Here is a 227357-nt window from a genome sequence, read left to right as displayed (position 1 = left end):
CAAATTTGAAAAGTGGTATCCGAAATAATGTGCTTGTTTACAACAGTACAAAAGAGGGGAAACGTCTCGTCAAACTGTTTCGTCAGGAAATTTTTGAAGAAGTATCAAAAAGTGATTTATATGGCATGATTTTCACCTATGTCTGGATGTTCAATCTAGAATCCGATTGGGAATATGTAAAGGGACTTTCCGAGCTTTTTGAATCAAGAGGAGCCACTGTATATTATGTGGAACTTGAAGCTGACTTAGAAGAAAGACTAGAAAGAAATAAAACGCCAAATCGATTGGAACACAAGCCGAAAAAACGTGATATTGCATGGTCGGAAAATGATATTAAAGAAACGATGGAGAAGCATCGCCTTAATTCATATGATGGTGAAATTACGTTTGAAAACTATCTTAAAATTGATAATACAAACTTGAGCGCTGAAGAAGTAGCCGAAATGATAAAGGAAAAGTTTCAATTATAAAAACGCTTGGAAAACCTCTTCCAAGCGTTTGCTTACCTTATTTTATCTCGTCACGAAGCAACCCTAGTTTTTTCTCTAATTCGTGCGTGAAATGATCGCGTGCCTGTTTTGCATCCATGTCTGGTGATGCAATGAAAATGGGGTCACCGAAAATAAGCTTTGCCTTTTTAAACTTTAATAATTCTTTCACTGTGTTTGGTCCAATATACACAGCGGGAACAACAGGAACCTTGCTTCGTTGCGCAATCGTAATGGCTCCTTGCTTGAGTGCTGTTTGCTCATTCGTGCGCGTTCCACTTGGGAAAATTCCAACAATCTCACCCTTTGAAAGTAATCTAGATGGGATTTTTAACACACTTGGCCCTGGGTTATTACGATCAACCGGGAATGCATTTAGCTTTGTTAAAAAGCCTCCAATTAGCTTGTTCGTGAACAATTCCTTTTTAGCCATATAATGAATGTGCCGTGGCAGCAATGAAACACCAAGCCACAAAATATCGATATACCCTGTATGTGTACATGCAACAACATAGGCGCCATCCTTTGGCAGCTTCTCTTTGTTATAAACCTTAATCCCACCTGTTGCTGTAAGTATTCCTTTTAGAATGGATGCAATGAAATGATACACGTTGACTTACCCCTTTTTTAAACTGTTAACCTAGTAAAATTATAGCATGAAATAGTAGGTCAAAAATACCACTAAAGCGAGGGAACGCATGAAAAAAATCATGGTTATCGGAATTTCAGCAGGTGTTGGAAAATCAACATTTGCCCAAAAATTAGGTAACAAGACTGGAATTGACGTGCACCATTTGGACAGTTATTTTTGGAAACCAGGTTGGGTCGAAGCGCCGCATGAGGAATTTAAAGCAGCCCAAGAGGAAATCCTCACAAATGACAGCTGGATTATCGACGGAAATTATAGTAAAACCTTCGAACTTCGAGCGGAGCAGGCTGATACCATCATCTATCTCGAACTTCCTCGATATCAGTGCCTGTACCAAGTATTGAAACGCTACGTTACGCACATTGGTAAAAAGCGTCCAGATCTCGGCTGTACAGAAAAAATAGATTGGGAATTTATCAAATTCATCTGGACGACCTACAAGCCAAGAATACATAAAATGCAAGAAAGATTAGACCGTTTATCCCAAGACAAAACAGTGATTGTACTAAGAGGGAAAAAAGAAATAAATGACTTTATAAATAAAAAACACCCTTAAGTTGGGTGCCTTTATCTTAGAGTATTTTTGATTCATCCTTTGGAGCTTCAAGCTTCATAAGTTCAAGCTCCGCGCGCATTTTCTCTGTTTCCAGCAAGTAATTATTATGCTTTAGCTTCTCTAACTCTAACTCGTCTTGGATCATTTTATGTTTATATTTAGATTGTGTTTGAAAGTGGCTCGTAATAATCGCAACAAGTGGAATTGAAAATACCATCACAACCGCAACAATACCTGTCATCATATGACCTCCTTACAAAAATGAAAACCGTTTCTTTATATATCTTTCATTATATCAAATATACGGAAAAATAAGCGGTTTGGTTTCAAAATCTGTAACCTTTTTTTGAAAGTTTCGTCAGTTTAGTAAAAGTGCACAATTGGAGGACGCATAATGAAAAAATGGATGCTTGTACTTTTAATTGGAATATTGTTTGCGCTTGCGGGTTGTAGAGATAATCAGTCAAGCAATCTAACTGGCGGTGAACCACCTGCAACGATGGTGAAAATTGGGGATGAAACATATCCAACGAAACTCGGCACCTATTGCTGGAGCGCGAAGAACGAAAGTGTATGTGTGGATACGGCAGGACCAGAAGCACTTTTAGAAGGAAAAGATCCGATTGTCGTGCAGCCTGGTGAAGAAATTACATTTGTGATGGATTATGAACCAATGCCAAATGAAGTGCATGTCGCATATTACGCTGGTGACAAGGAAACCGAAGTCGAAGTAGAAAATCATCGTTTTACCGCGCCCGAGGAAAAAGGGGTGTACTACTATTCTTACGGCGTTTGGTGGATGGATGAAAATGAAGAAAATGTATCAAATGGAGATGCATTTTATGCCTTTGCACTAGAAGTGAAATAGGAGGACATTATGAAAATAAGAAAAGCGATTTTATCCGATGCAAAAGGTATCGCCAAAGTACATGTCGATAGCTGGAGAACAACTTACAAAGGGATTATTCCTGATGAATTTCTTCAGCGCTTGTCCTATGAATCTAGGGAAAAGATGTGGGAAAGAGGAATCCCAAACGGACATATTCTTGTTGCGGAAAATAACAGTGGAGAAATCGCAGGATTTGCTTGCGGTGGAAAAGAGCGCAGTGGGAGTTATGAAAACTACCAAGGTGAGCTCTACGCCATTTATATTTTACAAGAATATCAAGGGCAAGGCTTGGGTAAAAAGTTAGTAATCCCAGTTGTAAAGCAACTTTTGGACAAGGATTTCAACACAATGCTAGTATTAGTATTGGAAGAAAACAAGTCCTGTTTATTTTACGAAGCACTTGGAGCTCGCAAACTCAATACCTTTGAAGTTGAAATCGGCGGGAAGAATTTAAAAGAAGCGGTATACGGATGGGACAATCTGAAAGCAAACTTTAACACGACATTCTAAAACTAGGAGGTACACCATGCTCGCAACTCTTACAAAAAATGAACCAAACTACATAGCAACATTCGAACGCCATTACCCCCACTCAATTGATGAGGTTTGGGCAATGCTAACGGATAACGATAAGCTGCCAACTTGGTTTGCAGAATTAAAAGTCGATGAACTTCGAAACGGTGGCCGATACCTTTTTGATATGGGAAACGGAAACTTCGAGGAAATGACCATCACCGACTTTAGTGATCGCTCTGTGTTGGAGTTCACCTGGGCAGACGACAGTGTCCGCTTTGAGCTTACTCCTGAGCAGGAAGGTTGTAAGCTACTTTTAATCGAAACAATCACAAAGCTTACCGACCATACGCCAAGAGACTTAGCAGGATGGCATGTATGCCTTGATGTCATTGGCATGTTGCTCGATGGCAAACAGGTGGAAAACCGCAAGCTAATGTGGGAGCCATTGTACGAACAATATGTTCAAGTCATTAAGAAAATTACTACCTGAAGCCTGTCCTAATGGATATGGCTTCTTTTTATTTGCAAAAAATAAAGGAAAACCAATACATAACTAGAAATACAATACATAATGAATTCCATGTGAAATGGAGAGAATGCCCATGATCTATATTTTTCTGGCTATCATTGTTGGAGCCGTAAGTTTGTCTATTTTTAAAATTATTCGAAAGAAAAAACTGCCCAGTAATGAATTCACGCCATTTGATGACATAACGATGGGGAGAACGGAAGAAAAGGAATAGAAATAGCAGGAGATTTCATTCTCCTGCTTTAAAATGTTTATTCAAAAAAGTTTTTCTAAATTGACTTTGAAACTTGGCAAGACTGCAGACTGAATTGTACCACTTTGTTTTGCAATATCCATTTGTCGGTACTGACCGTCATTCTCCAGTGTGTAAACCTGCACAGTATTGAGTAAAGGATTCACAATCCAGTATTCTTTCACACCGTATTGCATGTAGAGATTCAATTTAAATACTAGATCATGTGATTGGTTAGATGGGCTAATGATTTCAATAATTAATGTAGGCACGCCAACATAATTATCCTCATTTAATCCAGTTTTATCACAGATAACTGATAAATCAGGAATGATAACTTTGGTCCCATCCATTTTTTCCGAAGTTAATTCAACATCAAATGGAGCATGGAAAACTTCACAATCCCCGCCATCTAATAGGGTGAATAATTGAGCATGCAACCTTCCTGAGATTCGTTGATGCTTCGTAGAGGGGGAGGGTGACATATACACAACTCCATCAACATATTCCAAAAGGTTTTTAGTTTGGTCTCTTAGTTTGTAGAATTCATCAAGTGATATATAGCTTTCTTTAGGTATATTCATCGAACGAACCCCCTTGTGGATTAAACCTAATCTTGTTTTAATTATAATACAAAATAAAGCTGAATTACCAATATTGAGGGATTTTTTAAAAAAAGAGGAATGCATTCACATTTATAGAAAATATGAAAGGAGGGCGCTAAAATGTCACAAACACTCCTACGTGTTGGAACAACCTATCTACCAGTTACGAATGTCCAGCGTTCGGCGACCTGGTACACCGAAAACCTTGGGGCAATGTTGAACTATATGGATGAGGATAAAGCAATTCTTGATTTGGCGGATCAAAGTTTTTTCCTTGTTGCTGCATCAGAAGGACAAACGTCAAATTTCATTGATGAAAAAGGAGATGAACGTTTTTCACTTACCTTTGAGGTTGATGGAGTACAAGCACTAGAGAAATTACATCAAGAATTCAAAGAGCGTCATATATTAGTCGGTGAGATTGAAGATCGTGGCCATGCTGGGAAAAACTTTGTATTTAGCGATCCGGATGGCAACCAATTTGACGTCTGGAGCGAGCTAAGTCCAAAGTTTAAAAAGAGGGGGAGCGAGAATGCAAGCATTACTAGTGATTGATGTACAAAACGGGATTGTGAATTTTAAAGACTTTACGGAGGAACTTACTAAAATTCAACAAATCATTCAGGATTTCAAAGCAAAAAAGCTGCCGGTTATCATGGTTCGTCATTTCGACGAGGTGGAGGAAAGTCCGCTATATCGGGGATCTGAAGGTTCCGAACTCCATGAATCAGTCAGGGATTTAAGCGATTATGTAGTTGAAAAAACAACCCCAAGTTCATTTTTCAATACAAAACTTTCGTCCCTTTTAGAGGAATTAGGTGTAAAACAGGTGTTTATCACAGGCTTTAATACGGAATTTTGCTGTATGTTTACCGCTATTTCTGCTTTCGACCGCGGATATGATGTTACCTTTATTGAGGATGCGACCGGTACGACTAACGACGGTGAGACATATGAAATGGCCGACCTTGATATTAATGACTTTGTTGGAACGGTTCTGCAATGGTCAGATGTGATTGAGGTGCTAGATTTTGATGAATACCAGGAGACTTATCAAAAATGAAGACCGCTTTACAGCTTAGAAAAGAGGGCAGGCTCAAAGAATCGAATGAACGGCTGTTGAGATTACTAAAGGAGTCCCCTGAGGACCCGCAGATACACTATCAAGTTGCATGGAGTTTTGATGTACTGGGATTAGAGGGAGAAGCTGTTCCATTTTATAAAAAGGCAATTGAACTTGGTTTACAAGATGAAGATTTAGAAGGGGCATTACTTGGATTAGGTAGTACTTATCGGACGCTCGGAGAATATGAAAAATCCGAGGCGACTCTGTTAAAAGGGACTGAGCTTTTTCCTGAAAATCATGCAATGAAATCTTTTTACGCAATGACTCTTTATAATCTGGAGAGACATCAGAAGGCGATGGAGCTTCTATTAAAAAGTTTAGCTGAGACGGCGCGTGAGACGTCGATTCAGAAGTATAAACGAGCCATCGAGTTCTACGCCGATAAGCTAGATGAAACTTGGAAATGAAAGAACCCTCCTGCTCAGGAGGGTTACACTTCGATTATAAACGGGAGAATCATCGGTTTGCGTTTAGTTTGTGCGAATAAATATTGACCAACTGACTTTTTAATTTCCTTTTTCATTGCGTTCCACTGGTATTTGTTTTCACTTTGAAGGTCAAGAATTGCTTTTTTCACAAGCCGGTTTGTGTCACGTAAAAGTTTTTCAGAATCCCTGTTAAACACAAACCCGCGCGTAATCGTATCTGGACCTGATAGGATTTTCTGATCTCTCTTACTCATCGTGACAATAATGACGACCATGCCGTCCTCAGATAGCTGCTTACGGTCCCGTAAAATAATATCCCCAACATCCCCAACACCAACACCATCCACATATATATCACCAGAAGGAATTTTCCGAGTTTGTCGTGCCTCCGAATGTTGGACGTCGACTACGTCACCATTCTGGATGATAAAAACATTTTCCGGCTCTACCCCAATGGAAACAGCAAGTGACTTATGCTGATGAAGCATCCGATATTCCCCATGAATCGGGATAAAGTAAGTGGGTTTCATTAACGTCAACATCAATTTAAGATCCTCTTGGAAGCCATGACCGGAAACATGCATCCCAGTTGCGCTTCCTCCATAAAGCACAACAGCCCCAAGCTGAAACAAATTATCAATGATGCGTGATACATTTTTTTCATTGCCAGGAATCGGACCCGCCGCTAATATCACTGTATCTTCTGGGAGGATTTGCACATCGCGGTAGCTCGAATTTGAAAGACGCGCTAACGCAGCCATTGGTTCCCCTTGGCTACCAGTACATAGAATACAAACTTTCTCAGGTGCAAGACTTTCCACCTCTTTGGCATCAATCAGCATGCCATCGGGAATATGGAGATAGCCGCGCTCTACCGCAACATCCACGACATTCACCATACTTCTCCCAAGCAGGGCGAGCTTTCGATTTGTCTTCATTGCTGCTTCCACAACTTGCTTAACCCGGCTGATATTCGAAGCAAACGTCGAAACAAAGACTTTTCTCCTGGCTTTCATAAAAGCTTCCTCAATCATATGTCCAACTTTTAATTCGGTTGGAGTCGAACCTGGGCGCTCCGCATTCGTGCTTTCCGATAATAGGACAAGTACACCCTCACGACCGATTTCAGCCATCCGATGAATGTCAGAATGCTGATCATTCACCGGTGTCAAATCAAACTTGAAATCACCAGTATGAACAACCTTACCTTCCGGCGTATCAAACACGATGCCAAGGCAATCCGGAATGCTATGATTGACTTTAAAAAAGGAAACCATCAGTTTTCCGAAGTCGAGCTTAGATTCAGCGTCAATCGGAAACAGCTCGGTATCCGCAAGAAGACGATGCTCGGTCAGCTTCAACTCAATTAATCCCAGCGTAAACCGTGTTGCATAAATCGGCACATTAAGCTTTTTTAGAAAATAAGGAATCCCGCCAATATGATCCTCATGCCCATGCGTAATTAGCAACCCGCGAATTTTTTCCTGATTTTCCTCTAAGTAAGTGAGATCCGGTATGATCAGATCAATCCCAAGCAAGCTCTCATCCGGAAACTTTCCCCCACAATCAATGACAAGAATATCATCCTCATATTGCAACACATACATATTTTTTCCAATCTCATTAATCCCGCCCAGTGCAAAAATCGACAATCCATTCTCCACTATACACGCCTCCTACCGTTTACATCGTGTCCTTAGTTTAAGCAGAGGTGTTAAGATTTAACCTTTGTTTTTTGCTAAAAACCATAGACTTGGAATAAAAACCATAGAATTAAAATAAAGACCACAGATTTGAAATAAAAACCATAGAATCAAAATAAAAACCATAAGAAAGAAACCTTTAAAAAAAAATTTGAATTATTGCAGGAATTTCGCTTAATTTGTAGAAAATTGATGTATTAAATATCAAAGGAGCAAACTAAATGAACAAAAAAGAACTAAAAATTCCACGTAGGGTAAGGAAATTAAAAGCTTTAATTAAAAGATTGGTAGAAACCTATCCAAGATACCAAGAAATTAGCGATGAGTATGGTAGAAGAATGGCAGGATACCGTGGAGAACAATCTTTACAGTACTACTTAACCTTTTTAATAGAAAAAAACTACTTAATCTTCCACAATCTTCGTCTACCCGATATCTCCGGCAAGCACTACTTTGAAATAGACATACTTTTAATTAGTCCCACATTCATTTTAATTATCGACGCAAAACATTATCGAGGAGAATTATATTTTGACGGAAAGTTTGATCAACTAATCCAAACATACAAAGATACAAGAAAATCGTACCAATGTCCTGTTGCCCAAATCACCAGACATCAGCAGCAGCTTAACAGGATTCTAAAAACCTTCAAAATTCCCACCATTCCAATTGAAACTTTAGTTATCTTCACAAACCCAAACACGATAATTGATGCTAGCACAAATTTTAAGCATTACCAAAAAGTAATCAAAAGCCCGAGTTTTATCCAAAAGATTGAGTTGTATGAGAAAAGGAACAATCAAGATGTTTTTGATAAAAAGCAAATTCAAAAACTATCAAAGTTACTATTAAAGCATCATACACCTCATGACGAAGATATTCTGAAACATTTTGGGATTACTCCAGCCTCACTAATAAAAGGAGTGTTTTGTCCGAAATGTGGAAGGCTTCCGATGGTACGTTCGGAGAGATTATGGCATTGCCCAGCATGCAAGCTTTCCTCGAATTCAGCTTATCATGATGCAATTGAAGACTATGCACTCTTGATTGGTAACACAATTACAAACCAACAATTACGGGAATTTCTTAATCTGAAGTCAAGAACTGCCGCGAAAAACATCCTAAAATCATTAAACCTCAAATATGATGGCGACCAAAGGCACCGAGTTTACCACTTGCCACCCAATGAATAGAAAATCCTCAACTTTCCCTAATCTACAAGTATACTAAAAATAGAAAAATTACTTTATTATGGAACTTTTTCTAATGCTTCTTACTCTAATTGTAAAGAGGCAGCCTGGGAAGGAGAAAAAACATTGTGGCCACGATGATTACGGATGCAATTATACTAAGGAAAATCAAAAAGCAGGATATGAATGCTGTTATAGATTGGTTTGATTCTAGAAGAGGAAAGTTTTATAAAATTGGCTGGGCATATTTAAAAAACCATCACGATGTGGAGGATGTCTTTCATAATACCATCCTAAAGGTTCACGATAAGATTTCACAGTTAAAAGAGGATAAATATTTCGATACGTGGGTTACTACGATTTTTATTAATGAATGCAGGGATCTATATCGAAAAAATAAACGAAAGGCCGCGGAACAGATAGGAGTTTTAGAAGATATGAGTGAGTTTGAAACCAAAATTCAAGTGTTCGATGGCTTAGAAAAATTAGATGAAAAGTACAAAGAAGTTATTATTCTGAAATACGTTAGGGGTTATTCCCAGGATGAAATTGCAGAAATATTAATGGTCCCTATCGGAACGGTGAAATCCCGAATATATCGGGGATTGTTACTACTCCGTAATGCAATCGAAGGTGGTGAAGGACATGAAATGTAATGATGTTCAAGATTTTATCGTTGGCTACATCGAGGGTATTCTTGATGAAGAAGATACAGTAAAGGTCAATTCCCATTTGCAAACATGTGAAACATGTCAACAAGAGGCAAAAGAAATAGAACAAATGATAGCATTGATAGATGATAAAACAGAATCTATTAAGCCACCAGATCATTTTATGAAAAATGTTCGAACGAAGGTAGAAATCACTGAAAATAATAGACGTAAGAAAATGAAACGTACGACTATCGGAGGTCTGGTTGCTGCTCTATTTTTAACCTTATTTGTAGGAACAGCGGTTGCCACTGAGGGATTTGCAACATTCATTGATTGGTATAAGGATTTAAGTAATAAGGAAACAAGGCAAGTCGAACAGCTCATTGAACAAGGACTCGGTGAACAACTGAACCTAATTGCAGAAAGTAATGGAATCAAAGTCACCATAAAAAGTGTTGTGGCTGATGACATTCAAACTCTTATCTATTATGAAGTTGAGGATTTATCCAAAAAACAAAAATTTATGATCAATTATAGTCAAGGGATCAGGATAAATAATCAACAACAGTTTTGGAAGAATCAATATCTAACAGTGTCTGATACACCCTTTAACAGTTCGTTTCACATGTACTCCAACCAGAACCATGTCTTTGCAGGTAGATTAGGTGCCATGCCGATGAGTGAGGAGGAAGGGGTTATTAAATTCCAGCTCAATAAGGTTGAAAAAGTAGTCGATGATCCATCGAATCCAGGCACATTAGGGAATGATGAAAGAGGAGAATTTGTACACGGTGATTGGTATTTTGAAATACCTATAAAAAAACATAAGGCAATCGTTCACGAACTTAATATCGAGACCGAGGTAGATGGCAATCCTGTTTTCTTAGATGAATTAACAATTGCCCCAACAACAACGATTTTATCGTATCGTTATAGGGATGGTCATGATGATAAAAAAATCCGGAACATTCAAATCAAAGAGATTGAAAGTGGAACGAAATCAATATACTTAGATCCCCTTAGTGGTGTAAGTGGTTCCAGTGAGGAAACTGGTGGCATGCAGAGGGTAAATGAAACATTTAATTCAATCTATTTCGATCAGCCAAAGGAACTGGAAATTCATTTTGGGGCAGTTTCATACTTTAAGGAAAAACCTCAAAGTTTCACGATTGATATAACGAAGAGTATGCCACAAACCTTTGAATACTTGAATAATAAAATCTCGATTGAAGAAGTTGAATTTGGAGAAACGACAAAAATTCATATGACGGAAGAACTTTCAAAGAATCGGCAGTATGAAATCTTCAATTATGAAATTCTTAACGAAAATGAAGAATGTTGTACCGGATCCACGATTGATGTAGATGGATATATTGTTGATAAAGATGGTGAAAAATACGATGCTAAAGAATTCTATCGCATGTCAGAATTAGAACAGCCACGTATTTTTACAACAAGTCATCAAATTGAACTATTTAGTAATAAGGTAGAAAATTTGATGTTGAAAATTGATGGTTACACTACTACAACTTTTATCGATGAGACCATTAATGTTACATTAGATTGAATATAGACAGACGGGAAAGCCAAGCTTCCCGTCAATTTTTATTTTAAGCAGGAATCCCCCCACAATGTCTTGAATTACTTAATCATGTCAATCCTACTACCACCAAGGAGGCCAAAAATATGTACGAATTAAAAACAAAAGAAAACGACGCAAGTGTCATTGAATTCATCGAAAAAGTCGACAATTTAAAAAAGAGGGAAGATGCCTATAAGCTGTTAGATCTTTTTACAGAAACGTCGGGGTATCCAGCAAAAATGTGGGGGCCAAGTATTATTGGGTTTGGATCCTACCATTACAAATATGCGACCGGCCATGAGGGGGATGCGCCCCTTGTTGGTTTTTCACCGCGCAAGGCAAAAATTAGTTTGTATTTTGCAACTGGGGATACGAAACGTGAGGGGCTACTCGAAAAGTTTGGTAAACATACATCAGGAAAGTCCTGTGTCTATATCAACAAAATGGCGGATATTGATGTAAATGTGCTGAAGGAGCTAATTACTCAATCCATAAAATTTTTAAAAGAGACATATCCGGACAAATAACGAAAACTTATACAAATACATAAAATTAATCAAATTTAGTTATCCCCCGAAATAGAGTACGATGAAAGTAACAAACCAACTAGGGGGATTAAAATGACTTTTACAATAAGAGCAATCGACCATATCCAACTTGCGGCACCAAAAGGGAGCGAAGATCAAGCGCGCGACTTTTATGCAACGATTTTAGGCTTCCAAGAAGTCGAAAAGCCGGAGACACTTCGAAAAAATGGCGGAGTTTGGTTTACCTACGGCTTCGTGCAAATTCACATCGGCATCGAGGTACCATTTGTACCTGCGAAAAAGGCACATCCAGCTTTTGAAATACAGAATCTTACATCTTTGAAACGGCATCTTCAAAACAACAACGTGAGCACAATCGGAGACAACAATCTTCCAGGTGCCAATCGCTTTTATGCATATGACCCGTTTGGAAACCGCTTGGAATTTTTAGAATGGAAGAATGAATGAACATCAGGCTGATTGCCAACAATATGGCTAATGTTGAAAATTTCCATCGTTGGAGGTGGTCAGTTTGCCGAAGGATACAAAGGAAGAAAGCATTGAAATCTTTTCAAATCATGCACTTCGAGGAAAACCCTATCTTGATACCGATCGTGTCATTACTGAAGGAGTATCAGCATTTGCTGAAAAAGAAACGAAGACAAAGGAAGTGTAGAGGCTTAAGGCCTCTTTTTCTTTGCATAAAAAATAGCCCATCACAACAAAAGTGAGGGCTATCATGTAGCGTCCCAGATTGGAATCGAACCAACGACCTACAGCTTAGGAGGCTGTCGCTCTATCCTACTGAGCTACTGGGACATGATCAAATTTTACAATACTACAGAAATTAATTATAAAAGGAATTCACGACAAAGGTCAAGACATATAACAAACAAATAAAAAATCCACTCCCCATACGGAAAATGGATTGGTCGGTAATTAGGAAAAGCCACAATTGCCGTAATACCCTAAGAAAGTTTAAAACCACCACTCCTCAAAGTGGGTGTTTGCAGAAACGTTTCTGTATGTCCTTCAAGTCGCCATGGACGAAGGCCTGCCATTCCAGCTTCAATGTTAAACTCCCTATTTCAGTTCAAAGGTTAAACTTTATTATGATTACGTACAATGTAGCTTGTATTTGTATAGTACATCATTGAATTCATGAATGCAAATGTAAAAAAAAACCAGAATGTTGAACTTTGTCACAGAATGTATTGGAACAAATAGAGTGGCGTCTCAAACCTTGATGAAACAACCGCAAAATAAAAAATTATCCTATATTTTTTGTCGAAAAATATTTCAGGAATCTACATTTTTGAATACTACCGCTTATCTTGCAAGATACTAGATAAAAAAGCGAAGGGGAGTTTGGATATGAAATCCAGCGATGAACAACTTACTTCAGCTGAGATGGGTAAGCTGTGGGCGGTGTATATGGGAAATACAATGGCCATTTGCGTGTTAACTTATTATCAAAAACATTGTCAGGATTCTGACATAATGGAAATCCTAAAAAAAGCCAAAAACCTCAGTGAAAAAATAATAATGGAGATTACAAGGATCTTTAATAAAGATAATTTTCCAATACCAATTGGATTTGATGTGAAGAAGGATGTTAACCTCGATGCCCCTAGGTTGTTTGCAGATGAATTTTACCTTCATTATTTAAAGTATACTGCAAAAGCAGGGCTTAGCCTTTATTCTACTGCGATTCCTATGATGATGCGTCAAGACGTTAGAGAACTGATACTTAACATAGATAAGAATACAATAGAGTTTTTAGTAACTCTAAATGAAACGATGGAGGAAAAAGGTTTTTTAACAAAACCACCAGTCATTCCAATTCCGAAAGAAGTAAGTTTTGTGGAAAAACAAAGCTATTTAGCTGGTTTTCTTGGAGACGTAAGACCCCTTCATGCTTTAGAAATTGCTCACCTACAGGATAACCTTGAAAACAATGTCGCGAGTAAAGGACTCTTGATGGGGTTTAGCCAGGTAGCGGACCGAAAAAAGGTGAAGGAATTCATGCTCCGCGGAAAAGAAATTACGATGGACCATATTAAAGATTGTTTGGCAAAACTTCACGAAGAGAATCTGCCTGGTCATCCATTACTGGATGATTTAGTAGGGGTATCGACAATTCCGCCATTCTCAGATAAATTAATGACCTTCCATAAAATTGATATGTTTTCGATGAAGATTCGGTCATATGCGAATGCAATGTCGCTTAACGGTAGACGGGACCTTGGATTGTTGTTTAGTAAATTCATCCTAGATATTGGAAGATATGTTGAAGATGGTACCAATCTTATGATTGATGAAGGATGGTTTGAGAAGCCACCACATGCCGTTGACAGAAATTCACTTGCTGATAATGAATAATGAAAAGTCAGGCTGAATTGGCCTGACTTCTTTTTACGGTAATGTAATTTCAAAAGGCTGAAACATTATTGGGTTCGGAATTTCATAAGCCTTAAATTTAACGTTTGTATTTTTCGCAGCTTTAAATTCCTGCCTAAATAAGTGTCCTTCGATTCGTTTGGCTAAAGGATTCTCCGGGAAGGATAGATCCTTGCCATCCTCCGATTCTAACCATGTTCGATTCCTGGTCAAGTTATCATCATAAGGAAATTCACTTTCTACCGTAAAATAAACGACTGTTTTTTGGTCAAGGAATTCAACATCTGTGACCGTAATTTTTCCTGCCTCACCTTGATTTATTTCAACTGGAAGTGTTTTGTTTAATGGAACAGAAAGCTCTTCAAAAGTACCCTTTTCAATTGAAATTTTATAAGGAACGATCTTCAGGCTTTTCACTCCATCTTTAATTGGCGTATAAAGATAATCTAGATTTGCAACCTCAACTCCGTCGATAGTCTCACCATGCCCACTGCCATTTAGGCTTCTTAGAACTCTACCCTGATCATCGATTATCACGAAATTTAAATCCATATAAGGATCCAGTTTTGTATTGGAAGGTTCTACTTTTACTTGAACAGCTAAATCTGTTCCAGCTGGCCCGATCTTCACAGACTCTACTTTCACTTCTGAATCATTAATCATGTTTGTTAAGTCCGGTCGAATAACTGTTACTTCATTTGATTGCTTCACCGGAAATTCAAATTCCCAATTACCAGGCATTAGCCCGACAGCATCAATGATGACCTTCATATCAAATTCTACCGGTAGTTCTTCTGTCGGGTTAATATCCATCACTATTTCATGTTTAGATGGAGTGATAAATGTGCCTGTACTACCTGAACTAAAATTTATCTCTTTCCCGTTCACTAAAATAGTAGGTCGTTCAATATCGCCAATTGCGATGAGTGACTCGTGTGTAATGCCAAATGTTAACCGCGTGCCATCATAGAAAATCTCATTCATTGTCAGTGTCACGCCATTGTCTTTCGCTGTCTGATTAACTACTTGAGTAAGCCCACTTCTTCCGGCAATCTGTAGCCCTTCATCACCAGTTTCATTGAAGAAGGTTCCGACTAAAGGAATTTCAGAAGCAACTTTGGCTAAAGTCGGTGATAATGTGGCTGATGCTAAAAACAGAATAAATGCTGCTGCAACTGAACCGATTGTAGTAAGTACGATCTTTTTACGTCTGGGTTTCTGTCTTCGATGCTCATGAATGGTTTGTTGAATAATGTCATCAAGCTTCTCAACGGGAACTGGAATGCTTTCCAGCTCTTTATTAAATTCAGGGAATTGTTTATTCATTCACAATGACCTCCTTTAATTGATCACGTAATAGAGCAATGCCACGATGTATATTTGTTTTTACAGTTCCTTCTGGACAATCAAGGAATTCGGCGATTTGTTTAATGGTATAGTCCTTGTAAAACCGTAAAACTAAAACAGTTTTATATTTTTCATCTAATCCTTTAATTGCGTTCAATAAGTCGGAATCAACCTGCTTATCTGTGTATGAAGGAGCTTTGTTCTCAAGGAAATCCCGTTCCATTGGAATCACTCTTTTTTTTCTGAGAAGTTGGTCAATCGCAGTATTAATCAAAATCCGAGTTATCCAAGTTGAAAAATATGTATCATTTTTTAGATCTTTAATCGAGGTGAGGGCTTTATAAACGGTTTCTTGAAACACCTCAAGTGCATCGTCCTCATTCTTCATATACAAATAGGCCATTTTATAAAGCTTTGTTTTTTCGGTATCAATCAATTCTTGAAAAGCACGGTTATTTCCCTTTTTCGCCTTTGCGACCAGTTTACTTATAGTCAAAACTCTTCCTCCTTTCTTCTAATAGTTAGAGAAACCAGACATGCAAAACGTTTCAAATTTATTAAAGGATTTTGACCATTATTATCGAAATACATATAAATCTTATCATTTTCGAAAAAGGACTGAAGATAAAATGTCAGGTACACATTTATTTGTGTTTGGGGGAGAGCCAAATTATAAAACTGTACAACTGGTTGGAAATGAAGGAAGCGAGCCTCATTTTTCATGATTAGACAAGCGGTTGGGGCAATCATCTTCAAGGATGATCAATTTTTGGTCGTACATAAAATAAAAATCGGATCTGAAAAAATACCTGGTGAGTGGGATTTCATCAAAGGCGGAATGGAAGACATTGATGAATCACCTCGACATGCGTTGCTTCGCGAACTTAAATAGGAAACGGGCTCGACTGATTTTTTCATGATTAAGGAGTTCGAAGAGAGAATTTGCTTTGACTTTCCCGAAAAAATTCAAAGAAAAATCGGATTTAAGAGACAAGAGACAACGATGTTTTTAGTTGAATTTATAGGCGATGTTGAAAAATTGTCGCCTATTGATGAAGAAATCGCGGACGTACAATTTTTGGAAAAACATAAAGTTGCGAACAAACTCACTCATAATGACACCCGTAGCTTTTTTATTAAAAATCTGTCCTAACTAAGCACAAAATGACAGGATAGAAGAATGTGTCACATTTAGAATAGAGGTAAGGAGTGAGGGAGAATGAGTTGGCTAGAATCATTACAAAGCGCCATTGATTTTATGGAGGACCACCTGCTTGAGGATGTCTCAATCGAAGAGATAGCCAGTCATGCAAATGCGTCACCGTTTCATTTTCAACGCACATTTTCGATTTTAACAGACATCACAGTGGGGGATTACCTGCGTCGGCGCCGGTTATCACTTGCAGCAGAAGAATTAACGAAAACAGAAACGAAGATTATTGATCTAGCCTACAAATATGGCTACGACACTCCCGAGGCTTTTACAAAGGCTTTTCGGAAACAGCATGGAGTTTCCCCAAGCGATGTCCGAAAGGGGATTGGAAAGCTGCAATCATATAGCCGCCTGGTCATCCAGGTGAGTTTGAAAGGAGCAGATCCAGTGAAATATCGAATTGTTGAGAAGGAAGGATTTAAAGCAGGAGGAGTAAAGCGCAATTTTTCATGCGTGAATGATGAGCATCTACGCAGAATTCCGAAGTTATGGGACGAAGTGAATTCCGATGGTACATGTGATTCATTAATTCCACTGAATAACGGCGAAATTAATGGGATTTTAGGAGTTTGTGTAAGTGGGCAAAACGCCAGAGAAATCGATTATTGGGTGGCAGTGGAAAACGTAGATGGGCAATCAGGAAAGTTTGATACGCTAGATATTCCTGCGTCAAAATGGGCTGTATTCGAAGTGCATGGTGCGATGCCACATGCGATGCAGGATGCGTGGAAAAAAATCTACTCGGAGTGGTTTCCGTCAAGTGGATATGAATTTGCAGGTACAGCAGAATTTGAATTGTACCCAGCTGGAAACGCATATGAACCTAATTATTACTCAGAAATTTGGATACCAGTGAAATAAAGTGTGAGCCCCAAGGAAATTCCTTGGGGCTTTGAGGTTAGTGACAGTATTCCTGAATTAGTGACACTAAATTGAAGTTAGTGACAGTAAATTTTAAATAGTGACAGTAACTTAAACAAATGAGGGAGATCTTTACGGAATCTTTGCTGAAAATTTAGCCTAGTAATCAATTTATAGCTGATAATTAAAATATACGGCTGATAAAAAAATTTTATAGCCAATAAAAAAGATTTTCGGCCATTAAATTAAATTTATGGCCATTAAACAAAATACAATAATTAGACGGAAACTTCAGATAAACATATAATGGAAATAACAAACAAATTAAGTGAGGTAACTACGAATGAATCTTCACTATCAAGAATACGGTGATACGAGTGCGCCTCTGATGGTTTTCTTGCATGGCGGCGGTGTAAGTGGCTGGATGTGGGACAAGCAGGTTCACTATTTCTCTCATTTCCATTGCCTCGTTCCAGACCTGCCTGGTCATGGAAAAAGCATCGCAATTCCATTTTCAATCGAAAACAGTGCAGAAAGAGTCGTAAACTTAATCGAAGAAAAATCAAACGGGAAAAAAGTAATCCTGATTGGCTTTTCCTTAGGTGCTCAAATTATTGTGCAGCTCCTAAGCATGAAACCCAATTTAATCGATTGTGCAATCATTAATAGCGCTCTTGTTCGACCGATGACTTATGCAATGAAATGGATTCAACCGACTATTAAACTATCAGCTCCACTCATTAAAAAAAGATGGTTTTCCAAACTTCAAGCAAAAACGTTATATGTTAGTGACAATGATTTCGAAAAATATTATGAAGAAAGCAGTCAAATCACAGCCGATGCCCTTACCCGTGTATTAGAAGAAAATATGTCATTTACCATCCCGGCAAATTTTAAAGAGGTTACCACAAACATATTGGTGACTGTGGGTGAAAAAGAAAAGTCGATTATGAAACAATCAGCCAAAGATCTCGTAAAAGCAAACCAACATGCTAAAGGTGTCCTCATTCCAAACATGGGACACGGGCTTTCCATGGCAAGGCCAAATTTTTTTAATCACATGGTCGAAACGTGGATCAATGAAGGGGCAATACCTGAAGAATCTAAAAAATATATGGAGGAATAAAATGAACCTAACACATATCCGTCTATTGGTAGATAACTATAAGGAATGCTTCCTGTTTTACCGGGACGTACTAGGCTTTGAGGTATCGTGGGGAGATGAACACTCTCGATATGCTGATTTCACTGGTATCGGTGGGGTGAAGCTTGGACTTTTTGAAAGACAACAAATGATGGCGGCGATTGGGGCAGAATACACACATTTAGCACGGAATCAGGACAAAACCACTTTGATTTTTAAAGTAGAAAGTGTAGAGGATACATATGAAAAAATGAAAGATAAACTTGAATTCATCACAAAACCGCATGAGCAGGCGGACTGGATGCTGAAGGTTGCGCATTTCCGAGATCCGGCTGGCAATCTGATTGAAATCTACGAAAATCTTTACTAACTCTTGTAAGACCATCACTCAGTACTTGTTATTTATCTTTTAAAGGGTGGAGAAAAAAAGGTGCCAATCTTCAGGTAAATAGTAATACAAACCCGCGTTGACTTTATGGTCAGCGCTTTTTGTATGTACCAAGTACTAAAGGGGAAAATATCTACAACTTAACATCAAGGGGTGTAGGACTTTCTATGAATTTAAAGACAATATTTTTAGTTTTAATGATCGGCTTATTGACTAATAATGCTGTTGTTGGTGCGAAAGTAAAACCACTCAACGTAGGGGATGATGTGGTATCTATGAAAGTAAAAAATCCACAAGGTTTTCGTGAATTTTCAATTAATGATGGATACCAAGAAAAAGTAATGAGGAAAGTCGTAGAATGGATTAATTCCGCAAAAAAAGTGGAAGTAGCATCTAACAAGATGAATTTAGTAAAAAATCCAATCTCTTTAACATTGAAAATGAGAAATGGTGACATTGCAACTATCGAACCTGTTTTCAATTGTACTCTTCAGGGAGATTCAAAGTACTGTGTACCGACAAGTGGTGAGGTTATAATTTCACAAAATAAAGAAAAAATTCTTTTTAAGGCACCCGAGCTTCAAGATTGGCTTGTAGTAGGTTGGAAATACGAGGTTGAAGGACCTCGTCATGACGTTTTACTGGAGGAAACCTTGTATGCCAGATATTATACTTACCTTGATAAAGCATACTCCGATTTTATTTCGTGCCCAAGAATCGATAATATCGAGAGGATTGAGGGTGATACGAGAAGACATATTGTTTACGCGAGTGCATTAAATTATTCAGGGCATCATAATGGACATTTTGATAGAATCATCATCAAATTAACAGACACTCCAGAACATGACGTTCAAATTAACAAAGTAAAAATACATAAAAGTATTTCGGAAAAAGAAAGCCTCAAACAATGTAGGTAAACAAAAATAATAGAAGCTATCAGTAACAGGTTTATTTATGGGGTGCAAAACAATTAAAATCACAAAAAGTCTAATAGTAAAAATCACATGTGAAAAGAGTTTGTATCCCAAGTTCTTTTTCATTTGAAAACATCTAATTAATAGCTGCTTAAGGAATATGAAAGGCGAAATGTTTTCAGAATTTAATTATATTATTTGAAAAATGAAACTCTTTAATATTATTATTCGTAAATAATAATATTAAACAATTTACATAGGGAAGGAGAAAAAATGCTACAAAACATTAATAAGGCATATTGGGTAGTTCTCTTGATCATCAGCACAATCGTGGGTGTAATATCTGGATTTATAGGACCTAATCTTGTGCAGCAGGTTCTCTTCAAACATAGCGGGACCTTTTTAGTATTGACGCCTTTTATTTCGAACATCTTTACATTTATAGCTTTTGGTTTTTTTATTTTATTTTGCATTGGTATGATAGTTGAAAATAAAATATGGAATTATATAGGGATCTTATTTTTGGTAGCTTCGATTGGGACAGGTTATTACGCCAGTGTCGCCAACTATACACTTATCTCAAATAACGATATTACTTTTAAGAAGCAGATGTCCGAAGATGTTTATAAATGGGACGAAATTACCGAAGTTGCTTATCTTCACGAATCCCAAGACCCTATTTATAAAATTCAATTGATTTTTGAAAATGGGAAAGAAGAGTTATTGGAAATAAACAGACAACATATTCAAGAATTCTATCGAATACAACAGAAATTTATTTAGAATGATATTAATTACTATTAGTGGTGAGAATAAAAAAACACATTAGAATTCCTGTACGAATTGTAATGTGTTTCTCTTGTTATTTACTTGCTTGCACATCTGAAGGAAACTCGTTTAAACTTTAACCCCGCTGTTTTTCATTCTCCACAATCGATTGTTTAATCAACGCCTTGCAGCACATCGCAATCCCAGCCAGAAATGCCGTAATGGTGTAGCCGAAGGGCAGGTAAAAAAAGCAAAACAGGGTTGAGGCAAATAGCCAAAATAACCAAAAGAGTAACTCTTTACTCATGAGACGAGTTCACCTTCTCGGCATCGATAATATGCTCACTAATCACCTTTGCAAGTGCCTCAACTGTATTTTTTAATTCCTTCATATCATTGTCGACTCCACCAACCTCGATGAGTATAGAGTTTTCCGCTAAATCCTGATTATAGACGCCATTCCCTTGATCTAGTCCTTTTGCAATCACACCCCTGCTGATTCCTGGAAACTGTGATTTTATTGCCGTGTCTAAGGATTCGGCTAATGCATAGCTTTTTTCAAAATTACGACTTGCTTTTCCTACGACGAAGAAAACCCTAGCATATGGCTTATTGTTGATGGAAACAGTCGTCAAATCTTTTCGAACACCATCACGGTGGATATCGATTAAGAAGTCAATCTCGGAGTCACTTGCCATTGCAGATTGGACGATCCCGCGTGAAACGGCATAAGCCTTTGGCGTTCCCCACCCTTTTTTCTTCAATTCTTGCCCAATATTCGTTGTGTCTACTACTGCACCAACCCCGTGCTTTTTAAGTTCACTCCCTAAAAGTTCACCGACAAGCGTAATATTCGTTTTCGAATCAGCCGATTTATCCATATCGGGATCACCAGTAAGCCCTAGAAGCGGCAAGTAGGATTCATAACTATGAGTGTGATAAATTAACACCTTTTTATCAGTTACCAGATTCACAGGCGGTGTTTTCGAATCATCCTTATTTAGTTCCTCCAATTCCTGTTGAGCCATTTCCCTCTCTTGAAGCAGAACATCCAAAGGCGGGGCTGATTCGTACGGAAGATTGGTGAAATCTGTACCTTCACCAGGAATCAGAATTTCAGTGTGGTACATCGATAAACCAGGTAGTTCATTACCGAAAAAGCTTCGCAAATCCCCATAATTAAATTGAAGAGTTGATTCTACAACCATTTTCGTGAAAGATTCTAGTTCCCCGTTTAAAGATTGTCCGAAATAGCCATTCTCAAATTCAAGCAATTGAACAAAAACTTCGTTAGGCAGACTTCGAATATTAATATCGAATTGCCGAAAATGGATCGAATCTTTTTTAATAGAGGATATGCTTGAAGCGACTGCGAAACAGATGATTACCATAAAGAAAAACATAAAGGCAATTCTTGAAATAAAAGGTGGCTCATATCCAGAACTTTTCATGATATCCGTCCTTCATGGCTTTTGGACAAATATATGAAACACACAGATAAATTAGAAGCTGATTCAAATAAAAAAAGCATGGCGTAACCATGCTTCCTCTTTAATGTCCTTCCCCATTTCCAAAATTACTGCCTGTCACGTCTGCCATATTTTCGATTGCGATTAAAGCACTTGGATCAATTTCATGTGCAATTTCCCTAAGGGTGGAAAGTTCAATCCGGCTAACAATGGTATAAATAATTTTTTTAGGTTCATTTGTATAGGCTCCTTCACCATGAAGAAAGGTGACGCCACGACCCATCACTTTATTCAATTCATTCGCTAGCTCATCAGGCGAATCTGAAATAATCGTCACTGATTTTAATTCTTCAATACCTTCCACTACAATATCAATCATTTTAAAGGCGATATAATAGGTAATAATTGAGTACATCGCTGTTTCCCAGCTGAATACGAGTAATGCAGCAAGGATAAAAATAAACACGTTCATGACCATAACAGTTTGTCCAACAGACACTGGTCGTTTCTTGCTTACAATGATCGCAAGAATTTCAGTACCGTCCAATGCACCACCAGTCCGGATAACCAAACCGACACCTGTTCCTAATATAACCGCACCAATCACGGTAGCTAAAAATAAATCATCTGTGACTGGTTCAAAATGATGCAAATAAGCAGTAAATGCCGATAAGACTAAAACACCAAACAATGTATGTAATGTAAACTTTATTCCCATTTTTCGGTATCCGAGAAGCAAAAACGGGATATTTAAAACAATAAGAAAGATACTCATTGGGACACCAAATATCTTCGATGCAATGATGGAAAGACCAATAACCCCTCCATCCAAAATATCATTTGGCACTAAAAATAATTCTAACCCAAAGCCGGCGATAAGTGCCCCAATGGTAATCATAATAAGTTGTTTAATTTCTGTTAGTACTCGTTTTTTCTTTGTTTTTACCATAAAAACCAAGCCTTTCAATTTCAAGATAACATTTCCTTTTTAATATTACCATAAATCAAGGGTTTGCTTACAGAAATAGAAGGAAATTAATACCTTAATGTGGAAAATAGGAATATAACCAATTAATAAAGGAGAACAGAATGAACCAATTAGATAATTTTGAGGAATACGAGAATCCGATTCTTTACGATCAAGAAAACGACCCTTTCCAAGATGACGTGAAACTACTACAAAAATGGGCGTTAAAAGTGAACGGCCCGATCATTGATCTAGCGTGCGGAACAGGACGAGCAACCATTCCCCTCGCGGAAGCGGGACATACCCTGATTGGGGTAGACATTCATAAAGGTATGCTGACCCAGGCAAAAAGGAAAACAGAACAAACAAATCTAAACATCGAATGGATGGAACAAGACTGTACAAATCTTCAATTAGGAGTAAAGAGTCCGCTCATATATATTGTGGGAAATTCATTTCAGCATTTCCTTACCAACGAGGAACAGGATCAACTGCTAGGTTCTGTCCATAATCACCTTGAACAAGAGGGGATCTTCATCTTCGGCACAAGATTTCCAAGTCCGGATGAATTGCTTCAACCGGCTACCGAGGAATATTGGCGAAGCTACAAGGATGAAACGGGAAAAATGGTAGATGTATACACAATTAGTAACTATGACACAATCCAGCAGGTTCAACATTACATGACCATTAGAAGACAAAAAGATGAAAATGGAAAAATGATAGATGAAAAGAAAACTAATATCAAATTGCGATATGTATACCCTCAAGAAATGGATCGGCTTCTAAAAGGAAACGGATTTGAGATTTTAGCCGTTTACAAGGATTGGCATGAAACACCGCTGACTGAAGACAGCCATCAAATGATCTATGTATGCAGAAAGGTTGAGGCATAGTGGTCGTAACGAAAAAATTAGCCCGAACTTTGGAGACATCTGAAATCGAGGTGTTGAAATCAAGGCTGAAGGCGATACAGGCAATCGAAGGAAATCCAATGGACGTTGAAATTGTACAGTTTGGAAATGCAACAGCCTTTTCAGTAAAAAACATTCCGGGACCCTCGTTCAATACAGTAAAGGGTTTATCGGATGGAGATGAAGACTATGTTGAACAAATCATCCGATTTTACAAACAAAAGGACATTCCAGTTCGATTTGAATTAACACCTGGGCATGTTTCTTCGGAATTACTTACATATTTGAGCAACAAGGGTTTTTACCAGCATGATTTTCATACAACCCTGTATTCAGATTCACTATCCCAAACCAGCAATCATTCAAAAATTTTGATCCGTGAGTTACATAAAGATGAGTTTGATTTATTCGCTGAAATCTATACAAAAGGCTTTGGGATGCCAGCATTTTTAAGAGAAGGAGTTGCCCAAAATAATCAAGTACTTTACGGCACTGATTGGACATTCTATCTTGCAAGTATAGATAATACACCTGCAGGAATTGGAGTTTTATTCACCAAAAACGGCGTCGGAACCCTAGCTGCTGCCACGACATTACCGGATTTTCGTAATCACGGTATTCAAACCGCATTAATTGATCAGCGAATGCAAAAAGCGCTGGAAAAAGATTGCAGGCTGATTGTAGGTCAGGCAAGATTTGGTTCTGTTAGCCAAAATAACATGGAACGAGCAGGTATGAGAATAGGGTATACTAAGGCAATTTGGATCATGAAATAAGGGAGCGATGAAAATGGCAAGAGTCGTAGGTTTTGAAATGAGTAGCCAAGACCCTGAGAAGGCAGTTCAATTCTATTCAACCGTTTTTGGGTGGGAAACCGGAGATCCGAATTGGGGATTTTGGCCTATTAAAAGCGCTGGTCTAGTAGAACTTCAAGGTGGAATAAGCAAAGGTCCACATGATTATCCCCATGGTACCAGAATTCAGATTGAGGTTGATTCGATTGATGATACGATCACCAGGGCAGTCGATAACGGAGCGATGATTGTCCGTGAAAAAATGGAATTTGATGAGTTTTATTTGGCTTATTTAGTGGATCCAACTGGAGTGGGTTTTGGTCTAGTTGAGAGAAAATAATATCTGTACTTAGGTCGTTAATCCAGCTGAATTAACGACCATTTTTTTATTTATCTTTCCTACTAAAATATGGACCACACCAACCTGTTTCGTGCGTAATTACAAAAGTCCACCTAAAATCTTTATCCACAACATAAATATCGGTTTCGTCACCCAGGTCACTTGCGCATAACCTTGAGGCATTTTCAACAAGGAGCGCATAGTCCCAATGCTGGTAAAAGATATAGCATTTATTTTTTTGCTCAAGATTAAAAGCTTCCTCAGCATCATCTCCGTCAAAGCACTTCTTTTTTTCGTAACTAAACAGATGCCACAAATACCCGTTGCTCGAGTTTAAATGGATGATTCTTTTTTCCGCATCGTTGAGGTGAGCGGCAAAATGGGATTCCCACTCACCCCTTAGGTAAGCACCCCATTTTGGAAGTTCCAATACCCTCATTTTTTTCTTTTTTAATCTATTAAAAAAGTCCATTCAAATACTCCTTATTCTTGGTCTGAATAAAAATCGTTAGGAAAATAATTGGCGTTATTGTTGTATAGGGGAGGAAAGCCACCAGATCCCTTATATTTGTCCAATTTCCATACTAGTACTAAAAACATAATCTCCATGATAAACCCTAAAGGGATTGTAAGGAATAGGTATCCTACTATAATGTTGTTTGAAAGGTTCATCGCAAATGTATGTGTAAATGTGATGATCAGCATTACCGTCATGTAAACTTTAAATATTCGCGAGCTTCTGCTTGCTATAAATTTATCCTCGATTGTAGTAACAAACTCCATGATTAAGCGAAAAACAAAATATACAAGAACTAATCTTAACCATTCAAAGAGGAATGAATAATGATCCCAAAGTGAAATTCCAGCGGATGAACCTAAATCATTTTGTTGTATAAACAAGGTCGGAATACTAATAATCATGAGTACAATCAAAAGTTTTTTTAGCTTGTTGCCAATTCGATTTTCTGGCGAAACTGCACTAATTCCTGAGTAGATAAAATAATATCCAATTGGATCAGGCAAAAGATCGATGACAAACAAATGGATTTCGATAAGAATAAAAATATAACCCCAGAATATACGCTTAAAATTCATTTGCTATCACGCTCCTTACCCTTAATGATTCGATTAATTGCCTTCTGGTCTAAATAAGGATGATTCATTATCGGAAGCTCACTGACAAATTTTTCTCCCGATTCCGTTTGTCCAATCAGTTTTATACTAAACTGGAAATAGCTGTCCCGTTCAGGATTAAACTGCATGAAGAAACGGATATATTCATTTTGCTCTAGGTTAAAAGGTAATAAGTCATCGCGTAGTAAAACACCAGGCAAGTCACTCCATTCCTTATCGCGTTCATGATTAAACCACTCAGGATAATCAGAAACCTCCATAGGATTTTCAAGTTTTCGTAAATTTTTCTGTTCACGATCAACCTTTAGTAGAACGTTATCCGGAATATTCTCAGTAAATGGAATCTCAATTTTTTCAATGGTGACTGGCTGCTTTGATACCAGCAAGGTTTCGGAAGTGTGCTGGTTGCTGCTTGAACCCATTCGGAAGTCAAACACTTCAGGATTTTCGCCCCTTTTATGAAGGATAACTCCTCCAATATCCGCTTGAACGGTTTTTCCATCTGAAAAATGGACCTCCATTTCCGAAAAAGAAAGAGGTTCATTACCTTCATACTCGGTTGGGAACGACACAGAAACTGCTTTTAAATAATGATGAGTAAATTCCTGAACATACTGAGGAGCTTGCGAATCCCACATAAAAAAGTCATGATTTGAAACGGGAACAGTCTCAATGCCATTAATCATTACAAAGTTTGCTGTCGACGTATCCGACTTGTTTGTTAAGTAATAGAAAGTGAGCGTCGTTTCATCTTCTTCATTTAAGGTGAGCTCATAAAAATGCTCCAAAAAAACTGGGGAATCCAATTGTTTCGATTGGAAATAAAAATAATTTCCAAAATAGCTAAGGATGATGATCGAAATACTCGCCCAGAATATTTTCTGCTTCAAATAAAACCCCCCCAATTCTAAAAATCTCTAATCCTATTTTACCATCATTGTTGGAATATTTTTTATTAATTACAAGTTTTTAGAAAATATGTGATAATGGAGGGAAATAAACATTTGATTGAAAATTCTGTGTAAAAGGGGGTTTTCCTTTAATGATTTACGATAGCATAAGTGACGCCTTTTATGTGTTATTGTGTTGGTGGGCGGTGTTTCTATTTTTTCAACGAATTAATAACCGTTATCCAAAAAGCAATCCGTGGAAGAAGGATATCATCCTAACGTTCATACAATCATTAGTAGTCACGCTCTTGTTTCCATTTATCATGATACTTATAAAATACATAAAAGGATGGGAATAGTGGTCATTTTCTAAGGAAAGTGGCTTTTTTTTGCTTAGCTTAAAATTCTTTTCGAAAAAGTGCGATATCTGTGAAGGGATATCGTCTAATAGTATAAAAGGAAAAATAAATTGGGGAGAAAATTTGGATATGGGAGATAAAGAGATCATTTCAGATTGGTTCCATCAATATAGTGATGACATTTACAATTTCCTGTTGTATCGATTGGGAAAAGCAGATGTTGAGGATTTAGTCCAAGAGGTGTTTATTCGTGCAATGAAGGGGCTTCATACCTTTAAAGGGAACTCTAATCCAAGAACTTGGCTCTACAGTATTGCCAGAAACATCGCGATTGATGAAACCAGGAGAAGAAATCGAAATAAATGGAGAACAATGTTGTCACTTGATTCCAGTCATGAGCCTAGGACGGATCGAACACCAGAGCAACTACTTCACTTATCGGAAGAAAACAGGGCGCTATATAAAGCGATTCAATCCTTAAAATCTAGCTATCGTGACGTGATCGTTTTAAGAGGAATAAAGGGCTTGTCAGTTCAGGAAACGGCAGAAATTCTGCAATGGAGCGAAAACAAAACGAGGTCAACCTATCATCGAGCCAAAATTGCCCTTCAGCAGCGGGTAGGAGGTGCTACATATGAATAAACATTTGGAAAATCAACTGCGATCAATGCCAACAGCCAAACTGGGTTTTGAAGATAAAAATAGGATACACGACGCATTGATGAATTTCGAGGAACATCCTGTGCAAAAGACGTTGAAAAATATAAAGTGGCCCCTTCATACAATTGGAAGTCTAGTAGCAGTTGCGCTTTTAGTCTTTTTCATTTGGACATTGCCACAAAATCCAATTTCAAACCAGGCATTTTTGGGTGAAGAACAGATTATGCAAATAAAGGAACTTCAAATGATTGAGAGAAAGATTAAACTTCCTACGTATGCACCTTTTGTAGTACATGAGGTTGAATTTATGGAACAATACTTAGGACCTCAATCTTTAGAGGATGGTGAACTCAAACAATTAGAGCCAGATAATCCGAAGTTTCATGTTCAAAATATTAGCTACCTATCTTTTGAAGAACCTTTTAAAAGCATTCATCTCATTCTTGCAGATAGTACGGTAGAAAGTGTTGATACGAAGGATTATGAAAACGTTCAATTAAGCAATGGCAGTACTGCCTATTATATGTTTAACGGAAATGCTCAAATGCTCTTTTGGATTGAGGAAGGCATAAACTATCACCTCAATGTATTCGTTAAAAACAAAGATAATACCAGCTTCCGAGAAGAACCAATCCCAAGAGAAGAAATTATCAAAATCGCGGAGTCCTTTAGAGTTTACAAGAAATAAATTTTGAAAAAGGGGGATGATTGTTTGTATTTGCTATTAATGGCCTTGTATGCAATTGGTATTGGTGCGCTAGGTTGTGCAGTCCTTATGTTCATGGTACAGAAGGAAAAGAAGAAAGCATTAGTCATTGGTATCGTTGGACTTGTGATCATTATAGGAGCAATGGTATCTAATAAGCTGCGACCTTCCTATGAAAAAGAAAGTTCCATTTTGGTTGAGGAAACAGCCGTTACAAACGAAAAAAATAGTGATGGTTATTACGAATGTAAAGTCAATGACCCTTATACAATGTTTCAGTATTTTGACGAGAGCAAAGGGAAGGCAGAAGACTTTTGTTCTCAGTTTAATACTGGTGAAAGGTATGATATAAAATACCGTTTTAAATCAGGGATATATACAATTTTAGAGGTTAAATAAGATAATTGTCTAACTACCAAGGATAAATTAAGTTTTTAATGTAAATACCTCATTTATACTAGGGAGCTAAAGGCATTTGGAATATCCCTAAATGCCTTTAAAGCTTCACAACTCCCACGTAAACCAGCTTCCATGTCCTTCGGTTTCACCCACAACATTTTTATATTCTTTCCCATCCAGATAATAATCCAGATGTAGGTTTCGATCGAGAATATTGTTATATAGATGAAATATCTCGCGCACGGCTCCAATACGCTGAACCTGCTCTAGCAAACTAGTCCTCACATTAGACGGCATTTGGTTAGCGACATGAGTGTGAAATACACAAACTGCGTACTCCTTTGGAATTTCACTTGACAGGTCCCGAATCAATTCAACCCCGTTCCCCTTAATCAACCGTAATTCATTTGCCTTCACATATTCCGCTGCTTTTTCAAACAAAGCACGTCTTTCATGGTGTTCTGGCCAAATGAGGGCTTTAAGCCAAAGGGCATTTTCATTATCTCTTAAATCAATAGGATGAAGATCGATGCCGATACGAGCAGCAACTGGTGGAATGAAGTCCTGCAGATTAGGAGTCTTGTCTCCCCTAACCTCTGCGGTAATATGTAATGCAGAATCCTTATTGCCGTATACCTTATCCGTCCCATAGGAATAGCTGTACTGATCCCATAACAGCTGCAACCCAGCGCTGGTCCCGATTTCAATTAACGCCAATGGCTTCTTGGCAATATCATAAATTGATTGAAAGGCTGGGAAGAGATAGGAACACCGTCTAACCTCATTTGTCTGAACTAATTTTTCCTTCAAAAGCTGGACGATCTCTTCAGAAAATGTAAGACAAAAATTTTTAAAAGGTAAAAAGGATTCCTCCACTTTTCGAGGATTCTTGACTAAACTTGGATAAAACTCTCGAAGGGGATGGTCCATTCCTTGTAATAAAAGATAATGTACAGCACCAAATATGAGGTTGGACGAAGGCTGGCCTTCACGTGCATGTGAAGCTAACTCCAGAAGGTCGTCGTCCTCGGCAATTTTTAAGGACAAGAATTCATATAATCTACTTGAGCCTTTACATTCGGTAATGGCGAAGTTTCGAAATTTATTAGACTGAGTGATTTTCATATTTTCCTCCAACATTTTTTTGAACTTGACCCTCAAACCTAGATAAGCCCATCCGAATCATATAGTGAAAGGTTTGGTGGGCTACATGAACGAACATGCTATTAAGTTTAGTTATGATGAAATCGACCTACTTATTGAAGCTATGGATAAGGAAGTATGGAAAGATATAAAATGGAAATTCGTTTCTGACGAAGAAATGGACTCTTTATTAAGTACCCCCTAAGGCGAAGCCATAGGGGCTTATTTTATGTTTTCATTCATCCTGTACCCACTCTAGCTCTTTGTTTACGATCATCTTGTAAAGTCTATTTTCACCACTTATCTCATAATGCTCTCCATTTATCTCAATATAATCTTCGTTTAAAAAGATCATGGAAGATTTGTTATCATGGAAAAATGTTATTTTCATCTCGTGCAAATTAAAATTCGTATAATCCGACTTTATAAGGTCCATATCTGAAGGTTCAGTTATCAATGTATTTATGATCGCTTTATCATCTATTGTGGTTCTTAAGTATATGTCTGTGTTGTTCTCCGTTTCTTTCGGCCAAAGAATGGTTATCTTATTCGTTTCTTCCCCTTCTAATAACTCATTTATTTCCTCACCAAAAGTGGTATGCGTGATAATGTCATTTACATAAAAAATAGCAAAGACAGAAATCGCGCTTACTGCCATTAGTAAAAGGGATAACTTAAACTTTTTCCCCTCTACATATTTCCATTCCATGAAGGACTGAAATCCCCAAAATGAAATAAGAAAAAAGATAAGTAGCCATTTCGCATGGTTCAAATTTTCCAAATCAAACATTGTATATGCGATCCCAAAATACAAGATAATGATCAGGATGCCCCCTACACGGAATTTTACCTTACCATCCGATTCTGCCACATTATATCCTGGTTCCAACCGCTTACCTATGAAACTATCTATTCCATTAAGGATTAAGAATAATAATAAAAGGATGAGTACCATCGAAAACCTCCTAAAAGGGAGTAAGTATTTTATGGGAACTGTCAGAATTGTTTACACCCTTTTAATTATATTTTAATACGGAAAAATATACCAGGCAGTTTATGAGTGAAACAAATTTTTTGTACAAATCCCCCTAACATGGCAAAATGAAATGGAAATAGGATAGACTGTGAAGAAAACGAAAAAGGAGTGGACGAAATTGAGTTCCCTTTTTAAAAGAGATATAAAAGATCATTGGTATGTAAAATACAACAATAATGGCAATCCGCATGTACAACAAGGTTTTGTGCTGCCGCCGAATCGGTTTGAGGAATTTGATCCTTTTTTAATTATGGCGGAAGATTGGTACAAGCATGGAGCATTTCCAGACCACCCGCACCGTGGATTTCAAACAATTACGTATGTCATTGATGGACGATTAGAACACATTGATAACCATGGCGGCAATTCAATCTTAGAAGCTGGGGACGTCCAGTACATGAATGCCGGAAGTGGTGCCAGACACGCAGAAGAACCAGTTGACGACGATATCGCCCATACACTCCAGCTTTGGTTGAACCTGCCAAGTTCATTAAAAAATACGAAAACAACCTACCAAAATGTTTACGTAGAGGATGCGCCAGTTGTCCAAGTCGAAGGTGGAAAAGTAAAGGTATATTCTGGAGAAGTTGCAGGTGTTAAAGGACCAATGAATAGCCTGGTACCAATTACGATGGCTGAGATTTCGTTAGAAAAAGGAGCAACCTGCGATCACATTTTACCCGAAAATCAAAATGCATTCGTTTACGTACTTTCAGGTGAGCTTGAACTTGGTGAAAGTAAAACAACGTTGAAAAAAACCGGGGCAGCAACTCTCACATTTAATGAAAACGGTGCAAACGATAGCGAGTTTAAAATCCAAGCAAATAGTCGTTCGAAAATCCTTGTCTTATCAGGAGTTCCGCTAAGGGAAGAGATTGTTGCATATGGCCCATTTGTCATGAACTCAATGGAGGAAGTCCAACAAGCATATCGCGATTTCCATTCAGGGAAATTTGGCCCGCCGGCAGAAAAGGAGAATTTAAGTAATGGCGAATGATGTAATTGTCTATACGACAAATGATTGTGTTGAATGTACGTTTGTAAAAAAAGTCCTCACTGAAAATGGGATCCCATTTGACGTTCGAAATATTGCGGAAAGCGAAGTCTTCCAAAAAGAAGTGGAACAATTCGGATTCTTAGGTGTACCTGTAACAGTTGTGGGAGATCGCGCTGTTAAAGGTTTTACCCCTGAACTAATTAAACTATTGGATCAATTGAAAAAGAATTAATATGGTAACAATTGGGAAGCCTATTTAAGAATTCACACCTTATTAAAGAAGGAATAAAATATGGAATCAAAATAAATAGGTGACTTATGGAGAAAATCAAAAACTGGGCAAAAAACTTAAAAAAACAAATCTACATTTTATTCTTTGCATACAAGGATGAACGTGTACCTTGGTATGCGAAGCTTTTTACAGCGGGAGTGGTTGCTTATACTTTCAGTCCCATCGACCTTATTCCTGATTTCATTCCAGTCCTTGGATACTTGGATGAGGTCATTCTTGTCCCCATTGGAATTATGTTCGCAATGAAAATGATCCCAAAGGCTGTTATAACGGACTGTGAAGTAAAAGCAGAAGAATTAATGAAAAACGGCAAACCTAAGAATTGGGTTGCAGGATCGCTTATTATTCTGCTCTGGACGCTCCTGTTCATCTGGATTGCTATAAAAGCATATCAATATTTTCTATAAACCTGCATTTTAATCTGAAAATGCGGGTTTATTGCGACAAAAAAGAATTTTAGCTGACAGAACAAAAAATAAAGATGATAAAACAGAAATGTCGACAATAGTATTCGCATGATTAACTAAAAAAGCGCTCCCACTTATCAAATAATTATGATTAATTTTTAATCCAATCTGATGTTTATACTGTTTTTTAGTGGTATAATGATTAAAGAAAAATGAAGAGTGAGTGTTTAGTAGACAAGGCAAAACTGGTTTAACATTTTCTCAAAGCCAAACTGGGCCATTGGAGCCCCTTGGAACCAGTGGATGAACTTCTCACTTTTAACCGGCTTTTAACTAGCCTATAATTATCTTATATTATTGAATTATAAGTCTTTAAAAACTGCCATCCTGATATGGCATTGATTGCGACGAAAAAGAGGTTATCCGACAATGATGAGCTCGATTTTGTGACCGCCTTCATCTTTTTTGTCTAAATTTACAAAGAAAAGGTTGATAAAAATGAGCAACATAGAAACTAAAACAGATGTCATTTTAATCGGCGCTGGTATCATGAGTGCGACATTAGGAACACTCTTAAAGGAATTGGTGCCTGAATGGAACATTACCGTTTTTGAAAAGCTCGACAAGCCAGGAGAGGAAAGCTCTCAAGAATTGAATAACGCCGGTACAGGGCATGCAGCACTGTGCGAGCTTAACTACACCGTTGAAAAACCAGACGGAACAATAGATATTACAAAAGCAATTAATGTAAATGAACAATTTCAAGTTTCCAAGCAATTTTGGGCATATCTTGTGAAGAATAATCTTATTCGTAACCCACAGGATTTTATCATGCCGCTGCCACATATAAGTATGGTGCAAGGTGAAAAAGACGTTGATTTTTTAAAGAAACGTTTTGAAGCGTTATCAAATAATCCATTATTTACAGGAATGGAATATTCGGATGAACCCGAAAAATTAATGGAATGGATACCGCTTATTGTGAAGGAGCGCACATCAAAAGAGCCAATTGCAGCTACAAAAGCAGACTCTGGCACGGATGTTAACTTCGGAAATTTAACACGCATGTTGTTTGACCACTTAAGAAATAAAAATGTCAAAATTAATTACAACCATAGCGTCAAAGATGTAAAACGTTCAAATGACGGTTTATGGGATTTAAAGGTGAAAAATGAAACTAGCGGTTCAGTTGAACACCACAAGGCAAAGTTTGTCTTCATCGGCGGCGGTGGAGGAAGTCTTCATTTACTCCAAAAATCCGGTATCCCTGAAGGAAGGCATATTGGTGGATTCCCGGTAAGCGGAATTTTCATGGTATGTAAAAATCCTGAAGTCATTAATCAGCATCACGCGAAGGTGTACGGAAAAGCAAAGGTCGGTGCGCCGCCAATGTCTGTTCCGCATCTTGACACAAGATACATCAACAATCAAAAATCATTATTATTTGGACCATTTGCGGGCTTCTCGCCAAAATTTCTAAAAACCGGTTCAAACCTAGATTTAATCACGTCTGTAAAACATGATAACTTGTTAACGATGTTAGCTGCTGGTGTAAAAGAAATGTCTTTAACAAAATACTTGATTCAGCAGGTTTTATTAACAAAGGAACAGCGTATGGAAGAATTGCGTGAATTCATCCCAAATGCTAAGAGTGAGGATTGGGATTTAGTTGTGGCTGGTCAGCGTGTTCAGGTCATTAAAGACACCGAAGCTGGCGGCAAAGGAACACTCCAATTCGGAACAGAAGTGATAACCGCAGCTGACGGCTCTATTGCAGCCTTATTAGGTGCATCACCAGGTGCTTCCACAGCTGTTCATGTTATGCTAGAAGTGATCAAGAAGTGTTTCCCGGAGCATATGTTAGAATGGGAACCAAAAATCAAAGACATGATTCCTTCATTTGGAATATCTCTTATGGAGCACCCAGACCTCCTTGCTAAAATTAATGCTTCAGCCGGAGAAGCTCTAGGACTGGTCGAAAAAAAAGAAAAGGAACTTGTCCTAAATTAGTCCATTAAGATTAAGAGAAAAATAGATAAATAGAACCTTCAATCTCGATTGGGATTGGAGGTTTTTTGTGGGGAATCAATCTAACAATTCTTTTTTATATTCTTTAGTTTCAAATGTGGTGAAATATAGGCTTTGAATATTGTTAAATTCCTCTAAAGCCTGATTGGTCCATATTATCTCCATTAAAGTTCACCTTCATTGCCGTCTAGGATGTCTTTCTTTGCTTGCAATAACTTTTGCTTTAGCACTGGGTCATTTTCTACATCCTCAGCTACAGTTGTCTTTTGCTCCCCAATTAAAGAAAAAATATTTTTTTCCATCAATTTCAAAAATGGACTCACCCTCACGTATCATTTCTTTAAGTACTTTTGCTGCATATCCTTCTAATTTCTTCATTTACATACCTCCCGACCAATGATATTTCTTTTATTATAATTCATTGGAATGGGGGAAAACAGGGGCGAGGGAATAAAAAAACTTACCAGTTTGAGCGTTTTTATGAAGGATGAGCCCTTTTTTTGTTGAATTAATTAGGGTGGTAAATCATTTTTAATTAAAAAGGGGAACTTCAATGAAGATTACGCTAGCCGATGTAACAGAGGAAAATTTTTTTGATGTCATCAAGTTAAAGTCTGATGAAAACCAAGAAAAATATTTTCAAATTTATGAAAGATGGGTGGGGTCAAATGCCTATTTTCTAGCAGTATGCCAAACATTTGGTTTCACACCAAAAGCAATTTATGATGGGGAAACGTTAATTGGGTTTACTTCACACGGGTATCAAAAAGAAACAGACCGATATGAGTTAATTAGTATGATGTTAGGACATCAGTTTCAAGGGAAGGGCTATGGAACACCTGTGTTGAAGGCAATTATTGAGGATATGGTAAGTACATATCAATGCACTGAAATCTATTTATCTGTCATTTATAACAATGAGCGTGCAATACGAACCTATGAAAAAGCGGGTTTTAAACCGACTGGTGAGGTAGAAGAGGGGCACCATCCGGAGCCAATATATTGTTTGAAATTATAATTGAAAAATAGTAGAAACCTTATGTGTTTCCAACTAGAACTACCTTCCTTCAAAAGATTTCTCGTTTTTTTAAAAAGAAAATTCATCATTACTCTTGGAATATTAGGTAAAATAATACTACATAGATGAAAATGTAAAATATTTTAAGGGGGGTGTTGTAATGGAATTTTGGCAAAAGGTTTTATATCGCATAAGTGATCAAATTTCCAAACCAAGTTTTGAGACTTGGCTAGCGAACACAGTCGCGGAATGTAAAGAAGATGTTGTTTTTGTAAAAGCGCAAAATGATTTTCAAGCTGATTGGCTCGATTCACGTTATAAGTCGCTGATTTCTAAAACAGTAGAAGAAGTAACGGGGAAAAGCTTGGAAATTGTAATTGTTGGAGAACGATTATCATTTGAACGGAACGAGGTAAAAAAAAGCACAGGAAGCAACGAATACGAAGAATTATTGAAATTAATAAGAGCACAACAACAAAGGATTAATGAGTTAGAAGAAAGAATCACACGATTAGAAAAAACAGAGGTTTAACATCTTCGGCAACATTATTGTATTGGAGTTCAATAACGATAAGGCGGTGATCTATGGAAGGATCAGCGCCTTCTTTCTTTTAGTATCCTTTTGTGGCTTAGTTTTTTTAGAGAGAGTTCGAATGAAAAATACTCCTGCGACTAGAGCTAGTAAATTTAACGAATCACCAAAATTAATCGTAAACTGAAAATTATTATTAACACGTATATAGTTTCTGTTATCCGATTTCGCATGTGCTACTTTTTCATTGGTATCCAACATGATCCCCTCCAATTTTAAGAATGGTTGTCCTACTTCCAATATATGAATAACTAAATCTCCATATGCATCTTACGGGATTATTTGTCCCAGATGAAAATGGAAAAAGAATCTTATCCTGGCAGGATGATGGGCTGCATTATGAGATCGTCTACTACCCTAAAATAACGCCAAAAGAAGTTAGTAAAAAACAGTTAATTAGAATGGCAGAATCCTTTGAATAAATATTCTCAAAAAAACAAGAACATGGGATATGTTCTTGTTTTTTGTGTGGTGTTAAAGGTTAACGATAGAAGCAAGCTCCTACAATGATTAATAAGATAAACAGCACAACAATTAATACGAAGGAATCGTTGTTACAAGGTTCTGGACAACCATATCCATAACCATAACTTGGAGCAGCTAATTCATAGCTAGGGGCCATATGAGTTGGTTGTGGCGCTACATATGGGCTCTGGAAAGATGCCGCATTAACGTTATTAAGATTTAGTTCCATGTTCATTCTCCTTTTCTTTATCGTGAAGATTCCCTACAGTATACTCACCTAGTAATAAATTGCCACGTTCTGCCGTGAAAATGGGTAATTGCCCCACGTACTTTTGGGCACTTACTGAATCATGGATTTTTTAACAATAAAAATACTAGTTTGGTAAGATGTTTATAACATTCAATAGGTATTAAATAATATACGGAATAATCTGAAACCAAATGATGGGTTTTATCGTATATATTAGAAAGGGTTATTCCATTCCAAGGGGGGACTGCTTTGGCAGATGTCATTCTCTTTTTTATATTGATGATTCCATTATATGCAGTGCTGATTTGGACCTATTTTTATCCCGAGGAAAGCATGCTATTCGGACAAAGATGGATGTACAAAGAAGATCCGGAGTTTTCAGATGATGCGATTCGTTATACGAAGTTTGGGGCGATTGTAGGTATTTCCCTGATAACCATGGTGTTTGCACTTTCTATCATTGATCATTTCGTGATTCGACTTTTGATCATTTTAGGATTTGTTTCCTTTGTCATAATCGGTGGATATAGAGTGTTAAAAAAATATTTGGAATCTTAGAAATTTCAATTGGAAATAAACGAAAAAAAGATCATTTTTTGTAAAAGATTTTTGTATAATGGATTTATGCACACAGGGAATCTGGGGTGCTTCCTTTTTTAGCTGAAAAATGGAGGGGACATTTAATGGAGAATGAGGTTTTTGTGGATAAAGAAAAACAGGAAAAGCCAAAGGTGAAGCTGGAACGGAAAGAAGGGGAACCGACCGCAGCTTTTAAAGGGGCCTCGTGGGGAGCGTTGTTGGTAGGTGTTTCCGCGTATCTCATTGGTTTATTTAACGCAGCAATGGAACTGAATGAAAAAGGGTATTATTTTGCTATTTTGATATTCGGTCTTTACGCATCGGTTTCGTTACAAAAAGCAGTCAGGGATAAAGAAGAGGGAATTCCAGTGACAAGTATTTACTATGGGATTAGCTGGGTTGCCTTGATTGTGTCCATTTCATTGATGGCCATTGGATTATACAATGCAGGAAGTATCGTATTAAGTGAAAAAGGATTTTATGGAATGGCATTTGTTCTGAGTATCTTTGCAGCCATTACCGTTCAAAAAAACATCCGTGATACACAAAAAGCAAGAGAAAGAGATTAAGAGTAAAAAAGGGCCATCCAGGTCTAAAATGGATGGTCCTTTTGTGATTTGTGACTTTTCCGTTTCCATAATAGAAATGGAATCCAACTCAACAAAAAGATTAAAATGACAGAAATACAGGTAATGAAAACGGTGTCCGTCATTAGGACACTCGTATAATCGCTTAAATCCATGTCTCTGGCAAAGACCTGATATGGGTTATCGATATTATAAATAATTGGTATCTCATTCGTATATTTGTTATAACTATGCCATGTCACACCTTTTACGAGAAAAATTGGATCATGGTCTTTGGGTTGATACATCAAGCTGATGTAGTATTCACTACTGTCGTACTTTGACGTTCTTCTATCAAACCCATGTTCTGTTATAAGAGCAGTTGTTTCAGCATGATTTTTTCCAAAGTATTTTTCATATCCATTTTCAAATGCTGATTTTGTTTCAGTTGAAAGAAAAAGGAGGAGTGCTGCGATCAAGCCGCCAAATACAAGAAAGGGAATAACAAAACCCGCGATTCTATCTAGGTATAAACGCCTTGAAATGGTACTGAACAATTCCCATATAACTTTAACCTTGAAGAGCCAATACAAAATATAGCCGATTGGATACAGACTAAAACCGGTTAATAAGATATAAAACCAGCGAACTTCCTCTTTTAGCAGTGCATCTGTGTGGAACTTTCCTTCTACGTCGTAGCCTGGTATGGTATCTCCAACGTTCACCTGCTCGAATAAATCCCGACTTATCGTAACCATCGAATCATTATGTTTAGTGGGGATACTACTTTCAGGTAAAGCACCTATTTGGACGGAATAGATTGGACCTTCCAATAGCCGGTTCACCACATACTTACGCCAAACCCTTTCTTCGACCTGATTTTGCTCGGCTTCTTCTAGGAACGCCTTATGTTCCTGAAGGTTATCGTAAATTGTAAAACAAATAAAAATAAAGGCAGCAAATGCAAGCAGCTTTGGCCAACTTAGATTTCTCATATTAAACATCCTTAACTTTCATTATCCTTTTAGTATATGAAACTATTTAATTGAATAAAACAGGACGAAAGTATCATGGTTCTTTTTAACTCTATTGCGACTGATTAAATTATATAATAGAAAATGGCAGTGTTGTGTTAAAATTGGATCAAAATGGAATGTACATATGAGGTGTGTTATGAAGAAAATTCTAATTTTATTCTTAGTGATAGGAATTCTAATAACATTTTTTGGTTTCCTGCCTTTTGTTTTTGAATATCCGTTTAGTAAAGACGCTAATTCTGGTCCGAGGAATTATTGGGAACTAATCTTAATGATCTCCTATGAGGGGAAGGGAAAATATTTAGTTGTTGGGGTTTTGTTACTCGTATTAACGATTCCTGCAATTGTTAAACAGAAACAAAAGGAGAGGTTCTCTTGAGATGTGGTGCTAAATGCTTTGTTGTCGAAATAGAGGTAGACGGTAAATCACAGGTAGAGACAGTCAACGCAAGAACACCTGCTGAAGCCCGAAAAAACATTCGAAAAAAATGCGGGGTAGAAACTCATATTCTAGCAGTTAAGCAAATTAAAGGAGGTCAATGATGAAGAGTGAATTAATTCGAGATCTATACCCTCTTAAAGGTAGAAGAGTACTAATTACTGGAGTTAGCCGTCGACAAGGGATTGGTTATGCGACCGCAAGTCAAGTGGCAGCATGGGGAGCATCTGTGATTATTCATCATTTCCAGCCTCACGATAACGAACAATCCTGGGGCTCCGATGATTTGAATGAAGTAGTAAAAGGCATAAAAGCTGAGCTAATTGACGATGCGTTTCTGTATGACCTAAGCGGGGATTTTTATGACCCTGAGGAACCAAAAAGGGTGATGGATGAAATCAATAATCATAGTGGTCATATAGATGCCCTTGTTTGTAATCATGCGATGAGTGGCAGTGATGGTCCAATTGGGGAGTTAACAGTTGAAATGCTTGATAAACACTGGGCCGTTAATGCACGTTCATCTATTTTACTGGCACAATATTTCGCGAAACAGCATGATTCTAAATTAGGCAGAGGCAGAATCATTTTCATGAGTTCGGGTCAAAGAATAGGGCCAATGCTGGGGGAAATCGCATATGTCGCATCAAAGGGTGCACTTGCAGACCTTACGTTAACCATATCCGACCAACTAGCTGATCAAAATATAACTGTCAATACAGTGAACCCAGGACCTGTTGACACTGGGTATATGACAAAGGAACTGTGGGAAAATCTGAAACCCATGTTTCCATTTGGAAGAATGGGTCAGCCAGAAGACCCCGCAAGACTAATTGCATGGTTATTAACAGATGAAGCTTCATGGATAACTGGGCAAATTATAAATACTGAGGGTGGATTTGGACGTTGGCGTCCTCATTCTTAATTATGGAGGAAGCTACATGTTTTTAGAAGCAGAAGTGTATCCAATGCTTTATTGGGGATTTTGGAGTGTAATGGCAACCCAATTCATATTTTTGCTTGGTGTCTGGATTAGCAAAAGATTTGATTTCCGTTCTTTTACTTATCTCCTTATTTATATAGTATTATTTGGCCTTGCGGGAGAAAATCTTCTCACGTCAATAAACACTTATGGTCATGAAACCAGTATGGCCTCAGAAGAAGCGTCATTCCATATGGGAGTTGCAGGTGTCACTTGGGCAGTAAGTGTTCTATTTTTATTATTAGGTATCTATCGGCTTACTAAAAAGTAGGACATTGGAAATCAGAAAACCAACTTAAATCTATTAGGAATAATGTCATTACCTAAAGAATAAACGTTATACTACAAGCCTTCCTAATTTGCTTTACTAAGGTGCTGATTTTTTGAAAAGAAATAAAAATATTCATGCAGCAATCCTATTGCTGATTTTGATACTTATTGTCCTGATTGTCCATGTGATTCTTCATGTGAATGTGTATGTTGTATACAGCGCAAGTCTAGGTACCATTTTTATGATCGGACTTATTATATTCCTCGTTATATTGCTCATTTTAAAAACATAAATGGACTAAAGAAGTGTTATCCAAGCAGGAGTAACACTTCTTTTTGTTGAATAAAAGATTCGAGGGGGGATTATCTTGCATAAAAAGAAATACTTCATACTTTTGTTACCAACACTAATTGTTGGGCTCATTTTGTTATATATACTTCCATCAAGCCAACGGCATAATGTACTCCTCGTCCCGGTCGTTTTTTGGATTATTTATTATAGTTGGGTGTACATCGAAAAAAGACAGAGAGAAAAAAATTTATAAGAAAGCAGGAGGCTTCTATGGCACTACTATTTTGGCCGTTTATGATTGCTTCACTTATTCTATCAATAATAGCAGTACGTAAAACAAAGCCAATATTACTTGTCGTTTCTTCGGTTTTACTAATACCCCTTTCACTATATCTGGCAGCTACACCACGGTTTGAAGTCTGGGGGCTCATCTTTCCGCTTTTTTATGTGGGAGCTGCAGTATCTCTTGCCAAAAGAAAGACCTGGTTATCCATCTTACTGATTGCACCAAACTTTATATTAATTGGTTGGATAGGATATTCTGTAATGAATCAATAGATTGTCCTATTGAAATACTCACAACTAGGGAAGAATTAAGGTCAATCTCGATTATAAAAATGAATTTAGTAATAGGATATTAAAGTGGAATGGAGGATAGCCATGATTTATGTTGCTCTTCTACGAGGGATAAATGTTGGTGGAAAAAATAAAATTGATATGAAGTTGCTTAAACAAACATTTGAACAAACCGGGATGAATGATGTGGTTACATACATCAATACAGGTAATATTATTTTTTCATATAAAGGTAAATCAAAAACGGATCTTGCATATATTTTGGAAGAGGCCATACATAAGGATTTCGGATTACAAATTAAAGTAGTAGTTCGCAACCTCGATGATGTTAGAGAAATCATTAACGAAATACCTGACTCATGGAAAAATGATAAGGATATGAAAAGTGATGTCATGTTTTTATGGGATGAAATTGATGATGAATCTGTACTAAAGAATTTAGACATTAAACCAAATATTGACAAGGTGAAATATGTTCCGGGTGCGATTCTATGGTCCGTTGAGAAGAAAAATGTGACCAAAAGTGGAATGTCAAAGATCATTGGAACTAAGGTATACAAACAAATTACGGTAAGAAATGTCAATACTGCTCGTAAAATATATGAACTCATGCAAGCTCAAAATAGTTAGTTTCTTAAATTATAAAGGCACTATACTCATTCAGTTTCAAGCTAAACCTGACCTTATTTGGTTGTAAAGTTTCGAAGAAAAGTTATAAGCCTAATTTCTTGCTTGCAGCACATAGAAATTAGGCTTTGATTATTTTAGAAAAGCAACTTAGTCTTGGAATAAAGTAATCCATCCTTTTTACTTTACTCTACAATGAGTTTTTTTAGCCCTCTAATGGTTCCTACATGCATTCCTTCATGATAAATCGTGAAAAGTAGTAACTCTCCAATAGTTGATAATGATTTAAAAGGTTTTACAGCCTTATCCTGCAACTGTCCTATTAAAGCTTCCTTCATCTTAGCTGGCTGTTCAACTAGAAGTTGTTTCAACTCATCGAGTGTCGGTACTTCACCTTCCCAATCGACCGGCCTTGTCCCTGGGGCGAATAGTTCAAGATAGCGATGAGGAGTTTCTATTTTCTTCCCGCCATATTTTGAAAGAAACATATTTTGAACCGTGTAGATGTGACCAAGATTCCAACGGATTGTATTGCTGAATCCTTTTGGCATTTGGTCTGCCTGTTCTTCCGATAAATTTACCATTTCATATAGTGTGATTTGCCTGATGAAGTCAAGTTGCTGTATAACCATGTCTTCGTTTATCAATATAATGCACCTTCCCTCTTTCTTTACTTATACCCAAATTGAATTAAGATATTTTACTAGTATCTATATATTATTTCACTTTGAAGTATTCGTAAAATTGTAATTTCCGAAGTTCTCCTGCATTATCAAGTTTTATAGAAATATCTTTGAAAATAGAAAAAAACTGGTATCGATGTTGTTAATAAGGTTGTAAAGACGGAAATGTCATCAAGAGGTTTTGGATAGAATTATGGCTTGATTTACCCTGACAGCCTTGCTACCATATTCATGGACGCAGTCCAAAGCTGAAACAAGGAGTCATTTTCATGATTAGTGAACCTCTCCAACTAAATCATAGATTTTGATGGAGCACCCCTTATCTTAAATACAGTACATACCAAGCAATTAAGCCACCTTCGGTGTCTCTAGTGCCTGGATAAGACTAATTAATGAAGACAAGGTTTGAAATGTTCTTTTTGCCAATACAGGAACTTTTGCCTGCAAGGACAACCACGACTTTTCAGACATGGATTTTTGGTAAGCTCGAATAAAATAACGAGCTGAAATGTTATAGCTGGCCGACAGGTCAGCATGATATACCTTTCCCGTTGTAAATGCGGCAAGGTCTTTTTTATAGTTGCGTTCTACTGCTCCAGAACCATCATATGCTAACGCACTTGTGTTTCTAGCGTTTACTCTCGATATCCGCATTCCAACATAGTGAGCCATTTCTGTTACTTTATTTTGAATCGCAGATTTTCGCCAGTACCTCAGTTATTTTGATCGGAAATTTCATGTTTGCATCCGTAATATCAGCATCAACTCCTGGTTGGCAAATAATAGTGGCATTTATAATTTTCTTTCTTGGGTTATCAATGGTCATGATGCCATCACAAGCAAACGCACTAAACCAGTTGCCACGTGAATTATATGCTGATGGTTCGGCTGCTATGAACACCTTGAATCAAGTAGCTGGGGCGGCAGGGACAGCCATCGCGATTACGCTATTTACGGCTGGCCAAGGTAGTCATGTGGTCGCGGTTCCTGCTGCATCAGAGCCGGAAATCAAGCCGCAGGTATAAAATATGCATTCTATTTTGTTACTGGAATTTCAGTTATTACGTTCATTTTAGCTTTATTTGTAAGACAGGCTTCCAATATAAAGGAAAAATCCGCCTCAACAGTAAAAGCAACCGAACCTGTACAATACTAGTTAATATCGAGGATCCATTCGTAAAGGGTTATCTTTGCGAATGGATTCTTTTTATAGCATTAGAATTTTATCTGTTATATTCTGAATAATATCCCCTCGGCTAAGAACACCTATAACGCGGCTAGCGCCGTTAACTACCGGCAGTTTTTTGAAGTGATGTTTGGACAATAAACGCATTGCACTTTCGAAATCATCATCGGGGGAGACGAAGAGGATATTTCTCTTGGTCATGATTTCCTTTACAGGTGTATCTAACTTTTCCTGCACAACATCTTTTAATTCCCCATACTCACTTAAATAAACAACCCCAGCAATCCCAGCAATCCCCATGTGCTTTGGAATCAGGTAGCGTAAGACATCCCCATCTGAGACCATTCCGACTATATTCCCTTTATCATCAACTACCGGCATACCGCCAATTCGATTTGTTTTAAGGACAAGTAATAATTCTTTAACAGTATTCGAAGGTTTTACAGTAAAAACATTAGTAATCATGAAGTCTCTAACCTTCATAATAATCTCTCCCTTTCCTTTTAATTTACAAAATCCTATCTATATTATTCCATTAATGATTGGAAATGAATTTCAGTTGACCAAATAAAATGTGGTTGTTATGATTTAATTATCGTTTAGTAAACTTTGTTTCGTATTAGAAAACTTTTTTGCATCCTACGATTACTATAGAAGGTGAAAATATGAATCTACAGACAGATGTTTGCATAGTAGGCGGAGGTCCGGCAGGTGCTTTACTTGGCTACTTATTGGCTAAGAAAGGAATATCTACCATTGTTGTTGAGCGCACTTCAGGGGATAATCGTGAATTTAGAGGAGAGCACATCAACGCAGAAACTGAAGCCATTTTAAAAGAACATAATCTTTTCGATAAAATAGAAGCACTTGGATTATTAAAAATGAAAAAAGTTGAATATTATTATGGAAGAAATATTGTAAAATCAATCACTCCAACACGAGAGGATCATGTTGGAATCCATATCCCGCAGCCACATATCTTGTCCGCTGTTTCAAACGAAGCTGCGCAGTTTCCAAATTATAAGCTGCTATTAAATACGAGTGTAACTGGGCTAGTTCAGGACGAAAATGGAAACTACACAGGTGTAACAGCAAAACAAAATGGAAAAGAAATTAATATCTCAAGCCGGGTCGTTGTAGGTACGGACGGTCGTTATTCGACCGTAAGGAGACTTGCTGACATTACTGCCTCGGAGGAAACACATGGGTATGATGTACTTTGGGCTAAGATTCCAGCACCAGTAGGGTGGGCACCTTCAACTAAAATGGTCTTTGTCAATGGTCATCAACTTGCCTTATTCACACAAACAGGTGGAATGATTCAAATCGGCTGGAACATTGAAGAAGGCACAATTGCCTCTTTACGGAAACAACCGCTGGAACCATTTTTGGAACCACTTTTAACAAGTTTTCCAGAGTTAGAACCAATCGTTCATGACCATATCCAGTCTTGGAAAAACTTTGTTTGCTTAAAAGTGTTCAGCTCAAATGCAGAAACGTGGGTTAAGGATGGTCTAGTCATTATAGGCGATGCCGCTCATACCATGACTCCAACAGCTGCGATTGGAATCAACTGTGCAATAAAGGATGCTTATGTGTTAGCACCGATCCTCGAACAAGCCTTAATTGATGGTGATTTTAGCGAAACAAAATTAAAAGAATTCGAGATCGAAAGACGGGCTGAAATTGAACAACAACAAAAAATGCAATTTGAAAAAGAAGAATCATTTAAAGACCACTTTTTAGAAGTAGTCGGAATATAAAAGTATGCAGATTAACGCTGCATGCTTTTTTTTCGTATTGAAGGTACATAAAAGAAAGGATTTTCTCTATTCATATCGAATAAAAAATATATGAATAGGTAAAATGTTGGAAATATACATTTAACGAAAACAGGGGGAGCAGAATGAATCTGGTCAAAATTAAAGGGGAAAAAGTAACATTACGCCAAATTGAAAGTGAAGATCTGCCGAGTCTTTGGGAGTTTCGCTATGCTGATCCAAATCCGGAATGGAAAAAATGGGATGCACCTTATTTCAGCCATAAGTATATTGATAAAGAAACGTATTTAAAAAAGGCAGAGCATCAGCTCACAATGCAACACTATCCATTAGATCAAATGATTATTGAAGCAGATGGTCAAATCATTGGTATTGTTACTTTTTACTGGGAAAGTGAAGCAACAAGATGGCTTGAGATGGGGATAGTCATCTATCTACCTGAATATTGGGGTGATGGCTGCGGAACGGAAACAATTAAGCTTTGGATTGACTATTTGTTTGAAACAATCCCGTACATCGAAAGAGTCGGGTACACCACTTGGTCAGGAAATCACCGCATGATCAAGGTTGGCCAAAAGCTTGGCATGACACTCGAAGCGCGTATGAGAAAATGCCGTTATTATAATGGCTTCTACTATGATTCAATTCGCATGGGACTTTTGAGGGAAGAATGGGAACAAGGCAAATAGTATGTTGCACCTGCATTTCAAGACGGAATGCAGGTTTTTTAATACTTTTTCTAAAATGAATTAATTTCCAATTCCTATTGACACATTTTATCTCGCATCTTAATATTATGTATGAGCATATGTTCATATAGTTACCATTCCAAAATTGCAGAAAACCCTATCTGATTATGTTTTCTGAATTCATTCATTACCATACGGATGTAAAGAACAATAAGAAAGAAGGTAAAAAATGGAACAAAAGGAACATTCATTTTTATCAGAAATGACTATTGACGAAGCGTCACGGATATTTAAGGCACTTGCCGATCCAACGCGGATAAAAATCCTCTTTTTATTATCTCAAGAGGAATGCTCGGTCACTCATATTGCAGAGGTCCTCGAAATGTCACAGTCGGCGGTATCCCATCAACTTAGCCTTCTAAGAAATCTGCGCTTAGTGACATACAGACGCGAAGGAAACTCATTCCTTTATACATATGATGATGAACATGTCATTACCTTGCTGCACCAAGTCATTCATCATATCGAACACGAATAGGAGGGGAAACGATGGGACATCACCATCATCATGGACACGACCATCATGGTCACCATCATCACCATCATTTCGATGAAGTGAGGGAAGGAAACAAAAAAGGTTTACTCATTGCTCTCATTATTACCACCGGAATTATGCTGCTTGAATTTTTCGGGGGACTTTTTACAAATAGCTTAGCCTTACTATCAGACTCAGGTCATATGCTGAGTGATGCAAGCTCTCTATTATTAAGCTTGGTTGCGTTTTGGTTTGCGACAAGGCCTGCATCACCGAAGAAAACCTACGGATTTTACCGGTTTGAAATTTTGGCTGCTCTATTTAATGCGGTTACACTGTTCATCATCGCGGGCTTTATCGTGTATGAGGCAGTTCAACGCTTTTTTGAACCGCCCACAGTGGCAAGCGGGACTATGATGATCATTGCTGGAATTGGGCTTTTGGCGAATTTGCTTAGTGCCTGGTCATTGATCAGCAAAGGCGATGTGAAAAATAACGTCAACCTTCGCAGTGCATATTTGCATGTCCTAGGAGATGCTCTAGGGTCGGTTGGGGCGATAGTAGCTGGTCTATTGATGTTGCTCTTTGAATGGTATATTGCGGATCCGATTATTTCAGTTGTGGTTGCGATTCTCATTTTAAAAAGTGCTTGGGGTGTATTAACGCATTCGATTCATATTTTAATGGAAGGTACACCAATCACAATTAATCAAAAAGAGGTAAAGGCGACACTTGAAGAAATTGACGGGGTTCTGGATGTTCATGACCTCCACATTTGGACGATTACATCTGGCATGGATTCACTTACCTGTCATATTTTAATCAAGGATGACCACGATAGTCAGGAAATTTTACAGCAAGCGATTGATAAAATTCGCGATAAATTTAAAATAGAACACACCACCATACAAATTGAAAAGTCAGCGATCGAACATGGGGAAATGAAGGTGTAACACTTTGGGGCTAAGCTCACTAGCCCTTCCATACATAGGAGGAATTTATGAGTCAAAAACTGCAAAGTTATATGAAATCACTAGCTGATCAAGGTTATTTTAATGGGGCTGTACTTGTGGCGGAAAAAGACGAAATCCTGCTTTCAGAGGGCTATGGATATGCAAGCTTCCAATATGAGGTGCAGGCGACTTCAAGAACGAAATTCAGAATCGGTTCCTTGTCTAAGGCATTTACGGCAGCAGCTATTTTGAAGCTTGTTGATGAAGGCAAGCTTGCATTAACGGATACAGTTGATCTGTTGTTACCGAACTTTACGTATGGCAATCAAATCACGATTCATCACTTGTTATCCCATACATCAGGAATCGCTGATTTCACTTCATCACCGGACTATTGGGCGAAATCGATGCGGCTGCCCTCCACACTTGATCAAATCATAGACTCTCTTAAAATAGCACCACTTGAGTTTGAGCCGGGGGAGAGGATGGAATATTGTAATGCTGGTTATCTAGTATTAACGGCAGTAATTGAAAAAATTACAGGGAAATCCTATTCAGATTTTTTAAAGGAAACAATATTCCATCCCCTCGGAATGATGGATACAGGTGTCGATGATGGAAGAACCATTGTTCCACATTTGGCAACGGGCCACACATTACATAAAACGATCATTTATACAGAATTTATAGACATGTCATTTCCTCTTGGTGCATACGGTTTATACTCGACTGTTGAGGATCTATTCAAGTGGGGACAAGCTATACGTAAGGGCAACATTTTAAGCAAAGAGCTCGTCAGCCAAATGTTTACTGCTAACCTCGATGGATATGGGTATGGTTGGTTTTTACTAAATAACCCTGAAAAAGCAGCCTGTCATTCTGGTGATATCAACGGCTTTGTCAGTGATTTTTATTTATATCTAGATAAGGATGTAACGGTCATTGTATTATCAAATCTAAATCTTACACCTGTTGAAAAACTGAGTGATAATCTTTCGAAAATTGTATTTGGCATTGATATAAAGCCTATTGCAGGCAGGGAAAAAATAGAAAATGATATTGATTTCACGCCATTAGTAGGCAAGTATGAAACTGAAAGTATGATGCTTACCGTTCACCAAAATAACGGCAGCTCCCTATTTTTAACAGCACCTAAAAAGTATGGTGTTCCCTATACGTATCCTATTAATCTTGTAAAAGTAATAAACAATCAATTCAGTTACCAAGCTGTATATCTGTATGAAACCTTGATATTTGAAATAAGTGATAATCAAATAAAACTGCATTACACTGATAGTTACGGACGTGAATATCAGTTTATAAAAAAATAAGCACTCCTTTTATAAATAAGAATTTGTATAGTAAAATAGAAGTATGAATGGTTCGATATAGGAGTTGTAAACATGAAAGTTCTTGTTATAGAAGATAATGAAAGTGTTTGTTCGATGATTGAAATGTTTTTTTCTAAGGAAGGCATCGATGGGGAATTTGTCCATGATGGTCTAAAAGGCTATAACCGTTTTAAAGAGGAAAATTGGGATTTACTCATTGTGGACTGGATGCTGCCTGGGATGGATGGAGTAAGCATTTGCCGAAAAATTCGCGAGGAGAAAAGCACTGTTCCAATAATCATGCTGACAGCGAAGGATAGTGAATCTGATCAGGTATTGGGACTTGAGATGGGAGCGGATGACTATGTCACAAAGCCATTTAGTCCACTGGCCTTAATGGCACGGATCAAAGCAGTCACTCGCCGCTATAATAATCGGAATGTAGATGATGCAGAAGCCGACACTCTTCAAACCGGATATTTTAAAATTAATAAGAATACAAGAGAGGTCCGCCTAAATGGGACAGCTATTACCAATTTAACACCTAAGGAATTTGATTTATTATATTATTTTGCGCAACATCCGAAGCAGGTGTTTACAAGGGAACAGTTATTGGATCGTGTGTGGGGCTACCAGTTTTATGGGGATGAGCGCACAGTTGATGTCCATATTAAGCGGCTTCGAAAAAAACTGGGTACAGCAAACCAGCCCTTTTTTCATACAGTATGGGGTGTTGGCTACAAATTCGATGAGTCTGTCGAGGAAGAAAAATGAAATTTCGGTACATGTTTCAGCAGCTTTTTAGCCACATAAGTGTGATTGTAGTTGCATTTATTATTTTAAGTATTGTGTTCGCGCATTATGTTGGGAATCTCGTCTTTGAAGAAAAGGTCGATGAATTGACCACATATGGAGAGAATATCATTGCAGATCTTAATCGCACCTCAAATGTTGATTCACTAATTCGGCAATACTCAAACATGCTGGGTGAGCGGAATATTTATTTTACAGTATTTGACGAAAATGGAGTCAGTTTAAGTGTCGGTGGTGGATTTGTACCGCAAGTAAAGCTGAAAAAGCAAGAATGGGACAAGGTTAGAAGCGGACATATCGTGTCCGTGAAACAGGATTATAAGCGTTTTGAGCAGGAAGTGACATTTATCGTTATGCCTTATATGCTTGGTCAAACCTTTGTCGGTGGGGTCCTGCTTGCATCACCGATCAGTGGAACACAGGAAATGATACATGATATCAACCGATATTTATTTTATACGATGTTTTTGGCATTGGCAGTGGCACTTTTAATGAGCTGGATCTTGTCTACGATTCATGTAAAGCGGATTAAGCGTCTAAGGAAAGCAACTTCAATGATTTCTGCAGGGGATTTTTCCGTAAAATTGCCCTCATCCGATTTTGATGAAATTGGTGAGCTGTCACAGGATTTTAACGAAATGGCACAACGTTTGCAGAAATCGATGCAGGAAATCGAAAGCCTTGAGAGCCGAAGACGTAAATTCATGGCTGATGTTTCTCACGAAATGCGGACTCCACTTACAACGATTAGTGGTGTGATTGAAGGATTAAAAAATGATCTGATTCCTGATGAAGAAAAGGAAAAGGGTGTTCAATTAGTAAGCCAGGAAACAAAGCGCCTAATACGCCTTGTGAATGAAAACTTGGACTATGAAAAAATTCGCTCCAATCAAGTGACCCTCCAAAAGGAAACAATCGAATTAATTGATGTATTTGAGGTTGTAAAAGATACACTTGAGCCACAGGCGGATGAAAAAAATAATCAATTAATCGTTGAGGTTCCTGAAGCTTTAACAATAACAGCTGACTATGATCGTTTGATACAAATTTTAATTAATATTATCAAGAACAGCATCCAATTCACCGAGAACGGTACAATTTTGATTCGTGGAAAAGCAAGCGAGCACGAAACGATCATCGAAATTGAAGACACTGGGATGGGAATTGACCGAGAGGAAATCGAAAATATCTGGCATCGTTTTTACAAAGCTGATGTCTCAAGAACTGGAACGCCATTTGGTCAATTCGGTCTGGGACTTTCAATTGTTAAACAGCTTGTCCAGCTACATAACGGAAAAATTAAAGTGACTAGTGAAAAAGGAAAAGGAACTAAGTTCGAAATTCGAATTCCATTTGAGTAAATCCATCAATTTTTTGATGGATTTTTCCATGTCTTTTCAAGGTTTGTTAATATTTTGTTCATAATTTTTGGCTATTATAGATACAAGGAGTTAATCAAGGAGGAATTCAAAATGGAAAATGATAAACGTTTTGATGAATTTAATCATACAGAAGATCAATCTACCAACCCAGAAAATAGAGAAAATCAACCTGAAGAAATTCAGTACGAACAACAAGAGATGAAATTAGAATCAGATGCAGAGAAAGTTCCATCTAAACCATTTGAAGCAGAAACAATTCAGCAATCAGCAGTTACCGAAGAAACGACACTTCGCTCATCGAAGCCTAAACAGAAATCAAATGGTAAAATGAAAAGTTTTTTGTCAATGGTATCCGCAGGCATTCTGGGCTCTGCATTAACACTTGGAGTCGCACCACATATTGATGGATTACAAGGTTATTTCAATTCAGATGCACCAGCAACTGAGAAGAACACAGAGGTAATTGAAGCTTCTGGACCGGTGAAAATTCAACCAACTGCAGTTAATGACTCAACTTCTTCAGTTGCGGATATGGTTGAAGATGCATCAAAAGGAATTGTTGGAATTACAAGCATGCAGGCTCAACAAAATCCGTTTAATAGAAGTAACTCACAAAGTGTGCCTAGCGGAACAGGTTCTGGAGTTATTTTCCAAAAGGAAGGCGATAAAGCGTACATTGTAACAAATAACCACGTAATTGAAAATGCGAATGAAGTGGAAATTTCCCTTTATAATGGTGAAAAGACAATGGCTAAATTAATTGGAACAGATCCGTTAACTGATTTAGCTGTTTTAGAAATAGATTCTAAAAATGTAGAGGCGGTTCTGCAATTTGGTGACTCCGAATCACTGCGCCCTGGTGATCAGGTGTATGCCATTGGAAATCCACTTGGACTTGATTTATCAAGAACAGTGACATCAGGAATTGTAAGTGCAAAGGATCGCAGTATTTCTGTTGATACCTCGGCAGGCAGCTGGGAGCTAAACGTTATTCAGACAGATGCTGCGATAAACCCCGGTAACAGTGGTGGTGCCCTTTTAAATACACAAGGACAAATCATTGGTATTAACAGCTTAAAGATTGCAAACAGTGGGGTTGAAGGATTAGGCTTTGCGATCCCTAGTAATGATGTTGTGCCGATTATAAACAGCTTAATTGAAAGCGGGAAAATTGAACGTCCATTTATCGGCATAGGTTTAGCAGACCTTGCTGAAATTCCAAGAATGTATTATGCCGACCTTCCTGAGAATATCAAGGAAGGAGTTATCGTAACAAGTGTTGCACAGAACTCTGCAGCTGAAAAAGCAGGCTTAAAAATGACCGATGTCATCGTGAAAATCAATGATACAGAAATTAAAAGCTCAATGGAGCTTCGCCAATATTTATATTCAAAAGTGAAAATAGGCGACGAAATTGAGTTAAGCTTTTACCGCAGTGGCAAACTCGAAACAGCAAAGCTAACTTTAACAAGCAATAATACAGGACTTGAATAACGCTAATTAAGAAGATAGCAAAGACACAATTTACGAAACCTTGTTTGATCAAAAAATCTCAGAAGAATATACAGCATGGCTTACTGAAAAAACAGGGGAATAAAGATAGAGAGAAATTTATCTTAAATTATAGGAAGGTCCCAACCTGAAATATGGTTCGGACCTTTTCGTATTTTTCTTTTTGAATACATCCGACAAATTTCTCATTACCGACAACATTTCCCGGGAAACGACAGCATGTTTTTGATAATGACAATAATTAAATGTGATGGCGTTAATACTGCATCATGTTAAATAATATGAAAATTCGAATTTTATTTTATACCTAAATATGTTATTATTTCTACAACTAAATCATTTTCCAATAAAAGGAGAATTCGCATGGGTTATATTGAAGATTTAAGAGAAGTTATCGGTAATCGACCGCTTAATTTAGTTGGTACTGCTGTGGGTGTTATTAATGAAAATGGTGAAATCTTACTTCACCGACGTTTGAATGGTGATTGGGGTGTTCCTGGAGGGTTTTTAGAATTAGGAGAATCTGCTGAAGAAGCAGGTAGGAGAGAAGTACTAGAAGAAACAGGGCTGCGAATCGGAAAATTAGATCTTGTCGGTGTGTTTTCTGGTAAAGAACACCATGTGAAACTGCCAAATGGAGATGAATTTTATCCAATTACGATTGCTTATGTTACAAGGGAGATTGTTGGCGGACATCTTGAAGTAAATCGTAGCGAAGGATTGGATGCCCAGTTCTTTGGTCTCTATACTCTTCCGGAAAACATAAATCCACTTATACCGAATTTACTACATACGTACCTGCAATCTAGAAAAGTATAAAAAGCACTTGACAATCATAGAAAAAATAAAATAACCCATGTTTTTTTAGTTCGATAGTATGATATGATAGTGGTATGTCATCAAAAGGCCTTTCATTCTTAGTGCTATTAAGAATGAAAAGGGGATTTTTGATTTGAAAAAAAGAACATGGACATATGAGGAAATAGAGTTTTTAAAAGACAATGTAGGTCGTATGAAGATCTCAACGATTGCTAATCACCTTCATAGAACGGAAACGGCGGTTGAGTTAAAGATTAAGAGACTTGGGCTATCGAATACGAAATCCTTCACCGGCCAGTTAACGATGCATGAATTGGCAACTCTATTAAAAATTGATCCAAAGTCTGTAAAGCTATGGATTGATAACCATGGACTAAAGTACACAAAAAAGGCAACACGAAATACACGCAAGTTTTACTTTATTAAACCTGAAGATTTTTGGGATTGGGCTAAGAACAATAAAGACCGAATTGACTTCTCTAAAATAGAAAAAAATGCGATTGTTCCTGAACCTTGCTGGGTTGAAGGGGAGCGTTCAAAGCAAAAGAGGGTCAATTACAGAGCATGGACAACCGTTGAAATACATTCCATGATTGAGCTTGTAGCAACGGGAACACCATTTTCAGACATTGGAAAAAGACTTAACCGTAGCCCAATCAGTATTCAGCGTAAATATCAGCGAATGAGTCAAGCCATTAGATAGACAACAAAGATAGACGACCAAACTATACAAAAGGCAAAATTGTTGAAAGGCAATGACGCAAAGCCACGGGCCTAAGGAAGAATCTCTACGGCGGCCGGGTTGCTATAGAATGGAAGGGTACCTTTATTTGATGACGAAAAAACGGGAGAGTCTAGTTGAAAAACTAGACTCTCCCGTTTTCATTTTTTAAATTATTGATCTAGTGATTTTCTATCTATTTCTTTAATACCGTTCATAATTTGTACCGTAAAACCCACGCAAATAAGAATAACACTTATAAGTATAAAATAAGCTGCAAACATTAACACTCACCTCATAATTGTTTTTCTGTTTCTACCTTTAGTATAGTGGGAACCTGTATAGTAGACTGTGATTTGTATCACAGATTGGCCACCTTTTTTTACTTTTCTTCGGGTAAAATTGGAATCAATTCTCGTTGTAGTTCTTATTTAATTGTGATATATTTTTTTAGATACAATTCGTGATAACGGAAGGGAAATTTGCATGAGTTATATAGATGAAGTTCAAAAAAGAAGAACCTTTGCCATCATCTCACACCCGGACGCAGGGAAAACGACGATGACAGAAAAACTATTGTTTTTTGGAAATGTCATTCGAGAAACGGGTACGGTAAAAGGAAAAAAATCAGGAAAATTCGCTGCATCGGACTGGATGGAAATCGAAAAGCAACGTGGAATCTCAGTAACATCAAGTGTTATGAGTTTTCCGTATGGTAACTTCTATGTCAATATTTTGGATACACCGGGACACGAGGATTTCAGTGAGGACACCTATCGTACGTTAACCGCTGTGGACAGTGTTGTGATGATCATCGACTCTACAAAAGGGGTTGAGCCACAAACCATTAAGCTATTCAAAGTTTGTCGCATGAGAGGAATTCCAATTTTTACATTCATTAATAAGCTTGACCGTGAAGGTAAGGATCCACTTGATCTGTTAGCGGAGATTGAAGAGGTTCTGGGAATTGAATCATTTCCAATGAACTGGCCAGTCGGTATGGGAAAACGATTTTTGGGAATTGTCGATCGTTATAACAATCGTTTTGTTCATTTTACTGGGAATGAAGATGAAAAAATCATTTCATTACAGGACCTAGAAGAAGGCAAGTATCCAGCGATTACAGATAGCCCTGTTTATGAAAGTACACAAGATGAGCTGCTTTTATTAAATGAAGCAGGTAACGATTTTGATGTCGAGCGTGTTGCAGGCGGTGAGCTAACACCTGTTTTCTTTGGTAGTGCGCTTGCAAACTTTGGTGTGGAAACATTCTTTAATACATTTTTGCAATTTGCCTCAGCACCAAAACCACGCAAAACGAATCTTGGACTTGTTCCGCCAGAGGACGAAACATTCTCGGGGTATATTTTTAAAATCCAAGCAAATATGAATACGAAGCATCGTGACCGGATTGCGTTCCTGCGTGTCTGTTCCGGAAAGTTTGAGCGCGGAATGAGTGTTAACATCACCCGTACCGGTAAATCAATCAAACTGAATCAGACTCAGCAATTCATGGCAGCAAGCCGTGAAACAGTTGATGAAGCATTTCCGGGTGATATCATTGGAATATATGATCCAAACGTGTACCAAATCGGTGATACATTAATTGCTGGTAAAGAAGATATGCACTATCAGGAACTTCCAGTGTTCCCGCCTGAAATGTATCGTAAGGTTCGAGTAAAGAATGTTATGAAGGCAAAGCAATTTAGAAAAGGAATTGAGCAGCTTGTTCAAGAGGGTGCGATTCAATTATTCAGACAAGAATCAAATGATGAGTTCATTCTTGGTGCGGTTGGCCAGCTTCAATATGATGTGTTTGAATATCGATTAGAGGCCGAGTACAATGTATCCGTTGAATTTACTACACTTGGAACTCGAATTCCAAGATGGATTGCAAATAAAAATGTGGATACTCGTTTATTTGATTCAAGAAGCTTACTTGTTCGCGACCGTAATGAGCGTTACGTTGTATTATTTGAAAATGACTTTACGTATCGCTATTTCCGGGACAAAAACAAGGATATTGAGCTCGTTGATTTATACGAAAGCAACGACTATAAAGGTGTATAAAAATACGACGTGTAAACGCTCAGAATCTTCTCTGGGCGTTTATTTTTTATATAGAAAGCGAAAAAGTTTCAATCAGGATGGACCGAATCTGAAGGTTATTACAATTCTGTTGCTTGTTATAAGCATCGTTTCCATCCTCTTGGCGATTGGATTCTGGCCTGTTTCTGTTAATTCGTTTACGGTGTTAAATAGGGTGGCTTTATTACGTGTTTTACTTTAATAGTTTTGTTATAGTAAACCTATGAAATAATTGAAAGGATACAAATTTAATGCTATTGAAACTATTGCTGGCGCTCATCCTTCCGGGTGTACTCGTCGTTTTCTTCACAAGGGTGACCTATAATCATTATGTGGGAGTATTCCTAGCGGTTGCGCTGATTGCTGCGTCTATTTATAAAGGGTACGCAGAATCCATTTTTATCATTATTATAGATATCATCTCACTTGGAGTAGGTTTCCTGTATGCAAGAAATATGGGGAAAAAAGATAGAAGATAAAAACCTGTAGCTTTCGAGTTACAGGTTTTAACTTTATTCATGAAAAGTCCCCAACTTTGAAAAATGTGGGGAGAATGAAAATTGTAAAAAAAGTCGAATATCAGTTCGTATTTTTGTTTGTTTTATGTCAGTTTGTGGTACAATGTTTTTATCGAGAAATAGTCAGTGAAAAATTACATAAACACTTCAGATATACGTTAGAAAATGGATGGGAGGAAAGTAAATGAAAGATCAATTTGAATTAGTTTCGAAGTATTCCCCACAGGGTGACCAACCGAATGCAATTAAAGAACTTATTGCTGGTATCAAAGCGGGAAAAAAATATCAGACCCTGCTTGGTGCAACTGGAACAGGGAAAACATTTACGATCTCAAATGTGATTAAAGAACTTAATCGGCCAACCTTGATTATTGCGCATAACAAAACTTTGGCAGGACAGCTTTACAGTGAGTTTAAAGAATTTTTTCCGAATAACGCTGTTGAGTATTTTGTCAGCTATTATGATTACTTCCAGCCAGAGGCATATGTTCCATCTTCTGATACATATATCGAAAAAGATTCAAGTGTGAATGATGAAATTGATAAATTGCGCCATTCTGCAACATCATCGCTATTTGAACGTCGCGATGTCATCATCATTGCAAGTGTGTCATGTATCTATGGCTTGGGTTCTCCAGAGGAATATCGGGAACTCGTTGTTTCCCTCCGTACTGGAATGGAAATTGAGCGTAATGAACTGTTACATAAATTAGTGGATGTTCAATATGAGCGAAATGACATAGACTTCCGTCGCGGAACCTTCCGTGTAAGAGGGGACGTTGTTGAAATATTCCCGGCCTCACGTGATGAACACTGTATTCGCGTTGAGTTTTTTGGAGATGAAATTGATCGGATTCGTGAAGTCGATGCTTTAACGGGTGAAATTCTAGGTGAACGGGAACATGTCGCCATTTTTCCGGCATCCCACTTCGTAACCCGTGATGAAAAAATGCAAATTGCCATTAAAAATATTGAGGCGGAGCTTGAAGAACGGTTAGCAAAATTCCGTGAGGATGGTCAGCTGCTTCAGGCACAACGACTTGAGCAACGAACAAATTATGACCTTGAAATGATGCGGGAAATGGGCTTTTGTTCGGGAATCGAAAACTATTCACGTCATCTGACCTTACGACCACCGGGTTCGACACCCTATACATTACTGGATTATTTTCCTGAGGATTTATTAATTGTTGTAGATGAGTCACATGTAACATTGCCGCAAATTAGAGGGATGTTTAATGGTGACCAAGCAAGGAAACAAGTATTGGTCGATCACGGTTTCCGTCTTCCTTCCGCATTGGATAATCGTCCATTACGTTTTGAAGAATTCGAAAAACATATTAATCAAATTATTAATGTTTCAGCAACCCCTGGACCATTTGAAATTGAACACACGGATGAAATGGTAGAACAGATCATTCGGCCAACAGGACTGCTTGATCCAATTATTGATGTTCGGCCAATCCAAGGTCAAATAGATGATTTATTAGGAGAAATTCAAGACCGTGTGAACAAAAATGAACGCGTTCTAGTGACAACATTAACGAAAAAAATGTCTGAAGATTTAACGGATTATCTGAAGGATATAGGGATTAAGGTAAATTATTTACACTCTGATATTAAAACCCTCGAACGGATTGAAATCATTCGCGATCTTCGAATGGGTAAATATGATGTCCTTGTTGGAATTAATTTACTCCGTGAAGGATTGGATATCCCAGAGGTTTCACTTGTTGCGATTCTTGATGCCGATAAGGAAGGGTTCCTCCGCTCGGAGCGATCACTTATCCAGACGGCGGGTCGGGCAGCAAGAAATGCAAACGGGAGAGTTATCATGTATGCCGATAAGATTACGAATTCAATGGAAGTCGCGATTAATGAAACAAAGCGGCGCCGTGAGATTCAAGAGGCATATAACAAAAAGCATGGTATAACACCTCAAACAATTCAAAAAGAAATTCGTGATGTCATTCGAGCTACGGTTGCAGCTGAGGAAACGGAAAACTATGAAGCAGCACCTAAGTTAACTGGATTAACGAAGAAAGAACGCGATAAAGTAATTGCAGACATGGAAAAAGAAATGAAGGAAGCAGCAAAGGCACTTAATTTCGAACGGGCAGCTGAATTACGTGATTTAGTATTGGAGTTAAAAGCGGAAGGATGACAGTAATATGGTATTAGATAAAATCATTGTGAAGGGCGCACGGGCGAATAATTTAAAAAATATAGATATTACGATTCCAAGAGATAAATTGGTTGTAGTTACAGGCCTTTCTGGATCGGGAAAATCTTCCCTTGCGTTTGACACTATTTATGCCGAGGGACAAAGACGCTATGTTGAGTCCCTCTCAGCATACGCACGTCAATTTTTAGGACAAATGGATAAACCGGACGTCGATTCTATCGAAGGACTTTCACCTGCGATTTCAATTGACCAAAAAACAACTAGCCGTAACCCGAGATCAACCGTAGGAACAGTTACGGAGATTTATGATTATTTGCGTTTATTATATGCGCGCGTCGGGAAACCGATTTGTCCAAATCATGGCATCGAAATTACTTCGCAAACCATTGAGCAAATGGTTGACCGAATATTAGAATATCCAGAACGCACGAAGCTCCAAGTACTCGCCCCTGTTGTATCTGGTCGCAAAGGGGCTCATGTCAAGGTTTTAGAGGATATTAAAAAACAGGGATACGTAAGGATTCGCGTAGATGGAGAAATGCTGGAGATTTCTGATGATATTGAGCTTGAAAAAAATAAAAAGCATTCAATTGAGGTAGTTGTTGACCGTATTGTCATAAAAGAGGGAGTGGCTTCAAGACTTGCTGATTCACTTGAAGCAGCACTTCGTCTTGGAGAAGGAAGGGTCATTATTGATGTAATGGGAGAAGAGGAGCTCTTATTTAGTGAACTCCATTCCTGTCCAATTTGTGGCTTTTCAATAGGTGAACTTGAGCCAAGAATGTTCTCCTTCAACAGTCCGTTCGGCGCTTGTCCTGAATGTGATGGTTTAGGAAATAAGCTTGAGGTCGATCCTGATCTCGTGATTCCAAACTGGGATTTATCCCTTCGAAAGCATGCGATTGCTCCGTGGGAGCCGACAAGTTCCCAATACTATCCGCAATTGCTTGAAGCAATTTGCAGCCATTACGGTATCGATATGGATATCCCAGTAAAGGACATACCCAAGCCTTTAATGGATAAGGTTTTATATGGAAGTGATGGAGAAGAAATCTTTTTCCATTATGAAAATGATTGGGGTCAGGTTCGCGAAAATTATATTCAGTTTGAAGGCGTTATTCGAAATGTAGAACGACGATACAAAGAAACAAGCTCTGACTATATTCGGGAGCAAATGGAAAAATACATGGGTGAAAAGCCTTGCCCTTCCTGTAAAGGTTATCGTTTGAAAAGGGAGAGCCTTGCCGTTCTTATATCTGGAAAACATATTTCGCATATTACTGACTTTTCAATTAATGAGTCTTTAGAGTTTTTCTCAAACATTGAGCTTTCAGAAAAAGATATGCAGATTGCAAACCTGATTTTTAGAGAAATTAAAGAACGACTTGGGTTCTTAGACAATGTGGGACTTGATTATTTGACACTAAGTCGTGCGGCAGGGACCTTATCTGGCGGTGAGGCACAGCGGATTCGTCTTGCAACCCAAATAGGTTCACGGTTAACCGGAGTTCTTTATATTTTAGATGAGCCATCGATTGGTCTGCACCAACGGGACAATGACCGACTCATTGATACATTAAAAACTATGAGGGATATTGGAAACACATTAATTGTGGTGGAGCATGATGAGGATACAATGCTTGCAGCAGATTATTTAATCGACATCGGCCCAGGTGCCGGTACTCATGGAGGAGAAATTATTTCAGCAGGAACTCCAAAAGAAGTGATGAACGATCCAAGTTCCTTAACTGGTCAATATCTTGCAGGTAAAAAATTCATTCCGCTTCCGGTCGAAAGAAGAAAACCAGATGGCCGTTATATTGAGGTTGTTGGAGCGAAGGAGAACAACTTAAAGAATGTAACAGTGAAGTTTCCTCTTGGTATGTTCGTTGCGGTAACTGGGGTATCAGGTTCAGGTAAAAGTACATTAGTGAACGAGATTCTTCATAAATCTCTTGCCCAAAAGCTAAACCGTGCAAAAAGCAAGCCAGGTGAACACAAAACAATTAAAGGACTTGAGCACTTAGAAAAGGTTATCGATATCGATCAGTCCCCGATTGGACGTACACCACGCTCGAATCCTGCTACATACACAGGGGTGTTTGACGATATTCGTGACCTGTTTGCAAATACAAATGAAGCAAAGGTAAGAGGCTACAAAAAAGGGCGCTTTAGTTTCAATGTAAAAGGTGGACGCTGCGAAGCTTGTCGTGGAGACGGAATTATTAAAATAGAAATGCACTTCCTGCCTGATGTCTATGTTCCGTGTGAGGTTTGCCATGGAAAACGCTATAACCGTGAAACTTTGGAAGTCAAATATAAAGATAAAAACATCTCAGATATATTGGATATGACGGTTGAAGAGGCGGTTTCCTATTTCGAAAACATCCCGCGTATCAAGCGTAAGATTGAAACACTTAATGATGTGGGACTAGGTTATATCAAATTAGGTCAACCAGCTACAACCTTATCGGGAGGGGAAGCCCAGCGTGTGAAGCTTGCTTCCGAATTACATCGACGATCCACTGGAAAGACATTCTATATTTTAGATGAGCCCACGACTGGACTACATGTGGATGACATTTCAAGACTTCTAAAGGTATTGCAGCGACTAGTGGAAAATGGCGATACAGTCCTTGTTATCGAGCATAATATCGATGTGATTAAAACAGCAGACTATATCGTTGACCTTGGACCAGAAGGTGGAGACAAAGGTGGAGCGATCATAGGGACAGGCACACCAGAAGAAATCGCAAAAATCAAAGCCTCTCACACCGGACACTACCTAAAACCAATCCTTGAACGCGACAGCCAAAGGATGAAGGAGTTAATTAAAGAAAAAGAAGCAGTTACAAAATAAACTCTAAATCCCGATTTGCAATTAATCAGATCGGGATTTATTTGCTTCCTCTATTATGTAAATCATGTCTATTAATAATTGAAATAATAGGTTAGAAATAAACGTAAAGTGAATGGGATGCTCTTTTTGAAATGAGTATCTATGGAAGATATAATTATAAGAGGTATTAACAAATTAGCCGTTTATTAAATCGTTAATTTTAAAGCGAATATCATTCATAATTTCGGGTCTCACCTTGTTTATGAATTGTTCCAAACTTCATCATCTATATCATTTTCCCAAAAATCTAGACTGCTTTCACTTGCTCTTGTTAAATCCTCGACTAAGCAATTTTCCTTTTTGGCTTTCAATAATTCTGCGTAATCTAATATTTTCACTACTTCATTATCTGGAATTTCGTCAATGATTTTCAGTAGACGATCCTTAGCTGTATTCAAATTCTTTCACCCCTTTATAAAGTTAAAATAATTATATCACCTTCATCTTTGGAAACAAATGTGCTCTTTGATAAATTTATAGCACATTTTTTTAGTAGAAAAGAGAAAATTGCCATAGACAAAATTTAAAAAGATATTAAGAAGTTATTATTATTTATGGAAAATGTGTTCTTTTTTACCACCGGAATATTCCTCTGGTTCCATAGCTATCTAAGTCTCGAGGCGTATTTTTATAAAATGTTGAAACCATTATTGTTGAAGTTTCGTATATAGAGGTGTAAAGGGGAGATGTAGAGTGAATACAGATAAATTAATTGCAGCGTTGTGTTACTTCAGTATTTTCTTTGCAGGGTTTATTTTACCAATCGTTGTTTATATTCTTGTAGAAAATCCAGCAGTTAAAAAGCATGCCCTCCATGCGTTGATTTCACATATTATTCCAGTAGCAACCATTGTTTTTATCGTTATTCCGTTTTTCTTTATGTGGTCAGTGGAGGTATTTGCAGCACTCATAATACTGGTTTTCATACTGTTAGCCATCATTAACATCGGAATCGTAATTTGGAACATTGTAAAAGGAATTCAAGTCTTAGCCCATGATCAATTTTAAAGGAGGAATTTACTCATGAAAGAGGAACAAAAACGTATTTTAAAGTTAGTTGAAGAAGGAAAACTGACAGCAGAGGAAGCGATCATTCTGATTGAAAAGCTTCATTCTGGAGAAGAGTCAGGGGACCCGGCACAAGAAATCAAGACAGAGCTTTCAACTCAGGTCCATTATGAACAATCCCAACAACAGCACAAGAGCTCGTATGATAATAAAGGCTCTGCGAAGCACAAGTTTATGGATTTTATTGATACAGCAGTTAAAAAAATTAAGGACCTTGATCTCGACTTTAATTTTGGAAATGCAGTTGAAGTGAAACATATCTTTCAACACAAGGACGTATATATTACCAAGCTTGACCTTGACGTTTCCAACGGAAGTATCACGATTATACCTTGGGAAGAGCGGGATGTTCGCGTGGAATGTGAAGCAAAAGTGTACAATATTGAGAACCAGGAACGAGCGCGAAAAGCATTTTTGGAGGATGTTCTTTTCTCAATTGAAAACGGAGCACTGCGTCTATCGATTCAGAAAAAGCAAATGAAGGTACATGCGAAAATCTACGTTCCGCAAGAAAACTATGAGAGCATTAGAACTCGTATGTTTAACGGACCCATATCTGGGGAAAATTTACGTGTAAAGGAATTCCGTGCAAAGACAGCAAATGGCGCCATTACTCTTTCAAACTTTGAGACCGATTCGGTTGAAGTTGAAACAGCAAATGGTCACATTAAAGCGAATCAAATCACAAGCAGGGATTTTGAAGCTGAAACAATTAATGGCACTGTGACAGCCAGGGGTCAATTTGAAAAGGTAGATCTCCAAAGCTTTAACGGGAATATCACATGTGACCTGCACGGAGATGTCTGTCATACCGCTTTTGTAAAAACGACAACAGGCGCCATTGATATGTTTGTTGCAAACGACTACCAGGTGGATGGGGAATTAAAATCAAATCTAGGTAGCTTCAAGTCAGAACTTCCAATGATGTCGATCATTGAGGAGAAAAACGAGGTTGTACAAAAATCACTTCGCTTTAAGGCAAATGAAGAAAAAGTCCAGAAGCTTCATCTGTTTGCGGAGACAAAAACAGGTTCAATTACGATAAAACCACTTTGAGGTGTTGTTTATGAAAAAGAAATTATACCGCTCTACCCGAAATAGAATGCTAGGAGGCGTCCTTGGGGGCCTTGCCGATTACACTGGAATTGACGCTTCACTTTTGCGTATTCTTACGGTGGTTGGGTTTATAGTGGGAGTGGGTTCTCTAGGCCTCATCTATCTCATTGGTTATTTATTGTTCCGAATGAAGGAGATGTCTATAAATAATGAGGTGGCTTGCCAGCATAATTGTAAATAGCATCGTACTCATGGTTGTTGCAGGCTATGTTGACACTTTCCATCTAGAAGGAGTTAGCGCAGCAATCATAGCAAGCGTCATTCTATCGATTTTAAATGTGATTGTTAAACCCATTCTCATCCTCTTAACCTTGCCTGTAACGGTTCTATCATTAGGTTTATTTTTATTCGTCATCAATGCCATTACTTTAATGCTAACACAATCTTTAATGGGCGATTCCTTCATTATTGAAGGCTTCGGCACGGCATTATTGGCAGCAGTCATAATATCGATTCTAAACCTTCTGATTCAAAAAGTAATCGTCGAACCACTTCAGGAGAAAAAGAAAAAATAAATTCTTAACAGTGTTGTCCAAGGGGATAACGCTGTTTTTTTTGTAAGAGAGTCAGAAAAGTTTTGGGGTTACACAGAAAAATGCTAAAATAGGAGAATGAGTTTGAATTATCATTGTCAACGAATCACAAGCCCATATAAGCAACAGTTTTTTAGGGCTTTTCATACATAAATCTACATGAATCACATTCAAGGAGGAACAGCTGTGCCAAAAGTTAGCACAAAGGATTTAATTGAAAAATTTAAATTAGAGTTGGTTAGTGGGGAAGAGGGAATCAATCGTCCCATCACCACAAGTGATATATCAAGACCAGGTATCGAGCTTGCTGGATTTTTTGATTATTATCCAGCAGAGCGGATTCAGCTTTTAGGAAAAACAGAGCTGACCTTTTTTGAAAAATTGTCACATGATGAAAAAATGTACCGAATGGAGAAGCTCTGTACCGATATTACGCCTGTTATCATTATTTCACGTGATATGGAAGTCCCGCCAGAGTTAATTGAGGCTTCTGAGCGCGAATCCGTTCCGGTTATCAAGTCGTCCATGAAGACGACCAGACTCTCGAGTCGGATTACGAATTTCTTAGAAAGCAAGCTTGCTCCAACAACTGCAGTTCATGGTGTTCTCGTGGATATTTACGGTGTCGGGGTTCTAATTATCGGTAAAAGTGGTGTTGGTAAAAGTGAAACCGCGCTTGAGCTTGTAAAACGCGGTCACCGTCTTGTTGCAGATGACTGTGTGGAAATCCGCCAAGAGGATGATGACACACTTATTGGAAGTGCTCCGGAATTGATCGAGCATCTTCTTGAAATCCGCGGTCTAGGAATCATTAATGTAATGACCTTATTTGGTGCAGGAGCAATTCGTAACTTTAAACGCATTACTTTGGTTATCAACCTTGAGCTTTGGGATCAGACAAAACAATATGATCGACTTGGGCTTGATGAAGAAAAAATGAAAATCATTGATACAGATTTAACGAAATATACGATTCCTGTTCGACCAGGACGAAACTTAGCTGTAATCATTGAGGTGGCAGCGATGAATTACCGTCTAAAACGGATGGGTCTAAACGCAGCACAGGATTTTACAAACCGTCTATCTAGTGCAATTGAATATGGCGAACATGACGACATATAAAGAAAATTGAGACAAAGGGAGTTGAGAAAGTGGATCGAACTATACAACCATTAGACCCAACATTTTTAGAACTTGGTGCATTACGGATTCAATGGTATGGACTAATAATCGGGCTAGGAACCATGCTTGCTCTTTATCTTGCCATCAAGGAATCAGAACGCAGAGGCTTGCATAAGGATACATTTATGGACCTTATGTTGTTCGCAGTACCGATTGCCATTATCTGCGCAAGAATTTATTACGTTATTTTTAAATGGGATTATTACTCACAAAACCCTTCCAAAATCATTGCGATATGGGAAGGCGGTATAGCCATTCATGGTGCCCTAATCGGTTCGGTTGTAACGGCAATCGTTTTTGCGAGGGCAAAAGGGATATCATTCTGGAAAATTGCCGACATTGCAGCACCAAGTATTATTTTGGGTCAGGCAATTGGCCGTTGGGGAAATTTTATGAACCAGGAAGCACATGGTGGTCCAATTGCTGAAGGAAGCATCCAAACCTTCTATAATGTGCTGCCAGACTTTATTATGGATCAAATGTACATAAAAGGTGTGTACTATCATCCAACTTTTTTATATGAATCCATTTGGAGTTTAGTTGGTTTTGTATTATTGCTCATGCTTCGAAAAGCCAATTTAAGACGCGGAGAAATGTTCCTCACTTATATCATTTGGTATTCAATTGGCCGCTTCTTCATCGAAGGCTTGCGTACCGACAGCTTAATGCTTGGAGATATACGGGTAGCTCAGTTAATTTCAGTTGTATCCATCATAGGAGCATTAATTGTACTGGTTTATCGTAGAAAAAAAGGATATTCACAAGAACGTTATTTAGAATAGCATTATTCAATAGGGTTCAAGCCCCTACTGAATAATGTTAAAGCCTCCGGCGGATGCCACAGATTTTCAATGGAAATTTTTCGAGCATGCTCGAAAAAATCTGGGCGCAAATACAAAAAGGGAGAGGGGAAACTTGCTAGATATGGTCAAGAGAGGCTTCACCGTTGGATTAAAGACAACTTGGACACTGGGGAAAGTAATTTTTCCTGTTACCCTTCTTGTTACATTGCTTCAACATACACCGGTGCTAGATTGGGTGATTCAGTGGATTGCACCAATTATGGGCTGGTTTGGTCTATCAGGTGATGCGGCAATTCCGCTTGTATTAGGAAATTTCTTGAATCTCTATGCGGGAATTGGAGCGATTTTGACACTGGATTTAACTGTAAAAGAAGTGTTTATTTTAGCGGTTATGCTATCATTCTCACATAATATGATAATCGAGTCTACCGTGGCAGCAAAGGTAGGAATGAAGATTTGGATCATTGTATTAGTAAGACTTGGACTTGCGTTTATGTCCGCCTTTGTTATTAATTTAGTTTGGAATGGCGGGAGCGAACTAGCAAAATATGGATTTGTATCAGGATCAGAGGAACAAATTTCAGGCTGGGGCAGTATCCTGTTAAAGGGTATTGAAAAAGCATCATTTGGGATTCTGCAATTAGCTCTCATTGTTATTCCGCTTATGGTAGTGATTCAAATCTTAAAAGAATTAAAATGGTTGGATGTGTTTTCAAAATGGATGACACCCATCACAAAAGCACTTGGTATGAAGGAAAATACATCAACAACCCTAGCATCAGGTATTTTGTTCGGCTTAGCTTTTGGAGCAGGTGTAATGATTCAGGCGGTAAAAGAGGATAATGTAAGTAAGAAGGATTTGACATTGGCGTTTATTTTTCTTGTATCCTGCCACGCAGTCGTTGAGGATACACTTATCTTTGTCCCACTAGGAATTCCAGTTTTACCGTTATTGTTAATTCGCCTCATCACAGCAACGATTTTAACAATGGTCGTCGCTTTCATCTGGAAGCGTGTCGAGCAAAATAATAGAAAGGAACCTATTTATGGCAATTAATACACTTTTATTCGATTTAGATGGAACGTTAATTGATACGAACGAACTGATTTTGCAATCTTTTTTACACACATTTGAAACATATTTCCCAGAACGCAGCTTTACTCGCGAGGAGATTCTGCCGTTCAATGGTCCAACCTTACATGAATCCTTTTCTTCTGTGGACCCGGACCGCGCTGAAGAAATGATTGCAGAATATCGCAAATTTAACCATGACAAGCATGATGAACTTGTAACAGAGTTTCCGGGTGTGTTTGACACCATTAAAACACTTAAGGAAAAAGGCTACAAAATTGGAATCGTCACAACAAAAATCAGAAACACAGTAAATATGGGATTGAAACTAACAAAGCTTGATCAATTCTTTGATGTCGTGGTGACTTTGGATGAGGTTAAAAAGCCGAAACCAGATGCCGAACCAGTGCTATTAGCACTAAAGTTATTGGGTTCAACTCCTGAAGAAGCCATCATGGTTGGTGACAACTATCAGGACATCGTGGCTGGGCAGAATGCAGGTACGAAAACAGCAGGAGTCGCCTGGTCACATAAAGGAAAAGATTTCTTATTGGAATACAAACCTGATTTTATGCTCGAGAATATGAGTGATTTGTTGAACATAGTTTCAGTTAAAGGATGAAAAAAACAGTGAAACGACGAACCACACGTTATTATGTTTCCGGTCCAAATTCGCTTTGGCAAATTTATAAAACCGTTTCGTTTTGGAAGGTTGTAAAAAACTTTATCATCATTCAATTGGCGCGCTATACGCCGTTTTTAGGAATGAAAAATTGGCTATACCGGACCTTTTTAAAAATGAAGGTCGGGGAGAAAACAGCCTTTGCCCTCATGGTCGTGCCAGACATCATGTTCCCGGAAAAAATCAGTGTCGGGAGCAACACTGTCATTGGCTTTAATACAACAATCTTAGCGCATGAATACTTAATTAAAGAATATCGGCTGGGTGAGGTTAAAATTGGCAGCGAGGTTATGATTGGCGCCAATTCTACAATCTTACCAGGCGTAGAAATCGGGGACGGGGCAATTGTGTCAGCCGGTACATTGGTCCACAGGGATGTCCCAGCCGGCAGCTTTGTCGGTGGAAATCCGATGCAAGTGATTTATACAAAAGAGAAACGGGAACTGCGTGAGAAACAAGAAGAGATACTTGGCCATTAGAACTGTGGCCAAGTGTCTCTTTTTTTTGACTTGGTTTATGGGTAAAATCAATTCTATGGACGATATTTTCATGCTATGGTCGTTAGCTGTTCTTCAATGGCCATTATTTTTATTTTATGGTCATTATTTCATTTCTATGGTCGATAGCTCGATCCACCACTTTGCATCCCTTTTTCTTTCATCTTTTTTACGTCATTCCCAAAATCTGTCTCCTTTCTTCCTCTCTTGCTTACAAATTTCCAACCCGTTTATCAACATTATCCACAATATCCACAAAACGATACTTAGTTGCACACAAAATTCACATAAAACCTATCCAACCAAATTAACTTAATTCTGACTTTTTCATTGACGGATGAAAGGGATAGGTGTAACATATACTTTATCTCGGTAGTATATTAACGAACTAAAGTAAAATGAAATTTTGGGAAAAGTATGAGAAAATAGATAAAGACAAACTTTGGTGGTGACGAAAATCGTGTTTATGTTTGAAAAACCGTTAGGGATGAGAGATACATTACCGGCCTTATATGAAGCAAAAAAGAAAATTCGCGATGCAATGTCTTCTCAAATTGAAAGCTGGGGTTATCAATTTATTGAAACACCAACACTTGAATATTATGAAACAATTGGTGAAGCATCGGCGATCCTTGACCGTCAATTATTTAAATTATTGGATTCACAGGGACATACACTCGTCCTTCGACCTGATATGACAGCTCCAATTGCTAGAGTGGCAGCGTCCCGTTTATATAAAGGGGAATACCCACTGCGCATTGCGTACTCAGCCAATGTATTCCGTGCCCAACAGCATGAGGGCGGCAGACCAGCAGAATTCGAGCAGATCGGGATTGAGTTTATTGGCGATTCAACGACCAGTGCAGATGCAGAGGTTATATCCCTTATGATTGCAGCACTTAAACAAGCGGGACTTACCAATTTTACTGTACCGATCGGCCATATTGGCTATGTAAGGGCATTGTTTAAGGAGATTGTCGGAAATGAAGCAAGAGCCGATGCTCTGCAACGCTATTTATATGAAAAAAATTACGTTGGTTACAGAGAGCATGTGAAAAAATTACCGCTCTCTTCTATTGATAAACAGCGTCTGATGTCCCTATTACAATTAAGAGGAAATGAAACGAAAATAGAGAAAGCAAAAGAATTAGTCGAATGTGAAGATGGAAAAAAAGCAGCTGAAGAACTTGAAATGCTGTGGAAAAAATTAGAGGCATTCGGTGTAACAGAACATATTAAAATAGATTTTAATCTTGTCAGCCATATGAGCTATTACACAGGAATACTTTTCGAAATATATGCGAAGAATGTTGGCTTTATAGTTGGAAATGGCGGACGCTATGATCATTTATTTGAAAAATTTGATCGTTCTGCACCAGCAACAGGTTTTGGCATTCGGATTGACCGACTACTGGAGGCACTTGATCTGCCACAGGAAGAGCCCGAAATTCATTGTGTGATATTTAGTGCAGAACAACGTGAAGAAGCAATCCGTTTTGCCATGAGTAAACGAGAACAAGGTGAGCGGGTCATCCTTCAGGATATCGCCGGCATCAAGGACGTGGATTCATGCACGAGCGCATTTGCAAAAAACACATTTTTCTTAGGAACAGCAAGAAAGGGGGAGGATTAAATGACCGACAAATTAACCATTGCGATGCCTAAGGGCCGTATATTTGAAGAAGCGGTACAGCTTTTAAAAAATGCAGGCTATAATCTTCCTCCTGAATTCGAGGATTCCAGAAAGTTAATTATCGACGTTCCTGATGAGCCATTTCGATTCATGCTTGCAAAGCCAATGGACGTGACCACTTATGTAGAGCATGGCGTGGCGGACCTCGGAATTGCGGGGAAGGACGTTATGCTTGAGGAAGAGCGCGATGTATATGAAGTGCTTGATTTGCAAATTAGCAAATGCTATCTAGCGGTTGCGGGTCTTCCGGATGTGAAGGTAAAAGGAGCGGTGACAAAAATCGCTACGAAATATCCTACCATTGCATCGAGCTATTATCGCGAAAATGGAGAACAGGTAGAAATCATCAAATTAAACGGTTCGATTGAGCTTGCCCCATTAATCGGATTAGCGGACCGAATTGTGGATATCGTATCTACCGGACGAACCTTAAAGGAAAACGGACTAGTCGAGCTTGAACATATTGCCGACATCACATCCCGTCTTATCGTGAACCCAGTGAGCTATCGCTTAAAGGATCAGCAAATCGACGATATCGTAGAAAGACTTTCAAAAGTCGTATCCCAATAGAAAGGACCGAGCTTAGTATGCGAATTGAACGTGTAACCAATACTGTTTCGCTCAAGCGGACAATTGATAGCGGGACTGAGGAACAGAGAAAAGCAGTCTTAGAAATACTTTCTGAAGTACAAAAGGAAGGCGATAACGCTCTTCGTTACTATACCGAAAAATTTGATAATGTTTTACTCGAAAATATTAAAGTTACTGAATCAGAGATAAAAGATGCCTATCAAAAATTGGACGAGAATCTTGTACCAATCATTAAAGAAGCAGCTGAGAATATCCAAGACTACCATAGCCGTCAGGTTAAGCAATCATGGATGACAATGAAGGAAAATGGCACGATACTTGGCCAAAAAATCACCCCACTAGATGCGGTTGGTGTTTATGTACCAGGTGGAAAAGCCGCTTATCCATCATCTGTACTCATGAATGTGATTCCGGCACAGGTAGCAGGTGTTGAGCGAATTGTAATGGTCTCCCCTCCTGGTAAGGATGGTACGATTCCAGCAGGTGTATTGGTGGCAGCCGATATCCTAGGTGTTAAAGAAATCTATAAGGTTGGCGGTGCCCAAGCCGTTGGCGCATTGGCATTTGGGACGAAGACAATCAATCCTGTTGATAAAATTGTCGGACCTGGCAATATTTTTGTGGCCCTTGCAAAGCGTGAAGTCTATGGAAACGTGGATATCGACATGATTGCAGGACCTAGTGAAATCGTTGTGTTAGCAGATGAAACAGCTCTTCCAAATGAAGTTGCTGCTGATTTACTATCCCAGGCTGAGCACGATGAACGGGCATCAAGTATTCTCGTTACACCTTCCATGGAGCTTGCCGAAGCAGTTTGCATTGAGGTTAAAAGACAATTAGCGCTTCTTCCTCGTGAGGCAATTGCTAGGGCTTCGATCAATGATTTTGGTGCAATATACGTCACAAGCGACTTAGATGAAGCAATAAAGGTTGTAAACGAGTTAGCTCCTGAACATCTTGAGATTGTGACGCAGGAACCAATGGAACAGGTGGGGAAAATCAGACATGCCGGTGCGATTTTTGTCGGCCGTTATAGCTCTGAGCCTGTTGGAGACTACTTTGCTGGTCCAAACCATGTCCTTCCAACAAACGGAACAGCTCGTTTTTCAAGTCCACTAAGCGTGGATGATTTTACAAAAAAATCAAGCATCATCTCATATAGTAAACATGCGATCGAAGACAATGGACCCAAAATTGCTGCCTTTGCAAGATTAGAAGGGTTAGAAGCACACGCAAGAGCAGTTGAGGAACGATTAAAATAGGAAATTCAAAAAGTCCGGTGAAAATGACACATGAATAGAGGAACTTCGACTATATGCCGACACGTCCTGTGTCGAACGTCGAAGTCACCACATCCTATGGAAGCGCGTTGGCTTGCTTCTCCGTTCCTCACGTATTAATTGCATACGTTCCGGTACTCAAAGCTGCGCCGCCTTGAACTTCTTGGTCCTTTTCATCCTCCTTTTGAACATTTATTAAAATAATTCACAAAATTCCACTAACGATTGTGGATAATGTGGATATTGTGGAAAATAATCCACAACCCTATATAGGTTAAGGAAATATTTGCCTTTTAGGTTGTGGATAAGAATACTTATGGCAGGTGTAATCATGACTAGACAAGCAAAAGTTGAACGTAAAACAAATGAAACAGATATAAAACTAGATTTTACAGTAGATGGAGAAGGTATCTCAAACCTGGATACAGGTGTACCTTTCATGTCTCACATGCTCGATCTTTTTACAAAGCACGGACAATTTAACCTTACAGTTAATGCTAAAGGCGATACAGAAATTGATGATCACCACACAACTGAGGACATTGGAATTTGTTTAGGACAAGCATTACGCGAAGCACTTGGCGATAAAAAAGGAATAAAGCGCTATGGAAATGCCTTTGTTCCAATGGATGAAGCACTTGCACAGGTTGTCATTGATCTTGGAAATCGACCACATTTTGAGTTGAAAGCAGATTTCCCAAGCTCCCGAGTTGGGACATTTGATACAGAGCTTGTACACGAATTTTTATGGAAGCTTGCATTAGAGGCAAGGATTAATCTCCATGTCATTGTTCATTACGGTCACAATACACATCACATGATCGAGGCGATTTTTAAAGCATTAGGTCGTGCATTAGATGAAGCAACTTTGGTTGACCCGCGAGTTAAGGGGGTCCCATCAACGAAAGGGATGTTGTAGATGATCGGCATAATCGATTATGGCATGGGGAATTTATATAGCGTTTCTAAGGCGCTAGAGCGGATGAGCTATGACTATTTTATTTCAAGTTCACCAGACGAACTCGGAAAAGCAGATGGCCTGATTTTACCAGGTGTTGGCTCCTTCAAGGATGCGATGGAGATTTTACATGAAACAGGGTTGGTTCTTTTTATAAAAGAATCTGTTGCAAAAGGGACGCCACTCCTGGGAATTTGTCTTGGTATGCAGCTTTTGTTTGAAGAAAGCGAAGAAAATGGACAAACAAAAGGCCTTGGTTTTTTAAAAGGAAGAATCACGAAAATTCCTGGTGTAACAGCAAGTGGCGATTCCTACAAGGTGCCACATATGGGATGGAATGACCTGGAGCTAAAAAATCCATCCCCACTCCTGCAAGGCATTGCAGGTGGTCATGTCTATTTCGTTCACTCCTATTATGCGACCACTGACAATAAGAATGTGATCGCAAGCAGTACCTATGATGTTGAGGTTCCGGCGGTTGTCGGAAAAGAAAATGTGTTTGGAACCCAGTTTCATCCGGAAAAAAGCAGTGACCTTGGTTTGAAAATTCTCCAAAACTACGCTGCAATCGTGGAAAAGAAGGTGACAAGATGAGTACTTTTACAATTTACCCAGCAATCGATATGCGTGGCGGCAAATGCGTTCGTTTGCTTCAAGGGGATTATAATAAGGAAACAGTATATGGTGATTCTCCATTTGATATGGCAAAAGCGTTCGCAGATGCGGGCGCAGAATGGATCCATATGGTGGATTTAGACGGGGCAAAGGCAGGCAAACGAGTAAATGATCAATATGTGCTTGATGTTGCTAGAAAACTAGACGCGAAAGTTCAAATTGGCGGCGGTATCCGTACTGAAGAGGATGTTGCCTACTATATAGAAAATGGCGTTGATCGTGTGATTTTAGGAAGTGCTGGGATCTCTAATCCGGAATTCGTAAAAGACATGCTGAAGAAATACAAAGAAAAAATTGCAATTGGAATTGATGCGAAAAATGGATATGTGGCAACAGAAGGTTGGTTAAACACTTCTTCCGTAAAAGCAACTGACCTGGGTGTAGAACTTGCAAATGCGGGTGCGCAAACGTTTATTTTTACAGATATCGCAACAGATGGTATGCTAAGCGGCCCAAATATTGACGCGGTTGCTACACTTGCTGTTGCAACGGGCAAAAGAGTGATTGCTTCCGGTGGAGTAAGCTCAATTGAGGATTTAAAAGCACTTAGTAAGCTGGTGGATCAAGGTGTTTCAGGTGCAATTGTCGGTAAAGCGATTTATACCAATCAATTTACCGTCCAAGAAGCGCTGGAAGAGGTGAAGGGCTGATGATTACAAAACGAATCATTCCATGTTTGGACGTAAAGGACGGCCGTGTTGTAAAAGGAATTCAATTTGTGGGGCTTCGTGATGCAGGTGACCCTGTTGAACTAGCTAAATTTTATGATTCAGAAGGGGCTGATGAGCTCGTTTTTCTTGATATTTCTGCTTCCCATGAAGGTCGTAAAACGATGGTTGAGGTTGTCGAAAAAGTCGCAGCCGAGCTTGCGATACCTTTTACAGTAGGGGGAGGAATTAATTCCTTAGAGGATATGAAAAAAATCCTTCGTGCTGGTGCGGACAAGGTATCACTAAATACAGCGGCAGTCACAAATCCTGATTTAATTAAAGAAGGTGCAGACTTCTTTGGGTCTCAATGTATCGTCGTTGCAATCGATGCGAAATTTGATGAGGAGCTTGGCAGCTGGCGAGTATTTACACATGGAGGACGCAAAGCAACTGATTGGGAGGTTGTTGCTTGGGCACAGGAAGTGGTCAAACTTGGGGCTGGCGAAATATTGTTAACGAGCATGGACGACGACGGCAGCAAGGTTGGCTTCAATCTGGAATTAACGAGACGAGTAAGTGAAGCTGTTTCCGTACCTGTCATTGCTTCAGGTGGTGCCGGAAATGCCGAGCATTTTGTGGAAGCATTCACTGAAGGTAAAGCAGACGCAGCACTTGCTGCAAGTATTTTTCACTACAAAGAAACATCAGTTAAAGAGGTAAAAAACGTTTTAAAAGAGAAAGGGGTCAATGTCCGATGAACATACCAGACATCAAATTCGACGAAAAGGGACTTGCTCCAGCAATTGTTCAGGATGCCGTAAGCAAAGAGGTTTTAACGCTTGCTTATATGAATGAAGAATCTTTACGAAAATCTATTGAAACACGTGAAACCTGGTTTTATAGCCGTTCTCGACAGGAGCTTTGGCATAAAGGCGAAACCTCCGGAAATACCCAAAAGATTGTCGATATGAAATATGATTGTGACAAGGATGCGATACTGGTTTTGGTTGAGCCAGCAGGACCTGCATGCCACACTGGGAGCTATTCATGCTTTAATGAATCTCTGCTTGGTGATGCAAAAGAGGTTACTTCTGATCGCTTTGCCATCCTTAATGAACTTGAAAAAGTGATCGCAGAGCGTGAAGCAGAGATGCCTGAGGGAGCATATACGACATACCTATTTGACAAAGGGGTAGACAAGATCCTCAAAAAAGTCGGTGAAGAGGCATCTGAAGTCATCATTGCAGCTAAGAACCGGGATCACGAAGAGTTAAAATGGGAAGCAGCTGATCTTATTTATCACTTGCTCGTCCTACTTCGTGAACAAAAGCTACCACTTGATGACGTATTGTCAGTCTTACACAAAAGAAGATAGATATTCGAAGGGGATACTTATCCACAGATGAGTCCCCTTTTTCAATGCCTGATTTTACTGGAATGTGAATTATTTATCCACGATATCCACATTATCCACAAACGGATCTGTAAATTTGTGCATATGTCCCCTCAATTCAGTAACAACAAGAGATGATTCACATAAAAAGATAAAGTTGTCCACATTAGTAACATTACCCACAAATTACCATGAATATTATCTAGAAATGTTTCAGTTTTAACCAAGCACCCCTATGTTCCATCCGCTTTTATATGTTATACTACGTTGGGAAATATTTTATTTAGCAGGGATTAAACCCCTGCATCGCATTTAAAAATGGAGGACCCCGATGGAAAAACAAAACGTAAATAAAAGACAGCATGGTTCAAAGGTAATTCCGTTTATCCAGACGGGAGAATATTATTTTAAAAAAGGATTAAAGGCATATCGCCAGCATGATATATATAAATCGATAAAGCATTTTAAACGTGCAATTGAGCTTGAGCCGAAAGAGCCGATGTTCTTGTGTCAACTATCTGTTGCCTTGACAGAAGTCGGTGACTACGTTCTATCAAATCAATATCTTAAAAAAATAGTTGATGAGCCTAATTTTGATATGCCAGAGTGCTTTTATTTTATGGCTAATAATTATGCACATCTAGGGTTGTTCCAAGAGGCAGGAAAACATGCAGAATGGTATTTAGACCGTGAACCTGATGGTGATTTTGCTGAGGATGCGGAGGATTTACTCGACTTGTTAGCTTTCGAAGAAATCGACTTCGAAGATTCAGTAAACCAACAGGATGAGCTTATTGTGAAGCAGGAACAAGCTCGTGATTACCTTGAAACAGGAAAATTGGATGAAGCGGTGAGCCTTTTAAAAGAAATTATTCGCGAGTACCCTGAATTTTGGTCTGCTTATAATAATTTGGCGCTAGCCTATTTTTATTCAGGAGATGTGGAAAATGCATCTGAAATCCTAGATGAGGTTTTGAGCAAAAACCCTGGGAATCTGCATGCACTCTGCAATTCTCTTGTCTTTTTATATTACCAACGAAAAAATCAGCAGGTAAAAGAGCTGACGAAACGTTTATCGCTCATTCATCCGATTTTGTTTGAGCACCGCTATAAGCTAGGTGCAACATTCGGGTTAGTGGGACGACACGATCTTGCTTATAAATGGCTTCGCAATTTACACCGCAGCGGGTTTGAAGGGGATGAAACCTTCTATTACTGGCTTTCCTATTCTGCCTATTTTACAGAGCATCATGATGTTGCACAAAATGCGTGGAAGCGAGTGCTGGAAGAAAATCCAAATAAGAAGGGTTCAGCTCCTTGGGAATCTGACCGCACAAAACCAATTAGCGATGTGCTCGATCGTTGGTTAACTGGCGATTTTATTGAAGAACGCCTATATGGATTATTTTTAGCGAGTAAAACGAATTCTTCCTTAGCTCGGAAAGATTTAAAGCATATACAATTTCATGCAACACTTGAACAGGAATTTGCAAACTACGTATTAGCTAAAAAGAAAAAAAACGAGAAAATCCCGTCTTACATCATTGATGGTTATAATATTGCTGACACGTTATTTACAAAAAATAAACATGATGACTCTGCAAATGAAGAGCTCTATTTAACATGGTTAATGATATACGACGAAGCGGTTAAGCGGCAGTTCAATGTTTCAAACTGGCAGGCGTGGGCGGCTGCAACAGAATACATTTGGCGAAATCACGCGTCACGGACGATTACGCAAAAACAGGTAGCAGAAAAATATAAAATTTCGAAGGCGACCGTTATGAAATATGTGAAATTTGTTAAAGAACTCCTAAACTGAGCATATTTATAGCGGATTTTGTCAGGATTTTATAGGATAGGGGTAGGAAATACTAAGCGATATAACAAAAAATTCTACTCATGGAAGTAAGGAGAGACGAAAAAATGACGGAAGAAAAAATTTATGATGTCATTATTATCGGTGCTGGACCAGCAGGTATGACTGCAGCGGTCTATACTTCTCGTGCAAACCTATCTACATTAATGCTAGAGCGCGGGATCCCCGGGGGTCAAATGGCCAACACAGAGGAAGTGGAAAACTATCCAGGCTTTGACCATATTTTAGGTCCTGAGTTATCCACAAAAATGTTTGAACACGCGAAAAAATTCGGTGCAGAATATGCATATGGTGATATAAAAGAAGTAATCGATGGTGAAGAATATAAAACAATTGTGGCAGGCAGCAAAGAATATAAAGCTCGTGCGGTAATCATCTCAACTGGTGCTGAATATAAGAAAATTGGGGTACCAGGTGAAAAAGAACTTGGTGGCCGTGGGGTTTCTTATTGTGCTGTATGTGATGGCGCGTTCTTTAAAAATAGAGAGCTCGTTGTAATAGGTGGCGGAGACTCAGCGGTTGAGGAAGGCGTCTACTTAACTCGTTTTGCTTCTAAGGTAACAATTATTCACCGTCGTGACGAGCTACGTGCGCAAAAGATCCTGCAACAACGTGCATTTGATAACCCTAAGGTGGACTTCATCTGGAATCACACAGTGAAGGAAATCCATGAAAAAGATGGTAAGGTAGGTAGCCTAACTCTTGTGAATACACAAACTGGTGAGGAAACAGAGTTTGGCGCTGATGGTGTATTCGTATACGTTGGAATGCTCCCACTTTCAAAACCATTTGAAAGCCTGGGCATCACAAACGAGAACGGTTATATCGAAACAAATGAACAAATGGAAACGAAAGTACCTGGCATTTTTGCAGCAGGTGATATCCGTGAAAAAACACTACGTCAAATCGTTACAGCTACTGGCGACGGAAGCATCGCTGCCCAGGCAGCTCAAAGCTATATCGAAGAATTGATGGAAAAAATAAAAGCATAAATACGAAAACACCTCCATGGCGGAGGTGTTTTTTTGCTAATTAGCTACACTAGCCTTAACCTTATTCACTGTTTTTGCTTGCTGCTTCCAAAATAAAGTTAAAACAATCCCCAGAGCAAGGATAACTGTTGCAAAATAGTAGGGATAATTAAGGTCTATATCGAATAACATTCCACCAAGAATGGGTCCACTCACATTTGCCAAACTTGTAAACATAGAGTTCATTCCACCGGCCCAGCCCTGTTCATTTCCAGCAATATTTGAAAGATAAGAAGTAACCGCCGGTCGGAATAAATCAAACCCCACAAATAGAATAAAGGTAACGAGTAATATCGAAAAATACGAATGGACAACGGTCATTAGAAAGACAAGTAATGCGGATAAAAGTAAGCTGTAACGAATCAGTTTTATTTCACCCCAAATTCGGGTTAGCCGATCAAACAGCAGCACCTGAGATACGGCACCGAAAATGGCGCCACCGGTAATCACAATGGCTATATCGGATGGTGTAAATTGAAATTTGTGATCCACAAATAAACTAAAGAACGATTCAAACGCAGCCAAACCAAACGAGGCAATAAAAATTAATATAAACGCAATGAAATATTTTGGAGCAAAAATACGCTTGGCTCCAATTTGATCTTCTGAAGGTTGTTCATTATTTTCAGTTGCACGCTCAGGTTCAGAAATCAAAATAATGGTTAGAATGGCAGCTATTGTTCCAAGTGCACCAGCAAAGAAGAATGGTGTACGGGTTCCAAATTCCGCCAGAAATCCACCGATACCTGGACCAATAATAAATCCTGTACTAATTGCAGCTGACATATAACCGAGCGCTTTCGGGCGAGTTTCCAAAGTTGTAATATCAGCAATATAAGCAGTAACACCCGGCATAATGAATGCAGCACTTACCCCACCTAATAGGCGTGAAATAAATAATATTTCGATATGCTTGCCAAGCCCAAATAATAACTCTGAAAAACCGAAAATAAATAAACCAAGTACAATCATAATTTTTCTTCCGTATTTATCTACAGCTTTTCCTGCAATTGGTGAAACAAGTAATTGGGAGATTGCAAAAGCGGCAGTTAGATAACCAACCGTAGTACCACTTATATTTAATTCATCCATCAGCGTTGGAAAGACCGGAATGACAAGACCAATTCCCAAAAAGGCAATGAATAAATTCATTAATAATAACCCTAATGTCAATTTATAAGACTTCATTTTATATTCTCCTTATCAAAACTTTACTGTTATTATCCTAGTGTATATAGTAACTATATAGTCAAGGATGGTGATGTAAAAAATGAATGAAAAAAATGTAAAGTTTTTAACGACAGGTGAATTTGCAAAGCTATGTAAAGTGAACAAACAGACACTCATTTATTACGATCAAATTGGTCTGCTGTCTCCGATATTTAAAAATGAAAAAGGGTACCGTTATTATTCAATCAATCAAATTGAGCTTTTCTATGTGATTGATTTATTGAAAGATCTAGATATGTCGCTGCACGATATTCAGCAATACACGCAAAATAAATCTCCCGAAAGCTTCTTGACTTTGATGTATCTGAAAAAAGAAGAGATCGTGAAAAAACGCCAGGAAATTGAAATGAAGGAAAAACTGATTGAAACTAAAATAGCCTTAATGGAGGAGGCCTCACAACTGGACTTTTCCAAAATCACACTCGAGCACTTACCAGAAGCAGCCCTCTATTTAAGCAGAAACATTGAAGACATTACCGATGAAGAATTTATAGAGGTGATTACAGAATTTATTGGGGAATTGAATGAGTCACAGCTTGATACAGGATATCCGATAGGTGGAATAATAAAACGGGAACAAGTCTTAAAAGGAGAATTCTCCAGATATAGTTATTTATATATAGAACAACCGCATCTAAAGGAAGGATATCCATATTTTCAAGCTGTAAAGGGTGATTTTCTGATTGGATATCATATTGGAGAAGATAAAACAATCCATCATACATACAAGAAACTTCTTTCAGAGATGGAACGCTTAGGTTTAGCTTTAGGGGATTATGTTTTTGAAGAATATGTTTATGATACAGTTGTAAAGAATCAAAAGGAACAGTATATTACTAAAATTATGATGCAGGTAGAAAGAAATACACTCTAGTAAATGCAATAAACCTATCCACATGTGAATAACTTGAATGAAAAAACCGCCTATCTGAAAAGGCGGTTTTTGACTTTACTTACACACTCCGTTCAACCCTAAAAATCGCGTGATGAAGCATTTCAATCAGTAGCTCGACTTCTTCTTTTTTGATACAAAGTGGAGGTGCAAAGACAAGGGTGTCCATTCCGTCAAATACGACCGAACGACAGATTAGCCCAATTTTTGCAGCCTCATTCACGATTCTTGGGGCAAGAGGTCCTTTTACATGCTGTGGGGTATTGATTTCAACAGCGCCCATGAGCCCCAATGCACGAACATGACTGACGAGACTTGATTCACCCTGAATCCAAGAAAAGCCAGCGAGCATTTTCGCCCCCATTTTCGCTGAATTTTCTATTAATCCTTCATTTTCAACAATCTCAATATTTTTCAACGCAACCGCACATGCCATCGGATGACCACTATACGTATATCCGTGTAAAAGTGTACCGGAAGAAAGCTCTTTTAAACTTTCAAAAATAGCTTCAGATAGGACAACTCCGCCTAGCTGGGCATATCCGCTTGTTACCCCTTTAGCAAAACACATCATGTCAGGCACTACACCGTAATGATCAACTCCGAAGTATTTCCCTGTCCGTCCAAATCCGGTGATCACTTCATCGGTTATCCATAAAATATTGTATTCATCGCATATCTCCCGAACTTCTTGAAAATAGCCATCTGGTGCGATATGAACACCGCCTGCCCCTTGAACCGGCTCTGCAATAAATGCAGCAATTGTTTCCGGTCCCTCATCCTCAATCGTTCTTCGTAAGTCCTCTGCTGACAAATTATCGGTATGATAAAAGTCAGGTGCTAATGAGTTTGTAAAATCCCGGAATGGCTTCAACCCTGTTGCGCTCGTTGACCCCATTGCCACCCCATGATAGGATTTTTTTCGAGAGATGATTTTCTTTTTCTCAGGGCTTCCCCGTAAAATCCAGTAATGCCGCGCTAACTTATAGGCCGTATCATTTGCTTCTGAACCACCGGAGGTAAAGAAGGTGGTTGATAAGGTGCCTGGTGAAATTTCCGCAATCTTTGCTGCCAGCCGAATTGCAGGTTCATTGCTAAACGTTGCAAAGCATGAGCTAAATGCGAGCTTGTTCATTTGCTCCATCGCCGCTTGTCCCAATTCACTCCGCCCGTGTCCAATATTGACATTCCATAATGAGGACATGCCGTCAAGCACCCGTTTCCCATTTACATCCTCAAGAAAGACACCTTCTCCTTTTGTAAAAATAAATGCAGGACCAAGATCCTGCTGTTGCCCGATCGGTGAGGTCGGATGTAAAAAATGTTTCTGGTCAAGCTCAATCAATTCCTGGCGCACCATCAATTTTTCGTTCATTTCCATTCCTCCTACGTTCATTTGGCTGTAACTAAAATATATGCAAAAAGTTCAAGCTTCTGAACAAAGAAAAAGTAAACAAACTAGTCCCATCAGTATTTATTTCTTCAAAGTAAATTTAAAACAAAAAACGTAATTTTGTTTTAACCCTCCTGTAACACGAGTGAAATATATTTTGAGTATGATAATAGTAGTAATTGACCCCCTTTTTATAAATAGATTTATTTTGGGCACAGGGTATATCCACTGTGCCCCCTTTTTTTGCCCATTTTTAGATTAATGGTATCGTTGTCCAGCTCCAGGCACCATCGGCTCGAGGTCATAAGCCAATCGCTTCGGAAGGTAAAGTGCACCTTCTGTCAGCGCTCGTCTTATGCTTGTCGCCGATAGGCGGGTGCCTTGCGCATTTCTTTTAAACAACATGAAAATCTTGTTCGTTGTGAGTACCTGTTAGAAATAGTATAATAATAACAATAAGATTGCTTACAACGGTCTACCTATATAAAGACCGACTTGGGGTGAAAAGAAAGTGCAAAGAGTAACAAATTGCGTAGTACGCAAAGATAATAAAGTATTGCTTTTACAAAAGCCACGCCGCGGGTGGTGGGTTGCACCCGGAGGGAAAATGGAACCGGGTGAATCTATTCGTGACTCCTGTATCCGTGAATACCGCGAGGAAACAGGATTGTATCTTAAAAATCCTGACATTAAAGGTATTTTTACATTTATTATTAAAGAAGGCGATAAGGTAACCTCTGAGTGGATGATGTTTTCTTTTTTAGCAAATGACTTCGAAGGAGAAAATGTCGACGAATCTGAAGAGGGAATCCTGAAATGGCAGGATATAAAAGAGATCCCGAATTTGCCAATGGCCCCTGGTGATTATCATATTTTGGATTACGTACTTAAAGGTTCCGGGGTCATTTATGGAACATTTACATATACACCAGATTTTCAATTACTTTCATACCGATTAGATCCTAGTTAGAAAGGGAGGCAGGCAAAACGATGAGTGTTGGATCAACAAATGAAATACAATTAGTGATAATAACGGGAATGTCAGGCGCTGGAAAAACGGTTGCCATTCAAAGCTTTGAGGATTTAGGGTATTTTTGCGTAGATAATCTACCCCCAACCTTACTTCCCAAGTTTCTGGAGTTGATGAAGGAATCTGGCGGAAAAATGAATAAGGTTGCACTCGTGATGGACCTGCGGGGCCGTGAATTTTTTGATAGCTTATTCTCGTCTCTCGATGAGCTTTCAGAAGTTTCGTGGATTGCGCCGCAAATCTTATTTCTTGATGCAAAGGATACAACCCTTGTTACACGATATAAGGAAACAAGACGTTCGCATCCGCTTGCTCCAACTGGTTCGCCACTTGAAGGCATCCAGGCAGAACGGGAAATCCTTGAAGAGATGAAAGGGAGAGCCCAGTATATTTATGATACCTCTGGTTTGAAGCCAAGAGAATTACGCGAGAAAATATTAAAGCAATTCGCATCCCAATCACGGCCCACTTTTACAGTCAACGTGATGTCGTTTGGATTTAAATATGGTATCCCGATTGATGCTGACCTTGTGTTTGATGTGCGCTTTCTGCCAAATCCACATTACATCGAGGCGATGCGACCGAAGACAGGACTTGATGAGGATGTTTCAAGCTATGTATTAAAATGGACCGAAACTCATAAGTTTATTGAGAAGGTAACCGACTTACTTGCATTTATGCTTCCACAATACAAGCGTGAAGGAAAGAGTCAGCTTGTCATTGCAATTGGTTGTACAGGCGGACAGCACCGATCTGTTACACTTGCTGAATATATCGCAAAATATTTCAAGGATGATTATCAAACCCATGTTTCTCACCGCGATATTGAGAGGAGAAAGGAAAGAAAGTAATGACCAATCCAAAACAGCCTAAGATTGTCATCATTGGTGGAGGAACTGGCCTTTCCGTACTTTTACGAGGGTTAAAATATCAGCCCGTTGATATTACAGCAATTGTAACGGTTGCGGACGATGGAGGATCTTCCGGCCGTCTTCGTAATGAGATGGATATACCGCCACCTGGTGATATCCGAAATGTATTAGCTGCCTTATCAGATGTGGAGCCATTAATTGAGGATTTGTTCCAGCATCGGTTTGCAGGTGGAAATGGCTTATCCGGTCATTCTCTTGGGAACCTGATTCTTGCGGCAATGACAACGATAACTGGTGACTTTGTTCACGCAGTTGGTGAAATGAGTAAAGTCCTAAAAGTTAGAGGGAAAGTTCTCCCTGCGGCTAACAAAAGCGTAGTTTTAAATGCTGAAATGGAGGACGGCACAGTAGTTACAGGTGAGTCCAAAATTCCATACTCCGGTAAGAAAATAAAACGTGTTTTTTTAACACCGGATGATGTAGAGCCATTGAACGAATCAATTGAAAAAATACAACAAGCAGATATGATTGTCATTGGACCCGGCAGCCTATACACTAGTATTTTGCCAAATTTACTTGTACCACAAATTGGCGAAGCGGTTATCAAGGCAAATGCGAAAAAAGTATATATTTGTAACGTGATGACCCAGGCAGGGGAAACCCTCAACTTTACCGCTAGTGACCATGTGCAGGCCTTATATGATCATATGGACTTAAAGTTTATAGATACAATACTGGTCAATGATGGTGATATTCCGGAGCATATCAAGGAAAAATATGCAAAAGAGCTGGCAAAGCCAGTTGTCTACGATTTAGAAAGACTATCTACTTTAGGTTTATCGATCATTAATGATAAAATTATTTCATACGACGACAACGTAATCAGGCACGACACAACAAAAGTGGCAAATCTATTATATGATATGCTTTTAAAAGATAAAAAAGGGTGATTGAAATAATCACCTCTATGATATTAAAAAAGGAGGGTGGAACCTGTGTCATTTGCATCAGAGACGAAAAAAGAACTGACAAACCTAGACATCAAAGATTGCTGCGCAAAAGCCGAGCTTTCCGCTTTGATCCGAATGAATGGCGCACTTTCCTTCTCCAACCAAAAAGTAGTGGTCGACATCCAAACGGAAAATGCCGCTATCGCGAGAAGAATTTATACATTGCTGAAAAAATGCTATAATGTAGGGGTTGAGCTCCTCGTTCGAAAAAAAATGAGACTTAAGAAAAACAATGTGTATCTTGTTCGACTGATTGAGGATGCAAAGGATATATTAGAAGATTTAAAGATTTTTGATGGATTCTCATTAAGACAAGAGATTTCCTCCGAATTAGTTGCCAAGAAATGCTGCAAACGCTCCTATTTACGCGGGGCTTTTTTAGCAGGAGGCTCAGTAAACAACCCTGAAACATCCTCGTACCATCTTGAGGTTTTTTCATTATATAAAGAACATAACGATTCACTTTGTGAATTAATGAACGTTTTTGATCTCAACGCAAAAACATTGGAACGCAAAAAAGGCTTTATAACCTACCTAAAAGAAGCGGAAAAAATTACGGAATTCCTAAACGTGATCGGTGCCCATCAGGCATTACTTCGGTTTGAGGACGTCCGTATTGTTCGTGATATGCGAAATTCTGTAAATCGCTTGGTAAACTGTGAAACGGCAAACTTAAATAAAACGATTGGTGCATCCATTCGTCAGGTTGAAAATATCCGATATATAGATGAAACAGTCGGTCTGGGCATTCTGCCTGATAAGTTAAGAGAAATTGCCGAGCTTCGGGTTGCCTACCAGGATGTCACTTTAAAAGAATTAGGTGAAATGGTCACATCCGGACAAATCAGTAAATCCGGGATTAACCATCGCCTTCGAAAAATTGATGAAATTGCCGACAAGCTTCGAGCAGGGCAATCCATTAAGTGAGCGAACTGCTCACTAGGTCAAAAATAAAGCGCTGTCATTTTGAAACCTTTTGGGTTCCATAAACGTAAGAATAGGAAATTACTTTTAAAAAAACAGACACAACTTAAGAATTACACACAAATTTGAGGAGGAAGAAAAATGGTTGAAAGACATGTTGAGGTAGTATTAAGAACGGGATTGCAAGCACGTCCAGCAGCGATGTTCGTACAAGAAGCAAATAAATTTTCTGCGGACATCTTCTTACAAAAGGATGGAAAAAAGGTAAACGCAAAAAGCATTATGGGCTTAATGAGCTTAGCGGTTGGCACTGGCACAACAGTTACCTTAATTGCAGAAGGACATGATGAAGAAGCTGCAGTTGAAGCATTAGCTGAATTTGTACAAAAAGAAGCATAATAAAATCCTCTCACGACAAAAGTGAGAGGATTTTTTGTAGTCTTATTTAGCGTTGTCTTGTGGATACATGACTTTGTCGATTAATCCGTATTCCATTGCTCTTTCAGCTGTCATAAAGTTATCGCGGTCTGTATCTCTTTGAAGAACTTCCAAAGGTTGGCCAGTTCGCTCTGATAAAATTTGGTTTAGCTTTTCACGTAGGAAAAGAATACGTTTAGCTGCGATTTCAATTTCAGTTGCTTGCCCTTGTGCACCACCAAGTGGTTGGTGAATCATTACTTCACTGTTTGGAAGCGCAAAACGCTTGCCTTTTTCACCAGCAGCAAGTAAGAAAGCACCCATTGATGCAGCCATGCCGATACAAATAGTAGAAACTTTTGGCTTGATGAATTGCATAGTATCATAGATCGCCATACCAGCTGTAATGGAACCACCTGGGCTGTTGATGTATAAAGATATATCTTTCTCAGGATCCTCAGCTGCTAAAAACAATAACTGAGATACGATTGAGTTTGCAACATTATCGTCAATCGCACTTCCAAGCATGATAATACGGTCTTTTAATAAACGTGAGTAGATGTCATAGGCGCGCTCTCCACGGTTTGTTTGCTCAATAACTGTAGGGATTAAATTCATTTAACTTCCTCCTTCAATCAAAATAAAAACTTGATATGTATTTACATCATACAATTAAGGTCAGTAAAGGTCAAACATTTCGCTTTACTAACTTATACTATTCTACAAACGTTTATCCCATACCTTTTTAGGAACGGAAAAAAACAAAATTTCATACGTAATCCATCTTACCCGATTTGGGGAGATTTAAACATATATCTTTTGAGCAGGAAGAAACAGGGGCACGGTTCTAGTGTTTTCGATATAGAAAAAACCCGTTTCTATTTTGGTAGAAACGGGTTTCCATGTAGCGCCCTCGGCAGGATTCGAACCCACGATAAGAGAACCGGAATCTCTTGTGCTATCCACTACACTACGAGGGCATGTTTATATGTAAACTGCACTCATCATTATAGGATACAACCTATATGAATGCAAGAATTTAATTTTAGGTTAGCGCTAAAGTTTTATGATTGATGCCCAAAGTTATGTGGAAATTGTAAACTTATATTCTGTGAACCATGACGATAAATTTGTTCATGTTTTAGGAAAAAAGCGGAAAAGGCCATTGCATAAACCTTGGATATGAAAGCACTACTGGATAAATCTTGAAAAAGCCATGGCATATACCACGTATATGATTACACTATTGGATGGAAAAGGAAAAACCTATATAATAAGCCCATTATATGAAAGCACTATTGGATAAATCTTGAAAAAGCCATGGCATATACCACGTATATGATTACACTATTGGATGGAAAAGGAAAAACCTATATAATAAGCCCATTATATGAAAGCACTATTGGATAAATCTTGAAAAAGCCATGGCAAATACCACGTATATGATTACACAATTGGATGGAAATGGAAAAACCTATATCATAAGCCTATTATATAAAAAGACTATTGGATAAATCTTGAAAAAGCCATGGCAAATACCACGTATATGATTACACAATTGGATGGAAATGGAAAAACCTATATCATAAGCCTATTATATAAAAAGACTATTGGATAAATCTTGAAAAAGCCATGGCTATACCGCATATATGATTACACTATTGGATAGAAATGGAAAAACTGATATCATAATCCCATTATATGAAAGGACTATTGGATAAATCTTGAAAAAGCCATGGCATATACCACGTATATGATTACACTATTGGATGGAAAAGGAAAAACCTATATCATAAGCCTATTATATAAAAAGACTATTGGATAAATCTTGAAAAAGCCATGGCATATACCGCATATATGATTACACTATTGGATGGAAAAGGAAAAACCTATATCATAAGCTCATTATATAAAAAGACTATTGGAAAAACCTTCAAATAGCCATAAGATACCCCCATTTAGCGCCCATTCTATTCCAATCAAACAAAAAGTGGTATACCGCAGCCCTGCCGATATACCACTTCTGCCTTTAGTTATCCTTATACCCCAATGTTCCATCATACACATCTTCGTCAACCGGATTCACAGCCCACATCGTTTGGATGGGATCAAACTCCGATGCAAACTCTTCGTTATTTTTACTCTTTTTTGCTTCGTCCAATGTTCCAGTAATAGGACCGGTGTACATGATTTCATTCTTTTTCAACAATAATCACCTCTTTAAGGTAGATTCTTTCAAAAAATGTATAAAAATGCGTGCTAAAATTTAACTTTTTCGATACGATAGAAGTAAGATAAAATAAAACATATAACTTCTGCCGAACAAGGTTTTCAAAATGATGAACAAAAAGTAACCGCTTCCATTTTCAGGTGAACAATTTAATGGAAAGGGGGAACCCTTGGGTGAATATGCAAACGGGACTTTTCCAACAGCAATCTTTAAAGCTGGTCATGACAAAGGAATTAACGCAGGCTATCACACTTTTACAATACTCCACTTTGGATTTGACTAAATTTCTAGAAGAGCAAACATTAGAAAATCCCCTAATTGAAGTTAAATCAGCAGATTTTGAACGACCTAAAAAAACGAAGGTGACAAAAGATACGTATACCAACCCAATTGATTATATTGGCCAAAAAGAAACAACCTTATATGAGCATTTGCTAACTCAGCTTTCTTATACAAAAATGTGCAAAACGAGAAAACGGACGATTGAGTACATTATCCAGCTGCTTGATACGAATGGCTACTTGTATTTTCCGGAAGAAGAAATTGCAAAGGATCTGAATGTCGATATAGAAACCGTTGAGAATGCGATTTACTTTATTCAAGGTTTAGATCCGATTGGGGTAGGTGCAAGGTCTTTACAGGAATGTTTGTGCCTGCAATTGAAGGCACTCCCGAACCGAAATGGATTAGCTGAAATCATCGTGCAGGACCATTTTGAACGATTTGCTGAGAAGTCCTGGAAGGAAATCGCGAAAGAACTAAATGTAAAGCTTTTTGATATTCAACAAGTATTTGACTATATCCAAACGCTTCAACCAAGACCAGGTGCTGTCTTTCAAGGCGGGGAATCACAGTACATTGTTCCTGACTTCGATATTCAGGTTGAAGACGGAGCAGTCACAATGAGCATGCAAGACTCATACCTTCCGAAGGTTTCGTTGAACATCCAATATTACCAGCATTTTTTAGAGGAGAAGGATTCCCAAACAAAGTCTTATCTTCAGGAAAAAGTGGACCAATGCCAATGGATTATGAGAAGCCTGGAACAACGAAAATTGACATTAAAAAATGTGATGAATGAAATTATTAACCGGCAACTGGATTTTTTTATAAAGGGACCGGCTCATTTAAAACCGCTGATTATGAGTGAGGTTGCGGATGTTCTTGAAATTCATGAATCAACCGTTAGCCGAGCAGTTAAGGATAAATTTGTGCAAACGCCATTTGGGATTTTTGAAATGAAATATTTTTTCAGCCGAAATATCCAAACAACAGGGGAAGTCGACACATCCTCAACACAAGTAAGAAATATAATGAAACAGATGATTGATGTGGAAAATAAACAAAAGCCTTTGTCAGACCAGGAAATTGTCAGTATACTTGAAGAGGAACATGGTATTCTTGTATCGAGACGAACAATCGCAAAATACCGTGACCAATTAAACATACCGTCCTCAACAAAACGAAAACGGTATAACAAGTAGAATGGAAGTGCGACAAGTTGAATCGTATCCAAGTAACCATGTATTCAAAGGAAAATTGCTCTCTTTGTATAAAAGCGAAAAAAATGATAGAAGAACTAAGCGAGGATTACCCTTTAGATCTTCACGAAGTAGATATTTACAAGGATGATGAACTTCTCGAAAAATATCAAATCATGATTCCGGTTATCGAAATTGATGGAAACGAAGTGGAGTACGGGATTATCCATAAAGAGACGATCCAAGAGTACTTGAGGAATATAGAAAAATGATAGCGTTTTACCTAAACTGCCTAAAAAAATAGGCAGTTTATTTATTGATTTATTATAAAAGTATTGTTACTATTATAAATGTAGCTGGCGATATTATATTTTTATGAGTTGTTTTTTTTTACTGTAAGCGGGACATAATATGTCACACCGGGACAAAAGCAGTCCCTTATGGTAAAAAGGGGAAATGAAAAAAATGAGTTCAATCATTGAGGTACAACAGAAATTATTGCCTGATTTGCTCGAGGTTATGCAAAAACGCCATGAGATCCTCAAATACATACGACTAATGCAGCCGATAGGAAGAAGGAATCTTTCAACGAGCCTTGGTCATAGTGAGCGTGTCCTCCGCGGAGAGGTTGAGTTTTTAAAGAAACAAAACCTTGTGGACTTTAGCATTGCTGGCATGAGCTTGACGAAAGAGGGCGCAGAGCTTTTAAAAGACCTCGAGGATGTCATGAAGGAAGTTTTAGGTTTAAAGGTTTTAGAATCGAAACTTAAGGAGAAGTTAAAAATAAAAGAAGTGATTGTCGTTTCAGGCGACAGTGACACTACTCCTTGGGTGAAAAAAGAAATGGGAAGAGCTTGCGTTTCAAGAATAAAGCAAAGGCTTTTCGGAGAAAATATCGTCGCAGTTACTGGTGGTACAACCCTTGTTGAGGTGGCAGAAATGATGACCCCGGATTCAAAAGGGCGGAGCATTTTATTCGTTCCTGCAAGAGGCGGGTTAGGAGAACGAGTGGAAAATCAAGCAAATACAATTTGCGCCAAGATGGCTGAAAAAGCCTCAGGGGATTACCGACTTCTACATGTACCAGATGTTGTAAGCAATGAAGCGTACCACTCATTTATAGCGGAACCATCGATACGAGATGTCCTGAATTTGATAAAGTCATCAAGTATGGTTGTTCACGGAATAGGGGACGCTATTACAATGGCAAAGCGTCGTAAAACAGATGGAAATGATATGAATAAAATCATTGAATCTCGTGCAGTCGCAGAAGCCTTTGGGTATTATTTTGACGAAGATGGGAAAGTCGTCCATCGGGTTCAAACAATTGGCATCCAGCTTAGTGATCTTCCCGCAATCCATGATGTGATTGCAGTGGCTGGCGGAGCTTCGAAGGCAATTGCCATCAAAGCATACTTAAAGCAAGCACCAGAAACTCTATTAATTACAGATGAAGGTGCAGCAAAAGAGTTAATAAAGGGGTAAACACTACTCCCTTTCTATATTGTTTCACATACAAAAGGAGGAAATCAAAATGGCAGTAAAAGTTGGTATTAATGGTTTTGGACGTATTGGTCGTAACGTATTACGTGCGGCACTAAACAATCCAAATGTTGAAGTAGTGGCAGTAAATGATTTAACAGATGCAAACATGTTAGCACATCTATTAAAGTATGACACTGTTCACGGTGTTCTTAATGAAGAAGTATCTGTTAATGGAAATAATATCGTTGTTGATGGAAAAGAAATCATCGTTAAAGCTGAACGTGACCCAGCTCAACTTGCTTGGGGAGACCTAGGTGTTGAAGTTGTAATTGAATCAACTGGTCGTTTCACAAAGCGTGCTGACGCTGCGAAACACTTAGAAGCTGGTGCGAAGAAAGTAATCATTTCTGCTCCTGCAACTGATGAGGACATCACAATCGTTATGGGTGTTAACCATGACAAATATGATGCAGCAAGCCACAACGTAATTTCAAATGCTTCTTGTACTACTAACTGCTTAGCACCATATGCAAAAGTTTTAAATGAAAACTTTGGAATTAAGCGTGGTATGATGACAACTATTCATTCATACACAAATGACCAACAAATTCTTGATTTACCACATAAAGACTACCGTCGTGCTCGTGCGGCAGCAGAGAACATCATTCCAACTACTACTGGTGCAGCAAAGGCTGTTTCTCTAGTATTACCTGAACTTAAAGGTAAATTAAATGGTGGAGCTATGCGTGTTCCAACTCCAAACGTGTCACTTGTTGACTTAGTAGCTGAATTAGAAAAAGACGTAACTGTTGAAGAAATCAACGCAGCACTACGTAAAGCTTCTGAAAATGAATTAAAAGGTATCATGGGTTACAGCGAAGAACCACTTGTATCTTCTGACTACAATGGTAATGCTAATTCTTCAACTATCGATGCACTTTCTACAATGGTTATGGAAGGCAACATGGTTAAAGTTATCTCTTGGTATGACAACGAAAGCGGATATTCTCACCGTGTAGTTGACCTTGTAGATTACATCGCATCAAAAGGTTTATAATTTTACAATTTTGATTAGTGTAACACATTGGTCAAACAGTAAAACACGGTGTTCTTGGAAACCTAAGTAACATTCACTATAATAGAACTTGCGAAGGGGAGGGATTGTTCCCTTCCCTTTTTGATGTTTACCACCGTCCTAAAGTGGTCGGTAAGCTTGAACTAATTACATAGAACGGAGGCCTTCCCAATGAATAAGAAATCAGTAAGAGATATTGATGTGAAAGGCAAGCGAGTTTTCTGTCGCGTCGATTTTAATGTTCCGATGCAGGATGGTCAGGTTACTGACGAAACTCGTATTCGTGCAGCCTTACCAACAATCGAGTACCTTCGTAATGAAGGGGCAAAGGTCATTTTAGCGAGCCACCTTGGTCGTCCAAAAGGTAAAGCCGTAGATGAGCTTCGCTTAGATCCAGTTGCCAAACGACTAGGCGAGCACTTAGGAATCGAAGTTCGCAAAACAAATGAAGCTTACGGTCCAGAGGTTGAACAAGCTATTTCAGAAATGAACGAAGGCGATGTTCTTTTAATAGAAAACGTTCGTTTCTACCCAGGTGAAGAGAAAAATGATCCAGAGCTTGCAAAACAATTTGCTGCACTAGCTGATGTTTATGTAAATGATGCTTTTGGAGCTGCGCACCGTGCACATGCTTCAACAGCTGGTATCGCTGAACACTTGCCAGCAGTTGCAGGATTCTTAATGGAAAAAGAAATCGAAGTATTAGGCAAAGCACTTTCAAATCCAGAACGTCCTTTCACAGCGATTATCGGTGGAGCAAAGGTTAAGGATAAAATCGGTGTCATCGAAAACCTATTAGATAAGGTAGATAACTTGATCATTGGTGGAGGTCTTGCTTATACATTCGTAAAAGCACAAGGTCATGAAATTGGTAAATCTCTACTAGAGGCCGACAAAATTGACTTAGCTAGCGAATTCATGAACAAAGCAAAAGAAAAAGGTGTTAACTTCTATATGCCTGTTGATGTAAGAGTAGCAGACGACTTCTCAAATGATGCTAACATTAAAATCGTTCCGATCAATGAAATTCCAAGTGATTGGGAAGCGCTTGATATCGGACCAAAGACAGCTGAGATTTATAGTGATGTAATTTCGAAGTCTAAGCTCGTCATTTGGAACGGACCTATGGGTGTGTTTGAATTAGATGCTTTTGCAAATGGAACTAAAGCCGTTGCACAAGCTCTAGCTGATTCACCTGACACATACTCAATCATCGGTGGCGGTGACTCTGCTGCTGCAGTTGAAAAATTCGGTCTTGCTGATAAAATGAGCCATATCTCAACTGGTGGCGGAGCATCTTTAGAATTCATGGAAGGTAAAGAGCTTCCAGGAGTCGAATTACTTAACGATAAATAAAATTTTGGTGCTAACTTGCACCAATGTCTAGTTCCAGGCGCCATCGGCTCGAGGTCATAAGCCAATCGCTTCGGAAGGTAAAATGCACCTTCTCCCAGCGCTCGTCTTATGCTTGTCGCCGATAGGCAGGCGCCTTGCACTTTTCTATTCGAAAGGGATGGTGAAACATGAGAAAGCCAATTATTGCAGGAAACTGGAAAATGAATAAGGTTCTTTCTGAATCCGTTCAATTTGTAGAAGAAATCAATGGTCTAATTCCATCACCAGATAAGGTTGATTCCGTCGTTTGTGCGCCAGCACTTTTCTTAGAGCGTCTTGTAGCAAACGTAAAAGAAGGAAACAAGACCCTCAAAATTGGTGCTCAAAACATGCACTTTGAAGAGAGCGGAGCATTTACTGGTGAAATCAGTCCGGTAGCATTAAGAGACTTAGGTGTTGACTATGTCATTCTTGGTCACTCTGAGCGCCGTGAAATGTTCGCTGAAACAGATGAAACAGTTAATCAAAAAACACTAGCTGCATTTGCTCATGGACTAATTCCAATCGTCTGCTGTGGTGAAACATTAGAACAGCGTGAGGCAGGTCAAACGAATGACCTAGTAGGAACGCAAATCGAAAAAGCATTAGCAGGTCTTACAGCTGAACAAGCGAAGGAAGTTGTTATTGCTTACGAACCAATCTGGGCAATCGGAACAGGTAAATCTTCTTCCGCACAAGATGCCAACGAGACTTGTGCACACATCCGTAAAGTGGTTGCAGAACAATTCTCACAAGATGTGGCAGATGCTGTTCGCATCCAGTACGGTGGCAGTGTAAAACCAGAAAACATTAAGGAATACATGGCACAGTCAGATATCGATGGTGCATTAGTTGGTGGAGCAAGTCTTGATGCTTCCTCTTTCGTTAAGCTTTTGGAGGCAGGTAGCAATGAGTAAGTCACCAGTTGCACTTATCATCTTAGATGGATTCGCCTTTCGTGATGAAGTGAAGGGGAATGCAGTCGCACAAGCAAACAAACCAAACTTTGATCGCTATTGGAACAAATACCCGCATGCAACATTACAAGCTAGTGGTGAGGCAGTTGGTTTACCTGAAGGTCAAATGGGGAATTCAGAGGTAGGACATTTAAATATCGGCGCAGGCCGTATTGTCTACCAAAGCTTAACCCGTGTGAATGTTGCAATCCGCGATCACGAATTTGAAAAAAATGAAACCTTCCTTGCTGCAATGAAGCATGTGAAGGAACAAGGTACAGCTTTACATCTATTTGGTTTACTATCTGATGGGGGTGTACACAGTCACATTGACCACCTTTTTGCATTATTAAAGCTTGCTGCTTCAGAAGGTATTAAAAAAGTGTATATCCACGGATTCTTAGATGGAAGAGACGTTGGTCCACAAACCGCGAAAATCTATCTGGAACAGCTTGATGATAAAATCAAGGAATATGGTGTTGGTGAAATTGCAACCTTGTCTGGCCGTTATTATTCAATGGATCGCGACAAGCGTTGGGAGCGCGTTGAAAAATCATATCGTTCAATGGTTTACGGGGAAGGTCCTACATATAAAAATGGATTTGAACTTGTTGATGACTCCTATGCAAACGGGATCTATGATGAATTCGTATTACCTTCAGTTATGGTAAAAGAAGACGGTTCACCGGTTGCAACCATTCAAGACAATGATGCTGTGATTTTTTATAATTTCAGACCGGACCGTGCCATCCAAATTTCGAACACATTCACAAATGACGATTTCCGTTCATTTGACCGTGGACCTAAGCATCCGAAAGACTTATTCTTTGTATGTTTAACTCACTTTAGTGAAAGTGTTGATGGATATGTGGCATTCAAGCCAACAAATCTAGATAACACATTAGGAGAAGTCCTTTCACAAAATGGATTAAAACAGCTTCGCATTGCCGAAACTGAAAAATATCCTCATGTTACCTTCTTTATGAGTGGTGGCCGTGAACAGGAATTCCCTGGTGAAACACGAATCTTAATCAATTCACCAAAGGTTGCAACCTACGATCTTAAGCCGGAAATGAGCGCTTATGAGGTAAAGGATGCACTTCTAAAAGAAATTGCAGAAGATAAGCAAGATGCAATTATCTTAAACTTTGCAAATCCAGATATGGTCGGTCACTCAGGAATGCTTGAGCCAACGATCAAAGCAATTGAAACGGTTGATGAGTGCTTAGGGGAAATCGTCGATGCCATCCTAGCAAAAGGTGGCGCAGCGATTATTACAGCTGACCATGGTAACTCTGATGAGGTTGTGACCCTTGAAGGACAGCCAATGACCGCACATACGACAAACCCTGTACCAGTGATCGTTACCAAAGACGGATTAGCTTTAAGGGAAGACGGAAAATTAGGAGACCTAGCACCAACTATGCTTGATCTTTTAAATGTCAAAAAATCCGCTGAAATGACCGGAATTAGCTTAATAAAGTGAAACTTCATTCAGTGGGGCCCCGCTGAATGTTAGTTGAGGCCCATACGATGTGGGTCACAAAGACGATGCCATAGGACATGGCGTTCTTAGTCTTTATTCATTAAATCGGGCTTTTACTGGCAGTTGATCCCCATGAAATGCGGTCTTAATGCCAGTTAATGCGGGATAAAATAATTTAAATTGAAAAAGGAGAGATTTTTAATGTCAATTATCGTAGATGTATACGCTCGTGAAGTATTAGATTCTCGTGGAAATCCTACAGTTGAGGTTGAAGTTTACACTGAGTCAGGTGCATTTGGCCGCGCATTAGTACCAAGTGGTGCTTCAACTGGTGAATATGAAGCAGTTGAGCTTCGTGATGGCGACAAGAGCCGTTACCTTGGAAAAGGTGTTCAAACAGCAGTAAACAACGTAAATGAAATCATTGCTGGTGAAATCATCGGTTTCGATGTAACTGAACAAGTCCTAATCGACAAAGCGTTAATCGAGCTTGATGGTACTGAAAACAAAGGTAAATTAGGTGCTAACGCAATCCTTGGTGTATCTATGGCAGTTGCTCGTGCAGCAGCTGACTTCTTAGAAGTTCCTTTATACCAATACCTTGGTGGTTTCAACTCAAAAACTCTACCAGTTCCAATGATGAACATCATCAATGGTGGAGAGCATGCTGACAACAACGTGGACATCCAGGAATTCATGGTTATGCCTGTTGGTGCAGAAAACTTTAAAGAAGCATTACGCATGGGTGCTGAAATTTTCCACAACCTAAAAGCAGTTTTACATGCTAAAGGTTTAAATACAGCTGTTGGTGACGAAGGCGGATTTGCTCCAAACCTTGGCTCAAACGAAGAAGCTCTACAAACAATCGTAGAAGCAATCGAAAAAGCAGGCTACAAGCCAGGAGAACAAGTTCGTCTAGCAATGGATGCTGCATCTTCTGAGTTCTATAACAAAGAAGACGGTAAATACCATCTTAAAGGAGAAGGCAAAGTTCTTACTTCTGAAGAAATGGTTGCATTCTACGAAGACCTTGTTTCAAAATACCCAATCATCTCAATTGAAGATGGTTTAGACGAAAACGACTGGGAAGGCCACAAACTTCTAACTGAACGTCTTGGTAAAAAAGTTCAATTAGTTGGGGACGACCTATTCGTAACAAATACAAAGAAACTTGCTGAAGGTATTGAAAGAGGCATTGCGAACTCAATCCTTATCAAAGTGAACCAAATCGGTACACTAACTGAAACTTTCGATGCAATCGAAATGGCAAAACGCGCAGGCTACACTGCAGTTATCTCTCACCGTTCTGGTGAAACAGAAGACAGCACAATTGCTGACATCGCAGTTGCAACAAACGCTGGCCAAATCAAAACTGGTGCTCCATCACGTACTGACCGTGTTGCGAAATACAACCAATTACTACGTATTGAAGACAACCTTGGTGAAACAGCTCAATACAACGGCTTAAACTCATTTTATAACCTAAGAGGTTAATTAGATAAAAGGAAAACGACAAGCGCTGGCGCTTGTCGTTTTTTCGTATAATGCAAATTTTTATTATCGTACGCAAAAAACTTAGTGTAGACGCAAATCTGCATGCGAAGATGCAAATCCGCGTGTGAAGGTGCAAATCCCGTGGCGAAGATGCAAATCCCTGTGGCGAAGATGCAAATCGGCGAACGAAGATGCAAATCCCGTGGCGAAGATGCAAATCCTGTGGTGAAGATGCAAATCCCGTGGCGAAGATGCAAATCCCGTGGCGAAGATGCAAATCCGCGTGTGAAGATGCAAATCCCGTGGCGAAGATGCAAATCCCGTGGCGAAGGTGCAAATCCCGTGGCGAAGTTGCAAATCCGTGTGCGAAGATGCAAATCCCGTGACGAAGATGCAAATCCCGTGGCGAAGGTGCAAATCCCGTGGCGAAGATGCAAATCAGCGAACGAAGGTGCAAATCCCGTGGCGAAGATGCAAATCAGCGAACGAAGATGCAAATCCCGTGGCGAAGATGCAAATCCCGTGGCGAAGATGCAAATCCGCGTGTGAAGATGCAAATCCCGTGGCGAAGATGCAAATCCCGTGGCGAAGGTGCAAATCCCGTGGCGAAGGTGCAAATCCGTGTGCGAAGATGCAAATCCCGTGGCGAAGATGCAAATCCACGCATGAAAACGCAAAACCTACTTCCCTTTCTTCGTCTGCTGCTTCTTTTGCTTATCCTGCTGTGTATTTTCGCCTAAATAAATCGGTTTGTGCTTTTTCTGCTCTTTTACAAACGCATCAAAATCCAAATTGACCATTAATCATCATTCCTTTCAGGGTAGTCACCCTTTAATATGGACCTTTCAAAGGCAAATCATAAAGTGAATCAATGGAAAAAGTTCAGGTATCCAATGCGTTTTTAGGATATCGGACAAATATTTGATTATATCGGACATTGTTTGCTAGATATCGGACATAGATCGAAATTTATCGGACCAAAATCTTAATATATCGGACAAACCCATATTCGCGCTTTATTAAAAGTCTTCCGGTTCATCCCAGTCAAGTGCTCAAAACCAATTATTACTTCTCAATTGAACAAAATATCTAAAGTCAGAAAATGCAGTATTGTCCACATGGTATTTTTATGGTACATTTAACTTACCGTCATATGCGTTCTTGTTCAGGAGGTGTCGTTTTATATGTTGCATGGAGTTCTTGTTACATTATTAGTTATCGTATGTATTGGCTTAATTGTAGTTGTTTTATTACAATCTGGTAAAAGCGCAGGTTTATCTGGGGCTATCTCTGGTGGTGCCGAGCAATTATTCGGAAAACAAAAAGCTCGTGGCCTTGACGCAGTTTTACATCGTGTCACAGTGGTCCTAGCGGTATTATTCTTTGTTCTTACAGTTGCTGTATCGTATTTTGAATTATAAAATCTATTTAAAAGGTGGGTTAGACAGGTTGATGTCTAGCCTTTTTTATTGCACCCAAAACGGTATTTCCGGTACGATAGTAGAATAGCGAAAAAACGTGCAAAGTAAACATAAGACATCATAAAGGAGTTATACATAATGAAGATCAAATTACCTCAGCCTTTCTTTTTTGAAGGAGGAGAAAAAGCAGTATTATTACTGCATGGTTTCACCGGAAATTCAGCGGACGTACGAATGTTAGGTAGATTCCTTGAGAAAAATGGCTATACTTGTCATGCACCGATCTACAAAGGCCACGGTGTTCCACCGGAAGAATTAGTCCATACGGGCCCTGAAGATTGGTGGGAGGACGTGATGAACGCCTATCAATTTTTAAAAAATAAAGGTTACGATAAAATCGCAGTGGCAGGATTGTCTCTTGGTGGGGTATTTTCCCTAAAATTGGGTTACACTGTACCTATAAATGGGATTGTGACCATGTGCGCGCCAATGCATCTTAAAAGTGAAGAGGTTATGTATGAGGGCGTTGTTGAATATGCACGCGAATACAAGCGCTTCGAAGGGAAATCGCCTGAACAAATTGAACAGGAAATCGAAGAATTCAAGAAAACCCCGATGAATACGTTAAAAGCACTTCAGAACTTAATCGCGGAGGTACGTGACAATGTCGATATGATTTATTCCCCGACTTTTGTTGCACAGGCTCGTCATGACCAAATGATAAATCCTGAAAGTGCGAATATTATATATGAAGCCGTTGAAAATGATTTTAAAAAGATCAAATGGTATGAGGAATCAGGACATGTCATCACCCTAGATAAAGAACGTGACCAGCTGCATGAAGATGTGTTTTTATTTTTAGAGCAGTTAGATTGGTAACGGGAGGAAAAATTATGGAACAAGAAATCCAAGATCATATTAATAAATTATTAGACTTTATGAAGGAAGAAGCTTACAAGCCCCTTACTGTTCAGGAACTTGAGGAAGCCTTTGGCATCTCAGGCTCAGAGGATTTTAAGGATTTTGTCAAAGCCCTTGTGGTAATGGAAGAACAGGGGTTGGTCGTCCGAACTCGCAGCAATCGATACGGCCTTCCGGAAAAAATGAACCTAGTCCGCGGGACCGTTACTGGGCATGCAAAGGGCTTTGCATTTGTCGTCCCTGAAGATAAAACAATGGATGATGTGTTTATTCCGCCGACAGAATTGAAAAATGCGATGCATGGGGACACAGTCCTTGTTCGGATTAGCTCAGAATCTGCTGGTCAACGTAAGGAAGGTACAGTCGTCCGGATTATTGAACATGGCATAAAAACAATTGTAGGTACCTATACCGAAAGCAAAAGCTTTGGATTTGTCATTCCAGATGATAAAAAGATTGCTAATGACATCTTTATTCCGAAACAGGCGTCAAATGGTGCGATTGAAGGACATAAGGTTGTCGTAAAGCTTGTTACATATCCAGAAGGGCGGATGAGTGCAGAAGGAGAAGTTGTCGAGATTTTAGGTCATAAAAATGACCCTGGAATCGATATTCTTTCTGTTATTCATAAACACGGGCTTCCACAGGAATTTCCAAGAGACGTATTAGATCAGGCAAATAAAACTCCTGATTCAATTGATCCAAAAGATCTTGAAAATCGCCGTGATCTTCGCAATGAAGTCATCGTAACGATTGATGGAGCCGACGCAAAGGATTTAGATGACGCTGTAACGGTTACGAAGCTTGAAAATGGGAACTACAAGCTTGGCGTACATATTGCAGACGTAACTCACTATGTAACAGAAGGATCACCTATTGATAAGGAAGCAAGTGACCGCGGCACGAGTATTTATCTTGTTGACCGCGTGATTCCGATGATTCCGCATCGCTTATCGAATGGAATTTGTTCCTTGAATCCAAAGGTAGACCGATTAACCTTATCTTGCGAGATGGAAGTAGACGGGAACGGTGCCGTTGTTAAGCATGACATTTTTCAAAGTGTGATCAAAACAACAGAACGAATGACCTATGCAGATGTGAACAGCATTCTTGTTGAGAAAGACGAGGAACTGCGTACACGCTATGAACCACTTGTTCCGATGTTTGAAGATATGGAAATACTTGCTGCAATTCTTCGAGAAAAACGAATGAAGCGCGGTGCGATTGATTTTGATTTTAAAGAGGCAAAGGTTCTTGTTGATGATGAAGGTGCACCTTATGATGTCGTCTTACGTGAGCGATCTGTTGGTGAGCGGTTAATCGAAGAATTTATGCTGCTTGCAAACGAAACGGTTGCAGAGCATTTTCACTGGATGAACGTTCCGTTTATTTACCGGATTCATGAGGACCCGAATGAAGAAAAGCTTAGACGTTTCTTAGAGTTCATTACGAACTTTGGCTATCTTGTAAGAGGAGCTGGAAATTCAATTCACCCTCGAGCGTTGCAGGAAGTTATTGAAGCTGTACAAGGAAAACCAGAGGAAATGGTTGTTTCCACCGTTATGTTGCGCTCAATGAAACAGGCAAAGTATGATCCTGAAAGTGTCGGGCACTTCGGTTTATCAACTGATTTCTATACACATTTCACATCACCAATTAGACGTTATCCAGACTTAATCGTCCATCGATTAATTCGTACCTATTTAATCTTAGGTAAGCTTGATAATACAACCCAGGATAAATGGAAGGAAATGCTCCCTGAAATTGCAGAGCATTCCTCAAACATGGAACGTCGTGCAGTTGAAGCTGAACGTGAAACAGACAGCATGAAAAAAGCAGAGTACATGATGGATAAAATCGGCGAAGAATACGATGGCATCATTAGCTCTGTGACAAATTTCGGGATGTTTGTTGAGCTGCCAAACACAATTGAAGGACTTGTTCACGTAAGCTATCTCACAGATGATTACTACCGCTATGATGAAAGAAGCTATGCGATGATTGGTGAACGGACGGGTAATATCTTCCGTATTGGAGATGAAATTACGGTTCGTGTTATCAATGTTAATAAAGACGAACGCTCCGTTGACTTTGAAGTAGTTGGTATGAAAGGCAGCCGCCGCAAGCTTTCGAAGGAACAGCCAAAAATCATTAGGTCTGAAAAAAGAAGCAGCCGTCGCAAGCCAGATGATGATAAAAAGAAACAAGACAATAAAAACGATGGTGAATGGTCTACACGCAAACCGCGTAAGAAAAAGAAGAAGTTTGATAACGTACCACCGCAGAAAAGTAAGAAACGTAAGAAGAGAAAATAATTGAAGGTGCTCCACTTATGTGGGGTGCTTTTTTTCTAGAATAGTCTATGAAAAGGAACAAATACTAAAAGCTGTTATGGAGGATGATAGAGATGAGTATGAACATAGGGGATCGTGTAAGTCGTGTCGCTTTGATAGGGACAGGATTTGTTGGTTCTAGTTACGCTTTTGCCTTAATGAATCAGGGGATTGTTAATGAATTAATCATGATTGATGTAAATGAGGAGAAGGCAAGAGGAGATGTGCTTGATCTTAATCACGGTAAGGCTTTTACAGGAAACCCTACCCTTATTAAATCCGGAAATTACAAGGATTGTAAGAATGTTGATTTAGTTGTCATTTGTGCAGGAGCCAATCAAAAACCAGGTGAAACTCGATTAGACTTGGTAGAAAAAAATCTAAAAATATTTAAAGAAATCGTGGAAAACGTAATGGAAAGCGGATTTGATGGAATTTTTCTAGTCGCCACGAATCCGGTTGATATTTTAACCTATGCAACTTGGAAATATAGTGGGCTACCAAAAGAACGTGTTATCGGTTCTGGTACAATTTTAGACACTGCAAGGTTCCGATATTTATTAGGTGATTATTTTAATATTGCTCCAAAAAATATTCATGCCTATATTATTGGAGAGCACGGTGATAGTGAATTACCAGTGTATAGCTCAGCATACATCGGTACACTGCCGATACGGAAAGTGATCGAGCGAAATGAAATGTATAAAAAAGAAGACTTAGATGATATTTTTATACGAGTACGTGATGCTGCATACGAAATTATTAAAAGTAAAGGGGCAACCTATTACGGAATTGCGATGGGATTGGCGAGAATCACCAAAGCTATCTTCTTAAATGAAAATGCGGTGCTAACCGTTTCTGCTCATGTAGATGGACATTATGGGCAAGAAAATGTATATATTGGTGTGCCCTGTGTGATTAATCGAAATGGTATTCGCGAAATCATGGAATTGGAATTAAACGAAGAGGAGCAACAAAAATTTGAAAATAGCGCAAATGTGTTGAAAACGATTCTTGCACCCCATTTTGATGAGGTGAACCCGAAAAGCTAAGGCATGAGCAAGGTGGAATCTATGGAAGTAAACCTATTATCAAGTATTGAAAAACTAGCACTTTCTCGTCGTGACACATTTATAAAAAGCAGGTTCATCTATTTTTTGCGGGCTGTGTTAGCCAGTATGTTTATTGGATTTGGTGTAATCGTGGCCTTTCGAACTGGTAATTTCTTTTTTGAATTACAATCACCAGTTGCAATTCCCATTGCTGCCATTACATTCGGTGCGGCAATTGTCCTTATTGCATATGGTGGAGGAGACTTATTTACAGGAGACACCTTTTATTATACATATGCTGCACTGATCAAAAAAATGAAGTGGAACGTAGTTGGCCAAATGTGGCTTTATAGTTATGTTGGTAATATAATTGGTGCCATCTTCTTTGCGTTTTTAATTTTCATGACTGGTTTGTTCGAAGGTGAGGCTATTAATGAATTTTTATTAACGGTAGCTAAAAATAAAACACAACTGCCCATTTCACAATTGTTTTTTAGGGGGCTCCTTTGTAATTGGCTCGTGTGTCTCGCCTTTTTCCTGCCGATGGGGATGAGTGGGGATGGACCAAAAATCTTTATTATGATGTTACTAGTATTTTGCTTTTTTATCTCCGGATATGAACACAGCATAGCGAATATGTGTACATTCGCACTATCATTTGTAATGAATCACCCTGATTCTGTCACAATAAACGGAGTCATCTACAATTTAATCCCAGTCACCATAGGAAACTTAATTGGTGGTGGCGGATTCATGGCATGGATGTATTTCTATGCTAATAAAGCGAATATTTAGTGAAGCCGAGGATTCAGCAGTTGTGCTGGATCTTTTTTTGTACATGAAAATTATTCCAATTATGGACATGATGTTATATACTTGTGTGAAATTACGAGGGGGGAAATGAGATGGAAGATTGCTTTATTTGTAAAAAACAAAACGGATTGATTCAAACAGCAGGAGAGACAATTTATGAAGATGCGTACGTCTATGTTGGGCACATTGACCATAATGGTGAAGATAGTTACCTAGGTCATATTATGATTGATTTAAAAAGACATGCACCAGGTCTTGCTGATATGACAATGGAGGAAGCAAAGGCATTCGGCATGATTATGGCAAGAGTGAGTAAAGCCTTAAAGGATTCGGAAAAAGCAGAACATATTTATTCACTCGTTTCAGGAAATGCAGTTAACCATCTTCACATGCATATTGTCCCACGTTATCCAAACACACCAAAGGAGTTTTGGGGACCCGGTGCTTTGTATGATTGGCCAGAAGCCCCAATGGGAAACAATGAACAGATTGTTAAGGTTAGTAGAAGACTGAAAGAAGCCTTGGAGAAAACCAGCCATGAATGATTTCAATTGGGTAGGCTCACAGAATCATTTTATTGATACATTATCTGTTGAAAAACGAGGAAACATAATCATAGGAAGGTTAGGTGGAAACTCAGCAGCGGGTCAAACGAAAAATGAGGATGGTTGTCTAATTTGGCAAAATGAACAAGAGGATTGGGAGTTCGTGATTCTCCTTGATGCACATCAAACATCTGAGAGTGCAGAATTGATTATACAGGAATTCACAAACAGAAAAAGTTCAATAAAAATCTTGTTATCAGATTCAATCGAAGAAACCTTTAAGCATATTGACGAAACAATCCTACAAATTTTTCAGAACCATGAATTTCTAACTTCGTGCCAGAAAGTAAACGGATCCACCTCTTGCCTCATTGTTCTTAGAAAAGATAAATTTATTTGGTGGTTTTCGGTAGGTGATTGTTCCTTTTACTTATTCCATCCAGAGTTAGCGAAACTCGGACAATATCAAGTCAATCAACGCCATTTTTTTGAATGGATTGGTGAAGTGAATACCTTTGATTTGCCTGTCCCTTGTTTTACTACTGGACGGAAGGAACAACGGAAAGGGTTGAACCATTTATTTTTAACGACAGACGGTTTACTTGAGTGTCCAGGTTTACCTTATGATCACCCGGAAAAAATACAAAAAGAATTCCAAGATGGATCAAATGAGTGTGCGGTTGAATCATTGTTAGGGAAAATACAAACGTTAAACGTAAGAGATAGCACGACCATCATTTCTTGGTTTGTAAAGAGTAATCAAGAAGCAAGTTTACCTTGTAATCAATAAGCCTTCACCTTGTGATGTTGTCCAATATTTGCTAAAATATAAGGTACCGTCTTAAGGGGGAAATCATATGCCAAAAGGTATAGGCAAGGTAATTGCACAAAACAAGAAAGCAAATCATGATTATTTTATCGAAGAAACCTATGAAACAGGGATCGTGCTTCAAGGGACTGAAATCAAATCCCTTCGCAATGGCCGTGCGAACCTGAAGGATTCCTATGCACGTGTTCATAACGGTGAAATGTTTCTCTATAACCTGCATATTAGCCCTTATGAGCAAGGTAACCGATATAATCATGATCCACTTCGAACACGTAAGCTGCTTCTTCATAAAAAAGAAATCAACAAGCTAATTGGTTTAACAAAAGAAGAAGGCTATGCACTTGTTCCAATTAAGATTTATTTGAAAAATGGCTATGCTAAGCTTTTATTAGGTCTCGGTAAAGGGAAGAAAAAGTATGACAAACGTGAAGATCTCAAGAAAAAAGAAGCAAAACGTGATATCGAACGCGCATTCCGTGAACGCCAAAAAATGTAGTCTTACAATAATTTACAATTGAAATTGTAAATGCATGTGCTATAATAAGACATGTAGTTGACAATTGAATAGTCAACAAGAGCTAAACACTTCATCCGAAACACCCAGATAACTGGTGATTAAGTTCATCATTATCATTTTAAAATGGGGACGCTACGGATTCGACAGGGGTAGTTTGAGCTTAAGTTGCGAGTCGAGGGGATCGGCCTCGTTAAAACGTCAACGCCTATAACTGGCAAAGAAAACAACAACTTCGCTTTAGCTGCTTAATAACAGTCTATAGCGGTTCCTCCCTCCATCGCCCATGTGGTAGGATCAGGGACTCACTTTAAGTGGGCTACGCCGGAGTTCGCCGTCTGAGGACAAAGGAAGAGAACAACCAGACTAGCTGCTTGGAAGCCTGTCGATAGGCTGAAAAGTTAGCGAATCGCTAATATATCGACTACACTCGTAGAAGCTTAAGTGCCAATATCTTTGGACGTGGGTTCGATTAGTAATTAGTCGCCTTATGTGGTAACACATAAGTGATAATCCGGCTTTATCGGTGAAACCTAAGTCGCACTTAATTGGCGATAAGGCAATGCCGAGCGGTATGTAGAGCAATCTAACAGCCGTGTATCGACTTATAGGCTGCCATCATGATGGTAGTACTAGGATGCGAAATCCTACCTGACCAGGTACAAATTATATTTCGCATAATACGCCGGGGGACCTGATAATTACAGGTTCAAGATATAGTCAGTGCCATGACGAAAGCATGGAAGAGCACGTCCCACCGTCTCCACCAAATACATATACTTGGTGGTTAAATACGAAATAAACACGGACTCACCGAATATGGTGGGTCCGTTTTACATTTCAAAAAAGTAATCTTCGAATGTCATTTTCTTCTGTAATAATTCCGGACTATATTTTCCATTTCGAGGAGTAACCTTATCATAGTTTTCAAGAATCCAAATACTACGGTTTCTTTTTCTATCTACTCTTAAAAAGGGTGTAATCTTACCTAAGGTATAGAAAACATCATCCTTTTTCTTTATTGTAAGGGTATAGGAATCTTTGTGCCTGTCTGGCTTGTAATTCCTTTTATTATTTATAACCCCTCCAGTTAGTTTTTGAATGTAAATCAGGAGTTCTATGTCGGTTGATGCAATAGAGATACAAGGTCTTCGGTGTTCCTTCTCATGCATTCTCGTTAATGAAATACTTCCTTCTCCATCAATAATTCCCGCAACATAAGATGCTTCCCACTTTTTCAATTATCAGCCCCACCTCTCAATTCGCAGAACAAACATTCCTATATTTATTATATTATATTCTTTTAAATAAGTATAAATATATATGAAAACGCTTTACAAATGTATTGACAGCTTAGTAGGAGTAGGCTTATATTCAGGTAAAGTATTCTATATTTTTAGAATATTAACTATTTCTAGACTGTGTAAAAAAACTAGACGTGAAAGGACTGAGATTAATATGAGAATAAACACCATAGCTGAGGCTGTCCGTCGTACGGCCGCACGGGTCCCACATCATACTGCCGTTGTGTTTAACGATAGGGAGTGGAGCTATCGTGAACTTGACATGGCGGTAACAAGTATTGCGCGTAAACTGCGTGAGCAGGGAGTGAAGCAGGGAGAAAGAGTTGCAGCCTACGGTAAAAACTCCGATCTGTACATCTTGCTATTTCTAGCCACAACACGCATAGGTGCCATCCATGTTCCAGTGAACTTCCAGCTTAGAGCCGGGGAGCTCGACTACATTCTCGGAGATTCCGATCCTACATTTGTAATTGCGGACCGAGACCTTGCCAATGCAATCTCTCAGACTAAGTCGAATAGCCATCGGCAGGTACTAAGATTTGAGGACGAAATCCTCGAGTGGGCTGTCAGCAGCGACAGCCGTCCCTTGGAAGATGATGAGTTTGATGTGGAGGACGATGATGTCGCTCAGTTACTTTACACTTCGGGCACTACTTCAGATCCAAAGGGGGCAATTATGACGCACCGTGCTCTAATGCACCATTACATGAGTTGTATCCATGATCTGGACATTAAGGAGTCAGATCGTGCACTTCACTGTCTGCCCCTCTACCACTCTGCGCAGATGCATGTGTTCATGCTGCCGGCACTGTTGGTGGGAGGCTGGAACAAGGTACTTCCTGCTCCTGAGGCAGGTGCTGTGCTTGAAACTATAGAAAAGGACACAATCACGTCGTTCTTTGCTGCTCCCACTGTTTGGGTTTCAATCGCGAATCACTCTGACCTGACATCCCGGGATCTCGGGAATCTTCGGAAGGCCTACTATGGAGCTTCAATCATGCCTGGGCCAATCCTCGAACGACTGCAGAAGTGTCTGCCAAAGCTCGGTTTCTACAATGTGTTCGGGCAGTCCGAGATGGGACCAGCCTGTACGGTCCTGCGTCCTGAGGAGCATGCGGACCATCCTGGTTCCGCAGGAAGACCCATGCTTTTCGTCGAGGCGCGCGTCGTGGATGATGAAGGTAATTGTGTGCCCGCAGGGGAACTCGGTGAAATTGTGTACCGTTCTCCACAGCTATGTCTAGGCTACTGGAACAAAAGTGAAGCCACAGCTAAGGCGTTCGCTGATGGCTGGTTCCACTCTGGAGATCTCGTGAGACAGGATGAGAATGGATACATCGAAGTAATCGATCGGGTAAAAGATGTCATCAACACTGGCGGTGTGCTGGTGGCTTCCCGCCAGATAGAGGACTGTATCTATGAATTGCCCCAAGTCTCTGAAGTTGCTGTTGTCGGCATTCCAGATGAAAAGTGGATCGAGGCTGTCACTGCCTACGTTGTCATCAAAGCCCCAGTGTCAGAAGAGGAGATCCTTCAGCATGTCCGGAATAATTTAGCCAACTACAAGGTACCAAAAAGGGTAGAGTTCGTGGACGAATTGCCCCGAAACGCCAGCGGTAAAATCCTTAAACGTCAACTTCGGCATGTCGGAGGTTCAAAAAGCGCTACGTGAGTCTGTTTGATGCAATAAATTACCTCCATTACTTCTTTTCACTAAGCTATAATTAAGTAAAAAGGGGGAATTTGATGGAAGAGACCGTTTTACAAGCAATTCAAGATGAATATCCAGATGATTTTGCGTGGTGCTATGGCTGTGGCAGGTTAAATGAGGATGGCCATCATTTTCGAACTGGCTGGCAGGGCGATGATACAGTAACCATTTACAAGCCTAAACCAGAACATATTGCCATTCCAGGCTTTGTTTATGGGGGATTAATCGCATCGTTAATTGATTGTCATGGAACAGGTTCTGCTTCATTGGCCCTGCACCGTAAAAATGGACATAAGGTTGGGGATGGTTCGGAGCCACCTAGGTTTGTAACGGCATCGTTATCGGTAGATTTTATCAAACCTACACCACAAAATGTACCATTAAAAGCAATTGGTAAAGTTACAGAAATCCATCCGAAGAAATGGAAAGTGGAAACAGAGGTATTTGCTGGGGATACACTTTGCGCACGCGGGGAGGTAGTTGCAGTCGTGATGCCATCTACATTTGCTAAATAAGATTGTCTATATATGAAATGAAGCTGCTATAAAAAGAAGCGATTCCAATGGGAGTATACCTATTTGGAATCGTTTTTTCTATTTTCCTGATTGTATTTTCAATATCTTGGTTTAGAAGGGGCAGTACTTATCGGTTGGACGATAAGGTAAAGTACCCGAGTTGATAAATAGAGGGAAAAATTTCGCTTAAATAGTAACGATCATGAAAAAAGGCTTAAATAGATGGAGGAATTCCGTCTACTATCTGAAAAATTTCCCAAATGGGGGATTTTTAAATGCATAACCGGAAAACCTTCCTTTATATGCTCTCAATCTTGTTCTATTCTAAATATAACCGGAAAATCTTCGCTTATTTTTATTTGATTAAATGGATGGTTTAAAAGTTGGAAAAGTGGATGGCGATTTGAATGGATCCTAGCTTTATAATTAATTTATTTGGGAATATTTTTTAAAAAAGGCTCCCAAATTGCAAGGATATAATGTACTAGGCAAACAAAACTACTGTGAGGTGTACAATGAAAATATTAATGATTTTAATTGTTATCATTGGAATTATTTCGCTAATTGGGACGCTTCTAATAGCTGGAAAAGGTGATTCGAACTATAGTAGCGCGACTAAAAAGAACACCACTAATTTAACTCTAATCTATGTTGTCATTATTCTTTTATCTGTTATTGCGCTAGCTATATACATCATAAGATGGTAATTGGAATGTCTGATCTTGTAATTGTGTATCTTAAATATATAAACTTTAAGGAATGTTAAGATATGGACTGGAGACCTGATAGGCAAGCAAAAAAAGCAATCTATAAACAACTTGCGGAATATATTGAAAATGGGATAGCAGATGGTACTTTTCCTCCGGATAAACCTTTGCCATCCGAAAGATATTTAGCAAAAGAATTAAATATCAATAGAAGTACCGTTGTAGCTGCATATGATGAGTTAGAATCGAATGGGCTTATTGAGAGAAACCGTGGAAGCGGTACGAAGATAAGTCGAGATATATGGGGAATTACCAAAAAAAGAGTCCCTAGTTGGAATCGATATATAGAAGCAGGCACTTTTTTACCAAACTTGCCCGTTATGCAAAAAATTCGTAAAGAAACAGAAGAACATAATCTGATTAATTTGGCGAGCGGAGAATTGTCAGAAGATCTTTTTCCGATGGAAGCCTTACGGAATATTACATCTACAAGATCTTATATTGGGAGTATTGGGTACGACCACCCCCAAGGGAATAAAATATTAAGAGAAACAATCTCAAAACATGTTAGGGATTCCAGAAGAATAGAGAGTAGCCCGGGCTCCATACTTATCACATCTGGTGCCCAACAGGCTTTACATTTAATTGTACAATGCTTACTAAAGCCAGGTGATGCAATTGCGATAGAAGAGCCATCTTATCATTACAGTCTTCCTATCTTTAAATCAGCGGGTCTTAGAACATATTTACTACCAATAGACAAGGATGGTATAGACCCAGAGAATCTCGTTTCTTTATACAAAAAGCATCGGATAAAAATGATATTTCTCAATCCAATCTTTCAAAATCCGACAGGACAATTATTAAATGAACATAGAAGAAAGAGGATCCTGGAGATTTCATCTGAATATGGAATACCGGTTGTCGAAGATGATCCTTACAGCTTAACATCTTTTACAGGCGAACAAATCTCTTCCTTAAAATCTATGGATGTCCACGGTAATGTCCTATATATTAGTTCATTGTCCAAGATTGTTGCTTCGGGTTTACGAATTGGCTGGATTATCGGCCCAACACCTGTTATTGAAAGATTATCAGATGCTAAGCAACAAATTGATTTTGGACATGCTAGTTTCACCCAATGGATTGCTAATGATTTTCTAGAATCAGACGAATTTGACTCACATATAAAAAACTTGGTTGGACAATTAAAAAGTCGAAGAGATCAAATTGTTGCCAGTCTATCAGAGTATTTTGGAGACCAAGCTGATTTCCATTTCCCTGAAGGCGGCATTCATATCTGGTGTAAAATTAAGAAGGATTTTAATGAAATACAACTTTTGGAAGAATCAATAAAGCGGGGCGTTATTTATGTTCCTGGTTCCACCATGGGTTCAAAAAAGAATTTTGTGAGATTTACATTTGCAAGGGAAAATGAGAAAAACATTCATGAAGGGATCAGAAGATTTGCAAGTGCACTGAACAATGTTTAGAAAGAATGAGCATAAAAAGCTGACTCCCGAGGTGAGTCAGCTTTTTAATGTTTGGAAAGGAAGTAAAATCCTCACACAAAAATGTTCATTTCAACGGCAACCTATTACTATTTATTATACCCACCACATGTTTGAAACTGGCTGTTCAATTAATACTGATTTTAGATTGGTGACGGCGCGGCTAAATCCTTCGTCGATAGACATAATTGGGTCTTCGTGTTCAATACTGATCACGTAGTCATAACCATAGGTGCGGAGTGCACTCATCATATCAGACCATTCCTGTAGACTGTGTCCGCATCCAACTGAGCGGAACGTCCAAGCACGTGTGCGCACCTCGCCATATGGCTGCATGTCGGTTAGCCCATACATATTGACATTATCTTGGTCGATATAAGTGTCTTTGGCGTGGAAATGATGAATCGCATTTTCTTTTGCAAGAATTTTAATCGCTGCGACTGGATCAATTCCTTGCCACCATAAGTGACTTGGGTCTAGATTGGCACCGATAGCATCGCACGTTTCCTCGCGAAGTTTAAGTAAGGTATATGGTGTATGTACCAAAAAGCCACCGTGAAGTTCTAAGCCGATTTTTACGTTATGGTCTTTCGCGTATTCTCCAACTTCCTTCCAATACGGAATGAGTTTTTCCTCCCATTGCCACTTTAATACGTCGCTGTATTCATTCGGCCATGCCGTAACTGGCCAGTTCGGATATTTGGCCCCCTCATGGTCCCCAGCCGTTCCAGAAAAGCAGTTGACCACTGGCACATTCATTAGGGAGGCTAGTTTAATTGTTTTTAAAAGTGTCTCTTGAGATTCTTTGGCAAAGTTCCCGTCAGGTGAAATAGGATTACCGTGGCAGCTAAAGGCACTGATCATCAAGTCACGTTCCTGTACTTTGTTCAAGTATTCGTTTCGTGCATCTTCATTTTCTAGTAACCCATCTAAATCACAGTGCTTGTTGCCTGGATAGCCACCAGTTCCAATTTCTACTGCATGAAGGCCAGCTGCCTTTACTGTATCAAGCATTTCTTCAAACGATTTTTCAGCAAATAAAACCGTGAATACTCCTAATTTCATGATAAAGTTCCTCCAGTTTCATAGATTTGATCAATGATTCTTGACACCTGAAGCGCTTCTTCTGGCTTTACAACCAATTCGGCTTGGCCTAAGCATGCTTCAATGAAATTTCGAGCTTGTGGGAGGTCAGGCTTCTCCTCACCAGGTAGCCATGGAGTGGTACTGTTTAAGAGCATTCCGTTCTGTGTTGTATACAATTCAAACGGAAACACACTCAAGCCACCATCGACTCCAGAAATACTGATATGTTCATCGTCTTTTTTGATATTAGCAGCCCATGAGGTTTCAAAAAGCATGGATGTTCCATTCTCAAACTTGATGTAGGCTGATACATGATCATCGACCTCAAATGTATTATGGTCAAATATTCCCCATTCATTGACCTGGTTCGGCTTTTTACTTAGGTGGTTATAGACGGAGCCAGATACTTCTGTTTCCGTTGGGTTTCCAATCAGCCAAAGAGCCAAATCAAGGAAATGACATCCCCAGTCAATCAGACTGCCGCCACCTTGGAGCTCCTTATTTGTAAAAACACCCCAGCTTGGTATTTTACGTTGACGGAGTGCCCTAACCCGAACGACTATTGGAACTCCTACTTCACCCATAACCTTTTTGGCTGCCTGAGCCTCTCTAGTGAAACGGTAATGATACGCAACGGAGAGGACTTTGCCTGCTTTATTACTTGCAGAAATCATTGCCTCACATTCCTCGGCAGTAAGTGCCATTGGCTTTTCACAAAAAACATGTAATCCAGCTTCAGATGCTGCAATGGCAATTTCAGCATGAAACTTATTTGGTGTGCAAATGCAAACAGCATCGACTTCAGAAAAAATGTCCTGGTACTCTTTATGAACAATAGGGATGTTATACGTATCTGCAACTTCTTGCGCACGCTTCATATTCACATCACAGATTGCTTGTATTTCACAAAGGTCACTTAATTTTTGAAAAGCGGGAAGATGTCGATGCTGTGCAATGCCACCCGCGCCAATGATTCCGATGCGAAGTTTTTCCATTAACTTTCACCTCTTATAGTTCACTGATTTTAACGATCTGCTTGGTTTCACTTGATGCAAGTGCCGCCAAAATTACTTGTAACGACTTCATTCCTTCTTCACCTGGCACAGGAGGCACTTGGTCGTGTAGGATGGAATTAATAAAATGGTCAATAACACGAGAGGTATTTTGTCCGCCATCTTCGTTAGATTGAATCTTTCCAAGTTCGTACTTGGCAACCTCACCTGTAGCATACTGAACAACCATTGAGTAGGTTGGGTCATCCTCTAAACGCATAACAGCTTTCTCACCATATATAATCGTTGAGTTATCCTCTTTTCTGTATCCCCAGCTTGCAGCTAATGTCCCCACAATGCCATTTTCTGTTTTTAAAATACAAACTGCATTGTCATCTACATTTGAGAAGTCCTTTGCATTGCTTTCCACAAAAGCAGCAACCTCAATGAATTCTTCTCCTAATATATATCGAAGTAAATCTGTTTTATGAACACCAAGGTCACCCATTGCACCTACAAATGCTTTCTCCTTTTCGAAAAACCAACTATCTTTTCCGTCAATACTCCAACCCTCAGGGCCACCATGACCAAATGCTGTACGGAAGCTAAATATTTTCCCGAGCTCACCATTTTCAATGAACTGACGTGCTTTTTGATGAGAAGGAACAAAACGTTGATTATGAGCAATCATCAGTTTTTTTCCGGTAATAGTAGCTGTTTCAATCATGGCTTTTGCTTCTTCGCTAGAGGTGGCCATTGGTTTTTCACAGAGAACGTGTGCCCCTGCATTTAATGCCGCAATGGTGACGGGAGCATGAAGATAGTTCGGAGTGCAAACGCTTACGATATCAACCTTAGCATCCTTAACTAATTCTTCATAGCTTGTATACGGTTTTGCTCCATATTTTTCTGCCATTTCCTTTGCACGTTCTTCATTAATATCACAAACAGCAACGATTTCTACATGCTGATTTGCTTTGTATTCTGGTAAATGGCGATGCTGAGCAATACTACCACAACCTATAACTGCAACTTTGAGTTTTTTCATAAAAATCACTCCTAAGACCATTATCTATTTGATTACATCATACCGTATCTACTATTTAAGCAACATAGATGATATGATAAAAATATATACTATTTTGCTATTTTGTAAGAATAGGAGAACGCCGCTGTGGAAACAAACATTTTCTTTTGTGGGTATTCGTATCATATGAATGGCTATCATTCTGTACATAAAGAAGGGTTTCCCGCTTATCTTTTTCGGCTGCAAACAGAAGGAAGCTGCGTAGTCGTCGTAAAAGGTCAAAGAATGGAACAAATAAAAGGGAATCTCTTACTTTTAAAACCAGGGGATTATTACGAAATTTTTGTGCAGGAGGGAAAAAAAAGCGGAGATTATCACATCGCTTGTCAGGGAGACTGGGTTGACGAGTGGTGGTGCCGTACACCCAAACAAAACATGTACCAAATCGATCTTGATGGAAAACTCCTTTCATTATGGAATCAAATGATTGTGGCGAAACGAAGGCCGCAATCAAGCCAAAATGATGAACTAATTGATTATTTGTTAAGGGCACTCTGCCTCACGATGGAACAAACGATGAACGAAACAGTACCAAGTCATCCTTATCCATATAAGGTAACGAGGATGATGCGTTACATCGAAGAACATGCGACAACAGCCATTAAGGTAGAAGAAGTTGCTGAACATGTTCGACTTAGTGTTTCTAGGTCTGTTCATCTTTTTAAAGAAAGTGTTGGAAAAACGATGATTGAATATGCGCAGGAAGTTCGCTTGAATTCAGCGATAGAGCGCATGAAGTACACCACCATAAAACTCGAACAAATAGCCGAGGAATGCGGATTTGGAAGCTATCCATATTTTCACAAAGTATTTAAAAAGAAATACGGGGTTTCACCTGGGGTATATCGGCGGTTGGAAGGATGAAATAGCAAAACCCAAGAAATGGTATAACAAATTCATTCTTGGGTTTGTATGTATGATTAGGAATTCATCTTTTTCAAATAGTCAATGCTTATTTTAATACTTTCAAATGGATCTTGTAGGCATACATCTTGTTCAACAATCCACCACTGTACATTGTTTTCCTCACCTAGATTTAAAACCCCTTCAAGATTTACGCCACCCGTTCCAAGCTCAGCAAAGAACTTTTCATCATCCAATGTCATGTCCTTTAGGTGAACAAGCGGTGTGCGGTGCTTATATCGTTTCAACCACTCGACTGGATCCTTAGATGCTTTGGTTAACCAATACACATCAAACTCGGCCTTCACATACTCAGGGTTTGTTTCCATAAAAATGGTGTCAAGTGCCGTTCTTCCGTCAGATAATAATTCTAACTCGAAGTCATGATTGTGGTAGCAAAGTGTAATACCTTCGCGATTGCAGACTTCACCAGCCTTGTTTAGTAAAGAAACCAGTTCCTTATAATCTTCCTCTCCTCGTTGATGTGGAAAGAGAAACGGACAAACGATATATTGATTTTCTAGTATTTTTTGGTCTTTAATAACCCTAATTAAATGATGTTGTAAATCTTCTAATGGAACATGATTGCCAGCTGCCTTAAGGCCTAGCTTACTTAGCATTTCCTTAACTTCTAATACTGAATTACCACCATACCCCGCAAGTTCTACACCATCAAATCCTAATTCTGCTACCTTTTTTAATGTTTCAAAAAAATTCTTCTGACTCTCCTCACGCAATGTATACATTTGTACTGCTACTGGAATCTTTCCCATACTGCTCCCTCCTTTCCAAATCATTTCTCATTTGATTACATTGTATGATGTATGATTAAAAATAAAAATAAAGGATTTAATTAAAAGGTATACTATTTTGCTATTTTTGTATGTTTGAAAATCTGACATTAAGGAAAATGATAAGAGCTATTTAGTAAAATGAAACGGTTAAAGTGGTTTTCATATTTCAAAAATAAGGATATGATGATTTAGGGCTGACTAATAGTTAAGAAACGATCCTTCTTCTAGCGTCCACATCTGTTTAACAGAAATATATATAGAAATGGAGAGGTGTGTTATGGATTCTAATAAAATGAAGAACACCTCTAATGTGTTCCTTATTATCGGGATTATTTTCGTAGCTTTTAATTTGCGCCCAGCCATCACATCAGTTGGGCCAATTATCGATTTAATTCGTACTGATTTAGGCATTTCGAATGGGATAGCGGGTTTTATCACAACACTTCCCTTAATCTCCTTTGCAATCCTTTCCATACTTGCACCTAAAATCGGACAAAGTATAGGAAATGAGCTTACTATTTTTCTAGGATTAATGGTCTTGTGTATAGGCATTATTACAAGGTCAGTAGGATATACATCGACGCTCTTTTTAGGTACTTTACTTATAGGAGTTGGCGTCGCCATTGGGAACGTTCTCATCCCAAGTATTGTAAAGCTTCATTTCCCACTAAAAGTTGGAATCATCACAAGTATTTATACAACAGCCATGAATACCTTCGCTGCAATCGGATCAGGAGTTAGTATCCCATTAGTTAAAGGTCAATCCTTTGGCTGGAGATGGGCATTGGCTTTTTGGGTAGTACTTTCGGTTGTCGCTATGATTATGTGGTTACCTCAATTACGAAATAACTTTAAACCATCAGCCTCATCTAGTGCTCAATCCTCAAACAGAGCCATGTGGAGGTCATCAATTGCCTGGCAAGTAACTTTATTTATGGGATTACAATCCTTTTTATTCTATTGTACAGTAGCGTGGTTGCCGGAAATCTTAGAAAGTCATGGAATGCAGTTATCGATGGCGGGCTGGATGGTTTCGTTAATGCAATTAGTTGGGCTACCTACAACATTTATAGCACCTGTTATTGCCAACCGTTTAAAAAACCAAAAGTTGATGGTATGTATAATTGGACTTGTATACTTTGCTGGGGTAATGGGGCTTATATTTGTGCAAACAAACGGACTTCTTATCTTATCCATTATCTGTATTGGAGCAGCTCAAGGTGCTAGTATTAGCTTGGCACTTACCATGATTGGATTACGAACAAAAGACTCAAGACAAGCCGCAAATTTATCAGGAATGGCACAGTCCATCGGATATTTATTAGCTGCCATAGGTCCAACTTTAGTTGGCTTTTTATTCGATTTTACACTTTCATGGTTAACGCCATTAATCATATTTAGTGTGGTTACAATATTGATGACAATAGCAGGTGTTGGTGCTGGACGTAATCGGTATGTGACAGGAGCACTTACACAAAAGTAAAACCTCAAAAAAACCCGGAAAAAATAAAGGTATTTGCCGATAATTGTCTAATTACTAGATAATTATAACTACTTTGTGGGGGATACGATGAAGCAACAAATTGAATGTATCGGCAAGCAGATAAAAGAGTTAAGTGGGGTTAGTTACCAAAAGATAATGGCACAAACTGAAAGTGAAAACATTCAGTTTAACGAGTTAATATTTCGCAAGGCTACAGATGACAATTTATTCAACCATATTGGAGAATATGTAATTAACCAACGGGAAGAAAGTGAAAAGAACTTAATCGCCTATGTGGAGGTCTTTGGTTTTACGCTAATTAACTCTCAAGCTTCCTTGGAACAATCTATTGAATTCGTTTACCTGACTCGAAGTTCAATTATGGATATTCTTGAACATGAATTATTGCACCAGAGAATTTCCAACCAGTGCTTTTTTGAAGTGATGAAACGGATTGAGAAATCGTACCAGCATATCATTCAAACGTTATGTAGGATATACAGTGAAGAATGGTCATTTACGAAGACGGCATTAGATGAGTCAAAAGAGGATTTGAAAATGACCTTAAGAGAGCTTGCAGATTTGCAAAGGGTCTTAAATGAAGCAACTATTTTTGCAGTGACCAATCATGAAGATCGAATATTATATGCAAATGATCATTTTTGTCATTTATATCAGTATACAAGAGAAGAATTAGTAGGGAAAAAGCATGAAATTTATTCTTCTCACTTTCATCCGCACAGCTTTTTCGGTGAAATATGGGAGACCATCCAAGCTGGAGAGGTTTGGAAAGGGGACATTCTTAATCAAGCAAAGGATGGAACTAAATATTGGTTAGATACTATTATTATACCGTTTGTTGATGCAAATGGAGAACGGTATAAGCATATATCCATTCAATATGATATTACGGAAAAGAGGAATACAGAAGAGGTTTTACGCAAAACTGAGAAGCTTGCGATGGTTGGTGAATTGGCAGCTGGCATCGCTCATGAGATTCGAAATCCCCTGACTACTATCCGAGGATTTGTCCAGCTATTGAATGAAAGAGGCGTGGAAGCACAGTATATCCATACCATACTTGATGAAATAGATCGCATTAACTTCATTGTGAGTGAATTTATGGTTTTTGCTAGGCCACATCAGATTTACTTTAGCAATTGCAATCTAACTAGCATGTTAAGAGATGTCATTAAGTTTCTTGAACCCGAAGCCATTTTAAAGAATATTCATTTTGACTATCATTCTCCGGCGGGAGAAATTGTGATTTCTGGTGAAAAAAATCAATTAAAACAGGTATTTTTAAATTTAATGAAAAATTCTATTGAGGCTATGCCATACGGAGGTAAAATAGATATTTTGATTGAAATGACACCACAAACGATATTAATCTCAATAAAGGATGATGGTGTAGGAATGGACGCAGACCAGGTGAAAAAACTAGGAGAGCCGTTTTTTACAACGAAGCAGGATGGGAATGGTTTAGGGCTGATGGTGAGCTACAAGATCATTCAAAACCATAAGGGTACAATTACGGTTAACAGTCAGTTAAATCAAGGGACTACCTTTTTGATTACATTTAGAAATCCTGCAAGTGATATGTTCAGAGCTGCTCAACAAGTAGAACCGACACCTTTATCTAAACAGATTAAGTGCACTGAAAAATGAATACCCCTTGTATACGGTAAAGGTCCCCTTTCTATATAAAAAGGGGACCTTTAAAATTAAGATTCCTCTGTTGATTGTGTTTGAAGTGTAGATTGGGCCTGGCTTAAAATTGTTTGAACTTGAGCGATCTCCTGTGAAGCTGATTTTAAAGCTTCTTTCGCTAAAATTTGGTTTGCTGCTGACTGTTCGATTGCGGATGTAATCATATCTTTTGCAATTGATGCTTGAGCTTCTGCCTGTTTTAATTTATTTGTATCAATTTGGCTTGCCATAATACCGCCTCCTGCATTTTCGTGTTGTAATGACAACGATATATATTTTGCCTGATTCCTCTTTTAATATAATTGTATTTATTGCTAATATAAATTAATTAAGAGTGGGTATAATGAGTACTTGTAAAATTCCACGTGCAAAGGCTAGTTGTGATTCCACCTGCTAAAATGGTTATTGCCGAAAGAAAGAAGGTTTCACTAGAAACAAATAATCCCCCAAGACAAATGACAAAAACATCGATGATAAGAATGATGATCCCCACATTCAGTTTAATAATTTCCGAAAGGAACTGCGCCAATAAATCCGTCCCACCTGTGCTTGTTTCAAAGCGAAGCATAAACCCAATACCAAAACCAATCAAGGTCCCACCAACATACGAGCTTAGAATGGGGGAAAGATGGAAATGAACTTGGCTTAAGTTGTGAAAAAGATCAATAAAAAACGAAGATAGAAGCATACCGTGCAAGCTGTTAAAAAAGTAGGAACGATATTTAAACCAAGAAATAGTAAAGATAGGAATACTCAATACCATGATCGTGAACCCTGCATTTGTATGAAATAGATAGCTAATAATTAAACCTAACCCTATTATCCCGCCATCTAAAACTTTATTTGGTATTAAAAATAGATTGATCCCCATTGCGATTGCTATACTACCTACAAGGATTGCGACTGCTTTCATAAAAAATGGCATAAAATAAGGACTCTCCCGTTTGATTGGACATGTCTTATATATATGCAATTCATTTAACATTATGGACAATTTTTAATACCACTTCATCTGCGAATAGGTATTTTTTTCCTCAAATGATACAGAATAATAAAGAATGATAATTTTGTAAGGGAGAGGATTTCTAATGAAAAAAATCATTACCTTTATAGCCATATTAAGTATCGCCAGTGTCCTAGCCTCATGTAACTCAAACGATGAATCCAATCAGCCTAAACAGAATGAGCCAGCTGAGGATCATGTCGAAAATAATCAAGATAATACTGCTCAGGAGGAAGAAAATAAAGAAGTCGATGAAACTGAGCAAAATACGGATGATGAAGTAACGCCAACAAATGAAGAAAAGGTATATCAAAATAAAATTTTTAAAGATGTAAAAATATCTGAATCGGATAACCAAATCGTAATTACTGGTAAAGCACAGGTTTTCGAAGGTGTTTTTGACTATGCTGTTTATGATGGTGATGAGAAACTTCTTGAAGACAACTATCAAACCGTGGGTGCACCTTCTTGGGGAGACTTTGAAATCCTGATTGATAAAACATTAATCGCACAACCTAAAAATGAAATTCGAGTTGAACTATTCGTTTATTCCGCAAAAGATGGCTCAAAAGAAGATGTTTTAACAATTCCTCTTGCAAATAAATAGAAAAATATCTGATCCAAGTCTTATAAATGACTTGGATCTTTTTATTTGTAAAAAAATGGTTTAATATAATCTGTCCCTTTTACTAATTCTATAAATGCTTAGGAAAAATTAAAAAAGGTGAGGGATTTTTATGACGGTAAAGAGTCAGGTCAAACAAACAATTTCGGGATTGAAAAGCGCTCAAGCTAGCCTTGAACAATTTTCACTTCAAACACAAAATCAACAAGCGAAACAACTTTATCAAAATGCTGCACAACAAACTCAAACAATCGTAGACAGTCTCAACCCGCGTTTGCAGGAGTTAGATGCGGAAGAACCACAATATCAACAAGAATAATTCAAAGTATAAGGTTGGTTAATCATACCAACCTTTTCTCCAATTGGAACGTTATAGGGATGGGATTGATTGATATGAGGAAGTATTTATTTCGATGTGGTGTTTTTATATTTATAGTTTGCGGATTATTAACAGGCTGCAAGGAGAAAATGGATTCTGTTCAAAATCAAAGCACCTCAATAACCAAAATAAGTGCGAAAAAAACAACGAGTCAATCCATTGCGAATCAGGCTAAGGAGCTCATTATCAAAAGAGATGATGTTTCCGGAGTTCGAGGAGTGAATACGGATCAAGAACTCCTTGTTGCCATAATGGTGCCACAAATCGATAGATTGCAACTGAAGACCATAGAAAAGAATGTGAAAAAGGCATTGAAAAAGGAATTTCCTGAATACAAGATCCAAGTTTCAACCGATCAAAAGATTTTTCTTGAATTGGATATATTGGAGAAAAATCTTGAGAATGGGAAGACTGGGGAAAAAGGACTTAAGAAAGAAATAGGGAATATCAAAAGTCTAATGAAAGAGGAAGCATAAGTTAGTGAGGGCAGGCATATGGCAGATAAAAAAAAGAAAAAGTTAACCCCAGTTCAACAAGAATATCAAGAATTTCAAAATCAACGAGAGACAAAACGACCCTTATTTAAAAATTGTATCAAAGCATTTCTTACGGGTGGATTGATATGCCTAATCGGACAGGCGATACAGACTTTTTACATATATTTTTTCGATTTTACGGATCAAACAGCGGGAAATCCGACGGTTGCAACCTTAATTTTCATTTCCATGTTATTAACAGGATTTGGTGTTTACGATCGGATTGCTCAATTTGCAGGTGCGGGTTCTGCCGTTCCAGTGACAGGGTTTGGAAATGCTGTAATCTCCGCAGCAATCGAACATCGTACAGAGGGTTTTGTACTGGGAGTCGGTGGAAATATGTTTAAATTGGCAGGCTCCGTTATTCTTTTTGGGGTGTTTTCGGCCTTTGTAATCGCCATTATTAAGACCATTTTTATCACATGGGGGGGACTGTAATGCTGACTGGTCATCGAACATGGATATTCGATCAAAAGCCTGTCATTATTTCAACTGGAACCGTTGTTGGACCATTTGAAGCAAAGGGAAATATTCCTCAGGACTTTGACTTAATTCATGGTGAAATCTGGCTTAATCAAGATTCGTTTGAAAAAGCCCATCAAGTCATGTTAGAGGAAGCTTGTCAAAAGGCGATCGAAAAAGCCAATCTGCAAAAGGATCAGATTCAGTTTTTCCTTGGTGGCGATCTTATTAATCAGATCACCCCTACAAGCTTTGCGACTAGAACACTGGGCAGCCCATACCTTGGCTTATTCGGGGCTTGTTCAACCTCAATGGAAGGACTGGCGCTATCAGCCTTTTTGGTGAATTATAACGGTGGAAAATATATTTTAACAGGGGCATCTAGTCATAATGCAGCTGTTGAAAAGCAATTTCGCTATCCAACTGAATATGGGGGTCAAAAACCGCCGACCGCACAATGGACGGTCACAGGTGCGGGTGTAGCCTTACTCAGTCCGACAGGCACAGGCCCGCGAGTGACATCAGCAACCATTGGGAAAATTGTAGATATGGGGTTGACCGACCCATTTAATATGGGGGGAGCAATGGCCCCTGCTGCTGTGGATACAATCGAAGCCCATTTAAAGGAACGAAACGTCGATCCCTCCTATTATGATCTCATTGTAACTGGGGATCTCGGCCATATCGGTCGAGAGGTATCTCTCGATTTATTTAAAAAGCATGGTACCCCGATTAAGGAAGAAAACTTTCAGGATTGCGGACTACTCATTTATCGAGAAGGGCAGCCAGTTCTTTCGGGTGCAAGTGGTGCAGGTTGTTCGGCAACAGTTGTTTATGGACATATCTTAAATCGCATGAAAAAAGGGGAATTAAATCGGGTCTTAGTCGTTGCGACGGGTGCCTTACTTTCTCCGCTTACGTTTCAGCAAAATGAATCAATTCCCTGTATTGCACATGCGGTATCAATTGAAAATGAAAGTGGGGAGCAGTCATGATATTCTTTTGGGCTTTTGTCATAGGTGGACTCATATGTGTGATTGGTCAAATCATGTTCGATGTATTTAAGCTCACTCCCGCACATACATTAAGTACATTTGTCGTACTTGGAGCACTTTTGGATGCGTTTGGTTTATACGAACCGTTCATTGATTTTGCGGGTGCCGGGGCAACAGTTCCGATTACTAGTTTTGGCAATTCCCTGTTTCATGGAGCAATGGCTGAAGCGGAAAAGCATGGCCTCGTTGGGGTGGTAACTGGAATGTTTGAAGTGACAAGTGCTGGTATATCGGCCGCTATTATTTTTGGGATGATTGGAGCTTTAATTTTTAAACCGAAAGGATAAAGGAGAATGTAAGATGACAGTCGGTTCTCAGGTGAAACAATGTCTTTCAAGTATAAAAAGTATTGAAGCCAGTTTATCAAGCCTAGCATTACGAACGCAAGACACAAAGGCAAAACAAACTTTTCATGAAACGATGCTGGTTATGGATGAAATCTTGAATGATCTGAAAATTCGTGTAGGCGAAATTGAGCGGGAGGAATATCAATATAAAGGTTTTTAAATTTTTTGCAAGGAGCTATTAACATGCCAGATTGGTTAAGTATTGCCGTACGGTCACTCGTGTTACTTATCGTATTGTTTTTATTAACGAAATGGTTAGGAAAAAAGCAAATATCTCAACTTTCCTTTTTCGAATATATTAATGGAATCACAATCGGGAGTATTGCCGCGGAGGTTGCTACCGGTTTGGATAAAAGTATCGCCCATGGATTAATAGGAATGGGCATCTGGTTTGCTGTTCCATTTATCGCAGGTTTGGTTTCCCTAAAAAGTAAAACGATAAGGGATTTTGCGGAAGGAAAAGGAACGGTCTTCATTCAGGATGGAAAGATCATGGAGGATAACTTAAAGAAAGAAAAATATACAATTGATGAATTATTAGCCAAACTGCGGGATAAGAATGTCTTTCAGGTAGCAGATGTTGAGTTCGCCGTATTGGAGACAACCGGAACCTTAAGTGTATTATTAAAAAAAGAAAATCAACCAATCACCGCGAAAGTCCTAAATCTTGCGGTAGCCCCCATAAAAGAATCGCAAACGGTTATTATGGACGGAGAAATCATGCATGAACCATTGTCTTCATCTGGAAACAGTCAGCAGTGGCTTGAAACGGAACTTGATAAAATTGGTGTCAGCATTGAAAATGTGTTCTTAGGGCAAGTAGATACATATGGACAACTGACGGTCGATCTATATGATGACAAAATCAAAGTTCCATCGCCACAGGAAAAACCATTACTTCTTGCCACAATCAAAAAATGTCAGGCGGATTTAGAATTATTTGCCTTGCAAACAAATAACGAGTCCGCAAAAGAAATGTATCAGAAAAACAGTGTGAAGCTTCAAGAAGCACTAAATAAAGTGACACCGTTTTTACAGAACTAATGAACCGAGTCCTAAACAAAAGGATTTGGTTTTTTTCTTTACCATCATAAATTTATAGTTGATTGAAGACTCTAAAAACGTCTATATCCTAATTTTAACAATTAGTAATTGAACTTTGGGGGTTACTTAAAATGGATAAGTACTTATGGCCAGTCGTTGTTGGGATCTTGTTAGGCTTTGTCGCCCGGTTTATCTTAATGCGTACCGATTTTAGACAATACCCAACCTACCCAACAGGGAGAATCATACATCTTTCATTTGGATTTATTGCGGCATTTATTGGCGCCGTGGCCGTTCCTTCCGTACTGGAATCGGATTGGGCGGCAGTTACATTCTTGAGCCTAGCAGCCACACAGTTTCGGGAAGTACGAAAGATGGAAAGAGAAACACTTGAAAAAAATGATTTTAAAGAGTTAGTGAAAAGGGGGGAAGTTTTCATAGAAGGGATGGCGCAAGCATTTGAGGGACGCAATTACATCGTCATGTTCGCAGCCCTTATCTCCACATTAGTTGCAGTCTATAAGATTTGGTTAGGAATTATTGTTGGTATCGTCCTCGTTTTTCTTGTTCGAACAAGAATTAAAGGAAAGATGCTGACAGAGATGGCTGATATTTCAGAAGGGGAGATCCGTTTTGAAGGGCCAAACCTTTATGTAGGAGATATACATATTAAGAACGTTGGATTGCAGGAAAGCAGAAAAGTCATTCAGGAAAAGGCGGTTGGAGCCATCATTACTCCGAAAAATTAAAATAGTATTGTAACCCTTTCACATCTGGGACAAAGTCAGGCAATGCTCCACCATATTGCCAATGTACTAGGTTCCTATCTGGATTCCGGAGAGCCAGACTTCATACCACTTTCAAAACGCGATATGGAAGATGGGGGAATCGCGTTATTTTTTTTACCAAGGGAAAAGGAATTTACTCAAATAAAAGAAGTGCTTAAGCATGTACCAGTTCTGGATAGTGCAATTCGTCTTCCACGTCAATCGGATAAAGGAAAACAATAATTGAGGAGATATAAGAATGGAACAACCAACAAAAATTATCGCCATTATTACGACAAAACTTGAAAATGTCCTAGCTGGTGGTGCCCCTGTATTTTTAGCAAAAGATGCAGAAGCTCTCCAAAAAACAAGTTCTACATTGGAAAAAACATTGGATGCTTCAGCCCATGAGGTTGACCAGGACACAATGATTATTGTGGCACACTAAAAATTAATGGAGGTGCAACCATGGAAAAAAACGTTCGGCACTCGATTGGAAAACCTATACAACGAATTGATACGGTGGAAAAAGCAGCTGGTACGGTACGATATCTTGGGGATTTTGCAGCACCAGGAATGTTACATGCAAAATTAGTCAAAAGTGAGTATGCACATGCCAACATAAAATCCATTGATACAGCCGAAGCGTGGAAGGTGACTGGGGTACGTGCGATTATTACAGGAGAAATGTTTCCCTATCATATTGGTCCAATATTAGCGGACAGACCGCCTCTGGCATTTGAAAAGGTGAGATATTATGGTGAACCAATTGCGATTATTGTGGCCGACCATGAACATCAGGCGAAGAAGGCTACTACATTAGTTAAGGTTGAATATGAACCATTACCGGTGGTCAATTCTGTTAGGGAAGCCTTCCAAAATCAAAATACTCTCGTTCATGAACATGCAGGGCAATATAAAAAGTTAATCAGTAATGTGTATCCAGTCTCAGGCACGAATATAGGAAGCCATATTAAAATCCGTAAAGGAGACTTTATATCTACATGGTAGCAATGTGCGGAAACGATTAAGGCTACCTATTCATTTAACCTATCTGACCATGCTGCATTAGAAACTCGTTGTGCAAGAGTGGAAATCAATCCTGTTGGAAAAGTTATTGTTCATTCAACAACTCAATCCCCCTATACAATAAAAAAAGTGTTGAACCAATTTTTTAATGTTGAGGTTGAAAATGTAATTGTGCATACCCCGATGGTAGGTGGTGCGTTCGGTGGCAAGGGGACAGTCCAGTTGGAGCCACTCGCTTATTTAGCCTCCAAAGCCGTTGGAGGTAAAATGTGAATTTGGATTTTGAACGGGAAGAGGATTTAATAACAGCCCCTTGTCATATTGGGATAGAAGCAACGGTCGCTCTTGGAGTAGATAAACAAGGAAAACTCATCGCAGGCCAATATACCTATTTGATAGATTCCGGTGCTTATTCCGATCAAGCTGCTAGAGTAACGAGAGCGGCGGCGCTTGATTGCACTGGGCCATACCATGTCCCAAATGTTTGGTGTGATTCATATTGTATGTATACAAATCATCCATTTGCTACATCATTCCGTGGTTATGGGCATCCAGAACTGACTTTTGCAGTGGAACGGACAATGGATCAACTAGCGAAAAAATTAAACATGGAACCAACTGAATTACGAATGATCAATGCGATAAAACCAGGTGACACCTCACCAACTCAGGCAGTGGTTACAGCCAATAATATTGGAGATTCACAAAAATGTTTGGATCGTGCGAAGGAATTGATCCAATGGAATAAAGGACAAATAGTCGAAAGTGGAAAAAATAAAGTAGTTACGAAGTGAATTAGTTTGTTTTGGAAAACAACAACCACCGCGACTAATGCACAATCTGGTGCCATCATTACATTTGAACCAGATGGAAGTGTGAACTTGAATTGTGCTGCAATTGAATTGGGGCAGGGTACAAAAACAACATTAGCTCAAATTTTAGCAGAGAAGTTAAAAATGGATATAAATAAAATTCATGTGACAATGGAGGTAAACACTCAATACGACCCACACCAATGGAGGACAGTAGCCAGCAGTACAACATTCTTAGCCGGTCGTGCTGTCATTTCAGCTGCTGATGATGTCATTGCCCAATTAAAAACAACTGCATCAATCGCCATGCAATGTACAGTTGAAGATTTAGAGGTGGGGGGTGGTCGCGTTTACTTAAAGCCAAATCCGGAATACGGAGTTAAAATTGAGGATTTAGCAATAGGCTATAAATTCCCAAATGGACATACTGTTGAAGGTCAAATAGTTGGTCATGGAAGGTATGTCCAAAGACACTTAACCCCGATCGATAAAGAAACCGGCTTTGGAAAACCGGGTCCTTGGTGGTCAATTGGGGCTCAGGCAGTTGAAGTTGAGTGGGATACAAGGGATTACTCATATAAAATAATAAAAGCTGTTACCGTACTTGATGGCGGAACCATCATTAATCCAGCCATGGCAACCCAGCAAATGAGAAGTGGCATGTATCTAGGATTAAGCTTCGCTAGCAGTGAAAGCTTTATTTTTAATGACCAAGGCATTGTCCAGAATCCGCAGCTTCGAACGTATAAAATGCTGCGGTTTGGTGAGCAACCTGTTGAATATTTAGTCGATTTTATCGAGTCTCCTGCAGCCGATGGACCTTATGGTGCACGTGGGATCGGTGAATATGGTGTAATCTCTGTTCCAGCCGCACTTGCAAATGCTTTGTCGAATGCGGCAAAGGTCGAGTTAAACCAATTGCCCCTCACACCAGAATTCATTTGGCAGACAAAAAGGGAGGGCTTGAAATGATCCCATTTGACTTTGAATATTATAAACCATCATCAATTACTGACGCATTAAAGGTATACCAAGATGTAACTGAGCGTGGACAAAAAGCCATGTTTATTAGCGGTGGTACGGAATTTATTACATTTGCCCGAATCAACGCACTCCAGAAAGATGCCATTATTGATATTAAAAGCATACCAGAATGTGGAGTTCTTGAAATGCAAGGCGATGAACTAGTCATAGGTGCAGCAGTTAGCTTAAACAAAATTACGGTGTCTAGTTTTTTTCCGTTATTAGGCGAAACAGTGAAACATGTTGCAGACCATACATCAAGAAATAAAATTACAATTGGAGGCAATCTCTTCAGTCAACTCAAATATCGGGAAGGCATATTACCTCTTTTATTATCAGATTCAAAGGTGAAGCTCGCAGGAGTTGAAGGTGAAGAAATTAGGTTCATTGTTGAACTTGCGAAAAAGAATATTGTATAAACCGAAGGAACACCTTTATATATTTGGTGCAGGTCCTGATGTCGAACCAGTTGTGGAACTAGCAGCAAAGCTAGATTTTTCAATTATCCTAATCGATCCAAGAACCCAAAGATGCAATCCTGAAAAATTCCCCACTGCTGACCAATATATTCATGAACATCCCCATGTTTACATTTAACAACATGAGATACCTCCATCAAGTTTTATTTTAATCATGACACATAATTTTCAGTGGGACCAAGCAATATTGAAGCATCTTGTTACAAAATCAATTCATTATCTCGGTATCCTCGTTCCAAGAAGAAGAACAAAGCGGTTGCTGTATCCGGAAGAAGTCCCCGATTGGATTCATTCCCCGGTTGGCGTAGATATCTTTGCGGATGGGGCTGAGGAAATTGCGGTAAGTATTTGTGCGGAGTTGGTGAAGGGGAGGAATGCGAAACAGGTGGAGGAAAGTCAAAAGAATTTCTGGCTTCTTATTTTGAAAAAGGTAAATAAGAATTTTATTGCTGAAGCGAGAGAAGTCCCAAGTGAATAATCTACACTTGGACGTGAGTTAGTCGATATAGCGATTTGCTCGTGCCAATATCTTTCTAAAAGCGTGTCATCTTACACCTAAAATGCATAGTTTCCAAATCCATTTTATTTTGAGTAATAAAGATCTTAGGTTAGGCAATATTTCGAAGAAAAAAGGACTTAGATCCTAAAGGAATAAGTCCATTAGTTACATTTTATATTTATTAATTTTCTTTAGTAGAGGAGACAAAAAAGACATCGATATCCACTTTCCCAAGTTTTCGAATTAGTTCATCATTCGCTATATAATCCGTGATAATCAAATCAATTTGATCTGTTGAAGCAAAGGAGGCAATGGATTGTTTGTGTATTTTTGTATGATCCAATAAGGCAACCACTTTGTTTGAGGAATGTACCATTGCTTTTTTTAATTCTACCTCATATACGCTAAAGTCAGTAAGTCCTGTTTCAAAAGAAAAGCCATTTGCAGAGGTAAACATTATATCAATATGAATTTGTTTAAGTATATTAATTCCTAGACTACCTTCTAAGGAATAAGAACCTCTTTTTACAATACCACCTAGTAAAATAACAGTAATATCAGGGTGATCATTTAGTTCCAGAGCTGTGTTGATACCGCTGGTGACTACAGTAATCCTTAAACTGGTGTCCCTTAGAATTCGAGCAAGTTCAAGTGCAGTGGAACTTGCATCAAGCATAATACATTGGCCATTGCTAATATGTTTAGAGGCCTCTATGGCAATAGCAAGTTTTTCATCTTTATTTCTTTTTTCCCGACTGGAAAAGCTTGTTTCGATTTCTAATGGATTGATTAAAACAGCTCCTCCATGTGTTCGTTGGAGGAGACCATCTTCTTCCATTTTACTTAAATCAGTTCGTAAAGTAGCTTCTGATACTTGAATTTCCTCAGATAATTCTTTTATAGTTACCCGATTTTGTATCTTAAGTTTTTCTAAAATAGCTTGACGCCTTTCAAGGGCAAACATCTTTTTCATAATTATCACCTAAACTTAATAATTTGACTGACTTATATAAACCTGTATTCAAAAAGTCAATTTTACGATTAATCCAGTTAATTATATAACAATATTTTAAAAACATAAAGCAAAATAAAAATAAATAAAAAAAAATGAAAATATATTCAATTTAAATAAAAAAGGAAACAACATTCTTGGAAATTTGAAATGTTATTATGCAATATCAGATGATAATTAGATTAAATGGTGGTTGAGGAGACACCATTGTTATTTTATAAAAAAAAGGAGAAGACCTGGCAAGTGCTAGGTCTTAAAGAAGGTGCATCATTGCGTTTAGTTGATGCCATTGTATTTCATCCTTTTTATTCCACTCTAATATAGAGATCCCAGTATTGCTTTGAATAAATTTGCGGTATTGGTTAAATGGAATTCCAAGTGTGCCAGTAATAAAGAATCGATTGAATGTATTATGGGCAACCACTAAAATTGTTGAGTTTGGTTGCTTTAAGCTTAAATCCTGATAAAAAGATATTGCGCGATCGTAAACACTGCTCGCTGTCTCGCCAATCTCTCCGGCATTTACAAGCGTAGGGTCTTTAAGCCACTGTGTCCAACTTTCTGCATATTGATTTTCAATCTTTTGCTTAGTAAGGCCTTCCCATTTTCCAAAGTCAATTTCCACAAGCCGCTTATCAGTTGTTATCTCATTTTTGAATGAAAGCTCGTTTTTGATTATGGAAGCTGTATCTTTAGCCCGTTTTAACGGGGATGTAATTATGCAGTCAAACAAAACTCCATTTAGGCTTTTAGCAGCTGCTTGAGCTTGTTTGACCCCAATATCGGACAAAGAGATATCCGTTCTTCCACAATAACGGTTATTGTTGTGGTTCCATTCTGTTTCACCGTGACGGAGAATAAAAAACTTTGTCATTTTTGCTCCTTTCTTTATGTGAGATATCCTCTTGTTTTTAACATCTCAACAAAGTTGTGATAGTTTTCTTCGTATTCTGTCTTAAACCGGCCCGGTTCAACTGTTTTTTCTAGCTGGAGCATTTGTTTGCCGGCCTGCTCAATGTCCTCGTAATAAGTTTCAGAAGCAGCAATAATCGCAGAGCCAACCGCCCCCTCCATATGCTTCATTTTGTAAATAGGTTTTTGCATAACATTGGCACGGATTGTTAACCAAACATCACTTTTGCTGGCGCCACCTGCTGTAAAAATAGATTTAATTTCTGTTCCAAACCTTTCAATCATTTCATAAGAGAGTCGTTCAATATAGGAAACACCTTCCATTCGAGCAGCAAATAACTCAGCTCTTCCTCCATTCCTTGAATCGAACCCAACTGCTTGTTTTGCGATAAATGGAAAACGTTCTCCTTTTTGCTGCAATGGGTAAGATTGGATTGATGTAGGGATTAGTCCCTCTGCCTGTTTTGTTAGTTCACCAAGCTCCTTTGATTCGTAATTTCTTGATACCCAATCTGCACCTGTATTACTTGCACCGCCAGGCATCCAAAAGCCTTTAGGATGTTTATGGTTATAAATTCTTCCAAGAGGGTCATTTATCTTTTTTATGGTAACCCCTTTAATCACCAAAGTAGTTCCAATAGTTGTATTCCAATCACCGGGACTTAGCGCCCCGGATGCAATTTGTGAAGCACACCCATCTGTGATCCCAGCAGTAACTTTAACCTTAGCGGAAAAACCTATAAGTTCTGCGACTTCATCGGAAATATATCCGACGATTTTCCCTGAATGGACAACTTCCGGAAACCAAGAATGGGGTAGCATCAGTGTATTGAAGAGATAGGATGGCCATTTTTCCTTCTCTAAATGATAGCCTGTTTTTAGTGCATTTGTGTAGTCGGTTATGCCCCAATTATTTGTAAGTTTCCCAATAATATAGTCTGTTGGATGGCACCAAAGGTTAATCTCACCTACCTTTTCAGGAAACTTCTTTATAAACCAAAGTATTTTTGGTAAGCCATATGAGGTATTAAACGGTGTATAATCCTCAAGACTTAACGAACGAGATGCTTCTTTGCAGTGCTCAGCTTCATGATAGGAACGTTTATCACTATACATAAGTGCAGGGCCAATCGGTTCATAGTTTTTGTTAACCGGGATTACTGTTCCCGAGGTAGAGGTAACCGATATGGCAATTACTTGTTTCATCGTAATCACTTTCCTTAATTTGTTTGCAACTTTTTGTAAGGAAGAGATTGTACAAGACCACCAATGCGATGGTGATTGTTCTTGCTGCAAATCCTGATGAAGAAATGAAAACTGGTGTTGGTCACTGGCTAGTAGTTCTCCATGTTCATTTATGGCTAAAACACGGACTCCTTGTGTTCCAATATCTATTCCAATAAAAATGACATCTTTTTGCTTCAAGGGGATCAGCTCCGATCCAATAGCTTTTGTCGGTATTGTTCAGCTTCTAAGTTTAAGATTTTATTCTGTTCTTGTTTAGATAGAATTTGTGGTACTCCAACAGTTTTACTTACCCAAAATACCCTTGCCGCATCTTCAATAATCTCGGTACGGTAATATGCCTGTTTAATATTTGTTCCAACAGTGATTAGTCCGTGGTTTTTCAAATAGAGTGCATTGTAGGTTGGATCCTTCAAGACCTCAATGACTGCTTCAGCTAATTCATCAGAACATGGAACTACGTAATCAATAAATGGAACATCGCCAACAAGTGCAACAAAATCCGGAAACATCGGTGGAATTATATTGTGTTCTGTACTTATTATTCCAATCGTAATCGGCGGGTGGGTGTGGACAATCGAAAGAACATCTTGACGTTGTCTGTATATTTCTAAGTGCATTGAAAGTTCTGAAGAAGGCTTCAATGAACTTAATATTTCACCACTTGTAATATTGACAGGAACCCATTGCTCATTTGAGATATCATCTAGTGCGAACCCGCTTGGTGAAATCCACATGATTTCATCATCTCTTACACTATTGTTTCCCCCGGGACCAACCACTAAATTATTTCTAACTACTTTTTTACTATAATATTGTAAGTCTCTTGCTAATCTACTATCGAGCACATACTTCATCTTCATCCTCCTAAAATGTTAGACTTTAACGACTTCTATTCCTAACTCTTGTAAACTGCGATCATAATGTTCTGGAATATTGACGTCGGTAATTAGTACATCAACTCTTTGTAATGGTGCAAGATTGGTAAAGAAATATTTCCCAATTTTGGAAGAATCGAGAAGTAAAATGACTTGTTCGGAAGAATCAATCATTGCTTTCTTTACTTCTGCCGAGAAAATATGATTTTCTGTAACCCCCCGATCTAGGTCAAGTCCACTAGCACATAAAAACAATTTTTGTGCCCTTATTTCCTTTATAGATTGGATACATTTAGGACCTACTAGTTCATGTAGAGTTGGGCGCAACAAACCACCCGTAACATGAACAGATATATTACTATTTTTGCTTGACATAGTTGCAATATTTAATGCTGACGTAACGACATTAAACTCGAAATCAGATGGAAGACTTTTTGCTAGCTCCATAATTGTCGTTCCCGCGTCGAGATAAACGGTCTCAAAAGGAATAATTCTTTTCGCTGCTTCTCTTCCGATTCTCTCTTTCTCTTGATGGTTGGATAGCGAACGCTGAGAGTAAGGAACTTCTATATCTTTTACAATTTTTAGAGCACCTCCATGGGAGCGGTGTAATTTATTCAATTCTTCTAAAGTTCTTAAATCGTTTCTTAAGGTTGACTCAGATACTGAAAAGATTTTTTTAAATTCATCGAGCGTAACTGCATTCTTTTCTTCTAAAACCTCAAGAATTTTCGCATGTCTTTCGGCAACAAGCATATTTTTATCCTCCTCTCCAACAAAAGTAAGAATCTTTTTACTATTAATGAATTTTACCGTTTGTTAACGTTTATTGTCAATATTATTCCAAAAACAATTATTTTATTAATAAAAAGTAATAAAACTATTGATAAAATGTTAAAAGTAAGTTATTATTTTGTAAAAGTTGGAAGATTCCCAATGTTTTAGACAATTAAAAGGTAGGGATGAAAGTGGTAAATCTAGCATTTGATTTAGGTGCCAGCAGTGGAAGGGCAATTGTCGGTGAACTAAAGAACGATAAACTCGAAATCTTTGAAATTCATCGTTTTCCCAATGATCCGGTTAAACTTGGTGATCACTTTTATTGGGATATTTTAAGGTTGTTTTATGAAATTAAAGAAGGCTTGCTGCAATCCAAGAAGAAAGGTTATGAGATACATACCTTAGGGATTGATACGTGGGGACTGGACTTCGGTCTGATAGATGAAAATGGTGAATTAATTGGTAACCCTTACCACTATCGGGACAAACAATCGGTTGGGATGGTGGAAAAGGTATGTGAGATTATTCCTAAGTCGGAGATTTACGGACAGACAGGCATACAATTTATGAATGTTAACAGCTTATACCACCTATATGCAATGAAATGTTCAAACAGCACCGCACTAAAGAGAGCGTTAACATTTCTACCAATCGCAGATATTCTTCGCTATTTTTTAACGGGAAAGAAAACAGCAGAAGTGACGATTACATCAACTACGCAATTATATAACAGCGTTGAAAATCGGTGGGTGACATCAATCGTAGAACGATTAGGGTTACCTACTGATATCTTTCCAAAGGTGATAGAATCAGGAACAATTGCTGGAACGCTTACCCCTGCTATTTGTAGTGAACTTCAGCTTCAACCGGTACAGGTGATTGCTGTAGGGGAACACGATACAGCATCAGCTGTTGCCGCTATCCCAATAATGGAAAAGGACTTTGCCTACTTAAGTTGTGGAACATGGTCTTTGTTAGGGACTGAGCTTGAGGAGCCTATAATAAATGAGCAAGCCCTGAAAATGAATTTTACGAATGAAAAAGGAGTTTATAATAGTTACCGTCTTTTGAAAAACATCATGGGACTTTGGTTGATTCAGGAATGTAAACAATCTTGGGAAAAGGAAGGAATTAACTTAACTTATAATGGAATGACCAAATTAGCCCTTGAAGCGGAGCCTTTCTATGCCTTTGTTGACCCAGACGATGAGGTATTTTTAAATCCGAATAATATGCCAATGCAAATTCAACAGTTTTGTCAAGAAACTAATCAGCCTGTACCTAAAACTAAGGGACAAATTATACGATGCATTATCGAAAGCTTAGCGCTTAAGTATCGCTTCGTTCTAAATGATATTGAGGTATTGACAGGAAGAAGATATCAAGGACTGCATATCGTTGGTGGCGGTGTGAAAAATGAACTGTTATGCCAGTTTACAGCAAATGCCATAGCACGGCCCGTATGGGCCGGCCCAGAAGAGGCAACTGCTATCGGGAATATTCTTGTTCAAATGATTGCAACAGGAAAAATAAAAGATTTACAAGCCGGTAGAGATCTTGTGAAAAAGTCATTTTATGTAAAAACGTTTGAACCGCTTAAAACAGAGAAATGGGAAGAAGCTTTTAAAACCTTTATAAAATTGTTAGAAAAGAGCAAAAACTGCAAGGTAAATAAGTAGTGATTTCACTTATAAATAAAAATAAATAAAAATATATGAAAACTATTGACAAAATTCACAAAAGAATTAAAAATAAGAGAAACGGGAGATCATATTCTTTCGGGTCAGCTAGAAAATGCAAAAACTAATAACAAAGGGGGATTAAAATGGTAAAAAAGTTTTGGATTTCTATTGTTGCAATAATGCTACTCTTTGTAACAGCCTGTTCAGGGGGAGGAGGAGATCGTTCTTCTGCTCGTGAAAGTGCCGAACCTGAAAAAACCGAATTAGAAGAACTGGATGGCTTTGATTGGAAACGCTTTAGTGGGGAAGAATTGAACGTTATGTTAAACCAACACCCGTATGCAGAAGCAATTGTGGAAAGGCTTCCACAATTCGAAGAGTTAACTGGGCTTAAAGTAAACTACTCAATTACACCGGAAGAAAGCTATTTTGATAAGCTAACTACTGCATTGAACGCCGAAAATGGAAATCCAGATGTATTTATGACAGGTTCATATCAATTATGGGAATATGCTCCCGCCGGATATATTCAGGAGTTGGATTCCTTTATTGAAGATGAAAACCGTACTAACCCAGATTATGATGTGAACGACTTTTTTGAAGGTGTTTTAAATGCGGATCGTTGGGATTTAGTACCAGGACATGAGGTTGGAACAGGAAACCTTTGGGCCGTTCCACTAGCATTTGAACTTAACCTCTTACATTATAATAAACGCGCATTTGAAGAAAATGGAATTGAAGCTCCTCCAAAGACATTGGATGAACTAATTGAAGTTGCTGAAAAACTTGAAGGTTGGAATGGTGAAGGTTCTTACGGAGTTGGTGTTCGTGGAACACGTTCATGGGCAACAATTCATCCCGGATACATGACATCTTTCTCTAACCACGGAGCAAAAGACTTTGTCATTGAAGATGGAAAACTAGTTTCTAAGCTTAATAGCTCAGAATCTGTTGAAATAACAGAAAAATTTGTGGAATTGATTAAAAAGGGTGGTCCAAAAGACTGGTCCAACTATACTTGGTATCAAGTATCCACAGATCTAGCTGCCGGTAAATCAGCAATGGCTTATGATGCAAGTAACTGGTCACTTTTCTACAATGTAGAAGGTTCCTCTGAAGAAGCAGGTAACCTTGCGGTAACACTCCCACCAACTACAGTAGAAGGGGGCGAACCAGGGGCAAATATGTGGGTATGGTCAATTTCAATGAACAGTAGTTCTAAGAAGAAAGATGCTGCATGGCTATTTATGCAATATTTTACTGGAAAAGAGCATATGACTTGGGGAGCAATTGAAGCTAATGTGGTTGACCCGGTTCGTCAATCTGTTTGGGATAATGAAGACTTTAAGAAACGCATTAGCTTAGCGGATGGATATGAAGAGACATTTAACCAAATTATTGAAAATTCAACCATTAAATTTACTCCACAGCCAGAATTCTTTAATGTAACAACTGAATGGGCAGCTGCACTTCAAGATATTGTTAACGGTGCAGATGCACAGGAAAGATTGGATACGTTGGTAGATGATATCAATAAGCGTGTAGAGAGATTAAGAGTTGAATAAGTAAAAGATTTGATAATACAACGGAGAGGATCTCTCCGTTGTATTTAAAAAGGAGGAATCAAATTGCAGCCTGAAGCGAAAGCGAAAAACCAGTCGTTGTCATCATCATCCTCTCTTCCCGAACAAGAGATTATTAGCAGAGGGAAAAAAGTCCCTTTTATGAGAAAAGCAAGACCTTATATTATTTTAAGTCCGGCTTTCTTATTAACTATCGGTATTTTAATCCCATTTGGGATGGCAATTTATTATTCTTTTACAAACTATTCCTTTAAGTATTCTGGATATGATTTTGTTGGGTTTGAAAATTATATTTATATGTTCAAAGATTCAGGTTTTTGGCATAGTGTAGGAGTCACGCTAGCATACGCAGGCTTGGCGACCATAACTCAGACTATAATGGGTGTGGGTATTGCACTGTTACTAAATAGAAATAATCAATTATCAAGAGCATTAAGAATTGTACTGATTTTCCCGCTAGTTATCGCACCAGTTATTGCAACTTTGGTTTGGCAGTTAATGACTAATAATTCCGTTGGTATTTTAAGTAAATGGCTGCGCGCCATTGGGATCAACGATTTTACTTGGGGAGCTGATCCGAGCACCGCATTATTTACCGTTCTTGTCATTGATGCCTGGGTTTATACTCCGTTTGTTATTCTACTTGTGTTAGCAGGTTTAGGTTCATTGCCAAAGGCACCGTTCGAATCAGCGATGATTGATGGGGGCTCAGCATGGTTTACGTTTAAAAATCTTACATTACCAATGATAATGCCAATGCTTCTTATTGCTGTATTATTCCGTTTGATGTTGTCACTCCAAATGTTTGATATTATCTTCGCCCTTACAAGAGGCGGCCCTGGCGATACATTAATGACTTTACCGTTAACCGCTTATACGGAAGCATTTACTTATAAAGAATTAGGATTCTCTCTTCCTTATATGTTAATTCTTTATGTATTTGTTTATATTATGAGTCATTATATGGTGAAATATTGGACTCATACACAGAAGCGGGCATCTGGAAAATAAAAGGAGGAACAGACGGTGAAGACGAATAAACTAGTAGAACTATTACGCAATCTGTGCTTGATTCTATATGCCATCTTTGCACTATTTCCGCTCATTTGGCTTGTGATTATTTCTTTCAAGCATGACCGTGAAATGTTTAGTACAACATTTATTTTTAGTCCAACATTGGAAAATTACCGTGTTATCTTTTCTAACGGAGAGTTTGCCGGTTATTTTCTAAATAATTTAATTGTAAGTGTGGGTGCCATCATTCTTTCCATTATTGTTGGGGTGCCAGCTGCCTATGCGCTTGCCAGATTTGATTTTAAGGGTAGAGATTCTCTAGCGTTTACTTTCCTTTCTTTCCGTTTTGCACCAGAAATTTTAGTAGTGCTACCTATTTTTCTTATCTATCAGGAAATTGGTTTGTATGATACTCACTTCGGGTTGATCTGGATCTTCCAGTTGATTTCCTTGCCATTAATGATCTGGATTTTACGAGGTTATTTTGAGGATATCTCTGTTGAAATGGAGCACGCCGCAAGATTGGATGGATATTCATGGTGGCAAGTATTCATGAAAATGATTATTCCTCTAATCCGCCCAGGCCTAGTGGCTGCATCTCTGCTTTCTTTTATCTTTGTCTGGAATAATTTCACATTCTCTCTTCTTTTAGCAGGCCAAGAAGTGACAACAACAACTGTTGCGATGCTAAAGTATGTGTCATCTGATACAGTTCATTACGGACAGATGGCAGGCGCGGTTATTATTTCATCATTACCAATCATAATTCTAGCTCTATCCATACAAAAGCACCTTGTTCGTGGTTTAAGTATGGGAGCTGTGAAAGGTTAAAGTAAAGGGGGATAAAGATGGCAGATATTAAAGTAACAAATATATCTAAACACTTTAAAAATGAGATAGCTATAAAAAATATAAATTTCGAAGTAAAAGATAAAGAGTTTTTTATCCTATTCGGACCAGCTGGAGCTGGAAAAACTACATTACTCAATATAATTGCCGGCATCCATATTCCAGATACAGGAAATGTGTATATGAATGGAAAGTGTATCGACCCGGTGGAACCAGAGGATCGTAACGTGGCTATGGTGTTTGAGGACTACGCCCTTTATCCGCATTTATCAGTATATGAAAACATCGCATCGCCATTAAGAAGCCCGAGATACAGGCAGCCTAAAGAAGTCCTTGACAGAGAGGTAAAGAGAGTGGCGAAAACCTTAAGAATCGACTGGCTTCTTGAACGGAATCCGGCAGAACTGTCCAATGGTCAGCGTCAACGTGTTGGATTAGGGAGGGCACTGGTGCGAAGTCCGGAAGTGTTTCTCATGGATGAACCAATTACTCACTTGGATGCGAAGTTAAGGCATCAGATGCGTGCTGAATTAAAAGATATGCAGAAAAACCTTGATACGACAACCATTTACGTTACTCACGACTATTTAGAAGCACTAAGTCTCGGTGATCGTATTGCTGTCATCAATAAAGGGGAAATAGAACAAATTGGGACACCTGAAGAGATTTTTTATAAGCCTGCAAATGAATTTGTAGCCAGTGCATTTGGTGAACCAGAAATTAATATGTTTCATGCACAATTGGTCAGTAAAAAAGAGGAAATGAAAGCACGTTTTTTGAACAATGAATTTTCGATTCCAAAAGACATTCAATTGATTTTCCGTAAAATTGGAATAAACAATTTACGCATTGGATTACGTCCTAAATACATTGAATACAGTTTTGTAAAAAAGGCGGACAGCAGTATTATAGGGAAGGTTAGTAACTTTGAACCTTTGGGTGCAAAAGCGATTTTAACAATAGAGGTGGAAAACGTCTATATTCGTTTACTAGTTTCTTCTGATATCGGGATTAAGCGGAACCAAGAATTATTTGTTACTTTACAAATGGATAATGCAATTTTCTTCGATGGAAATGGCAGGAATATCCTATGGCAACAGTCAGATTCAGGAAGGAGGGAACTGGTATGGGAGAACTAATCATAAAAGACGTATTTAAAACTTATTATAAAAATAAACAGCCCATTAATGCAGTTAAATCCTTGAACCTGAAATGTAATGATGGAGAATTTGTTGCTCTCCTTGGCCCATCAGGTTGTGGAAAATCAACAACATTACGAATGATTGCCGGACTAGAGGACATCACATCCGGAGATATAATTATTGGAGATCGAAGAATCAATGACTTGCATCCAAAGGATCGTAATATTGGTCTTGCCTTTGAAAACTATGCGATGTATCCTCCGCTTACTGTATATGAAAACATTGGCTTTAATTTAAAAGCGAAAAAAGTATCGTCGGCAAAGGTAAAGGAAGAAATCAACAAGATTGCAAAGCTCCTAGACATTGAGGATTTACTAGATATGAAACCAGGTGCACTATCAGGCGGTCAGAAGCAAAGGGTAAATATTGCGCGAGCTTTGATTCGTCGACCAGAAGTGCTTCTGTTAGACGAACCGCTGTCTCATTTAGATGGAAAAGTACGCCAAAGGATGAGAACGGAAATTAAACAACTTCATTCGGAAATTGAATGTACAACAATAATTGTTACACATGATCAGCTTGAAGCTATGGCGTTAGCTGATCGGATTGCGATTATTAATGAGGGAGTTCTTCAGCAATTTGGAACACCTCTTGAAGTATTTAACCACCCCGTCAATGAATTTGTTGCAAGTTTTATCGGCGAACCGCCAATGAATATTTTTACTGTTATTTCTTTGGTTGAAAGTGGTGTTCCTTACTTTAAAACAGAAAATAATTTATTGAAATTTGAAGTTCCTGAGAAATATTGTCCTTATGTAAAAGAAGGAGAAAAATATCGTTTTGGAATACGTCCAACTGATATTAGCATCTCAGCTAGAAATGAACCATTTACTCTACAAACAAAGGTAAATGTGTTTGAAAACCTTGGTGAAGAGGTTCGAATCCATATTCGAATTGAAGAAGACAATATTTTAAGCGTTGTATCTAATGAGATTTATTATTTTGAAAGTGGAGACCCTATTAATCTATTGTTTAACCCAGATCGAATTCACATATTCGACAGTGTTACGGGGGAAAGAATCGAAAAAGCCATTCAACTTCAGTGAAAATCTTGATAATTTTTAAGGAGGAATGACGATGTCAATTGTAAGCCAAGAAGCAGCAAATAATGAAAAGGTTAAGGTTCCTGAGAAAATGAAAGCGGTTGTAGCCTATGCACCTAGTGACTATCGATTTGAGGAAGTTTACACGCCAAAATTAGCAAACGAAGATGAAATCATCATTAAAGTCGAAGCATGTGGAATTTGTGCTGGGGATGTAAAGGCGTATGGAGGTGCTCCTAGCTTTTGGGGAGATGCAACACAGCCAGCATATATTAAAGCACCTGTAATTCCTGGCCATGAATTTATTGGCCATATTGTGGAAATGGGGTCAAATGTAAAAGGCTTCGAAATCGGGGATCGTGTGATTTCTGAGCAAATCGTTCCATGTTGGGATTGTCGCTTTTGTAACAGGGGTCAATATTGGCAATGTGAAAAACATGATCTTTATGGCTTCCAAAACAATGTAAATGGTGGAATGGCAGAATATATGAAATTCACAAAGGAAGCAATCAACTATAAGGTACCCAAAGAATTACCAATTGAGGAAGCAATCTTAATTGAGCCATATGCATGTTCTCTACACGCCGTTCAACGCGCACAAATTCAAATAGGTGATTTTGTGGTTCAATCAGGTGCGGGAACCCTTGGGCTTGGAATGGTAGGGGCTGCGAAAAAAGCAGGAGCAGGAACGCTAGTTGTTTTAGATTTAGTAGATTCACGATTAGAACTAGCAAAGAAATTTGGCGCGGATATTGTACTAAATCCATCGAAAGTAGATGTAGTTTCCGAAATTAAAAAAATGACTGATGGCTATGGCTGTGATGTGTATATTGAAGCAACTGGCCATCCGGCATCTGTCCAGCAGGGTCTTTCCGCAATTAGAAGACTTGGTAGATTCGTAGAATTTAGTGTTTTCAAAGATCCTGTAACTGTCGACTGGAGCATCATAGGTGACAGAAAAGAACTTGATGTTCTTGGGTCGCACCTTGGACCTTACTGCTACCCTATTGTTATTGATGGGATTGCTAATGGAGATTTCCCTACTGAGGGAGTGGTTACGCATAAATTGCCACTTAACGAATTTGAAGCTGGTTTCGAAATGGTGCAAAGTGGGAAAGATTCACTCAAGGTTATTTTGATCCCTTAAGTTCTTATAAACCACTCTATGTTTAGAGTGGTTTTATTTTGGGTTATTTTATCAATTTAAAACGGTATAGAAAATCAAACTATGCTTTTAAAATTTATTAACAAACATAATTATTAGATAACAAATAAAAATAAATGAAAAAATAAGATAAATATAATAAAAATAAACAAAAAGATATTGACAAAAATAAAAATAAATGAAAAAATAATAGAAAGATATATTTAGAGAAAAATTAAATAAAAATGGGTAAAGGGTGTTTTATAATGAGGATAGGTCTAGGCTCCGATCATAATGCATTTGATATGAAGGATAGTTTAAAGAACTATATCGAAGAATTAGGGCATGAAGTGGTTGATTATGGTTGCGAGGACTCTTGTAATGAGGTGGATTATCCTGAGGTGGCGTTTAAGGTCGCTGGGGATATTGTTAAAAGTAAATTAGATCGTGGAATCCTAATTTGCGGAACTGGTATCGGCGTTGCAATAGCTGCGGGGAAGGTTCCAGGAATCCGTGCTGCACTTTGCCATGATACGTATTCAGCTGAACGTGCCCAAAAAAGCAATAATGCGCAAGTTTTAACGATGGGGTCGCAAGTAATCGGTTTTCAACTTGCAAAACAAATCGTAAAAACATACCTAGATTCGGAGTTTCCAGGCGGAAATTCTGCAAGAAAAGTTCAGCAAATTATCGATAAAGAAAAAGAGTTTATTAATGGAGCGGAGGTCTAAGTATGAAAAAGTTGATTAATAATCCAGTAAATGTTGTAGAGGAAATGATTGACGGATATTTGAAAGCGTACCCAAATCACGTTCGAAGATTGGAAGGAAATGAACGATCACTTGTGACAGCGAGGGATCTCCCAGAAGGAAAGGTAGGAATTGTCATTGGCGGTGGTTCTGGTCATGAACCTGCTTTTATGGGGTATGTAGGAAACGGAATGGCAGACGGTGTTGCAGTTGGAAATATTTTTGCCTCTCCACCACCTGATCCGATTTTAGAAGCAACGAAGGCAGTGCATAAAGGGGCCGGGGTTGTATATATTTTGGGTAACTATGCTGGGGATATTATGAATTTTGGTATGGCAGCAGAACTTGCTGACATAGAAGAGGGCATTCGCGTAGAATCGATCGTTGTTACAGATGATGTGGCTTCCGCTCCAAAATATGAAAAAGAAAAACGCCGAGGAATTGCAGGAGAGTTCTTTGTGACAAAAGTTGCGGGAGCTGCAGCAGTGAAAGGCTATTCTTTAGAAGATGTAGTGCGTGTGGCAACAAAGACAAACGAAAATACCCGTACAATGGGAGTAGGATTAACACCGTGCTCGCTTCCGCAAACTGGGAAACCTAGCTTTGAACTGGAAGAAAACGAAATGGAAATCGGTTTAGGACACCATGGAGAGCCAGGTGTTGAAAAGGGAGTAATAAAGCCTGCTGACGAAGTTGCCGAAAGGCTAGTCCATGATATTTTAGAAGATATGCCAATAGAAAAAGGAGAGAAGGTTGCAGTCTTAGTAAATGGTCTTGGATCAACTACCCAAATGGAACTATATATTATGTTTAGAAGAGTGGAGCAAATTCTCTCTGAAAAGGGGATTGGAATTTATCGTTCCTATGTAGGTAACTACAGTACATCGCTTGAAATGGGAGGCTGCTCTGTTACGCTCACTAAAGTTGATGACGAATTGGTACATTTGATTGATTTCCCGGCAGATTGCCCAATGTACGTTCAGATTTAAGGAAGGATGATTAATATGAAGCTAACTTCGGAAGAATGGAAGATATTTTTAAGTAACGTCGTAGAGATGATTGAAGAACAAAAAGATTACTTAAGTGAGCTTGACCGTAAACTAGGAGATGGAGACCACGGAGTAACCATGTCCATAGGGTGGCAAGCGGTAAATAAAAAGTTGAAAACAGATCTTGCAGCAGAAAACGATTGTAGTAAGCTTTGTATCGCAACAGGCAGAACTTTTTTAAGTGCGGTGGGATCATCGGTTGGTCCATTATATGCAACCGGTTTCCTAAGAGGTGCAAAGGTTTTCCAAAATAAAATAGAAATAGGGGAACAGGAAATAAAAGATTTCTGGATTGCATTTATAGAAGGGATCAAGGAACGAGGAAATGCAGAAATAGGGGAAAAAACAATGGTGGATAGTCTTCAGCCTGCATTAGAAGTGTTTCAGGTTAAATACGAAGAAACGGGGGATATTTTGAACATATTTACTGAGGCGGTTGCAGCGGCAAAGGCAGGGATGGAATCAACGAAAGATATGCTATCAAAACGCGGAAGGTCTAGCAGATTAGGTGAGCGGTCCTTAGGTACACAAGATCCAGGAGCAACCTCAGCCTACTTCATTCTTGAAACATTTTTAAAAACAATGAAAACAGCTCAAGCAGTATAACCAAGTTTAATAGCGGAACCTCCATGGTAGATGGAGGTTTATTAATTATCCGAAATGAAAGAAAATGTAATTAAATGGAAATTATTATAAGGAAGTGGGTTGAAGGGGAACATGCTGACAAATACTGAGGGTAAACAGGAGCTATCTATTCTACAATTGACTGGTGAATTTTTAAAAGTGACTCAAAAAGCCGCTCTTGCTTCATATCCATGGATTGGAAGAAAGAGTAAACTGAAAGCTGATAATGCAGGGACACAAGCAATGCGAGTGCTGATGAATCAAATTTTTATGGATGCTGTTGTGGTCATTGGGGAAGGGGAAATGGATGAAGCACCGATGCTTTATATTGGGGAGAAACTTGGTAAAGGAGTGGGACCTGCTATAGATATCGCAGTGGACCCAGTAGAAGGGACTACACTGATGTCCAATGGTGAAGAGAACTCACTTTCAGTTCTTGCAGTGGCAAAGCGTGGTAGCCTTTTGCATGCACCAGATATGTATATGGAAAAAATAGCAGTTGGCCCAGAAGCAAAAGGAAAAATTGACATTAATGCACCAATATCCGAAAATATTCAGGCTGTTGCAAAAGCCAAAGGGAAAAGAGTTGAGGATATAACAGTTATGATCCAAGACCGTCCACGCCATGAGAATTTAATTAAACAAGTCATCCAAGTAGGAGGAAAAATAAGGTTGTTTCAAGATGTTGATATTACTGGTGCGGTAGCAACAGCTATCGACGATTTAAGAATTGATATGTTGGTTGGAACCGGTGGTGCACCTGAAGGTGTGATATCGGCCGTAGCTCTGAAGTGCCTGGGAGGAGATTTTCAAGCAAAGCTGGTACCGCAAAATACAGAAGAAATTGAGCGGTGTTTGCAAATGGGCATAAAGAACCCAGGGGTTGCTTTAAGTCTAGATGAAATTGTTACAACGGATTATTGCTTTTTTGTAGCAACTGGTATAACAGATGGTCTTTTTTTAAAAGGAGTTCGTAAAATTAAGGAAACGATGCTCACCCATTCCTTTTTAGCTATAGGAGGAGAAGTAAAGAACAGCCAGTTTATTGAAACGAGTCATTTTAATATGTACTGATGTATTTGGCAACCCTTATTTCTTAAAGAGCTAAAAGGTTCCAGTCTGATGGTACATATCAAATTGTAAGATTTTTGGCTATTATATAAACAGTGCTTCTCAAAAAAGTCTAGATCATATATCAGTGTACTCCGTATTATCGGGTTGTATAGGTTAATCTAATCATATATGAAAAAAACATAATAATTGTTTCATAACTAGTACAAAAAGGTTAAAAGCAATTGCACAGATTCAGCTACTTTTCATTAATATGGTAGTGTCAAAAGTTCTATGAAAATTCATTAGGGTTTATACTTTTTCCAATAGTCAGGTCTGAAGGCCCCGCAATCGCTCTTGACAAACAGTCGAAAAAGGTTGCGATAAAAGTATCAAGGGTGAAGGGAACAAAAGTGGGCGTGACAAATAACCCTTGACCATTACCAATTTTAACCTTTTTCTCCATTCGGTTTGTCAAGAGTTCGCTCCGCCGATTACTGATGTCTCAAGGGGCTCAGCTAAACAAAAAGTTTGGCGGTTTGCTGCTCTATAATCCAGTTTTGGGCTAATTCAATTAGTTTCGTCCAACCTGCCGGCATTGTCGGAAGCCCTGCTAATTCTGGGTTCACGACAGGAACCTTACCTTCTAAGGCTGCGTGTGGCCTTAGAAAGTTAAAGTAAGCCACAAACAAGGTGACAAAAGAAACCGATCCTTGTTGCGAGCCAAAGCCATGAGTGGAGCGATAATTACCTTTAAATGTTCGATTAAGTCTCTCGATTATCTGTTTTAAAGGTCTATATTCAGTTGAAACTGGGTCTTCGTTTGTAAGACCAATTACTTGCTTCACATCAAACCGAAATGTCATGTTGTGCGAAAAAGTGTTGAGCTAGAAAATAGATTGGATTTCCATCTTCTACGAAAGTAAGATCTTCTGGGATCTCTTTCATCTTTACTAACACTTCATCTATTCACCACAGAATTGGTCGGGAACAGTTGTTGTTTCTACATTTGTAGACGAAAAAGTCTTTCTATCCTTGATTTTATCGAGTGGTTTTGAACAATGAGTACACTTTAAAATGGCCTCTTTTGAAAACGATTTTTATCACTGAAAAGACACGAACACACCTTACACTGAAATTGACCTTTATCTCCGTTATTGGCATAAAGATAGTCCGACGGAGCACCATACTTAGAACAATTCATTGATTTAGGTACAACAGTCTTAGAATTAGATCGCCTTTGAACAGGTTTGAGAGACTTACCGTGTTCATTGAAATACTCTTTAATAAGAGTTTTGTAATCAAGTTTTTTCAATGGTTCGATGATCGGAAGATCATCTACCTGAAGTTTTCGATAGGGTTTATTTACTGGAGTTTCAGCAGGTTTTTCAAACATACTCTTTCCCACAAGGAGAGTTAGTAATGTACGAATCACCTGTTCTTGATACTTTATAAAAGTTAATAAATAGGTTATAATTTGAGGGTACAAATTGTCACTTCCTTTCTGGGAATTGGGTGTGTGGTAACCTCAATTATCCTCAGAATTTAGGGGGTGGCAATTTTTTTGCTTATAAAGCCCTCTAATATAGGATTTACTAGCCAATTTCTTATAAAAGTTTTGACAATACGATTAATATATAGGGGGAAAAGAAATGGTAAGTACAGTATCAGTCGATCAATTATCTGTTAATGCCATTCGTACACTATCCATCGATATGATTGAAAAAGCAAACTCTGGTCATCCCGGGTTACCTATGGGAGCAGCACCAATGGCATACGTACTATGGACAGATTTTTTAAAGCATAATCCTAAAAATTCAAAATGGTTTGACCGTGATCGCTTTGTTTTATCTGCTGGTCATGGTTCTGCACTCTTATACAGTCTTCTACACCTCTCTGGTTACAATGTAACGATTGATGACCTTAAGAATTTCCGTCAATTTGGTTCAAAAACACCGGGACATCCCGAAGTTCATCATACGGACGGTGTTGAAGCAACAACAGGTCCCCTCGGACAAGGGATTGCCATGTCAGTTGGTATGGCTATGGCCGAACGCTTTTTAGCGATAAAATATAACAGAGAAACTTTTTCAATAATTGACCATTATACATATGCGCTTGTTGGCGATGGGGACTTAATGGAGGGGATTTCCCATGAAGCAGCATCATTAGCTGGTCATTTGAATCTTGGGAAATTAATCGTTTTATATGATTCAAATGATATATCTTTAGATGGGGATTTAGACCGCTCTTTCTCGGATAACACTGCAACTCGTTTCCAAGCATATGGCTGGCAGGTTTTACGAGTTGAAGATGGTAATGATTTAACAGCCATTCGTAAAGCAATTCAAGAAGCAAGAGACAATGTGAATCAACCAACCTTAATAGAAATTAAAACAGTAATTGGCTATGGTTCACCAAATAAAGCTGGTTCTTCTGATGCACATGGTGCTCCACTTGGTGATGAAGAAATGCAATTAGTAAAAAGGGCATATAATTGGGATTATGAGAATTTCGAAGTTCCAACAGAAGTGTATCATGATTTTGCCGCAAAGATTTTGGAACCAGGTAAAGCAGCAGAAAATATATGGAATGAATTATTTGCTACATATAAAGATAAATATCCTGAGGCTGCGGCCGAGCTAGCAGCGGCTATCAAAGGAGAACTACCTAAGGGATGGGAGCAAGGCCTGCCAGAATTTACACCAGGTGTTGATACAATAGCAACTCGAGCATCTTCAGGAAAAGTATTAAATGGAATTGCAAAGTCTGTTCCATATTTTATTGGTGGTAGTGCCGACTTAGCTGGCTCCAATAAAACCACTATTACTAGTGAAGATGATTTTACTCCAAGTAACTTTGCAGGACGAAATATTTGGTTTGGTGTCCGTGAATTTGCGATGGGTGCTGCATTAAATGGAATGGCTTTGCATGGTGGGGTTAAAGTATACGGAGGAACTTTCTTCGTATTCAGCGACTATTTAAAACCTGCAATCCGTTTATCTGCACTAATGAATACACCTGTCACCTATGTGTTTACCCATGATTCAATTGCGGTAGGGGAGGATGGCCCAACACATGAACCAGTAGAACAGCTTGCAGGATTACGTTCGATTCCAAATCTCTCGGTAATCAGGCCTGCTGATGGAAATGAAGTGCAAGCAGCATGGCGTCTGGCTATTGAAAGTAAGGATCAACCAACAACGCTCGTATTAACGAGACAAGACCTTCCTACACTCGAAGGGACTAAAGAAAATGCATACGAAGGTGTCAAAGCTGGAGCGTATGTCGTAAGTCGAGGGGAAAAAGAAGTACCTGATGCATTACTTCTTGCAACTGGTTCTGAGGTGCAGCTTGCTGTTCGTGCTCAAACAGAATTAAAAGCAAAAGGTGTCGACGTCAATGTTATTAGCATACCATCATGGGATCGTTTTGAAAAACAGGATCAAGCCTATAAAACTAGCGTATTACCTGAAAATGTGAAGGCAAGAATTGGAATTGAAATGGCTTCATCAATGGGGTGGCATAAATATGTTGGAGATAAAGGTAAAGTAATATCAGTTGATACATTTGGGGCATCTGGTAACGGTGACAAACTAATTGAACAGTATGGATTTACCGTTGAAAATGTAGTCAATCAAGTGGAGAAACTTGTGGAAGAGAAAAATCGCTACTGACTATGGTTAATTTCGTGAACTTTGTTGCTTTTATAAGGTAATTCTATTGTTTGTAAAATGCATAATAATGTTGATATTTTTAGTGGTTGAAGCGTATGGTACGAGACTCCTCGAAAATGCATTCGCATTTTCTTCGTGCGATGATAATACTGTCGAAGCCTTCCTTGTCCTGCGGGAAAAGCGAGCCAAGCAAGAACCCACAGCGAAGCGAGGAGGCTTGCGGATCGCCCGCGGAAAGCGAGTGCCAGAAGCGGAAATCACGCCTGTGGTAATAACAACAATCTTTTAGAAAAGAGCCATTTTCTTAAAGACAAATCAAAAAACGTTGCCTATCCTATTATATAAACTTGAGGATAGGCAACGTTTTATATTTTCAGGGTTTCTAAGCACCCAAGCTAATTAATAGGAGGAAAAATTCCCCTTAATTTGTAATTTTGATTTAAAAATTCATATATAGACGGAGAGATTCCGCCTATTACCTTAAAAAACGTGAAAATGTGGGATTTTGATTTGTATAGTCGGAAAACTTTCCCTTATAAACCTCGAAACGAGTTCCATTCAGCACATAACAGAAAAAATTCCGCTAATTTTTTTGGATGGTTAATAAAGTTAAATAATTTCACATAAAGGTAAAAAAAGTTCATTGATACAACGGAAATTAACCAATACGATGAAAGGGAGTAGAGAGATCGGGAATGGGGGAAAAATGAAATGATTCGTTTAGCAATAAAGGATGCAAAAGGCAACGTAAAAAAAGAAAGAGCAGGTCAGGAATATACCTATCTCGAATTTGTAGAGGAGTACCAAGCGGGGGATAGGATTGAAGTAACAGTAGAAAAAGCTAATTCATATCTAATGGCACAGCTTGATGATGCGCTAGCACCTTCTTTAATTTTTATTAAAGGAACTGAATGGACGTATGAGGTTCCATTAAGCGAGGAGCTTCGCCAAGCATACTCTCCAAAAGTATTCTTTGGCAACAAACATTACTTATCTGTACGTTATGCGACAGAAGATGAAATCAATCGTTATCAAAATCTTGCATTAAACCCGCATGATCAAAAGAAGGTAAGCGGTGCTTATCCACATGCAGAAGCTAATGTAGAGACGCGAAATGATTCAACATTTTTTGCCCGCAATGCGATCGATGGCATGGTTGCCAACGAAGGGCATGGCTCCTATCCATATCAATCTTGGGGAATCAATCAACAAAAGGATGCGGCGATCACAATTGAATTTGGCCGAACTGTCCAAGTTGATAAAGTGGCATTAGTATTACGTAGTGATTATCCGCATGACAGCTACTGGACACAAGCTACTTTGGAATTCTCCGATGGTTCTGAGGAAATTACAGCCTTAGAAAAAGTGTACGAAAGGCAGTATTTTGAATTTGAAAAACGAAGTGTAGAATGGGTGCGTCTGAAGAACTTAATTAAAGCAGAAGATGAATCACCATTCCCGGCTTTAACAGAAATCGAAATATACGGCAGAAATATGGAACAATAAGATTAATTGAGCTGTCCAATGTGCCGGCTCTTTTTTATGCTTCCAACCCGGTGAATGAGAATAGGTAAACTTGTAAAATCTACTACTAAGCAGAAACACAAATATATTTTACCGGGGGTTTTAATAATGAAGAAATCACTATTTCTTTTTTCATTCCTTTTAGTAATTGCTTTTGTACTTGCGGGATGCGGAGGAACAAAGGAAGATAACAATGCAGGTAACGAGGAAAACAACAATAAGGAACAAACTGGCTCCTTATTTAATGAAATTAAAAAGAATGGTGTTATAAAGGTAGGAACAGAAGGCACATATGCACCTTATACCTTCCATAATGAAAAGGATCAGTTAACAGGGTATGACGTGGAAGTGATAAAAGAGGTTGCCAAGCGCATGGACCTTGAGGTGGAATTTATGGAGACTCAATGGGACTCGATGTTTGCTGGCCTTAATTCAAAGCGCTTTGATTTAATTGCAAACCAAGTGGGAATTAATGAGGATCGTCTAGCTAATTATGATTTTTCGGATCCGTATACATTTTCATCAGCGGTCCTTGTCGTTTCAAAGGATAATAGTGACATTACATCATTTGAGGACTTAAAAGGCAGAAAAGCAGCGCAATCGTTAACAAGTAATTACGGTGCTATCGCGCAAGAAAATGGTGCTGAAATAGTAGGAGTGGAAGGTTTGGCTCAATCGATCGAATTAATCAAGCAAGGACGTGCGGAAGCAACAGTTAATGACAAACTTGCGGTTCTGGATTATATAAAATCGCAGGGGGATGAGAGTATTAAAATCGCAGCTAGCTCGGACGATGTTTCAGAAATGGCTTTTACTTTTAATAAAGGGAATGAAGATTTAGTAAAGGCTGTTAATGAACAATTGGCTGCAATGAGGGATGATGGGACTTTAGCAAAAATCTCTCAGGAATGGTTTGGTGAAGATGTTTCTACAAAATAGCCTACTACTCACCATTACAGCAAATATGGAGGGATGGGAGTTATTTATGAACTCCCTCCCTTCCATGATTTCAGGGGCGATTCATTATACAATTCCACTCACACTTATTTCTTTTATCGGGGGTCTTATCCTTGCATTGCTCACTGCGATGATGCGATTGTCAAAATCAAGGCTCATCCAGATCCCTGCCATTATTTACGTTTCGGCGATTCGCGGAACGCCTTTGCTTGTGCAATTATTTATTATTTTCTATGGCTTACCTAATCTTGGGGTGAACATTGATCCATTCCCAAGTGCGGCGATTGCGTTCATTTTAAATGTCGGTGCCTATGCATCTGAAATTATTCGGGCATCCATATTATCGATTCCAAAGGGACAATGGGAAGCTGCATTTACGATTGGCATGACAAGATGGACCGCGCTAAGGCGGATCATTCTTCCACAAGCAGCAAGGGTTTCGGTACCTCCTTTGTCCAATTCATTTATCAGTCTTGTAAAAGATACATCCCTTGCCTCGCTGGTTTTAGTAGCTGAGTTATTCCGTAAGGCACAGGAAATTGCAGCAAGGACATACGATTTCCTTCTATTATATATAGAGGCTGCTTTACTCTATTGGGTTATATGTTTCTTTTTATCCCTTATACAGGAATTATTAGAACGAAAATTAAATCGGTATGTGTCAAGATAAAGAGGTGAGGGCATGTTTTTATCCGTCAAAGGCTTGGCGAAATCCTTTGGTGAAAATGAAGTGTTAAAAAATATTGATATCGATGTTGGAAAAGGTGAAGTCGTCTCCATTATTGGCCCATCCGGTTCTGGAAAAACAACAATGCTCCGTTGTTTTAATGGATTGGAACAACCGGACAAAGGGCTTTTTCAATTTGAAGATGGGTTTTCAGTTAATTTTGCTGAAAAAATAAACAAACATGACAGAATCAGGTTAAGCAGAAAATATGGGATGGTTTTTCAATCCTATAACCTGTTTCCTCATAAAACTGCTCTTCAAAATGTAATGGAGGGACCAGTAATTGTTCAAAAACGAAATAAAACCGATGTAAGAAAGGAAGCAGAAGAACTTCTGGAAAAAGTGGGCTTAAAGGAAAAAATGGAGTTATATCCACATCAACTTTCAGGCGGACAGCAGCAGCGGGTAGGGATTGCAAGGGCATTAGCGCTGAAACCGGAATTGCTTTTATTTGATGAACCAACCTCTGCATTAGACCCCGAACTTATCGGAGAGGTTTTAAAAGTGATGAAGGACTTAGCGAACGAAAGTTGGACAATGATCATTGTCACCCATGAAATCCAGTTTGCAGGTGAAGTATCCGACAAAGTGTTGTTTATGGATGGTGGGTACATAGTTGAACAAGGAAACCCAGAAGAAGTTTTGAAAAATCCGAAGGAAGAGCGGACGAAGCAGTTTTTGCAAAGGATTCTTAACCCCACTTGAAAACGAGTATAAAGTCTATCCGAAGTTTGGGAAATTAATAATGCTTTTCCTTAACTACATAGGTTCATATTTGTAGTGGCAGAATACAACCACAGCATAACAGGTGCCTTAAAAAATGAGCTGGATTACGCTCGTGATGCATGGTACAACAAATCAGCTGGAATCGTTAGCTATTGCTCAACAGGTGGTGCTCGTGCAGCAGAACATCTCCGTGGAATCTGTGGCGAATTAAACATAGCCGATCAAGTTGTTTCTTGGGGTAAGGCATTGAAGTCAGTACGATAGGGTAGGTTAAAAAACAATTTTGTTCATGAAAAAAAGACTGACTTAAACAAATGGTCTGTTCAATCATACCTTTTTTAAGTCAGTCATTATGTTTTTTGTACCTGTTAGTTATCTACCATCATTTTTCCACATATCAAGCAGTAATTGGGCATGGTGAGATAAGTTTCGTTTAGCTGAAGGAGAGATATTCTCCTGCTTTGTTTTCTGATTTAATTGTTCTTCGTATTTTTCCATAAATTTAATTGCACTCTTCTTAGAGCCTTTTTCAAAATGATGCTTTGCTTGCTTCAGTGTGTTCTCTAATTGAGACACGAGAGGGCCATTAAGATCGCCATTCGCTTTATATTCGTTCATTAAGTTTTCTAGGACGGACAATACTCCTGGAGTCCAGAAGGTAGGAACTGGAACATTTGCCCAATTAGTATCGGAAGCAAAATAAAAGCTTGTGTATGACGGCTGATTATAAGCAGTGTTTTGTCTTGCTATCTCTGCTCTGTATTGAGCATCATGCATTAATGTGTATAGTTTATGGTTTGTTACTTCGGTGCTAAGATAGATACGGATTGCAGAGCTATCTTCAGTTCGAACTAGAAGTTCCTCTCTCCAGTCCCCAAATACATCCGCAACTAAACCTGGGTTACCCTTTGTACCGTTATTTGTTCTTGTTCCATTAGCGGTAAGTACTCTACCTTTCTTCCAATCATCAATGGTAGTCGTGCTATTCCCAGAACCATTGACAATTTGGGTTGTCATATCTGCACCCCACTTAATGTTCATGTTCGTACCTGGTGCACTATTACTAAGTTTCTCCCCACTTGCTGACCAAAGTCCAACAGCCCATGTTTCTAAACCAGAAGTAGTTGGATCAACATCACCTACCATACCTCGTCCAGTATCCCGTCCAGTATAGCCGCCATAAATGATTTCACCCGTTTTTGCATCACGCAATGAGTAACCATATGGAGCCCATGCGCCACCTTCGTGAACCATGAAGATTTCTTGACCAGGTCTGTTAGGGTCTATATCCGTAACATGCATTGCGTCTCCATGACCCAGTCGGGCTATTGTTCCAGGCGCAGCACTATTAGATGGCATCGTATCCATGGAGCTGTATAATAAAGAACCGTCGTGATCTATTGTTGCTGAACCATAAACAATTTCTTGTTTGCCGTCTCCGTCAACATCGGCCGCACTTAATGAGTGGGCACCCTGAGTAGTGATGGTGCCAAATTCCGGATCCGTTCCGTCTACACCATGTGGCCCATCATTAAATGGATTACTCATTGGGGTCCAGCCACTGTCAACAATCCAATTTTCCTTAAGATTTTTTCCATCCCAGCTATAGGTAACAATATTTGATCTTGTGTAATAACCACGTGCAAATACGGCATATGGTTTTTCACCATCTAAATAGGCAACACTTGCTAGGAAGCGGTCTACACGATTTCCAGGTTCAATCCTTGACATCGCATAGTCTCCCCACATCAGCCCATCGTCATGTCGACCCGGTTTATAGTGGATTGTATCAAGTTCTTCACCCGTAGCACCATTAAATACGGTTAAATATTCCGGACCTTCTAATATAAAGCCCTCAAAAACTCTTAAATTATTACGAGCACTTCGATTTGGAGCATATACATCCATAAAATAGTCAGCTAAGCTTTCAGCATCTTCTCTTGATAGTGGATACGTATATTGTGGTTCAATACCAAAACTTTCTTCAAGAGTTTGAGGCCAATTTCCGTTTTTAACCTCTTCATGTTCGCTCCAGCCCATAAACATTTCCACTACATGATCATAATAATCTTGGCTACTCATCCGATAGTCATCTGAATTGCTGTAACCTGCATCAATATCTTCTTGAGGGAGTGTGATATAATTTTCGGAGGTAATTTTACCTTCCTCATTAAATTTGACAATTTTTGTCCCTGGAGCAGTTTTAAACATGATCTCGGATTTTCCATCCCCATCAAAGTCATACACTAAAAATTGTGTATAGTGTGCGCCCGATCGAATATTAACACCTAAATCAATCCTGTAAAGGAGAGTACCATCAAACGAATAGCAATCAATATATGTATTGCCAGTATACCCGATCTGGGAGACATCCTTAGAATTTGATGGGTCCCATTTCACAAAAAACTCATACGTACCATCACCATCTACATCACCAACACTCATGTCATTAGCAGAATAGGAATATGTTTCCCCAGCAGGAGTAACACCGTCCGCCGGTTTATGTAGTGGCAGATCATAATAAGAATTTTCCCAAGGTGTTATAGCAGGACTTTGATCAATTTCCTGCCCGTTTTCTATTGCACTTACATAATATTTCGAGTTGGGCGTTCCTTCTTTATCCAAAAAGTTTGTACTGTCAGAAACAGTGGTAATTTTCTTTCCATCACGATACACATTAAAGTTTACCCCTGTTAAACCCGTTTCGGAATAACCTGACACCTCATTTGCTAAAAGCCTCCAGCTTAAGAAAACACCTTCAGATGTAGAGGCAGCAATTAATCCCCTATCAAGATATTCCAATTGAACATTTCCATGCTTACTTTCCAATTGGCTAGTCGTAGTGTTAGCACTAGCTACATTACCAACTCCTGAAAATAATAATGGCACTGCTACAATACCGGTAAGTAATTTTTTAGAAAATGATCTTTTCTTCAATTAGGGTCACCTTCCTTATAATTTTTACGAATATAAAGCGTTTACATTAAAGAGAAGCGTACACCTCCTGTTAAATGGTCCTAACTGTTTTTAATGTAAGTGAAATTATAATATTAAGAATAAACAGTCTCTTTAAGCTTATCCTAATGATCAAAAATTTTTAGTTAAAAATTCAGTGTAATTCCATTAATAATCAGTGCTTTTCGGGTTGCTAATCTTATTTGCTTGGGGGAACGCATTGAAAACAGTGAGATAAACCATTAATAAAGAAAAAAGACTGACCCATATAGTCAGCCTTTTTATACATATAAACGAATTTCAGCTTTCTCTACTCAGACACTTTTTCATCCCAAATCTCAATTAACTTATGTGCATACGAGTTCAGCTTCGTTTTTAATTTGCTATCAACTTGTGCTTGAGATTGCTTTTTATTTAGATGTTCAATAAAGTCTTGCATATGTTTTATTGCTTGATCATTTTTTCCTTTATCTAAATGATTCTGAACTTGCTTTAGTTTATTTGATAATACTGCTTTCAGTGAACCATTTAATTCATTATTTACAGTATCTTTCATAAAACCTACATTAAGTGTTGGGTATTGAATATTCTCCGCATCCAGCTCCCCGTCAAGAACCGTTTTTCTAATATCCTCACCAAGATAGAAGCCAATATGTGGCGGCTGGTTGTAGGTTGTATTTTGCCATGCAATCGCCATTCTGTAAACTGGATCATGCATCATCGTATAAAGTCTATAATCAGTAGGGATCGTTGTACTAAAAATTCTTAACTCTGAGCTGTCCGGTGTCCTGTAAATAATTTCCTCACGCCAATCACCAAGAATATCTGCTTGTAAAGTCGGATTGGCTTTTGTCCCATTATTACTTACAACGCCTTCAAAGCTCTCCATAACATTTGCTTTACCTGTTGTTTCATCATACTTTGTGATAGTTGTACCATCCAGTAATTCATGTAAGAGATCTCCATCCCAGTAGGTTACGAAGTTAACTGGCAGCCCAATATCTCTAAAACTTGCTGCTTCAACATGGCCCTGTACATTATAGACACCGCCACCTGTTTCAACAGTACCTCCACCTGTTCCCCAGAATTCGTAACCTGGGCTGGATGTGATATTCGCTGCCACTCCACGACCTGCATCCTTATAGGCATAAAACGCTTGAAGTGTTTCACCAGTTGCACCATCATGATACTCTAGTGATGCAACATCTGAATTCTCACGTACGCCAAAGACATGTAAACCTTCACGATCAGGGTCAAATGCTCCAACATGTAGGGCATCACCGTGGGACCCTTGAACACGTCCCATTTCTCCATCCATTGCATAAAGAATTGTGCCATCATGATCAAGAGTCAAAGAACCAGCGACAATTTCATCGAAACCATCATTATCTAAATCACCAACGGCAAGATTATGGTTACCTAAGGATGCACCTCTGCCTGCTTCATCCGAATCAAATGTCCATTCTTCAATAAGTTTACCATCTACTAAACTATAAGCAGCAAAGCCTGTTCTTTCATAATAACCTCTACCATAAATCGCACTTGGGGTAATTCCATTTAAGTAAGCTAATCCGGAAAGGAAGCGATCGGAACGGTTATAAAAATCATCGCCCCATGAAACTCCTCCGTCACCAGGTACTTTTTCAACAGGGAATGCAAAATCAATTGTATCAATCACTTCTCCTGTTTCACCATTGAATACGGATATTAACTCGGGTCCTCCTACAACATGACCACCATCATTTACCCAATCAGCCTCCGGGTCACCAATCAAACTAATTACCTTATTACTATCGTAAATCCCATTTGTTGCACCATAAACCGTTGTCCCGTCTGCTGTTTTAATAAGGAATTCCGATTTACCGTTCCCATCCATATCCCCAACAACAAATTGGTGATACTGAGGACCAGAAGTTAAGTTTGGCCCCATATTCATGCGCCATAAAAGGGTCCCATCCAATTTATAGGCATCAAAAATAGTTGGACCAGTGATAACATCCTCTAGGGCAAACATCGAGTTTGATGGCTGCCATAGAACAATCACTTCATATTCGCCATCACCATCTAAATCCCCCACACTTGCATCATTTGCAGAATATGTGTAGTCCCCAGTCGCAGTTGTCCCATCAGCAGGTTTTTGTAGCGGAATGGAGAGATACTCTTTTTCAGCGACACTTTTATCGTTTGTTTCAGTTGACTTTCCATTTACAAGTGTTTCTACCGTATATTTGTCATCTGGAGTGCCTTTTGAATCAACAAAGTTCGTAACAGATAATGGTTGAGTATTTAGTTTTTCACCGTTACGATATACATTGAAAGTAACATCTTTATCATATTCATCTGCCAGTAAACGCCAGCTGATAAAAATGCCATCCTCTGATTGAAGAGCAATTACTCCCCTATCAAGCCATTCTACTTGTTGAGGTTGATCAACAGGTTTAAGTCGATTATAGACATAAAGCGTAACTTCCCTGTTAAACGCATTATTGACGTTCTCAGTCTCAGCGAAAGTTCCCTTAAACTCGTATACACCTGACTCGTTAGGATTCCAGTCCTTTCCAACAGGAAGCCATTCGCTAACTGGTATTTCTACCTTGCTATTATCGGCAAGAGTTACTGTCACTTCTTTGGGTAAACCAATTGAATCAATTTTTTCTGTTGTATCGCCTACATACACTCGATGGTAGGGAAGTTTATCCACTCTAATTAAGGTGTTGTCAGAAACAGGCTCATTATAAACTCCAAAATTATCAAGATATGTGGTCCAGTAGATATTATTACCTGCTGTACGGACACCGGCTAACTTGACTGCTTTAATAGAACCATCAAAGTCAACGCCTTCCAAGGAAGAGGTGTATTCTTCAGTGTTACCATCTTGGTCTTTAAGACTTAACTCTACAACATTGTTAAGAAGATTAAAATTAACCTTCACATGATACCATGCTTCCGCATCAGTAATATTTGTATGAGCAGGAGCATGTTTGCCTGCAAAATAGGATAGTGCAGCATTATTCGTATTGTTCAATGTAAAGACAGTGTTTCCAGTATTGTCTTGGAACCTTAACTCGCCACCGTTTTCATTAAGGTGGACACCTTTATCATTTACCTTGCCAGGGTACCAGTCAAATTCAAAAAGGACCTGTGAACCCTTTACAGGAGAATCAAATTCCTTTGTTGCCACACGACCCCCACTTTGGTCAGCCATTTCAAAATGTAACTTTGGAGTCGTGTTTCCTCCAATATCATCGGTATTAGTCGAGAGATTGGCAGCAAATGTTGTGAAGCCCCACAGATCAGCAAAATCGCTGAAATAAACTTTTTCAAAGCCTTCTATTTCTTCACCAAATGCAGGTGTTATTGTCGACAATAAGAGGATTAATACGAAAAATACAGAAAAGGCTTTTCTCAAATTTTTACTATTTCTCACTTTTCATTTTCACTCCTTTTTGGTTATGCCAAGGAATGTTGTTTTTTCATGCTGAAGATCTCCTTGGAAAAAGATTCAACTTTTCCTAAGTTTAATAGTTCTTCCGCTTCAGCCTGCTATGTCAATTTATGTATGCGCTAACAAAATACGAATAGGCTAAGTCAAAACAGCTGGTTTTATGGTTTGTCTCACCTCCATTAATGTACACCATGCTTGTTTACAAAATAGTTTATTTTTTGATTTCTGGAAAAGTTAAAAGAAATCAGCTATTCTACTGATAGACTAGCATCCGTAAGATTAGTATGTCTATTGCACTTTATTGAAATAAAAATGTATGCATTTCGTCAAAAGTCAGAAGTCTGAAATATCAGGCAATTAGAGTGATGTTTTGCACTTCTTTGCATTATTCATACATTTTTGTAATGTATTGGTATATTGTCTTAAAAAAGAGGCAGGATTCAAACCAAGTAAAAAAGTCAGGGGGCTGAATTGTTCTAAAAAGTACTTTCCGGAAAAGCACTGATTTTTAACGGAATTTCACTGAATTTTTTACTAAAAATTCTAAATACCTGGTATACGCTAAAGGGGGACTATAAATTTTAGTAAGTGCTAAATCATTTTAACTGTTGAAGACTATTTTTCTATAATGGAGGATGAAAGCGATGTCATCTTTGAAAGCTACAATGATTTTGGATAAAGACTATCAAGTCGGCAAGGTTGATGAACGAATCTATGGATCGTTTGTTGAACATTTGGGTCGTGCTGTTTATGAAGGAATTTATGAGCCTGATCACCCATTGGCTGATGAGATGGGGTTTCGGAACGATGTCATTGATCTGGTCAAGGAACTTAAGGTGCCTTTAGTACGATATCCTGGCGGAAATTTTGTTTCCGGTTATAACTGGGAAGATGGCGTTGGTCCAGTAGAAGAGAGACCTAAACGATTGGATCTAGCATGGAGAACTTCAGAATCTAATATCATTGGAACGAATGAATTTATGAAATGGGCAAAAAAAGCAAATACAGAAGTGAATATGGCCGTTAATTTGGGTACTCGTGGAATTGATGCTGCTCGTAATCTAGTGGAATACTGTAACCATCCATCAGGTTCTTATTGGAGTGATCTGCGAATTGCTCATGGATATAAAGAGCCGCACAAGATTAAAACATGGTGTTTGGGAAATGAAATGGATGGCCCATGGCAAATTGGACATAAAACTGCTGAGGAATACGGAAGAATTGCCGTAGAAGCAGCAAAAGTAATGAAATGGGTAGATCCTTCGATTGAATTAGTTGCATGTGGAAGCTCCAATCGAAAAATGCCAACATTTCCACAATGGGAGGCAATGGTTCTAGATCATACATATGACCATGTGGACTATATCTCCCTCCATACGTATTATGCAAACAGGGAAAATGATCTATCAAATTATTTGGCAAAATCATTAGATATGGATGATTTTATAAAAACAGTCATAGCAACCGGTGATTATGTCAAAGCCAAAAAACGCAGTAAGAAAACAATGTATTTATCATTTGATGAGTGGAATGTTTGGTATCACTCACATGATGCCGATAAAAAAGTAACTCCTTGGACTGAAGCTCCTCCTCTACTTGAAGATGTTTATAATTTTGAGGATGCGTTATTAGTTGGATGTATGCTTATCACACTATTGAAACACGCTGACCGTGTAAAGATTGCTTGCTTGGCTCAATTAGTCAATGTTATCGCGCCTATTATGACTGAAAAAGGCGGGGAAGCATGGAAACAAACCATCTTTTATCCATATATGCATGCCTCCGTTTATGGGAGAGGAATTGCGTTAAATCCAATCATTCACTCACCTAAGTATGATAGCAAGGAGTTTACAGATGTTCCATTCTTAGAATCCACTGCAGTCTATGATGAGGAGAATGAGTATCTAACGATTTTTGCTGTGAATCGCCATGAGACAAAATCTCTTTTACTAGAATGTAATATTAAAAGTTTCGAGGGCTATGAGGTTGTAGAACATATTATTTTAGAAAATGATGATATTAAGGCAACAAACAAGGTAAATCGATATAATGTTCAACCCCATACTAGTGGAAATGCAAATGTTTCAGATGGAGTATTAATAGGGGAACTTCCAGAACTATCCTGGAACGTTATTCGATTAAAGAATAGAAGGAAGTAAAACATGAGCGGCAAAGATGCTTGATATAAAGGCATTCTTCAAAAAATGTATATTCAGACAAAATAGTACAATTAAAAAGAAGAATGTGAACAAAAAAGTATCATGGTGATTATAAAACATCTGGGGTACGATTCTTATAGGGTGTTATACAAAGAAGAAGGGATGGATTTTAGTGAATCACCAAAAAGTGAAAGTTTTCCTTGCTTCAGATTCTACCGTTCAAAAATATGATGACCCTCATCAAGGTGGCTGGGGAGAATTTCTGCAAGATTATTTTACAGAAGATGCTCAGGTAGAAAACCATGCAATTGGTGGAAGAAGCTCTAAAACCTTTATCGAAGAAGGAAGATTAGAGCCTATTTTAAATGAATTAACCGAAAATGATTTCTTATTGATCCAGATGGGCCACAATGATTCAACCAAAAATCGGCCTGAACGTTATACGGAACCATTTTCAACATATAAAGAGTATTTAAAAATATATGTGGATCGTGCAAAAGAATGTCATGCAAAACCTGTTCTTATTACACCGGTCGCAAGGTTACATGTCGAAAACGATCAAATTATCAATGATTTTCAAGATTACTGTACTGCCATGAAGGAAGTTGCTAAGGAAGAGAATGTCCCAGTAATTGATTTAATGGATAAAAGTTTAATATTCTATCAATCAATAGGCTATGAAGAGACAGTAACCCTTTTTATGGCATCTATTAATGAAACTGATTTTACCCATTTTACGAAAAAAGGAGCAAATCAAATTGCTCGCATACTATCCGAAGAAATAAAAGCAAGTGGACTTCCATTATCAAAATATATCAAATAGCCATTACGATTAAATAAGGAGTGCTTCAAAGATGCATAGACATGAAATTGAGAAGAAAATTGAATTAGTTATCGAAAACTTGGTTAATTTAAATGATCCAGATGGGAAATATGCCATTCCGTTAGCAGATGGAAGAAAAATCGATAATAAGAGTTTTAATTACTGGGAGTGGACAGCAGGCGTTGGACTCTATGGAATGATGAAATACTATAAATTAACAAAAAATGAAAAAGTATTAAATATCATTATTAAATGGTTTGATGACCAGTTCAAAGAGCCGGCAGTTGAAAAAAATGTGAATACAATGGTGCAAATGTTAACGCTTGCTTATTTATATGAAGAAACAAATGATCCAACCTATCTCCCATATTTAGAAACATGGGGCGATTGGCTCTATCACGATATGCCAAGAACGAAAGACGGAGGTTTCCAACATATTGTTTTTGGTTCAGAGAATTATCAGCAATTATGGGACGATACGTTAATGATGAGTGTCTTACCGTTAACTAAAATTGGGCTGTTATTAAATAAACCAGAATACATTGAGGAAGCAAAAAAGCAATTTCTTATCCATATTAAATATTTATTTGATAAGAAAACGGGATTGTGGTTCCATGGCTGGAGCTTTGAAGGAAATCATAACTTTGCGGAAGCCCTATGGGGACGCGGCAATTCATGGGTTACAATTGCGATTCCTGAATTTTTGGATTTGATTGATCTGCCTGAAGAGGACGCTGTTCGTCAAATACTCATTGATACATTAGACCGCCAACTTGAAGCATTAGAAAAATGTCAAAATGAAAACGGTTTATGGCATACGTTACTATTGGACCCGACTTCTTATGTGGAGGGATCTTGTACAGCAGGATTTGCGTTTGGAACACTAAAGGCTGTTCGTAAACGATATGTAGATAAGAAGTATGTAGATATGGGCTTCAAAGCCATTCAAGCAGTCATTGAAAATATTGATGAAACCGGCGAGTTGCAGCAAGTATCTGCCGGAACAGCGATGGGAGAAACACAAGATTTTTATAAAGAAATTGCTGTTACAGGAATGCCATACGGACAATCAATGGCGATCCTAGCTTTAGTAGAATACTTATATTATAGAATTTAAGACGAGAATAACTTTTTAAGGAGTCGAATGAAATGAAAATAAACCTTGGAATAAGGGCACATGATGTGGAGAAACGACCAATAGAAGCATTGGTGGAGGAAATTGCGAGCAAAGGGCTAACATCCGTTCAAATAGCATTGGGAAAATCCCTTGATTATATTAATACCGATTTAGGTAGCTTAAGTCCAGGTTTAGCTCATTATGTTGGACAAACATTTAACAAGAACGATATCCAAATTGCTGTATTAGGCTGCTATATTAACATGATTCACCCAGATCAGACAGAACGAAGAAAAAGTCTGGATCGATTTAAAGAACATATCAGATTTGCTAGAGATTTTGGCTGCAGCATAGTGGGAACTGAGACTGGGAATGTGAATGCGGAGATTGTCTATACAGAAGAAAATTTCAAAGAAGAACCATTTTTAGAGGTAGTAGAAAGCGTTCGTGAATTGGTAGAAGAGGCAGAAAAATTTGGGGTGATCGTTGGAGTCGAGGCAGGTGTCAACCATCCTATATATTCACCGAAAGTCATGAAACGATTATTAGACAGTGTTACGTCTAACAATCTTCAAGTCATCTTGGACCCCGTCAATCTGCTAACCATTGACACTTATGAAAATCAAGAAGAAATTATCAAAGAGGCCTTTGACTTGTTTGGAGACAAAATTGTCATCCTCCACGCCAAGGATTTTATCGTCGAGGATAATACCCTAAAGCCGACAGCGGTTGGTCGGGGATTATTAAACTACGATGTTGTATTGAAATTAATCAAACAGAAAAAACCTCTAATCAATATTTTAATGGAAGAAACAAAAGAACCATATATCGATGAAAGTATCGCCTTTTTAACTGAAAAATATGAACAAGCGTAAATGAAGGATTAAAAAGGATTATTTGCAGAAATAATCCTTTTTTGCACAAACAATTCGAATGAATAATAAACGGGGGATATGTCATGAAAAAAATAGTTATTTGTGGACTTAGCAATCGAGCAATGGGAATGTATATTGATCCAATTCTTAAAAACTTTTCTCATGAAAATCAAATTGTGGGTCTGCTTGATACAGATCATCGAAGAATTGAATTGTGTAAAGAAAGCTTTCCAGCTTTAGCATTGACTCCGTCTTATCAACGTGACCAGTTTGAGCAGATGATTCGCGAAACAAATCCAGATACCGTTCTTGTTGCAAGCAGGGATGACACACATATTGAATATATTTTAAAAGCTCTTGAGAATGACTTAAATGTGATTACTGAAAAGCCGATGGTGACAAATGCAAATGATGCAAGAAGAGTAATCGAGGCAGAGGAAAAAAGTAAGGGAAAAGTCACTGTCACATTTAACTACCGTTATAATCCATTTCATCGAAAAATCAAGGAAATGATTCTTGAAGGAAAAATTGGTCGAGTCACATCAGTCGATTTAAATTGGTATGTTGATACATTCCATGGTGCTAGTTATTTTAAAAGATGGAATCGAAAGCGGGAGTTCTCGGGAGGACTATCCATTCATAAATCAACCCATCATTTCGACTTAGTGAATTGGTGGATTGACCAAAAACCGGAGCAGGTTTTTGCTTACGGGGCATTAAACTATTTTGGGAAAGACGGGGAACTGAATCCAAGTCCAACTGACAATCGCTTTTGCAGCACATGCTCAGAGAAACAAAATTGTCAGTACTATATGCGTTGGTCGAACCGCAGAAATCGGATTTCAGTAAAGGATGACCATATTAAAGCAGATAGCATTGAAAAATCGGCTCAAAACTATACGAATTATCGACCTGATGCTTGTATTTTCGATCATGAAATTGAGATTGAAGATACGTATGCAGTAACCGTTAAGTATGACAAAGGTGCTTTCTTAAGCTATTCTGTAAATTTCTCAACACCATATGAAGGCTACCGCTTGGCGATTAACGGTACAAAGGGAAGAATCGAAACGATGGAATATGATGAGCCAAGTCGTGTCCCTTTCCCTATCCCAGAACAAACCATTGAATATTATCCATTGTTTGGATCAAAGGAAATCATCCATGTTGTTCAAAATGAAGGAGGACATGGAGGGGGAGATCCACTCTTACAAGAGGATTTATTTTTAGGCGTTGACCCTGCCAGACCGTATGAGATTTTGGCAGGTGCAAAGGAAGGTGCCTATTCAATCGCACTTGGTGAAGGCGTTTGGCGCTCAGTAAAAGAGAATAAACCAATGCGAATTCAAGATTTACTTACAAATTCAAGTCAATTAACGCATCAATAGGCTTATGAAAGCAGGAGGTAGAAATGGTGTCAAACAATAATAGTTTCCAAGAAAAGCGTCAGATGGAAAGCTTGAATCGCGGATTAGTTGCAGTAAAGGTTGAAGATGGTGTGTATATAGGCTGGCGATTGTTAGGAACTGAGTTCAATGAAGAGCTTACTTTTAATCTTTACCGTGATGGTCAAAAGGTGAATTCTTCTCCTATTACCACTACTAATTATTTAGATCATGATGGTCGTTCGAGTTCATCTTATTATGTCAGTGCCGTTTTAAAAACTGGAGAACGTTCACCATCCGAGACAGTTGATGTTTGGGATACCAGTTATTTAACCGTTCCCCTTAATAAGCCAGAAGGTGGAACAAGTCCAGACGGTGTTCAATATACCTATCATGCAAATGATGCAAGTGTGGGTGATGTTGATGGGGATGGAGAATATGAAATCATTCTAAAATGGGACCCTACTAATTCACATGACAATGCGCATAAAGGCTATACAGGCAATGTTTACTTGGATGCCTATAAGTTGAATGGAACCCAACTCTGGAGAATTGATTTAGGAAAAAATATTCGTGCGGGTGCTCATTACACACAATTTTTAGTTTATGACTTTGACGGAGATGGAAAAGCAGAGGTTGTCTGTAAAACAGCAGATGGAACAGTAGATGGGGTTGGAGAAGTGATTGGTGACGCTGATGCTGATTTCCGTAACACAGACGGTTTTATCTTGGAGGGGCCAGAGTATTTAACCGTTTTTGAGGGGGCAACTGGTAAAGCTCTTGTTACAACTGATTATGATCCACCTAGAGGCAAGGGAATCGATTGGGGCGATGATGAAGGGAACCGTGTTGACCGTTTTCTTGCCTGTGTTGCGTACCTTGATGGAGTAAGACCAAGTATTGTGATGTGCCGCGGTTATTATACACGAGCAGTTCTAGCTGCTTATAATTGGAGAGATGGAGAACTAACAAAAGTATGGACGTTTGATAGTCTTGAACCTGGTAACGAAGGCTACTCAGGACAAGGAAATCACAGTGTAAGTGTTGCCGATGTGGATCAAGATGGAAAAGATGAAATCATTTACGGTTCATGTGTGATTGATCATGATGGTAAAGGACTTTATACAACAGGATTAGGACATGGCGATGCGATGCATGTAAGTAACTTAAATCCAAATCGACCAGGGTTAGAAATCTTCCAAGTGCATGAGGTTCCACAGAAAGACGGAACGGAAATTCATGATGCAGCCACCGGTGAGATTTTATGGAGTATTCCATCGGTTGAGGATGTTGGCAGGGGAATGGCAGCGGATATAGATCCCCGTTATGATGGGGCAGAATTATGGTCATCCACTCATTGGAAATCTGGTGGTGCTGGACTATACAGCAGTACGGGAGAAAAAATTTCCGACACAAACCCTCAATCCTTTAATTTTGCAATTTGGTGGGATGGGGATTTGCTTCGCGAGCTTCTGGACCATGACTATGATATGGAAACAGGGATTGGAATTGGCAAGATCGAAAAATGGGATTATGAGAATGGAAAACTTATTAATCTATTAACAGCAGAAGGAACACGTTCGAATAATGGAACGAAAGGAAATCCTTGCTTACAGGCTGACCTTTTTGGGGACTGGCGAGAGGAAGTCATCTGGCGAACTGAGGATAGCAGTGCACTCCGAATTTATACAACGACAGATTTGACCGAGCACACTATCTTTACGTTGATGCATGACCCGGTATATCGATTAGGTGTAGCATGGCAAAACGTCGCCTACAATCAGCCGCCACATCCAAGTTTTTATTTAGGGCATGGAATGGAAAGACCGCCTGTTCCAAGCATATATGAGGTAAAAAACAAAAAATAGAAGGGAAGGCGGATAGTGATGGGGAAAAAACTATATCACGGGGCAGCATATTACCCTGAGCTTTGGAATGAAGAAGTCATTGAGCAGGATATGAAGTTAATGAAAGAGACTGGTATAAATGTAGTTCGAATCGGTGAATTTGCTTGGTCAACAATGGAGCCAGAAGAGGGAAAAATAGATATCAGCTTTTTTGTGAATATCATTACTAAGCTCTTTGAAAATGGGATTGAAACTGTGATGTGTACGCCAACACCAACACCTCCAATCTGGTTGTCACATGGTCATCCAGAAAGAATGTATGTCGATCACAACGGGACAGTAATGGGGCATGGCTCAAGACAACATCCGTGCACGAATAATTCTTATTTTAGGGAACGAGCAGCAATTATTACGGGACATATTGCAAAATCAGTTGGAAAATTACCTGGTTTAATTGGATGGCAAATCGACAATGAATTTAAAGCTCATGTAAGTGAGTGTATGTGTGAGACATGTAAGCATTTATGGCATCAATGGTTAGAGGAACGTTATGTTACCATCGAAAATTTGAATGATGCATGGGGTGCTGATATTTGGAGTGAAGCTTACCAGAGCTTTGAACAAGTGCCACAGCCGGGACCGGCTCCTTTTTTACACAACTCATCATTAAGTACCATGTACCAACTCTTTTCAATGGAGAAAATCGCTGAGTTTTCTGATGAACAAGCTGAAATCATTCGAAACTATTCAAGTGCGCCAATTACCCATAATAGTAGTGTTGTATTTAGTGTTGATAATGAAAGATTATTTGAAAACCTAGACTTTGCATCTTTTGATACATATGCTTCGATCGGCAATTATCCAGCTTACCTTATAAATAGCGATTTGTATCGAAACTTTAAAAAGGGTAAAGACTTTTGGATTATGGAAACCTCTACATCACATGCAGCTTCATTAGTAAGCAGTGGAAATCCACATCCTGATGGATATTTAAGATCTGAAGCGGTTGCTGCCTATGCATTAGGTGCTGAAGCTTTCTGTTATTGGCTGTGGAGGCAGCAAAGAGCAGGGTGTGAACAACCGCATGGTTCAGTCATTAGTGCGTGGGGAAAACCAACGATAGGCTATGATAATGTATTAAAGGTAGAGGAAATGAGAAAAGAAATAGAACCTATTATTCTCTCAACAAGACCTACTCAGGCAGAAGTGGCAATTACATATTCTGATCGGGCAAAAGCATTTTTAAAAACAGAGCCACATCGAAAGTTAAATCACCGTGGCTTAGTGACTGATTTTTATGAACGTATTCTGTCCATGGGAATCCATAGAGACGTGATTCCAGAAGGGGCAAGCCTAGACGGTTATAAAGTGTTGTTTACGCCATTTATTCATTATATTTCTGATGATTATTTAGCCAAAGCAAAAGAGTATGTTGAAAATGGCGGAGTATGGATTGTCGGTCCGCTTACTGGAGGCCGTACGGAAGAGCATACCATTCATACGGATCGAGCGTTAGGTAAGCTCGAGGAATTGGCAGGCGTTGAAGTATTATTCACCTATCCAATGGATGATACGAGTACAGTGGGACGTGCATTTGATGTGTCAGCTCCATTAGGATTGTGGAGTTCCGTATTTGAATACAATCCGGACACGGCAATTGGAACGATTGAGGAAGGCTTGTCCAATGGAAAATCATTTATTACAGAGCGCAAACTTGGAAAAGGAAAAATCGTCATGCTCGGCTCCATGCCAATAGGGGATGAAGGAGATGCTCTGTTAAAGAAACTAATTGACCATTATTCCGAAGTGGCCGATGTTACTCTTCGAACAGACGTAACAAAAGGGACAATCGTAGCCCCAAGAAGTGGAGATGGGTACACTGTATGGTTTATTGTCAATATGGATGGTAATGGCGGAAGTGTGACATTACCGAAAAAAGGGATTGACATGCTGACGCAAACCCAGGTGAATCAAGGGACATTAGAAGTGGAAAGATTCGAATATAAAGTCATTAAATTTGATGAGAATTAGGATAGGGGAGGAGAATTGACAATGATTCGAAAAGCATCTGTCATGAAAGTATTTGAGGACTGTCATGAGGAGTATAAAAAACGCCATGATGAACTGTGGCCAGAGATGGCGAAGGAATTAAAAAATCATGGAGCACATCATTATTCCATTTTTCTAGATGAGAAAACAAGTAATCTATTTGCCTATGTCGAAATCGAGAGTGAAGAAAAATGGGATGCCGTGTCTCAAACAGAAGTTTGTCAAAAGTGGTGGGCGTACATGAAAGACATTATGGAAACAAATCCAGACAATAGTCCAGTTTCAAAAGAATTAAAGCAAGTGTTTTATCTGGATTAATAAAAATTGCATATGAATATAAAGTCATCGACTACCATATTCACCCAAAAGACTACCATAACTAAGGTAGTCTTTCTTTGGTTAAATATACATTTCTTGCTAAGGATACATCCGCAAAAATGTATTATTGATAGAAAAATATAGCGCTTGTAAGGTTATAAGTAACCAAATTTTTATTTTCAGTTGATTTTAAAAAGAAAAGAGGCGTTTTTAATGAGTAAAGGGACAGTCTGGCCATGTGAATGGACAGAATTTAAAGATACGATAACAGGGCTTCCGATAAAGCAATTGACAAACTACATGGCACATAATTTTCATCTCTATTTTACCAATAATGGTTGGTATGATAATGGCTCAAAATTGCTGTTTGGTTCTGATCGTGGTAATTGTACAAATCTCTATAGCCTGAATTTAATAAACGGAGAAATCATACAGCTTACAGACCTGGACCGAAACGAATCCAAGGGTATTCAAGGTACATATATTAATCCAGTGAAAAATGAAGCTTATTTTACTTTGAATAGTGTTATTATCTCACTTAATCTGGATACATATGATGAAAAAGAGATATTTACACTTCCAGAAGGCTATCAATTTAGCAATTTAAGCTGTACATCTGATGGGAAATATCTGTGTTTTGGACTAACGGAGGATTTATCGAAAAAGATCAAAAGCAATCTATCCGGGGGATATGTTGGATTTGAAGAAATGGAGGAAGCAAGACCTCATTGTCAAATCTATTTACTTTCACTTGAAACGGGAGTTTCAAGTGTTGTCCATGAAGAGAAACGTTGGATTGGTCATGTGAATGCTTCACCTACGAAGCCAAATCTGATCACATTCTGCCATGAAGGTCCCTGGGAAAGAGTCGATCATCGAATTTGGGTTTTGAATATTGAAACAGATGAGTTTTGGAAACTCCGTGAAGGAGAGCCAAATCAATTTGCGGGACATGAATATTGGCATGCAGATGGAATTCACATTGGTTATCATGGCTTTACTGATTCACTGGAACGAAAAGATGGCAAATTTATTGGCTTTGCTAAATTTGATAACTCGGAATGTGAAGATTTTGATTTTCCATATCAAAATATGCATATCCACTCAAATGATTCCACTCTCATAGTTGGAGATGGACAACAATCCAGTGCTTATCATGGTGAGAGATATCAGGATTGCATTTTCCTTTGGAGGAATACAGATCATGGAATGGAAGGACCTCGTATTCTTTGTAAACATCGTGCTAGTTTTCAGGTTCAACAAATACATGTTCATCCTAGATTAAGTCCAGATGGAACAAAGATTTTATTTACAAGCGACCAAAGTGGGTATGGGAACGTTTATTTGGTAGATGTACCTGATTTTGAAACCTTACCAAAACTAGTAGATGGGAAATTAGTAAAATCATAAAAAAGGATGTGAATAACGTGAAAATTAAGTGGCTCCAACACAAACCGAAAGAGAATACAGGAGTATCATGGGGAGTTCCCTGGGGAAAGGGAATATTAGACCGGAAGCAATCGCTTACTTTACTTAATAACAAAGGTGAAAATACGTCCATACAAAGTTGGCCGATGGCTTTTTGGCCAGACGGAAGTGTGAAATGGACGGGACATGCAGCTGTATTCCAAAGTCCCGAAGATTCTTATGAGCTGGTCCTGGGTGAACAAATAAGTAATGATAATGCGATACAAGTAAATGAGTCAGAGAAGACTATCGAAATAAATAATGGTGAATGGCAAATTTTATTTAATAAAACCGGAAGTAGTATTATAGAAACAATGAAACAAGGTGGGAAATTAATCGGTTTTGATGGTAGATTAATTGTCATTCGTGAAAAAAGAAGTGGGGAATTTGGCAGTAAAACCATTCAGGAAGAACCGTTTTATAGTCAAATTACTCAAACTACAATTGAACAGAAGGGCCCCTTTAGATCTGTTATTAAAGTGGAAGGAACTCATCAGAATATTAAAGGTGATAATACGCTACTTCCGTTTGTTTTACGATTTTATATTTATGCGAACACTTCATCGATAAGGGTTGTTCACACCTTTTTTTATGATGGAGATGCCCAAACAGACTTTATAAAAGGACTAGGTATGGAATTTTCCATCCCGTTAAGTGGAGAGCCATGGAATCGGAATGTTCGGTACGCTGGTGATGAGGGGCTCTATTCAGAGCCTGCCCAATTATTGTTAACTAGAAGGCACCGGAATGCGAATGGTTTATATAAGAAACAAATAGATGGAGAAGTAATCAATTTGTTTGATGAGGAAAATTCCGCGTTACTTGAACATGTGAAACAGAATGCTGTTTGGAATGATTATAAAATTATTCAAGATTCAGCTGATCATTATCGAATCGTAAAACGTACAAATCAGAGGAATTCCTGGATTGAAGCGACCCATGGAAAGAGAGCAAAAGGCCTTGTATATATGGGTGGTCAAGATGGGGGAATGGCATTAGGATTAAAGAACTTTTGGCAGAAGCACCCTTCCTCATTAGAAGTTTCAAATTTAAGCGGTTCTACCTCCAAATTAAAAATATGGTTTTGGTCGCCAGATTCTGAAGCAATGGATTTCCGGCATTATAACACAGAAACACATGTTGTTAGTGCATATGAAGGGTTTGATGAAATGCGTGCAACTCCGCATGGGATTGCAAACACAAGTGAGGTATTTTTACACTACTTTTCCACTCAACCAACAAATGCTCAATTGGAAGATCGTGTTGATGATTGGCAATCATCCATGTTACTTGTTTGCGAACCTGAATACTATTATCAAACAAAAGCACTTGGTGTGTGGAGTTTACCAGATACAAGCAGCCCGGCGAAAGCATATCTAGAAGAACAATTAAATGAAGCTTTCTTATTTTATAAAAAGGAAATAGAACAACGTAGATGGTACGGATTCTGGAACTACGGTGATGTCATGCATACATATGATCCGATTCGTCACCAATGGAGATATGATTTAGGAGGATTTGCTTGGCAAAACACTGAATTAGTACCGAATATTTGGCTTTGGTATTCATTTTTAAGGTCCGGAAGAGAAGATATTTTTAAAATGGCAGAGGCAATGACACGTCATACTAGTGAAGTGGATTGTTATCATTTAGGTGAGTATAAGGGCTTAGGTTCGAGACATAATGTTGTACATTGGGGATGTGGCTGTAAAGAAGCTCGAATTAGTATGGCAGGTCTTCATAAATTCTATTACTTTTTGACAACAGACGAACGGACAAGAGATTTGTTAACTGATGTTCGGGATGCAGATCAAGCACTTTTAAATCTTGATCCAATGCGTGAATTTTATAATAATGATCAGTTTACGACCCATGCACGGGTAGGGCCTGATTGGGCTGCCTTTTGCTCAAATTGGCTTTCAGAATGGGAAAGAACAGAAAACAATGTGTATAAGGATAAAATTTTAGTAGGAATTGAGAAGCTGAAGCAATTACCATTACGCTTATTGTCTGGACCAACATTCGGTTATGATCCGTTGACTAGCACCCTTCATCATATGGGAGATGGAAATGAAGGGGGATATCATATGGTTGTTGCTTTTGGAGGTCCACAGGCTTGGTTTGAGATAGCTGAGCTTTTAGATGATGAGGAATGGGAAAAGATGCTAACCGAATTTGGCGAATTCTACGTGCTAAGTAACGAAGAGAAATTAAAAAGAAGTAATGGTAAATTGCACAACAGACTTTTCAGTTTGCCGATGTTAGCTTCAGGCATGGTTGCTTATGCTGCTGCCAAGAAACAAGATGCAAATCTAGCAAAAAAAGCTTGGAATTTATTATTACAGAAAGAAATCAGTGAAATGGATTTACCTATAAAAGAACACGAAGTAATGTCGTGGAGGAAATTGATTGAAATTCCAGGGATTACAACTAATACAACTTCCCAGTGGTGCTTAAATACAATAATGGCATTAGAATTAATTGGCAATCATCTAGAAAATGAAATGATTCAAGAAAGTGATAAATAGACAAGAATAGATAAAAGTATGTGAAAACCCAAGAATATCAAGGCTTTAAGTTGTACAAAAAAATGTAATTGTCAGAAAAGTGAAAGCGGTTTACCTTTAGTGTAGAACATCTTGCAGCTACCTCAAAAATTAATAAATTTTCTAAGGAAAGTCGTGAGATGCCAAGATGTAAGAAATTAAAAAACAAGGGGGCAATAAAATGAAAAAAGGCAAAAAGAAGTTTTCACGAAAAATGGCATTACCGCTTGCGACAACAATACTACTTTCATCATTTCTAGCTGCATGTAGTGATGAATCAAGTGGCGAAGAAAAAGCAAAAGACAATGGAAAAAATGAAATTGAAATTATGACAACTGCTTATTCACCAGACCCGCCAAAAGATGATAGCCCAGTTCTTAAAGCTCTTGAAGAATTCACAAATACGGATATTAAAATGAACTGGGTACTAGATAGCGCTTATCAAGATAAGTTAAATATTACAATGGCGTCAGGGAACTTACCTGAGATTATGATGATCCCTTCCAAAATACCAAGCTTTGTAAGTGCAGTAAGAGATGGAGCGTTTTGGGAATTAGGACCATATTTAAAAGATTATCCTAATCTAAGTCAAGCGAACGAAATTACATTACAAAATAGTGCAATTGATGGAAAAATCTATGGAATCTATCGTTCACGTCCACTTGGAAGAATGGCGGTAACAATCCGAAAAGATTGGTTGAAAAACCTAAATCTAGAGACTCCTGAAACAATTGATGAGTTTTACGATGTATTAAAAGCATTCACAGAAGACGATCCTGATGGAAATGGTAAAGATGATACATACGGAATGGTTGTATCAAAATATGCAGGACCTTGGGATATTATGCAAACATGGTTTGGGTCACCCAATAAATGGGGAGAAGATGCAGATGGTAACCTTCAACCTGATTTCATGACAAAGGAATACATGGAAGCATTGAAATTCTTTAAGAAATTGTATGATGAAGGTTTAGTGAACGAAGACTTTGCAGTAATGGATCCACAAAAATGGGGAGATCCACTTCAGAATGGTCAAGCAGGTGTCATTGTTGACGTTGTTGACCGTGCTCACCGTGCTCAGGAAGCAATGATTGAGGCAGATCCTTCATTAGATGATCCAATTGATGTGTTTGGAGCAGTGGAAGGACCAAACGGACTTTATAACCTACCGACTTCTGGTTATTCAGGTTTATTAGCGATTCCAAAGTCTAGTGTTAAAACAGAAGAAGATTTGAAACGAGTACTTACGTTCCTCGATAAAGTAAATGAAAAAGAAGCACAAATTCTTGCTTATAACGGTGTGGAAGGCCGTCATTATGAAATACAAGATGGTAAATATGTGTCACCAATTCCTGGAAAAGAAGGAAATAGTGAAGCACTTAAAAATGAGCATACAGATCTTAACCAATTCATCCCTGGTATTCCTGGAGAAAATTTCTTAAAGCCAGAATCAACACCTTTAAGGGAAAAAGAGGAAGAAGTTAAGAAAACGAATGAAGATATTGTTGTAGCTAACCCAGCTGAATCTTTACTTTCTGAGGTTTATGCCCAAAAAGGACAACAGTTAGACAATATTATTAATGATGCAAGAATTAAATTTATCGTCGGTCAAATTGATGAAGCCGGATTTAAAGACGCAATTGAATTATGGCGTACTTCTGGTGGAAACGATTATGTTAAAGAAATTAACGAGTTATATAAAGATAGCCAAAAGTAAAGAAATGGTAAAGCAGGCGGTGTTACAGGCACTGCCTGCTTTAGAAATATCGATTACTTAATATATGATTAAAATCTTCGTATTTTAATAGAAAGAGAGGGGAGAAGATGTCAACCCTTAAAACACAGAGTACGGAAGTAGAGTACATTCCTTCCAAAAATAAACCCAATACAATAAAAACAAATATCACAAAACTTCAGCGTTTGAAAAGGGACAAATGGCTTTATTTCTTACTCATTCCAGGTATTTTATACTTTCTTATTTTTAAATATGCCCCAATGTGGGGGATCGTCATTGCCTTTCAAGATTACTCTCCCTTTAAGGGGATTCTTGGAAGTGAGTGGGTAGGATTTGAGCACTTTACAAACTTTTTCCAAAATCCAGATTTTATTAGATTGTTACGAAACACATTTATTCTAGCGTGTTTGGATCTAGTATTCTTTTTTCCCGCCCCTATCATTTTAGCGCTACTATTGAATGAATTAAGAGTTAGTTGGTATAAAAGAACCGTCCAAACTTTTGTGTATGTTCCACATTTTATGTCTTGGGTAATAATTGCAAGTATAACGTATGTTTTCTTTACAACTAGTGGCGGTGTTGTAAATGATATCGTTTCAAGTTTTTATGGTAAGGAAATAAACTTTTTATCTTCACCTGAATGGTTCCGCCCATTAATTATGGGACAAATTATCTGGAAAGAAACCGGTTGGGGGACAGTTATCTTTTTAGCTGCACTTGCATCGGTTGATAAGGAACAATATGAAGCTGCGATTGTAGATGGTGCAGGACGTTTTAGACGTGTATGGCATGTAACTTTACCAGCTGTTAGAAGTGTCATTATTATACTGCTTATTTTACGCCTTGGGAATTTTTTAGATACAGGATTCCAGCAAATCTTCTTGATGACAAACTCTTTAAACCGCAGTGTAGCGGATGTATTTGACACCTATGTTTATTTTATAGGTATTACGCAAGGTGCATACAGCTATAGTACAGCCGTCGGATTATTTAAATCTGTGATTGGAATCATACTTGTACTTGGTGCGAATAAGTTGGCCAAGAAAGTAGGGCAGGAAGGAATCTTTTAGATTAATAGTATTTTGAGGAGGTTTGATTATGTCAATGCCAAAGATGCATAATACTCCGGCAGGTAGAGTATTTGACGGTTTCAACTTTGTTTTTTTAGGACTAGCTGGATTGTTGATGATTTGTCCGCTTTTATATATGGTCGCAGGATCTTTCGCAACTGAAGCCGAATTAACTAGAAGGAGCTTTTTCATCTTTCCCGAAACATTTTCACTTGAAGCGTATAAATATATTTTTTCCACTGATACTTTCGTACGAAGTTTAATAGTCTCCATTTTAGTTACATTAGTTGGAACAATAGTTTGTCTGCTGTTTACATTTACAATGGCATATCCATTGTCAAGAAAGACCTTAATGGGACGTAACGCAATCATGAATCTTATTGTGTTTTCAATGTTGTTCAGTGGTGGAATGATTCCAACTTACATCGTGGTTAAATCCCTAGGATTATTAGATTCTTATTGGGCCTTAATTTTGCCACTAGCAATTAATCCCTTTAACTTAATTATTGTAAAATCCTTTTTCCAAAACATTCCTTTTGAATTAGAAGAGGCTGCAAAAATTGATGGTTGTACTGAATTCGGGATTTTTTGGCGGATTATGTTGCCATTATCAAAACCCGTTATCGCAACGTTTGCTCTTTTTTATGCGGTAGCAATCTGGAATGATTTCTTTAGCGCATTACTCTATATAAATGACAGTACAAAATGGCCGGTTCAGGTACTTCTTCAACAAATTATTATTCTCTCTCAAACTACCATTGGAGACGCTGCCGCAATGGGGGCAAACTATGTCGAACCACCTGACCAATCATTAAAATTAGCCGTTGTCGTTGTGGCTACTTTACCCATTTTGTTTGTTTATCCATTCCTGCAAAAACATTTTGCAAAAGGAATGTTATTAGGTTCAGTAAAAGGTTAATCGTTATTCTGAAAAAGGACAAATTGCAGTTTATCTATACTGCAATTTGTCCTTTTTATTATATTTAGAAATGTTACGAATCTTTTTTTACATTTGTTATTAAAGCGCATTCAATTTTTCGATAATTTATGACATAATAGAATAATAGATAGAAAGTTGCTAGGTTAGGGGGATTACATGTGGCAAAAAAGATCAAAAATAAACTTATGCAACTTCAATGGAAAGGAATACATCACCGAAATAGTTTTATTCTGATTTTATTTATCGCTAGTATTCCAGGGTTAATTACTGGGTTGGGTATTTATTGGTTCGCGATTGGACAGGTTGAAGATGAACTAATGAATCAGCATAATAGTCAAATTAATGAAAGAGCAAAAAATATTGACGAACAATTTTCTTTTTTGGAATACTCAACCTCTCATTGGGCCTTTGAACCTAGGTTTGGGGATGCCCTAAGGAACATGGATTTTGTTAAACAGTTTACAGAAACATATGATATTACAAAATCCCTGTTACTTCTTCAAGGTAGTCATTCTTTAATAAAAGATGTTGAACTATATGTGGAAGCAGATAAACCAATATTGTTCAACAGTGAATATAATGTTTTAAATAATAAATCAAAGGAATACTATCATGAACTTTTAACAAATGATAAAACTATGCAATGGGTGCGAAACCCGCAATCCAATGGGAAAAATTCATCACCTCTTGCATTTGTGCATAATATTCCAGCAACCAGTAAAGATCCTTTCGGGTTACTTGTAGTAAAAATTGACCAACAGAAAGGGTTGGAATTATTAAAAACCTTAACACCGTACTCTAAGGGTGCAACGTTTATATTAAATGAAGACAATCAAATTTTACTTTCTGCGAATAATACGAAAGATCCTTCCTTTATTGCAGAACTGAGAAGAAAATTAGAAGATTTACAAGAAGATAAAGGTACATTTCAATTCAATTTTGATAATAAAATGTATTCGGTTTCTTACGGACATTTTACAAGAATTGATTCGAATTGGACATATGTGTCAGCCGCACCGATCTCATCTATAACAGCACCTTTAGTTTTTATTTCGAGACTTATCTTAATCATAAGTGTTTCTACATTAATCCTTGCATTAATTATGTCATGGTTTGCATCGAATAAAATTTATTCACCAATCAATGGTCTTCTGAAAAAATTAGTAGGTGATGAAGCAGAGAGTTTGAACCATGCAAACAAAAATGAATTTCTAGTCATTGAAGAACAGTGGCGGAAGTTAGCTCAAAACAGCAATTTGCTTCGTGATCGTCTTTCAGAACAAGTTATAGAAATTAAAAGAGGCTTTATTCTTGAATTAATTCAAGGGTATTTTTATGAATACCAAGAAGATAATTTGCGAAAGAGAATGGAAAACTATGGTTGGAATGTTCATGATCGATCTTTTATAGCTTTAGAAATTCAACTAACCGGATTAGATGATTCAAATGAGCGTTTTTCAAATAATGATGAAAGTTTGGTTACTTTTGTAACAGCAAATATCATGGAAGAAATAGCCCAAGAATTATTTGAACAGTTCAATGTGATAAAAGTTTCTGACTTGTCAGTAGAAATGTTGGTGATTTTTCCAAAAAACACTTCAATGAGAGAAGAATTGCGTGACTTTGCCAGCAAAGTAACAGATGGAGTGAATCGAATTCTTAAGATGCAGGTTACTGCAACCATAAGTGATTCCACTGATAAGGTTAAGGAAATTCCTTATTTATTTGAAGAAGTTCGGAAGAGGAAAAGATTTCGGATATTCGAAAATCGAAATCAAATTATTGATTTACACGAAAATAAGAAAATGGATATGCAGGAATTCCATTATCCATTTACTAAAGAGAAAGAAATTATCCAAGCAATTAGAATGGGACATATAAATGAGGTTGAAGAACTAATCAGCCAGTTCTTTAAGGAATTAACGAAAAATGGGAATAACGAGATAAATATTAATTATAGTGCAATCCAATTATTTAGTAGTATACAGCATGAAATTTTACATTCAGGTTTTCATCCTCATGACCTTTACAAAGAAAAAAATATGTACGAGGAACTTTCAAAAATCCGCGATAAAAAAAGTATTGTAAAATGGTTTATTGATGAAGTCATTAACCCTTATCTTCATCAGCTTGAAGGACGAATGAATATTGAGTTAAAACGTTTAATAGAAAAAGTAATTGTAATCATTCATGAAAATTACAAGTATGATATATCATTAGAAAGTTGTGCAGATGAAGTAGGCACCAACCCTTATTCTCTCAGTAAAAGTTTCAAACAAATAGTAGGAATCAATTTCATTGATTATTTGACCCAACTAAGAATAGAAAAGGCAAAAGAAATGCTTCAAAATTCCGATATGAAAATTAATCATATTGCAGAGACAGTAGGGTATCGTCAGAGTTATTTTAATCGAATTTTTAAAAAGCAAATTGGTGTTACACCTAGTCAATATAGAAAACTAAATCAACAAAATAGTGAAATTGGGTAAAATGAGAGGTTTTATACCCTCTTTTTTTACTAAAAGCAAAAAAGTATGGTTGATGGAAATAAAAATGTTCCTTACGTTTAATAGTATAATGATCTATTCCTTGTATAGGAGGGAACTTTTTATGAAATACAGTTATTTTGAAAAGGGAGAATGTCTTTATTTCAATCCGTTAACGAAAATACAAAGTATTGAGAATTGGAAACTAGAGGGACAAGCAAAAGTAAATTTTGAAAATGAACGTTTAATACTAGAAAATAAACTAGATCCAAATATCCACGGTGATAATGCTCATTGGGTTTTTTGGTGCCCCACTGATTTTCCGGATAAAATTATAATTGAGTGGGATTTCTATCCACTACAAGAACCAGGCTTATGCATGATGTTTTTCGCTGCAACAGGTCGTAATGGAGAAGACATTTTTCAGCCTAGCCTACCAAGAAGACAAGGAAAGTATCCTGAATATCATTCCGGTTCAATAAATGCTCTCCACTTATCCTATTTTAGACATAAATATCCAGATGAACGGGCATTTCGTACATGTAATTTACGAAAAAGTCATGGCTTCCATCTTGTAGCACAGGGAGCAGATCCACTTCCACCTGTTGAAGATGCGGATTCGCCTTATCATATGAAACTTGTAAAATATGAGGGGATTGTTCAGTTCTCGATAAATAATTTAACGGTTTTAGAATGGGAAGATGAAGGTACAGCATATGGTCCTATACTGAATGGTGGAAAAATAGGGATTCGACAAATGGCACCAATGAAGGCTTCGTATGAAAACTTGGCAGTTTATCAAGCTATTTTAAAGAAGTAATCTCATTGTTGACCAGTACAATGAAACTGTGTGCGTGACTGCAAGATAAACCTGATAATACATAAAATGGCAGGAGGCATCTTTGTAAATGAATGGTTTTATGGGAGGTATATATAAACTTTGTGAGTGGATTATGAGATTAGCCTATATCAATCTAGTGTGGATTCTTTTTACGATTTTGGGACTCGGTTTTTTGGGCTTTTTTCCAGCTACAATTTCAATGTTTACGATTGTCCGAAAATGGCTAATGGGATTTGATGAAATTCCTGTTTTTAAAACCTTTTGGGATTCATATAAAAAGGACTTTTTGAAAGGTAATTTACTAGGCGTGTTCATTTTGGTTGCAGGTTATATTTTATACATTGATATTCATTTTTTAAGAAGCACAGATAGTTTCATCAATGTTCTCTATTACCCTACTTTACTACTTTGCTTAGGTTTTATCTTAACGTTGTGTTATGTTTTTCCAACTTTTGTCCACTTCAATGTCACAGTCTTTCAAGTCGTAAAAAATTCATTTTTAATCATGTTAATGAACCCATTGTCCACAATAATGATGGTAATTGGAAGTTTAACAATTTATATGTTAATGACCACTTTACCAGGACTAATTCCATTATTTGGCGGGAGTGCATTAGCTTTTGTCATTATGTGGTCTGCATTCCTAGCTTTTACAAGGATCGAAAGACAACGCCAAACTACTACTTCAGAATAAACAAACACCCTTCTTATTGGTTAAGAAGGGTGTTATTGGATATGGTGTGTTTTATATTTGGTATTTATTCCTTTAGGACGAAAATGCATATAGTCCATTTAGGCAATAAATGAGATTGACTTTATTCCAATCTTACAATGGGGAGAATCGAATGGAATTGAATGGTACGCGGTCGAACAGGACATTTGTGATCGCCCGCCATTGGAAAGCTTAGAGATAAGCTTAAATAACTTAGAAAAATTCGCGAAATCAATCAATGAAGCGGAGGTGAGATAAATGACCCCCATTAAAGTAGGTGTGATTGGAATTGGCAACATGGGAAGATCACATGCAAGGCAATTAGTTGATGGAAAAATTAGTGGAGCAACCCTTACAGCAGTATGTGATCCCTTCCAAGAACAGTTAGATAATATAAGAAATTATTCGAACGGTAATGTGCAAACTTTTCTCGATGAGGATGAATTTTTTGAGAAGTCCGGGATAGATGCCGTCCTTATTGCGACACCACATTACAGTCATCCAAAGATTGCAATGAAGGCATTTGCTAATGGGGTACATGTCCTTATTGAAAAGCCGGCAGGAGTCTTTACAAAAGATGTAGCGGAGATGAACCGAGTCGCACAGGAAAGTGGCAAAGTCTTTAGCATTATGTACAACCAACGAACAAATCCAATCTATCAAAAAATACGAAGCCTCATTCAAGCAGGAGAACTTGGTGAGATCAAACGTACCAATTGGATTATCACGGATTGGTACCGTTCTCAAAGTTATTACGACTCTGGTGAGTGGCGTGCAACTTGGGTAGGAGAAGGCGGAGGCGTCTTACTAAATCAGGCTCCACACCAAGTAGATCTTTGGCAGTGGACAACAGGAATGATGCCTAAGAAAGTCCACGCTTTCTGTCATTATGGAAAATATCACGATATTGAGGTAGAGGATGATCTCACCGCATATGTCGAATATGAAAATGGTGCAACTGGGGTTTTCATTACGTCAATAGGTGAAACATCAGGTACAAACCGTTTCGAAATTGTCGGTGATCGTGGGAAAATGGTTGTTGAAGATCATAAACTTACCTTTTATCGCTTAACTCAATCAGAACGAGAATTCAATGCAACTTATAAAGGCGGCTTTGGTCAACCTGAATGCTGGCCAATTGATATTCCGATTAAGGGTCAAAGGGAAGATCATATCGGGATTATGCAAAATTGGATTGATGCGATAACGAAGGGTACACCATTATTAGCACCAGGAGAAGATGGGATTAAAGGTTTAGAAATTTCCAATGCCATCTATTTGTCAGCTTGGTTAAATGAGCCTGTCTATTTACCAATTGATGCAGACCTTTATCATGACAAGCTGCAAGAAAAAATAAACGAATCATCAAACAAAAAACCAAACGCCATACAAAAGAAATTGGATGTGTCAGGTACGCATTAAGACAGGAGGAGCATTGTTGACAAAAGATGGTATGAACTATGCACCAAAAGGAAAACCGAATCCAGTCGTCAATAAAGGAGAATTCGCATTTGCAGCAGCCTGCCTTGATCATGGTCATATATACGGGATGTGTAATGGATTAATAGAAGCAGGTGCTACCTTGAAATGGGTATTTGACCCTGATCCAGAAAAAGTAGCTAAATTTATTGAAACTTTTCCTGAAGTGATCCAGGCTGAGTCTTTAGAACAGATTTTATCAGACTCTCAGATTCATCTTGTAGCTGGTGCAGCGATTCCTTCAAAGCGAAGTGAACTTGGTATTCAGGTGATGAGGGCAGGAAAAGATTATTTCACAGACAAAACACCTTTTACCTCATTAGAACAACTGGAAGAAGCGAAAGAAGTGGTGAAGCAAACGGGTCAAAAGTATATGGTGTATTATAGTGAGCGTCTTCACGTCGAGGGAGCTGTGTACGCGGGTGATTTAATTAATAATGGTGCCATCGGACGGGTCATCCAGGTGACAGGGTTTGGCCCTCATCGTTTAAACGCGGCTAGTCGACCGGCTTGGTTTTTTAATAAAGAACAATACGGTGGGATCCTATGTGATATTGGCTCCCATCAAATCGAACAATTTTTATACTATACAGGTTGTCAGGATGCAAAAGTTTTACATAGTAAAATAGCAAACTATCATCATCCAGAGTATCCGGAATTAGATGATTATGGGGATGCAACATTGGTTGGAGATAATGGAGCAACGAATTACTTCCGAGTAGATTGGTTTACACCCGATGGATTAAGCACATGGGGTGACGGTAGAACATTTATTATTGGAACAGAAGGAACAATTGAAATTCGGAAATACGTCGACCTTGCACGAGAGAATAATGGCAATCATGTCTATTTAGTCAATAAGGATGGAGAGCAATATTTCAATGTAACTGGTAAGGTGGGGTATCCGTTCTTCGGACAACTTATCTTGGATTGCTTAAACCGTACCGAGAAAGCGATGACTCAGAATCATGCATTTAAAGCAGCAGAGCTATGCCTACGTGCACAAGTGCAAGCAATTGAAGTATATAGAAGTGATCAAGCGAAAATAGGATGAACAATAATTCATTTTAAGCATCTTCACTTTCAGGTAATCAAAGTAACCCCCTTTCATAACCAACTTGGTTATAAAAAGGGGGGAAGTTAAACATGAGTTGTCTTCAACTGCTTCTTTGGTTTGTCGATCTTGGTAGGATGTACAAATGACATTCCTCGCCAATGTCCTTTTCGCCAACGCCACAGCATTAAAATGCCTCTAAGCCATTCATCGGCGATAAAGGCTATCCAAATTCCAATTAACCCTAAATCCAAATGGATACCTAAAAAGTAAGCTATCGGCACACTTACTCCCCACATAGAAACAATTCCGATTAAAACAGGGAAATTCACATCTCCTGCTGCACGGAGCGAACTAATAACAACAGCATTAAAAGCGCGTCCTGGCTCAAGGATAGCGGTAAGTAAGAGCAGAATACTTCCTGTTACAATGATGTCATGATTATTTGTAAAGAGGCTGAAAAGACTTTCACTAAAGTAATAAAGGGTTAATCCAACAGATGCAGTTGCTGCAATTGCAATTAACAGGCTATTGATACAACGTTTATAGGCTTCATCAAGTTTTTTTGCGCCGACTTGATGCCCAATAATAATCTGTGTTCCCTGACCAATCGCAATGGAAAAGAGAAGGACAAACATTCCAATATTTTGAGCGTATACCTTTGTTGTTAATGCTTCTGTTCCGAGTATGACGATAAAAGAGGTGATGACCAATTGAGAACCATTAAACGAAAGGTGCTCGCCAGCTGATGGAATTCCGATCTTAAGTAATTTTTTTAGTTCAAAAGATGGGAATTTCTTAAGTAAGAATGAGAAAGGCAGCTCATTTTTAATTCGTTTAAATAAGATAAAAAATATGACAACAACCCCAATTGTCCGGCTAAATGCTGTCGAGATGGCGACACCGGTTACACCCAAGACGGGTATACCGAATGGTCCAAATATAAACAAATAATTCCCAATCACATTCAAGATGTTCATTCCAATCGTCACATACATGACGTCCTTTGTGAAACGATGACTTCGTAATACAGCGCCGATTGTCATGATGCCAGCTTGCACAAATAAAAATCCACCTACGATTTGTAAATAGATTGTAGCTTCTTGTAATAATTGATCAGATACACCCATCATTGTTAGTAATGTTGAAGAAGCGAAGATGACGATAAGTCCCAGAGCAAGACCTAAGAGTATATTCGTAACAATGGAGACGACTGCTATTTTACCAGCTTTCCTTGCAGAATTTGCACCTAAGTACTGTGCAACAAGCACGCTCGTTCCGGTTGCGACGAATCCGAACATCACGATAATAACATTTAGAATTTGGTTCGAAACTCCAACCGCAGCAACTGAATCATCCGAATATTGACTGAGCATAAGTGTATCAGCATTACCCATCAACATGTGTAAACCTGTTTCAATAAAAATCGGCCATGCAATGGCAAACAGGGAGAGTCTTTTGTAAGCTATTTTCTCTGACTCTATGCTCAAATAGTCTTATCTCCTTCCCTTAAAGTAAATTTACCTTTATATTCCGAATTATTATAACACTTTTTTGTGAAATTAAAATACATAATATGTGAACTGTCTAAGATAATTGTTCACCCTTTTCAAAAAAGTCCTATTGTCGTAAATAAATAAAGATATTAAGGTTTAAGAAGAGTGACTGCTTTAATTTATTTAGTAATCAAAATATTTGGAGGGGAAAAAGAATGAAAAAATACGCCTTAGTAGGTACAGGTGGAAGAGCTGAATTTTTTTTATGGTGCAATTGTAAGGGATTTCAAAGAAACTTGTAAACTAGTTGCTTTTTGTGACTTGAATAAAACCCGTATGGATTATGCGAATCGTTTGTTAGAAGAAAAATATAATCATTCAAAGATAAACACATATGTACACTCAGACTTTGAAAAAATGATTGAAGTGGAAAAGCCGGATACGGTTATTGTAACAACTGTTGATCGAACACATCATACATACATTATTAAAGCACTAGAATTAGGTTGTGATGTCATTACTGAAAAACCATTGACGATTGATACTGAGAAGTGTCAGGCGATTATTGATGCAACGAACCGAACTGGCAGGGAATTGAGGGTTGCGTTCAACTACAGATACGCTCCGCATAATACAAAAATTCGTGAGTTGATTATGAATGATGTGATTGGTAAGGTTACCTCTGTTAATTTCGAATGGGCACTGGATACGCAGCACGGGGCGGATTACTTCCGCAGATGGCACCGGGATAAGCGAAATAGTGGCGGACTGCTTGTACATAAATCCACTCATCATTTTGATTTAGTTAATTTCTGGTTAGGCACTACACCTGAAACGGTTTACGCAACTGGTGGATTACGCTTCTATGGAAGAGAAAATGCAGAAGCAAGAGGTGTAACACAATTTTATCAACGTGCACATGGCAGTTAGTTTGCCAAGGAAGATCCATTCGCGATTGATTTGGAAGGGAATGCCCACTTGAAAGCCATGTATTTGGATGCGGAGAAGGAAGATGGGTACCAACGGGACCAAAGCGTATTCGGAGATGGAATTAGCATCGAGGATACACTCGGCGTAATGGTTACATATAAAAATAAAGCCATTCTCAATTATTCCTTAAATGCATATCTTCCTTGGGAAGGGTATATCATTTCTTTTAATGGTACGAAAGGAAGAATTGAAGTACGAATTCGTGAGCAATCCTACATTAATTCAGGTGGAAATAAGGAAGATGAAGGAAGGGTAAAAGACAAATCGATTGTTGTTATGCCAATGTTTGGCCAGGCATATGAAGTGGAGGTAGTCGAAGGTAGAGGCGGACATGGTGGTGGAGATCCGATTCTATTACAAGATCTTTTTGGTACACCTGTTAAAGACGAATTTAATCGTGCTGCCTCACATGTAGACGGTGCCATGTCCATTTTAACTGGGATTGCAGGAAACATATCCCTTAACACGGGCCAAGCAATAAAAGTGGATGAACTTATTAATTTTTAAATAAAGCGAGTCCAGTCACATTTTGGACTGGGCTGTGTGATTAAGGAGTGCGGAAAAAATGCCAAACCCATTGCAACAACAATTTTTACATCCTCCAGAGGAGTTCACTCCAATTCCATTTTGGTTTTGGAATGATCACTTAACAAAACAGGAGATTACGAGACAAATTCACGATTTTTATGATAAAGGTGTAACAGGATTTGTGATTCATCCCAGAATAGGAATTCCCGAGGAAATTGAATATTTATCGAAAACCTTTATGGAATTAGTCAAAATAGCGGTAGAAGAAGCAAAACTGTTAGGGATGTCGGTGATTCTGTATGACGAAGCAATGTATCCATCGGGATCAGCGAAAGGATTAGTAGTCAAAGAGAATCCAGAATATGCAAGTAGAGGCTTGAAAATGAGGGAGTACCCTTGTAACGCAAGTATTGAAATAGGGATTGAATTAGCAGAGGGTGAGACTTTTGTTTCAGCACAAGCAGTTAAAAAGCTTTCCAAAGAATCAATAGATTTGTCGGACTCAAGGATTTTAAATTATGAGTTTGGCAGCGTTTCTTTTAGTCCCCCAGTTGGTGAGGATTGGTCCATTCTGCTATTCATCCAAGCCTATTCAGGTGGACATATTCGTGGTATCCATTTTGGCGAGGACGATGGTGAAGCAAATGCACCGGCATCTGCGGATCTATTAAATCCTGAGGCTGTTAAAAAATTTATTGAAATCACTCATGAAACCTATTACAACGCATTAAAGGAGTATTTTGGCAGTACGGTGATTGCTATGTTCACCGATGAACCAGATATCTTAGGAAGAGGTGCGGCACGAAACCTAAAGCCTTGGACAAGAGGATTCCTCTCCTATTATAAGGAAAAAGGGAGCAAGGAAGAGGAACTAGCTGCATTATGGTTTGATGTTGGAGACGATACGGAATCCCTAAGAAAAAAATATCGGAAGACCGTTAATAGACGACTAACCGATGCTTATTATAAACCGATTAGTGACTGGTGTGCAGCACACAACATTGCCCTAACTGGCCATCCAGCGGCAAGCGATGATATCGGATTATTGGAACATTTTCAAATTCCAGGTCAGGACGTTGTATGGCGTTGGGTAGCCCCAGAGGATGGAAAAGGGTTAGAAGGACAACACTCAACAACTGGAAAGTGCTCCGCTGATGCGGCAAGACACAGGGGAAGACGCAGAAACCTGAATGAGTTTTTAGGAGTTTGCAGTAAGGAAAGCCCATGGGCACTGAGTCCTGGAGATATGAAATGGTATATGGATTGGTTGTTAGTCAGGGGTGTTAATCTCCTCTGTCCGCATGCTTTTTATTATTCGATTGATGGAAGGCGGAGAAGTCATGAGCGTCCGCCGGATGTCGGTCCCAATAATTTGTGGTGGCCGTATTACAAACAGTTTGCTCAATATATGAAACGGCTAAGTTGGTTAATGACAGATAGTATAAATCAAACCGGTGTCGCCATTTTATGCACGGAAGATCATTTGCCGTGGAAAATTGCAAAGCCACTATTTGAAAATCAAATAGAATTCAACTATTTAGAGGAAGTTTTGTTTTTATCATCAAGCTCTATCGTGGAAGGAAGAGTAGAAATACAGAATCAATCCTATCAAACTGTGGTCGTCGAAGATAGCACAAAACTTGAAGCGTCTGTGATTGATAAGTTGGTAACGTTTATACAAAGTGGAGGGGAAGTCATCGTTTTTACAGATAATGAAACAACTTCACCCGTTCAGGGCGCGAAGGTTATTCAACAGATTGAAAAAATTGTGGATGCACTATCTGTTTCTCATCGAGAAGAGGTTGTCATTTATCCAGCTAACAAAGACATCAGAGTCACTAAGGTCTTAAAAGAAGGCAGGCTTTTTTACTTTTTAGTAAATGAAGGTGAAGAAAGTTATCAAGGCTCCTTACATTTGAAGGAAGAAGGATGCGTTGAAAAATGGGACGCATGGTCAAGTGAGCTTAAACAAGTAAACCTTCAGAGACAAAATAGTAGTTTAGTTGCACCATTAAATATTAAACGTAGATCATCTATTGTGTTTGCCGTTAACACTGCAGAACATGGGTCAGAAGAACAAGCCCATTATCACGTTAAAAAGTTAATATCTGATAGGATTACATTAGATCATAATTGGATAATAAATCATAAGTTTAATAGTGCATTAGAATCATGGACGATTTGGGACGGTATGGAATCCTTCTCTGGAGAGGTCGTGTATGAAAATCAATTTACGATAGAAGAACGCGATTCAATTGCAAGCGTCAAGCTCGATTTATGTGAAGTGTATGAAATCGTAAGAGTATCGATTAATGGGAATGAGGTTGGTGCGAAAATGTGGGCACCGTATACCTTCGAAATAAATACAGCCTTACTAAAAAATGGCGTTAATAAACTTACTGTTGCAGTTACGAACAGTCGAGCAAATGAAATGGATGATGCACGACTACCTTCTGGTTTACTTGGTCCTGTATCACTTGAGATATCACGTAACGAATGGAATTTGGTATAAAAAAGATGGCGCCAAATTTGGTAGTGATGATTTCAATGTCACGTTACAAAGCGTAAAAGTTTTTCAGTAAGACTCCCAACCTATTGGCTGAGAGTCTCCTTTTTTGATGATTAGTTCAGTCTGCGATTTATGGTAATTCTACTAAATTAAATCAGTTTGCTTGCCGCCTTTTATTTCGACAATATTATTATCTACACTTAGCCATACTGAAATTGCATTAGGATTATAAACAAAACTGCAGTCAGCAGAAAATTGAAGGTTGCGGAATGCTTTAAAATAATCTACGATTTCTATATTTGTTGCATACCATATATCGTTTCGATTGCCGATGAACTCACAAAATCCTTCGATCAAATCCCAGTTTTGATCATTGTCAAACTCATAGCTATGGCCCCAAACATATAGCATATACAAGTATTGCTTCTTGTGAAGCGCAACAAAATCTTCTGCAAGTTCCATTAAGTTGTGCTTATGATGACATGTTGGGTTCCATTCTAGGAAATCATCCGGGATGGAAAAATGACCTGTACTATTAACGGTTCTGGCATATTCAATACCCAAATATGGCAGCATTTCTTTTATTAGGGAATTATATGAACCGTTAGGATAAGATAATCCTCTTACCGTGTATCCTGATATTTTCTCCAGACCTTTGCGATCTTCAATGATTTCTTCAATAAGCTGTTCTTTTGGTGATCGAGCAATCGTTGGATGAGTTACGGTGTGAGTTGAGATTTCATGTCCATCATAAAGCTTGGGTACTTCCTCAATGGGTATACGATCTCCTTCTCCAAATAATCCAGAATTAATATGAAAAGTACCCTTTATCCCATATTGATTAAAAATTTCAACCAATTTTCTATCAGCTGCCTTACCGTCATCGTAACTCATCGTTAATACTTTATGTTTCCCTTCAGGGAACGCTATCACTACTTTTGGCATATTAAATAACCTCTCATTCAAATAAAATTAATTTAGTATCTTGACCATATTATCAGATAATTAAATCAAAAATGACAAAAAGCTGAAAAAACTTACTGGTGAACTTTGAATCAACACATATCTATGATAAAATTTTAGTAAACTATTACACTAGAATTGAGCGCGCTTACAATACGATCTATGGAGATAAAAAATGAAAAATGCCATTCGTCGTTTACGAATAAGCTATGGAAATTTAAAAATTAAATATAAACTATTTTTACTTGTTTCATGGATCATGATTATTTCATTTCTATTTACTTTTTTAGGCCTGCAATATGCATTTCAAATCTATGATGAACAGCTCTATAGTAAATCTTCACAAGTATTAAGTACAACTTCAAATAGCATTGAAATTGAATTGAAAAATATGGAAGATGTTTCATATAAGATATTAACAGACCCGCAAATCCAACAATATCTTTCAAAATTGAATGCGGATGGTTCAGAATATGAAAAATTTGTTCTTCGCACCCAAATGAACGATAAATTGCTCAGTTATGTGAATAAGGAAGAGTATATTTTATCGGTAAATTTAGTAGATGCAAATGGAGAAGAGTATGTAGCTGGGCCAAGAGCGATAAAACTAAAAGAAAAACAAAAAATCGACATTACAAGCGCGGCAAATGAGGCAGATGGAAGTAATATTTGGATAAATCCTAAAGAAAATGGCTTTACCATTGTTACAGCTAGAGAAATTAAGGACTATAACAATTTAAGTTTCGAAAAGCTGGGTACACTTATTATCTTTATTAATATGGATAAGCTTGTCGGAAATACGTTAGCTGGATCGAAGAAAATAGATGGAAACTTTCTGATAGCCGATCAACAAGGAATTATTTTCCCAACTGATCCACCCCTTCACTTAAAGGATACGGTACTCGATTCACACTCCGGTTATCAAATAAAGGAGATAGGTGAAAAAAAATACTTTCAGGTGTATCGAAAGTCTAATTATTTTGATTGGGGATATGTGAATGCGATTCCATTTAATCAAGTCTTTAAGGATATTAGCTTAATCAAATCATTATTGGTTTTTGTCTTCATTCTCATGTTTATTTTTGTCACGATATTTGGAATGCGGTTTGCAAGGAATATCACAATTCCCTTAGAAAATCTAGTAGCAGGAATACAGCAAATGTCAGCAGGCGATTTTAAAGAAGCAAGAAAAGAAGTACTCAAATCGTCGATTCAGGATGATGAAGTTGGGAAGCTTCAACAAAATTTCCACACAATGATTCAGCAAATTGATGAACTAATTAATGAAAACTACTCCAAACAACTAACAATTAAAGAGACAGAATTTAAGGCATTGCAGGCTCAAATCAATCCGCATTTTTTATACAATACGCTGGAATCAATTAACTGGCTAGCTAAAGCAAATGGACAAGCTCAAATTTCGAATATGGTAGAATCACTTGGCTTCTTATTGCGTAATTCGATAAGTTTGAAAAAGCCGTTAATTACGATTGAAGAGGAGCTCTCAACAGTAAAGAATTATATCATTATTCAACAATACCGTTTTGAGGATCGATTGGATTTTCATATGGAGGTTGACTCTGATTTAAATAAGTTTATCATTCCAAAATTAACATTACAGCCTCTTGTTGAAAATGCCATCCATTACGCGTTAGAGCCGATGATTGAACCATGTAAGATTCGAATCTATTCAATCACTCATGATGATTCATTTAGCCTAATTGTCGAGGACAATGGTCCAGGGATGGAACCACAGATATTAGAAAAAATTAAAAATAAAGAGATAAAGACAAGAGGTCAAGGTGTAGGTTTAACGAATATCAATGACCGTATTAAGCTTTCATTTGGAGAAAAATATGGCATTACCATTGAAAGTGCACCTAATGAAGGAACAAAGGTAATTATTGTTCTGCCTTATGATAAGGGGGAGGAATATGTATAAAGTATTGTTAGTAGATGATGAGAAAATTATTACTGAAGGGATGTCTAAGGTAATTAATTGGAAGTCGATGGGGACTACGTTAATGGCTACTGCAAGAAATGGAATAGAAGCTTTCAACTTAATCGAACAAGAAAAGCCGGACATCGTAGTAAGCGATATTAAAATGCCAGGGATGAATGGGCTGCAGTTAGTTGAAAAGGTTCATCAAGTCTATCCTGAAATCCGTTTCGTATTGTTAACCGGATTTAGTGAATTTGATTTTGCGAAGCAAGCGATGTCATATGGAGTAAAGCACTATCTGTTAAAGCCGTGTAATGAGAAAAGCATTATGGATGCCATAGTCGAACTTTGTGATGATCTCACGCAAGAACGGAATCGTGAAGAATTTGTTTGCAATATGAAGAATACGCTTGCAAATGTGATGCCATATGCAAAGGAGCAGCTCCTTAAGGAATTTATAACAAATCACTATGAGAATCGAGATCTAGAATACTATCAAAATCTTTTTCAAGTAGATATACAATCTGCGCATGTACGAGTCGTGTTATTTCAACTTGAAGGTGAATATGAATTTGAACAAGTTTTTGCGATAAAAAATATAGCAGAACAAATTTTGACGCCATATATTATGAGCTGTACAGTAGGAAAAATGGTACTTTTTTTAATTGAAGATTGTGGAGTGGAACTTTCCTTACAATCAAAAATATCAAAGATAAAAGATACTTTTTTTCAATATTATTTCTTAGATTCAACTGTTGCTGTTAGCGATGGCGGGGATATCAGTCATGCAAATAACTTATACAAGGAAGCACTTGACTGTTTAAGCTATCGTTTTTATTTAGGTGAAGGTGGAGTGATTACGAAAAAGGATATTTCCGATCATCACGAGATTAGTGAGGAGCAATTCTATTACGATGATCAAAAATTTTGCCGCCTTGTAAAAGCGGGTTCTGGGGAAGAGGTTCAAAAAGAACTACATTCTTTCTTTAACCGTTTACTGTATTTAAAACAAGATATTAATATTACAAAATCATATGTAATTCAACTTTATAATGCCATGATTCGATTATGTGAAGTGAAACAAATGAATACGTATTTAACAAGCTTAACAAGTTTGTTGGAAATGGATACAATCCAACAAATGAAATCCTATTTTGAAAATGTGGCTAAAGAAATAACCTTAGCCTTTTATTCTCAAAATAAGAATAAGCATTCGACAATCATTAATAAGGTCATTGATATCATCCATAAACATATTGGGAATCAAAATTTATCTTTACATTGGGTGTCGAATGAAATGCTGTATATGAATGCCGACTATCTTGGAAAACTATTCAAGAAGGAAACGGGAGAAAAATTCTCACATTACATTACAAAACAGCGAATTGAATTGGCAATTCAATTAATCGATCAAGAAAGCGATGTAAAAGTATTCGAAATCGCTGAAAAAATTGGATACGGCGATAACCCGCAATATTTTAGTCAAGTATTTAAAAAGCATACAGGATATACACCATCAGAATACAAGAGAGAATCTTTACTAGGGTAACTTTATAGCAGAAGTAGAAGACTTCTGCTATAAAAGCCTCCGGCGGATGCCACGATTTTTCAGATGAAATTTTTCGAGCTGTAAGATCGAAGACTAAAGACGCCACTTCCTGTGGCAACGTCTTCATGACCCACATCGTGTGGGCCTTAAAATCGGGCGCAAATACGCCAAGGCGTATTTGATTTTTTTAAAAGGGGAAAAATTATGAAAAAGTGGTTGCTATCAACTCTGTCCCTCGTAATGGTATTTGTTGTCGGTGGTTGTGAGCAAGCAAAGTTTATGGAATTCGTTAAGAGTACTGAACATGAAGAGATTACGTTAAAGATTTCTTGGTGGGGTGAGCAACCTCGTCATGATTATACGATGAAGGTCATTGAATTATTTGAAAAAAAATATCCCTATATCCATATTGAACCCGATTATGCCTATTGGGATGATTATTGGAAAAGACTTGCCCCTATGGCAGTTGCAAAACAACTTCCAGACATTATTCAAATGGATCTTGTCTATTTAAAAACATATAGTGAAAATAATACCCTTGAGGACCTATCTTCATTTGTCGAAGATAGGGTCATTGAAACAGAAGGAATTTCCGAAGACATACTTTCAGGAGGAATGGTTGAGGACCATTTATATGGTATTCCATTGGGGTTGAATGCCCCAGCCGTCATTGTAGATCGCGAACTGCTTTCATCAGCAATAGGGTCATTACCTCAAACAGATTGGACCTGGACTGACTATGAAAATATCGTAACACAGGTCCATGATCGACTAGGAATCTACGGTACTAATGAGATGAAATCTGTTGATGTCTTTTTCTCTTATTTTTTACGAACACAAGGTAAGAGTTTGTATAATGATAGCGGGACAGGTTTGGGATATGAGGATGATCAGCTGTTTATCGACTATTTTGATATGCAAATCCGCTTACTAGAGAAAGGCGCATTTCCAAGGGCAGATGTAACTGAAAAGATTAATGGAATTGAACATAGTCTTTTTATGCATAAATTAACACCAATGACATGGGCATACTCTAATCAGTATATCAGTTTCTCAGAAGCTGCCGAAAGTGAGCTTGATATTATTCCCCCTCCAGGTCCTGGACAGGTTGAAGGTCTGACCTTGAAGCCGAGTATGCTATTTTCGATTTCAAAGAGCTCAAAAAACCAAGAAGCAGCCGCTCAATTTATAAATTTCTTTATTAATAATATTGAGGCAAATAAAATCATCAAAGGTGAAAGAGGTGTCCCCATTTCATCAACAGTTGTTGATCAAATGGGAGATGTTCTGACTGAAAACCAGAAAAGAATGTTCGAGTATGTTGAAAGAGTAAAAACGAATCATTATGAGGTTGAAAAGGCAGATCCTTTAAATGCCTTTGAAGTAGTCAATTTATTACAGGATCTTTCGGACCAGATTTTATTTAAGAAAATAACCCCTAGTGAAGGTGCAGAACTATTTAGATCAGAAGCAAATGATATTTTAAAAAATAAGAAAAGATCGGCCAATTAAAGTGTGCTCGATTGAACAAGAATGTATCCTTGTTCAATCGAGCATTTTTTTCATACAAAAGTCTGATTTTTAAACAAATTGGACTGAATTTTAAATTCAGACAATTGCAAATAACCTTCATAATAAGAATGTAAACACTTTCATAAAAAGAGGGGGATAAAAAGATGAAGAAGTTCTTAGTATTATTCGTTTCCTTGCTTTTAGTTGTATCACTAGCAGCATGTAGTAGTGGCTCATCAGGTGATGGCGAAAAATCAGGTGATAAGGAAAAATCAAAAGATGACAAAGTCACTCTACGGATTGCATGGTGGGGCTCTCAACCACGACATGACTACACGCTTGAAATTATCAAAATGTATGAAGAACAAAATCCAAACGTAAAAATCGAGGCTGAATATGCAGCATGGGATGATTACTGGAAGAAGCTTGCTCCACAAGCAGCGGCAAATGAGCTTCCAGATATTATTCAAATGGACTTATCGTATTTGTCTCAATATGGACAAAATGGTCAATTAGCTGATATGGGACCATTTGCAGGTAAAGAAATTGATACAAGTGATCTTTCTGACAACTATGTTGATGCTGGTAAGTTAGGCGACAAGTTGGTTGGACTTAGCTCCGGCGTGAACGCTGTCGGATTCCATTTTGACCCTGCGTTATTAAAAACTATCGGAGTAGACAGCATTCCAGAGGATTGGACTTGGGATGATTATAAAGAAATTGCCCAAAAAGCTAAAGATGCTGGAGTTTATATGGACACAGGAATGAAGGCAGATGTGTTCTTTAATTACTACTTAAGAACACAAGGAAAATCACTTTTCGGCAAAGATGGCACTGGTTTAGGATATGATGATGATCAATTATTTATCGACTTCTTCGAAATGCATTCGGGTATGGTTAAAAACGGTTCTACACCAACTCCTGACTATTTAGCACAGTTAAAAGGAATTGAAGATGACCCTGTGGTTACTGAAGATGCAATCGGAATTTTCCAATGGTCAAACCAATTTGTAGGATTGCAACAAGTTGCGAATCGACCATTAGAAATGGTAGGTATGCCAGGACCTGATGCAGATAAAGGACTTTACTTAAAGCCTAGTATGTTCTGGTCAATTGCCAATAATTCAAAACACCAAGAAGAAGCTGGTAAGTTTATCGACTTCATGATCAATGATATTGAAGCAAACAAATTAAATCTTGGGGATCGTGGTGTACCAGGTTCACCTAAGGTACAGGAAGCTCTAAAACCTGAACTAAGTGAAGCACAAGTTCAAGTATTTGATTATATTGAGTGGGCTGATGGTAATAGTTCAAGCTTTGACGGTCCAGATCCAGTTGGAGCGGGTGAAGTGATTGAAACACTTGATGCTTTATCTGAGCAAATGAACTATGGTCAACTTAAAGTTGAGGATGCAGCTAAACAATTCAGACAACAAGCAGAAAGTGTCCTATCTCAAAATAAATAATATGTAGCAAACCGATAGCTAATCCTCTGCACGATTAGCTATCGTCCTTTCATCTTAGGGAAAGAAATCAGAGAAAAAGGAGATGAAAACATGAGTACACCTGTAATAAAGGACAAAGTTAACGCTAATATCCCGATTCGTCCGGTTAGTAAGCGAATGCGTGCTTTCAAGGAAAACATGACAGGCTATGCGTTTATTAGTCCGTTTATTATCGGTTTCCTAGCGTTTACGTTAATACCGATTGTAGTGTCTTTGTATTTTTCATTTACCAATTACAATTTATTTGCGCCGCCAAAATGGATTGGTTTGGATAACTACAAAAAAATGTTTACAGCAGATCCTCGTTACTGGCAATCTTTAAAAGTGACCCTTATCTATGTTTTTGCTGGGGTTCCATTAAGACTAGCTTTTGCTTTGTTAATTGCCATGATGTTAAATACGGCTTCCAAAGCGGTTGGATTATACCGGACCTTATTTTATTTACCTTCCCTTATCGGTGGAAGTGTAGCCGTTGCGATTATGTGGCGAAATGTCTTTGGGGATTTAGGTGTAGTTAATATTTTATTAGACTTAATCGGACTTCCGGTTGTTAGATGGTTTGGTGACCCAACAGCAGCATTATGGATGCTCATCTTCTTATCTGTCTGGCAATTTGGTTCTTCCATGCTCATATTCTTAGCAGGATTAAAAAGTATCCCAAGAAGTTATTATGAAGCTGCTAGCGTTGATGGTGCTAATGGATTCCAGCAATTCCTCAAAATCACCCTTCCAATGCTTAGCCCAGTGATTTTATTTAATACAGTCATGCAAACAATTGCTGCCTTTATGACATTCGTACCAGCATTTATTATTTCAAAAGGTACAGGTGGACCATTAGATGGAACACTTCTATACTCTTTATACCTATTCATTCAAGGTTTTGAGTTCTTTAATATGGGTTATGCTTCAGCAATGGCATGGATCATGTTAATTATAGTAGGTATTTTAACGGTAATCATTTTCACGACATCAAAATTATGGGTTCACTATGAATCGGAAGGGGGCAAATAACAATGAAATCGAAAATGAAGACACCAAGATGGTGGATATACCACATACTTGTTGGTGGTTTTGCGATTGTCATGCTTTATCCCGTTATTTGGCTCCTCATGAGTTCATTTAAACCAAGTGATACGATTTTTATTACGGCTAAATCACTTCTCCCAGACCCTTGGATTTGGACGAACTTTGCAGATGGATGGAAAGGAATTGGAGGGCATTCCTTCGGGGTTTTCATTAAAAATACAGCAGTACTGGTTGTATTAACGTTAATAGGACAAGTCATTTCATCAGCATTTATAGCCTTCGGGTTTGCACGATTAAATTTTAAGGGCAAAACACTTTGGTTTGGAATCATGATGGTAACGTTAATGCTTCCACATGATGTTTTAATGGTTCCACAATATATCATTTTTGCAAAACTTGATTGGCTAAACTCAATTAAGCCGCTAGTTATCCCAGCCTACTTTGGACATCCATTCTTTATTTTCCTTTTAGTTCAATTTATTAGGACGATTCCAAGAGAATTAGATGAAGCAGCGATTATTGATGGCTGTAATACCTTTGGAATTTTTTCTAGGATTATCTTGCCGTTAATTAAACCAGCATTGGCAACAGCGTCAATTTTCTCCTTCTATTGGACGTGGGAAAATTTATTAGGACCAGTTCTATACTTGAACTCACCAGCTAAGTATACCGTTTCGATGGCATTAAATATGTTCTTAAGTAATGAAACCGTATCAAACTGGGGAGCGATGTTTGCAATGTCGGTAGTCTCATTACTTCCAGTCTTTATCATATTCTTTATCTTCCAACGTCATGTTGTGGAAGGTATCAGTATGAGTGGGTTAAAGGGATGAATGATAACAAGATTGCCACTTCGTTATGGGGTGGCAAATTCCCTTTAAGTTAATGTAAAAAAGGCAAAGGAGGATTATCAATGGAGACAAAAGGTTTTTTTGGCGGTTTCTATAGTTTGCTAGAATGGATTTCACGGCTAGCATTCTTAAATTTATTATGGATTTCATTTGCGATTATCGGTTTAGGCATATTTGGCTTTTTTCCTGCAACGCTTGCATTGTTTGCGGTTGCGAGAAAATGGATGCTAGGAAATGATGATGTATCTATTTTTAAGACATTTTGGACTACGTATAAACGTGAATTTGTAAAAGGTAATTTGCTTGGTCTTTTAATTACAGCGATTAGTTTGGTTTTATACATTGACTTTCAGTTTGTTTTACACGCAACAAATCAATTTGTATCCATGCTATTTGTACCTTTGTGCTTTGTTACATTAATTTTTGTTGCCATGGTTTTCTATATCATTCCAATGTATGTACATTATGATATGAAAATCAAACAGGTGGTTAAGAGTTCCTTTTTTGTCATGATTATGAATCCATTATCTACTTTTTATCTATTAATAGGAAGCTTTGGGATTGTTTTTGCTCTTTCTTTTGCACCGCCAATTTCTATTCTGTATAGCGGAAATCTCTTAGCACTGTTTATTATGAAGCCTGCGATGAATGCATTTGAAAAAGTAGATCGAAAATCAAAGCTTTTGCTTCAAGAACAATAACAAATCGGGTCCTCAACTTTTGAGACCCGTTTTTTACTAATTTGTGAAACAAAAAATGTTGGAGGGGTATACCATGGAGAACACAATTATTGTAAATACAGATATTCAACGTGGAAAAATAAATAAGAATATTTATGGTCATTTTGCAGAGCATCTTGGGAGATGTATTTATGAAGGAATTTGGGTTGGTGAGGATTCTCCCATTCCAAACACAAAAGGGATTCGTAACGATGTCTTAGAGGCATTGAAGAATATTGAGGTTCCAGTGCTTCGATGGCCAGGAGGATGCTTTGCGGACGAGTATCATTGGAAGGATGGGGTTGGTCCGAAGGAAACTCGTAAGCGAATGGTCAATACCCATTGGGGCGGTGTCGTTGAAAACAATCATTTTGGAACCCATGAGTTTATGCTTTTATGTGAGTTATTGGAATGTGAACCATATATTTGCGGAAATGTGGGGAGCGGAACCGTTCAGGAAATGTCCGAATGGGTGGAGTATATGACGTTTGAAGGCGAATCCCCAATGGCAAACTGGAGACGTGAAAACGGCAGAGAAGAGCCATGGAAATTAACCTATTTTGGAGTAGGAAATGAAAACTGGGGCTGCGGCGGGAATATGCGGGCTGAATATTATGCAGACCTTTATCGTCAATACCAGACTTATGTCAGAAATTATAATGGAAACAAAATTTATAAAATCGCTGGGGGCGCGAACTCTAGTGATTACCATTGGACAGAAGTGTTAATGAAAAATGCCCATCGAATGATGGATGGACTCAGTCTCCATTACTACACCGTACCCGGTCCTTGGTCTGATAAGGGTTCGGCAGTGGACTTCGAAGAAAATGAATGGTTCATTACCATGAAAAAGGCTATGCATATGGATGAATTGATTACGAAACATAGCAGTATCATGGATCAATATGACCCAGAAAAAAGGGTAGGGCTCATCATTGATGAATGGGGTACCTGGTTTAACGTTGAGAAAGGGACTAATCCAGGTTTCTTATATCAGCAAAATACACTTCGTGACGCTCTAGTAGCTGGTCTGCATTTTACTATTTTTCATAAGCATAGCGATCGCGTTCAAATGACCAATATTGCTCAAACCGTAAATGTTCTACAAGCGATGATTTTAACAGAAGGGGAAAAAATGATTCTAACTCCAACTTATCATGTATTTGATATGTTTAAAGTTCACCAGGATGCTGAACGTCTCGATGTTGAGCCATTCTATGGCAACTATGAATATGATGGTCAAATTCTTCCGCAGGTAAGCGTATCCGCATCTAAGAACGCTGAAGGGAAGACTCATATTAGCCTTTGTAATATCGATCATGAAAATGCAGCAGTACTGGACTTAGAATTACGTGGATTACATACTTCACAGATAAGTGTAACTGGAACAATCCTAACAGGTGACAGCATGAATGCTCATAATACCTTTGAACAACCCGACGTCGTGAAGGTAGAAGACTTTCATGGTGTAACCCTTATACAAAATAGACTGCACATCGAGTTACCAGCAATGTCTATTGTGACGTTATCAATCGATTCAAAAGTGGGCTTACTTAATGACTTGTAAGGGATGCAAAGAAACAGTTATTGTTTCAGACGAAGTCATTCAGAAACTTGTAATAGAAGCTGAAGAAGATCCTTCATTAATTGTAACAGATGAAATCTATGAAACTCGTTTAAAAGAATGTAACAGCTGCACTGCTCTGCAATATGGAACCACCTGCAGGTACGGAGGGTTTATCGTAAACTATCAAGCGAAATTTAAACAGAAGAGCTGTCCAAATCCAGTGGATACAAAGTGGACCAAGGAACGCTGAGTGTAAAACAAAACGAGGAGGAAAAAGTATGCCACAGCTAGTACTGGAAGATAACAAGATTTGTCAGGCGATTGACCAAGTTATTGAGAGAACAATAAATATGGATTTTGGTTGGGATTGGCCTGGAGGGGTTGCGTTTTATGGTATTGCTGAAGCGTATGAAGCAACCGGAGAAGATAAGTATTTACAATTTGTGAAAAATTGGGTAGATGAGGAGCTGGAGGATGGTCTGCCAAAGCTAACGGTGAACGCCTCGTCGATCGGACATATCCTGCTTACCCTATATAAGGCAACAAATGATGAAAAATACATTGAACATGCCACAAAAATGGCGGAGTTCTTACTTCATGATGCGGAGCGTTTTGATGATGGAGTCTTGCAGCATACCGTCAATGGAGACAAATATCATTTTCCTGAGCAAGCATGGGTAGACACGATGTTTATGGCAGGATATTTTCTGTTAAGAATCGGTCATTTGTTAGACAGGGAAGACTTTTTCAATTTTGGATTAAAACAATATCATGGACATGAAAGATTTCTACAGGATGACGATACGAATCTTTATTACCATGGATGGGACAATTTAGCGCAGAACCATATGTCTAGTATTTTTTGGGCAAGAGGCAACGGCTGGGCTGCTTATACGATGGCTAGAGCACTTGAGCTTATTGAAGTGCAGCATCCATCTTATATGATTATCGCCGATTCGTTACGTGATCAACTAAGTGCATTAGTTCGTCTTCAATCAGAGACAGGACTATGGCATACAATTGTAGATGATCCTTCATCCTATCTCGAGACATCTGGCTCTGCAGGGATTGCTGCTGCATTATTAACGAGAGGAAAATTATATAACAAATACATTCAACGGTCGATTCATGGCATTCTTGGAAAAATAAAAGAAGACGGTTCGGTGATGGGAGTTTCCTCTGGAACGGCGGTTATGTTTGATGCCAATGGCTATAAGGAAGTACCATTTAAACGGGTTCAAGGCTGGGGCCAAGGTCTCGCACTTGCTTTTTTGTCACAGGTATTAAAAAGGAAATCAATAGTAACATGACGAGTATTCATCTCTCTCGGATATGAAGCAAATAATCGCGGGACGACGCAAAAATCTTGGATTTGAAGCAAATAATCGGGGTTCGAAGCATAAATCCCGGATATGATGCAAATAATCGCGGGACGACGCAAATATCTCGGATTTGAAGCAAATAATCGAAGTTCGAAGCATAAATCTCAGATTAGAAGCAAATAACCGAAGTTCGACGCATATATCTCAGATTTGAAGCAAATAACCGGAGTTCGAAGCATAAATCTCAGATTTGAAGCAAATAACCGGAGTTCGAAGCATATATCGTGGATTTGATGCAAATAGCTGAAGTTCCGACGCATAAATCTCGGATTTGATGCAAATAACCGAAGTTCGAAGCATAAATCTCAGATTTGACGCAAATAATCGTAGTTCGACGCATAAATCTCGGATTTGAAGCAAATAACGGGAGTTCGACGCATATATCGTGGATTTGACGCAAATAACGGGAGTTCGAAGCATAAATCGTGGATATGACGCAAATAATCGGAGTTCGACGCAAATATCGTGGAGATGACGCAAATAATCGAAGTTCGAAGCATAAATCTCAGATTTAATGCAAATTATCGAAACTCAACATAGAGTTCAAGCCACATATGCCATTTAATTGTTAGAGTACTAGATTCATAAGGAGGAAAACAGATGCAGCCTTCATGTGTGGTGATTAATGCGAACTCAATCATTTCCGTGCCAGACAAACTAACAAACCCAGTAAAGCATGCGCTGGATATGATTCGAAGAGATCATCTTCATGTATTCGGAAAGACACCGCTACTTCAAACACTGGTATCCGAAACTGCCGATATTGTCATTCGCTATGCAGAGAACGATGAGGAATGTCCAGCGAGACCTGAAGCTTTTAGCTTTCGGTTCGTAGAGAATAAAGGGAAATGGTCATTTCATATTATCGGGTATGACGATTTGGGAATCATTTATGGTTTGCTTTATTACAGCGAAAAATATTTAGGGGTAGACCCATTTTGGTTTTGGGCAGATATACCGATACTACAAAAAAATGACATTCCTATCCCAACGGTATCTTATGATTCCGAAGAAAAAAAGGTAAAATACCGTGGCTGGTTTGTGAATGATGAGGTTTGTCTGATTGGCTGGAAGGAGGAATACCCTCCAACGAAAGAGGTATGGGTTCCCGTTTTTGAAGCTTTATTAAGATGCGGCGGAAATATGGTGATTCCAGGAACTGACCTGCCTAAACATGGAATACATGCAGAGTTAGCATCAGAAATGGGGCTTTGGGTAACTCATCATCATGCCGAACCTTTGGGTGCCGAAATGTTCTTACGAGCTTACCCCAATAAAACACCAAGTTATCAAGATCACCCAGAATTGTTTGAAGCATTATGGGAAGAAGCGATTCAAAAACAAAAAGACGACAAGATTGTGTGGGTATTATCATTTCGTGGACAAGGGGATGCACCGTTTTGGTTGTATGATCCGCAGTTTGACACACCGGAAAAACGAGGCGACATGATTTCCAAGGTAGTCAGAAGGCAATATGAAATGGTCTGTCAAGCAGTGGAGGAGCCAGTTTGCTGCATGGCTTTATATGGAGAAATAGCAGAACTCTATAAATCTGGGCATATTGATGTACCTGATGAAATCATTAAGATTTGGGCTGATAATGGCTACGGCAAAATGGTGTCGCGCCGTCAGGGAAATGAAAAAGGCAGAATTCCTGCTTTGCCAACTGAAAAGGATTTCGGTGAACATGGTATTTATTATCATATTACTTTTCACGACCTGCAGGCTTCCAATCATTTGACGATGTTTCCTTCTTCACCCGAACTAATTAAGGAAGAGGTTGAGCAGGCTTTTCGCCAGGGGGCTGACTCTTACCTCTTACTAAATAGCGGAAATATACGGCCGCATCTTTATACATTAGATTTAATGAAGGAATTATGGAATAACGGAAATATCAACGTAGCCAATCATTTACATACATTTGTGAACCGTCTTTACTCATCGAATGCAAATGAAATCATCAATCTTTATACGAGTTACTTTGATTGTACGATACACTATGGCGTTCACTCAGATGATCGAGCGGGAGAGGAATTTTACCATCATAATGCAAGACGAATCATAGGGCATTGGTTACAGGGAAAATCAAATGTACCTGATTCAAAGCTTTTCTGGGCAACAGGTGATGTCCCTTTTTCAGAACAGGTTCACTGGTTTAAGGAAAAGTGTGAGACGGCCTTAAATAGTTGGGAAGAGCTTTTAGAAAATTGCCAGGAACTCTTACCTCAATTGAAAAATGAGGATCAAACACGCTTTTATGATCAATTTATTTTCCAAGTCGAACTGCATGTTTCTGGATGTAAGGGATTTATCTTGTTATGTAGTGCGTATAGTGCTTTCGTTCAGGAAAAATATCCTCTTGCATTTGTTTACTTATCAAAAGCTATTGGCGCCTATAAGCTGGGACAACAAGCGTTTCAACGGGCAGAACATGGAAAATGGAAAAACTTTTACCGTGCCGATTGGTTAACGAATATTGAGAGTACGATTCAATCACTAGATACAGCACGTAGATTTGTGCGGATGCATGGCGATAGCCCTCATTTCTTTTTATGGTATAAGGAATATATTATGCCAGAAACAGAAAAGCATATTTACTTGGAAAACACTCATCGCAATCCATTGTCAAACGATGAGTTAGCCATTAAACTAGCAGAAAAATTACTAGATAAGGAGGATTAATATATGAAAAACAATCCAGTTTCTGATATGACAAATCTTTTTTTAGCAGGTGATTCTACTGTCGCGAGTTGCCCGAAACATGAGGCACCAATGGCTGGTTGGGGACAGGTGTTTCAATCCTTTTTTACAGATCAAGTGAAGGTTCATAACTTTGCGAAGGGTGGAGCCAGCACGAATACATTTATGGAACAAGGCTATTTAGATACCATCCTTCATTTCATCCAACCTGATGATTACCTATTTATTCAATTTGGACATAATGACCAAAAATCGTTTGGTACCGATCCATTTACTACCTATCAATCAAACTTAACCAAATATGTGAATGGAGCGAGAGAGAAGGGAGCCATCCCCGTCTTAGTGACTTCCGTTCAACGCAGAGCATTTGATGAACAAGGAAAGATCCAAAGTAGTCTCGGTGACTATCCAATTGCCATGATTCAATTAGCTGAAAAGCTAGATGTTCCACTGATAAACCTATGGGAAAAAACAAAAACACTTTATGAAACACTGGGTCCTGAAGGTTCCAAGCAATTATTCACGTGGTTTGCACCAAATGAAAATCCAAATTACCCGGATGGGGTTCAAGACAACACTCATTTTTGTGAGCATGGTGCAAGGGAAGTTGGAAAGCTTGTTCTTGAAGGAATCCAAGAATTAGATCTGCCAATCAAATCTTTTATTAAACAGTAGAAAAACAAATGAGGTGATGAAGATGGGTAAGAAATTATATCACGGTGCGGCCTACTATCCAGAGCTTTGGAACGAATCCGTCATAGAAGAAGATATCAGGTTAATGAAACAAACGGGTATTAATGTGGTGAGAATCGGAGAATTCGCATGGTCTAAGATGGAACCCGAGGAAGGCAAATTTGACTTAAGTTTCTTTGTGAACATCGTTGAAAAGCTTTTTAAAAATGGCATTGAAACAGTCATGTGTACGCCAACACCTACCCCTCCAATATGGTTTACACACGGACATCCGGAACGCATGTATGTTGATCGTGACGGGAAGGTGATGGGGCATGGTTCAAGACAGCACGCCTGTACGAACCATCCATATTTTCGGGAAAGAGCATCACTCGTAACTGAAAATCTAGCAAAAGCAGTTGGAAGTCTACCAGGTGTTATTGGGTGGCAAATCGATAATGAATTTAAGTGTCATGTGAGTGAATGTATGTGTCCAACCTGCCAAGAACAATGGCATCTTTGGTTAAAGGAACGCTATGAAACAATTGAAAATTTAAATGATGCATGGGGGGCGGATATTTGGAGTGAAGCTTACCTGAGCTTTGAACAAGTACCTCAGCCAGGACCAGCTCCATTTTTACACAATTCATCATTAAGTACCATGTACCAAATCTTTTCGATGGAGAAAATTGCTGAGTTTTCCGATGGACAGGCTGAAATCATAAGAAAGTATTCTACTGCACCAATTACGCATAATAGCTCTGTTTTCTTTAGTGTTGATAACGAGCGATTGTTCAAAAACTTGGATTTTGCATCGTTTGACACTTACACAATGATCGATAATTTCCCGAATTATCTTATGCTTCATGATTTATGGAGAAATTTTAAAAAGGGAACAGGCCACTGGGTGATGGAAACAAGTCCGTCATATGCAGCATCCTTGGAGAGTCATGCGATTGCACATCCGAATGGATATTTGAAAGCCGAAGCAGTGGCAGCTTATGCATTAGGTGCTGAAGCTTTCTGTTATTGGTTATGGAGACAGCAGCGAGCTGGCTGTGAACAGCCACATGGATCCGTCATAAGCGCGTGGGGGAAACCGACTGTTGGCTTTGAAAATGTGCTAGAAGTAGCGGAAATGAGAAAGGAAATTGAAGAGATCATTCTTTCAACAAACCCTTCTCAAGCAGAACTTGCGATTACGTATTCTGACAGAGCAGAGGCATTCATGAAAACCGAGCCGCATCAAGGGCTAAACTATCGAGTCCTATTCGCCGACTTTTATAAACGGGTGGTAACGATGGGGATACATCGGGATTTAATACCTGAAGGAGCAAGCCTCGATGGATACAAGCTATTATTTACACCGTTCATTCACTATCTATCATCTGAATATATTGAACATGCAAAGAAGTTTGTAGAGAATGGTGGCACTTGGATAGTCGGTCCTTTAACTGGGGGACGGACTGAAAATCATACGATCCATACAGATCGTGCTCTAGGTGAGCTTGAGAAGATTACCGGAGTAAATGTATTGTACACCTATCCAATGGATGGAACAGAAACGATTGGACGTGCCTTTGATATTTCCGCACCATTAAGCTTATGGAGCTCAGTATTTGAAGCAGATTCTAAGACTTCCATTGGAATGATCGAAGAAGGGCTGTCGAAAGGAAAATCCTTCATTTCAGAGCATACAATTGGTCAGGGTAAAATTGTCATGCTCGGATCCTTACCAACTGGAGAGGCCGGAGATCTACTCCTTCAGAATCTAATCAATCACTATTCACAACAAGCAAATCTGACCCTAAGAACCGATGTATCACCCGGAACCATCGTAGTTCCAAGACAAGCAAAACAAGGGGACGGTTCCAGTGTTTGGTTTATTATCAATATGGATGGTAAAGGCGGTTCTGTCACGATCCCAAAAACCGGTGTCGATATGCAGACAAATCAAGTCGTTAATCCAGGAAAAATCGAACTTAGTGGTTTTGAATATAAGATTATTCAATTTAACGAGAACTAGAGTATTAAAAAGAAGCAACGTCTACTTAGGCGTTGCTTTTATTGGACTTCTAATTCTTTTACAGTTTCTCCTTCAATCAACACGGGCTGATAAATAGTTTCATTAGGTAAATCCTTCTTACCTTGTAATTTCTTTATAATCCAATCCGCTGCATCACGTCCCATTTGTTCTTGCGGGTGGGTTAATGTCGTTAGTTTGATATTTGCATTCTTGGCAATATACGAATTATCCTGCCCTACAATAGATAACTCTTCAGGAACGGAAATCCCAAGTTCTCTACATACATTTGCTACTTCCAATCCAATCTCGTCGTTATAGCATACAAGAGCTGTCAGCATGTCCTTATTTTCGTTTATGAACTCTTTTAAATGAGTGTAAAGATGCTTTTTCGTTTCAGTATCGTATGAAAGCACTAACTCTGGTTGAAATCGTAGTTTGGCTTCTCCAAGTGCTTTTATATATCCTTTCATTCGGTATTTTCCTTGTAAATCATCTTTTTTGGAAATGAGTCCAATCTGTATATGCCCCTTTGAAATTAATTCCTTTGTTGCGAGATAACTGGATTGAACGTCATCAAGACATAGGAAAGGAACCTCCAATTCCTCATAATAAGCATTGATCATGATGAACGGTACATCCTGTTCCTTAAATGATAGATAGTATGAAATATTAGGATTGTACAGATTACTTTTGGTAGGTTCGACAATTAGACCGTCTACCCCAAATGATAACATCATCTCCAAAGCCTTTTTTTCTAGTTCGACATCATTATTTGTACTAGCCAGAAGAAGCGAATAATTATCCTCATTCAATCTCGCTTCGATTCCACGAATAATTGATGGGAAAATGTAATCAGAGATGTAGGTTGTGATGACACCGATTGTTTTTTTTGTTGAATGTCCATTGGATTTTGATCGATATTGGTTGCTAACATACGTGCCAGACCCTTTTTCACTTCGTAAAAACCCTTCTTTTGATAGCTCTAAAATGGACTTTCTTACTGTGTGCCTGCTTACTTCGTACTTTTCTTGCATCGCAAATTCAGTAGGTATTTGTTCTCCAACTTTATAATCACCGGAAAGAATTTTACTTTTAATGTCATCAATGATGACCTGATATTTGGGTTTCATTTTATTCACTTCTTTCAGTAGTTCAAGCATACATATTTCACACTAAGTATAGTTGTATGGACATATTCTATCATGGCAGTGTCGGAAATAGAAGGAATCACAGCTATAATGGACAAATAACTTTTACTCATGTTCTAAAATCATAACAAATAACGAAGAAAAATTGAACCAACTTCTAAATAATTGTCTGTATATTTTTTAATATTATTGACAAATGTACGTACAGAAAATATACTTGGGGTGTAATTTTAAAAAAGAAAACAGAATAAGCATCCATATTAAAATTATTGCCAGAGAGGGGATGTTATCGTGATGGCAGTTCGAGTAGATAGTAAAGAAGCGATTGCTAAGGGAGAAACATCACTAGGAATCGAATTAGGTTCCACACGTATTAAAGCAGTGTTAATTAATCATCAATTTGAAACAATCGCATCCGGAAGTTATGAATGGGAAAATCGCTTGGAAAACGGATTTTGGACGTACAACTTAGACGATGTTATCACTGGCTTGCAAACAGCTTACAGTGAAATGAAACAGGAAGTTGAACGAAACTATGGAATCACAATTCGAACGATTGGTTCAATTGGATTTTCTGCCATGATGCACGGGTATCTGGCGTTTGACAAAACAGGTGAGCTACTAGTTCCGTTTCGAACCTGGCGTAACGCCACAACTGGAGTTGCGGCAAAGAAATTGACTGAAAAATTTAATTTCAATATTCCTGAAAGATGGAGTATTGCTCACCTATACCAAGCCATTCTTAATGAAGAGAAACATTTACCGCGATTACATTTTATGACAACTTTAGCGGGTTACATTCATTGGTTACTGACCGGAAACAAAGCCTTAGGCATAGGAGATGCCTCTGGAATGTTCCCAATTGATGAAACGACACAAGACTACAATGAATCAATGCTCAAGCAGTTTGATGAATTAATAGCAAACGAGAGCTATCCTTGGAAGCTAAAAGATATTCTTCCTAAGGTACTTGTATCAGGTGAACATGGCGGAAAATTAACAGAAGCTGGAGCAAAAATTCTTGATCGGTCACAGGAATTACAGCCAGGCATTCCTGTTTGCCCACCAGAGGGTGATGCAGGAACAGGAATGGTTGCTACAAATAGTGTGAAGAAGCGAACCGGTAACGTTTCAGTTGGAACTTCCGTCTTTGCAATGATTGTCTTAGAAAATGAACTTTCAAAAGTATATCCAGAAATTGATATGGTAACAACACCAAACGGAAGTCCAGTTGCCATGGTTCATGCGAATAACTGCTCAAGTGATATCAATGCTTGGCTTGGATTGTTCAAGGAGTTTGCCGAAGCAATGGGACAAAAGGTTGAACAGGACAAATTATATGAAGTGATGTTGAATAAAGCTTTGGAAGCGGACCCAGATGGTGGTGGCCTACTAAGCTACGGTTATTTTTCAGGTGAAAATATTACAGGGTTAGAAGAAGGTCGACCATTATTTGTCCGGTCACCCGAGAGTCATTTCAATTTGGCAAACTTCATGCGAACTCACCTTTTTACTTCTTTTGGTGCGTTAAAAATGGGAATGGATATTTTAACAAAGAAGGAAAATGTAACAATTGACAGCATTTTAGCCCACGGTGGTTTATTTAAAACACCTGTGGTTGGACAGAAAATATTAGCAGCCGCAATGAATACGCCAGTTTCAGTTATGGCAACAGCTGGAGAAGGCGGTGCTTGGGGTATGGCTATTCTAGCATCTTATATGAATAACAAAACTGCAGATGAAAGCTTAGCAGACTTCCTAGACAAGAAGGTTTTTGAAGATGCAGATGGACAAAAAATGTATCCAGATGGGGATGACGTTAAAGGATTTGAAGATTTTATTGAACGGTATAAAAAAGGCTTAGCGATTGAGAAGGCCGCTGTGAATCATTTGGTTATATGAATGGGGGAGGGCTTAAGACATGTTAGAACAACTTAAAGAAGAGGTATATCAAGCGAATTTGGACTTACCTAAGCATGGACTCGTGAAATTCACATGGGGAAATGCAAGTGCGATTGATCGTGAAAGTGGTTTATTTGTAATCAAACCCAGCGGTGTCGATTATGAATCTATGAAACCTAGTGATATGGTCGTTGTTGATCTAAAAGGGAATATTGTAGAAGGAGAGTTGAACCCATCTTCAGATACAAAGACTCACGCAGTCCTCTATAACCATTTCCCAGAAATCGGTGGAATTGTGCACACTCATTCCACTTGGGCCACGATTTGGGCTCAAGCAGGACTTGATGTACCGGCGATGGGGACGACTCATGCAGATACATTCTATGGTTCTATTCCATGTGCTCGTTTCTTAACTCAAGAGGAGATTGATGAGGGTTATGAGGCACAAACAGGTCATGTCATTATCGAAACATTTGAAGAACGCGGGCTAGATGTTTTAGCTGTTCCAGGTATCTTACTCCAAGGTCATGGTCCATTTACGTGGGGCAAGGATGTTAAATCAGCGGTCATAAATAGTGTTGTATTGGATGAAGTAGCAAAAATGAATTTATTCGCACGCGAATTAAATCATTTTGCTCCAATTTTGCCGCAACGTGTTTTAGATAAGCACTATTTACGAAAGCATGGGAAAAATGCTTATTACGGTCAAAAATAATCGAAAACTATTAATCTAGGAAAGAGGTTTAGTATGATGAAAAAAGAATTTTGGTTTGTTGTTGGTTCACAGCATTTATACGGGGAAGAAGCGTTGGCAGAAGTTAAAGCACATGCACAAGAAATGACGGATGCCCTAAATGAAAGTGGTATTCTGCCATATCCACTCGTATTACAGGACCTAGCGGTTAGTGCAGATAAAATCACAAACATCATGAAAGAGATCAATTATCGTGATGAAGTTGCTGGTGTCATCACATGGATGCATACATTCTCACCTGCAAAAATGTGGATTCGTGGCACAAAATTATTACAAAAACCATTACTTCATTTAGCCACTCAATATAATGAAAGCATTCCTTGGTCAACCATTGATATGGATTTTATGAATCTAAACCAAGCAGCCCACGGTGACCGTGAATATGGTTTTATCAATGCTCGTTTAAAGAAACAAAACAAAGTGGTTGTCGGTTACTGGCAACGCTCTGAGGTACAAAAGCAGATTGCAGATTGGATGGACGTAGCAGTTGCCTATAATGAAAGCTTCAATATTAAGGTTGCACGCTTCGGTGATAACATGCGTAATGTTGCAGTTACAGATGGAGATAAGATTGAAGCACAAATTCAATTTGGCTGGACTGTTGACTACTTTGGTATTGGAGACCTCGTTCAATATGTGAATAGTGTTACAGAAGAAGAAATTAATGCATTGTTTGCAGAATATGAAGAGCTTTATGAATTTGATCATGGTACATATAGTAAAGAAGATTGGGAAGCTAGTGTAAAAGTACAAGCGAGCTACGAAATTGCAATTAAGCGTTTCCTTGATGAAGGTGGATACAATGCCTTTACGTCTAACTTTGAAGATTTACATGGCATGAAACAGCTACCTGGATTAGCCGTTCAACGCTTAATGGCACAAGGATATGGTTTTGCAGGTGAAGGGGATTGGAAGACTGCAGCACTTGACCGTCTACTCAAAGTGATGAGTCATAACCAATCAACTGGCTTTATGGAAGATTACACATATGAATTAGCGGCCGGACAGGAATCAATCCTGCAATCCCATATGCTTGAAGTTGACCCAACTTTGGCAAGTAATAAACCCAAAATTATTGTATCACCACTAGGTATTGGTGACCGTGAAGATCCGGCGCGTTTAGTATTCGATGGTAAAGCAGGAGACGGTGTTGTTGTTTCGATGGCTGACTTTGGTACACATTACAAACTATTAATCAACGAAGTCTCCGCATTCGAACCAACTGTGCCAGCTCCAAATCTGCCAGTCGCACGTGTACTTTGGAACGTGAGACCAAACTTCCAAGACGGTGTTAAAGCTTGGATTGAAAATGGTGGCGGTCACCACACAGTTGTTTCGTTGAATTTAACAACAGATCAAATTGTGACCTATGCAAAACTTGTTGATTTGGACTATGTGGTGATTAAGTAAATTCTCGACTTAAGGAGAAAACTCTGCTTTGGTTTGATGTAATAATGGAATAGATAGACATTTAACATTTAACTCAGGTTCCAAGGACGATTCCTAGGAGCCTTTTTTACATTATTTTCAAAAGAAAAAACAACAGAGCGATTATACAATGAACATCTTTCAATCTATGAGGCAATTGTAACGAGAAAGGTAGATGAAAAAGTGCAATGTGTTGAAACGACAGAAGCCGACTATCTTATCGGAGCAGATGGGGGCTGCCTTATGAATATTGGCGGAAGAACTAACAGACAAGGTAAACCAATAAAAGTTTTACATATCGCTGAAGTATTAAACTATCGAACTAAGGGAGGGGAGAAATCAGCATTTCCTTCGTTTGTTACGAGAGTAATCGAAACTAGTCGGAATGTTAACAAGAAGTGCTGTTGGTCAAAAATTAACAAGCTATATCACGACGTTAACTGGTCCCCGTGAAGAGGGCGATGTAGATGGACTAGAAGACTTCCATCTTGTCATTGTAGATAACGGTCGTTCGAACAATTATCGGAAACGATAACAACAAATTGGTATATTAGACTTTATTCTAATTAACCATATCGATAGAAGAGCGGACGATACAGTTATTGCAAAGGATCTTAAATCCGACTAAGTTCCATAATTAAGCATAAAAAACAGCTCCTAGGGTTATTCCCCAGGAGCCTTGATGTTCAAGAAGATAGATGTTATTTAAAAAGGTAATTTTTATTTATTATTGGACTTACCTTATATTAATTTTAAGGAATCATCCATGCTAATACATTATTTTGTAGGAACGTAATAATACAGATCATTAATAATAAGAAAAGACTATGCTTAATGGTAAAACGGAACAAGTCTGATTCTTTGCCAGCTAGTCCAACTGCTGCACAAGCAACGGCAATCGATTGTGGGGAAATCATTTTACCAGTTACCCCTCCAGATGAGTTAGCGGCAAGTGCTAGTACCGGGTCCATACCGATGGATGTTGATGTAACCTGTTGCAACTTGGCAAATAGCAGGTTTGCAGATGTATCTGAACCTGTGATGAATACACCGAGCCATCCTAGAACTGGAGCGAAAAAGGCAAAGAGTTGCCCTGTTTTTGCCAAGGTCATTCCAAGAGTTGTACTCATTCCAGAAGCATTTGTTACATATGCGTATCCAACTACAGTAGCAATTGTTAAAATTGGATATTTTAATTCATTCATTGTCTCACCAAATGTTATTGCCCAGTCGCGCCAAGAAATTTGGACAATAAATTTTGTAACAATAGCAGCTAAAAGAATAGCCGTCCCAGCTGCTCCCAAAATTTCAAGCTTGTACAATGCAGCAATTGGTTCCCCAGAAGCACCAATGATTTTGTTGTGCAGCCAAGGAACTTCCGGTTTAAAGGTAAGAGCATGACCAAGAGAGTTTATTGTTTTTAAAATGACATTGGTTCCTTCATAATTCCCAGTTAAAGCAAGTTTGATAGTCGGGATTCCCCAAACAGAAATAAATCCAGTCAAAATTAAAAATGGTGACCATGCTTTGAAAATTTGACCGCCAGAGTATGTGTTCTCTTTCAGTTTTGACGAATTTGCTGACAATGTTGCTGCCATTTCCTGTTCTGCCGAAAAACGATAAATAGTTTTTGGTTTCCAAAATTTCATGAAAATAGCCAATGCAAATAAAGATACCAAAGCAGAAAGAACATCTGGTAATTCAGGTCCTAAAAAGTTGGAAGATAAATATTGTGTTACGGCAAAGGACAAACCAGAAACTAGAATCGCAGGCATAACTTCCAATGCTTTTTTAAAGCCTGCCATTATGACCACAAGATAAAAAGGAATAAAGACGGATAGGAACGGTAACTGTCGGCCTACCATTTTCGAAATCTCAGTAGCAGGTATACCTGTGGGACCTTCCATTGCAATGATTGGAATCCCAATTGCACCGAATGCAACTGGAGCTGTATTAGCGATTAAACAAAGACCAGCTGCATATAAAGGGTTGAATCCAAGGCCAACTAATAATGCAGCCGAAATTGCAACCGGTGCACCAAAACCAGCAGCACCTTCAAGAAATGCCCCGAAAGAAAAGGCTACGAGCAAAGCCTGTATACGTCTATCCTCTGTGATTGATAAGACAGAACTACGAATAATATCAAATTGTCCTGTTTTAACTGTCAGCTTATAAAGAAAAACAGATGTAATGATGATCAAGCCAATTGGTAATACACCATATACGGCTCCTTGTGTTGCTGACATTATAGCTGTAACAGCAGGCATCTTAAATGCGAATACAGCTAGGACTAATGCGATAAGCAAGGTGGTTAACCCGGCTATATGACCCTTCATTCTTTTAATGGCCAAAGCCCAGAAAAAATAAAGAATTGGAATAAGAGCTACGATTGCTGTTAAAGCAAGATTGTCACCAACAACCGTAAAGTTTTGTGTGAATGTCAAAGTGTCTTCCCCCTGTTGTCTTAACTCTTTAAAGTAATCGTTTTCAAGTTTTAGTAGATTTAATAGATATGGTCATCATATGACTATATGATATGATTATATTTATGGATTCCGAAAAAATCAACAAATTTTTTAATATTTTTGTTCTGGGATAAAAATATAAGTATAAGGACTAATGATGTATACTATTTATATTAATGCTAATATTCAATGAGGTGGAAAAGGTTGGAATATAAACATATCAAACCGAAAAAAATATATGAAGAGGTGGAAGAAGCCTTACATACCATGATTTTAACAGGAAAATTAAAGCCGGGTGATAGGCTAGAATCGGTTCAGCAGTTAGCTGAAAATTTTCAAGTTAGCAGATCGGCTATAAGGGAAGCACTGTCCGCTTTAAAGGCGAAGGGATTTATTGATATAAAACAAGGAGAAGGGACTTTCGTCAAGGAATTTGAAGCAAGCAGGTTTTTTATTCCTCTTTCATCTGCCATCCTTATGAATAAAAAGGATGTCGTTCATCTTTTAGAAGTTAGGAAAATTATTGAAACGGGCGTAGCTGTATCTGCGGCAAAAAATCGAAATGAACAAGATCTAAAGGCCATGGCTGAAGCCCTTGATGAAATGAAGGGGATACATGGTGATGGAGAATTAGGTGAGAAAGCAGACTTCAAGTTCCACTTAGCATTATCTGCAGCTTCCCATAATCCATTATTATCGTCTATACTAGATCAAATTTCAGGGCTGATGATTGAAACGATGAAAGAAACAAGACGAATTTGGTTGTTCTCCAAACAAACAGCGATTGAAAAGTTATATCGAGAGCATGTCCAAATATATCAGGCAATCGAAGAAAGAAACCAGGAAAAATCCCGGTTAGCCATGCAAATGCACCTTGAAAATGTGGAAAATATCTTAAGTAAATATTTTCAAGAGACAAATGAAGAATAGTTATAAAAAGTGGAAACGATGTCAATGCTAAGGACATCATTTCCAATCAATAATCTTTTGAAACGATTATTGATTGGGATAAAGTTGCAGCAAGAAGTGTAATACAACATAACCTTACAATTTTGAGAAATCATAGGTTATTTTTAGAAATCTCAAAAATAACCTTCCATAACATAAAAAAAAGTAGTAACATAGGTTTTAATTATAAGGTCATCAGACGACCTGTTCACTTGTTTTACTTAAGGGGGAAAAACCAAAATGAAAGTCACTTTATTTGCTACCTGTCTTGTTGACATGTTTCAAACAAATGTGGGCAAAGCAACGGTTGAGCTATTAGAGCATCTTGGCTGCGAAGTGGAGTTTCCGCGAGATCAGGTTTGCTGCGGACAGCCTGCGTATAATAGCGGATATGTAGAAGAAACGAAGAAAACCATGAAAAAAATGATAGAAACCTTTGAAAATGCAGAGTACATTGTATGTCCATCAGGATCCTGTGCAAATATGTTCCACGAATACAAGGATATTTTTAAAGGAGATCCTGTATGGGAACCAAAAGCAATCGAACTTGCAAAGAAAACATACGAACTCACTCAATTCATTGTAGAAGTTTTAGGTATTACAGATGTTGGTTCAACATTCAAAGGAAAGGTAACCTTTCATACATCCTGTCATATGACGCGACTTTTAGGAGTAAAGGAACCACCAATTAAACTTTTAAAAAATATTGACGGTGTTGAATATGTTGAGCTTCCAGGTAAGGAGAATTGCTGTGGCTTTGGAGGAACCTTCTCTGTAAAAATGGGGCAAATCTCAGAAAAAATGGTAGATGAAAAAGTGCAATGTGTTGAAACGACAGAAGCCGACTATCTCATTGGAGCAGACGGAGGGTGTCTGATGAATATTGGCGGAAGAATTAATAGACAGGGTAAACCAATAGAAGTTTTACATATCGCAGAAGTATTAAACTATCGAAACTAGAGGAGGGGAGAAATAGTGGCATTAAAAACAAGCAATGAAAAATTTAAGTCACGTGTCGAGAAGGAAGTTCAAAACACCTTCATGAGAGGTGCGGTATCAAAAGCCCAGGAAACGATTCAAGGCAGAAAGCAAACGGTTACGGATGAATTGGGGAACTGGGAGGAATGGCGCAACCATGGTGAGGAAATCCGCCAGCATGTCCTCGAAAATTTAGATTATTACCTATATCAATTAAGCGAGCAGGTTTCAAACCGAGGCGGACATGTATTCTTTGCCCAAACCGCTGAAGAAGCAAGTACATACATCAGTGAACTTGCGAAAGAAAAAGAAGCTAAAAGCATTGTTAAAGCGAAATCAATGGTGACGGAAGAAATCAGCTTAAATCAAAAGCTTGAGGAAGCGGGTTGCCGAGTCATTGAAACAGACCTTGGTGAATACATCCTACAAATGGATGATCATGATCCACCATCCCATATCGTTGTACCGGCTTTGCATAAAAACAAAGAACAAATTCGCGATGTATTTGCGAACAAAATGGATTATAAGAATTCGGAAAAACCTGAAGAACTTGCTTTATTTGCAAGAGAATCATTACGCCAAGAGTTTTTACAGGCAGATATGGGGATTACGGGATGTAATTTCGCCGTTGCTGAAACAGGTTCTATTACCCTTGTAACAAACGAAGGAAATGCCGATCTTGTCGCTGCCCTCCCAAAGACACAGGTTGTCGTAATGGGGATGGAACGCCTAGTTCCAACCTTTGAGGAAATGGAAGTACTTGTTGGAATGCTAACTAGAAGTGCTGTTGGTCAAAAATTAACAAGCTATATCACGACACTAACAGGTCCACGTGAAGAAGGCGATGTTGATGGACCAGAAGACTTCCATCTTGTCATTGTAGATAATGGACGCTCAAATATTCTAGGCACGGAATTTCAATCCGTCTTACAATGTATTCGCTGTGCGGCTTGTATTAATGTTTGTCCAGTATATCGTCATGTTGGCGGTCATTCTTATGGATCGATTTATCCAGGCCCAATCGGGGTTGTGTTAACGCCATTACTTGGAGGCTATGATGATCACAAAGAACTTCCATATGCATCAACACTTTGTGGCGCTTGTACGGATGCTTGTCCAGTAAAAATCCCACTTCACCAATTGATCCATAAACATCGTGAAGTGATAGTAGAGAAGGAAGGCCGTGCACCTATCTCTGAAAAGCTATTAATGAAGGCATTTGGTTTTGGAGCATCTTCACCATCTCTTTACCAAATGGGTTCAAAACTCGCACCAACATTAACAAAGCCACTTACTCATGGTGACAAAATCACAAAAGGAGTCGGCATGCTAAAAGAATGGACAGATGTACGCGATTTCCCAGCACCAAACAAAGAAAGATTTAGAGATTGGTTTAACAACCGAGAAAAGGGAGGCAAAGAGTAATGAAAGGAACCATCCAAAATCGCGACGCCTTCCTCGACCAAATAGCGAATCAACTTGGACGGGAACGAAAAACAACATTAACACCACCTATGTGGAAACATAACCCACAGGAAGAAGTATTAAAGGATGCAACCGTAGATGAGTTAGTCGAAGTTTTAAAGCTACAATGTACAAAAATCCATACCGAACTCATCATGACATCAAAATCAAAGCTATCGGAAGACCTAGAGAAGAAAATCAAAGAATTCGGAAACGGACCAATCGTTACCTGGAAGGACGAACGCTTCGAACAATTTGGTCTTCAGCCACTACTAACAGAAAAATTACCTTCTGAGCAGGAGGATGTCTTTGAATGGAATCCTGACTTAGGGAAAGAAAACATCACAAAGGCAGAACAAGCAAACATTGGAATTACCATCAGTGAAATCACATTAGCAGAATCAGGGACCGTTGTGCTATACAGTGGCCCAAATCGTGGAAGAACCATCAGTTTCCTGCCAGCTCACTCAATCGTGATCGTTCCAAAAAGCACAATCGTCCCACGGATGACCCAAGCGGCCAAACTTCTCCGCGAAAAAGTCAAAAACGGTGAGCAGGTTCCTTCTGCGATCAATTTCATCACAGGCCCAAGTAACTCAGCAGATATTGAAATGAATCTTGTTGTGGGTGTGCATGGACCGGTTAAGGCGACTTATATATTGGTGGAGGATTTATAAAGAATGTGCTAACTAGGTAAGGCGGCTCTCATCTTTTTAACAAAAAAGATGGGGCCGCTCTTATTTATATAGTGGCCAATCATTTAAAATGGATGTGAGTTAATTTGCTTTAAATTAAATCATTAGAAAAGGAATTATCCTTTTTCTCTTTTCCTATACTCTGTTGGAGAACAGCCGTTAATCTTTTTAAATAGCCTAGAAAAATAATAAGAATCATCAATACCTAGAGTACTTGCTACTTCCTTTACAGTATAATCTGTTAAATCTAATAGCTGGCATGCACGTTGGATTTTCAACCGCAGGAAATAATCAATTGGAGGAAAGCCTGTTTCTTGTTTAAATAAGTAAGTCAAATGTTGGGTAGATAATCCTGCAATTTTTGCAAGCTCCGGCAGCTTGATGGAAGTATGGATCTTTTCGTTCATATAGTGGATTGTTTTTTCTAAATATAAATCCTTTCTTTCCTCTTGACCGGTACGTTCACTTGCTAAACCGAGAGTACTTAGAAGATATCTCATTGTCTGTGATATTTTAATATGATGAAGCTTTGAATAAGGCTTATCAGAAAGCGATACAAAACACTGATCAAATAAATTGATAAATTTTACAAAATTGTTTAATGGGATCTGTAAAGGACCTTCATTTAAATGAAAACTATTGATAAAAGTTATAACTTCTTCTCCTTTTAAATGAAACCAATAGATACTCCAAGGATTTTGTTCATCTGCTCCATAACGGTGTGGAGTGCCAGCTGGTATCACAATAAACATATGACTTTTTAGTGAAAAGGCCTTTTCATGATTTAATTCCACCCAGCCTTCACCATCCGCACAATAAATTAGAATATGAGTATCGCAAGCTTCCAGACGTTCACGATAATGATATTTTGCATGCGGGTAATAGCCGATATCTGTGACAAAAAAGGGACTTATAAGAGGATGAGTACTGATATCACTCAATACATACTCCGGAAGCACAAGCAGCTTCTCTGACTCAAATCCATCCTGTTTTTTTATCATCGTTTTTCCACATCCTTAACTTTTGAACGAGAGGCACTTTCATGCAAAACTAAAATAGTTTATAAGAAAATATGTAATTAGCTATCCATTGTAATTGTTTTTTATTCATGCTTATTCTATAAAAAAATCAGTATATAGTCCATTAAAAACAGAATTTCATTTATTGTTTGAAAGCGCTTATAGCGTTATAGTATGAGACATCAACAGATCTGAAGTGGGAGGTAACAAAAATGGATCGTACTGTTCGTATATGGGAAGAAAAGCGGGATATCCCAACCTATGGAGTCGGGGAGCCAAATAAGAATCCGATGTTCCTTGAAAAAAGAGTCTATCAAGGGAGCTCGGGGAAGGTCTATCCTCACCCTGTTATTGATAAAATCTATAATGATAAGAAATTAGTAACCTATCAATTCGTTATTTTGGAAAATGAATATGTTCGAATCGAAGTCATGCCAGAAATTGGCGGGAGAATTTATCGTGCACTAGATAAGACGAATAACTATGACTTTGTTTACTATAATCGTGTCATCAAGCCTGCACTGGTTGGTTTAGCGGGTCCATGGATTTCTGGAGGAATTGAATTTAATTGGCCACAGCACCATCGCCCAACTACATTTGGCCCAGTAGGATATCGAATGACTGAAAATGACGATGGCAGTGCGACAGTCTGGGTGAGTGAAATAGATAGAATGTATGGCACGAAGGTCACAGCAGGGTTTACCTTACATCCTGGTAAAGCATATTTGGAGATTTCAGCTCAACTATATAATAGAACCTCAGAACCACAAACCTTTCTTTGGTGGGCTAATCCAGCTGTTGCTGTAAATGATCACACACAATCCGTCTTTCCTCCTGATGTACATGCTGTAATGGATCATGGGAAGCGTGATGTTTCCAAATTTCCAATTGCAACAGGTACTTATTATAAAATGGACTATTCAGAAGGAGTAGATATTTCAAGGTATAAAAATGTCCCTGTTCCAACTTCCTATATGGCTTACAAGTCTAAATATAATTTTGTTGGCGGATACGACCATGGGATGAAAGCAGGTCTGTTGCATGTGGCTAATCATCATATATCGCCAGGGAAAAAGCAATGGACATGGGGAAATGGTGAATTTGGACAGGCGTGGGACAGGAATTTAACAGATGAAGATGGTCCATACATTGAACTTATGACCGGTGTATATACGGATAATCAACCCGACTTCTCATGGCTGCAACCATATGAAGAAAAAACATTTAAACAATATTTCATGCCTTACAAAAATATTGGAGTTGTCAAAAATGCTTCAATAGATGCGGCTGTGAATGTAGAAGTCGATGAATCGTTAAAACGTGCCAAGGTATTAGTTTATGTAACATCTCTCTTTGAAAATCTGGTCATCGAATTAAAGGGTAAAAGCAAAATATATATGAATGAAACAACAACGTTATCTCCGACAAATACGTTTCAGACCGAGGTGCAATTAGAACAAGCAGAGCTATCTCATGATCTATTCATATCTGTAAAAGATCATAAAGGACGTTTATTAATCACCTATCAGCCTGAAGAGAAAAAGGTTGAAGAAATTCCGGATCCTGCAAAGCCACTTCCACTTCCAGAGGAGTTAAAGACAACAGAGGAGCTGTACCTCGCAGGGCTGCACTTAGAGCAATACCGGCATGCAACTTTTGCACCAGAAGATTACTATTTAGAAGGCTTAAAACGGGACCCAAAAGATATTCGGATTAATGTCGCATATGGCGTATTGTTACTACGTCGAGGTTTATTAAGAGATAGTGAAGGCTATTTTCGAAAAGCAATCGAGTCATTAACGTGGCGCAACCCAAATCCTTATGATTCCGAAGCATATTATCAGCTTGGATTAACTCTAAAGTTACAAGGGAAATTAAAGGAGGCCTATGCTAGCTTCTATAAATCAGTTTGGTCTGCTACATGGCAGGATAGTGGTTATTTCTCCCTGGCTCAAATTGACTGTGAAAATAAAGAATACGAGGAAGCGTTAGTTCATATTGAAAAATCATTGATCCGTAATACTCGTAATTATAAGGCACGTAACCTTAAAACAGCCTTATTAAGAAAGAGTCTGCGATTGCAAGAAGCAAAGGCATATGCGAATGAAACAATTAAAAATGATATAGCGGATTTCGGTTCCTATAATGAGCTTTATTTGGTGTTAAAAGAGCAGGGTGAAACCGAAAAGGCAGAGGAAATATTAAAACAGCTTGAACAGTTAATGCGAGGGGATGTACATAACCATTTACATTTATCTGCAGATTATGCGGAAAGTGGACTTTTCGAGGAAGCGATTCAGGTTCTCCAACGTGTGGCAAATACAGAGGGTAACACTTCGTATCCAATGGTACATTACACCTTAGCCTATTTATATGAAAAACTGAATCAAGTAGAAAATGCAGCTATTTATAGACAAAAAGGGAATGCATCATCGCCTGACTACTGTTTTCCAAATTCTTTATTTGAAATGATTGTGTTAGAACAAATCATTGAGATGGAACCACAGGATGATAAAGCGCATTATTATTTAGGAAACTTACTATATGATAAAAAACGACATCTTGAGGCAGTTACGCATTGGGAAATGGCTAAATCAATAAATTCCAATTTTGCTACTGTCCATCGAAACTTAGGATTGGCTTACTTTAATGTACTTAAGCATACTGAAAAAGCACTTTCTTCATTTGAAAAGGCATTCACTTGTAATCAATCTGATGCCCGTTTGTTATTTGAATTGGATCAACTGTACAAAAAACTAGGCTACTCCCCTGAGAAACGCCTGAATCAACTTCAATCATATCTGAATTTGGTTGAAGAGCGGGATGATTTATTTGTTGAGTACATTACACTTTTAAATACGTTAGGAGACTATGAAAAGTCCATTGAACTATTATCTAAACGTATTTTTCACCCTTGGGAAGGTGGAGAAGGGAAGGTAACCGGTCAGTATGTGCTGGCACATGTTGAGCTTGGTAAAAGATATTTAGCAATGGAAAAATATGAGCAAGCTATTCCATTCTTTAATCATGCACTCAATTACCCTCATAATCTTGGAGAAGGTAAATTAGCTGGTGCACAGGAAAACAATATCTATTATTACCTTGGTATTGC

Annotated in this window: 217 protein-coding genes, 2 tRNA genes, 2 other RNA genes, 10 pseudogenes and 1 riboswitch (1 of these 232 running past the window's edge); of the genes and pseudogenes, 182 read left to right on the top strand and 49 right to left on the bottom strand. The window is 38.4% G+C overall.

Annotation, left to right across the window (positions count from 1 at the left end):
• Nucleotides 1-470 (top strand): shikimate kinase (locus tag LKW28_RS03975; RefSeq protein ID WP_229139035.1); only part of this gene is annotated, 470 nt, incomplete at its 5' end.
• Between the two features lie 37 nt (nucleotides 471-507).
• Here LKW28_RS03975 and LKW28_RS03970 read toward each other — a convergent pair.
• Complete coding sequence (locus LKW28_RS03970; protein ID WP_229139034.1) at nucleotides 508-1098, bottom strand: lysophospholipid acyltransferase family protein; 591 nt, start codon at nucleotides 1096-1098, stop codon at nucleotides 508-510.
• A gap of 88 nt (nucleotides 1099-1186) precedes the next feature.
• On the opposite strand from LKW28_RS03970, the gene LKW28_RS03965 reads away from it, so the two are divergent.
• A complete protein-coding gene (locus LKW28_RS03965) occupies nucleotides 1187-1693 on the top strand; it encodes a topology modulation protein (protein ID WP_229139033.1) in 507 nt (168 codons plus the stop codon).
• 16 nt (nucleotides 1694-1709) lie between these two features.
• Here the strand turns inward: LKW28_RS03965 and LKW28_RS03960 are convergent, their stop codons facing one another.
• The gene (locus LKW28_RS03960) at nucleotides 1710-1934 is read right to left on the bottom strand and encodes a hypothetical protein (protein WP_229139032.1); all 225 of its coding nucleotides are present in this window, start codon (nucleotides 1932-1934) and stop codon (nucleotides 1710-1712) included.
• Nucleotides 1935-2087: 153 nt separating this feature from the next.
• Between LKW28_RS03960 and LKW28_RS03955 the strand changes: the two genes are divergently transcribed.
• From LKW28_RS03955 to LKW28_RS03940, 4 genes are all read left to right on the top strand, one after another.
• Nucleotides 2088-2561, top strand: coding sequence for a hypothetical protein (locus tag LKW28_RS03955; RefSeq protein WP_229139031.1), 474 nt, complete (start codon nucleotides 2088-2090; stop codon nucleotides 2559-2561).
• A gap of 9 nt (nucleotides 2562-2570) precedes the next feature.
• The gene (locus LKW28_RS03950) at nucleotides 2571-3092 is read left to right on the top strand and encodes a GNAT family N-acetyltransferase (protein ID WP_229139030.1); all 522 of its coding nucleotides are present in this window, start codon (nucleotides 2571-2573) and stop codon (nucleotides 3090-3092) included.
• 16 nt (nucleotides 3093-3108) lie between these two features.
• Nucleotides 3109-3588: an SRPBCC family protein gene (locus tag LKW28_RS03945; RefSeq protein ID WP_229139029.1), complete on the top strand. Its 480-nt coding sequence runs from the start codon at nucleotides 3109-3111 to the stop codon at nucleotides 3586-3588.
• 112 nt (nucleotides 3589-3700) lie between these two features.
• Entirely contained in the window at nucleotides 3701-3841 is a 141-nt protein-coding gene (locus tag LKW28_RS03940) for a FeoB-associated Cys-rich membrane protein (protein WP_229139028.1), read from the top strand.
• Between the two features lie 41 nt (nucleotides 3842-3882).
• Here the strand turns inward: LKW28_RS03940 and LKW28_RS03935 are convergent, their stop codons facing one another.
• Entirely contained in the window at nucleotides 3883-4443 is a 561-nt protein-coding gene (locus LKW28_RS03935) for a Uma2 family endonuclease (protein ID WP_229139027.1), read from the bottom strand.
• Between the two features lie 141 nt (nucleotides 4444-4584).
• Here LKW28_RS03935 and LKW28_RS03930 point away from each other — a divergent pair, with 141 nt between their 5' ends.
• From LKW28_RS03930 to LKW28_RS03920, 3 genes are read left to right on the top strand one after another with little or no spacing between them, the layout of a single operon-like run.
• Complete coding sequence (locus LKW28_RS03930) at nucleotides 4585-5019, top strand: VOC family protein (RefSeq protein ID WP_229139026.1); 435 nt, start codon at nucleotides 4585-4587, stop codon at nucleotides 5017-5019.
• Nucleotides 4997-5527, top strand: a complete 531-nt coding sequence (locus tag LKW28_RS03925; RefSeq protein WP_229139025.1) for an isochorismatase family protein — start codon at nucleotides 4997-4999, stop codon at nucleotides 5525-5527. The genes LKW28_RS03930 and LKW28_RS03925 overlap by 23 nt, the downstream gene beginning before the upstream one ends.
• Entirely contained in the window at nucleotides 5524-5997 is a 474-nt protein-coding gene (locus LKW28_RS03920; RefSeq protein WP_229139024.1) for a tetratricopeptide repeat protein, read from the top strand. Before LKW28_RS03925 ends, LKW28_RS03920 begins: the two co-directional genes overlap by 4 nt.
• A 23-nt stretch (nucleotides 5998-6020) precedes the next feature.
• Here the strand turns inward: LKW28_RS03920 and LKW28_RS03915 are convergent, their stop codons facing one another.
• On the bottom strand, nucleotides 6021-7682 hold the full coding sequence (locus tag LKW28_RS03915; RefSeq protein ID WP_420708801.1) for a ribonuclease J: 1662 nt from the start codon (nucleotides 7680-7682) through the stop codon (nucleotides 6021-6023).
• 260 nt (nucleotides 7683-7942) lie between these two features.
• Here LKW28_RS03915 and LKW28_RS03910 point away from each other — a divergent pair, with 260 nt between their 5' ends.
• From LKW28_RS03910 to LKW28_RS03885, 6 genes are all read left to right on the top strand, one after another.
• Nucleotides 7943-8914: an NERD domain-containing protein gene (locus tag LKW28_RS03910; RefSeq protein WP_229139023.1), complete on the top strand. Its 972-nt coding sequence runs from the start codon at nucleotides 7943-7945 to the stop codon at nucleotides 8912-8914.
• Nucleotides 8915-9048: 134 nt separating this feature from the next.
• Nucleotides 9049-9567 (top strand): RNA polymerase sigma factor, encoded by a 519-nt coding sequence (locus LKW28_RS03905; RefSeq protein WP_229139057.1) that lies wholly within the window; start codon nucleotides 9049-9051, stop codon nucleotides 9565-9567.
• Entirely contained in the window at nucleotides 9557-11131 is a 1575-nt protein-coding gene (locus tag LKW28_RS03900; protein WP_229139022.1) for a DUF4179 domain-containing protein, read from the top strand. The genes LKW28_RS03905 and LKW28_RS03900 overlap by 11 nt, the downstream gene beginning before the upstream one ends.
• A gap of 119 nt (nucleotides 11132-11250) precedes the next feature.
• Nucleotides 11251-11673, top strand: a complete 423-nt coding sequence (locus tag LKW28_RS03895; RefSeq protein WP_229139021.1) for a DUF1801 domain-containing protein — start codon at nucleotides 11251-11253, stop codon at nucleotides 11671-11673.
• 93 nt (nucleotides 11674-11766) lie between these two features.
• Nucleotides 11767-12141, top strand: coding sequence for a VOC family protein (locus LKW28_RS03890; protein WP_229139020.1), 375 nt, complete (start codon nucleotides 11767-11769; stop codon nucleotides 12139-12141).
• Between the two features lie 64 nt (nucleotides 12142-12205).
• Complete coding sequence (locus LKW28_RS03885) at nucleotides 12206-12349, top strand: hypothetical protein (protein WP_229139019.1); 144 nt, start codon at nucleotides 12206-12208, stop codon at nucleotides 12347-12349.
• 69 nt (nucleotides 12350-12418) lie between these two features.
• Here the strand turns inward: LKW28_RS03885 and LKW28_RS03880 are convergent.
• A tRNA-Arg gene (locus tag LKW28_RS03880) sits at nucleotides 12419-12492 on the bottom strand.
• 123 nt (nucleotides 12493-12615) lie between these two features.
• A non-coding RNA gene (gene ssrS, locus LKW28_RS03875) (6S RNA) lies at nucleotides 12616-12810 on the bottom strand.
• A 237-nt stretch (nucleotides 12811-13047) separates the two neighbouring features.
• Between ssrS and LKW28_RS03870 the strand changes: the two genes are divergently transcribed.
• On the top strand, nucleotides 13048-14055 hold the full coding sequence (locus LKW28_RS03870; protein ID WP_229139018.1) for a DUF3231 family protein: 1008 nt from the start codon (nucleotides 13048-13050) through the stop codon (nucleotides 14053-14055).
• Nucleotides 14056-14088: 33 nt separating this feature from the next.
• Here the strand turns inward: LKW28_RS03870 and LKW28_RS03865 are convergent, their stop codons facing one another.
• Both LKW28_RS03865 and LKW28_RS03860 read right to left on the bottom strand, forming a co-directional pair.
• Nucleotides 14089-15399, bottom strand: coding sequence for a DUF4179 domain-containing protein (locus LKW28_RS03865; protein WP_229139017.1), 1311 nt, complete (start codon nucleotides 15397-15399; stop codon nucleotides 14089-14091).
• Nucleotides 15392-15916, bottom strand: coding sequence for a sigma-70 family RNA polymerase sigma factor (locus tag LKW28_RS03860; RefSeq protein WP_267497856.1), 525 nt, complete (start codon nucleotides 15914-15916; stop codon nucleotides 15392-15394). The genes LKW28_RS03865 and LKW28_RS03860 overlap by 8 nt, the downstream gene beginning before the upstream one ends.
• A gap of 225 nt (nucleotides 15917-16141) precedes the next feature.
• On the opposite strand from LKW28_RS03860, the pseudogene LKW28_RS03855 reads away from it, so the two are divergent.
• From LKW28_RS03855 to LKW28_RS03830, 6 genes and pseudogenes are all read left to right on the top strand, one after another.
• Nucleotides 16142-16573: pseudogene (locus tag LKW28_RS03855) on the top strand (NUDIX domain-containing protein).
• A gap of 66 nt (nucleotides 16574-16639) precedes the next feature.
• Entirely contained in the window at nucleotides 16640-17494 is an 855-nt protein-coding gene (locus LKW28_RS03850; protein ID WP_229139016.1) for an AraC family transcriptional regulator, read from the top strand.
• Between the two features lie 343 nt (nucleotides 17495-17837).
• Nucleotides 17838-18620 (top strand): alpha/beta fold hydrolase, encoded by a 783-nt coding sequence (locus tag LKW28_RS03845; protein WP_229139015.1) that lies wholly within the window; start codon nucleotides 17838-17840, stop codon nucleotides 18618-18620.
• Between the two features lies 1 nt (nucleotide 18621).
• Nucleotides 18622-19008: a VOC family protein gene (locus LKW28_RS03840; RefSeq protein WP_229139014.1), complete on the top strand. Its 387-nt coding sequence runs from the start codon at nucleotides 18622-18624 to the stop codon at nucleotides 19006-19008.
• 185 nt (nucleotides 19009-19193) lie between these two features.
• Nucleotides 19194-19946 carry a hypothetical protein gene (locus LKW28_RS03835; protein WP_229139013.1) on the top strand — a complete coding sequence of 251 codons (753 nt, stop codon included), beginning with the start codon at nucleotides 19194-19196 and terminating at the stop codon, nucleotides 19944-19946.
• A 270-nt stretch (nucleotides 19947-20216) separates the two neighbouring features.
• On the top strand, nucleotides 20217-20726 hold the full coding sequence (locus LKW28_RS03830; RefSeq protein WP_229139012.1) for a hypothetical protein: 510 nt from the start codon (nucleotides 20217-20219) through the stop codon (nucleotides 20724-20726).
• Nucleotides 20727-20847: 121 nt separating this feature from the next.
• Here the strand turns inward: LKW28_RS03830 and LKW28_RS03825 are convergent, their stop codons facing one another.
• The 3 genes from LKW28_RS03825 to LKW28_RS03815 form a co-directional block, all read right to left on the bottom strand.
• Nucleotides 20848-21018: a hypothetical protein gene (locus LKW28_RS03825; protein WP_229139011.1), complete on the bottom strand. Its 171-nt coding sequence runs from the start codon at nucleotides 21016-21018 to the stop codon at nucleotides 20848-20850.
• Nucleotides 21011-22162: a stage II sporulation protein P gene (gene spoIIP / locus LKW28_RS03820; RefSeq protein ID WP_229139010.1), complete on the bottom strand. Its 1152-nt coding sequence runs from the start codon at nucleotides 22160-22162 to the stop codon at nucleotides 21011-21013. Before spoIIP ends, LKW28_RS03825 begins: the two co-directional genes overlap by 8 nt.
• Nucleotides 22163-22262: 100 nt before the next feature.
• Complete coding sequence (locus LKW28_RS03815) at nucleotides 22263-23129, bottom strand: YitT family protein (protein ID WP_229139055.1); 867 nt, start codon at nucleotides 23127-23129, stop codon at nucleotides 22263-22265.
• A 140-nt stretch (nucleotides 23130-23269) separates the two neighbouring features.
• On the opposite strand from LKW28_RS03815, the gene LKW28_RS03810 reads away from it, so the two are divergent.
• From LKW28_RS03810 to LKW28_RS03800, 3 genes are read left to right on the top strand one after another with little or no spacing between them, the layout of a single operon-like run.
• Nucleotides 23270-24043, top strand: coding sequence for a class I SAM-dependent methyltransferase (locus LKW28_RS03810; RefSeq protein WP_229139009.1), 774 nt, complete (start codon nucleotides 23270-23272; stop codon nucleotides 24041-24043).
• A complete protein-coding gene (locus tag LKW28_RS03805) occupies nucleotides 24043-24837 on the top strand; it encodes a GNAT family N-acetyltransferase (RefSeq protein WP_229139008.1) in 795 nt (264 codons plus the stop codon). Before LKW28_RS03810 ends, LKW28_RS03805 begins: the two co-directional genes overlap by 1 nt.
• Before the next feature lie 13 nt (nucleotides 24838-24850).
• Nucleotides 24851-25195 carry a VOC family protein gene (locus LKW28_RS03800; protein ID WP_229139007.1) on the top strand — a complete coding sequence of 115 codons (345 nt, stop codon included), beginning with the start codon at nucleotides 24851-24853 and terminating at the stop codon, nucleotides 25193-25195.
• A gap of 46 nt (nucleotides 25196-25241) precedes the next feature.
• Here LKW28_RS03800 and LKW28_RS03795 read toward each other — a convergent pair whose 3' ends face one another.
• From LKW28_RS03795 to LKW28_RS03785, 3 genes are read right to left on the bottom strand one after another with little or no spacing between them, the layout of a single operon-like run.
• The gene (locus LKW28_RS03795; protein WP_229139006.1) at nucleotides 25242-25667 is read right to left on the bottom strand and encodes a DUF4275 family protein; all 426 of its coding nucleotides are present in this window, start codon (nucleotides 25665-25667) and stop codon (nucleotides 25242-25244) included.
• A gap of 11 nt (nucleotides 25668-25678) precedes the next feature.
• Entirely contained in the window at nucleotides 25679-26290 is a 612-nt protein-coding gene (locus LKW28_RS03790) for a hypothetical protein (protein WP_229139005.1), read from the bottom strand.
• Entirely contained in the window at nucleotides 26287-27219 is a 933-nt protein-coding gene (locus LKW28_RS03785; protein WP_229139004.1) for a hypothetical protein, read from the bottom strand. The genes LKW28_RS03790 and LKW28_RS03785 overlap by 4 nt, the downstream gene beginning before the upstream one ends.
• Before the next feature lie 488 nt (nucleotides 27220-27707).
• Here LKW28_RS03785 and LKW28_RS03780 point away from each other — a divergent pair, with 488 nt between their 5' ends.
• Genes LKW28_RS03780 through LKW28_RS03770 form a run of 3 tightly spaced genes read left to right on the top strand, consistent with a single transcriptional unit; the run spans nucleotide 27708 to nucleotide 29343 of the window.
• The gene (locus LKW28_RS03780; protein ID WP_229139003.1) at nucleotides 27708-28220 is read left to right on the top strand and encodes an RNA polymerase sigma factor; all 513 of its coding nucleotides are present in this window, start codon (nucleotides 27708-27710) and stop codon (nucleotides 28218-28220) included.
• The gene (locus LKW28_RS03775; RefSeq protein WP_229139002.1) at nucleotides 28213-28926 is read left to right on the top strand and encodes a DUF4367 domain-containing protein; all 714 of its coding nucleotides are present in this window, start codon (nucleotides 28213-28215) and stop codon (nucleotides 28924-28926) included. Before LKW28_RS03780 ends, LKW28_RS03775 begins: the two co-directional genes overlap by 8 nt.
• A 24-nt stretch (nucleotides 28927-28950) precedes the next feature.
• Nucleotides 28951-29343 (top strand): hypothetical protein, encoded by a 393-nt coding sequence (locus LKW28_RS03770; protein ID WP_229139001.1) that lies wholly within the window; start codon nucleotides 28951-28953, stop codon nucleotides 29341-29343.
• Between the two features lie 105 nt (nucleotides 29344-29448).
• Here the strand turns inward: LKW28_RS03770 and LKW28_RS03765 are convergent, their stop codons facing one another.
• A complete protein-coding gene (locus tag LKW28_RS03765; protein WP_229139000.1) occupies nucleotides 29449-30468 on the bottom strand; it encodes a DUF2332 domain-containing protein in 1020 nt (339 codons plus the stop codon).
• Between the two features lie 85 nt (nucleotides 30469-30553).
• Here LKW28_RS03765 and LKW28_RS03760 point away from each other — a divergent pair, with 85 nt between their 5' ends.
• On the top strand, nucleotides 30554-30691 hold the full coding sequence (locus LKW28_RS03760) for a hypothetical protein (protein WP_229138999.1): 138 nt from the start codon (nucleotides 30554-30556) through the stop codon (nucleotides 30689-30691).
• 30 nt (nucleotides 30692-30721) lie between these two features.
• Here the strand turns inward: LKW28_RS03760 and LKW28_RS03755 are convergent, their stop codons facing one another.
• Nucleotides 30722-31441, bottom strand: coding sequence for a DUF4181 domain-containing protein (locus LKW28_RS03755; RefSeq protein WP_229138998.1), 720 nt, complete (start codon nucleotides 31439-31441; stop codon nucleotides 30722-30724).
• Between the two features lie 199 nt (nucleotides 31442-31640).
• On the opposite strand from LKW28_RS03755, the gene LKW28_RS03750 reads away from it, so the two are divergent.
• The 4 genes from LKW28_RS03750 (at nucleotide 31641) to mqo (ending at nucleotide 35228) form a co-directional block, all read left to right on the top strand.
• Nucleotides 31641-32519 (top strand): pirin family protein, encoded by an 879-nt coding sequence (locus LKW28_RS03750; protein ID WP_229138997.1) that lies wholly within the window; start codon nucleotides 31641-31643, stop codon nucleotides 32517-32519.
• Complete coding sequence (locus LKW28_RS03745; protein ID WP_229138996.1) at nucleotides 32509-32751, top strand: glutaredoxin family protein; 243 nt, start codon at nucleotides 32509-32511, stop codon at nucleotides 32749-32751. The genes LKW28_RS03750 and LKW28_RS03745 overlap by 11 nt, the downstream gene beginning before the upstream one ends.
• Before the next feature lie 86 nt (nucleotides 32752-32837).
• Nucleotides 32838-33218, top strand: a complete 381-nt coding sequence (locus tag LKW28_RS03740) for a YkvA family protein (protein WP_229138995.1) — start codon at nucleotides 32838-32840, stop codon at nucleotides 33216-33218.
• 498 nt (nucleotides 33219-33716) lie between these two features.
• Nucleotides 33717-35228 carry a malate dehydrogenase (quinone) gene (mqo, locus tag LKW28_RS03735; protein ID WP_229138994.1) on the top strand — a complete coding sequence of 504 codons (1512 nt, stop codon included), beginning with the start codon at nucleotides 33717-33719 and terminating at the stop codon, nucleotides 35226-35228.
• A gap of 267 nt (nucleotides 35229-35495) precedes the next feature.
• Here the strand turns inward: mqo and LKW28_RS22900 are convergent, their stop codons facing one another.
• Nucleotides 35496-35624, bottom strand: coding sequence for a hypothetical protein (locus tag LKW28_RS22900; protein ID WP_267497855.1), 129 nt, complete (start codon nucleotides 35622-35624; stop codon nucleotides 35496-35498).
• A gap of 175 nt (nucleotides 35625-35799) precedes the next feature.
• On the opposite strand from LKW28_RS22900, the gene LKW28_RS03730 reads away from it, so the two are divergent.
• Together LKW28_RS03730 and LKW28_RS03725 are read left to right on the top strand one after the other, a co-directional pair.
• On the top strand, nucleotides 35800-36264 hold the full coding sequence (locus LKW28_RS03730) for a GNAT family N-acetyltransferase (RefSeq protein ID WP_229138993.1): 465 nt from the start codon (nucleotides 35800-35802) through the stop codon (nucleotides 36262-36264).
• A 160-nt stretch (nucleotides 36265-36424) separates the two neighbouring features.
• On the top strand, nucleotides 36425-36796 hold the full coding sequence (locus tag LKW28_RS03725; protein ID WP_229138992.1) for a DnaA N-terminal domain-containing protein: 372 nt from the start codon (nucleotides 36425-36427) through the stop codon (nucleotides 36794-36796).
• A 51-nt stretch (nucleotides 36797-36847) separates the two neighbouring features.
• Here LKW28_RS03725 and LKW28_RS03720 read toward each other — a convergent pair whose 3' ends face one another.
• Together LKW28_RS03720 and LKW28_RS03715 are read right to left on the bottom strand one after the other, a co-directional pair.
• Nucleotides 36848-37057, bottom strand: a complete 210-nt coding sequence (locus LKW28_RS03720; RefSeq protein ID WP_229138991.1) for a hypothetical protein — start codon at nucleotides 37055-37057, stop codon at nucleotides 36848-36850.
• A 280-nt stretch (nucleotides 37058-37337) separates the two neighbouring features.
• Nucleotides 37338-37478, bottom strand: coding sequence for a YjcZ family sporulation protein (locus LKW28_RS03715; protein ID WP_420708806.1), 141 nt, complete (start codon nucleotides 37476-37478; stop codon nucleotides 37338-37340).
• Between the two features lie 342 nt (nucleotides 37479-37820).
• On the opposite strand from LKW28_RS03715, the gene LKW28_RS03710 reads away from it, so the two are divergent.
• Nucleotides 37821-38129, top strand: coding sequence for a hypothetical protein (locus LKW28_RS03710; RefSeq protein WP_229138990.1), 309 nt, complete (start codon nucleotides 37821-37823; stop codon nucleotides 38127-38129).
• A gap of 125 nt (nucleotides 38130-38254) precedes the next feature.
• Nucleotides 38255-38719, top strand: coding sequence for an inner membrane protein YiaA (gene yiaA, locus LKW28_RS03705; protein ID WP_229138989.1), 465 nt, complete (start codon nucleotides 38255-38257; stop codon nucleotides 38717-38719).
• 23 nt (nucleotides 38720-38742) lie between these two features.
• On the opposite strand, the gene LKW28_RS03700 is transcribed toward yiaA, so the two are convergent.
• The gene (locus LKW28_RS03700; protein WP_229138988.1) at nucleotides 38743-39711 is read right to left on the bottom strand and encodes a hypothetical protein; all 969 of its coding nucleotides are present in this window, start codon (nucleotides 39709-39711) and stop codon (nucleotides 38743-38745) included.
• Between the two features lie 178 nt (nucleotides 39712-39889).
• Between LKW28_RS03700 and LKW28_RS03695 the strand changes: the two genes are divergently transcribed.
• The 7 genes from LKW28_RS03695 (at nucleotide 39890) to LKW28_RS03665 (ending at nucleotide 42942) form a co-directional block, all read left to right on the top strand.
• Nucleotides 39890-40132 carry a hypothetical protein gene (locus LKW28_RS03695; RefSeq protein WP_229138987.1) on the top strand — a complete coding sequence of 81 codons (243 nt, stop codon included), beginning with the start codon at nucleotides 39890-39892 and terminating at the stop codon, nucleotides 40130-40132.
• Nucleotides 40129-40296, top strand: coding sequence for a hypothetical protein (locus tag LKW28_RS03690; protein WP_229138986.1), 168 nt, complete (start codon nucleotides 40129-40131; stop codon nucleotides 40294-40296). The genes LKW28_RS03695 and LKW28_RS03690 overlap by 4 nt, the downstream gene beginning before the upstream one ends.
• Nucleotides 40296-41117, top strand: a complete 822-nt coding sequence (locus LKW28_RS03685; RefSeq protein ID WP_229138985.1) for an SDR family oxidoreductase — start codon at nucleotides 40296-40298, stop codon at nucleotides 41115-41117. Before LKW28_RS03690 ends, LKW28_RS03685 begins: the two co-directional genes overlap by 1 nt.
• A gap of 16 nt (nucleotides 41118-41133) precedes the next feature.
• A complete protein-coding gene (locus LKW28_RS03680) occupies nucleotides 41134-41445 on the top strand; it encodes a hypothetical protein (RefSeq protein ID WP_229138984.1) in 312 nt (103 codons plus the stop codon).
• A 112-nt stretch (nucleotides 41446-41557) separates the two neighbouring features.
• Nucleotides 41558-41737, top strand: coding sequence for a hypothetical protein (locus LKW28_RS03675; RefSeq protein ID WP_229138983.1), 180 nt, complete (start codon nucleotides 41558-41560; stop codon nucleotides 41735-41737).
• A 269-nt stretch (nucleotides 41738-42006) separates the two neighbouring features.
• On the top strand, nucleotides 42007-42294 hold the full coding sequence (locus LKW28_RS03670; RefSeq protein WP_229138982.1) for a hypothetical protein: 288 nt from the start codon (nucleotides 42007-42009) through the stop codon (nucleotides 42292-42294).
• A 102-nt stretch (nucleotides 42295-42396) separates the two neighbouring features.
• Nucleotides 42397-42942, top strand: a complete 546-nt coding sequence (locus LKW28_RS03665) for a DUF1697 domain-containing protein (RefSeq protein ID WP_229138981.1) — start codon at nucleotides 42397-42399, stop codon at nucleotides 42940-42942.
• Between the two features lie 182 nt (nucleotides 42943-43124).
• Here LKW28_RS03665 and LKW28_RS03660 read toward each other — a convergent pair whose 3' ends face one another.
• On the bottom strand, nucleotides 43125-43586 hold the full coding sequence (locus LKW28_RS03660) for a DinB family protein (protein WP_229138980.1): 462 nt from the start codon (nucleotides 43584-43586) through the stop codon (nucleotides 43125-43127).
• 384 nt (nucleotides 43587-43970) lie between these two features.
• On the bottom strand, nucleotides 43971-44294 hold the full coding sequence (locus LKW28_RS03655; protein ID WP_229138979.1) for a hypothetical protein: 324 nt from the start codon (nucleotides 44292-44294) through the stop codon (nucleotides 43971-43973).
• Nucleotides 44295-44407: 113 nt separating this feature from the next.
• Between LKW28_RS03655 and LKW28_RS03650 the strand changes: the two genes are divergently transcribed.
• On the top strand, nucleotides 44408-44647 hold the full coding sequence (locus LKW28_RS03650; RefSeq protein ID WP_229138978.1) for a hypothetical protein: 240 nt from the start codon (nucleotides 44408-44410) through the stop codon (nucleotides 44645-44647).
• 182 nt (nucleotides 44648-44829) lie between these two features.
• Here the strand turns inward: LKW28_RS03650 and LKW28_RS03645 are convergent, their stop codons facing one another.
• The gene (locus tag LKW28_RS03645; protein WP_229138977.1) at nucleotides 44830-45291 is read right to left on the bottom strand and encodes a CBS domain-containing protein; all 462 of its coding nucleotides are present in this window, start codon (nucleotides 45289-45291) and stop codon (nucleotides 44830-44832) included.
• A gap of 182 nt (nucleotides 45292-45473) precedes the next feature.
• Between LKW28_RS03645 and LKW28_RS03640 the strand changes: the two genes are divergently transcribed.
• The 14 genes from LKW28_RS03640 (at nucleotide 45474) to uvrA (ending at nucleotide 62995) form a co-directional block, all read left to right on the top strand.
• Nucleotides 45474-46571 (top strand): FAD-dependent monooxygenase, encoded by a 1098-nt coding sequence (locus LKW28_RS03640; protein WP_229138976.1) that lies wholly within the window; start codon nucleotides 45474-45476, stop codon nucleotides 46569-46571.
• Between the two features lie 143 nt (nucleotides 46572-46714).
• Nucleotides 46715-47278 carry a GNAT family N-acetyltransferase gene (locus LKW28_RS03635; RefSeq protein ID WP_229138975.1) on the top strand — a complete coding sequence of 188 codons (564 nt, stop codon included), beginning with the start codon at nucleotides 46715-46717 and terminating at the stop codon, nucleotides 47276-47278.
• A 229-nt stretch (nucleotides 47279-47507) separates the two neighbouring features.
• Nucleotides 47508-47816 carry an ArsR/SmtB family transcription factor gene (locus tag LKW28_RS03630; protein WP_229138974.1) on the top strand — a complete coding sequence of 103 codons (309 nt, stop codon included), beginning with the start codon at nucleotides 47508-47510 and terminating at the stop codon, nucleotides 47814-47816.
• 11 nt (nucleotides 47817-47827) lie between these two features.
• Entirely contained in the window at nucleotides 47828-48766 is a 939-nt protein-coding gene (locus LKW28_RS03625; protein ID WP_229138973.1) for a cation diffusion facilitator family transporter, read from the top strand.
• 47 nt (nucleotides 48767-48813) lie between these two features.
• The gene (locus LKW28_RS03620) at nucleotides 48814-50097 is read left to right on the top strand and encodes a serine hydrolase domain-containing protein (protein ID WP_229138972.1); all 1284 of its coding nucleotides are present in this window, start codon (nucleotides 48814-48816) and stop codon (nucleotides 50095-50097) included.
• Nucleotides 50098-50169: 72 nt separating this feature from the next.
• Nucleotides 50170-50871, top strand: a complete 702-nt coding sequence (locus LKW28_RS03615; protein ID WP_229138971.1) for a response regulator transcription factor — start codon at nucleotides 50170-50172, stop codon at nucleotides 50869-50871.
• Entirely contained in the window at nucleotides 50868-52271 is a 1404-nt protein-coding gene (locus tag LKW28_RS03610) for a sensor histidine kinase (RefSeq protein WP_229138970.1), read from the top strand. The genes LKW28_RS03615 and LKW28_RS03610 overlap by 4 nt, the downstream gene beginning before the upstream one ends.
• A gap of 111 nt (nucleotides 52272-52382) precedes the next feature.
• Nucleotides 52383-53786, top strand: coding sequence for a S1C family serine protease (locus tag LKW28_RS03605; RefSeq protein WP_229138969.1), 1404 nt, complete (start codon nucleotides 52383-52385; stop codon nucleotides 53784-53786).
• A 381-nt stretch (nucleotides 53787-54167) separates the two neighbouring features.
• A complete protein-coding gene (locus LKW28_RS03600) occupies nucleotides 54168-54623 on the top strand; it encodes an NUDIX hydrolase (RefSeq protein WP_229138968.1) in 456 nt (151 codons plus the stop codon).
• A gap of 133 nt (nucleotides 54624-54756) precedes the next feature.
• Nucleotides 54757-55326, top strand: a complete 570-nt coding sequence (locus LKW28_RS03595; RefSeq protein WP_229138967.1) for a helix-turn-helix domain-containing protein — start codon at nucleotides 54757-54759, stop codon at nucleotides 55324-55326.
• Nucleotides 55327-55348: 22 nt separating this feature from the next.
• Nucleotides 55349-55433: riboswitch (cyclic di-GMP riboswitch) on the top strand.
• A gap of 397 nt (nucleotides 55434-55830) precedes the next feature.
• Nucleotides 55831-57414, top strand: coding sequence for a peptide chain release factor 3 (locus tag LKW28_RS03590; RefSeq protein WP_229138966.1), 1584 nt, complete (start codon nucleotides 55831-55833; stop codon nucleotides 57412-57414).
• Nucleotides 57415-57683: 269 nt separating this feature from the next.
• Nucleotides 57684-57911 carry a DUF2198 family protein gene (locus tag LKW28_RS03585; RefSeq protein WP_229138965.1) on the top strand — a complete coding sequence of 76 codons (228 nt, stop codon included), beginning with the start codon at nucleotides 57684-57686 and terminating at the stop codon, nucleotides 57909-57911.
• Nucleotides 57912-58134: 223 nt separating this feature from the next.
• Complete coding sequence (uvrB, locus tag LKW28_RS03580) at nucleotides 58135-60114, top strand: excinuclease ABC subunit UvrB (protein WP_229138964.1); 1980 nt, start codon at nucleotides 58135-58137, stop codon at nucleotides 60112-60114.
• Nucleotides 60115-60121: 7 nt separating this feature from the next.
• Nucleotides 60122-62995, top strand: a complete 2874-nt coding sequence (gene uvrA, locus LKW28_RS03575) for an excinuclease ABC subunit UvrA (RefSeq protein ID WP_229138963.1) — start codon at nucleotides 60122-60124, stop codon at nucleotides 62993-62995.
• Nucleotides 62996-63234: 239 nt separating this feature from the next.
• On the opposite strand, the gene LKW28_RS03570 is transcribed toward uvrA, so the two are convergent.
• Nucleotides 63235-63432 carry a DUF2281 domain-containing protein gene (locus LKW28_RS03570; RefSeq protein WP_229138962.1) on the bottom strand — a complete coding sequence of 66 codons (198 nt, stop codon included), beginning with the start codon at nucleotides 63430-63432 and terminating at the stop codon, nucleotides 63235-63237.
• A 295-nt stretch (nucleotides 63433-63727) separates the two neighbouring features.
• Between LKW28_RS03570 and LKW28_RS03565 the strand changes: the two genes are divergently transcribed.
• The 19 genes and pseudogenes from LKW28_RS03565 to trxB all read left to right on the top strand — a co-directional run bounded on the left by LKW28_RS03565 (nucleotide 63728) and on the right by trxB (nucleotide 80098).
• Nucleotides 63728-64042, top strand: coding sequence for a DUF4870 domain-containing protein (locus tag LKW28_RS03565; RefSeq protein ID WP_229138961.1), 315 nt, complete (start codon nucleotides 63728-63730; stop codon nucleotides 64040-64042).
• Between the two features lie 15 nt (nucleotides 64043-64057).
• On the top strand, nucleotides 64058-65158 hold the full coding sequence (locus LKW28_RS03560) for a DUF4097 family beta strand repeat-containing protein (protein ID WP_229138960.1): 1101 nt from the start codon (nucleotides 64058-64060) through the stop codon (nucleotides 65156-65158).
• 10 nt (nucleotides 65159-65168) lie between these two features.
• A pseudogene (locus LKW28_RS03555) lies at nucleotides 65169-65368 on the top strand (PspC domain-containing protein).
• Nucleotides 65368-65733, top strand: a complete 366-nt coding sequence (locus tag LKW28_RS03550; protein ID WP_229138958.1) for a phage holin family protein — start codon at nucleotides 65368-65370, stop codon at nucleotides 65731-65733. Before LKW28_RS03555 ends, LKW28_RS03550 begins: the two are co-directional and overlap by 1 nt.
• Nucleotides 65734-65937: 204 nt before the next feature.
• Nucleotides 65938-66873, top strand: coding sequence for an HPr(Ser) kinase/phosphatase (hprK, locus tag LKW28_RS03545; protein WP_229138957.1), 936 nt, complete (start codon nucleotides 65938-65940; stop codon nucleotides 66871-66873).
• A gap of 29 nt (nucleotides 66874-66902) precedes the next feature.
• On the top strand, nucleotides 66903-67715 hold the full coding sequence (lgt, locus tag LKW28_RS03540) for a prolipoprotein diacylglyceryl transferase (protein WP_229138955.1): 813 nt from the start codon (nucleotides 66903-66905) through the stop codon (nucleotides 67713-67715).
• A 142-nt stretch (nucleotides 67716-67857) separates the two neighbouring features.
• Complete coding sequence (locus LKW28_RS03535) at nucleotides 67858-68793, top strand: nucleoside recognition domain-containing protein (protein WP_420708805.1); 936 nt, start codon at nucleotides 67858-67860, stop codon at nucleotides 68791-68793.
• On the top strand, nucleotides 68783-69430 hold the full coding sequence (ppaX, locus tag LKW28_RS03530) for a pyrophosphatase PpaX (protein ID WP_229138951.1): 648 nt from the start codon (nucleotides 68783-68785) through the stop codon (nucleotides 69428-69430). Before LKW28_RS03535 ends, ppaX begins: the two co-directional genes overlap by 11 nt.
• Before the next feature lie 8 nt (nucleotides 69431-69438).
• Nucleotides 69439-69969, top strand: a complete 531-nt coding sequence (locus LKW28_RS03525) for an acyltransferase (RefSeq protein ID WP_229138949.1) — start codon at nucleotides 69439-69441, stop codon at nucleotides 69967-69969.
• Between the two features lie 484 nt (nucleotides 69970-70453).
• The gene (locus tag LKW28_RS03520) at nucleotides 70454-71620 is read left to right on the top strand and encodes an ATP phosphoribosyltransferase regulatory subunit (protein WP_267497867.1); all 1167 of its coding nucleotides are present in this window, start codon (nucleotides 70454-70456) and stop codon (nucleotides 71618-71620) included.
• A complete protein-coding gene (gene hisG / locus LKW28_RS03515) occupies nucleotides 71621-72250 on the top strand; it encodes an ATP phosphoribosyltransferase (RefSeq protein WP_229138947.1) in 630 nt (209 codons plus the stop codon).
• Nucleotides 72251-72267: 17 nt separating this feature from the next.
• The gene (gene hisD, locus LKW28_RS03510; RefSeq protein ID WP_229138945.1) at nucleotides 72268-73533 is read left to right on the top strand and encodes a histidinol dehydrogenase; all 1266 of its coding nucleotides are present in this window, start codon (nucleotides 72268-72270) and stop codon (nucleotides 73531-73533) included.
• A gap of 349 nt (nucleotides 73534-73882) precedes the next feature.
• Nucleotides 73883-74470: an imidazoleglycerol-phosphate dehydratase HisB gene (gene hisB / locus LKW28_RS03505; protein ID WP_229138944.1), complete on the top strand. Its 588-nt coding sequence runs from the start codon at nucleotides 73883-73885 to the stop codon at nucleotides 74468-74470.
• Nucleotides 74471-75103 (top strand): imidazole glycerol phosphate synthase subunit HisH, encoded by a 633-nt coding sequence (gene hisH / locus LKW28_RS03500; protein WP_229138943.1) that lies wholly within the window; start codon nucleotides 74471-74473, stop codon nucleotides 75101-75103. It abuts the gene before it with no gap.
• Nucleotides 75100-75834 carry a 1-(5-phosphoribosyl)-5-[(5-phosphoribosylamino)methylideneamino]imidazole-4-carboxamide isomerase gene (gene hisA, locus LKW28_RS03495; RefSeq protein WP_229138942.1) on the top strand — a complete coding sequence of 245 codons (735 nt, stop codon included), beginning with the start codon at nucleotides 75100-75102 and terminating at the stop codon, nucleotides 75832-75834. Before hisH ends, hisA begins: the two co-directional genes overlap by 4 nt.
• Nucleotides 75834-76592 carry an imidazole glycerol phosphate synthase subunit HisF gene (gene hisF / locus LKW28_RS03490; protein ID WP_229138940.1) on the top strand — a complete coding sequence of 253 codons (759 nt, stop codon included), beginning with the start codon at nucleotides 75834-75836 and terminating at the stop codon, nucleotides 76590-76592. The genes hisA and hisF overlap by 1 nt, the downstream gene beginning before the upstream one ends.
• Nucleotides 76589-77209, top strand: a complete 621-nt coding sequence (gene hisIE / locus LKW28_RS03485; protein WP_229138939.1) for a bifunctional phosphoribosyl-AMP cyclohydrolase/phosphoribosyl-ATP diphosphatase HisIE — start codon at nucleotides 76589-76591, stop codon at nucleotides 77207-77209. Before hisF ends, hisIE begins: the two co-directional genes overlap by 4 nt.
• Before the next feature lie 349 nt (nucleotides 77210-77558).
• On the top strand, nucleotides 77559-79049 hold the full coding sequence (locus LKW28_RS03480; RefSeq protein WP_229138938.1) for a tetratricopeptide repeat protein: 1491 nt from the start codon (nucleotides 77559-77561) through the stop codon (nucleotides 79047-79049).
• 104 nt (nucleotides 79050-79153) lie between these two features.
• Nucleotides 79154-80098, top strand: a complete 945-nt coding sequence (gene trxB / locus LKW28_RS03475) for a thioredoxin-disulfide reductase (RefSeq protein WP_229138936.1) — start codon at nucleotides 79154-79156, stop codon at nucleotides 80096-80098.
• Nucleotides 80099-80134: 36 nt separating this feature from the next.
• Here the strand turns inward: trxB and norA are convergent, their stop codons facing one another.
• Entirely contained in the window at nucleotides 80135-81325 is a 1191-nt protein-coding gene (gene norA / locus LKW28_RS03470) for a multidrug efflux MFS transporter NorA (RefSeq protein ID WP_229138935.1), read from the bottom strand.
• 82 nt (nucleotides 81326-81407) lie between these two features.
• On the opposite strand from norA, the gene LKW28_RS03465 reads away from it, so the two are divergent.
• Nucleotides 81408-82241, top strand: a complete 834-nt coding sequence (locus LKW28_RS03465) for a MerR family transcriptional regulator (RefSeq protein ID WP_229138934.1) — start codon at nucleotides 81408-81410, stop codon at nucleotides 82239-82241.
• A gap of 79 nt (nucleotides 82242-82320) precedes the next feature.
• Here LKW28_RS03465 and LKW28_RS03460 read toward each other — a convergent pair whose 3' ends face one another.
• Complete coding sequence (locus tag LKW28_RS03460) at nucleotides 82321-83634, bottom strand: aspartate aminotransferase family protein (protein WP_229138933.1); 1314 nt, start codon at nucleotides 83632-83634, stop codon at nucleotides 82321-82323.
• A gap of 529 nt (nucleotides 83635-84163) precedes the next feature.
• Between LKW28_RS03460 and LKW28_RS03455 the strand changes: the two genes are divergently transcribed.
• The 5 genes from LKW28_RS03455 to LKW28_RS03435 all read left to right on the top strand — a co-directional run bounded on the left by LKW28_RS03455 (nucleotide 84164) and on the right by LKW28_RS03435 (nucleotide 87887).
• The gene (locus LKW28_RS03455) at nucleotides 84164-84622 is read left to right on the top strand and encodes an NUDIX hydrolase (protein ID WP_229138932.1); all 459 of its coding nucleotides are present in this window, start codon (nucleotides 84164-84166) and stop codon (nucleotides 84620-84622) included.
• A 20-nt stretch (nucleotides 84623-84642) separates the two neighbouring features.
• Nucleotides 84643-85533, top strand: a complete 891-nt coding sequence (gene rapZ / locus LKW28_RS03450; protein ID WP_229138931.1) for an RNase adapter RapZ — start codon at nucleotides 84643-84645, stop codon at nucleotides 85531-85533.
• Nucleotides 85533-86504, top strand: a complete 972-nt coding sequence (locus tag LKW28_RS03445; RefSeq protein WP_229138930.1) for a gluconeogenesis factor YvcK family protein — start codon at nucleotides 85533-85535, stop codon at nucleotides 86502-86504. Before rapZ ends, LKW28_RS03445 begins: the two co-directional genes overlap by 1 nt.
• Before the next feature lie 45 nt (nucleotides 86505-86549).
• On the top strand, nucleotides 86550-87491 hold the full coding sequence (gene whiA / locus LKW28_RS03440) for a DNA-binding protein WhiA (RefSeq protein ID WP_229138929.1): 942 nt from the start codon (nucleotides 86550-86552) through the stop codon (nucleotides 87489-87491).
• A 138-nt stretch (nucleotides 87492-87629) separates the two neighbouring features.
• Nucleotides 87630-87887 (top strand): HPr family phosphocarrier protein, encoded by a 258-nt coding sequence (locus tag LKW28_RS03435; protein ID WP_229138928.1) that lies wholly within the window; start codon nucleotides 87630-87632, stop codon nucleotides 87885-87887.
• Nucleotides 87888-87929: 42 nt separating this feature from the next.
• Here LKW28_RS03435 and clpP read toward each other — a convergent pair whose 3' ends face one another.
• The 3 genes from clpP to LKW28_RS03420 form a co-directional block, all read right to left on the bottom strand.
• Nucleotides 87930-88523 carry an ATP-dependent Clp endopeptidase proteolytic subunit ClpP gene (clpP, locus tag LKW28_RS03430; protein WP_229138927.1) on the bottom strand — a complete coding sequence of 198 codons (594 nt, stop codon included), beginning with the start codon at nucleotides 88521-88523 and terminating at the stop codon, nucleotides 87930-87932.
• Nucleotides 88524-88813: 290 nt separating this feature from the next.
• A tRNA-Arg gene (locus LKW28_RS03425) sits at nucleotides 88814-88885 on the bottom strand.
• A 1049-nt stretch (nucleotides 88886-89934) separates the two neighbouring features.
• The gene (locus LKW28_RS03420) at nucleotides 89935-90111 is read right to left on the bottom strand and encodes a hypothetical protein (RefSeq protein WP_229138926.1); all 177 of its coding nucleotides are present in this window, start codon (nucleotides 90109-90111) and stop codon (nucleotides 89935-89937) included.
• A 203-nt stretch (nucleotides 90112-90314) separates the two neighbouring features.
• Here LKW28_RS03420 and rpoN point away from each other — a divergent pair, with 203 nt between their 5' ends.
• The 18 genes from rpoN (at nucleotide 90315) to ssrA (ending at nucleotide 108389) form a co-directional block, all read left to right on the top strand.
• Entirely contained in the window at nucleotides 90315-91619 is a 1305-nt protein-coding gene (gene rpoN, locus LKW28_RS03415) for an RNA polymerase factor sigma-54 (protein ID WP_229139053.1), read from the top strand.
• Between the two features lie 26 nt (nucleotides 91620-91645).
• Nucleotides 91646-91888 (top strand): glutaredoxin family protein, encoded by a 243-nt coding sequence (locus LKW28_RS03410; protein ID WP_229139052.1) that lies wholly within the window; start codon nucleotides 91646-91648, stop codon nucleotides 91886-91888.
• A gap of 193 nt (nucleotides 91889-92081) precedes the next feature.
• Nucleotides 92082-93101 (top strand): sugar-binding transcriptional regulator, encoded by a 1020-nt coding sequence (locus tag LKW28_RS03405; protein WP_229138925.1) that lies wholly within the window; start codon nucleotides 92082-92084, stop codon nucleotides 93099-93101.
• 49 nt (nucleotides 93102-93150) lie between these two features.
• A complete protein-coding gene (gap, locus tag LKW28_RS03400; protein ID WP_229138924.1) occupies nucleotides 93151-94158 on the top strand; it encodes a type I glyceraldehyde-3-phosphate dehydrogenase in 1008 nt (335 codons plus the stop codon).
• A 189-nt stretch (nucleotides 94159-94347) separates the two neighbouring features.
• Nucleotides 94348-95532, top strand: a complete 1185-nt coding sequence (locus tag LKW28_RS03395) for a phosphoglycerate kinase (protein ID WP_229138923.1) — start codon at nucleotides 94348-94350, stop codon at nucleotides 95530-95532.
• 167 nt (nucleotides 95533-95699) lie between these two features.
• Nucleotides 95700-96467, top strand: coding sequence for a triose-phosphate isomerase (gene tpiA / locus LKW28_RS03390; RefSeq protein ID WP_229138922.1), 768 nt, complete (start codon nucleotides 95700-95702; stop codon nucleotides 96465-96467).
• Nucleotides 96460-97992, top strand: a complete 1533-nt coding sequence (gene gpmI, locus LKW28_RS03385) for a 2,3-bisphosphoglycerate-independent phosphoglycerate mutase (RefSeq protein WP_229138921.1) — start codon at nucleotides 96460-96462, stop codon at nucleotides 97990-97992. Before tpiA ends, gpmI begins: the two co-directional genes overlap by 8 nt.
• A 201-nt stretch (nucleotides 97993-98193) precedes the next feature.
• Nucleotides 98194-99486 (top strand): phosphopyruvate hydratase, encoded by a 1293-nt coding sequence (gene eno, locus LKW28_RS03380; RefSeq protein ID WP_229138920.1) that lies wholly within the window; start codon nucleotides 98194-98196, stop codon nucleotides 99484-99486.
• A 141-nt stretch (nucleotides 99487-99627) separates the two neighbouring features.
• Nucleotides 99628-100035, top strand: a complete 408-nt coding sequence (locus LKW28_RS03375; RefSeq protein ID WP_229138919.1) for a hypothetical protein — start codon at nucleotides 99628-99630, stop codon at nucleotides 100033-100035.
• 638 nt (nucleotides 100036-100673) lie between these two features.
• A complete protein-coding gene (gene secG / locus LKW28_RS03370; RefSeq protein WP_229139051.1) occupies nucleotides 100674-100907 on the top strand; it encodes a preprotein translocase subunit SecG in 234 nt (77 codons plus the stop codon).
• Between the two features lie 138 nt (nucleotides 100908-101045).
• Nucleotides 101046-101786, top strand: a complete 741-nt coding sequence (locus tag LKW28_RS03365; protein ID WP_229138918.1) for an alpha/beta hydrolase — start codon at nucleotides 101046-101048, stop codon at nucleotides 101784-101786.
• 14 nt (nucleotides 101787-101800) lie between these two features.
• Complete coding sequence (gene rnr, locus LKW28_RS03360) at nucleotides 101801-104143, top strand: ribonuclease R (RefSeq protein ID WP_229138916.1); 2343 nt, start codon at nucleotides 101801-101803, stop codon at nucleotides 104141-104143.
• A 92-nt stretch (nucleotides 104144-104235) separates the two neighbouring features.
• A complete protein-coding gene (locus LKW28_RS03355) occupies nucleotides 104236-105213 on the top strand; it encodes an L-lactate dehydrogenase (protein ID WP_229138915.1) in 978 nt (325 codons plus the stop codon).
• Nucleotides 105214-105234: 21 nt separating this feature from the next.
• On the top strand, nucleotides 105235-106008 hold the full coding sequence (locus LKW28_RS03350) for a formate/nitrite transporter family protein (protein ID WP_229138914.1): 774 nt from the start codon (nucleotides 105235-105237) through the stop codon (nucleotides 106006-106008).
• 110 nt (nucleotides 106009-106118) lie between these two features.
• Nucleotides 106119-106571 (top strand): HIT family protein, encoded by a 453-nt coding sequence (locus LKW28_RS03345; RefSeq protein WP_229138912.1) that lies wholly within the window; start codon nucleotides 106119-106121, stop codon nucleotides 106569-106571.
• Nucleotides 106564-107361 carry a protein phosphatase 2C domain-containing protein gene (locus tag LKW28_RS03340; RefSeq protein WP_229138911.1) on the top strand — a complete coding sequence of 266 codons (798 nt, stop codon included), beginning with the start codon at nucleotides 106564-106566 and terminating at the stop codon, nucleotides 107359-107361. The genes LKW28_RS03345 and LKW28_RS03340 overlap by 8 nt, the downstream gene beginning before the upstream one ends.
• Before the next feature lie 67 nt (nucleotides 107362-107428).
• Complete coding sequence (gene smpB / locus LKW28_RS03335; protein WP_229138910.1) at nucleotides 107429-107896, top strand: SsrA-binding protein SmpB; 468 nt, start codon at nucleotides 107429-107431, stop codon at nucleotides 107894-107896.
• A gap of 154 nt (nucleotides 107897-108050) precedes the next feature.
• Nucleotides 108051-108389, top strand: a transfer-messenger RNA (tmRNA) gene (gene ssrA / locus LKW28_RS03330).
• A 358-nt stretch (nucleotides 108390-108747) separates the two neighbouring features.
• On the opposite strand, the gene LKW28_RS03325 is transcribed toward ssrA, so the two are convergent.
• Entirely contained in the window at nucleotides 108748-109155 is a 408-nt protein-coding gene (locus LKW28_RS03325) for an LAGLIDADG family homing endonuclease (RefSeq protein WP_229138909.1), read from the bottom strand.
• A gap of 82 nt (nucleotides 109156-109237) precedes the next feature.
• Between LKW28_RS03325 and LKW28_RS03320 the strand changes: the two genes are divergently transcribed.
• From LKW28_RS03320 to LKW28_RS03305, 4 genes are all read left to right on the top strand, one after another.
• A complete protein-coding gene (locus LKW28_RS03320) occupies nucleotides 109238-110890 on the top strand; it encodes a fatty acyl-CoA synthetase (protein WP_229138908.1) in 1653 nt (550 codons plus the stop codon).
• Between the two features lie 74 nt (nucleotides 110891-110964).
• On the top strand, nucleotides 110965-111444 hold the full coding sequence (locus LKW28_RS03315) for a PaaI family thioesterase (RefSeq protein WP_229138906.1): 480 nt from the start codon (nucleotides 110965-110967) through the stop codon (nucleotides 111442-111444).
• 515 nt (nucleotides 111445-111959) lie between these two features.
• A complete protein-coding gene (locus LKW28_RS03310) occupies nucleotides 111960-112151 on the top strand; it encodes a hypothetical protein (RefSeq protein ID WP_229138905.1) in 192 nt (63 codons plus the stop codon).
• A gap of 62 nt (nucleotides 112152-112213) precedes the next feature.
• Nucleotides 112214-113644 carry a PLP-dependent aminotransferase family protein gene (locus LKW28_RS03305; RefSeq protein WP_229138903.1) on the top strand — a complete coding sequence of 477 codons (1431 nt, stop codon included), beginning with the start codon at nucleotides 112214-112216 and terminating at the stop codon, nucleotides 113642-113644.
• A gap of 114 nt (nucleotides 113645-113758) precedes the next feature.
• Here the strand turns inward: LKW28_RS03305 and LKW28_RS03300 are convergent, their stop codons facing one another.
• The 3 genes from LKW28_RS03300 to LKW28_RS03290 are packed head-to-tail and all read right to left on the bottom strand — an operon-like array spanning nucleotide 113759 to nucleotide 116788.
• A complete protein-coding gene (locus LKW28_RS03300) occupies nucleotides 113759-114727 on the bottom strand; it encodes a sugar phosphate isomerase/epimerase family protein (protein ID WP_229138902.1) in 969 nt (322 codons plus the stop codon).
• Nucleotides 114724-115743, bottom strand: coding sequence for a Gfo/Idh/MocA family protein (locus tag LKW28_RS03295; protein ID WP_229138901.1), 1020 nt, complete (start codon nucleotides 115741-115743; stop codon nucleotides 114724-114726). Before LKW28_RS03295 ends, LKW28_RS03300 begins: the two co-directional genes overlap by 4 nt.
• Nucleotides 115744-115756: 13 nt before the next feature.
• Complete coding sequence (locus tag LKW28_RS03290; protein ID WP_229138899.1) at nucleotides 115757-116788, bottom strand: Gfo/Idh/MocA family protein; 1032 nt, start codon at nucleotides 116786-116788, stop codon at nucleotides 115757-115759.
• Nucleotides 116789-116914: 126 nt separating this feature from the next.
• Between LKW28_RS03290 and LKW28_RS03285 the strand changes: the two genes are divergently transcribed.
• Complete coding sequence (locus tag LKW28_RS03285) at nucleotides 116915-117691, top strand: helix-turn-helix domain-containing protein (RefSeq protein WP_229138898.1); 777 nt, start codon at nucleotides 116915-116917, stop codon at nucleotides 117689-117691.
• Nucleotides 117692-117747: 56 nt separating this feature from the next.
• Here the strand turns inward: LKW28_RS03285 and LKW28_RS03280 are convergent, their stop codons facing one another.
• On the bottom strand, nucleotides 117748-118503 hold the full coding sequence (locus LKW28_RS03280; protein ID WP_229138897.1) for a sugar phosphate isomerase/epimerase family protein: 756 nt from the start codon (nucleotides 118501-118503) through the stop codon (nucleotides 117748-117750).
• A gap of 298 nt (nucleotides 118504-118801) precedes the next feature.
• On the opposite strand from LKW28_RS03280, the gene LKW28_RS03275 reads away from it, so the two are divergent.
• Nucleotides 118802-120007 carry a CynX/NimT family MFS transporter gene (locus LKW28_RS03275; RefSeq protein ID WP_229138896.1) on the top strand — a complete coding sequence of 402 codons (1206 nt, stop codon included), beginning with the start codon at nucleotides 118802-118804 and terminating at the stop codon, nucleotides 120005-120007.
• A gap of 87 nt (nucleotides 120008-120094) precedes the next feature.
• Entirely contained in the window at nucleotides 120095-121675 is a 1581-nt protein-coding gene (locus tag LKW28_RS03270; RefSeq protein ID WP_229138894.1) for an ATP-binding protein, read from the top strand.
• A 56-nt stretch (nucleotides 121676-121731) separates the two neighbouring features.
• Here LKW28_RS03270 and LKW28_RS03265 read toward each other — a convergent pair whose 3' ends face one another.
• Nucleotides 121732-121947: a hypothetical protein gene (locus tag LKW28_RS03265; RefSeq protein ID WP_229138892.1), complete on the bottom strand. Its 216-nt coding sequence runs from the start codon at nucleotides 121945-121947 to the stop codon at nucleotides 121732-121734.
• A 98-nt stretch (nucleotides 121948-122045) separates the two neighbouring features.
• Nucleotides 122046-122642, bottom strand: coding sequence for a YitT family protein (locus LKW28_RS03260; protein WP_229138891.1), 597 nt, complete (start codon nucleotides 122640-122642; stop codon nucleotides 122046-122048).
• Between the two features lie 163 nt (nucleotides 122643-122805).
• On the opposite strand from LKW28_RS03260, the gene LKW28_RS03255 reads away from it, so the two are divergent.
• The 13 genes and pseudogenes from LKW28_RS03255 (at nucleotide 122806) to LKW28_RS03195 (ending at nucleotide 131756) form a co-directional block, all read left to right on the top strand.
• Nucleotides 122806-123327: a Gmad2 immunoglobulin-like domain-containing protein gene (locus LKW28_RS03255; RefSeq protein ID WP_229138890.1), complete on the top strand. Its 522-nt coding sequence runs from the start codon at nucleotides 122806-122808 to the stop codon at nucleotides 123325-123327.
• Between the two features lie 130 nt (nucleotides 123328-123457).
• Complete coding sequence (locus tag LKW28_RS03250) at nucleotides 123458-123664, top strand: DUF1657 domain-containing protein (RefSeq protein WP_229138889.1); 207 nt, start codon at nucleotides 123458-123460, stop codon at nucleotides 123662-123664.
• 149 nt (nucleotides 123665-123813) lie between these two features.
• Complete coding sequence (locus LKW28_RS03245) at nucleotides 123814-124200, top strand: YhcN/YlaJ family sporulation lipoprotein (protein ID WP_229138888.1); 387 nt, start codon at nucleotides 123814-123816, stop codon at nucleotides 124198-124200.
• Between the two features lie 18 nt (nucleotides 124201-124218).
• On the top strand, nucleotides 124219-124698 hold the full coding sequence (spoVAC, locus tag LKW28_RS03240; RefSeq protein ID WP_229138887.1) for a stage V sporulation protein AC: 480 nt from the start codon (nucleotides 124219-124221) through the stop codon (nucleotides 124696-124698).
• Nucleotides 124698-125717 (top strand): stage V sporulation protein AD, encoded by a 1020-nt coding sequence (gene spoVAD / locus LKW28_RS03235; RefSeq protein WP_229138886.1) that lies wholly within the window; start codon nucleotides 124698-124700, stop codon nucleotides 125715-125717. Before spoVAC ends, spoVAD begins: the two co-directional genes overlap by 1 nt.
• Entirely contained in the window at nucleotides 125714-126064 is a 351-nt protein-coding gene (gene spoVAE / locus LKW28_RS03230; RefSeq protein WP_229138885.1) for a stage V sporulation protein AE, read from the top strand. Before spoVAD ends, spoVAE begins: the two co-directional genes overlap by 4 nt.
• A 13-nt stretch (nucleotides 126065-126077) precedes the next feature.
• The gene (locus LKW28_RS03225) at nucleotides 126078-126284 is read left to right on the top strand and encodes a DUF1657 domain-containing protein (protein WP_229138884.1); all 207 of its coding nucleotides are present in this window, start codon (nucleotides 126078-126080) and stop codon (nucleotides 126282-126284) included.
• A 23-nt stretch (nucleotides 126285-126307) separates the two neighbouring features.
• Complete coding sequence (locus LKW28_RS03220; protein ID WP_229138883.1) at nucleotides 126308-127168, top strand: DUF421 domain-containing protein; 861 nt, start codon at nucleotides 126308-126310, stop codon at nucleotides 127166-127168.
• A gap of 131 nt (nucleotides 127169-127299) precedes the next feature.
• Nucleotides 127300-128178, top strand: a pseudogene (locus LKW28_RS03215) (YIEGIA family protein).
• Nucleotides 128179-128194: 16 nt separating this feature from the next.
• The gene (locus LKW28_RS03210; RefSeq protein WP_229138882.1) at nucleotides 128195-128383 is read left to right on the top strand and encodes a capping complex subunit for YIEGIA; all 189 of its coding nucleotides are present in this window, start codon (nucleotides 128195-128197) and stop codon (nucleotides 128381-128383) included.
• 20 nt (nucleotides 128384-128403) lie between these two features.
• A pseudogene (locus LKW28_RS03205) lies at nucleotides 128404-130748 on the top strand (xanthine dehydrogenase family protein molybdopterin-binding subunit).
• The gene (locus LKW28_RS03200) at nucleotides 130745-131218 is read left to right on the top strand and encodes an FAD binding domain-containing protein (protein WP_229138881.1); all 474 of its coding nucleotides are present in this window, start codon (nucleotides 130745-130747) and stop codon (nucleotides 131216-131218) included. Before LKW28_RS03205 ends, LKW28_RS03200 begins: the two are co-directional and overlap by 4 nt.
• Nucleotides 131169-131756: pseudogene (locus LKW28_RS03195) on the top strand (XdhC family protein). The gene LKW28_RS03200 and the pseudogene LKW28_RS03195 overlap by 50 nt, the downstream one beginning before the upstream one ends.
• Before the next feature lie 202 nt (nucleotides 131757-131958).
• On the opposite strand, the gene LKW28_RS03190 reads toward LKW28_RS03195, so the two are convergent.
• The 5 genes from LKW28_RS03190 to LKW28_RS03170 form a co-directional block, all read right to left on the bottom strand.
• Entirely contained in the window at nucleotides 131959-132750 is a 792-nt protein-coding gene (locus LKW28_RS03190; protein WP_229138880.1) for a DeoR/GlpR family DNA-binding transcription regulator, read from the bottom strand.
• A 292-nt stretch (nucleotides 132751-133042) separates the two neighbouring features.
• Complete coding sequence (locus tag LKW28_RS03185; protein ID WP_229138879.1) at nucleotides 133043-133663, bottom strand: histidine phosphatase family protein; 621 nt, start codon at nucleotides 133661-133663, stop codon at nucleotides 133043-133045.
• Between the two features lie 14 nt (nucleotides 133664-133677).
• Nucleotides 133678-135126, bottom strand: coding sequence for an FGGY-family carbohydrate kinase (locus tag LKW28_RS03180; protein ID WP_229138878.1), 1449 nt, complete (start codon nucleotides 135124-135126; stop codon nucleotides 133678-133680).
• Nucleotides 135127-135131: 5 nt separating this feature from the next.
• Nucleotides 135132-135803: a class II aldolase/adducin family protein gene (locus LKW28_RS03175; RefSeq protein ID WP_229138877.1), complete on the bottom strand. Its 672-nt coding sequence runs from the start codon at nucleotides 135801-135803 to the stop codon at nucleotides 135132-135134.
• A gap of 18 nt (nucleotides 135804-135821) precedes the next feature.
• Complete coding sequence (locus tag LKW28_RS03170; RefSeq protein WP_229138876.1) at nucleotides 135822-136580, bottom strand: DeoR/GlpR family DNA-binding transcription regulator; 759 nt, start codon at nucleotides 136578-136580, stop codon at nucleotides 135822-135824.
• Nucleotides 136581-136792: 212 nt separating this feature from the next.
• Here LKW28_RS03170 and LKW28_RS03165 point away from each other — a divergent pair, with 212 nt between their 5' ends.
• The 11 genes from LKW28_RS03165 to glpX all read left to right on the top strand — a co-directional run bounded on the left by LKW28_RS03165 (nucleotide 136793) and on the right by glpX (nucleotide 148617).
• Nucleotides 136793-138283 (top strand): rhamnulokinase, encoded by a 1491-nt coding sequence (locus LKW28_RS03165; RefSeq protein ID WP_420708799.1) that lies wholly within the window; start codon nucleotides 136793-136795, stop codon nucleotides 138281-138283.
• 146 nt (nucleotides 138284-138429) lie between these two features.
• The gene (locus LKW28_RS03160) at nucleotides 138430-139851 is read left to right on the top strand and encodes an ABC transporter substrate-binding protein (RefSeq protein ID WP_229138874.1); all 1422 of its coding nucleotides are present in this window, start codon (nucleotides 138430-138432) and stop codon (nucleotides 139849-139851) included.
• A gap of 63 nt (nucleotides 139852-139914) precedes the next feature.
• Complete coding sequence (locus LKW28_RS03155; RefSeq protein ID WP_229138872.1) at nucleotides 139915-140880, top strand: carbohydrate ABC transporter permease; 966 nt, start codon at nucleotides 139915-139917, stop codon at nucleotides 140878-140880.
• Nucleotides 140881-140895: 15 nt separating this feature from the next.
• The gene (locus tag LKW28_RS03150; protein ID WP_229138871.1) at nucleotides 140896-141714 is read left to right on the top strand and encodes a carbohydrate ABC transporter permease; all 819 of its coding nucleotides are present in this window, start codon (nucleotides 140896-140898) and stop codon (nucleotides 141712-141714) included.
• A 17-nt stretch (nucleotides 141715-141731) separates the two neighbouring features.
• Complete coding sequence (locus tag LKW28_RS03145) at nucleotides 141732-142871, top strand: ABC transporter ATP-binding protein (protein WP_229138870.1); 1140 nt, start codon at nucleotides 141732-141734, stop codon at nucleotides 142869-142871.
• The gene (locus tag LKW28_RS03140) at nucleotides 142859-143980 is read left to right on the top strand and encodes an ABC transporter ATP-binding protein (protein ID WP_229138869.1); all 1122 of its coding nucleotides are present in this window, start codon (nucleotides 142859-142861) and stop codon (nucleotides 143978-143980) included. Before LKW28_RS03145 ends, LKW28_RS03140 begins: the two co-directional genes overlap by 13 nt.
• Nucleotides 143981-144011: 31 nt before the next feature.
• Nucleotides 144012-145124, top strand: coding sequence for an MDR/zinc-dependent alcohol dehydrogenase-like family protein (locus LKW28_RS03135; protein ID WP_229138868.1), 1113 nt, complete (start codon nucleotides 144012-144014; stop codon nucleotides 145122-145124).
• Between the two features lie 263 nt (nucleotides 145125-145387).
• Nucleotides 145388-145852, top strand: a complete 465-nt coding sequence (rpiB, locus tag LKW28_RS03130) for a ribose 5-phosphate isomerase B (RefSeq protein WP_229138867.1) — start codon at nucleotides 145388-145390, stop codon at nucleotides 145850-145852.
• Between the two features lie 2 nt (nucleotides 145853-145854).
• The gene (locus tag LKW28_RS03125) at nucleotides 145855-146859 is read left to right on the top strand and encodes a dihydroxyacetone kinase subunit DhaK (protein ID WP_229138866.1); all 1005 of its coding nucleotides are present in this window, start codon (nucleotides 145855-145857) and stop codon (nucleotides 146857-146859) included.
• Between the two features lie 15 nt (nucleotides 146860-146874).
• Nucleotides 146875-147525, top strand: coding sequence for a dihydroxyacetone kinase subunit DhaL (gene dhaL / locus LKW28_RS03120; protein ID WP_229138865.1), 651 nt, complete (start codon nucleotides 146875-146877; stop codon nucleotides 147523-147525).
• 111 nt (nucleotides 147526-147636) lie between these two features.
• On the top strand, nucleotides 147637-148617 hold the full coding sequence (glpX, locus tag LKW28_RS03115; RefSeq protein ID WP_229138864.1) for a class II fructose-bisphosphatase: 981 nt from the start codon (nucleotides 147637-147639) through the stop codon (nucleotides 148615-148617).
• A gap of 494 nt (nucleotides 148618-149111) precedes the next feature.
• Here the strand turns inward: glpX and LKW28_RS03110 are convergent.
• Nucleotides 149112-150070 (bottom strand): annotated as a pseudogene (locus LKW28_RS03110) (hypothetical protein).
• Between the two features lie 175 nt (nucleotides 150071-150245).
• On the opposite strand from LKW28_RS03110, the gene tkt reads away from it, so the two are divergent.
• The 6 genes and pseudogenes from tkt to LKW28_RS03080 form a co-directional block, all read left to right on the top strand.
• Nucleotides 150246-152270, top strand: coding sequence for a transketolase (gene tkt, locus LKW28_RS03105; RefSeq protein ID WP_229138863.1), 2025 nt, complete (start codon nucleotides 150246-150248; stop codon nucleotides 152268-152270).
• Nucleotides 152271-152981: 711 nt separating this feature from the next.
• Nucleotides 152982-153776 (top strand): DUF7402 domain-containing protein, encoded by a 795-nt coding sequence (locus LKW28_RS03100; RefSeq protein ID WP_229138862.1) that lies wholly within the window; start codon nucleotides 152982-152984, stop codon nucleotides 153774-153776.
• Between the two features lie 126 nt (nucleotides 153777-153902).
• Complete coding sequence (locus tag LKW28_RS03095; protein ID WP_229138861.1) at nucleotides 153903-154733, top strand: amino acid ABC transporter substrate-binding protein; 831 nt, start codon at nucleotides 153903-153905, stop codon at nucleotides 154731-154733.
• Nucleotides 154717-155421 carry an ABC transporter permease subunit gene (locus LKW28_RS03090; protein ID WP_229139050.1) on the top strand — a complete coding sequence of 235 codons (705 nt, stop codon included), beginning with the start codon at nucleotides 154717-154719 and terminating at the stop codon, nucleotides 155419-155421. The genes LKW28_RS03095 and LKW28_RS03090 overlap by 17 nt, the downstream gene beginning before the upstream one ends.
• A 12-nt stretch (nucleotides 155422-155433) precedes the next feature.
• Complete coding sequence (locus LKW28_RS03085; protein ID WP_229138860.1) at nucleotides 155434-156183, top strand: amino acid ABC transporter ATP-binding protein; 750 nt, start codon at nucleotides 155434-155436, stop codon at nucleotides 156181-156183.
• Between the two features lie 54 nt (nucleotides 156184-156237).
• Nucleotides 156238-156468 (top strand): annotated as a pseudogene (locus tag LKW28_RS03080) (NADPH-dependent FMN reductase); the annotation flags it as partial.
• A gap of 108 nt (nucleotides 156469-156576) precedes the next feature.
• Here the strand turns inward: LKW28_RS03080 and LKW28_RS03075 are convergent.
• Both LKW28_RS03075 and LKW28_RS03070 read right to left on the bottom strand, forming a co-directional pair.
• Entirely contained in the window at nucleotides 156577-159141 is a 2565-nt protein-coding gene (locus LKW28_RS03075; RefSeq protein WP_229138859.1) for a rhamnogalacturonan lyase, read from the bottom strand.
• 328 nt (nucleotides 159142-159469) lie between these two features.
• Nucleotides 159470-162586, bottom strand: coding sequence for an FIMAH domain-containing protein (locus LKW28_RS03070; protein WP_229138858.1), 3117 nt, complete (start codon nucleotides 162584-162586; stop codon nucleotides 159470-159472).
• Nucleotides 162587-163248: 662 nt separating this feature from the next.
• Here LKW28_RS03070 and LKW28_RS03065 point away from each other — a divergent pair.
• The 18 genes from LKW28_RS03065 to LKW28_RS02980 all read left to right on the top strand — a co-directional run bounded on the left by LKW28_RS03065 (nucleotide 163249) and on the right by LKW28_RS02980 (nucleotide 187507).
• Entirely contained in the window at nucleotides 163249-164763 is a 1515-nt protein-coding gene (locus LKW28_RS03065; protein WP_229138857.1) for an alpha-N-arabinofuranosidase, read from the top strand.
• A 166-nt stretch (nucleotides 164764-164929) separates the two neighbouring features.
• Nucleotides 164930-165586 (top strand): rhamnogalacturonan acetylesterase, encoded by a 657-nt coding sequence (locus tag LKW28_RS03060; protein ID WP_420708804.1) that lies wholly within the window; start codon nucleotides 164930-164932, stop codon nucleotides 165584-165586.
• A gap of 31 nt (nucleotides 165587-165617) precedes the next feature.
• Nucleotides 165618-166703, top strand: a complete 1086-nt coding sequence (locus LKW28_RS03055) for a glycoside hydrolase family 88/105 protein (RefSeq protein WP_229138855.1) — start codon at nucleotides 165618-165620, stop codon at nucleotides 166701-166703.
• A gap of 32 nt (nucleotides 166704-166735) precedes the next feature.
• Nucleotides 166736-167578: a sugar phosphate isomerase/epimerase family protein gene (locus LKW28_RS03050; protein WP_229138853.1), complete on the top strand. Its 843-nt coding sequence runs from the start codon at nucleotides 166736-166738 to the stop codon at nucleotides 167576-167578.
• An 83-nt stretch (nucleotides 167579-167661) separates the two neighbouring features.
• The gene (locus LKW28_RS03045; protein WP_229138852.1) at nucleotides 167662-168966 is read left to right on the top strand and encodes a Gfo/Idh/MocA family protein; all 1305 of its coding nucleotides are present in this window, start codon (nucleotides 167662-167664) and stop codon (nucleotides 168964-168966) included.
• Nucleotides 168967-169028: 62 nt separating this feature from the next.
• Complete coding sequence (locus LKW28_RS03040; protein ID WP_229139049.1) at nucleotides 169029-170831, top strand: rhamnogalacturonan lyase; 1803 nt, start codon at nucleotides 169029-169031, stop codon at nucleotides 170829-170831.
• Between the two features lie 18 nt (nucleotides 170832-170849).
• Nucleotides 170850-172841, top strand: a complete 1992-nt coding sequence (locus LKW28_RS03035) for a beta-galactosidase (protein WP_229138851.1) — start codon at nucleotides 170850-170852, stop codon at nucleotides 172839-172841.
• Between the two features lie 21 nt (nucleotides 172842-172862).
• Nucleotides 172863-173177 carry an L-rhamnose mutarotase gene (rhaM, locus tag LKW28_RS03030; RefSeq protein ID WP_229138850.1) on the top strand — a complete coding sequence of 105 codons (315 nt, stop codon included), beginning with the start codon at nucleotides 172863-172865 and terminating at the stop codon, nucleotides 173175-173177.
• 213 nt (nucleotides 173178-173390) lie between these two features.
• Nucleotides 173391-174587 (top strand): oligogalacturonate lyase family protein, encoded by a 1197-nt coding sequence (locus LKW28_RS03025; RefSeq protein ID WP_229138849.1) that lies wholly within the window; start codon nucleotides 173391-173393, stop codon nucleotides 174585-174587.
• A gap of 17 nt (nucleotides 174588-174604) precedes the next feature.
• Entirely contained in the window at nucleotides 174605-177172 is a 2568-nt protein-coding gene (locus LKW28_RS03020; protein WP_229138848.1) for a hypothetical protein, read from the top strand.
• Between the two features lie 199 nt (nucleotides 177173-177371).
• A complete protein-coding gene (locus tag LKW28_RS03015; RefSeq protein ID WP_229138847.1) occupies nucleotides 177372-178907 on the top strand; it encodes an extracellular solute-binding protein in 1536 nt (511 codons plus the stop codon).
• A 107-nt stretch (nucleotides 178908-179014) separates the two neighbouring features.
• Nucleotides 179015-179995 carry an ABC transporter permease gene (locus tag LKW28_RS03010; protein ID WP_229138846.1) on the top strand — a complete coding sequence of 327 codons (981 nt, stop codon included), beginning with the start codon at nucleotides 179015-179017 and terminating at the stop codon, nucleotides 179993-179995.
• Nucleotides 179996-180029: 34 nt separating this feature from the next.
• A complete protein-coding gene (locus LKW28_RS03005; protein ID WP_229139048.1) occupies nucleotides 180030-180914 on the top strand; it encodes a carbohydrate ABC transporter permease in 885 nt (294 codons plus the stop codon).
• A gap of 179 nt (nucleotides 180915-181093) precedes the next feature.
• A complete protein-coding gene (locus tag LKW28_RS23100; RefSeq protein ID WP_229138845.1) occupies nucleotides 181094-183424 on the top strand; it encodes a helix-turn-helix domain-containing protein in 2331 nt (776 codons plus the stop codon).
• A gap of 121 nt (nucleotides 183425-183545) precedes the next feature.
• A complete protein-coding gene (locus tag LKW28_RS02995; RefSeq protein WP_229138844.1) occupies nucleotides 183546-184241 on the top strand; it encodes a DUF1961 family protein in 696 nt (231 codons plus the stop codon).
• 88 nt (nucleotides 184242-184329) lie between these two features.
• Nucleotides 184330-184956, top strand: a complete 627-nt coding sequence (locus LKW28_RS02990; protein WP_229138843.1) for a YesL family protein — start codon at nucleotides 184330-184332, stop codon at nucleotides 184954-184956.
• A gap of 276 nt (nucleotides 184957-185232) precedes the next feature.
• Entirely contained in the window at nucleotides 185233-186396 is a 1164-nt protein-coding gene (locus tag LKW28_RS02985; RefSeq protein WP_229138842.1) for a Gfo/Idh/MocA family protein, read from the top strand.
• The gene (locus tag LKW28_RS02980; protein ID WP_420708798.1) at nucleotides 186377-187507 is read left to right on the top strand and encodes a Gfo/Idh/MocA family protein; all 1131 of its coding nucleotides are present in this window, start codon (nucleotides 186377-186379) and stop codon (nucleotides 187505-187507) included. The genes LKW28_RS02985 and LKW28_RS02980 overlap by 20 nt, the downstream gene beginning before the upstream one ends.
• 86 nt (nucleotides 187508-187593) lie before the next feature.
• Here LKW28_RS02980 and LKW28_RS02975 read toward each other — a convergent pair whose 3' ends face one another.
• Entirely contained in the window at nucleotides 187594-188997 is a 1404-nt protein-coding gene (locus LKW28_RS02975) for an MATE family efflux transporter (protein ID WP_229138840.1), read from the bottom strand.
• A gap of 221 nt (nucleotides 188998-189218) precedes the next feature.
• Between LKW28_RS02975 and LKW28_RS02970 the strand changes: the two are divergent.
• Together LKW28_RS02970 and LKW28_RS02965 are read left to right on the top strand one after the other, a co-directional pair.
• Nucleotides 189219-190500 (top strand): annotated as a pseudogene (locus LKW28_RS02970) (Gfo/Idh/MocA family oxidoreductase).
• A 58-nt stretch (nucleotides 190501-190558) separates the two neighbouring features.
• Nucleotides 190559-193033 carry a glycosyl hydrolase gene (locus tag LKW28_RS02965; RefSeq protein ID WP_229138839.1) on the top strand — a complete coding sequence of 825 codons (2475 nt, stop codon included), beginning with the start codon at nucleotides 190559-190561 and terminating at the stop codon, nucleotides 193031-193033.
• 141 nt (nucleotides 193034-193174) lie between these two features.
• Here LKW28_RS02965 and LKW28_RS02960 read toward each other — a convergent pair whose 3' ends face one another.
• Entirely contained in the window at nucleotides 193175-193975 is an 801-nt protein-coding gene (locus LKW28_RS02960; protein ID WP_229138838.1) for a polysaccharide deacetylase family protein, read from the bottom strand.
• 193 nt (nucleotides 193976-194168) lie between these two features.
• Between LKW28_RS02960 and LKW28_RS02955 the strand changes: the two genes are divergently transcribed.
• From LKW28_RS02955 to LKW28_RS02895, 13 genes are all read left to right on the top strand, one after another.
• Nucleotides 194169-195935, top strand: a complete 1767-nt coding sequence (locus LKW28_RS02955) for a cache domain-containing sensor histidine kinase (RefSeq protein ID WP_229138837.1) — start codon at nucleotides 194169-194171, stop codon at nucleotides 195933-195935.
• The gene (locus LKW28_RS02950) at nucleotides 195928-197484 is read left to right on the top strand and encodes a response regulator transcription factor (RefSeq protein ID WP_229138836.1); all 1557 of its coding nucleotides are present in this window, start codon (nucleotides 195928-195930) and stop codon (nucleotides 197482-197484) included. The genes LKW28_RS02955 and LKW28_RS02950 overlap by 8 nt, the downstream gene beginning before the upstream one ends.
• Before the next feature lie 204 nt (nucleotides 197485-197688).
• Nucleotides 197689-198996 (top strand): ABC transporter substrate-binding protein, encoded by a 1308-nt coding sequence (locus tag LKW28_RS02945; RefSeq protein WP_229138835.1) that lies wholly within the window; start codon nucleotides 197689-197691, stop codon nucleotides 198994-198996.
• Between the two features lie 164 nt (nucleotides 198997-199160).
• Nucleotides 199161-200462, top strand: a complete 1302-nt coding sequence (locus LKW28_RS02940) for an ABC transporter substrate-binding protein (protein WP_229138834.1) — start codon at nucleotides 199161-199163, stop codon at nucleotides 200460-200462.
• A 156-nt stretch (nucleotides 200463-200618) separates the two neighbouring features.
• On the top strand, nucleotides 200619-201512 hold the full coding sequence (locus tag LKW28_RS02935) for a carbohydrate ABC transporter permease (protein WP_229139047.1): 894 nt from the start codon (nucleotides 200619-200621) through the stop codon (nucleotides 201510-201512).
• A gap of 2 nt (nucleotides 201513-201514) precedes the next feature.
• Nucleotides 201515-202360 (top strand): carbohydrate ABC transporter permease, encoded by an 846-nt coding sequence (locus LKW28_RS02930; protein WP_229138833.1) that lies wholly within the window; start codon nucleotides 201515-201517, stop codon nucleotides 202358-202360.
• An 80-nt stretch (nucleotides 202361-202440) separates the two neighbouring features.
• Nucleotides 202441-203079 carry a YesL family protein gene (locus LKW28_RS02925; protein ID WP_229138832.1) on the top strand — a complete coding sequence of 213 codons (639 nt, stop codon included), beginning with the start codon at nucleotides 202441-202443 and terminating at the stop codon, nucleotides 203077-203079.
• A 73-nt stretch (nucleotides 203080-203152) separates the two neighbouring features.
• Entirely contained in the window at nucleotides 203153-204664 is a 1512-nt protein-coding gene (locus LKW28_RS02920) for an alpha-N-arabinofuranosidase (RefSeq protein ID WP_229138831.1), read from the top strand.
• The gene (locus LKW28_RS02915; RefSeq protein ID WP_229138830.1) at nucleotides 204654-204914 is read left to right on the top strand and encodes a DUF6171 family protein; all 261 of its coding nucleotides are present in this window, start codon (nucleotides 204654-204656) and stop codon (nucleotides 204912-204914) included. Before LKW28_RS02920 ends, LKW28_RS02915 begins: the two co-directional genes overlap by 11 nt.
• A 28-nt stretch (nucleotides 204915-204942) precedes the next feature.
• Complete coding sequence (locus LKW28_RS02910) at nucleotides 204943-205974, top strand: glycoside hydrolase family 88 protein (protein WP_229138829.1); 1032 nt, start codon at nucleotides 204943-204945, stop codon at nucleotides 205972-205974.
• Nucleotides 205975-206646: 672 nt separating this feature from the next.
• Nucleotides 206647-208728 carry a glycosyl hydrolase 115 family protein gene (locus LKW28_RS02905; protein ID WP_229138828.1) on the top strand — a complete coding sequence of 694 codons (2082 nt, stop codon included), beginning with the start codon at nucleotides 206647-206649 and terminating at the stop codon, nucleotides 208726-208728.
• Between the two features lie 3 nt (nucleotides 208729-208731).
• Nucleotides 208732-209421: a rhamnogalacturonan acetylesterase gene (locus LKW28_RS02900; RefSeq protein WP_324255000.1), complete on the top strand. Its 690-nt coding sequence runs from the start codon at nucleotides 208732-208734 to the stop codon at nucleotides 209419-209421.
• Between the two features lie 22 nt (nucleotides 209422-209443).
• Nucleotides 209444-211444, top strand: a complete 2001-nt coding sequence (locus LKW28_RS02895) for a beta-galactosidase (RefSeq protein ID WP_229138827.1) — start codon at nucleotides 209444-209446, stop codon at nucleotides 211442-211444.
• A gap of 38 nt (nucleotides 211445-211482) precedes the next feature.
• Here the strand turns inward: LKW28_RS02895 and LKW28_RS02890 are convergent, their stop codons facing one another.
• The gene (locus LKW28_RS02890) at nucleotides 211483-212574 is read right to left on the bottom strand and encodes a GntR family transcriptional regulator (protein ID WP_229138826.1); all 1092 of its coding nucleotides are present in this window, start codon (nucleotides 212572-212574) and stop codon (nucleotides 211483-211485) included.
• Nucleotides 212575-212886: 312 nt separating this feature from the next.
• Between LKW28_RS02890 and LKW28_RS02885 the strand changes: the two genes are divergently transcribed.
• From LKW28_RS02885 to LKW28_RS02865, 5 genes and pseudogenes are all read left to right on the top strand, one after another.
• Entirely contained in the window at nucleotides 212887-214494 is a 1608-nt protein-coding gene (locus LKW28_RS02885; RefSeq protein WP_229138825.1) for a xylulokinase, read from the top strand.
• Nucleotides 214495-214513: 19 nt separating this feature from the next.
• Entirely contained in the window at nucleotides 214514-215209 is a 696-nt protein-coding gene (locus LKW28_RS02880; protein ID WP_229138824.1) for an L-ribulose-5-phosphate 4-epimerase, read from the top strand.
• A 33-nt stretch (nucleotides 215210-215242) separates the two neighbouring features.
• Nucleotides 215243-216658 (top strand): L-arabinose isomerase, encoded by a 1416-nt coding sequence (gene araA, locus LKW28_RS02875; RefSeq protein WP_229138823.1) that lies wholly within the window; start codon nucleotides 215243-215245, stop codon nucleotides 216656-216658.
• Nucleotides 216659-216832: 174 nt separating this feature from the next.
• A pseudogene (locus LKW28_RS02870) lies at nucleotides 216833-216997 on the top strand (Fe-S oxidoreductase); the annotation flags it as partial.
• A gap of 55 nt (nucleotides 216998-217052) precedes the next feature.
• A pseudogene (locus LKW28_RS02865) lies at nucleotides 217053-217193 on the top strand (iron-sulfur cluster-binding protein); the annotation flags it as partial.
• A 235-nt stretch (nucleotides 217194-217428) separates the two neighbouring features.
• On the opposite strand, the gene LKW28_RS02860 reads toward LKW28_RS02865, so the two are convergent.
• Nucleotides 217429-219120 (bottom strand): L-lactate permease, encoded by a 1692-nt coding sequence (locus tag LKW28_RS02860; RefSeq protein WP_229138822.1) that lies wholly within the window; start codon nucleotides 219118-219120, stop codon nucleotides 217429-217431.
• Nucleotides 219121-219345: 225 nt separating this feature from the next.
• Between LKW28_RS02860 and LKW28_RS02855 the strand changes: the two genes are divergently transcribed.
• The 4 genes from LKW28_RS02855 (at nucleotide 219346) to LKW28_RS02840 (ending at nucleotide 223208) form a co-directional block, all read left to right on the top strand.
• The gene (locus LKW28_RS02855; protein WP_229138821.1) at nucleotides 219346-220071 is read left to right on the top strand and encodes a FadR/GntR family transcriptional regulator; all 726 of its coding nucleotides are present in this window, start codon (nucleotides 219346-219348) and stop codon (nucleotides 220069-220071) included.
• A gap of 258 nt (nucleotides 220072-220329) precedes the next feature.
• Complete coding sequence (locus LKW28_RS02850) at nucleotides 220330-221049, top strand: (Fe-S)-binding protein (RefSeq protein ID WP_229138820.1); 720 nt, start codon at nucleotides 220330-220332, stop codon at nucleotides 221047-221049.
• Nucleotides 221050-221064: 15 nt separating this feature from the next.
• Nucleotides 221065-222492, top strand: a complete 1428-nt coding sequence (locus tag LKW28_RS02845) for a LutB/LldF family L-lactate oxidation iron-sulfur protein (RefSeq protein WP_229138819.1) — start codon at nucleotides 221065-221067, stop codon at nucleotides 222490-222492.
• Complete coding sequence (locus LKW28_RS02840; protein ID WP_229138818.1) at nucleotides 222492-223208, top strand: LutC/YkgG family protein; 717 nt, start codon at nucleotides 222492-222494, stop codon at nucleotides 223206-223208. The genes LKW28_RS02845 and LKW28_RS02840 overlap by 1 nt, the downstream gene beginning before the upstream one ends.
• A 134-nt stretch (nucleotides 223209-223342) precedes the next feature.
• Here the strand turns inward: LKW28_RS02840 and LKW28_RS02835 are convergent, their stop codons facing one another.
• Nucleotides 223343-224227, bottom strand: a complete 885-nt coding sequence (locus LKW28_RS02835; RefSeq protein ID WP_229138817.1) for an AraC family transcriptional regulator — start codon at nucleotides 224225-224227, stop codon at nucleotides 223343-223345.
• Between the two features lie 230 nt (nucleotides 224228-224457).
• Between LKW28_RS02835 and LKW28_RS02830 the strand changes: the two genes are divergently transcribed.
• Nucleotides 224458-227357 carry the 5' portion of a DUF5107 domain-containing protein gene (locus LKW28_RS02830; protein WP_229138816.1) on the top strand. It continues 454 nt past the right edge of the window, so 2900 of the gene's 3354 nt are visible here — the first part of the coding sequence; the start codon lies at nucleotides 224458-224460; its stop codon lies off the right edge, out of view.

This window comes from Bacillus sp. REN16 (assembly GCF_020731355.1).
GTDB lineage: Bacteria > Bacillota > Bacilli > Bacillales > Bacillaceae_L > Ferdinandcohnia.
The sequence above is the reverse complement of the archived record's forward strand: the minus strand, read 5'-3'. Positions and strand labels throughout refer to the sequence as shown.

Coding starts and splice junctions, on each gene's coding strand:
- LKW28_RS03815 (WP_229139055.1), bottom strand. CDS start 23,129: ATGGTAAAAACAAAGAAAAAACGAGTACTAACAGAAATTAAACAACTT.
- LKW28_RS03310 (WP_229138905.1), top strand. CDS start 111,960: ATGAAAATATTAATGATTTTAATTGTTATCATTGGAATTATTTCGCTA.
- hisF (WP_229138940.1), top strand. CDS start 75,834: ATGATTACAAAACGAATCATTCCATGTTTGGACGTAAAGGACGGCCGT.
- LKW28_RS03950 (WP_229139030.1), top strand. CDS start 2,571: ATGAAAATAAGAAAAGCGATTTTATCCGATGCAAAAGGTATCGCCAAA.
- LKW28_RS02955 (WP_229138837.1), top strand. CDS start 194,169: ATGAAAAATGCCATTCGTCGTTTACGAATAAGCTATGGAAATTTAAAA.
- LKW28_RS02895 (WP_229138827.1), top strand. CDS start 209,444: ATGGGTAAGAAATTATATCACGGTGCGGCCTACTATCCAGAGCTTTGG.
- LKW28_RS03050 (WP_229138853.1), top strand. CDS start 166,736: ATGAAAATAAACCTTGGAATAAGGGCACATGATGTGGAGAAACGACCA.
- LKW28_RS03395 (WP_229138923.1), top strand. CDS start 94,348: ATGAATAAGAAATCAGTAAGAGATATTGATGTGAAAGGCAAGCGAGTT.
- LKW28_RS03725 (WP_229138992.1), top strand. CDS start 36,425: ATGGAATTTTGGCAAAAGGTTTTATATCGCATAAGTGATCAAATTTCC.
- LKW28_RS03745 (WP_229138996.1), top strand. CDS start 32,509: ATGGCGAATGATGTAATTGTCTATACGACAAATGATTGTGTTGAATGT.
- LKW28_RS03665 (WP_229138981.1), top strand. CDS start 42,397: ATGATTTATGTTGCTCTTCTACGAGGGATAAATGTTGGTGGAAAAAAT.
- LKW28_RS03260 (WP_229138891.1), bottom strand. CDS start 122,642: ATGCCATTTTTTATGAAAGCAGTCGCAATCCTTGTAGGTAGTATAGCA.
- LKW28_RS03755 (WP_229138998.1), bottom strand. CDS start 31,441: ATGGTACTCATCCTTTTATTATTATTCTTAATCCTTAATGGAATAGAT.
- dhaL (WP_229138865.1), top strand. CDS start 146,875: ATGAAGCTAACTTCGGAAGAATGGAAGATATTTTTAAGTAACGTCGTA.
- clpP (WP_229138927.1), bottom strand. CDS start 88,523: ATGAATTTAATCCCTACAGTTATTGAGCAAACAAACCGTGGAGAGCGC.
- uvrA (WP_229138963.1), top strand. CDS start 60,122: ATGGTATTAGATAAAATCATTGTGAAGGGCGCACGGGCGAATAATTTA.
- LKW28_RS03600 (WP_229138968.1), top strand. CDS start 54,168: ATGGGTTATATTGAAGATTTAAGAGAAGTTATCGGTAATCGACCGCTT.
- LKW28_RS03015 (WP_229138847.1), top strand. CDS start 177,372: ATGAAAAAAGGCAAAAAGAAGTTTTCACGAAAAATGGCATTACCGCTT.
- ppaX (WP_229138951.1), top strand. CDS start 68,783: ATGGCAATTAATACACTTTTATTCGATTTAGATGGAACGTTAATTGAT.
- LKW28_RS02990 (WP_229138843.1), top strand. CDS start 184,330: ATGAATGGTTTTATGGGAGGTATATATAAACTTTGTGAGTGGATTATG.
- LKW28_RS03655 (WP_229138979.1), bottom strand. CDS start 44,294: ATGGCTCACTATGTTGGAATGCGGATATCGAGAGTAAACGCTAGAAAC.
- LKW28_RS02995 (WP_229138844.1), top strand. CDS start 183,546: ATGAAATACAGTTATTTTGAAAAGGGAGAATGTCTTTATTTCAATCCG.
- gpmI (WP_229138921.1), top strand. CDS start 96,460: ATGAGTAAGTCACCAGTTGCACTTATCATCTTAGATGGATTCGCCTTT.
- LKW28_RS03300 (WP_229138902.1), bottom strand. CDS start 114,727: ATGAAATTAGGAGTATTCACGGTTTTATTTGCTGAAAAATCGTTTGAA.
- LKW28_RS03845 (WP_229139015.1), top strand. CDS start 17,838: ATGAATCTTCACTATCAAGAATACGGTGATACGAGTGCGCCTCTGATG.
- LKW28_RS02835 (WP_229138817.1), bottom strand. CDS start 224,227: ATGATAAAAAAACAGGATGGATTTGAGTCAGAGAAGCTGCTTGTGCTT.
- LKW28_RS03930 (WP_229139026.1), top strand. CDS start 4,585: ATGTCACAAACACTCCTACGTGTTGGAACAACCTATCTACCAGTTACG.
- LKW28_RS03190 (WP_229138880.1), bottom strand. CDS start 132,750: ATGAAAAAGATGTTTGCCCTTGAAAGGCGTCAAGCTATTTTAGAAAAA.
- LKW28_RS03045 (WP_229138852.1), top strand. CDS start 167,662: ATGAAAAAAATAGTTATTTGTGGACTTAGCAATCGAGCAATGGGAATG.
- LKW28_RS03960 (WP_229139032.1), bottom strand. CDS start 1,934: ATGACAGGTATTGTTGCGGTTGTGATGGTATTTTCAATTCCACTTGTT.
- LKW28_RS03435 (WP_229138928.1), top strand. CDS start 87,630: ATGGTTGAAAGACATGTTGAGGTAGTATTAAGAACGGGATTGCAAGCA.
- LKW28_RS03940 (WP_229139028.1), top strand. CDS start 3,701: ATGATCTATATTTTTCTGGCTATCATTGTTGGAGCCGTAAGTTTGTCT.
- LKW28_RS03520 (WP_267497867.1), top strand. CDS start 70,454: ATGTTTGAAAAACCGTTAGGGATGAGAGATACATTACCGGCCTTATAT.
- hisH (WP_229138943.1), top strand. CDS start 74,471: ATGATCGGCATAATCGATTATGGCATGGGGAATTTATATAGCGTTTCT.
- LKW28_RS03610 (WP_229138970.1), top strand. CDS start 50,868: ATGAAATTTCGGTACATGTTTCAGCAGCTTTTTAGCCACATAAGTGTG.
- LKW28_RS03895 (WP_229139021.1), top strand. CDS start 11,251: ATGTACGAATTAAAAACAAAAGAAAACGACGCAAGTGTCATTGAATTC.
- spoVAC (WP_229138887.1), top strand. CDS start 124,219: ATGGCAGATAAAAAAAAGAAAAAGTTAACCCCAGTTCAACAAGAATAT.
- LKW28_RS03765 (WP_229139000.1), bottom strand. CDS start 30,468: ATGAAAATCACTCAGTCTAATAAATTTCGAAACTTCGCCATTACCGAA.
- LKW28_RS03925 (WP_229139025.1), top strand. CDS start 4,997: ATGCAAGCATTACTAGTGATTGATGTACAAAACGGGATTGTGAATTTT.
- LKW28_RS03290 (WP_229138899.1), bottom strand. CDS start 116,788: ATGAAAAAACTCAAAGTTGCAGTTATAGGTTGTGGTAGTATTGCTCAG.
- LKW28_RS03795 (WP_229139006.1), bottom strand. CDS start 25,667: ATGGACTTTTTTAATAGATTAAAAAAGAAAAAAATGAGGGTATTGGAA.
- LKW28_RS03185 (WP_229138879.1), bottom strand. CDS start 133,663: ATGACAAAGTTTTTTATTCTCCGTCACGGTGAAACAGAATGGAACCAC.
- LKW28_RS03910 (WP_229139023.1), top strand. CDS start 7,943: ATGAACAAAAAAGAACTAAAAATTCCACGTAGGGTAAGGAAATTAAAA.
- LKW28_RS03320 (WP_229138908.1), top strand. CDS start 109,238: ATGAAAACGCTTTACAAATGTATTGACAGCTTAGTAGGAGTAGGCTTA.
- LKW28_RS03560 (WP_229138960.1), top strand. CDS start 64,058: ATGAAAGAGGAACAAAAACGTATTTTAAAGTTAGTTGAAGAAGGAAAA.
- araA (WP_229138823.1), top strand. CDS start 215,243: ATGATGAAAAAAGAATTTTGGTTTGTTGTTGGTTCACAGCATTTATAC.
- LKW28_RS03305 (WP_229138903.1), top strand. CDS start 112,214: ATGGACTGGAGACCTGATAGGCAAGCAAAAAAAGCAATCTATAAACAA.
- LKW28_RS03810 (WP_229139009.1), top strand. CDS start 23,270: ATGAACCAATTAGATAATTTTGAGGAATACGAGAATCCGATTCTTTAC.
- LKW28_RS03780 (WP_229139003.1), top strand. CDS start 27,708: ATGGGAGATAAAGAGATCATTTCAGATTGGTTCCATCAATATAGTGAT.
- LKW28_RS03830 (WP_229139012.1), top strand. CDS start 20,217: ATGCTACAAAACATTAATAAGGCATATTGGGTAGTTCTCTTGATCATC.
- LKW28_RS03135 (WP_229138868.1), top strand. CDS start 144,012: ATGTCAATTGTAAGCCAAGAAGCAGCAAATAATGAAAAGGTTAAGGTT.
- LKW28_RS03340 (WP_229138911.1), top strand. CDS start 106,564: ATGAATGATTTCAATTGGGTAGGCTCACAGAATCATTTTATTGATACA.
- mqo (WP_229138994.1), top strand. CDS start 33,717: ATGAGCAACATAGAAACTAAAACAGATGTCATTTTAATCGGCGCTGGT.
- tkt (WP_229138863.1), top strand. CDS start 150,246: ATGGTAAGTACAGTATCAGTCGATCAATTATCTGTTAATGCCATTCGT.
- LKW28_RS03550 (WP_229138958.1), top strand. CDS start 65,368: ATGAGGTGGCTTGCCAGCATAATTGTAAATAGCATCGTACTCATGGTT.
- hisIE (WP_229138939.1), top strand. CDS start 76,589: ATGAACATACCAGACATCAAATTCGACGAAAAGGGACTTGCTCCAGCA.
- LKW28_RS03720 (WP_229138991.1), bottom strand. CDS start 37,057: ATGTTGGATACCAATGAAAAAGTAGCACATGCGAAATCGGATAACAGA.
- LKW28_RS03620 (WP_229138972.1), top strand. CDS start 48,814: ATGAGTCAAAAACTGCAAAGTTATATGAAATCACTAGCTGATCAAGGT.
- smpB (WP_229138910.1), top strand. CDS start 107,429: ATGCCAAAAGGTATAGGCAAGGTAATTGCACAAAACAAGAAAGCAAAT.
- glpX (WP_229138864.1), top strand. CDS start 147,637: ATGCTGACAAATACTGAGGGTAAACAGGAGCTATCTATTCTACAATTG.
- LKW28_RS02940 (WP_229138834.1), top strand. CDS start 199,161: ATGAAGAAGTTCTTAGTATTATTCGTTTCCTTGCTTTTAGTTGTATCA.
- rpoN (WP_229139053.1), top strand. CDS start 90,315: ATGCAAACGGGACTTTTCCAACAGCAATCTTTAAAGCTGGTCATGACA.
- LKW28_RS03760 (WP_229138999.1), top strand. CDS start 30,554: ATGAACGAACATGCTATTAAGTTTAGTTATGATGAAATCGACCTACTT.
- LKW28_RS03090 (WP_229139050.1), top strand. CDS start 154,717: ATGTTTCTACAAAATAGCCTACTACTCACCATTACAGCAAATATGGAG.
- hisB (WP_229138944.1), top strand. CDS start 73,883: ATGACTAGACAAGCAAAAGTTGAACGTAAAACAAATGAAACAGATATA.
- LKW28_RS03775 (WP_229139002.1), top strand. CDS start 28,213: ATGAATAAACATTTGGAAAATCAACTGCGATCAATGCCAACAGCCAAA.
- LKW28_RS03405 (WP_229138925.1), top strand. CDS start 92,082: ATGAGTTCAATCATTGAGGTACAACAGAAATTATTGCCTGATTTGCTC.
- LKW28_RS03965 (WP_229139033.1), top strand. CDS start 1,187: ATGAAAAAAATCATGGTTATCGGAATTTCAGCAGGTGTTGGAAAATCA.
- LKW28_RS03225 (WP_229138884.1), top strand. CDS start 126,078: ATGACAGTCGGTTCTCAGGTGAAACAATGTCTTTCAAGTATAAAAAGT.
- LKW28_RS03905 (WP_229139057.1), top strand. CDS start 9,049: ATGATTACGGATGCAATTATACTAAGGAAAATCAAAAAGCAGGATATG.
- LKW28_RS03040 (WP_229139049.1), top strand. CDS start 169,029: ATGGAAAGCTTGAATCGCGGATTAGTTGCAGTAAAGGTTGAAGATGGT.
- LKW28_RS03065 (WP_229138857.1), top strand. CDS start 163,249: ATGTCATCTTTGAAAGCTACAATGATTTTGGATAAAGACTATCAAGTC.
- LKW28_RS03445 (WP_229138930.1), top strand. CDS start 85,533: ATGACCAATCCAAAACAGCCTAAGATTGTCATCATTGGTGGAGGAACT.
- trxB (WP_229138936.1), top strand. CDS start 79,154: ATGACGGAAGAAAAAATTTATGATGTCATTATTATCGGTGCTGGACCA.
- LKW28_RS03685 (WP_229138985.1), top strand. CDS start 40,296: ATGAAGAGTGAATTAATTCGAGATCTATACCCTCTTAAAGGTAGAAGA.
- LKW28_RS02905 (WP_229138828.1), top strand. CDS start 206,647: ATGCAGCCTTCATGTGTGGTGATTAATGCGAACTCAATCATTTCCGTG.
- spoIIP (WP_229139010.1), bottom strand. CDS start 22,162: ATGAAAAGTTCTGGATATGAGCCACCTTTTATTTCAAGAATTGCCTTT.
- rapZ (WP_229138931.1), top strand. CDS start 84,643: ATGAGTGTTGGATCAACAAATGAAATACAATTAGTGATAATAACGGGA.
- norA (WP_229138935.1), bottom strand. CDS start 81,325: ATGAAGTCTTATAAATTGACATTAGGGTTATTATTAATGAATTTATTC.
- LKW28_RS03935 (WP_229139027.1), bottom strand. CDS start 4,443: ATGAATATACCTAAAGAAAGCTATATATCACTTGATGAATTCTACAAA.
- LKW28_RS03615 (WP_229138971.1), top strand. CDS start 50,170: ATGAAAGTTCTTGTTATAGAAGATAATGAAAGTGTTTGTTCGATGATT.
- LKW28_RS03200 (WP_229138881.1), top strand. CDS start 130,745: ATGATCCCATTTGACTTTGAATATTATAAACCATCATCAATTACTGAC.
- LKW28_RS03630 (WP_229138974.1), top strand. CDS start 47,508: ATGGAACAAAAGGAACATTCATTTTTATCAGAAATGACTATTGACGAA.
- LKW28_RS03850 (WP_229139016.1), top strand. CDS start 16,640: ATGAGTTGGCTAGAATCATTACAAAGCGCCATTGATTTTATGGAGGAC.
- LKW28_RS02945 (WP_229138835.1), top strand. CDS start 197,689: ATGAAAAAGTGGTTGCTATCAACTCTGTCCCTCGTAATGGTATTTGTT.
- LKW28_RS02965 (WP_229138839.1), top strand. CDS start 190,559: ATGCCAAACCCATTGCAACAACAATTTTTACATCCTCCAGAGGAGTTC.
- LKW28_RS03250 (WP_229138889.1), top strand. CDS start 123,458: ATGACGGTAAAGAGTCAGGTCAAACAAACAATTTCGGGATTGAAAAGC.
- spoVAE (WP_229138885.1), top strand. CDS start 125,714: ATGATATTCTTTTGGGCTTTTGTCATAGGTGGACTCATATGTGTGATT.
- LKW28_RS03245 (WP_229138888.1), top strand. CDS start 123,814: ATGGATTCTGTTCAAAATCAAAGCACCTCAATAACCAAAATAAGTGCG.
- LKW28_RS02920 (WP_229138831.1), top strand. CDS start 203,153: ATGGAGAACACAATTATTGTAAATACAGATATTCAACGTGGAAAAATA.
- LKW28_RS02950 (WP_229138836.1), top strand. CDS start 195,928: ATGTATAAAGTATTGTTAGTAGATGATGAGAAAATTATTACTGAAGGG.
- LKW28_RS03295 (WP_229138901.1), bottom strand. CDS start 115,743: ATGGAAAAACTTCGCATCGGAATCATTGGCGCGGGTGGCATTGCACAG.
- LKW28_RS03955 (WP_229139031.1), top strand. CDS start 2,088: ATGAAAAAATGGATGCTTGTACTTTTAATTGGAATATTGTTTGCGCTT.
- LKW28_RS03790 (WP_229139005.1), bottom strand. CDS start 26,290: ATGAATTTTAAGCGTATATTCTGGGGTTATATTTTTATTCTTATCGAA.
- LKW28_RS03280 (WP_229138897.1), bottom strand. CDS start 118,503: ATGGGAAAGATTCCAGTAGCAGTACAAATGTATACATTGCGTGAGGAG.
- LKW28_RS02890 (WP_229138826.1), bottom strand. CDS start 212,574: ATGAAACCCAAATATCAGGTCATCATTGATGACATTAAAAGTAAAATT.
- LKW28_RS03635 (WP_229138975.1), top strand. CDS start 46,715: ATGAATCTGGTCAAAATTAAAGGGGAAAAAGTAACATTACGCCAAATT.
- LKW28_RS03350 (WP_229138914.1), top strand. CDS start 105,235: ATGGAAGTAAACCTATTATCAAGTATTGAAAAACTAGCACTTTCTCGT.
- LKW28_RS03740 (WP_229138995.1), top strand. CDS start 32,838: ATGGAGAAAATCAAAAACTGGGCAAAAAACTTAAAAAAACAAATCTAC.
- LKW28_RS02910 (WP_229138829.1), top strand. CDS start 204,943: ATGCCACAGCTAGTACTGGAAGATAACAAGATTTGTCAGGCGATTGAC.
- spoVAD (WP_229138886.1), top strand. CDS start 124,698: ATGCTGACTGGTCATCGAACATGGATATTCGATCAAAAGCCTGTCATT.
- LKW28_RS02885 (WP_229138825.1), top strand. CDS start 212,887: ATGGCAGTTCGAGTAGATAGTAAAGAAGCGATTGCTAAGGGAGAAACA.
- eno (WP_229138920.1), top strand. CDS start 98,194: ATGTCAATTATCGTAGATGTATACGCTCGTGAAGTATTAGATTCTCGT.
- LKW28_RS03460 (WP_229138933.1), bottom strand. CDS start 83,634: ATGAACGAAAAATTGATGGTGCGCCAGGAATTGATTGAGCTTGACCAG.
- LKW28_RS03715 (WP_420708806.1), bottom strand. CDS start 37,478: ATGGCCCCTAGCTATGAATTAGCTGCTCCAAGTTATGGTTATGGATAT.
- hisG (WP_229138947.1), top strand. CDS start 71,621: ATGACCGACAAATTAACCATTGCGATGCCTAAGGGCCGTATATTTGAA.
- yiaA (WP_229138989.1), top strand. CDS start 38,255: ATGGAGAATGAGGTTTTTGTGGATAAAGAAAAACAGGAAAAGCCAAAG.
- LKW28_RS03025 (WP_229138849.1), top strand. CDS start 173,391: ATGAGTAAAGGGACAGTCTGGCCATGTGAATGGACAGAATTTAAAGAT.
- LKW28_RS02850 (WP_229138820.1), top strand. CDS start 220,330: ATGAAAGTCACTTTATTTGCTACCTGTCTTGTTGACATGTTTCAAACA.
- LKW28_RS03700 (WP_229138988.1), bottom strand. CDS start 39,711: ATGAGAAATCTAAGTTGGCCAAAGCTGCTTGCATTTGCTGCCTTTATT.
- LKW28_RS02935 (WP_229139047.1), top strand. CDS start 200,619: ATGCGTGCTTTCAAGGAAAACATGACAGGCTATGCGTTTATTAGTCCG.
- LKW28_RS02980 (WP_420708798.1), top strand. CDS start 186,377: ATGTGTCAGGTACGCATTAAGACAGGAGGAGCATTGTTGACAAAAGAT.
- LKW28_RS02915 (WP_229138830.1), top strand. CDS start 204,654: ATGACTTGTAAGGGATGCAAAGAAACAGTTATTGTTTCAGACGAAGTC.
- LKW28_RS03160 (WP_229138874.1), top strand. CDS start 138,430: ATGGTAAAAAAGTTTTGGATTTCTATTGTTGCAATAATGCTACTCTTT.
- LKW28_RS03870 (WP_229139018.1), top strand. CDS start 13,048: ATGAAATCCAGCGATGAACAACTTACTTCAGCTGAGATGGGTAAGCTG.
- LKW28_RS03345 (WP_229138912.1), top strand. CDS start 106,119: ATGGAAGATTGCTTTATTTGTAAAAAACAAAACGGATTGATTCAAACA.
- LKW28_RS03840 (WP_229139014.1), top strand. CDS start 18,622: ATGAACCTAACACATATCCGTCTATTGGTAGATAACTATAAGGAATGC.
- LKW28_RS03255 (WP_229138890.1), top strand. CDS start 122,806: ATGAAAAAAATCATTACCTTTATAGCCATATTAAGTATCGCCAGTGTC.
- LKW28_RS03095 (WP_229138861.1), top strand. CDS start 153,903: ATGAAGAAATCACTATTTCTTTTTTCATTCCTTTTAGTAATTGCTTTT.
- LKW28_RS03055 (WP_229138855.1), top strand. CDS start 165,618: ATGCATAGACATGAAATTGAGAAGAAAATTGAATTAGTTATCGAAAAC.
- LKW28_RS03365 (WP_229138918.1), top strand. CDS start 101,046: ATGAAGATCAAATTACCTCAGCCTTTCTTTTTTGAAGGAGGAGAAAAA.
- LKW28_RS03170 (WP_229138876.1), bottom strand. CDS start 136,580: ATGCTTGTTGCCGAAAGACATGCGAAAATTCTTGAGGTTTTAGAAGAA.
- hisD (WP_229138945.1), top strand. CDS start 72,268: ATGCGAATTGAACGTGTAACCAATACTGTTTCGCTCAAGCGGACAATT.
- hisA (WP_229138942.1), top strand. CDS start 75,100: ATGAGTACTTTTACAATTTACCCAGCAATCGATATGCGTGGCGGCAAA.
- LKW28_RS02880 (WP_229138824.1), top strand. CDS start 214,514: ATGTTAGAACAACTTAAAGAAGAGGTATATCAAGCGAATTTGGACTTA.
- LKW28_RS03800 (WP_229139007.1), top strand. CDS start 24,851: ATGGCAAGAGTCGTAGGTTTTGAAATGAGTAGCCAAGACCCTGAGAAG.
- LKW28_RS03945 (WP_229139029.1), top strand. CDS start 3,109: ATGCTCGCAACTCTTACAAAAAATGAACCAAACTACATAGCAACATTC.
- LKW28_RS03890 (WP_229139020.1), top strand. CDS start 11,767: ATGACTTTTACAATAAGAGCAATCGACCATATCCAACTTGCGGCACCA.
- LKW28_RS03605 (WP_229138969.1), top strand. CDS start 52,383: ATGGAAAATGATAAACGTTTTGATGAATTTAATCATACAGAAGATCAA.
- LKW28_RS03535 (WP_420708805.1), top strand. CDS start 67,858: ATGGTCAAGAGAGGCTTCACCGTTGGATTAAAGACAACTTGGACACTG.
- tpiA (WP_229138922.1), top strand. CDS start 95,700: ATGAGAAAGCCAATTATTGCAGGAAACTGGAAAATGAATAAGGTTCTT.
- rhaM (WP_229138850.1), top strand. CDS start 172,863: ATGATTCGAAAAGCATCTGTCATGAAAGTATTTGAGGACTGTCATGAG.
- LKW28_RS03695 (WP_229138987.1), top strand. CDS start 39,890: ATGAAGAAAATTCTAATTTTATTCTTAGTGATAGGAATTCTAATAACA.
- LKW28_RS03585 (WP_229138965.1), top strand. CDS start 57,684: ATGCTATTGAAACTATTGCTGGCGCTCATCCTTCCGGGTGTACTCGTC.
- LKW28_RS03465 (WP_229138934.1), top strand. CDS start 81,408: ATGAATGAAAAAAATGTAAAGTTTTTAACGACAGGTGAATTTGCAAAG.
- LKW28_RS03480 (WP_229138938.1), top strand. CDS start 77,559: ATGGAAAAACAAAACGTAAATAAAAGACAGCATGGTTCAAAGGTAATT.
- LKW28_RS03835 (WP_229139013.1), top strand. CDS start 19,194: ATGAATTTAAAGACAATATTTTTAGTTTTAATGATCGGCTTATTGACT.
- LKW28_RS22900 (WP_267497855.1), bottom strand. CDS start 35,624: ATGAAGAAATTAGAAGGATATGCAGCAAAAGTACTTAAAGAAATGATA.
- LKW28_RS03640 (WP_229138976.1), top strand. CDS start 45,474: ATGAATCTACAGACAGATGTTTGCATAGTAGGCGGAGGTCCGGCAGGT.
- LKW28_RS03825 (WP_229139011.1), bottom strand. CDS start 21,018: ATGAGTAAAGAGTTACTCTTTTGGTTATTTTGGCTATTTGCCTCAACC.
- LKW28_RS03035 (WP_229138851.1), top strand. CDS start 170,850: ATGGGGAAAAAACTATATCACGGGGCAGCATATTACCCTGAGCTTTGG.
- LKW28_RS02900 (WP_324255000.1), top strand. CDS start 208,732: ATGAAAAACAATCCAGTTTCTGATATGACAAATCTTTTTTTAGCAGGT.
- LKW28_RS03670 (WP_229138982.1), top strand. CDS start 42,007: ATGGCACTACTATTTTGGCCGTTTATGATTGCTTCACTTATTCTATCA.
- LKW28_RS02960 (WP_229138838.1), bottom strand. CDS start 193,975: ATGCCAAAAGTAGTGATAGCGTTCCCTGAAGGGAAACATAAAGTATTA.
- LKW28_RS03865 (WP_229139017.1), bottom strand. CDS start 15,399: ATGAATAAACAATTCCCTGAATTTAATAAAGAGCTGGAAAGCATTCCA.
- LKW28_RS03175 (WP_229138877.1), bottom strand. CDS start 135,803: ATGAAGTATGTGCTCGATAGTAGATTAGCAAGAGACTTACAATATTAT.
- LKW28_RS02985 (WP_229138842.1), top strand. CDS start 185,233: ATGACCCCCATTAAAGTAGGTGTGATTGGAATTGGCAACATGGGAAGA.
- LKW28_RS03265 (WP_229138892.1), bottom strand. CDS start 121,947: ATGGCAAGCCAAATTGATACAAATAAATTAAAACAGGCAGAAGCTCAA.
- LKW28_RS03625 (WP_229138973.1), top strand. CDS start 47,828: ATGGGACATCACCATCATCATGGACACGACCATCATGGTCACCATCAT.
- LKW28_RS03680 (WP_229138984.1), top strand. CDS start 41,134: ATGTTTTTAGAAGCAGAAGTGTATCCAATGCTTTATTGGGGATTTTGG.
- LKW28_RS03210 (WP_229138882.1), top strand. CDS start 128,195: ATGGAACAACCAACAAAAATTATCGCCATTATTACGACAAAACTTGAA.
- LKW28_RS03145 (WP_229138870.1), top strand. CDS start 141,732: ATGGCAGATATTAAAGTAACAAATATATCTAAACACTTTAAAAATGAG.
- LKW28_RS03140 (WP_229138869.1), top strand. CDS start 142,859: ATGGGAGAACTAATCATAAAAGACGTATTTAAAACTTATTATAAAAAT.
- LKW28_RS03645 (WP_229138977.1), bottom strand. CDS start 45,291: ATGAAGGTTAGAGACTTCATGATTACTAATGTTTTTACTGTAAAACCT.
- LKW28_RS03315 (WP_229138906.1), top strand. CDS start 110,965: ATGGAAGAGACCGTTTTACAAGCAATTCAAGATGAATATCCAGATGAT.
- LKW28_RS03010 (WP_229138846.1), top strand. CDS start 179,015: ATGTCAACCCTTAAAACACAGAGTACGGAAGTAGAGTACATTCCTTCC.
- LKW28_RS02840 (WP_229138818.1), top strand. CDS start 222,492: ATGAAAGGAACCATCCAAAATCGCGACGCCTTCCTCGACCAAATAGCG.
- uvrB (WP_229138964.1), top strand. CDS start 58,135: ATGAAAGATCAATTTGAATTAGTTTCGAAGTATTCCCCACAGGGTGAC.
- LKW28_RS03355 (WP_229138915.1), top strand. CDS start 104,236: ATGAGTATGAACATAGGGGATCGTGTAAGTCGTGTCGCTTTGATAGGG.
- LKW28_RS03730 (WP_229138993.1), top strand. CDS start 35,800: ATGAAGATTACGCTAGCCGATGTAACAGAGGAAAATTTTTTTGATGTC.
- LKW28_RS02925 (WP_229138832.1), top strand. CDS start 202,441: ATGGAGACAAAAGGTTTTTTTGGCGGTTTCTATAGTTTGCTAGAATGG.
- LKW28_RS03100 (WP_229138862.1), top strand. CDS start 152,982: ATGATTCGTTTAGCAATAAAGGATGCAAAAGGCAACGTAAAAAAAGAA.
- LKW28_RS03900 (WP_229139022.1), top strand. CDS start 9,557: ATGAAATGTAATGATGTTCAAGATTTTATCGTTGGCTACATCGAGGGT.
- rpiB (WP_229138867.1), top strand. CDS start 145,388: ATGAGGATAGGTCTAGGCTCCGATCATAATGCATTTGATATGAAGGAT.
- rnr (WP_229138916.1), top strand. CDS start 101,801: ATGGAACAAGAAATCCAAGATCATATTAATAAATTATTAGACTTTATG.
- LKW28_RS03085 (WP_229138860.1), top strand. CDS start 155,434: ATGTTTTTATCCGTCAAAGGCTTGGCGAAATCCTTTGGTGAAAATGAA.
- LKW28_RS03270 (WP_229138894.1), top strand. CDS start 120,095: ATGAAGCAACAAATTGAATGTATCGGCAAGCAGATAAAAGAGTTAAGT.
- LKW28_RS03275 (WP_229138896.1), top strand. CDS start 118,802: ATGGATTCTAATAAAATGAAGAACACCTCTAATGTGTTCCTTATTATC.
- LKW28_RS03920 (WP_229139024.1), top strand. CDS start 5,524: ATGAAGACCGCTTTACAGCTTAGAAAAGAGGGCAGGCTCAAAGAATCG.
- gap (WP_229138924.1), top strand. CDS start 93,151: ATGGCAGTAAAAGTTGGTATTAATGGTTTTGGACGTATTGGTCGTAAC.
- LKW28_RS03005 (WP_229139048.1), top strand. CDS start 180,030: ATGCCAAAGATGCATAATACTCCGGCAGGTAGAGTATTTGACGGTTTC.
- LKW28_RS03590 (WP_229138966.1), top strand. CDS start 55,831: ATGAGTTATATAGATGAAGTTCAAAAAAGAAGAACCTTTGCCATCATC.
- LKW28_RS03125 (WP_229138866.1), top strand. CDS start 145,855: ATGAAAAAGTTGATTAATAATCCAGTAAATGTTGTAGAGGAAATGATT.
- LKW28_RS03220 (WP_229138883.1), top strand. CDS start 126,308: ATGCCAGATTGGTTAAGTATTGCCGTACGGTCACTCGTGTTACTTATC.
- LKW28_RS02930 (WP_229138833.1), top strand. CDS start 201,515: ATGAAATCGAAAATGAAGACACCAAGATGGTGGATATACCACATACTT.